This window comes from Cellulomonas sp. S1-8, assembly GCF_026184235.1.
GTDB lineage: Bacteria > Actinomycetota > Actinomycetes > Actinomycetales > Cellulomonadaceae > Cellulomonas.
On record NZ_CP110806.1, the window covers coordinates 2,866,253 to 3,096,938 of the forward strand.

Below are 230,686 nucleotides of genomic sequence, written 5' to 3' on the forward strand. Positions count from 1 at the left end.
CCCGGTGAACTGGCTCGTCTCGGCGCGGGCGTCGACCTCCCCGTACTGCGCCGGCGGGCTGAGCGCGACGACGGCGACGGCACCGAGGTCGTCGGCCAGGCCGGCGGCGAGCGTCCCGCCGGCCGACGCGCCGACGAACGCGACGTCCTTGGCACCGGTCGCGTGGAGCACGTCGAGCGCGGCCTGGAAGCCGACCTCGCCGGACGCGCCCCAGTCGTAGGTCGCGACGAGGTACCCGGCGCCGGCGAGGCGGACGACCTCGGCGGCCCACTGGCACACGTCGCCGCCGACCTGCGGGGCGAAGAGCACGCCACGCTCGCCCGCTCCGGCCCACGCGACGTTCGTCGCGGCGGCGGCCTCGCCGACCTGGGCGTAGGCCACACCCTCGGTGAGGCACGCGGGCGGGGGCGCCGAGGCCATCTCGACGGGGGCGCTCTCGAGCATCGTGGGGCCGGGCGCCTCGGTCTGCTCCGCGGTGGGCGGCGCGGAGGGCGACGGCTCGGTGCCGGTCGAGCACGCGGCGAGCAGCCCGAGCGCGAGGAGGCTCACGGCGGTGGCCCGGGCGCGCGGGGCGCGCGGGAGCAGCGGACGGGGGGACGGGGGGACGGGTCGCAGACGCACATGCGATTCCTAGGCGGTGGTCGCGGATAGGACAAGGCCCGTCCGGTGCGTAAACGTTTCGGACATCCTGTGAACCACGACGCGCTAGCGTGTGGCCATGCCGACGCTGTTCACGCGCATCATCGACGGCGGGATCCCCGGCCGCTTCGTCTGGGCCGACGACCTCGCGGTCGTCCTGCTCACCATCGCCCCCATCACCGACGGTCACGCGCTCGTCGTCCCCCGTGCCGAGGTCGAGCAGCTCACCGACGCCCCCGACGACCTGCTGGCGCACCTCGTGTCCGTCGCCCGCAGCGTCGGGCGCGCCCAGCAGGCCGCGTGGGGAGCGCCGCGCGCGGCGCTGCTCGTCGCCGGCTTCGAGGTCCCCCACCTCCACCTGCACGTGCTGCCGGCCTGGGACGAGTCGAGCCTCACGTTCGCCCACGCCCGCCACGACGTCCCGCCCGCCGACCTCGACGCCGCGGCGGAGCGCCTGCGCTCCGCGCTGCGCGACGCCGGGCACGGCGCGCACGTCCCCGCCGACGTGTCCTCCCCGGCACTGTGACCGTGGCGCGCACCGTGCCGCGGACCCCCGGTCCGGACCCGCTCGCCCGGGGACGACGCTGAGCGGCGGCACCGGCCGGCCGACCCTGCGGGAGCGGATGCTGCACGGCCGTGACCTGCGGGTGACGACGCTCGCACCCGCGGTCCGCACGTTCCTCGCCACCGAGGCGGGCAGCGCCGTCGTCCTGCTCGTCGCGACGCTCACGGCACTCGTGTGGGCCAACTCGCCGTGGCGCGACGCCTACACGGCGCTGTGGCACACGCCCGCCGGGATGTTCGTCGGCGACGTGGGCATCGAGCTGGACCTGCAGCACTGGGTCAACGACTTCGCGATGGCCGTGTTCTTCGCGGTCGTCGGGCTCGAGATCAACCGTGAGGCGACCCGCGGCGAGCTGCGTGACCCGCGCGCCGTCGCCGTCCCCGCGCTCGGTGCGGTCGGCGGGCTCCTGGTGCCCGTGCTGATCTTCGTCGCGTTCAACGCCGGCACCGAGGCCGTGCACGGCTGGGGCGTCGTGATGTCGACCGACACGGCCTTCCTCGTCGGCGTCCTCGCGCTGTTCGGCCCGCGCTGCCCCGACCGGCTGCGCATGTTCCTGCTGACCCTCGCGATCGTCGACGACATCGGCGCCATCATCGCCATGGCGATCTTCTACACCGACGGCGTCGACCTGCGCGCCCTCGCCCTGGCCGCGGCGCTCGTCGCGGTGCTGCTGGCACTGCGGGTGCGAGGTGTGTGGCGCCTGGCCCCGTACGTCGCCGTCGGGCTCGCCCTGTGGGTCGCCGTGCTCGCGTCCGGGGTGCACGCGACGATCGCGGGCGTGCTCGTCGGCCTGCTCGTGCCGACGACCATGCCGCACGACCGGCGCCGTGACGCGGTCGCGGTGCACGCCCGCCGCTTCCTGTCCGAGGGCGGCGCCGCCCACGAGCACGCCGCCGAGGTCGCCGGGCGCGCCGCCGTGCCCACGGGCGACCGGCTGCAGCGCGTGCTGCACCCGTGGAGCGCGTTCGTCGTCGTGCCGCTCTTCGGGCTCGCCAACGCGGGCGTGCGGCTCGACCCCGCGACGCTCGCCGACGCGTTCTCGTCCCGGCTGACCGTCGGCATCGCGGTCGCGCTCGTCCTCGGCAACGCGATCGGCGTCACCGGCGCCGCGACGCTCGCGCTGCGCCTGGGGCTGGGGGACCTGCCCGGCCGGGTGCGCTGGGGTCACCTCATGGGCGGTGCCGTGCTCGCGGGCATCGGGTTCACGATCTCGCTGTTCATCGCCCAGCTCGCGTTCGACGACCCGGTGCTGCTGGAGCGCGCCAAGATCGGCGTGCTCGCCGGGTCGCTCGTCGCCGCCGTCGCGGGGTCGCTGCTGCTGCGCTGGCTGGGCGAGCGGCTGCCGCTGTGCACGCCGCCGAGCCTGCCCCCGACGCTGCCGCCGCTGCCGTGGCGCACGGCCGGCTGACGCGGGCCGTCGCACCACCGGGCCGTCGCGCACCGGGACCTCACACCGCCGGACCTCACACCACCGGGTCGTCGGCTCCCCACGTCGCGAGCCGCAGCGTCCGGGCGTCGGTCGCGACGATCTGCGCCGCGCGCGACCGCAGCGACTCGACCGTGTCGACCCCGGCACGCACGAACCGGCCCGACAGGTCGTCCAGGTCCCCGGACGCGAAACCGAGGACCAGCGCCGCGACGTCCCGCGGCGACGTCCACTCGGTGCGGTCGGCGTGCGCGGGCATCGCGGCGGTCATGTCGGTCGCGACGACGCCGGGCGCCAGGTCGAGCACCCGCAGGCCCGCGGCGGCGTACTGGCGGTGGAGCTGGGTGGTGAACCGCGCGAGGGCGCCCTTGCTGATCGCGTAGCCCGTGTACGTCGTCAGCGCGCGGTGCCCCGACCCGGAGTTGACGTTGAGGACGCGCCCGCCGCCGCGCGCGAGCATGCCCGGCAGCACGGCGTGCGTGACGAGCAGCGGACCGCGCACGTTCGTCTCGACGACCCGCCACACGTCCTCGACGTCGTCGGCCGCGAACGGCACCTCGGCACGCTCGATGACGCCCGCGTTGTTGACGAGCAGCCCGATCCCGCCGTGCTCCGCCAGGTCGGCCTCGACACGGCGTACCGCGTCGGCCACCGCACCCGCGTCGACCAGGTCGGCCGCCGCGACGGTCGCGGGCGCACCCAGCGCCCTCACCTCGGCGGCGACCTCGTCGAGGCGCCCCGCGGTCCGGCCGACCAGCCCGAGCGCGTAGCCCTCGCGTGCCAGGGCCAGGGCCAGCTCGCGGCCGATGCCGCGTCCGGCGCCGGTCACCAGCGCCGTGCGCGGGACCGGCGGCGTCGGGCGGGCGGGCACGTCAGGCGTCGCGTCGGTCACCGGCCCATCGTGGCGCACCGTGCACGCGCACGTCGCGCGGGGTCCGCGCGACGCCGGTCACACCGCGTCGACGACCGCGCGCAGCGCCTCGAGCTCGACGCGGCCGCGGTACGGCACGCCGTCGATCAGGAGGGTCGGCGTGCCCGGCACGTCCAGCTCGATGCCGCCCTCGTAGTCCGCCTGCACGCCGCGTGCGTAGCGGTCGGCCGCCGCACCGGCGACCTGGTCGGGGTCGAGCCCCAGCTCACGCGCGTACCCCGCGAGGTCGGCGTCCGTGAGGTCTCCCTGGTGCGCGAACAGCAGCTCCTGCATCGGCCAGAACAGGCCGTGCGCGCTCGCCGCCTCCGCAGCGAGCGCCGCCGCGAGCGCGTGCGGGTGGACCTGGAAGAGCGGGAAGTGCCGCCACACGAGGCGCACACGCCCGTCGGACTCCTCGACGAGGCGCCGCAGCACGGGCGCCGCGTCGCGGCAGTACGGGCACTCCAGGTCGCCGTACTCGACGATCGTGACGGGCGCGTCGCGATCGCCCAGCACGTGACGGTCGGGGTCGGTGCTGACCTCGGCGGGATCGGGGGACGTCATGGCCGACAGCGTGCCGTGATCCGGGCCGGCGCGCACCTGTTCCGGGCTCATCGGCGCCGGGGCCGCAACGGGGGGCTCGCGGTGCCCGCACCGTCCGCGATGCCCTGGACGGCCTCGTGCAGCGCCGCGACGCCCGTGCGCGCGGGACGCCAGTCGAGCTCGCGCTCGGCGCGGGTGGTGTCGAGCAGCGGCGCGGCCATCGCCATGTCGAGCCACCCCGGCCCCACGGGCACGATCCGTGCGTGCCACGCGGCGGACAGCGCCGCACGGGCGACGCCGGGGGGCACCTCGCGGAGCCGCGCGCCGGCCACCAGGGCCGCCACGTCGGGCCCGCGCACGACACCGGGACCGGCGAGGTTGAACGCCCCGCTCACCTGGCGGACGACCGCCTCCCGGAACGCGTCGGCCAGGTCGTCGGCGTGCACCGCCTGCAGCCGCAGCCCGCGCGGCCACGGCAGCACGGGCGCGTGGCCGTCGAGCAGCCGCGCCGGCACGGCCGGACCCAGGAAGTAGCGGGCCAGCTCGTGGCCCGCGTCCCGCTGGAAGACCAGCGCGGGCCGCAGGCGGGCCACGACGAGCGACGTGTGCGCGACCGCGCGGTCCAGCAGCGTCTCGACGGCCGCCTTGTCGACGCTGTACGACGACGATCGGATGCCGTCCGCCGGCCAGGACTCGTCCCGCAGGTGGTCGCCCGGCGACGGCGCGTACGCCCCGACGGAGGACGCCACGACGAGGTGCGGGACACCGGCCCGTGCCGCCGCCCGGACGACGCGGCGCGCGCCCACCACGTTGGTGGCGCGCAGCCGGGCCCGGTCGTGGCTCGGCTGGATGGCCCACGCCAGGTGCACCACGGCGTCGGCGCCTGCGAACGCCGTCGCGAGCCCGTCGATCACCTCGACGTCCGCGTCGTGCGCGCCGATGTCGCACGTCACCCACGTCGCGGCGTCGTACGGCGGTGGGGGGCGGTCCCTGGGCGTGCGGCGTGCGACCGCGACCAGCGACGTCACCGTGCTGTCCTGCGCGAGGCGGCGCAGCACCGCGGTGCCCACGTTGCCGCTGCCGCCCACGACGACGACCCTCATGCGGTCCCCCGCCCGGCCGTCGGCATCATGCCGCGGGGTCCGGTGCGACCGCAGGCGAGCGGTCGACCGCGGCCTCCTCGACGAGAGGACGCGCGTGCTCGCGTCCCCGCCACGTCCGTGCCCGCACCCGTCCCACCGTCCCGCCGCTCGTCCCGCCTCTCGTCGTGCCACCGTCGCACCCCCCTCCCGGGTCCGCATCCGCGCGCCGACCACCCGCGAGCGCGGCCGACGGCGTGGTGGGGACAGGAGATCGGACAAAGTTCGCGTGGCGGCTCAACATCCGGGGCGTGAGCCGCGTCTTCAGAGGGCAAGCAACGTCACCCCCCCCACCCGGAGGTAGCACCATGAACGCGAACCCCACCCACACCACCCGCCCGCGGCACCGCCGCCTCGTCGTCGTCGGCGCCGTCGCTGCCGGGCTCTCGATCGCCTGCGCCGGCGGGGCGATGGCCGTCGCACCGCAGTCCGCGGTGTCGCAGGGCGTCGTCTCCGCGCTGCAGACCGTCGGCATCGAGTGGGAGGGCATGCCCGAGGGCTACACCCCCGAGCAGTACACCGCGTTCTGGGACGCCGGGTACACGTACGGTGACGCGCAGCACCTCGCCGAGCTGTGGGACGTCGACCTGACCGAGGCCAAGGCGCGCGCCGGGCAGCTGGTCGTCGACGGGCAGACCCTGCCGATCACCCCCGCCACCTACCCCGACGCCGGCTCCGACCCGTTGTCCGTCGCGATCGACGCGCTGTGGGCCGCCGGGTACACCTTCGAGGACGTCCAGGAGCTCTCCGCGCTGTGGAGCACCGACGACTTCGAGACCAAGGCACGGGCCGGCCAGGTGCTCCTCGACGGGCAGACGCTGCCCGTCGAGCCGAGCGGCACCGCCACGTCGGGGTCCTGAGCCCATGGCGTCCGGCATGCTGGACCACCGCGCCCGCGAGGAGACGACCATCGACACGGACGGCCTGACGCTGCGCACCGGCGTCGAGATCGAGCTGCTAGCACCCGTCGGGTCCGACCGGCAGGCGCTCGCGGACGTCCTCGCCGCCCGCTCCGGCGGCAGGGTGCGACGGTCCTTCCACACCGACAGCGAACCGTCGGCCGTGCCGGGCGTCGGTGTCTTCCGACACCTGTCCCCCGCGTTCGACGTCGTCGACGGGCAGGGGCGTCCCCTCGCCCGGCTCGTCGACGACGTCACCATCGAGGCGGACCTCGCCCCGGTGCCCGGCAGGCGTGACCTGCCCGGGCACCGGGGGTGGTACCGCGTGCTGTGCGACGACGCGCGCCTGCTGCGGCTCGTCGAGCGGCACGCCGACCCCGACGCGTCCCTCGCGGACGTGCTGCGGCCCGTCGCCGACCTGTTCGGGGTCGCGGTCGACGTGCTCCCCGGCGCCGCACGCGTCAACGACGCGGCGGGCGCGAGCATCGCTGTGGCGATGCCCCTGCCGCCGGGCCGCGAGCGCCCGTGCGAGATCGTCACGCCGCCGCTGGAGCACGCGCACGTCCGCACGTTGGAGGCCCTGCTCGCCCCCGCACGCGACCTCGGGTTCACCGTGCCGCAGGAGGCCGCCGTGCACCTGCACGTCGACGGCGGCCCGTACCGGGCACCCGCACCCTTCGCCAACCTCGTCCGGCTGTTCGCGCACTGGCGCGAGCCGCTGTGGGCGGCGCTGGGCACCAACCCGGCCTGCCGCCGGCTCGCCCCGCTGCCGGACGCGCTCCTCGACCTCGTCGAGCGGGACCACGCCGGCACGGCCGAGGGCTGGGCGCGCCTGCAGCAGGACGCCCGCACGATCGGGCTCACGAAGTACGCCGACGTGAACCTCACGCAGCTCGTCGCCCGGCGCCCCGTGCGCGACACGGTGGAGGTGCGGATCCTGCCCGGCTCGATCGACGGGCACGACGTGGTCCGCCGCGCCCGGCTCGTCGAGCAGCTGCTGCTGCGCTGCCGGGAGCCGCGGCCGCTGCCCCTGCCGGGTGCGGACGCCGCCCACGACCCGCGGGCGGCGCTGTCCGCGCTCGCCGCCGACCGCCAGGAGGCCACCCGATGAGCGTCTGGACCCAGACGTCGCGCCCGGACAGCGCCGCGATCCCGGTGGTACGTCCCCTGCACGCCGTCACCGGACCGTCGCCGGCCGAGGACGGTGCCACGCACCACCTCGACGACGTCGTGCGCGCGCACCTGCCCGGGCTGCTGCGCTACGCGACCGTGCTGACGGGCGACGGCCACACCGCCGCCGACCTGGTGCAGGAGGTCCTGCTGCGCGCCCACGTGCGCTGGACCCGCATCAGCCTCATGGACCGACCCGACCTGTACCTGCGCCGGATGGTCACCAACGAGCACCTGTCGTGGCGCCGCCGGTGGCACGTGCGCACCGTGCACCCCTCGACGGAGGAGGTGCTCGCGGCGCACGCGGACCCGACGCGCGACCACGCCCACCGCGTCGTCGAGGACGACGCCATGTGGGAACGCCTGGCGGCGCTCCCGCCGCGGCAACGCACCGTCCTCGTCCTGCGCTACTACGAGGGCCTCGCCGACCTGGAGATCGCCCAGGTGCTGGGCACCTCCGCCGCCACCGTCCGCTCCCACGCATCCCGCGCGCTCGCCACGCTGCGGGTCGCCGACCTCACCACGGAGTCCTGATGAACGAGCACCTGCGAGCCGTCCCCGGCTCCCCCGGCGACGACGCCGGCACCCACCGACCCACCGACGGCGCGCCCCCCGGGCCGCCCCCCGACCTCATGGTCGAGCGGATCGCCCGGTCGCTGCGCACCCGCGACGCGCTGCAGCCCGACCCTGCGGTCGTCGCCGCGCGCCTCGAGGCGCAGCTGGCGTCCCGGGCGGCGGCCCACCGCACCCCCGTGCGCCTCATGACGAGCCGTGGGGCGCGGATCGCCGCCGCGGGGATCGTCACCTCGACGCTCGCCGTCGGCGGCGCCGGTGCAGCCGCGGCCGCGAACCCGTACTCCCCGATGGCGCGCACGGTCGAGAACGTCGTCCAGGCCGTGGGGATCGAGTGGAGCGCCATGCCGGACGGCTACACCCGCGAGCAGTACGAGGCGTTCTGGGGCGCGGGGTTCGAGACCGAGGACATCAACGCGCTCGCGGAGCTGTGGGGCACGGACACGACGGAGACGAAGGCGCGTGCCGGGCAGATGCTGCTCGACGGCGACGTGGTGCCGGTCGCGCCCGGCTCGATGACGACGGACGTGACCGCGGACCAGATCGCCGCGCTGTGGGCCGCCGGCTACGTCTGGGACGACGCGCTCGCGCTGGCCGACCTCTGGGACGTCGACGTCTCCGAGGCGAAGGCGCGCGCGGCGGTGGCGTTCGCCGCGGGGCAGGCGCTGCCCGTCGCGCCGTCCGGCGAGGTGGGCGGCGAGGGCTGAGCGAGCCTCAGGCCGGCTCGTCGGCCATCCGGGCCAGCGTCGTCACGGTGCGCCAGTTGCGCGCCGTGCCGACCGGGCCCGGCTGCCGGGCGAGCCGCGCGGCCAGCGGGCTGCGGCCCATGCCGTGCGGCAGGAACAGGTACACCTCGCGGCCCGCTGCGGCGAGGTCCTCCGGAGGGGTGACGTCGACGTCCGGGAGCCGGGCCGTCTCCCTGCCGGGGAGGAAGACGACGTGGTGGTGCGTCGGGTCGTCGTCGCGGTCGAGGAACGGGTTGCCGGCGACGACGGCGTGCAGCTCGTCGCGCGTGCGGACGATCACGTCGGGTCCGACCGCGAACGCGGCGGCGCACGCTGCCCGCAGGGTCGCGGCGACCTCGTCGGTGTCCGTGGCGTCCGTCGTCAGCAGCACGTTGCCGCTGTTGACGTACGTCCGGACGTCGCCGTAGCCGGCGTCGGCGACGACGCGGCGCAGGTCGACCATCGGCACCTTCGTGGCACCGCCCACGTTCACGCCGCGCAGCAGCGCCACCATGACGGTCATCGTCGGTCCTCCCCGTCGGTCGTGGTCACCGGTCAGAACAGCGTGCCCGCGCCGGAGGCGACGCGCGCCTCCAGGGCCAGCAGCTCGCGCTTGCGCTCGACGCCGCCCGAGAAGCCGATGAGCGTGCCGTCCGCGCCGATGACCCGGTGGCAGGGCACGACGATCGGCAGGTGGTTGGCGCCGTTCGCCGCGCCGACCGCGCGGGCGGTGGTGCGCGGGTCGAACCCGAGGACCGTCGCCAGCGCGCCGTACGTCGTCGTCGTGCCGTACGGGACGGTGCGCAGCCCCTCCCACACACGCTGCCGGAACGCGCTGCCGCGGTAGCGCAGCGGCAGGTCGAAGTCGCGCCGCTCACCGGCGAGGTACGACTCGAGCTGCCGGACCGCCTCGCTCAGGACGGGATCGTCCGCCGGGTCGGCACGCACCCCGAGGTCCCGGGTCGCGGGCGACCCGTCGGCGAGCGGGAACCGGACGTCCGTCACCGCGCCGTCGGCCACACCGACCGTCACCGCACCGAACGGTGCCTGCACCACCGCGTACGTCGTCGCCACGTGCCCATCCTCCCGCCGCCCACCGACACGCACCGCGCGCGTCCACCGGTGGGTAGACGCGCGCGGCGACGCCGACGTGAGGTCGAGCGGTCAGTTGGGTGCGTGCACGGCGTGCGACGGGTCCGACCCGTGGTCGCGGGTGGCGCCACGGACGTACAACGACGACGACGTGCTGCCCGAGAAGTGCTGCGCGATCGAGCCCGCGAACGGCGTGGTCGAGGCGTTGGCGCCCAGGGCGTCGGTGTAGAGCGTCGTCGGGCCCGACGTGCGCACGGAGTACGTGCCGGGCCGCATCTGGCGGATGGTCCCGCGGAACGGCGAGGCGACGTCGTCCCACGCGACCTGCTGACCGGTGCGCTGGGTGGTGCGGCGCGCCATGTCGCAGAACGCCCCCGCGACGCCCGAGTAGCAGACGTCGACCGTGCGGGCCAGGCGGCTCGGCCTGGTCGCGTCGTGGTAGCGGCTCGGGTTGAGCACGTAGAACAGCGGGGAGAGCTGGAAGGTGACCTGCGGCGTGGACAGCCGCACGTCGGAGAACCAGAACTCGTGCAGCTTGAACGAGTCGAACGCCGCACCGCCCGCGATCGCGTCGATGCAGGACGCGTCGGTCAGGAGGCGACCGAGCGACCGCGTGTCCGACGGGGAGGTCGCCGGGGTCGCGGTCCCGACCTGCGTGAACGAGCGGCCCAGCGGGCCGGGGCAGTCGGTGCTGCCGAAGCCGCCCGGGCGGCCCAGCGCGATCATGGCGCTGTAGCGGACCTGGGAGGTCGTCGTGCCCTGCGTGCAGTCGGCGTTGAACAGCAGCTCGTGCAGGTTGTTGGTGAACGCGTCCGGCGAGTGCGTGCCCTGGTGGAACTTCAGCAGCACGTCGCAGGTGGCGATCGTCGTGCCCGCCGGGGCGTCGACGGCGGTCCCGGTGTCGCCCTGGATCACCGCGACGTCGTCGGCCGCGAAGACCTTGTGCCCGACGTGGTCCTCGTGCCGGTGGCCGGTGGCGTCCGTGCTGCGGGCCAGCACCTCGCTGGTGTAGGCGAACGCCGGCCACCCGGTCTGCGCGAGCAGGACCGACGTGCGGGGGTCGTCGCCGTGCTCGTGGCCGAACGTGCAGCCGCTCGCGTCACGTGCCGGGTGCCACGTCGGGTACACCGTGCCGTCGGGCCCGTAGGTCCAGTAGTGGGCGTGCACCTCGACCGAGCACTCGCCGGCCCGGGGCTGGTAGCCCGACGCCGACGCGGACTGCAGCGCCTGGTACGCACGGCTGAGCGTGGCGCCGGCCGGCGGGAGCGCGCTGCCCCAGCCCGGGGCGGTCGGCGGCTGCGGCGGGAGCGGGTCCGTCGGCGCCGGGGTGGTGGGCGTCGGCGCCGGGGTGGTGGGGGCCGGGGTGGTGGGGGCCGGGGTGGTCGGAGCGGGGGTGGTCGGAGCCGGGGTGGTGGGGGCCGGGGTGGTCGGCGCGGGCGGCGTCGGGGTCGCCGTCGCGCCGAGCGTGCAGGTGGTGCCGTTGAACGTGATGCTCGTCGGCGCGGGGTTGGCGGTGGTCCACGTGCCGCTGAGCGAGACGACGGCGGTCCGGCCGGTGCCGAGCGCGCTGTTGTACCGCGTACCGGCGACGGTGACGCGGGTGCCGTCCTGCGCCGCGACGCCGTTGTAGGCGCGGACGACGCGCTGGCCGGACGCCGCGGTCCACGCGAGCGTCCACGAGCGCACGGGGTCACCGGTGTTGGTGACGGCGACGTTCGCCATGAAGGCGCCGGGCCACTGGGCCGTGACGGTGTAGGACGCCCGGCACGAGGCAGCGGCCTGCGCGCCTGTGGCGGTGATCAGGCCCGTCGCGGCCGTGGCGGTGAGGGTGGCGAGCGCGGTGAGGGTGGCGACGACGCGACGACGCGTCCGTCTGCCGAGTGGCGTGGACATGTGGTGCTCCCCTGGGTCCGGTGCTGGACCGGCGGGTGCGCTGCGCGCGCCCACCGACTCGTCACTCCCAGGCTCTCCCCTGCTGCAGCAACTCGTACAAAAACGGTAACCCCGAGGATTCGGACCGGGAACACTCCGTCACCCGTATGCCGAGGTGAGAATCGGCGTGTTCGGACGGGCAATGTCATCGCATGTCCGCATATCGCGGGACACGGGCCTGACCTGCTGTGACGGGCGTCAGAATTGGTTGTCGGTGCTCGTCCGCCCGACTTTCGACCGCACTTTCCCCAAAGACACGTGAGTGACGACTTGCCACCATTGTCGCGATTCTTCGTGCGATCGTCGCGGACCGGCCCCGGCATGACGCCGCGTGGCCGGACCACCGCTGCCCGGTGGTCCGGCCGCGCGCAACCACGGCGCTCAGCGCGTCGAGCTCAGCGCGTCGAGCTCAGGATCGCGCGCACCCCCACGACCAGTCCCGCCACCGCGGTGAGCCCGGCCGCGGCGACGCCCCAGACGACGGACGACGAGGTCAGGTCGCCGGCGAAGAGCGCGCGCTCGGCGTCGACGACCCACCGCAGCGGGTTGACGGTGGACGCGACCTGCATCCAGCGCGGGCCGGCCTCCAGCGGCAGCAGCAGACCGGACAGGATCATCAGGGGGAACAGCACGGTCTGCTGGACGGCCCAGAACATCCACTGCTGGTCCCGCACCGCGAGCGCGAGCGCGTAGCTGAACGCGCCGAGGCCGACGCCGAGCACGGCGAGCAGCGCGAGGCCCAGCACGACGCCCACCGGGTCGGGCCGCAGCCCGAACGGCAGCATGACCAGCACGACGAGCAGCGCCTGCGCGACCAGCGGGACGACCTCCTTCAGGGCGCGTCCGACGATCTGCGACGACCGGGACAACGGCGTCACGAGCATGCGCTCGTACGAGCCGGAGATCATCTCCTCCTGCAGGTTGGAGCCGGTCGTCGACGTGCCGAACAGCGTCGTCATGACCAGCACCGAGGGCACGAACCACAGCCAGACGTCGGCGCTCGGCAGGCCCGCGCCGACGGACCCGACGAGCAGCGGGCCGAACAGCGCGAGGAACACCAGGGGCTGGATCAGCCCGAACACGACCGAGAACGGCTCGCGGACCACGGGCCGCAGCTCGCGGACGAGCACGAGGGCCACGTCGGACCACCAGGATCGGCGGGGGTCGGCCGTCGTGGGGACGGTGGGGGTGGTGGTGAGCGTCGCGGCGGTCATGCGGCGTCCTTCCCGGCAGCTGCGGCCGCCTCGTCGTCGGAGCTGTCGGGTGCTGCGGTCGCGCCCGCGTCGCGCAGGCTGCGGCCGGTGAGGGCCAGGAAGACGTCGTCGAGCGTCGGGCGCTCGGAGCGGACCTCGGTGACGTCCAGGCCGGCGGCGGCGGCGGTGCGCACGACGTGCGGTGCGGCGCTCGGGGCGTCGGCGACGCGTGCGGTCACGCGCGTCCCGTCGACCTCGACCTCGCGCGCCCCGGGGACACGACCCAGGAGGCCCGCGAGCGCCCCGGCGTCGTCGGTGCGGGCGACCGTCAGCACCAGACGGTCGCCCGCGAGGTCGCGCTTGAGGGCGTCGGCGGTGTCGTCGGCGATGATCCGGCCGTGGTCGACGACGACGACCCGCTCGGCCATCGTGTCCGCCTCGTCGAGGTAGTGGGTGGTCAGGACGATCGTCATGTCGTGCTCGGCCCGCAGGCGCAGCACGTGGGTCCACAGGTTCGCGCGCGTGTGCGGGTCGAGGCCCGTGGACGGCTCGTCGAGGAACAGCAGGCGCGGGCCGTGGACGAGCCCGAGCGCGACGTCCACGCGGCGGCGCTGCCCGCCGGACAGGCTCTCGACCTTGCGGTGCGCGAGCCCGGCGAGGTCGAGCGCGTCGAGCAGGTCGTGCGCGCGGGTGCGGGCCGTCCGGGCGGTCAGCCCGTGGACCCGCCCGTGCACGACGAGCTCGTCGACCACGTGCTGCGAGCGCCCGGCGCCGTTGCCCTGGCCGACGTACCCGATGCGGCGGCGCACCGCGGCGGGGTCGGTGAGCACGTCGACGCCGGCGACGGTCGCGGTCCCCGCGGTGGGGCGGACGAGGGTGGTGAGCATGCGCATCGTCGTGGTCTTGCCGGCGCCGTTGGGGCCGAGCACCGCGACGAGCTCGCCGGGTGCGACGTCGAGGTCGATGCCGCGCACGGCGTGCACGGTCTGGGTGCGGCTGACGACGAAGTCCTTCGTCAGACCTCGGGTGCGGATCATGGGACTCCCCTGGGTGGTGCGCTGCGGAGCGGGACGGGACCATCGTGGAGGTGGTAGCGGTCAGCTTCTGTCCGCCACCGGTGCCACAGTGGAGGCATGTCGTCGCCGTCGTCCCGCCTGCTGTCGCTCCTGTCGCTGCTGCAGTCCCGCCGCGACTGGCCCGGTGACGTGCTCGCCGGCCGGCTCGGCGTGAGCGCGCGGACGGTGCGGCGCGACGTCGACCGGCTGCGCGACCTGGGGTACCCCGTGCACGCCACGAAGGGCCCGGACGGCGGGTACCGGCTGACGTCCGGCAGCCGGATGCCGCCGCTGCTGCTCGACGACGAGCAGGTCGTCGCGCTCTCGCTCGCGCTGCAGACCGGCGGCACCGGGGTGGACGGCGTCGACGAGGCGGCGCTCCGCGCGCTGACGACGCTGCGGCAGGTCATGCCGACGCGGCTGCGTGCCGCGTCGGACGCGCTCGCCGTCACGGTCGTGCGGCGCACCGAGGGCGGGGTCACGGTCGACCCGGAGGTGCTCCTGGCCGTCGGCACCGCCGTGCGGGCGCGGGAGGTGCTGCGCTTCGACTACGCCGGCGGGAGCGGACCGCTGCTCGGCGAGGGGGACTCCGCCTTCCGCCCCCCGCGCCGCGCCGAGCCCCACCACCTGGTGACGTGGGGCGGCCGGTGGTACCTCGTCGCGTACGACCTGGACCGCGACGACTGGCGGACGTTCCGCGTCGACCGCATGACCCCGCGCACACCGACCGGTCCCCGGGTGCCCGAGCGCAAGGTGCCGGGCGGTGACGTCGAGGCGTTCGTCGCCGGGCGCCTCGGCACCCGGCCGGTCGGCGCGTGCCGCGGCACGGCGGTGCTCGACATGCCCGCGGCGGACGTCGCCCGGTGGGCGGGCCACGACGCGCTCGTGGAGGCCGTCGGACCGGGCCGGGCCCGGATCGTCACGGGCGCGTGGTCGTGGGACGCGCTGGCGGCGGTCCTGGGGATGTTCGCCGTGCCGTTCGACGTCGAGGGTCCCGACGAGCTGGTCGCGGCGTGCGGCCGTCTGGCGGCGCGGTACGCGCGGGCGTCGGGGTAGCACCCGATACGCACCGGTCCCGCCCCCGGACGTGGAGGCGGGACCCGGTGCAAGAGCCGTCTCGCCGGCACGAGGCGTGGCAGGCTCCCGTGGCCCCGAGGGGCCGGTCCGGCTCTCGCCGGACCTGGTGCTGTGCGGACGTGACATGAGGTCGGACCCGCGGGTGGCCGGTCGCGTCTCAGCCACGATCGGCTACTGCCCCCGAGCATGTCACTGTGATGTGACCGGCGCATCTCGAACATGCGACCAGTTCGCTACCAGCCCTTTGCCGTGGACCGCCGACGGTGTCGGACCGCCGGGCTACCGTGACGCGGTGCGCGCCCACCTCGACCCCGTCCCGGCCCTCGCGTCCCTGGCGGCGCGCGCGGTCCCCGGCGTCGAGGTCGTCGACGTCGCGGCCGGCACGGTGCGCCGCCTCGTCGACCTCGGCACGGGCCCGGTCCCCGTGACGGCGCACGTCACGACCCAGGGCGTGCAGGTCCGGCCCGACCCGGCGTCCGGCGTCGGGGTGGTCGACCCGCCCTCCCCCGAGGCACTCGACCGGCTCGCCGCGCGCTGGTTCGGCCTCGACGACGACCTCGCCGCCGTGCACGACGCGCTGCAGGCCGACGCGGTCCTCGGCCCCCTGCTCGCCGCGCGCCCCCACCTGCGGGTGCCCGGCCACCCCGACGGCTTCGAGGCCGCCGTGCAGGCGGTGCTCACGCAGCAGGTGTCGCTGCACGCCGGACGCACCACCGGCGGCCGCCTCGCCGCGGCCCACGGTCGTCCGCACGCGTCCGGCCTGCTCGCCTTCCCCCGCCCGCAGGACGTGGCGGCCGTCGACCCCGTCGCGCTGCAGGCCGTGCTGCGGGTGCCGCACGCCCGGGCGCGGGCCGTGCACGCGCTCGCCGTGGCGTGCGCCGAGGGGCTCGACCTCGCGCCGGGTGGGCCCGTCGACGACGTCCGGGCGGCGCTGCTCGCGCTCCCCGGCATCGGCCCGTGGACGGCGGACGTCGTCGCGCTGCGCGCGCTGGGCGACCGGGACGCCTTCCCGTCGGGCGACCTGGTGCTGCGACGCGCGCTGGGCGTGCCGCACGCCCGTGACGTCGCCACCGCGGGCCGTGCGTGGGCGCCGTGGCGCGCCTTCGCGACGACGCACCTGTGGTCGTCGGTCGCCTACCGGGACGCCACGCCCCTCCCCCGTGGTCGGGCTGCCCCGCTGGGCCATCCGGGTGCGCCGGACGTCGGGGAGGACGCGATCCGGTGACGAGCGGGTCACGATCACGCCGATCCCGCCCGCGGTGGGCGGGGGGTCCCTAGCGTGCGGCCATGACGACGCGCACCCGCACCCTCGTGGCCACCCTCGCCGTGCTCGCCGCGCTGACGGGCTGCAGCTCGGGCGACAGCGGCTCCATGTCGGCCGACGAGGCCGCGGACCAGCCCGCCGGCATCGCCGCCGAGGACCTCGGCGGGGCGGTCGACGGCGCGGCCGAGGGGTCCGACGTCGCCGACGCTGCCGAGGACGGGACGGCGGCCACGGCGCAGCAGGTCGTCCAGACGGCGCGCGTCACCATGGTCGCGGAGGACCCGGTCGCCACGGCGCAGGACGTCGTCCGGCTGGTCGCGCGGCTCGACGGGCGCGTCGACGCCCGGTACGAGCGCTCGGGCACGGACGAGGACGACCCGGGCAGCGCGACGCTCACGGTGCGCGTCCCGTCGAGCGCGATGGCGTCGCTCCCCGACGACCTCGGCGAGCTGGGCGAGGTCCGGGAGTTCCAGGTCGCGACGGAGGACGTCACCAACGCCGCGCAGGACCTGGACGCGCGCATCGCGGCCACCGAGCTGTCGGTCGCACGCATGGCGGACCTGCTGGGCAGGGCGACGACGAACAGCGAGATCATCGAGGCGGAGAGCGCACTGACCGAGCGGCAGGCGAACCTGGAGCGCCTGCGCTCGCAGCGGTCGCGGCTGGCGGACCGGGTCGCTCTGTCCACGGTCGACATCGAGGTCTTCGCACCGGAGCGCGCGCCGGAGCCCGTCGTCGAGGAGGGCCCGGCGACGTTCCTCGACGGGCTGGAGACCGGGTGGACCGCCTTCGTGGCGACCGTCCGCGGCGTGCTCGTCGTCGTCGGCGTGCTGCTGCCGTGGCTCGTCCTGGCCGCGCTGGTCGGCGCCGGGGTGCTGTGGTGGCGCCGCCGGGCGGCCCGGAGGGCGACGCCCGTCGACCCCGCGGCCACGGCCCCCGGCGCCCCCGTGCGCCCCGGACCCACGCCCCCCGGGGCCAGCCCGACCCCCCCGTCGGGCGGGGCCGCCGGCCCCCGCTGAGGCGCGGGGAGGTCCGAAAGTCCCGTCAGCGGGACGTCCGGCGGTCGTAATCTCCTGGTAAAGAGCAGACCGGCCGCGCCGCGTCCCGGACTGCTCGCCGGGTGGCGCCTCGACGGCTGACCGCGCCCGGTCCCCCGAGGCGAGGAGCTGCGATGAGCGTCACCGTGACCGGTCCCCTGGCGGACGTGTCCCTCGCACCCGAGGTGCGCACCGCCCTCGAGGCCTGCCCGCGCCTGGTGATCCCCGCGACGCGCGAGGAGCTGTACCAGCTGGCGCTCGGCCCCGACGGCGGACCCACCTTCACCGTCGCGTACGACGTGGACGGGACGCCCGTCACCGAGGCGACCGTGACCCGGTGCCGCAACGGCGTCGCCGTGAACTACCCCGAGGACTACATGCGCCGGCGCGACCCGGACTGCATGCGCATCGCCGACGACCTGCCGACCGACAAGCCGCGCTACCGCGACATCTTCGACGCGGAGTTCGACCCCACGCGCACGCAGACCCTCGAGTGGCTCGCCACGCAGGAGCTCGTCGTGGTGCCGTTCAAGGCCGGCGGGCCGCAGTTCGGCTACCCGTCGCTCGCGATCATCCCGCTGAACAGCGCGTTCTTCGCGCTCACGCTGGTCGACCTGCAGGGCTGGGTGACGTTCGACGAGATCGGCCCGTACACGCCGCGCTCGATCCTGTACGTCGCGCCGCCGTTCCGCCACACGCACTTCGAGGGCCGCCAGGTCGTCGTCCACAACCGCTCGCAGGAGCTGCACGAGGTGTGGGCCTACAACCTGTACCCGGGTCCGAGCGCCAAGAAGGGCGTCTTCTCGGTGCTGCTCGACATCGGCGAGCAGGAGGGCTGGCTGACCGCGCACGCGTCCAGCGTCCGCGTCACGACGCCGTACGAGAACGAGACCGTGATCATGCACGAGGGTGCGTCGGGCGGCGGCAAGTCCGAGATGTGCCAGGAGATCCGCCGCGAGGACGACGGGCGCATCCTCGTCGGCACCAACGTCGTGCGCAACGAGCCGTACCACATCACCCTCGGCGAGACCTCCGCGCTGGCCCCCGTGACGGACGACATGACGCTGTGCCACCCGTCGGTGCAGAAGGGCAACGGCCGGCTCGTCGTCGCCGACGCCGAGGCCGGCTGGTTCGTGCGCGTCGACGGCATGACGAGCTACGGCGAGGACCCCGCGTTCGAGCGGGCAGTGATCCAGCCGCAGGAGCACCTGCTGTTCCTGTCGATCGACGGCGTGCCCGACGCGACGGCGCTGCCGTGGGAGCACACGCTCGACTCGAACGGCAAGCGATGCCCCAACCCGCGCGTCGTCATCCCGCGGTCGTTCATCAAGAACGTCATCAACGAGCCCAAGGAGGTCGACGTCCGCACGTTCGGCGTGCGCATGCCGCTGTGCACGCGGGAGGCCCCCAGCTACGGGATCATGGGGATGATGCACCTCATCCCGCCGTCGCTGGCGTGGGTGTGGCGTCTGATCGCCCCGCGCGGGGACAAGAACCCGTCGATCGGTGAGAGCAGGGACGTCAAGAAGGCGCTGCGGCACGGCGGCATGGTCGCCGAGGGCGTCGGGTCGTACTGGCCGTTCTCGACGGGCACCAAGGTGGCCGCGGCGAACCTGCTGCTGCGTCAGATCGTCGAGAACGACCGCACCCGGTACGTGCTCGTGCCCAACCAGCACATCGGCGCGTACAAGGTCGGCTTCTCCGCCGAGTGGCTGACGCGCGAGTACCTGGCGCGGCGCGGCGGCGGGCGCATCCAGCCGGAGCAGCTGACGCCCGCGCGGTGCTCCCTGTTCGGCTACCGGCCCAAGGACGTCAAGGTGGACGGGCAGCAGATCCGCCCGACGCTGCTGCAGCCGGAGTACCAGTCGCAGGTCGGGATCGAGGCGTACGACGCGGGAGCGAAGATCCTCACGGACTTCTTCCGCGCCGAGCTCGAGCAGTTCCTCACCGACGACCTGGACCCGCTCGGGCGGCAGATCATCGAGGTCGTCCTGCGCGGCGGCGGCGTCGAGGAGTACGAGGCGCTCACGCCGATGTACGTCTGACGCGACGGCACCGGGGCCGCACCCTGCTCGTGGGGGTGCGGCCCTGTGTCGCGCGGACCACCGGCGTGCCACGATGCCCAGGACGCCACGCCACTGCCACCCGCTGCCACCCGCACGGAGGGACGCATGACGAGCACGGCTCCCGACCTCACCGACGACCGCCCCCACGCCGAGGACCCCACCGCGGTCCTCGACCGCCTCGGCACGACCGCCGACGGGCTGACGTCCGACGAGGCCGCGGTCCGGCTGGAGGCCGTCGGGCCCAACCGGCTGGCGACACCGCCGCGCCCGCACGTCGTCCTGCGCTTCCTGGGGCACTTCGACGACGTGCTCATCTACATCCTGCTGGCCGCGGCCGTGCTCAAGGCGTTCCTGGGCGACTGGGTCGACTTCACCGTCATCCTCGTCGTCGCGCTGGTGAACGCGCTCGTCGGCTTCCTGCAGGAGGGGCAGGCCGAGCGCGCGCTGGACGGCATCCGCACCATGCTGTCGCTGACGGCCACCGCGCGGCGCGACGGGCAGTGGGCGGACCTCGACGCCGCGACCCTCGTGCCCGGCGACGTCGTGCGGGTGCGCCCGGGCGACAAGGTGCCCGCGGACGTCCGGCTCGTGGCCTCGACGAACCTGCAGGTCGACGAGTCCGCGCTGACGGGCGAGTCCGTGCCCGCGAGCAAGGGCGTCGAGGCCGTCGGCGCCGACGCGGGCGTCGGGGACCGCTCGAGCATGCTGTTCTCCGGCACGATCGTCGCGGCGGGCACCGGCCTGGGCGTCGTGACGACGACGGGTGCGCGGACGGAGATCGGGCGGATCCAGTCGCTCATCGCCGACGTCGACCACCTCGACACCCCGTTGAAGCAGCAGCTCGGCCGCCTGGGCACGCTGCTCTCGCGCGGGATCCTCGTCATGGCGTTCGTGATGCTCGTCGTCGGGCGCGTCCTGCACGACTTCGCGCTGCCGGACCTGCTGTCGGCGGCCATCGGGTTCGCCGTCGCCGCCGTGCCGGAGGGCCTGCCTGCGCTCGTGACGATCACGCTCGCGCTCGGCGTGCAGCAGATGGCCCGGCAGCACGCGATCACCCGCAAGCTGCCGTCGGTCGAGGCGCTCGGGTCGGTCACCACCATCTGCTCGGACAAGACCGGCACGCTGACGAAGAACGAGATGACGGCCCGCACCGTCGTCACCGCCGAGCACGTCTACGGCGTCGAGGGCCTGGGCTACGAGCCGACCGGCGGCGTGACCCTCGACGGGTCCGCCGCCGCACCCGCGGACCACGGCGACCTCGACGCGCTGCTGCGTGCCGGCGCGATCTGCAACGACGCCCTGGTCGTCGCGGACGACGCGGGCCGCTGGGGCGTCGTCGGGCCGCCCACCGAGGGCGCGCTGGTCACGCTCGCGCTCAAGGCCGACGTCGACACCTCCGCGGTGCACCGCGTCGCGGACGTGCCGTTCGAGTCGGCCAACAAGCTGTCGGCCACCCTGGACCGCCTGCCCGACGGTGCGCTGCGCGTGCACGTCGTCGGCGCCCCGGACCGGCTCCTGGACCGCTCGACGACGCAGCGCGACGCCACCGGCGCCCCTGTCCCGCTGGACCGCGCGCACTGGGAGCGCACGATCGACGAGCTCGGCGGGCAGGGGCTGCGCGTGCTCGCCGCGGCCGAGCGGCCCGCCGCACCCGGGACGGCCCACCTCGCGCTGGGGGACGTCGACACGGGCCTGACGTTCCTGGGGCTCGTCGGGATCGTCGACCCGCCGCGCCCCGAGGTCGTCGCCGCCATCGCCGACTGCCACCGCGCGGGCATCGCCGTGAAGATGATCACGGGCGACCACGCCGGCACGGCCGTCGCCATCGCCCGCGAGCTCGGCATCGTGCCCCCGGGGCAGGAGGTCCGGGCGCTCACGGGCGCCGAGCTCGAGGCGATGACCCAGGAGGAGCTGCGCGGCTGCGTGCGGGACGTCGACGTGTACGCCCGCGCGAGCCCCGAGCACAAGATCCGCATCGTGCGTGCCCTGCAGTCGCACGGCGAGGTCGTCGCGATGACCGGCGACGGCGTCAACGACGCGCCGGCGCTGACCCGCGCGGACATCGGCATCGCCATGGGCATCAAGGGCACCGAGGCCACCAAGGAGGCCGCCGAGATCGTCCTGGCGGACGACAACTTCGCGACCATCGAGCGGGCCGTGGAGGAGGGGCGCCGGATCTACGACAACATCCGCAAGTCGGTGGTGTTCCTGCTGCCCACCAACGGCGCGCAGTCCCTCGTCATCCTCGTCGCCGTGCTGTTCGGCCTCGCGCTGCCGCTGAGCCCCGTGCAGATCCTGTGGGTCAACCTCGTCACCGCCGTCACCCTGTCGCTGGCGCTGGCGTACGAGCCCGCCGAGCCCGGGATCATGGACCGCCCGCCGCGCTCACCGAAGGAGCCGGTGCTGTCGCGGCCCTCGCTCGTGGTCGTCGTGTGGGCGTCCCTGCTCATCGGCGGCGCGACCCTGGGCGTCTACCTGCTGGAGCGGGGGTTCGGCGAGGGCGACGGCGTCGCGCGGACGTCCGCGGTCGCCATGCTGGTCCTCGGCCAGATGGCGTTCCTGTTCTCCTGCCGGTTCCTCGGGTCGTCGAGCCTCACGTGGCGGGTGCTGGTGGGCAACCCCGTCGTGTGGATCGCCGTCGGCTCGCTGCTGGTCCTGCAGCTCGTGTTCACGTACGCGCCGTTCATGAACGCGTGGTTCGAGTCCGCGCCGATCGGGCCGCGGGACTGGGGGCTGGCGTTCGTCCTGGCGATCGTCGTCTTCCTGCTGTGCGAGCTGGGCAAGGTCGTCGCGCGGCGCGTGACCGCCTGAGGGGACCCGGATCAGGCGGGGGCGTCGTCCAGCACCGTCACGCGGGGGTGCGTTCCGGCGGGACGAACCAGCTGACCGACCGCGCGACGTCGCCCGCCCGCAGCCACGTGTGCCGCTCCGAGCGCGGGTCCGCGTCGTGCTCGCGCCACGCCACCATCACGTGCGTGCGCGTCCAGCGGATCGCCCGTGCCGCGCGCCACTCCTCGCCGCCGTCCGACCACACCAGCCGCACGACGACCGCGACGTCCCCCTGCGGGCGCGTCGGGATGCCGTCGGGCACCTCGCTGTTGGCGACGTCGCGCGCCGGAGGTCGGGGCGGGAGCGCGCGGTCGGACATGGTGCGAGCGTAATCGAACACCTGTTCGATCGAACCGCCGCACGCGAAGAATCACCCGCCAGGGCCCGGTGTCACGGCAACGCGTGAAGCGTTCGGGACACCCGGTGACCCGAACGCTCCCCGCCGGGTCACGGGAGCTGGTTGATGCGCACCATGTTGCCCGCCGGGTCGCGGAACGCGCAGTCGCGGGTGCCGTACGGCTGGTCCATCGGCTCCTGGACGACCTCGGCGCCGGCCGCCTGCACCGTGTCGAACACGGCGTCGACGTCCGACGTCGCCAGGACGACCGACGCGTACGAGCCCTTCGCCATGAGCTCGGCGATCGTGCGCCGCTCGTCGTCGGTGATGCCCGGGTCCGCGGCCGGCGGGTGCAGGACGATCGACGTCTGCGGCTGCGCCGGCGGCCCGACGGTGATCCAGCGCATGTCGCCGTAGCCGACGTCGTTGCGCACCTCGAAGTCGAGGACGTCGCGGTAGAACGCCAGCGACGCCTCGGGGTCATCGGTCGGGAGGAACGTGTAGTGGATGAGAAGGTCCATGCCCCCCACGCTAGGAGGGCCGGACCTCGCGGTGCTTCTCGGATCCTGACCGGTTGCGCTGCGGCCGCATCACCTGCTTGGCCACGCAGCTCGGGATGCCCGCACCGTCGCCCGCCGCGATCCGGCGGTACTCCGACGGCGAGATGCCGACGAGCTCGGAGAACCGCGTGCTGAACGTCCCCAGCGACGAGCACCCGACCGCGAAGCAGACCTCGGTGACCGACAGGTCGCCGCGCCGCAGCAACGTCATGGCCCGCTCGATGCGCCGCGTCATGAGGTACGCGTACGGCGACTCCCCGAAGGCGGCACGGAACTGCCGGCTCAGGTGCCCGGCGGACATGTGCGCGCCGCGCGCGAGCGCCTCGACGTCGAGCGGCTGCGCGTAGTCGCGGTCGATGCGGTCGCGCACGGTCCGCATCGACCGCAGCTCGCGCAGGCGCGCGTCGACGTCGGTGATCATGGGCACAGCCTGCCTCCCGCACGGCGCGGGTGACCAGTGCCACCTACGATCGACGGCACCGAGGGAACCGGGAGCGGGCGCCGCACGTTCCTCCCCCGTCCCCCGCCTGCCCGCACCACCGAGACGATCGGAGAGCCCCGATGGACCCCGACAGTCCTGGGCACAGTCCCGTGCCCCACCCCTGCCGCGCGCGTGCGACGCGACCGGAGGTGGGGCTCTGATGTGGGTCCTCACCCTCCTGCTGGGTGTGCTGGTCGTCCTGGCGATCACCGCCGCGACCGCGTACTTCGTCGCGCAGGAGTTCGGGTACATGTCCGTCGACCGCTCGCGTCTGGCGGCGCGCGCCGAGTCCGGTGACGAGGGTGCGCGCAAGGCGCTGGGCGTCACGCGCCGCACGTCGTTCATGCTGTCCGGCGCGCAGCTCGGCATCACCGTCACCGGCCTGCTGGTCGGGTACGTCGCCGAGCCGCTGATCGGCGAGTCCCTGGGCGAGGCCCTCGGCATGGTCGACGTGCCGACGGGCGTCGGCATCGCCGTCGGCACGGTGCTCGCGCTGCTGTTCTCCACGCTCGTGCAGATGCTGTTCGGCGAGCTCTTCCCCAAGAACCTGGCCATCGCGCGGCCGGAGGCCACGGCGGTGCGGCTCGCGACGTCGACCGTCTGGTACCTGCGGGCGTTCGGCTGGCTCATCCGCGTCTTCGACGCCGCGTCGAACGCGCTGCTCAAGGTGCTGGGGATCGAGCCCGTGCACGACGTCGAGCACTCCGCGACGGCGCGCGACCTCGAGCACATCGTGGCCGGCTCCCCCGACCTGCCGCGGGACCTGTCCGTGCTGCTGGACCGGATCCTGGACTTCCCGCAGCGCGACGTCGAGCACGCCATGGTGCCGCGCTCGCGCGTCGACACCGTGAGCCCGGGCACGACCGTCACGCGGCTGCGTGAGCTCATGTCCGACGGCCACTCCCGCTACCCGGTCCTCGACGCGGAGAGCGTCACCGGCGTCGTGCACCTGCCCGACGTGCTGCGGTGCACCGACCCGGCCGCGACCGCGGCGGGCCTGCAGCGCCCGGCCGCGCTCGTGCCGGAGTCGATGCCGCTGCCCGACGCGGTCCGGCTCCTGCTCGGGTCGCAGAACCAGCTCGCCGTCGTCATCGACGAGTACGGCGGGTTCGCCGGTGCCCTGTCCCTCGAGGACGCCGCCGAGGAGCTGGTCGGGGAGATCCACGACGAGCACGACCCGATGGACACGGCCGACGCGACGCTGCAGGACGACGGCTCGTGGGTCGTCGCGGGCGACGTGCACATCGACGAGGTCGAGCGGGCCCTGGGCGTCGACCTGCCGCGCGACGACTACGAGACCATCGCGGGTCTCACGATCGACGCGCACGGCGCCCTGCCCCCGCAGGGCACGGTCGTCGAGGTCCCGCTGCCCGCCGACCCGGCGCACCTGGCCGACGCCGAGGCGCCGCCGGACCTGGTGCTACGCATCGAGGTGCTCGAGGTCGACCGGCACGTGCCCGCGCGCGTCCGGCTGAGCGTCGCCCCGGCACCGCCGCCCGGTGACGGTGACGACACCCGGGCGCACGACGCCGACGACAGCCACGACGACGAGGAGGCGGACCGATGAGCAACCCCGGGGTCCTGGTGGCCGTGACGGCCGTGATCATCGCGCTGTCCGCGTTTTTCGTCGCCGTCGAGTTCGCGATGCTCGCCGCCCGCCGGCACCGGTTCGAGGACCTGGCGGCCACGAGCCGCAACGCCCGCGCGGCGCTGCGCAGCTCGCACGAGCTGACGGTCCTGCTCGCCGGTGCGCAGCTCGGCATCACCGCCTGCACGCTGGCGCTCGGTGCGCTCACCAAACCGGCCGTGCACCACTGGCTGACGCCGGTCTTCGAGTCCTGGGGCCTGCCGGCCATCGCGGTTGACGTCGCCGGGTTCGTGCTCGCGCTGATCATCGTGACGTTCCTGCACCTCGTGATCGGGGAGATGGCCCCGAAGTCGTGGGCCATCGCGCACCCCGAGACGTCCGCGCTGCTGCTCGCGGTGCCCATGCGCGCGTTCATGTGGGCGACCCGGCCCGTCCTGCGGGTCCTCAACGAGATGGCCAACGCGATGCTGCGGCGCCTGGGCGTCGAGCCGGTCGACGAGATGTCCGCCGGCACCGACCCCGCGTCCCTGCGCCACCTGCTGGAGCACTCGGCGAACGTGGGGGCGCTCGACGCCGCGTTCTCGGCGCAGCTCTCGCAGGCCCTCGAGCTGCAGCGGATGACCGTCGAGGACCTGGCGCACCCCGCGTCGGTGCCCGTCACGGTGCCGACGGACGCGACCGTCGCCGACGTGCAGCGCGCGTCCCTCGACAGCGGCCACCTGCGCATCCTCGTCGGCGACGGCCGGGTCACGGGGGTCGTGCACGTCCGCGACACGCTGACGAGCGCGCCCGACGACCCGGCGGCGCCGTTCGTCCGGCCGGTGTACGAGCTGGCGGCGGGCACGCGCGTCGCCACCGCGTTCGCCGGGATGCGCGAGGGTCGGCACCATCTGGCCGTCGTCACGGGCGGTGAGCGCACGCTCGTCGTGACGTTGGCGGACGTCGTCGAGCGGCTGCTGCCGCAGGCCACGCGCGCCGCCACGGTCTGACGCGCCCGGGCGTGCGGGCCCGTCCCTACCGGACGGCTGCCCGCACGCCCAGGGACGCGCTCCCCGCGCGCACCGGCGCCGGCAGCTCGCTGGCACCCATGAGGTACGCGTCGACGCTCGCCGCCGCGGCGCGCCCCTCGGCGATCGCCCACACCACCAGCGACTGCCCCCGGCCCGCGTCGCCCGCGACGAACACGCCCGGCACGTCGGTCGCGAAGTCGTCGGCGCGAGCGACCGCGCCCCGCGCCGTGCGGGTCACGCCGAGGCCGTCGAGCAGCGGCCCCGGCTCGACGCCCGTGAACCCCAGCGCGAGCAGCACGAGCCCCGCGGGCAGCTCACGTCGCGTCCCGGGGACGGGGCGGAACCGGCCGTCGACGGTCTCGACGTCCTCCACCTCGACCGCGCGCACCGCGCCGGCGCCGTCGTCGAGGAGCTGCACGGAGCTCGTCGCCCAGACCCGTGCGCCGCCCTCGTCGTGGGCGCTCGACGTGCGCAGCACCCGCGGGTACGTCGGCCAGGGCTGGTCCGCGGGACGCAGCTCCGGCGGGCTCGGCAGGATCTCGAGCTGCGTGACCGAGCGGGCGCCCTGCCGCAGCGCGGTCCCCAGGCAGTCGGCGCCGGTGTCGCCGCCGCCGACCACCACGACGTCGAGGCCGGTCGCCAGGACCTGCCCCGGCACGTCGTCACCGACGGCGACCCGGTTGCCCTGCGGCAGGTACGTCATCGCCTGCACGACGCCCCGCAGGTCGTGGCCCGGCACGGGCAGGTCGCGCGGGACGGTCGACCCGGTGGCGACCACGACCGCGTCGTAGCGCGCGAGCAGCTGCTCGCCCGTGACGTCGACACCCACGTCGACACCCGTGCGGAACCGTGTGCCCTCGGCGCGCATCTGCTCCAGGCGCCGGTCGATCACGGACATCTCGAGCTTGAACTCGGGGATGCCGTAACGCAGCAGGCCGCCCGGGCGGTCGGCCCGCTCGAGGACGACGACCGTGTGCCCGGCGCGCGTGAGCTGCTGCGCGCACGCCAGGCCCGCCGGCCCGGACCCGACGACCGCGACCGTGCGCCCCGACAGCCGACCCGGGACGTGCGGCGTCAGCAGGCCGCGCGCGAACCCCTCCTCGGCCACGGCCACCTCGACGTGGCGGATCGTCAGCGGCTCGTCGTTGATCCCCAGGACGCACGCGGCCTCGCACGGCGCCGGGCAGATGCGCCCGGTGACCTCGGGGAAGTTGTTGGTGGCGTGCAGCCGGTCGTACGCGTCGACCCACTGGTCCCGCCACGCGAGGTCCTGCCAGGCGGGCATCTCGTTGCCCAGCGGGCACGCGACGTGGCAGAACGGGATGCCGCAGTCCATGCAGCGTCCCGCCTGGCGGCGCACCAGCGCGACGTCGTCGGGGTGGGCCGCGCGGTGCGCGTGGACCTCACGCCAGTCGAGCAGGCGCACGGCGACCGGCCGGTCGGCGGGCAGCTCGCGGTGCCGCGTCGTCAGGAAGCCTCGGGGGTCGGCCACGGTCGCTCCGGGTGGACGAAGGGTCCCTGGGCCGCCGCGGACACGCGACGTCGGGGGTCGGCGCCCACGCTAGGACGCGTGCGGGGGCCCCCGAGGGGCCCGAGGTCCCGGGTGCTCGGCCGGGTCTGCGTCGACGTCGGTCGCGACGTCGGTCGTCGCGGGCGACGACGGGGCGACGGGGCGACCTGGCGACGACGGGACGACGACGGGGCGACGACCGGGCGACGGCGACGGCGCGCCCGTCGGGTGAAATGACCGCTGCTCGGCTCGTGCGGTGCGTGCGCCGGGCGAGAGTGGTCGTGTGCGCGCGGGCCGGGACGTCGACGACGGTCCCGGACGCGAGCCCGCACCCGTGGCGAGGCCGCGCCACCCGTACTTCGACGACCCGAGCGGGGTCGTCGCGCTCGCGCACCGCGGCTTCGCGCTCGACGGGCGGGAGAACTCGCTGACGGCGTTCGGTGCCGCCGTCGACCTCGGGTTCCGGTACGTCGAGACCGACGCCCACGCCACGTCGGACCACGTCGCGGTGGCCCTGCACGACGAGACCCTCGACCGGACGACGGACGCCGAGGGCCTGGTGTCCGAGCTGCCGTGGTCCGTGGTGAGGCGGGCGCTCATCGGTGGCGTCGACCCGGTGCCGCGGCTGGAGGACGTGCTGGGGACGTGGCCCCACCTGCGCGTCAACATCGACGTCAAGAGCGAGCACGCGATCGTGCCCGTCGCCGACGCGATCGAGCGCACCGCCGCGCACGACCGCGTCTGCGTGACGTCGTTCTCGGCTGCCCGCCGCCGCGAGACGCTGGCCCGTCTGAGCCTGCCCGTGGCCACGTCGGCCGCGACGGGCGAGGTCGTGCGGTTCCTCGCCGCGCGGCACCTGCGCTCGGCGCGGCTCGCCGCCCGGGCGCTGCGCCACGTCGACGCCCTGCAGGTCCCGGTCGCCGACGGGCGGGTGCGGGTGGTCGACGCCGCCTCGGTCGCGGCCGCGCACGCCGTGGGCCGGCACGTGCACGTGTGGACGATCAACGACCCGGCCGAGATGCACCGCCTCCTCGACCTGGGCGTCGACGGCCTGGTCACGGACCGCGCCGACCTCCTCCGCGACGTCCTGCGCTCCCGCCACCTCTGGCCCTGACCCCACCCGCCGTCTCGCGAGAGGTCGATCCAGCCCCACCCCGACCGGAACACCGGTCGCGTTCCGAGCCGCCATGCGGTGAGTCGGGTTCCGCTCGGCGGCGGCAAGGGACGGCGGGTGGACGACGGGGTCGCCGACCGGAACACCGGTCCCCGTCCGGGCCGCCATGCGGTGAGCGAGGTTCCGGTCGGCGAGACCGGTGGACGACGGGGCGTCCCGTGTCGGTGCGGTTCGCTAGCGTGCGTGCGGTGACGTCGGTGGGGTACGGACGGTCCGGCGCTCGTGCGTCGGCGGGCCGGTTGCGCGTCCACACCTCCGAGCGCGCCGACGTGCTCGTCGACGCGCTGGCCGACCTGCTCGCCGACGTGCCCGCGGGCACCGACCCGTTCGCCCGTGAGGTCGTCGCGGTGCCGACGCGCGGCGTCGAGCGGTGGGTGGCGCAGCGGCTCGCGCACCGGCTGGGTGCGGGTCCCGGTGGTGAGGCGGGGGTCTGCGCCCACATCGACCTCGAGCCGCCCGCGCGCCTGGTCCGCGACGCGGTCGCGGCGGCCACGGGCACGTCGCGCGACGACGACCCGTGGGAGCCGGGACGCCTCGTGTGGCACGTGCTGCGCGCGGTCGACGACGCCGTCGCGACCGGGGCGTCGTGGGCCGCGCCGCTCGCCCGGCACGTCACCGACGAGCCCGGCGCGCGCGACGACGTGCGCGCGGGGCGTCGGCTGCGGCTCGCGCAACGGCTCGCGGGGGCGTTCACGGCGTACGCGGCGCAGCGGCCGTCGCTCGTCGTCGCGTGGGCGGCCGGTCGCGACGACGACGGCGCAGGCGCACCCCTGCCGGCCGACCTGGTGTGGCAGGCACCGCTGTGGCGCGCGGTGCGGGCCACGCTCGACGTGCCGAGCCCCGCGGAGCTGCTGGCCGACGCCGTGCGCGTGCTGCGGACCGACCCGGACCGGGTGGACCTGCCCGCGCGGCTGTCGGTGCTCGGCCCGACACGGCTGCCGCGCGCCCACGTCGACGTGCTCGTCGCACTGGCGGCGCACCGCGACGTGCACGTCTGGCTGCCGCACCCGTCGCGGGCCCTGTGGGAGCGCGCGGGCCTGGCGGGTGCGGTCGGCGACGTGGCACCGCGGCGGCGCGCGGTCCCGACGGTCGCGGTGCACCCGCTGCTCGCGTCGGCGGCGCGCGACGCGACCGAGCTCGGGCTGCGGCTCGTCGCGACGGGCGCCGACGTCACCCACCACCCGGCCCCCGCGCCGCCGCCGACGGTCCTCGGTGCGCTGCAGGCGGCGTTGCGCGCGGACGCGCGGCCCACCACACGCGCGGTCGCCACGACCGACGACCGCAGCGTGCAGGTGCACGCGTGCCACGGCCGGGGGCGTCAGGTCGAGGTGCTGCGGGAGGCGGTGCTCGGCCTGCTGGCCGACGACCCGTCGCTGCAGCCGCGCGACGTCGTCGTGCTGTGCCCGGACGTCGAGGCGTTCGCGCCGCTGGTCGTCGCCGCGTTCGGCGCCGCGTCGACGCCGGGTGAGCCGGACGACGCGGGCGCGTCCGGCCCCCGCACCGCCGTCCACCCGGGCCGGACGCTGCGCGTGCGCGTGGCCGACCGCGCCCCTGCGCGCACCAACCCGCTGCTGCGCGTGCTGTCCGAGCTGCTGGCGCTCGCGGGGTCGCGCGTCACGGCGTCGGGCGTCGTCGACCTCGCGGGGCTGCCCGCGGTGCGTCGGCGCTACGGGTTCGACGACGCCGCGATGGAGCGGCTGCGCGCGTGGGCGCTGGAGTCGGGCGTGCGGTGGGGCGAGGACCAGGCACGGCGCGCGCGGTACGGGCTGGGCGCGGTCGCGCAGGGGACGTGGCGCACGGCGACCGACCGCCTGCTGCTGGGCGTCGCGATGGCCGAGGAGGACCACCGGTTCGTCGGGTCGGCGCTGCCGCTGGACGACGTGGACAGCACGGACGTCGACCTCGCGGGCCGGTTCGCCGAGCTGGTCGACCGGCTCACGGCGCTGCTGGGCGAGCTGGACGGGGCGCGTCCGGCGGGTGCGTGGTTCGACGCGCTCGACCGCGCGCTGGTGCTGCTGACGGCGGCCGACCCGACGGACGCGTGGCAGGAGGTCGGGGCGCGTGCGGTGCTCACGGACGCGCGCGCGTCGGCGACGGGCACGGACGTGCTGCTGCGGCTGCCGGACGTGGTCGCGCTGCTCGAGCCGCGCCTCGCGGGCCGTCCGACGCGCGCGGGCTTCCGCACCGGCGCACTGACGGTGTGCTCGCTGGAGCCGATGCGCGCGGTGCCGCACCGCGTGGTCTGCCTGCTCGGCCTCGACGACGGCGCGTTCCCCCGGACGGGCGCCCCGGACGGCGACGACGTGCTGGCCCGCGACCCGCTGGTCGGCGAGCGCGACCGCCGCTCGGAGGACCGCCAGCTGTTCCTCGACGCGGTCACGGCGGCGGGCGACCACCTGGTCGTCGTGCACAGCGGCGCCGACGAGCGCACGGGCGCGCCCCGGCCGCCCGCGGTGCCGGTGGGTGAGCTGCTGGACGCGGTCGACGAGGCCGTCGAGCTGCCCGGCGGACGCACGGCCCGCGAGGCGCTCGTGGTGCACCACCCGCTGCAGACCGTCGACGAGCGCAACTTCACGCCCGGTGCGCTGGGGCGGCCCGGGCCGTTCAGCTTCGACGACGTGGACCGGCGGGCCGCGGCCGTCGCGCGCGGCCCGCGTCACCCGCGTCCACCGCTGCTCACCGCACCCCTGCCGCCGCTGGACGAGCCGGTGGTGGACCTCGACGACCTGGTCTCCGCGCTCGAGCACCCGGTCCGTGCGTTCGTGCGCCGCCGCCTCGGCGTCGTCGTCCCGGGCGAGGTCGAGGACCTGGACGACCGGCTGCCGCTCACGCTCGCCCCGCTGGACGGCTGGGCGACGGGCGACCGGTTGCTCGGTGCGGTCCTCGACGGGGTCGACCTGCAGCGGGCCGCGTCGGCCGAGCGCCGGCGCGGCAAGGTTCCGCCCGGCAACCTCGGCGGTGCGGCGCTCGCCGACGTCGCGACGCGGGTGGGGGCCGTCGCGGACGCCGCGGGCCCGGTGCTGGGCTCCCCCGCGACGACGGTCGACGTCACGGTGCCGCTGCCGGGCGGGCGCACGCTGACCGGGACCGTGCCCGGGGTGCACGGCGACGTGCTGGTCCGCGCGGTGTACGCGCGGCTGAGCGCCAAGCACCGGCTGCGCGCGTGGGTGCGGCTGCTGGCGCTGGTGGCGAGCCCGGGAGCCCTCACCGTGCGGGGGGCCGCCACGGTGGGACGCGGCCCGGGCACCCGGCCGACGGCGGCGACGTCGTGGCTCGCGCCGCCGTCGCCGGACGACGCGCGCCGGCTGCTCGCCGACCTCGTCGCGGTGCGGGACCGCGCGCTGTGCGCCCCGCTCCCCCTGCCCGTCGCCGCTGCCGGGACGTACGCGCAGCGCCGCCACGGGCACGACGACCCGGCAGGCGCGCTCGCGGACGCCGAGCACGCGCTGCGCGACCGCTTCGAGCACACCGACGAGTACCACGTGCTGGCGTGGGGCGACGGGTTCACGCTGACGGCCGTCGCGGGCGACCCGACCCCGGGCGACCGCGCCGCCTGGCCCGACGAGCCGACCCAGCTGGGCGCGCTCGCCCGCACGGTGTGGGACGCCCTGCTGACGCACGAGGGCCGGGGGCCGGCATGAGCGCGTCGACCGGCCCGACGAGCCCCGGGAGCCCGACGAGCCCGATCAGCCCCGCGGTGTTCGACGTGTGCGGCCCGCTGCCCACGGGCACCACGGTGCTGGAGGCCAGCGCGGGCACGGGCAAGACGTTCACCATCGCGGCGCTCGCCACGCGGTACGTCGCCGAGGGACGCGCACGCCTGCCGGAGCTGCTGCTCGTGACGTTCGGCCGCATGGCGACGAGCGAGCTGCGGGACCGGGTGCGCGCGCGGCTCGTCGCGACCGAGCGTGCGTTGCGCGACCCCGTGGCCCGGACCAGCGACGACGTGCTCGTGCGGCACCTCGCGGACGTCGACGACACCGAGCTGGCGCGCCGCCGCGACCGGCTGACGGTGGCGCTGTCGGAGGTGGACGCCGCAACGATCACGACGACGCACGGCTTCTGCCAGCAGATGCTCCGCGCGCTGGGCACGACCACCGGCGGGGGCGTCGTCGAGCCCGGGGCGACGCTGCTGCCCGACGTCGCGGGCCTGGAGGCGGAGGTCGTCGACGACCTGTACCTCGCCGCGTACGCGGGTACCGACGCGCCCGTGCTCACGGTGGCCGACGCCCGCGAGGTCGCGCGCGCCGCCGTCAGCGACCACGCCGCCGCGCTCGCGCCCGACGACGCCCCGGCCGGGACCCCGCCGGACCACCGCTACCGCCTGGCGGGTGCCGCCCGGCGCGAGATGGTGCGGCGCCGACGGGCCGCGCACCTGCTCGACTACGACGACCTGCTGACCCTGCTGCACGCGGCCCTGACCGACCCCACCACCGGTGCCGCGGCGGCCGCGCGCGTGCGTGCCCCGTACGCGGTGGTCATGGTCGACGAGTTCCAGGACACCGACCAGGTGCAGTGGCAGATCCTGCGCGCGGCGTTCCACGGGCACCGCACGCTCGTCCTCATCGGCGACCCCAAGCAGGCGATCTACGCGTTCCGCGGCGCCGACGTCCACACGTACCTCGAGGCGCGGGACGTCGCGTCGACGTCGACGCTGGGCCGCAGCTGGCGCGCCGACCCGCCGGTGCTCGACGGGCTCGCCCACCTCCTGGGCGGTGCGGCCCTGGGCGACCCGCGGATCGTGGTGCACCCGGTGCAGGCCGCGCGGACCGGCCGCCGGCTGGACGGCGGCGCGCCCGTGGTCGTGCGGCGCGTGACCCGCCAGGCGCTCGGCGCGGGCAGCGCGGCCCCGCGGGTCGACACGGTGCGTGCGCTGGTGCACCGGGACGTCGCGGCGCAGGTGGTCCGCACGCTGCGCGAGTGCCGGCTGCGCGACGGCGAGGAGTGGCGGCCCGTCCTGCCCGGTGACGTCGCGGTGCTGGCGCGGCGCAACGCCGACGCGCTGGCGGTCCGCGAGGCGCTGGCCGCGGCCGGGGTGCCCGCCGTGGTGTCGGGGCTGTCGAGCGTGTTCGCGACGTCGGCCGCGCGCGACTGGCTGGTGCTGCTGAGCGCGCTCGCGTCGACCGGCGACCCGGCACGCGTCGCGGCGGCGGCGCTCACGCCGTTCGTCGGCTGGGACGCCGCAGGCCTCGCCGGTGCAGCCGACCCCGAGCGGGAGGACCTGGCGGACCTGCTGCGCGGCTGGTCGCACGTCCTGGCAGGTCAGGGGGTCGCGGCGCTGCTGCAGGCGACGGCCGCGGCCGGGCTGCACGAGCGGCTCGCGTCCCGGGTGGACGGCGAGCGCACCCTCACGGACGTGCGTCACGTGGGCGAGGTGCTGCACGCGGCGGCGCGCGACGCCGGGCTGGGTGCCGCCGCCCTGACGGAGTGGCTGCGCGCCCGCATCGACGAGGCCGCCGGTGACTACGCCGAGGAGCGCAGCCGCCGCCTCGAGACCGACGCCGCGGCCGTGCAGGTCGTCACGGTGCACGCCGCGAAGGGCCTGGAGTTCCCGGTCGTGATGGTCCCGTTCGCGTGGGACCGGTTCGTGCCCCGCACGCCCACCGTGCTGCGGTACCACGACGACGACGGCACGCGCCGCCTGCACGTCGGCGGGCCGGGCAGCCCCGGGTACGACGCGGCGCGCGCGCGCCACCAGGCCGAGGAGGCCGGCGAGGACCTTCGCCTGGCGTACGTTGCGCTCACGCGTGCGAGCAGCCAGGTCGTCGTGTGGTGGGCGCCGAGCACGGTGTCCGCGTCGGGGGCCGTGGGGCGCCTGGTGCTCGGTGCGCGCGACGCGCAGGGCCTGCCACCGGACACGGTGCCCGTGCCGCGCGACGACCAGGCCGCCGCGGGGCTCGACGCGCTCGCGGCGCGGTCGGGGAGCACCGTCGTCCACGAGGCGGTGGACGTCCCGCCGCCGGCCGTCCGGTGGGAGCGGCCGCGCGGCGAGGAGGTGCCGCTCGAGGTCGCGCACCTGCGGCGTGCGGTCGACACGACGTGGCGGCGCACGTCGTACTCGGGGCTGACGGCCGCCGCGCACGACGCGGGACCGGCGGGGCCCGGGGCGCCGGACCGGACGGGGGTCGCGGACGAGCCCGAGGACCCGGGGATCCAGGACGAGGCGGACGGCCCGGTGCCGGTGCCGCTGCCCGACGCGGGCCACGGCGACGCACCCGGTCCGGGACTCCTCGAGCACGGCCGCCTCGACCCCGCCCTCGTCGCCGCGCTCCGCGCGCTGCCCTCGCCGCTCGCGGACCTGCCGGGGGGCACGGCGTTCGGCACGCTCGTGCACCACGTCCTGGAGGGCGTCGACACGTCCGCCGTCGACCTCGCCGCGGAGCTGCGCGCGCGCTGCGCCGAGGCGGCCGGGCACGGGCCCGGCCTGGGCGTGGACCCGGGCGTGCTCGCGGGCGCGCTGCTACCTGCGATGCACACGCCGGGCGGTCCGCTGCTGGGCGGGCGGACGCTCGCGCAGATCCCCCCGCGCGACCGCCTCGCCGAGCTCGACCTGGAGCTGCCGCTCGCCGGCGGCGACCTCGACCCCGCCGGGCGGCGCCCGGCGACGCTCGGGCACGTCGCCGACCTGCTGCGCACGCACCTGCCGCCCGACGACCCGTTCGCCGCGTACGCGGACCGGCTCACGGCCCTGCACGACGACGCGGCCACGCGCCCGGGGGCGCTGCGCGGGTACCTCACGGGCAGCATCGACGCGGTGCTGCGCGCCGACGTCGACGGGGACACGCGGTACGTCGTCGTCGACTACAAGACCAACCGCCTGGGCCCGCCCGACGAGCCGCTGACGGCGTGGCACTACCGCCCGGCGGCGATGCGCGCCGCGATGCTCGATGCGCACTACCCACTGCAGCTGCTGCTGTACACGGTCGCGCTGCACCGCTTCCTGCGGTGGCGGCTGCCGGGGTACGACCCGCAGCGGCACCTGGGCGGCGGGGCGTACCTGTTCGTGCGGGGCATGTGCGGGCCGGCGACGCCCGTGGTCGACGGGTCGCCCTGCGGGGTCGTGTCGTGGCGGCCGCCGCCGGCGCTGGTCGTGGCGCTGTCGGCGCTGCTCGACGGCCGGGGATCGGGACGATGAGCGCGCCCGCGCTGCCCGGGGCGCAGGCCGACCCGGGTGACCCGCGTCGTCCCTGGCGCGCGGGGGCGCTGCTGTCGGTGTTCGCCGCCGCGGGCGTCCTGACGTCGGCCGACGTGCGTGTCGCCGAGCGGCTGGGCCTGCTGACCGGTGAGGACGACCCGACCGTGCACCTGGCCGCTGCGCTGGCCGTGCGCGCGGTCCGGTCGGGGTCGGTGTGCGTCGACCTGGCCGACGCGCCGACGCTCACGGCGGAGGGCTCCCCCGACGACCCCGACGCACCGGTGCCCGACGTGCCGCTGCCGTGGCCGGACCTCGACGCGTGGACCGCCGCCGTGCGCGGCAGCGCGCTCGTCGCCGACGGCGTCGACGGGCCTGCGGACCGGCCGGTGCGCTGGGTCGACGGGCGCGTGTACCTCGACCGCTACTGGCGGGACGAGCAGGTGGTGCGCCGGGACGTCGACGAGCGGCTCGCGTCGCTGCTCGACGTCGACGACGCGGCCGTGGGCGCCGCGGTGCAGGCCCGGTTCCCCCGGCCGCAGGACGCCCGGCAGCGGCTCGCCACGGCGACGGCGGCCCTGTCCCGGCTGACGGTGCTCACAGGTGGTCCGGGCACGGGCAAGACGACGACGGTCGCGCGGCTGGTGGCGGTGCTGCGCGACGTCGCCGGGCCGGGCCTGCGGGTCGCGCTCGCCGCGCCGACGGGCAAGGCGGCCGCGCGCCTGCAGGAGGCGGTGAACGCCGAGCTCGACCGCATGGCCCGCGACGCGGGCGACGTTGCGGCGGCCGCACCGCTGACGGCGTCGACCGTGCACCGCCTGCTGGGCTGGCGGCCGTCGAGCACGCGGTTCGCGCACGACCGCACGCACCGGCTGCCGCACGACGTCGTCGTCCTCGACGAGGCGTCGATGGTGTCGCTGCCGCTGCTCGCGCGCGTGCTCGACGCCCTGCGCCCCGACGCGCGGCTGGTGCTCGTCGGCGACCCGGACCAGCTCGCATCGGTCGAGGTGGGTGCGGTGCTGGGCGACCTCGTCGCACGCCCGGTGCGCGACGGGTCGCTGCCGGGGCGCCTGGCGGGGCTGCTGCCGGGGGACGTCCCGGGTGGTGACGGGCCGGGTGGCGACGGGCCTGGTGGTGACGGGCCTGGTGGTGACGGGCCGGTTGGCGACGGGCCGGTTGCTCACGGGCGTGGTGCCGACCCTGCGGCGGACGACGCCCGTGACCGCGCCGCCCTGCACGGCGGCGTCGTGCGGCTCGTCGTGCCCCACCGGTTCGGTCACGACCTCGGCGAGCTCGCCGACGCGGTGCGCCGCGGCGACGCCGACACCGCGCTGACCCTGCTGCGCGCAGGCGGCGCGCACGTGTCCCTCGTCGAGCCCGCCGGGCCCACGCCGACGGACGACGAGGTCCCCGGGCTGCGACTCGACATCGCCGCGACGGGCGCGCTGATCGCGGCGTCCGCGCGCGCCGGGGACGCCGCCGGCGCCCTCGAGGCGCTCGGCACGCACCGCCTGCTGCTCGCCCACCGGCGCGGTCCCGCGGGTGTGGCCCGGTGGGCGGCGCTGGCGCAGCGCTGGGTCGAGGACGCGACGCTCGACCGCGAGCACAGCCCCTGGGCGATCGGCCGTCCGCTGCTCGTCACGACCAACGACCGCACCACGGGCCTCTCGAACGGCGACACGGGCGTCATCGTGTCCGACGGCGCCGGCGGCGTGGTCGCGGCATTCGGCGAACCGCGCGCCCCGCGGCTCGTCCGCCCCCACCGCCTGCCCGCCGTCGAGCCGGTGCACGCCATGACGGTGCACCGCGCGCAGGGCAGCCAGTTCGCGCTGGTATCCGTCGTCCTGCCTCCCGCGTCGTCCCCGCTGCTGACCCGCGAGCTGCTGTACACCGCGGTCACGCGCGCCCGGGAGCACGTCCGCGTCGTCGGCTCCGCGGACGCCGTCCGCGTCGCCGTCGAGCGCCCGGTCCGACGAGCCAGCGGCCTGCGCTTCGAACGCTGACCAGCACCGAAGCTGGATTGCTCTCTCGCGCCAGGGGATGGAGCCGGATTGCTCTCTCGCGGGTAGGGGATGGAGCTGGATTGCTCTCTCGCGGGTAGGGGCAGACGGGGTGGGGCGTCAGCAGCAGCGGTCGTGGGCCATGGACTCGCGGGCGTCGTCTCGCGCGCGCCACCACTGCGCGCGCGTCAGCGGGGGGTGGTCCGGGTGCGCGCGGGCGTGCGCGGCGACGTCCCGGTCGTACGCGGCCTCGCCCGTCAGCTCCCGCACGTACCACCGCACCCCCCGCCCCACCCGCGAGAGGGCGGTCCAACCCGCACGCCCCACCCCCGAAGCCCGCGAGAGAGCACTCCAGCCCCGCTCGGGCACCGCTCCCGGTGCGCTCACGTCAGTGCTTCCCACCAGCGAGCAGGTGCGGGTCGCCGACCACCGCGTACTCCGCCTCGACCTTGCGCTCCAGCGGGTGCGCACCCAGGCCCGACGGCGCGTAGAAGTGCGACGGCACGTGCGGGTCCTCGCTGTCCCCGACGTCCTTGCCCTGCGCGGCGCCGGCCCGCAGCGCCGTCACGACCGACATGAGGGCGGCCGCCATGAGCAGCGCGACGAGCACGACGAACGCGATGGACAGCGTCCCCTGGATCGCGCTGTTGCGGACCGTGGCGGTGGCGTCCGCGAGCGCCTGCCCGCTGAGCTCCCCACCGGCGATCTTGTCCTTCGTCGCCTGGTGCAGCGCCCAGTACCCGACGGCCAGGTCGCTGGAGAAGATCTTCTGGTAGGACGCCGCAAAGGTCGTCGCGGTGTCGAACGCGAGCGGCAGCAGCGGGATCCACGCCCACTTCACGTAGCCCTTCTTCACGACCATCACGGTGACGATGGTGAGCGCGCACGCGGCGATGAGCTGGTTCGCGATGCCGAACAGCGGGAACAGGGTGCGGATGCCGCCGTTGGGGTCGGTCACGCCCATGAGCAGCAGCGAGCCCCACGCAGCGACGACGACGCCCGTCGTCAGCCAGGACCCGAGCCGCCAGCTGGGGTCGCGGAACCTGGGCAGGGCATTGCCGATCGCGTCGCCGAGCTGGAAGCGCGCGACGCGCGTCACGGCGTCGACGGCGGACAGGATGAACAGCGCCTCGAACATGATCGCGAAGTGGTACCAGAACGACATCATCGCCTTGCCGCCGACGACGTTGTGCATGATGTTCGCCATCCCGACCGCGAGCGTCGGGGCGCCTCCGGTGCGGGAGACGACGGAGGGTTCGCCCACGTCCGTCGCGACGGCCTCGAGCGCGGCCGCGCCGGTGAGCGTGACGTCCTCGCCGTCGACGACGGTGTCCCACGTGATCTCGGGCTGGTTGCCCGCGGGGTCGGAGACGCGCAGGTTGCCGATGGCGGCCTCGGCGTTCTCCTCGGGTGACGCGTCGGGCGAGAACTGCTCGCCCGCGGTCGACTGGATCGCGGCGGGCGACATGTTCATCGAGAAGTACACGCCCTGGTTGAGCGACACCGCGGCGGCCAGCGCCATGACGGCGACGAACGACTCCATGAGCATGCCGCCGTACCCGATCATGCGGGTCTGCGACTCCTTCTGGATCATCTTGGGCGTCGTCCCGGACGCGACCATGGCGTGCATCCCGGACAGCGCGCCGCACGCGATGGTGATGAACAGGAACGGGAACAGCGCACCGGCGAACACGGGGCCCTCGGTGTTGAACGCGAACTCGGTGACGTCGGGCATCTGCGCGATCGGCCGGACGACGACGATGCCGACGGCGAGCACGACGATCGTGCCGACCTTCATGAACGTCGACAGGTAGTCCCGGGGCGTCAGCAGCAGCCAGACGGGCAGCACGGCGGCGAGGAACCCGTAGATCACCATCCACACGACGAGCGACGTCGGGGCGAGGTGGAAGAACTCGCCCCACGACGACTCCGCGACCCACCGTCCGCCGATGATGGCGGCGAGGAGCGCGGCGAACCCGATGAGCGACACCTCGGTGACCCGCCCCGGCCGCAGGAACCGCAGGTACAGGCCCATGAGCAGCGCGATCGGGATGGTGCAACCGACCGAGAACACGCCCCACGGGGACTCCGCGAGCGCGTTCACGCAGACCAGCGCGAGCACCGCCAGCACGATCATCAGCATGACGAACACGACGACGATGGCGACGGTGCCGCCGAACCGCCCGATCTCGTCGCGGGCCATCTGCCCCAGGGAGCGGCCCCCGCGGCGCATCGAGTAGAACAGCACCAGCATGTCCTGGACGCCGCCCGCGACGACGACGCCGAGGATGATCCACAGCGTCCCGGGCAGGTAGCCCATCTGCGCCGCGAGCACGGGCCCGACCAGCGGGCCGGCGCCGGCGATGGCCGCGAAGTGGTGCCCGTACAGCACGCGTCGGTCCGTGGGGTCGAAGTCCCGGCCGTTGTTGACGCGCTCGGCCGGGGTCGCCCGGGTGTCGTCGGGACGCATGATGCGCCGCTGGACGTACAGCGCGTAGAACCGGTACGCGATCGTGTACGTCGCCACGGCGGTGACCACGAACCAGATGGTGTTGACGCGCTCCCCGCGGACGATCGCCAGCATCGTCCAGCCGACCGCCCCGACCAGGGAGATCGCCACCCACAGCGCGACCTTCGCTGGGGTCCACCGCGGTCTCTCGACGACGCCCACGGGCACCCCGCGGTCGTCGCGCAGGACCGCGGCCTGCTCGTCGGGCGTGTACTCGGGCAGCTGCGCGTCGCGCGTGGTGGTCATGTCGGCTCCGTCGATGACGCGGGACGCTCCGCGTCGGTCCCCCCGACGGCCCCGTCCTCCCATCATGGCCTCGACGGGGTCACCCACGAGGTGACTCGTCGCACGGCGTGTCGTGACCTCGCGACCGGGACGTCCTCGTCACGCCCGGCTCGGGAGGCGAGGCCGCGGACGCCGACCCATGCTGGAGCCTCCGAACGAAGAGGAGTCGACATGACGACCGAGGTCGAGAAGTCCGTCCTGGTGAACGTGCCGGTGTCCGTGGCCTACAACCAGTGGACGCAGTTCGAGGAGTTCCCCCACTTCATGGGCGGGGTCAAGAAGGTCGAGCAGCTCAGCGACGACCGGCTGCACTAGGTCGCCGAGATCTTCGGCGTCAAGCGGCAGTGGGACGCGCAGATCGTGGAGCAGGTCGTGGACCAGAAGGTCGCGTGGGCGGCCACCGAGGGCGCCACGAACGCCGGGGCCGTGCGGTTCGAGGACGTCGGCGGCGGGCAGACGCACGTGCACCTCAGCCTGGCGTACGAGCCCGAGGGCCTCGTCGAGAAGGCCGGCGACGCGCTGCACATCGTCGAGAAGCAGGCCGAGGGCGACCTCGAGCGCTTCAAGGCGTTCATCGAGGCCGAGGGCTACGCGACCGACGCCTGGCGCGGGTCGATCAACGAGGGCGTCGGCGTCGCCCCGGGGGTCGAGGACGCCGCCGCGACGCGCGGTGACTCCGGCTGGGCCGGGGTGTCCGGTGCGGTGCTCGCCGCGGGCGCCGTCGCGGCCGGTGCCGCGGTCGCCGGTGCGGCAGCGGCGAAGACGTCGCCGGGCGACGACACCGTCGAGGTCGTGGAGACGGTCCCCGTGACGCCGGTCGAGCCGGTCGTCCCGCTCGTGGACGAGACGGTGATCGTCGACGACACCGTCCGCCGCGACGAGCCGGGAGCCGGCGCGCCGGTGTTCTGACCGGCCCGGGCACGCATCGACCGCGCCCCGGTCACCGTGCGGTGGCCGGGGCGTCGTGCACCCTGGCACGGTCAGGCCCGGCGAGGCAGCACAGAGCGCGGGTCCCGGGCGTACGCAGCGGACTACCTCAGCCGGAACGCGACGCTGCTGACCAGGATGACGAGCACCGGCACCACCGTCAGCGTCGACCGCCGGGCCGGGGACACGCGTACCCGACCGTCGGTGACGTCCGTGCTCGCGAGCCAGGGAAGGCAGGCATTCCAGGTACTCCCTGGAATGCCGCACACGGCTTGACCCCAGCCTGGACGCGTCGCAGTTCGACGTCTGCAGGGCCGTCACCGCGAGACACCGCCCGCCCCGCAGGTGCAGCCGTAGGCCGATCATCCCGATGGAGACCCCGACGAGCGCCTGCCCACCGACCTCTTGCGTCCGCAGCAGGTTCCGCACCACGACGGAGCCGGGACGTACGTCGAGGCACGCACGCCCGCTCTGTCCCGCCAGGAGCACCACGGCGACGCCGAGCGTGGTCATGAACACGACGGAGAGTGTGTCGCTGTCCCGAACGGAGTTGGCGGCGACGGCTAGCGTCGCCATCACCAGCTCCGAGACGAGGTAGAAGGCGCGCGCGGGTTCGCTCGCGCGCCACCTCGCAAGCACCGATCCGGTCACAGGCGTCTCGGATGCCATGACGTCGGAGCGTATCGACGACGCCGAGGCCAGGCCCGCCTCGGCCGCCTGACACCCATCGACTACGAGACCATCAACACCCCTCAGGTCGCACTCGCCGCCTGGGACCCGCTGTCACCTAAACGTGCAGCAGACCCGAACGTCTCAGCGTGGACGGCCTGCGCCTCGACCAGGTCCCGCCACCCGGGTGCGCGCTGCTGCTGCACCAACGGCAACCGCGCAGGCCGCTGATACGCCGCAGGCAACCGCGCCAACAATTCCGGAGCCAGCCGCCGCTGGGCGGGCATCGAACCGTACATCGAGGCAACAATCACTCAACCCGGGGACGATGGCTAAAGCACCACGAAACTTCCGGCATTCCGGCAGCGGTTGAGAACGCGGACTAATTGGAGACCTGCTCCTCCCACGCGGCGTCGAGATGTAGTCTGGACGCTGCAATCTGGGCATCGGTCAGATGGAGCCCTATCCAGTCAGCATCGTGGATCTGCAGGAGGAGAGCCTCCGGTCCCGACAATCCTATCTCGACCCCAGCGGAGTAGGGTGCAAACGTGACTAGGTTCTTCAACGCCCGCGTGTTTTCGGGATCGACGCGGACACTCGCTCCCCCACTCGCCTGACGCGAGTGAGCGAGTTCGCGCATTGCAACCTCGGCCTGCTCGTCGATTTCACAGATTCTGTACGCGTCGATCTCCAGGTAACGGGGAGCGAGCGAGGTGATGATGCGCTCAATTATCACCCTTGTCTTCTCGACTCCTAACTCGTCGATTTGGGCAGTCCAACGCGGCCCCGAGCGGCTCATAGTCACCTCTCTGACTACGACAGGGGGTAGGCCCTGCCGGGCACACCCATCGGAAAGAGTTGGTCGACAGTCATTCCGGGAACCATCGAAACAAGCGCGCCACCGACAAATGTTACTGCACCGGTCGCACTTCCAAGGAGACTCCTTCCAGCGTAGCCATAGTAGCGCTTCAAACCCTCCCGGACACCTAGATGCTCCTTTGTGCCTGCAGGATTGTAGTGCCATCTGTTTCGACTGTCCCACTCAATCCGATTCTCATGGCCAGATCGACCACCCCAGTGCAATCCTGGAAAACCATCCCGCGTTGCACCATACACTTTGAATCGATAGACGCCATTGGGGATTGGTATGTTGCGCCTCGTGTAACGAAAACGCTGCCAGGGGTTTTCCCTGTCGATGCTTTCCCATTGAGATCGAAGGAGTTTATTGGGTCGGTCGGGTACACGTACGCGTTGTCGACCCCGCCCTCCACCGGGTCGATGGACAAGAACCTCCCCAGCCCGGCCAGGTACACCCGGGCGCCCATCTCGATCGCGGCGAGCTCCCCTGCGTGTTCGTAGAGCTTCTGATGCTGCCCGACCCAGGCGTTGTCCGCCTCGCCGGGCAGGTTGTCCGCGACCGCGTCATCCGCACCGGCGGTGCCGATCAGCCCGGTGACCGGGTCGACGGGCTGACCGAACGGGTCGTACCAGACCAACACCCCCGTGCGCGCACCGCCGGCGTCCGCGGTGGCGATCACGTCCCCGTGGATGTTCGGGTACGACCACACCGCCACCCCCGCCACTGGCAGGTTCACCACCACCCCACCGGGCAGGGTCAGCACCCGCGCCGTCACCGCACCGGCACCATCGAGCACCAGATCCGGGGAGTCCCCCACGCCGGAGAACCCGTACCGCACCACCGAGGTCTGCCCGCCCACGGTCTGCGTGCGCTGCACGATCCGATCCGAGGCATCCCGCCCGTAGACCACCTGCGCCCCACCAGCATCCGCACTCGACACATGCCGATCCGCCTGGTCGTACCCGAACGACTGCCCCGCCAACGCCGTCGTGTTCCCCGACGCGTCATACACGATCGACCCACCCGCAACCGTCCGCGACACCGGAGAAGCACCCACCGGCGGGTCCGTCACCGTCGTCGACGTCAACCGATCCGCATGATCGAAGCACGACTCCACCGTCGTGACCGCACCCCCATCGACCACATCCCGCGACTGCGTCCGGTTCCCGTTCGCCCCCGCCCGCGCACTCGCACCACACCCACCGGTCGAGGCGAACGAGTACGACAGGTCATGGCGCGGGATCACCGCACGCACCAACCGCCCCGCCCCGTCGTACCAGTACGACGACGACCCCGAGACCGACCCCTCCGACACCGTGGCCGAGAGCACGCGACCCGACCGCGACCGCACCACCCGATCCGATACCGGACCCGATCCCACGAACGACCACACCAGCTCGGACAACGCACCCACGGGATCCCGCGTCACCTGCACGCTCGTCCCGTTACCGGCCGCACCCGCACCCGCCGGGTACGCCACCCCGACCAGATCGCCACCCGGCCCGTACTGCGGGACCGCAACGACCTTCCCGCCATCCAGCAGCCGCACGGCACGCCCGTCAGCGTCGTACTCCACGCTGCTGTCGAACGCCGTCGCCCCCACAGTCGTCCGTGACGCACCCGGACGACCCGCCGCGTCGTACGTGGTCGTCGTGACCACACCCCACACGTCGGTGTACGACACGACCCGACCCAACAGGTCGACCTTCGTCACTGTCGTTCCCGATCGTGGGCCTACAGCGCGGAGGCCCTCATCCAGCCGGTGCACACGCGGAGTACGCGTCCGCGACGGACCGGATCGTCGAGTAGATGTCCCACGCCTGCAGGCCGACGCCCGCGACCGTGGCGGCGTCACGCAGGGCGGGGATGTCGATCGCTTCCTGTGCTGCGAGCGCCCCGTCGGCGACGTCGCGTGCCAGGTCCTCGGCGCCTGGGTTGATCGGGAACGTCGAGCTCTGCAGGGCCAGGTCCCGCGCCGCGGCAAGGCACGTGAAGGCTGCCTGAACGGTCGCGCACGCGTCTGCGTACAGCTCGGGGTCGGTGGAGCACGACTGCTCGTACCCGGACACGCCGTCTCGGAAGCCGTCCTGCGCCTCACCGAGGCGTACCGACGGTGTCGGCGAGACCCCGTCGCAGCCGCCGATCCACTGGTTCGAGACGTTCACCGCCGCCCCGACCCAGGGCCAGACGATGCCGGAGCCGCACATGTACTGCTGCGGCCACTGGGCGAACACGCCGTCCGCAGGCATGCCGGGGAACGGACCGTCCGGGCTGCCCCAGTCGATGTCGCGGGCGTCGACGTAGCAGTGGGCGGTCTCCCACTCGCAGCTCATGATCAGCCGCACGCCGGGGCGGGGGTTGACGAAGTCGCCCCGGACGATCGCGCTGCCTTTCCACTGGCGCAGCAGGATCGGGATGTCGGTGTAGGTGCCGTCGACCGCGACCTGCCCGTCGGTCTGCACGATCACACCTTTGCCGCCGCCCGGTGGCAGCGGGTCGAATCGATCCCCCGACCTACCGGTCGCGTCCGTGATGGCGACGTCGTCCAGCTCGAGCGAACCGGACGTCCAGATGCCGGTGAGGTGCTCGAGGGAGACGCCGGCCATCGTCACCGAACCCGTGCGGTTGACGTCCATGCCCCACCGCTTCTGCGGGTCGCTCGGGTCATCCGACGTGATGACCGACCCGGCGGCGACGTCGAGATGCCCGTTGACGACGAGGTCCCAACCCACCCGGAGGGTGGTTCCTGCGGCGACGCGTGCTGTGGCACCGGCCCGGACGACCAACGACCGGAGAGAGAACGCGGATGTCGGTGCTGCGCCGTCGTTCGGCAGCGGAAGTGTCAGAGACGTCGCGCTGACGACCTTGTCGTACACGACGGAGGTGCCTTCGGCCGTGACGTTGCCCGTCAGGGAGTCGTCGTCGAGTACGACGCTCGACAGGATGACCGACTCGCCGGGCGCGGTCATCGTGTTGTCCCGCATGCGCAGAGGTGCAGCGGGCAGATCGGCTCGATCGGAGCACCCGTCGGAGATGATCACGAACTCGTCGAAGGTGTTGCCGTCGATCGTGGCCTGCCGGCACGCCGCTACCTCGTGAGGGTCCGGGGCGACGTTGAAAGACAGGTTGGTGAACCCGTGCACGACGTTGTCCCGAGCGACCACGTCCCCCGTCCAGTCGTCCGAGGTCAGCGCACCGTACTGCCCGGTGTCCGTCAGCACGGTGCGTTCCACTGTCACGCTGCGCTGCACCTGCACGCAGGCGTTCTCCGCCTGTGCATCCTGCATGTACCCGTTCATCCTGACGGAGGGCATCTCGGAGTCCACCACGACCGCGGTGCCGCACTTGACGGCCAGTGCCGCGGCGCTGTGGACGTGACGCATCTCGAGGGACGCGTCCACGGGCTTGTCCAGCGCGATCCCCAACGAGCCCCGTGACATGACCTCGATGGGGGCTGCGCTGGTCCCGACCATGCTGAGGTGGCCGGCGACGGAGAGCGTCGTGCCGATCAGCTCGACGCGCACCCCGGGGCCGACCGTCACGGTGGCTGTGGCCGCGATCGTGGGGGCGCTCTGATCGGCTGCAGGGCAGACCCGCACGACGTCCGTCGTCGCCGACGTCCACGCGGTGTCGTCCAGCACGTCCGCGTGCACGACGGTCACGCGCGTCCCTCCTGCCGGTGCTGGACCACAGGTGGCGGTCGCGGAGGCGCTGAGCGTGCTGACCGGGTCAATCCCCTCGCGTGAGCCGGTGACCTGGACGGAGATGCGTCGGCCGATGTCCGCAGCCTGGACGAAGTACGTGCTGCCCGACCAGTGAGGGATGGGCTGCCCGTCGCGGAGCCACAGGTACTCGAACGACGCGGCCGGCACCCACGTCCCTGGGGTGGCGGTCAACCGGGCCCCGTACTCGAACACTCCCGAGATCACGGGGGTGCCGTTCGTCGTGGACGCGGAGGCTGCCACGGTGACGCCGGCACTCGTCCTGCTGGCGGTGGCGTAGCCCTGCTTCGTGCCGGTGACCTTGACCGTGACGGTCTTGCCCTGGTGCGCCGTGGTCGGGACGAACGTGACCTCGGTGGCCCCGGGCACGGCAGAGCCGGCGACGGACCACTGGTAGGTGAAGGCCGTGCCGCTGGTCCACGTGCCCGGGTGGGCCGTCAGGGTCAGTCCGACCCTGGCCGTGCCCGAGATCGTCGGCGTCGCCGCGGTCAGCGTGCGCGGTGAGGCGGCCACCGTGGCCTTCGCTGCGGTCAGCGTGTTCGCCGCGGCGACCGGCACGGTGGCCCGGGACGTCGTGGCCGCCGTCGTGTAGCCGGCCTTCGTGCCGGTGACCGTGACCGTGACGGTCTTGCCCCGGTGCGCCGAGGTCGGGACGAACGTGAGGTTCGTGGCACCCGACACCGCGGCACCGGCGACGGACCACTGGTAGGTGAAGGCCGTGCCGCTGGTCCACGTGCCCGGGTGGGCCGTCAGGGTGAGCCCGACCTTGGCCGTGCCCGCGATCGTCGGCGTCGCCGTGACGAGCGTCCCGGCGGTGCCGTTCGCGGCGGCCTGCGACGTTCTCGACGTAGACGTGGAGCCCTCGCCCGCCGAGATCGTCGTGGCGGCCGACAGCTCGGCGGTGCTCCCGGGCCGGGCCGACGTGCCGCCGTCGTAGGGCTCGAGTCCCGAACCGGCGGGAGGCAGCACGCTGTCCACGCGCGTCACGTGGTCGACACCCCCGTGAGCGACCCCCGCTCCGGCGACCAGGACGGCGATCCCGATCAGAGCCGCCACCGTCGTCCGCACCCGACCCGGTCCACGGTGAGCCCGAGCGAGAGTCCCCGCCGGCGGCCGAGTCGATGTCATTGACGCTCCTCGTGTCCCCGGATCGACGGCCTGCTTGGCGCGGACCCCGAAGAAGCGACGCACCACCCTCGGTCACCGAAACGTACTGCAGCGAGCACCGCCCCGAGCTGACGACCTTGCCGCCTGCTCGAACTTCACTCGGATGCGTGAGGCAACCAGTTCACGGCCTGCGCGATGGAGGGAACACGCGACCTCACACCATCCCGTCCCGCCGACGCACGCTCCCCGGTGCCCGTCCCGTCTCGCGCGTGAACGCCCGGCTGAACGCGGCGGCCGACTCGTACCCGGCGGCGGTCGCGGCCTGCGCGACCCCGTCCCCCTGCGCGAGCCGGTCGGCGGCGACGTGCATGCGCCACGCGGCGACGTACCGCATCGCGGGCACGCCGACGACCTCGGTGAACCGCGCCGAGAACGCCGAGCGGGACATCGCGGCCTCGCGGGCGAGCCCGGCGACGGTCCACGGGTGCGCGGGGTCGCGGTGCACGGCCGCGAGCGCCGCGCCCACGTACGGGTCACGCAGCCCGCCGATCCACCCGGTGACCGGCTCCTGCGCGTCGAGCCACGCGCGGACGGCCTGGATGACGAGGACGTCGGCGAGGCGGGTCAGCACGGCCTCGCCGCCGGGGCGCACGTGGGTGAGCTCGGCGGCCATGAGCTCGAGGGTGCGCCCCACCCACGGCGCGGACGACTCCGGCACGTGGACGACGGCGGGCAGCAGGTCGAGCAGGGGCCGCGCGGCGGGCCCGTCGACGCTCAGGACGCCGCACACCAGGCCGGAGCGAGGGCCGTCGCCGTCGTGCCGCAGGATCGAGTAGCTCTCGGTGACGTACTCCTGCGGCAGGTGGTCGACGCGTCCGAGCGAGGGGGCGTCGAGGTCGCTGGCCAGGACGTGGCCGCGGCCGTGCGGCACGAGCGCGAGGTCGCCCGCGTGCAGGTGCACCGGGTCTGCGCCGGGCACGGCGACCCAGCACTCGCCCTGCGTGACGACGTGGAACGTGAGGCAGTCGCCGAACGCGGGCATGTCGACGGCCCAGTCGCCGGCGGCGTCCGTGCGGCAGTAGAAGACCCCGGCGACGCGCAGGCGGTGCAGCGCCTCGCCGACCAGGTCGGGGGCGGGACGGGGCGGGGCGACGACGCTCACGGGCCCTCCGGTGTCGGGACGATCTGCGCTGGACGATCGGTCATGCCACGGCGACGCTTGAGCATAGACCGTCCAGGCTCTCGCTGGTTCGCTGGGCACAGCGGAGGTCGCAGGGACCTCCGGCAGTCCCTGGGAGGTCACCATGCAGGTCCTCGTCGTCGGAGCCACCGGAGGGTCCGGGCGCGCCGCGGTCGCCGCGCTCGTCGCACGCGGCCACGCCGTCACCGCACTGTCGCGCCACGCGTCGATGCTCACCGCGCCGGGGGTGCGCGGCGTCGACGGCGACGCGACAGACGCCGCCACCGTCGACGCGCTCGTCGCCGGTCACGACGCCGTCGTCGTCACGCTCGGGATCAGCGAGAACCCGGTGCGCGTGCGGCTGCGCGGTCCGTCGGCCACGGCGCTCGACGTCCGCTCGCGCGGCACCCGCACCGTCGTCGACGCGATGCGCCGCCACGGGGTGCGCCGGCTCGTCGTCCAGACGTCGTACGGCGTCGGGGCGACCCGGCCGCTGCTGCCGGCCGCGACGCGCGTCGTGTTCGCGCTGCTGCTCGCCCCGCAGATCGCCGACACGGACCGGCAGGCGCGGCTCGTGCACGCCAGCGGGCTCGACTGGGTCGAGGTGCAGCCCGTCAACCTGGTCGACGCCGACCTGCCGGGGCCGGCGTTCGCGTCGGTCTCGGGTGAGCAGCGGGGCATGCGGGTCTCGCGCGCGCAGGTCGGGCGGTTCCTGGCCGACGCGGTCGAGGACGCGACCCACGTCGGCCGCACCGTCGCACTGTCCCACGACCCTGCGGCGGTGCCCGCCCGCACCGGGGCCTGATCCGATCGGTCCCCGCACCCCCGCGTCCCTGTCGACCGGAATTCTCAACTACGGTGTTGCCGTTGAGAACGCCAGCCGTCACGACGACCAGGAGGTGCGGGGATGATCGGTCAGCGGGTCACCCGGCAGCGCGTGGCGATCGCCGAGCTGCTCGAGGACGTCGAGGAGTTCCGCAGCGCGCAGCAGATCCACCAGATGCTGCAGCAGCGCGGGCAGGAGATCGGCCTGGCCACCGTGTACCGCACGCTCAACGCGATGGCGGAGCAGGGCGACCTCGAGGTGTTCCTGCAGCCCACCGGCGAGCACACCTACCTGCGCTGCGAGCCGCGCAGCGAGCACCACCACCACCTGGTCTGCCGCGTGTGCGGCCGCACGGTCGACGTCGCGGCCCCCGAGCTCGAGCAGATCGTCGAGGCTCTCGCGTCGAGCCACGACTTCACCGACGTCGAGCACTCGATCGACTTCCTCGGCACCTGCCAGTCCTGCGCCCGCTCCTGACCACCCCACCGCCGAGCGGCACCTGACTCACCGTTCGCTACCTCGTGCGAGTACCCACGTTCCGCTCGGCGTGGCAACCCCGTGACCCGTGAGGAGACCATGACGGATCCGGTACCCCACGCGGACGCGGTGGTCGCGCTCGTCCGGCGCTGGCTCTCCGAGGCGGCGGACCTGCCCGTCGACCCGGCCGCGGCCCACCTTGCCGGACTGCTGCGCGAGCCGGAGGGGCTCGCGTTCGCCGTCGGGTTCGTCGACGGCGTCGTGCGCCCCGAGGACCACCGCGTAGCGGCACGGCGGCTGCGCGACCTCGCCGCGCACCCTCCGCGGTTCCTCCCGCTGCCGCTGCGTGCCGCTCTGCGCGTGGGCGGGGCGCTCGCCCCGGCGCTCCCCGGGATCGTCGTGCCCGTCGCGCGCCGCGTGCTGCGCCACATGGTCGGCCACCTCGTCGTCGACGCCACGGACCACCGCCTGGGCGCCGCGATCGCGCGGCTGCGCAACGACGGCACCCGCCTCAACGTCAACCTGCTCGGCGAGGCGGTGCTGGGGCAGCGCGAGGCCGCGCGCCGGCTCGCCGGCACGCGGCGGCTGCTCGCGCGCGACGACGTCGACTACGTCTCGGTGAAGGTCTCCGCGGTCGTCGCACCGCATGCGCCGTGGGCGTTCGAGGAGTCGGTGGCGGACGTCGTCGATTCCCTGGTCCCCCTGTTCGAGCAGGCGGCCGCGGCCACCCCGCCGCGGTTCGTCAACCTCGACATGGAGGAGTACAAGGACCTCGACCTGACCGTCGCGGTATTCACGCGCCTGCTGGACCGCCCGTCCCTGACGGGCCTGGAGGCCGGGATCGTGCTGCAGGCGTACCTGCCCGACGCGCTGCCCGCGATGCAGCGGCTGCAGGCGTGGGCGGCGGCGCGGCGCGCACGCGGCGGCGCGGGCATCAAGGTGCGGCTCGTCAAGGGCGCGAACCTGCCGATGGAGCGCGTCGAGGCCGAGCTGCACGGCTGGCCGCTCGCGACCTGGGACAGCAAGCAGGACACGGACGCCCACTACAAGCGGGTGCTCGACTGGGCGCTGCAGCCCGAGCGCATCGCGAACGTCCGCCTGGGCGTCGCGGGGCACAACCTGTTCGACGTCGCGCACGCCTGGCTGCTGGCCGGCGAGCGCGGGGTGCGGCACGGCGTCGAGGTCGAGATGCTGCTCGGCATGGCGCCCGGCCAGGCCGAGGCGGTGCGTCGCGACGTCGGGAGCCTGCTGCTCTACACGCCGGTGGTGGCGCCGCGGGAGTTCGACGTCGCGATCGCCTACCTGGTGCGACGGCTCGAGGAGGGCGCGTCGAGCGACAACTTCATGTCCGCGGTGTTCGACCTGGCCGACGACGACGCCCTCTTCGACCGCGAGCGCGACCGCTTCCTCGCGTCCCTCGCGGACGTCGCGACGCCCGTGCCGGAGCGGCACCGCGTCCCCGACCGGCACGCCGCGGTGCCGCCGTCGGCGCCCGGTGCCTTCACGAACGCCCCGGACACGGACCCCGCGGTCCCGGAGCACCGCGCGTGGGTGCGCGAGATCCTGTCCCGGGTCCCGCAGTCCCGCCTCGGCGCGACGGGCGTCGACGCGGCCCGCGTGCACGACGCGGGCACGCTCGACGCGCTCCTGCGCGATGCCCGGGCGGCGGGGGTGCGCTGGGGGGCGCGTCCTGCGGCGGAGCGTGCGGCGATCCTCGACCGCGCCGCCGACGTGCTCGAGGGGCACCGCGCCGACCTGCTGGAGGTCATGGCGTCCGAGGCCGGCAAGACGATCGACCAGGGCGATCCCGAGGTCTCCGAGGCGATCGACTTCGCGCGCTGGTACGCCGAGCTGGCCCGCGGCCTGGACCACGTCGACGGCGCGACGTTCGTCCCCGCGGCGCTCACGCTGGTCGCTCCGCCGTGGAACTTCCCTGTCGCGATCCCGGCGGGGTCGACGTTCGCGGCGCTGGCCGCCGGGTCGGCGGTCGTCCTCAAGCCCGCCGGTCCGACGGTGCGCTGCGGTGCGGTGCTCGCCGACGCGCTGTGGGAGGCGGGCGTGCCGCGCGACGTGCTGCGGCTCGTGCAGGTCGACGAGGACGCACTGGGCCGCGACCTGGTCGCGCACCCGTTCGTCGACCGCGTGATCCTCACGGGCGCGTACGAGACGGCCGAGCTTTTCCGGTCGTTCCGGCCGGACCTGCCGCTGCTGGCCGAGACGAGCGGCAAGAACGCGATCGTCGTGACGCCGAGCGCGGACCTGGACCTCGCGGTGCGCGACGTCGTCGCCTCGGCGTTCGGGCACGCGGGGCAGAAGTGCTCGGCGGCGTCCCTCGTGGTGCTCGTCGGGTCGGTCGGCACGTCGCGGCGCTTCCGGTCCCAGCTGCTCGACGCGGTGTCGTCCCTGGTCGTGGGCCTGCCCGACGACGCGCGCACGCAGATGGGTCCGCTCGTCGGGCCTGCGACGGGCAAGCTGCTGACGGGCCTGACCGACCTGGAGCCGGGCCAGTCGTGGGCGCTGGCGCCGCGCCGGCTCGACGACGCGGGCCGGCGGTGGACGCCGGGCGTCGTGACGGGCGTGCGGCGCGGGTCGCGCACGCACCGCACCGAGTACTTCGGCCCGGTGCTCGGCGTCATGACCGCGGAGTCGCTGGAGGACGCGATCGCCCTGGTCAACGACGTGGACTACGGCCTGACGTCCGGCCTGCACAGCCTCGACCCCGACGAGATCGCGGCGTGGCTCGACCGCGTCGAGGCGGGCAACCTCTACGTCAACCGCGGCACGACGGGCGCGATCGTGCGCCGCCAGCCGTTCGGCGGGTGGAAGCGGTCGGCCGTCGGCCCCGGCACCAAGGCCGGCGGGCCGAGCTACCTGACGGGCCTGGGGTCGTGGACGTCGGCGCGCGCGACAGCCGACGCACAGGTGACGGCGCCCGCCGTGCGACGGATGCTCGCGGCGGCGCGCGACGAGCTCGACGGCCCGGACGCCGACCGCCTCACGCGTGCGGCGCGGTCGGACGCCGCCGCGTGGGACGCGCTGTTCGCGGCGCGGGACGTCAGCGCGCTGGCGTGCGAGCGCAACGTGCTGCGGCACCTGCCGGTGCAGGCGCCCGTGCTGGTGCGCCAGGCCGACGACGCGCCGGTCGTGGACCTCCTCCGGGTGGTCGCCGCGGCGACGGAGGCGGGCGCACCGGTGGTCGTGTCGGTACCGCGGGCGCTGCCGCCGCGACTTGCCGCCGCCGCCGCGCTGGTCGGCCTCGTCCACGTCGAGGACGACGCGGCGTGGGGCGTGCGTGTCGGGGCTCTCGACGGCGGACGGGTGCGGCTGGTCGGGGCGCCGGCGTCGTCGGTCGCGGCGGCGACGGACGGGCGCCCGGACGTCGCGGTGTGGGACCACCCCGTCACCGAGGCCGGCCGCGTCGAGCTGCTGCCGTTCCTCCGCGAGCAGGCGGTCAGCGTGACGGCCCACCGCTTCGGCACCCCGCACGACCTGACGACCCGGGCACTCCCCGCGTCGTGACCTCCCCGACCCCCCGGCCCGCCACGAGTGCGGGGGAAACAGGTCGAGTGCGGGGGAAACAACCCCCGCACTCATGGCGTATCCCCCGCACTCGTGGCGGGGGTGGGGGCGTGCGGGGGGTCAGTCGCGCGTGATCGGGGGGTGGAGCCTGCCGACGTCGCCCGGACGGTAGAGGGTCGCCGGGCGGCCCCGGCCCTCCGTCCGCGTCCGGCCCGTCTCCACGAGCAGCCCGGGCACACCGGTGACCTTGCGGTGGAAGTTGCGCGGGTCGAGCGCTCGCCCCCACACGGCCTCGTACACCTGGCGCAGGTCGGCGACGGTGAACTCGGGCCGGCAGAACGCGGCTGCCAGCGGGCTGTACTCGAGCTTGGCGCGGGCACGCTCGAGCCCGTCGGCGAGCACGCGGTCGTGGTCGAACGCGAGAGGTCGTCGCTGCGCGTCGGACACCGGGACCCAGGCGGCCTGCGCGGCGTCGGTGCCGGCCTGCGGCTCGGGGAGGTCGGGCGCCAGGGCCAGGTACGCGACGGACACGACCCGCATCCGGGGGTCGCGGTCGGGGTCACCGTACGAGCCGAGCTGCTCGAGGTGCCCGGGGACGTCGCGCACGCCCGTCTCCTCCGCCAGCTCACGCGTCGCCGCGTCGTCGAGGCCCTCGTCGGGGCGGACGAACCCGCCCGGCAGCGCCCAGCGCCCGCGCCACGGCTCGGCGCCGCGCTCGACGAGGAGCACGTGCAGCTCGCCGCCGCGCAGCGTCAGGACGACGAGGTCCACGGTCACCGCGAACGGGGGGTAGGCGGCGGGGTCGTACCCGGGGAGCGTCATGGCACCACCATATCTCGTCAGGTTGACATGAAGCCATCGACAGTTTTATCGTCGGCATGACGCGAAATGGCGTCACCCCCTCACGAGGAGCGCCGACATGGCCACCATCACCCGCTACCCCTTCGTCCGGCACCTGCGCTCGACGCCCACCGCCCACGTCATGCAGCTCACCGGTGGACGGCAGCGCCGCTCCGGCGTGGGCCTCGCGTTCTGGTTCCGCCCCCTGACGGCCGTGCTCTCGGAGGTGCCCGTCGACGACCGCGAGCTGCCGCTCGTCGCCCACGCCCGCACCGCCGACCTGCAGGACGTCACCGCGCAGGTCACCGTCAGCTACCGGTTCGAGAGCCCCGAGGTCGTCGCGCAGCGTCTCGACTTCAGCATCGACCCCGCCACGGGACGCTGGACCGCCGACCCGTTGCAGCAGGTCGGGCGTCTGCTGGGTGAGCTCGCGGCCGGGCACGTCATGGACGCGCTGGCCGGCAGCACGCTGCGCGAGGCGGTCTCGTCGGGCGCCGGTCCCCTGCGCCACCAGGTCACCGCCGCGCTCGTCGCCGACAAGCGGGTCGCCGCCACCGGGCTGCGCGTGCTCGGGGCGCGTGTCAGCTCGGTGCGCGCCGACGCCGACCTCGAGCGCGCGCTGCAGACCCCGGCACGCGAGGGGGCACAGGCCGAGGCCGACCGCTCGACGTTCGAGCGGCGCGCCCTGGCCGTCGAGCGCGAGCGCGCGATCGCGGAGAACGAGCTGAACAACCGCATCGAGCTCGCGAGCCGGGAGCAGCAGCTCGTGGCGCAGGAGGGCACCAACGCCCGCGTCCGCGCCGACGAGGCCGCTGCGGCCGCGCTCATCGCGGCCCGCGCCACGGCCGAGCGTCGTCACCTGCAGGCCACGTCCGACGCCGCGGCCACCCGCCTGCAGGGCGAGGCCGACGGCGCGGCCGAGCGTGCCCGCATGGGCGCACTCGCCGACGTCGACCAGGGCGTGCTGCTCGCGGTCGCGCTGCGCGAGCTCGCCGCGCACCTCCCCGCGATCGGTCAGGTCACCGTCACGCCCGACCTGCTGACCGGTGCGCTCGCCGCGCTGACCGCCGGGAGGGGTGAGTGACGTGCCGCTCGCACCCCGGGCGGTGGTCGTGCACCGCCGCTCCGAGCTCGACGAGCTGGTCGACCGGCACGGCACCCGCGGTCAGGTCGAGTTCTTCCTGCGCACGCGCGGGCGGGACCTGGCGGCGGTGCAGGCCCGGCACGACGCGCTCGAGGGGGCGCTGCGCGAGACCCGCGCGGCTGTCCCGCCCGACTGGCGGCGTGGGGACGTCGAGCGCGGGGACCTGCACCGGTTCGCGTTCGACCCCGGCGACGTGTGCCTCGTCGTCGGGCCCGACGGGCTGGTCGCCAACACCGCGAAGTACCTGCGCGACCAGCTCGTCGTCGGGGTCGACCCCGAGCCGGGGCGCAATGCCGGCGTCCTCGTGCGGCACCGCTCGGCACAGGTCGCCGGCGTCCTCGCGGACGTCGTGCGCGGTGCGGTCGTCGTCGAGGCACGCGCCCTCGTCCACGGCGCGCTCGACGACGGCACCTCGCTCGACGCCCTCAACGACGTGTACGTCGGCCACGGCGGGCACCAGTCGGCGCGGTACCGCCTGACCGCGCCGGACGGGGCGGAGCGGCAGTCGTCGTCGGGCGTCGTCGTGACCACGGGGACGGGGTCGACCGGCTGGGCGACGTCGCTCGCGCGCGGCCGCGCCGACTCCCCCGCGCTGCCCGGACCGGGCGACGACGCGCTCGCGTGGTTCGTCCGCGAGGCGTGGCCGTCGCCGACGACCGGCGCGGCACGGACCGCAGGGCTGCTCGCCGCGGGCCAGGAGCTCACGCTCGTCGTGGAGTCCGACGCGCTCGTGCTCTTCGGCGACGGGCTGGAGGCGGACCGCCTGACGGCGACGTGGGGCCAGACCGTGCGCCTGGGCGTCTCGGACCGGCGCCTGCTGCTCGTGGCTCCGTGACCCGTCCCGTCGGTCCCGTCCCGCCTGACCCGTCCCGCCGACCTCGCGCTTCGGCGGCTTCCGGTGACGCGTGAGCCGCCGAAGGACGAGTTCGCCGGGGCCGGATCGCCCTCACGCCGGCCCACGGGACGGCGGGCGTCCGCCCCTGGCGTGAGGGGTCGATCCAGCCCGCGGACGGGTCGCGGGCTCAGGCGTCCTTGTCCTCGACGGCGCCGGACGGGTCGTCCCGCGCGACGAGGTACACGCGCCCCGACGCGTCGCGCACGCGCTCGAAGCCGCCGTGCAGCTCGCCCTCGCGGGCGCGCTCGTCGTCCGTGGAGTCCCGCCCGGCACGGCGCGGGTCGGTGACCTGGGCGGGACCCAGGAGGTACTTCGCGAGCCACGCGGTCGCGTCGGGCCGCTCCTTGCGCTGCCTGCTCACCATGGGCTCCGTCCGTGCACCGTTCGCCACCGCCCTCACTATGCCAGGACCCACCCGGGACGGCCCCGGGCTCTGGTGGGCTCACCCCCGCGCGGTGTTTCATGGTCGTCGTGACCCCGAGCGACGCACCGGGCACCGACCCGACGACCCTCACCCCCGGGTTCCGCGGACGCCCGCGGACCTCCGGGAACGCGCTGCCCCCCGGGCAGTACGAGGTGCACGACTTCCCGGTGCTGTCCGCCGGGCCGACGCCCAACATCGACACCGCGCGATGGCAGCTCGACGTCCGCAACGAGGACGACGCGACGTGGCGCTGGTCGTGGGCCGACCTCATGGCCCTGCCGCAGGACGACGCGGTCGTCGACCTGCACTGCGTGACGCGGTGGTCGAAGTTCGGCACCCGCTGGGGCGGCGTGAGCCTGGACGTGCTGCTCGCCGACGTGCCGTCCGCCGCGCAGTACGCGTTCGTCAGCTGCTACGGCGGGTACACGACCAACCTGCCCGTCGCCGACCTGCTCGGCGGCAAGGCGTGGATCGCGCACACCTACGACGGCCGCCCGCTGGACCCGGTGCACGGCGGCCCGGCCCGTCTGCTGGTGCCGCACCTGTACCTGTGGAAGTCGGCCAAGTGGGTCCGCTCGATCACGCTGCTCCGCGATGACATGCGGGGGTTCTGGGAGCGGTACGGGTACCACGACTACGGCGACCCGTGGCGCGAGCAGCGCTACCAGGGGGACTGACCGCCATGACGACCACCGACGCCACCCCGACCGGCACCGGGTCCACCGGCACCGGGTCCACCGTCGCGCGCCTCGGCGACCGCTTCGCGTCCGCGCACGGCTGGCGCGTCGCCACCGTCGTCGACGCGTGGCAGGAGACCGCGACGGCCCGCACGCTCGTCCTCGACGTGCCGGACTGGCCCGGCCACCGCGCCGGGCAGCACGTCGACCTGCGCCTGACCGCAGACGACGGCTACACGGCCTCCCGCGCGTACTCGGTGAGCGCACCGACCGACCCCGCGCACCCGCACCGCGTGCAGGTCACGGTCCAGCGCGTCATGGGGGGTGAGGTGTCGACGTACCTGGTCGACGACCTGCCCGTCGGCGCGGGCATCGAGGTGCGGGGGCCGGTGGGCGGCTGGTTCGTCTGGGAGCCGGGCACCGCGGGCGGCGCCCCCGTCCTGCTGGTCGCCGGCGGGTCCGGGGTGACACCGCTGGTCGCGATGGTCCGCGCCCGGCGCGCCGCGGGCGACCGGACGCCGTTCCGGCTCCTGTACTCCGTGCGGATGCCGACCGACGCCCTGTTCCTCGACGAGCTGACCGGGCCGAGCACCGACGGCGTCGACGCGCAGGTCTGGTTCACGCGTGCCGCACCCCCGGACGCCCCGCGCCCGCCCGCCCGCATCGGGCTGCGCGACCTGGCGCGCCACGGCTGGCCGGCCGACCTCGCGCCCGTCTGCTACGTCTGCGGGCCCACCGGCTTCGTCGAGGCGATGACCCGCATGCTGCTGGTCCTGGGCCACGACGCCCGCGCGCTGCGCGCCGAGCGCTTCGGGCCGTCGACGGACTGACGCCGTCCGCCCGTCAGTGCGCCGCGGCGTGACCCCGACGCTTGTGCACCTGGTGCATGACGAGCACGACGACCGCACCGACGACGAGGCCGATGACGGCCGACGCGAGCGTGTTGACGAACCACGCGAGGAACCCGCCGATGCCGGCGACGCCCGCGACCCCCTCCTCGAGGTGGTGGACCAGGTCGTACAGGCCGTGCCACCCGAGCTCGTCGACGCCGACGAGCAGGATGTGACCGCCGACCCACAGCATCGCGACGATGCCGACGGTCGACAGGACGGACAGGAACTTCGGCATCGCGGTGACCAGCCAGCGCCCGAAGCCGGCGATGGCGCCGTCGCCCCGCTGCGCCAGCCGCAGACCGAGGTCGTCGGCCTTGACGATCAGCGCGACCAGGCCGTACACGAGCGCCGTGATGGCGACCGCCACGACCGCCAGGATGATCGCGCGGGACACGAGCCCCTCGTCGGCGACCTCGTTGAGGGCGATGACCATGATCTCGGCGGACAGGATGAAGTCGGTGCGGATCGCGCCCGCGACCATCTTCTTCTCGGCGTCCGGTCCCTGCTCGACGGCCAGCGCCTTCGGCGTCACGTGCTTCGAGCCGCTGACGGCCTCCCACAGCTTCTCGGCGCCCTCGTAGGCGAGGTACGTCCCGCCGACCATGAGGATCGGCGTGAGCAGCCACGGCAGGAACTGGCTGAGCAGCAGGGCGGCCGGGAGGATGAACAGCAGCTTGTTGCGCAGCGAGCCGCGTGCGATCCGCCAGACCATCGGCAGCTCGCGGGCGGCCGTGACGCCGTGCACGTACCGCGGGGTCACCGCGGTGTCGTCGATGACGACGCCGACGGCCTTGGCGCTCGCCCTGCCCGCCGCCGCGCCGACGTCGTCGACCGACGCCGCCGCGAGCTTCGCGAGCATCGCGATGTCGTCCAGGAGCGCCGCGAGACCGCCAGCCATGTGCCACCTTCGTCCGTGCCGGTGCGCGTGCGGTCCGGGACTGGCCGCACGCCAGGGACAGGGTAGGCCCCGGGTGCGCCTCGCGCAGCGCTCGGTCAGGCGAGCGACAGGAAGAGCTTCTCCAGCTTGGCGACGTCCAGCGTGCTCTCCTGGGTGTCCGCGTCCTGCGTCAGGCACTGCTTCATCCCGGAGGCGATGATCGCGAACCCCGCGCGGTCCAGCGCGCGGGACACGGCGGCGAGCTGCGTGACGACGTCCTCGCAGTCCCGCCCTTCCTCGAGCATCCGCAGGACGCCCGCGAGCTGCCCTTGGGCGCGGCGCAGGCGGTTCGTGACCTTGGTCATCTCGTCGGGGTCGAGCTCCACGGTGCGGCTCCTCGGGTCGGTGCGGTCGGGGTGCGGGTCAGCGTCGGCAGGTGCAGCGCTGGTCGGACGGGACGCCGGCCATGACGTCCTGGACGTGCTGGCCGCAGCCGTCCCAGGTGGTCCTGCCGCAGGTCGCGCATCGGACGGGGTAGCACATGGTGGGTCCCCTCGGGGGGTCGGGTGGTGGTGGGAGCGGGCCCTGGGGTCAGGGTGCCAGGTCGTCGGGGCCGAGGTCCGGGCGCAGCGCCTGCAGCGTGAGCCAGCCCCCGGACAGGTTGCGCGCGTCGACGCCGGAGCCGCGCAGGACGCGGGTGGCGAGGTAGGAGCGCACGCCGCTCGCGCAGTGGACGCTGACCGGCCGCCCCGCGGCGGCGGCACGCACCTCGGCGACCCGCTCGCGCACCTCGGTGTGCGGCACGTGCAGCGACCCGGGAAGGTGGGCGACGGCGCGCTCGGCAGCCGTGCGCACGTCGAGCACGAGCGTCGTGGCCAGGGCGTCGTCCAGGTGACGCGCCTGCCACTGCGGCATCGAGCCGTCGAGGACGTTCTGGGCGACGAAGCCGAGCATGTTCACCGGGTCCTTGGCCGACCCGTAGGGCGGTGCGTAGGCCAGCTCGAGCTCCGCGAGGTCGTCGGCGCCCATGCCGGCGCGCAGCGCGGTCGCGAGCACGTCGATGCGTTTGTCGACGCCCTCGCGCCCCACCGCCTGCGCGCCCAGCAGGCGCCCGTCGGGCGCGAAGCTCGCGACGAGGTGCAGCGGCTGGGCGCCCGGGAAGTAGCCCGCGTGGTGCTGGGGGTGCAGGTGCACGACCTCGTGGGCGGTGCCGGTGCGCCGCAGGGTCTCCTGGTTCGTGCCGGTGACGGCCGCGGTGAGGTCGAAGACCCGCACGACGGCGGTGCCGAGCACCGGCTGCTGCGGCGTCGTGCGGTGGCGCGTCATCGCGTCCGCGGCGCGCCTGCCCTGCCGGTTGGCCGGGCCTGCGAGCGGGACGGGTCCCCGGTGGCCGGTCGTGGCGTGCCGCACCTCGACGGCGTCACCGACGGCCCAGATCGCGGGGTCGGACGTGCGCTGGTCGTCGTCCACCCGGATCGCGCCGGTCGGTCCCAGCTCCAGACCGGCGTCGCGGGCCAGGTCGCTCGCGGGACGCACGCCGACGTTGACGACGACGAGGTCGGCCGCGAGCGTGCGCCCGTCGGCCAGGTGCACGGTCACGCCCTCGCCCGCGGCGTCGACCACCGCGGAGACGCCGACGCCCAGGTGCACCCCGACGCCGTGCGCGCGCAGCTCGTCGGCGAGCAGGGCGGCGAGCTCGGTGTCGAGCGGCGGCAGCACGTGGTCGGCGAGCTCGACGACGTCGACGTGCAGCCCGCGGGCGACGAGCGCCTCGACGACCTCCAGACCGATGAAGCCCGCACCGACGACGACGGCCCGCGGACGGCGCTCACCGGCCGCGGCCAGCACCGCGTCGACACGCGCCCGCAGTGCGTCGAGGTCGGGGACGGTGCGCAGCGCGTGGACCGCGGGGTGGTCGATCCCGTCGACGGGTGGGCGCACGGCGACGGCACCGGGTGCCAGGAGCAGCGCGTCGTACGGCTCGTCGTACCGGCGCCCGTCGGCCTCGACCGTCACGGTCCGCGCCGCGCGGTCGACGGCGACGACACGGTGGCCCGTCCGGACGTCGAGGTCCAGCGCAGCGCGCAGGCTCGCGGGGGTGTGCAGCAGGAGCGAGTCGCGCTCGGGGATCTCCCCCGCCAGGTGGTACGGCAGGCCGCAGTTCGCGTAGGACACGTACGGCGACTGCTCCAGCACGACGATCTGCGCGCGCTCGTCCCGGCGACGGGCGCGGGCGGCGGCGCTCATGCCGCCGGCCACGCCTCCGACGACGACGAGACGACGCTGCTCATCGGGTCGGGGTGCTGCGGTGCTCGTGGTCATGGAACCACCGTACAGCATACCCCCGGGGGTATGCGGTAGGGGTCGGACGTGGGCCGAGGAGGTGGACAGACGTATAGATTGTGCTCTATTCGTCAGGTGCGGTTCCGCCGGCGTTCACCTCGAATTCAGATAGACCGCGTTCTATCAATCCCGTCCAGACGACGAGGCCCCGGTACGCCCGGTGCCGACAGAGACGGGAACACCTGTGTTCAGACTTCCGCACCGCACCGCAGCCGCCATCACGGCCACCGGCGCCGTTCTCCTGCTCGCCGCGTGCGGCGGCCAGAACAGCTCGTCGGCCGCACCGACGGGCGGCGAGGGTGGCGACGCCCTCTCCGGCGAGGTCGTCATCGACGGCTCCTCGACGGTCGAGCCGTTGAGCTCGGCCGCCGCCACCCTCTTCCGTGACGTCGAGCCCGGCGTGAACGTCACCGTCGCAACCTCGGGCACCGGCGGCGGGTTCCAGCGGTTCTGCGCCGACGAGACGGACATCTCCGACGCCTCGCGCCCGATCAAGGACGAGGAGTCCGCCGACTGCGAGGCGGCCGGTGTCGAGTACACCGAGATCGTCATCGCCAACGACGGCCTGTCCGTCGTGGTCAACCCGGAGAACGACTGGCTCGACTGCATCACGGTCGACCAGCTCGCCACCATCTGGGGCCCGGAGTCCGAGGGCACCGTGACGTCGTGGGCCGACGTCGACCCGTCCTTCCCGGACGAGCCCCTCGCGCTCTACGGCGCCGGCACCGACTCGGGCACGTTCGACTACTTCACCGAGGCCGTCAACGGCGAGGAGGGCGCGGTCCGCACGGACTACACCCCGTCGGAGGACGACAACCTCACCGTGCAGGGCGTCTCCGGTGCCCTCGGCGGCATGGGCTTCTTCGGCCTCAGCTACGCCGAGGAGAACGCCGACACGATCAAGCTCCTCGACGTCGACAACGGCGAGGGCTGCGTGACGCCCACCTCGGAGACCGTCCAGGACGGCTCGTACGCACCGCTCGGCCGCCCGCTGTTCATCTACGTCAACAACGCGAAGTACGCGGAGAACCCGGCCCTGCAGGCGTTCGTCGACTTCTACCTCGAGAACGAGGAGCAGATCGCTGCCGACGCCCTGTTCATCGACCTGACGGACGAGCAGGCGCAGACCGCGCGGGACGCGCTCGACAGCCTCGTCGGCTGACGAACCACAGGACCCTCCCATGACGACACTGCGCACGACTCCGGCAGGGGCGGCCACCACGCCGCCCCTGCCGGGGGTGCCCACCCTGAGCGGCAGGCCCCGACCGTTCGAGACCGTCGTGCGCTGGCTCCTGCGCGCCGCGGCGGCTCTCTCGGTCGTCATCACGATCGGCATCGTGCTCTCGCTCCTCGGCCCCGCCCTCGCGTTCTTCCGCGAGGTCCCCGTGCTCGACTTCCTCACGGGGACGCGTTGGGCGCCGCAGTTCGCCGACGCGTCGTTCGGCGTGCTGCCGCTGGTCACCGCGACCGCGTGGACCACGTTCATCGCGCTGCTGGTGGCCGTCCCCTTCGGTCTCGGCGCGGCGATCTACCTCGCCGAGTACGCCCGGCCCCGGGTGCGCGGCATCCTCAAGCCCGTTCTCGAGCTGCTGGCGGGCATCCCCACCGTCGTCTTCGGGTTCTTCGCGCTCAGCTTCGTCGCACCGGTCCTGCTGCGCGGGCTGCTGGGGGTCCAGGTCGGCACGTTCTCGATCCTCGCGGCCGGTCTGGTCATGGGCTTCATGATCATCCCGACCGTCGCGTCGCTCTCGGAGGACGCGATGACCGCGGTGCCGCAGGCGCTGCGTCAGGGTTCCGCCGCGCTCGGCGCCAACCGGATGCAGACGACGCTGCGCGTCGTCCTGCCCGCCGCGCTCTCCGGGATCGTCGCCGCGGTGGTCCTCGGGATCTCCCGCGCCATCGGCGAGACGATGATCGTCGCGATCGCCGCCGGCGCGCGTCCGCAGATGGTGACCGACCCCACGATGGAGGGCGCCACCATGACGGGCTTCATCGCGCGCATGGCCCTGGGCGACTCCCGCATCGGCTCGCTGCAGTACAACACCCTCTTCGCCGTCGGCCTCCTGCTGTTCCTGCTCACGCTCGTCGTGAACATGGTGAGCATCCAGCTGGTCCGACGCTTCCGGCAGGAGTACTGATGACCACCACGATCGCGCCGCACCAGCGGCTCGCGACGGACGGTCGCTCACGCGAGCGCAACCCGCGCTCGATGATCTTCCTGTTCGCGCTCTGGCTGAGCCTGTTCATCGCGCTGCTCACGCTGCTCACCCTCATCGTGTCGACGTTCATCGACGGCGCGGGCCGGCTCGACTCCCGGCTCTTCACCGAGTTCCCGTCGTCACGGCCGGAAGAGGCGGGAGCGCGCCCGGCCATCCTCGGCTCGCTCTGGGTGATCGTCACGACCGCCCTCCTCGCGATCCCGCTCGGCATCGCCGCCGCGGTCCACCTCGAGGAGTTCGCCGACAGGCACAGCAGGTTCAACCGCTTCGTCGAGGTCAACATCCAGAACCTCGCGGCGATCCCCTCGATCATCTACGGGATGCTCGCCGTCGGGTTCCTCGGGCTAATGGGCGTGGCCAACAAGAACATCGTGATCGGCGGGGCCGTCGCGCTCGCGCTGCTCATCCTGCCCGTGGTCATCATCTCGACGCGCGAGGCGCTGCGCTCCGTCCCGCGCGACCTGCGGCAGGGCTCGTTGGCCCTGGGTGCCACCGGGCTGCAGACCACCTGGCGGATCACGCTGCCCGCAGCGATCCCCGGCATCGCGACCGGCACGATCCTGTCCTTGTCCCGTGCGCTCGGTGAGGCCGCACCGCTGCTGCTGCTGGGTGCCCTCGTCTTCGTGTCGTTCGACCCGAACGGCCTGATGAGCGGCTTCACGACCATGCCGATCCAGATCTTCGGCTGGACCAACAACCCGCAGGCGGAGTTCCGCGAGCTCGCGGCCGCGGCGTCGCTGCTGCTGGTCGGCATCCTGCTGCTGATGAACGGCCTCGCCATCGTCATCCGCAACCGCTACCAGCGTCGCTGGTGACGACCCCGTGACCACCGCCGCGCGACCGGAAGGCGCCATGAACCCCATCGACCGCACCCTCGAGACCGACCGCGTCGCGGTGACCACCCAGGCCCCGCAGGCCACACGGCACGACTCCCGCGACCTCACACCCGAGCCCTCGCCGGTGCTGCAGTGCGAGGACGTCGCCGTGCGTTACGGCGACTTCGTCGCCGTGCGGGACGTGACCCTGCCCTTCGGGCACAACGAGATCACCGCGCTGATCGGCCCGTCCGGCTGCGGCAAGTCGACCATCCTGCGGTCCCTGAACCGCATGAACGACCTGGTCGACGGCGCACGGGTCTCCGGCGCCGTGCGCTACTGGGGTCAGGACGTGTACGGCGCGGGCGTCGACCCGATCGAGGTCCGCCGCCGCATCGGCATGGTCTTCCAGAAGCCCAACCCGTTCCCCAAGTCCATCTACGACAACGTGGCCTACGGCCCGCGCGTGACGGGCATGAAGGCCGACTCGATGGACGACCTCGTGGAGCAGTCGCTGCGCCGTGCCGCGCTGTGGGACGAGGTCAAGGACAAGCTCAACCAGAGCGCGTACGGCCTGTCCGGCGGGCAGCAGCAGCGCCTGTGCATCGCCCGCACGATCGCCGTGGAGCCGGACGTCATCCTCATGGACGAGCCGTGCTCGGCCCTGGACCCGATCGCGACCCTGCGCATCGAGGAGCTCATGTCCGACCTGCGCTCCCGGTACACGATCGTCATCGTGACCCACAACATGCAGCAGGCCGCGCGGGTCGCCGACCGGACGGCCTTCTTCACGACGGACGTCGACAGCACGACCGGCGACCGGACGGGCCGCCTGGTGGAGTTCGACCTGACCACCAAGATCTTCGAGAACCCCGCCGACAGCCGCACCGAGGACTACATCACCGGGCGTTTCGGGTGACCGGACGATCCGCGCACCGATGACGAGATGCTGCGGCACGAGGGGGACCCGACGATGACGACGATCCTCACCGAGCACCGGGTGGACGCGGCGCACCGCAGCGACACGGTGCGCTCGTGGGTGCGGGCGGGCGTCCCGGGACGGCTCGCGATCGTCGACCGCGAGCTGGACCCGGACGACTCGCTGGTCGCGGCGCTGCGGACCTGCGGCATCGACACGGCCGTCGACGGCGACGACCTCGCGGCGCTCGTGCACCTGGCGACGACACCGCCGGACGTCGTCCTCGTCGCCGCCACCACGCCGGGCGACGCGGGCCGCTTCGTCTCCGTCGTCCGCGAGCAGATCGGCTGCCCCGTGCTCGTGGCGTGGGAGGCGGGGCACGAGGGCCAGCTGCGGGAGGCCGTCGCCGCGGGCGCGCACCCGGTCGTGGGTCAGCCGTACCACCTGGACGAGATCCTCGGAGCGCTGCGACCCCTGTGGCCCACCAGCGCTCCCCCGGCACCGGCGGTCCGCGTCGGTGACCTGCTGCTGGAGCCGGACGGCTACGAGTGCCGGGTGCGCGGACGCACGCTCGACCTCACGACGATCGAGTTCCAGACGCTCGCGCTGCTGGCGGCGCGCGCCGACCGCGTGGTCAGCCGGCAGGCGCTGATCCGCGCGTTGTGGCCGACCGTCGGTGACCCCGACGGCGCGATGGCCGCCACGGTCACCCGGCTGCGCCGCAAGCTCGCGGCGGCGGGCGCGGGCCCGGTCATCTCCACGTTGCGGGGCGTGGGCTACCGGCTCGAGTCGCGGACCCCCCGCCTGTCGGGCTGAGGTCGGCGGGTCGTCGGGCCGAGCCTCAGCGCAGGGCGATGCGGCCGAGCAGGTCGAGCACCCGCCGCTCGATGTCCGCGACGACGGCCCGCACGCCGTCGTCCGGCAGCCCGCCCGGGTCCGCGACGGGCCAGTCCTCGTACCGGCGGCCCGGGAAGACGGGGCACGCGTCGCCGCAGCCCATCGTGACGACGTGGTCCGACGCGCGGACGACGTCGTCGGTCAACGGCTTGGGGAACTCCGCGGCGCTGTCCCACCCGCGCTCGGCGAGGATCCGGCGCACCGTGGGGTCGATGCGGTCACGCGGCGCCGAGCCGGCGGTCCGGACGCGCACCTCCGCCGGGGCGGTCGCGCGCAGCGCCGCGGCCGCGATCTGCGACCGCCCGGAGTTGTGCACGCACACGAACAGCACGTCGACCCCGGTGCGCACGGGCAGCCCCTCCGCCCGTGCGAGCGCGCTGAGCCGGTCCGCGGCGAAGCGGGTGGTCAGCGCGGGCAGGTGACGCCGGACGCGCGCGCGTGCGGCGAGCAGGTCGTAGCTCTGGCGGACGTACCGGTCGACGGTGGGACGGGCGAACGTGCCGGCGAAGGACGTCGCGAGGCGGTCGACGATCCGGTCCAGGATCACGTCGTGCTCACCGGACCCGTCGCCGTCCGACCCCTGCGTCACGGCCAGGGCGCCGAAGCGCGCGAACGCGTCGTGCGTCGGGCGGTAGACGCGTTCGCCGGGCGCGCGCTCGACCCGGTGCAGCAGCCCGACGTCCGCCATCTCCTCGAGGTGACGGCCAACCTCCCCCGGGTCGCCCGCGGGGCCTGCGAGTCGCGACGACCCCGCTTCGCCGTCCGGGTCGCTCAGCAGCAGCGCGAGCAGCTGGAGGCGGACCGGGACGGCCATGACCGCGATCTGCCGGTACGCCGGAGCGCTCACCGCGCCCCCTCGCTCGTCAGCGCAGGAGGTCGGCGATCTCCCCGATGCGGTCGGGGACGATCGAGCACCACACCTCGCGGCCCCGCGGGTCGCGCGCGACGACGCCCGCCTCCGACAGCACGTTGAGGTGGTACGTCACGGTCGGCTGTCGCAGACCGAGCGCCTGCGTGAGGTCCGCCACCCGCGCCTCGCCCGACGCCGTGTGGTGGATGAGGCTGAGCAGCTGGAGGCGCGTGGGGTCCGAGACGACCCGCAGGAGCGCCGCGGTGCGCTCGGCCTGCTCCCTGCTCAGCGTCGCGCGCAGCGCCGGGCCCGGCGTCGGGGCGTGCGCGGGACCGCCTGCCGACGCCGACCGCACGCGCGGCGAGGTGGCGTCGGGGGGCGGCTGCATCCTCCGAGGATACGGGCGCGGACACGCGGGCGACTCGCGCGCAGGCGGCGGCGAGCCGCCTCGTCGGACCGCCGTGCGCGGATGTTCGTCGTCCGTTCACTTCCAGCCCGCCTCCCGCTCGACGTGCGTTCGCCGCCCCGCTTGACCTCGACTTCGATACTCGTCAATATTGACACATGTCTCATCAAGACGTCATCTCTGCGGCGCCGCCCGCCGCCGCACGCCTGTCCTCGCTCGACAGGTGGCTGCCCGCGTGGATCGGGCTGGCGATGCTCGTCGGGCTCGCGCTCGGCCGGTTCTTCCCCCCGCTGGCCGACGTCCTGGCCCACCTCGAGGTCGGCGGCATCTCGCTGCCCATCGGGCTCGGGCTGCTCGTGATGATGTACCCCGTCCTGGCCAAGGTCCGGTACGACCGGCTCACCGCAGTCACCGGCGACAAGCGCCTGCTCGTCGCCTCCCTGGTGCTGAACTGGCTCGTCGGCCCCGCGCTGATGTTCGCGCTGGCCTGGGTGTTCCTCCCGGACCTGCCGGAGTACCGCACCGGGCTGATCATCGTCGGGCTGGCGCGCTGCATCGCGATGGTCGTGATCTGGAACGACCTGGCCTGCGGCGACCGCGAGGCCGCCGCCGTGCTCGTCGCGATCAACTCGGTGTTCCAGGTCGTCGCGTTCTCCCTGCTCGGCTGGTTCTACCTCAGCGTCCTGCCGGCCTGGCTCGGCCTGGACACCCAGGGGCTGGACGTGTCGATCGGGCAGATCGCGCTCAACGTCCTCGTCTTCCTCGGGGTCCCGCTCGCCGCCGGCTTCGCGTCGCGGGCGATCGGCGAGCGCACCAAGGGCCGCGACTGGTACGAGGCGCGGTTCATCCCCCGCGTCGCGCCGTGGGCGTTGTACGGCCTGCTGTTCACGATCGTCCTGCTGTTCGCCCTGCAGGGCGACGCCGTGACCCGCAACCCCCTCGACGTCGCCCGCATCGCACTGCCGCTGCTGGTGTACTTCGCCGTCATGTGGGGTGTCGGGCTGGCGTCCGGCAAGGCCCTCGGCCTGGGCTACGCGCGCTCGACGACGCTGGCCTTCACCGCCGCGGGCAACAACTTCGAGCTGGCGATCGCCGTGGCGATCGGCACGTTCGGCGCGACGTCCGGGCAGGCGCTCGCCGGGGTCGTCGGCCCGCTCATCGAGGTCCCCGTCCTGGTCGGCCTCGTCTACGTGTCGCTGTGGGCGGCGCGGCGGTGGTTCGCCACCGACCCGTACGCGCTGCCGTCGACACCCACCACCGACCCCGCACCGCACCCGCAGGAGGTCCGCCCGTGAGCACCCTGTCCACCGACCGTCCGGCCACACCCCCCGACGCCGACTGCACCCCGACCACCGAGGCCCACGCGATGGGCGCCGAGGCCGCCGGCCGCGTCGCCGCGATCCTCAAGGCGCTCGCCGACCCGCTGCGGCTGCGCATGCTGTCGTATCTCACGACCAGCCCGACGGGCGAGGCGTGCGTGTGCGACATCGCGACCGTCGCCGACGTCACCCAGCCGACCGTCTCCCACCACCTCAAGGTGCTCAAGGACGTCGGCGTGCTGGCCTCCGAGCGGCGGGGCACGTGGGTCCACTACCGCGTCGAGCCCGACCTGCGGGGCGCCGTGACGACGCTGCTCGACGCCTTCGCGCCGGCTGCGCTCGACACCGCCGCGCGCGACCGCGGCCGCGTCGGACTGACCGACAGCGACGCCGTCCTGGACCGGGTGACGGCCCGCCTCGTCACCGAGTTCCCCGACGCCGGGCACGACACCGTCCAGCAGCTCGTCCGCGGGTCGTACACGGCGCTGGCCCGGTCGGCGTCGATCACCACGCACCTCGTGGTCAACGCCGAGCGGTTCGCCCGGCAGCGACTGGCGGACCGCGCCCGGGCCGACACGGCCGACGCCCGTCCCCAGGTGCTGTTCGTGTGCGTCGCGAACGCCGGACGCTCCCAGCTGGCGGCCGCCCTCATGCAGCACCACGCGGGCGACCGGGTCGTCGTGCGCTCCGCGGGGTCCGCCCCCGCGGCGGACGTCCACGCCGGCGTCCTGCCGGCGCTGGTCGCGCTCGGCGCCGACGACGCCGCCTTCCCCAAGCCGCTGACCGACGACGCGGTCCGCGCGGCCGACGTCGTCATCACCATGGGCTGCGGCGACACCTGCCCGATCCTGCCCGGCAAGCGCTATGAGGACTGGGTCGTCGGCGACCCCGCCCTCGCGTCGCCCGCCGGCGTCGCCGCCATCCGCGACGAGATCGACCGCCGCGTCCGCGGCCTGCTCGCCGACCTGCTGCCCGACCTGCCGACCACGCCCGCCGCCCGTTCCTGACGACTGCTCCCGAGACGAAGGACGACCCATGACCACGACCACCCCCCAGCACAGCGCGCTGTTCGTCTGCGTGCACAACGCCGGACGCTCGCAGATGGCCGCCGGCTACCTGCGCCACCTGTCGGGCGGCGCCGTCGAGGTCCGGTCCGCCGGCTCGATGCCGGCCGACCAGATCAACCCCGCGGCCGTGGAGGCGATGCTCGAGGAGGGCATCGACATCCGCGCCGAGCGGCCCAAGGTGCTCACGACCGAGGCCGTCCAGGCGTCCGACGTGGTCATCACCATGGGCTGCGGCGACGCGTGCCCGTTCTACCCGGGCAAGCGCTACGAGGACTGGAAGCTCGAGGACCCCGCAGGTCAGGGCGTCGAGGCGGTGCGCCCGATCCGCGACGAGATCCGCTCCCGGGTGCTCGGCCTGCTGGCGTCGCTGGGCGTCGAGCCCGTGGGCACCACGGCTGGCTGACGCCGCGGCCCGGCGGGTTCTCCCGCCGGGCCCGGGCCGCCGGCGCCGTCACGGACCGGCGAGGCTCTTCTGCAGCAGGGTCGTGCCCAGCCACCGGTCGAACTTGCGGCCGACACGCTCCAGGCGCCCGGCGTCCGCGAACCCGGCGCGCCGGTGCAGCGCGAGCGAGGCGGCGGTGTCGCCGTCGGCGACGACAGCGATCGCCTCGCGCGCCCCGGCCGCCGCGGCGGCCTCGAGCACCGACCCCAGCAGCAGGCCGCCGATGCCCCGGCCGGTCGCCCCCGGCGCGAGGTAGATCGCGTCCTCGACCGTGTGCGCGTAGGCCGGCCGCGTCCGCCACGGCGCGACGTAGGCGTAGCCCACGACGTCGTCGTCGAGGACGGCGACGTGGAACGGCCAGCCGCCGCCGGTCACGGCCGCGATCTTCTCCGGCCACATCCCCGCACCGGGCGGGTCGAGCTCGAAGGTCGCGGTGGACGTCGCCACGTAGTGGTCGTAGATGCGCGCGAGCGCGTCGACGTCGCCCCGCCCCACGGGGCGCAGCCCCACGCTCATGCGGGGCCGGACCCCAGCTGCACGAGCTGCGGCTCGGACGACCCGCCGCAGCAGCCCGCGTCCGCGTCGCCGCCGGGGTCGAGGTCCGTCGAGCAGACCCCGGTCTCGGGCAGCACGAGCTCGACGGCGTCCGCGGCGGCGCGGTCGCCCGCGAGCGCTGCGGCGATCGAGCGGACCTGCTCGTACCCCGTCGCGAGCAGGAACGTCGGGGCGCGGCCGTAGGACTTGGTGCCGACGAGGTAGAAGCCGTCGTCGGGGTGGGACAGGACCGACTCGCCGTGCGCCGGCACGGTGCCGCACGAGTGCAGGTTCGGGTCGATGAGGTCGGCGAGGCGACGCGGTGACTCCACGACGGGGTCGAGGTCGAGCCGCACCTCGCGCAGCATCTCGAGGTCCGGGCGGAAGCCCGTGGCGTCGACGATCGCGTGCACGTGCAGGTCGAGCGCGTCGTCGCGCGTGCGCCCCAGGACCTGCACGGTGTCCCCCGCCGGGACCAGCTGCTCGATCGACACGCGCGTCAGGAGGGTCAGGAGCCCCGCGGCGACGGCGTCTGCGAGCCGGGTGCCGAGCAGCCCGCGGGCGGGCAGCTCGTCGGCGTCGCCGCCGCCGAACAGCCGGCGGGCCGAGCCTCCGCGGATGGCCCAGTCGATCGTCGTCCCGGGGTGCGTCCTGGCGAGCTCGACGAGGCTGAGCAGGGTGTTCGCCGCGGAGTGGCCCATGCCGACGACCAGCGTGCGCCTGCCGGCGAACCGCTCGCGCTGCTCCCCCAGGACGTCCGGCAGGGGGCCCGTCAGGTACGCCGCGGACTCGTGCTCGCCGACGGCGGGCAGCCCGCTCGCGCCGACCGGGTTGGACGTGCCGTACGTCCCGGACGCGTCGATGACGGCGCGCGCGAGCACGTCCTCGACCCGTCCGTCGGCGGTGCGGGTGCGCACCCGGTACGCGCGGCGCTCGCGACCCAGGGACCGGGTCCGGTCCGCGCCGTCGCGCGCGACGGCCAGGACGCGGGTGCGGGTCCGCAGCCGGGCGGCGATCGGCGTGGTCGCCGCGAGCGGGGCGAGGTAGTCGCGGACCAGCTCGGCGCCGGTCGGCAGCGCGTCCTCGTCGGGTGCAACCCATCCGGTCGGCTCGAGCAGCCGCCGCGCGGCCGCGTCGACGTCGTACCGCCACGGGGAGAACAGCCGCACGTGCCCCCACGTCGCGATCGCGGCGCCGGGGCCGTCGCCCGCCTCGAGGACGACCGTCTCCAGGCCGCGCTCCAGCAGGTGCGCCGCAGCGGCGAGCCCCACGGGACCGGCCCCGATCACCACGACGGGCAGGTCCTCGCGCTTGACGTCGACCACGGTCGCTCCTCGCATCGAAGTTCGTCTATCTCTCAGGGCACACCATAGCCGAGCCTCGTCGAACTACGGTCGGCGATCGGGAACCAGCGTCGTCCCCCGGAGCCTGTCCCCGACCGACTCACGTGCTCTCGTCGAGGTGACCGCTGTCGGCGAGACGCTGCGCCACGTCGCGCAGCTTCTCGTTGCGGTGCTGGCTGACGCGGACCAGCATGGCGAACGCCTGCGCGGGGGTGACCCGGTGCCGCTCCATGAGGATCCCCTGGGCCTGACCGATGACCTGCCGGGTCTCCACCGACCGTGACAGGGCCGCCTGCTCGTGGGCGGCGGAGTAGGCGACGGCCGCGTGGGCGGCGAACATCAGACCCACGTGCTCGGACTCGTCGTCGAACGCCCCGGCCGTTCGCGAGAACAGGTTCAGGGCGCCGAGGTTGTCGCCCTCCACGTAGAGCTGCAGCGCCATCATGCCGAGGGCACCGGCCTCGACGGCCCCGGCGGTGAACCGCGGCCAGCGGTCGTCGGTGGCCATGTCCGGCACCCGGACCGTGAGGTGCTCGTAGGCCGTCGTCAGACAAGGACCTTCACCCAGGCTCTCCTGCAGGTCGTCCACGATCTTCGGCAGCTCGCCCGACGCGGCCTCCGAGGTGACGTGACGGCGACCCAGGACGACGCTGATGGAGGCCTCGTCGCACCCGGGGACGAGCGCGACCGCGGCGCGCACGATCTCGACGAGCGTCTCGTGGGGGTCCTGCTGCTGCTGGACGGTCCGGGCGAACTCGCTCAGCTGCGTCGCGAGCTCGTCCTGCCCGTCGGAGGTCCCGGTAGCAGAGGAGGACGGCTCCCCCCGCCCGACGTCTTCTGACACAGTGCGCTCTCCTTCGTTCGGGGCGGTGGGGGTGAACCGAATACGGGTGACTCGTCCGATTCACCCTTAAGGCTTACAGTGGGTTTGCGCCGGTGTCGACCTTGACGATCCAGGGTGGCGGGCACCGCCAGCGGTGGAGCCGTGATGGATCCGGGCACCACGACCCGACGCAGCACCGCCGCTACGGGGCAGTCGACCTGGGGCGAGCCGCCGCCTGGCGTCCGCCAGCACCCGATGGAGCAGGACCGGCTGGACTCGCTGCGGTCCTACGGCGTGCTCGACAGCCCTTCCGACGACGCCTACGACGCGGTCGTCGCCCTGGCGGCACACGTGTGCGGCACCCCGATGGCCGCCGTGACGCTGATCGACGCCGACCGGCAGTGGTTCAAGTCCAGCCTCGGCCTGGCGGTCACCGAGACACCCCGTGACCAGTCCTTCTGCTCCCACGTCGTCGCCGACGACGCGGTCCTGCTCGTGCCGGACGCACGCGCGGACGCCCGCTTCAGCAGCAACCCGAACGTCACGAGCCACCCGCGTATCCGCAGCTACCTCGGGGTCCCCCTGGTCGGGCGGGACGGCCTCCCGCTCGGGGCCCTGGCGGTGCTGGACCGACGGGTCCGACGCTTCGGCGCGCGCCAGGTCGCCATCCTGCGGGCCCTCGGCACCCAGGTGGTCGCCCTGCTGGAGCAGGACCGGCGCGACCGGACCGGCGGCTCGCTCCAGCCCCACGTCCTGCAGGAGTCCCGCGACCCGGGCCGGCTCCGCCGGGCCCTGGAGGACGGCGAGCTCGTGCCGTCGTACCAGCCCGTCGTCGACATGCTCTCCGGCCGCCCTCACCACGTGGAGGCGCTCCTGCGCTGGCAGCACCCCGCGCTGGGCACGTTGCTGCCGCTGTCGTTCATGCCCGCTCTGGAGAGCACATCACTCGTCATCCCGGTCGGCCGGTCGGTGCTGGACGCCGCGTGCGCGCAGCTGGCAGCACTCGACCGGGTCGGTCTCACGCTGCCCGGGGGCGTCGCCGTCAACGTCTCCGGCGGTCACCTCGCACGGCCCGGGCTGGCCCGGGACGTCCTCGTCGCCCTGGAACGCCATGACGTCGTCGGCTCCCGGCTCTGCCTCGAGCTCACCGAGAGCACCGACCTGCCCGACCACGACGTGGCGTGCCGCGAGCTCGACGCGGTGGCCGCGCTCGGCGTCCACGTCGTCGTCGACGACTTCGGGGTGGGGTGGAGCAACCTGTCGCGGGTGCTCGAGCTCCCGGTCGACGGACTGAAGATCGACCGGGGCATCGCGGCAGCGGTGCTCGTCGACCCCCGTGCCGCCGCCGTGGTCACCGCGACCGTCGGCCTGGCGCACGCGCTCAGCCTGACCGTCACGGCGGAGGGCGTCGAGCACGCCGACGTCCGCGACCACCTCCGCGACGCCGGCTGCGACCTGGCCCAGGGCTGGCTGTACGGGCCCGCCGTGCCCCCGCTCGACCTCCCCGACCTGCTGCGCCGGCTCGGCGGCCCCCCCACGGCGCCCCGCGCGCGCAGCACGCCGGACGTCGACCTGGGTGCCCGCTCGTGACCGCGGGCTCCGCGGAGGCGCCGTTCCAGCACGAGCTCGTGCTGCACGACGGGACGGCGGCCCTGGTCGACCTCCTGCTGCCCTTCATCCGGGACGGCGTCGAGGGCGCCGACCGGATCGTCCTCGTCGGCGAGCCGGCCTTCGTCGACGAGATGCTGGCGGCGGTACCCGACGTGCCCGGCATCCTCGCGGTGCCCGAGTCCGGGCGGGGCCGGTTCCCCGCGCGCGCGATGCGCCGGCTCCGGCGCCTCCTGTCGTCGCTCGACGCCACGGGGGTGCGGGTCCGGGTCGTGAACCAGGTGCCGCACATGACACCGGACGAGTGGCACGAGTGGCGTCGGTACGAGGCCGCCGCCAACCGCGTGCTGGGACCCGACCGGGTGTGGGGCACCTGCGCGTACGACACGGGTCAGCTCGACGACGGCATGCAGGAGGACCTCGTCGCGAGCCACCCCCACGTCCTGACCGCGACCGGCCGTCACCCGAGCGAGGCGTTCACCCACCTCGACGACCACATCGGCCGGTACCTCGACCTGCCCCCGCACCCCATCGAGGCGACCGCGCCCCAGCTGTCGCTGCCGGACCCCTCGGCTGCCGCGGCGCGTCGGGCCATCCACGAGCTCGGGGTCTCGATCAGCCTGCCGACGTCCGCCCTGGACGCCTCGGTCCTGGCGGTGAGCGAGACCGTCACGAACAGCCTGCTGCACGGGCGGCCCCCCGTGCGCCTCAAGGCCTGGACGCGTGACGGCCGGCTCACCGTCGCGGTGAGCGACGGGGGCACCGGGCCTCACCCGCTCGTCGGCCTGCTCCCCGCTCCCCTGGGCGACGCGTCCGGGCGGGGGATGTGGATCCTGCACCAGATGCTCGACGACGTCCGTCACCGCATCGACCACGACGGCTACACGGTCCGGTTCAGCGTCTCGCACGACGTCGTCGCCACCTCACTCTGACCGGACACGCCCGGCACGCGCTGCTCCCGGTCCGATGGCATGGTGTGACGGATGAACACCCTGCAGCGCCTGGGCATGCGCTTCTGGTTCATCCCCGCGCTGATGTGCACGGCCGCGTTCGTGCTGGCGCACGGGCTCATCGCCCTGGACCGGTCGCACGCGGGCGCCGTCGCGCCCGGCTGGACGTCGCTGGTGCTGTACCGCGTCGGCGCGAGCGGCAGCCGGGACATCCTCGGGGCCATCGCGTCGTCCAGCCTGGCCGTCGCGGGCACCACCTTCTCGATCACGATGGCCGTCCTCGCCCTGACGTCGTCGAGCTACGGACCGCGGCTCGTCCGCAACTTCATGACCGACCGCGGCAACCAGGTCGTCCTGGGCGTCTACGTCTCGACGTTCCTCTACAGCCTGCTCGTGCTGCGCTCCATCCGCGTCCTCGGTGACCCCGGCGACCTCGGCGGCGACGTGTTCGTCCCCCACCTCGCGGTCAACGCCGCGGTCGTCCTCGCCGTCGGGAACGTCGCGGTCCTCATCTACTTCATCCACCACATCAGCGACTCGATCCAGATCTCCACCCTCGCCCGCCGTGTGCGCACGGACCTGCTCGACTCGATCGACCGGCTCTACCCGGCCGAGGTCGGCCACGACCCGTCCCACGAGCAGGCCGGTCCGACCGGCGACGTCCGCGCGGGGACGCTGGACGGACCCGGCGCACCGGTGACGGCCGGGCGCTCCGGGTACCTGCAGTCGGTGCGGGACGGCGCGCTGATGAAGGCCGCGATCCACGCCGACGTCGTGCTCGACCTCCGGCTCCGGCCCGGCCAGTTCGTGCTCGAGGACACCGTCACCGTCACCGTCCACCCGGCGGGCAGGGCCGACGACCGCCTGACCGCGACCATCCGCTCCGCGCTGCAGGTCGCCGACACCCGCAGCCCGCACCAGGACCCGGAGTTCTCGGTGCAGCAGCTGACCGAGATGGCCGTCCGCGCGCTGTCCCCCGGCACCAACGACCCGTACACGGCCGTCAACGCGCTCGACGACCTGTCCGTCGCCCTGTCCCGGCTGGCGGGACGCACGATGCCGTCGGCCGCCCGCGTGGACGACGGCGGGACCGTCCGCGTGGTCGCGCCGCCGGTCGACGTCGACGAGCTCGTCGCCTCGGTGCTCGACAGCATCCGCTGGTACGCCACCGGGCACCCGTCGGTGATGACGGCGACCCTGACGCTCGTCCGGCGGGTCGGTGCGCACACGCACTCCGCGTCGCTGCGTCGGGTGCTCGCCCTGCACGTCGACCTGCTGCAGCAGGCGGTCACGTCGGGGACCCAGCAACCTGCGGACAAGAAGCGGTTCGCCGCGCTGGCCGACACGGTCCGCGACGAGCTGGCCGCGGTGGTGCCGCCGCCCGGGTGAATGCGGGGGAAGCGCCCGCGCCGGGACGCCGTGCTCCCTACCGTGTCCCCTGCCGACACCCGGAGGTGACCATGCGCGCACCGGCAGCCCGCCGTGCCGTCGCCGCTCTCGCGCTGACCCTGGCCGTGGCCGGGTGCGGGATGCCCGAGAGCAGCGAGGAGCTGACCTTCGAGGAGCACTGCGCGGACGCGCACGAGGTCGTCGAGCTGACCGCGACCCTCGAGGGCGACGACGTCGTCCTGGCGTGGGCCGAGTGGCGCGGCGTCATGTTCACCGAGGAGTACTGGGTGGCCGAACGGGAGATCGGCGCGCAGGACTGGCGGTTCATCGACGAGTTCGCGCTGGAGCCCGAGGACGAGCGCCGTCACGTCCTGGCCGGGGCAGCGTCGCAGGGCCCTCGCCAGTACACCCTCGACCAGGACACCGGCTGCGTGACCGAGGCGGCACAGGTGTGCACGGCCGACACCGAGTGCCTCGTGGTGAGCGTCCCTCCGGCCACCGAGCCCTGACGCACCGCGCCGCGCGGCACGGCGGGTGCGCAGGAGGTCCGGGCCCGCGGGCCCGGACGCCGCTGGTGCCACGGCGCCCGCTGCGGCACGGTGGCACCTCATCCAGCCGATCGACCGGGAGCGCCCATGCCGACCACCGTCACCGACCCCACCGTCGCGGCCTTCGTCGCCGCCACGAACGCCGCGGACGCCCCGGCGCTCGAGGCCCTCTTCGCCGAGGACGCCGTCGTGACGGACAACGGCGTGGAGTTCACCGACCCCCGCGCGATCGCGGCGTGGATCGCCCACGACGTGGTGGGCTCGCGCATCACCTTCGATCCCGTCACGTGCACGGACGGCGCCACCCCCGTCCTGGTCACGGACGCCGACGGCGACTTCCCGGGTGGTGTCCGTGGTCCCATCCGCTTCGAGCTGCGCTTCGCCCCGCGCGGCGGCCGCATCGCCCGGCTGGACATCCGGCCGCTGCGCTGACGCGACGCCGTCACCGGAGCCGCGTGGGCGCGTACCGTACCGGTGGATCGTCGCGACGGAGCCGCGACCCGGTGCGCGCGACGTCGCCGCAGGGAGGACGTGCCGGATGACGCACACCCTCGCGCCGCCCGGCCGGCGAGCCGCCGGGTGACCGGTCCCCTGCCCTTCCTCCTGCGTCGCACCGTCACGCAGGCGGCCCTGCTGGCTGCCGTGCTCGCCGTCGTCGTGGCGGGCACCGTCCTGCTCGGGACCTGCGCCCTGCTCCTGACGACCGGCCAGGAGCAGGCCCTCGACGTGGCGCTGCAGCGCGCCGACCCCCGGGACGTGGCGGTCGAGGTGACCCTGCGGCTGAACGGCGCCGAGCCCCGCGGCGTGGTCACCGACGCGACGGGCGTGCTCACCGACGCCCTCGAGCCGGTCGACCCGGCCCTGTCCACGTGGCTGACCTCGGCGGTCCGACCGCTCGTCGTCGAGGCAGCGACAGGCACGCACGGCTACGTGGTCTCGGCCGACGACCTCACCGAGCACGCCGACCTGGTCACGGGCCGCTGGCCCGGCTCCACGTCGGCGGGTCCGCTCGAGGTCGCCGTGCCCGTCACCGTCGCGCGCCGCCTCGACCTCGCCCCGGGCAGCGCGCTCGTGCTGGACGAGCTCCGCGACGGGCGGACCCGCGAGCCCGTCCCGGGGTCGGCCGCGGTGCCGCTGGTCGTCGTCGGCACGTTCTCGCCGACCGGTGACGACGCCGGGTCCTGGGACCGCGACCTCCTGCGCGGGGCGGGGTCCGACCCGACGTGGGAGCTGACGACGAGAGCGCAGACCCCGGTCACGGCCTACGGTCCGTTCGTCGCCGCACCGCAGGCCCTGCCGGGCTCCGCCGTCGAGGTGGACCGCGTCTCCCTGGTCGCGCGGCCGGACCTGGCGGGCAGGAGCGCCGCCGACCGCGCCGCCGTCGGGCGGGCCGTCGAGGACCTCGCGGGGGACGTCCGGCGCGTCGTCGGCGACCCTGCCTCCCAGGTCCGGGTGCGGACGGAGCTGGGGCGGACCCTGGCCGCCGCCGAGACCCAGGGCCGGGTCACGGGGTCGGCCGTCCTGGTGGTGGCGCTGCTCGGTGCGGCGCTCGCTGCTGCAGCGCTCGCTCTCGCGGGCCGCCTCGTGACCGTGCGGCGTGAGACCGAGATGCGTCTGCTCACCGCGCGCGGGGCCTCCCGGTCCCAGCTCGTCGGGCAGGCGGCAGCGGAGAGCCTCGTGCTCGCGCTCGTCGCGACCGTCATCGCCGTCCCGCTCGCGAGCGCGCTGTTCCGGGCGCTCAGCCGCCTGCCGTCGATGGCCGACGCCGGGCTGACCAGCAGCGCCGGCGTCACCCCTGCGCTCGTCGTCACGGTGCTCGTCGGCGCCCTCGCGCTCGCCGGCGTCCTGGTCGCACCGTCCGTGCGCGCACCGGACAGCGGGCCGCAGACGCGCCGGAGCGTGCGCGGGCGGGTCGCGCGCAGCAGCGTCGACCTCCTGCTCGTCGCGCTGGCGGTCGTCGGCTATCTCCAGCTGCGCGGCCGGCCCTTCGCCGCGGGCGGTGGCGCCGACCCCGTCCTCGTCGCCGCACCCGTGCTCTGCCTGGTGGCGGGGGCGGCGGTCGCGCTGCGGGTGGTGCCGTGGGTGGCGCGACGGGCGGACGGCTGGGCAGGACGGTCCCGTCGACTCGTCCTCCCGCTGGCGTCCTGGGAGGTCGCGCGCCGCGGCCACTCGACGGGCGCCGCGCTCCTGCTGGTCCTCGCGGCGGCCGCCGCCACCTTCGCGACGTCGCTCGGCGCGACGTGGTCGACCTCGGCGCAGGACCAGGCCGACACCCAGGTCGGCACCGACATCACGGTGGGGCTCACCGCCGCGCCGCCGCTCGCCCAGGCGCGCGCCCTGACCGCGCTCACCGGGGCCGAGGTGGTCCCGGTGACCGACCGGGAGGTCACGCTGGGACCCGTCGCGGCCACGGGGTCCGCGACGGACCCGACGCGGCTCGTCGCGCTGGACACCACGCGCGAGGCGCAGCTGCTCCGCGGGCGGCTGCCCGCCGGCGCCACCTGGTCCGGCCTCACGTCGGGGCTGGCCCCGGCCGGTCCGGTCAGCGGCATCGCGCTCGCCGACGGCGCCCAGGGCATCGACCTCACGGTCTCGGGCGTCGTCGAGGACGCCCGCGGTCGCCCGATGCCCCACCTGACGGTCGTGCCGACGGTGGTCGTGGAGACGGCCGGCGGGGCGCGTCAGTCGCTCGAGGGCTGGTCGGTCCCGCTCGACGGGACGCCGCACGACCTGACGCTGCCGCTGCCGACCGTCGCGGACGCCGACGCGGCGGGCCAGGTGCAGGTCGTCGCCGTGGACCTCCGGGTCGGCATCGGGCAGGAGGCCGACGTCCTCGGGCTGCCCACCGAGTCCCGGCCCCTGGAGGTCACCGCGACCGTGGCCGCGAGCGGCTCGGACGACCCCGTCGCTGCGCCCGACGACGGGTGGTCGGCGACGATCGCCGCCGACAGCGTCGACCGCCTGCGGACGCCCCGTGACGTCACCCTCCGCCAGGCCGGCTCCGGCGTGTCGATCACGGGCGGGGCCGGGATCCTCGTCGCCGCCCTGCTCAGCGGCGACGCCGACCTCGTGCTGGCCGGCTTCCCGCCACCCGGGGACCTGCCCGTGCTCGTCAGCAGCGCGCTGGCCGCCGGCATCGCCGCCGCCCCGGGCGACGCGCTGAGCCTGCGAGTCGGCACGACGACCCTCGTCGCCCGCGTCGCCGGCATCGCCCCGGACCAGGCGGCGATCCCCCGCGGGGCGAGCATCCTCGCCGATCACGACGCCCTGTCCCGTGCGGTGCTCGCCCACGGCTCGTCGCCCGACGTGGTCGACGCCTGGTGGCTCGTCGGCGTCGGCGACCCGCCGACGACCGCGGCGCAGATCACCGCTGCGGGCCTCGGCGAGCCCGTCACGCGTGCGGGGCTCGCCGAGCACCTGCGGGACGACCCCTTGCGGATCGGGGTCCAGGTGGCCCTGTGGCTGCTGGTCGCCGCGGCCGTCGTGCTCGCGGTCGCCGGGACCCTCGTGCAGACGACCGCCACGCTCGAGGCCCGTGCCGTCGACGTCGCGCGGCTGCAGGGCATGGGGGTCCCGCGGCGATCCGTCGTCGCGGCGCTCCTGGTCGAGCACACGGTCGTGGGTCTGGTGGTGGCGGCCGCGGGCGGCGTCGTCGGCGCGGTCGCCGCCCTGACCGTCGGGCCCCTGCTCGTCGTCGCGCCGTCGGGCCGGGCACCCGTGCCCGCCCCCGTCGCGGTCTGGTCGTGGCCGACGCAGTCGCTGCTGCTCGCCGTCCTGCTCGTGGCGTGCGCCGGCGTCGTCGCGCCCGTGGCCACGCGCCTCGTGCGCCGCTCCACCGTGACCCACCTGCGGATGGAGGGCGGCGGGTGAGCCGGGTCCGCACGCACCGGCGCCAGGAGCCGAGCCGCCCCCGGTGGCCGGGCGTCAGCAGCGCCGGCGTGGTCGGTCGGGCACGGGCCGACCGCTGGCCACTCGTGCTGACGACCCTCGTCGTCGCCCTCGCCGTCCTCCTCGCCTGCGTCACCCCTCGCCTGGTCGCGGCCACCGGCGACGACGCCCTGCGGTACGCCGTCCGCGAGGCCGGGCCGGGCGCCGACCTCACCCTGAGCAGGCCGCTCGACGAGAACCCGTACGAGTCCCGCACCCTCCTCGTCGACCTGGCCGCCGGCACGCGGGACATGACCGAGGTCGCCCACACGGCGCTGGCGCCGGTCCTCGCCGACGCGCTGACCCCGCCGGTCACGACCGTCGCGACGCTCCCGCTGCTGGTCGTGGGGCCCGAGAACGACCTCGACCGTCCCGTGCTGCGGACGGGGTTCGTCGACCGCGACGGCCCGCCGGCGGTCACCTGGGTCCACGGCCGCCCCGCCCGCGAGACGCTCACCGCCCGGGACGTGGCGACCCGGGTCGACGGCGCACCCGTCCCGGTCGAGATCGGCTTGTCCGAGGCCGTCGCGGAGGCCCTCGGCGTCGAGGTCGGCGACACCCTGACGACCCGCAACGAGAACGGGTCCGTCGCCGTCGACGCCGCGGTGAGCGGCGTCTTCCGGGCCGACGACCCCACGGACCCCGTCTGGTCGACCGTCCCCGGCCTGCTCGAACCCCGCGCCGTCGGCACGTTCCTCACCCGCCAGACGCAGCTCGCCGGGCTGCTGTCGGACGCGTCGCTGCCCGTCGCCGTGCTCGCCATGCCGCCGGGCACGACCACCCGGGTGGTCACGTTCGAGCCGCAGGTCGACGCCCTGGGACAGGACGACGTCGCCGCGGTCACCGCCGAGATCGCGGGCCTGCGGGCCGCGGCCGACGAGCCGACCCCCGGGGGCGCGTCGCGGACGTCCGTCAGCACCGCCCTGGACACCGTGCTGCTCGACGCCCGCGACCGGTTCCGGGCCGCGGTCGCCCAGACCTCCGTCCTGCTGGCGGGCGTGCTGAGCGTCGCGCTGCTCACCGTGCTCGTCGCGGCCACGCTCCTGGTGCGGCGTCGCGCCGCGGTCCTGGCGACCCACCGGGCCCGCGGCGCGAGCCTGCCGGGGATCGCGCTGGAGCTCGGTTCCGAGTCCGTCGTGGTCACGGCCGTCGGGTGCGCCCTGGGGGTCGTGCTGGCCGGTGCCGTGGTCCCCGGCGCGGTCCCGTGGCCGTGGCTGGTCCCGGTCGTCGCCGTCGCCGTGCTCGGGCCGCCGACGCTCGCGGTGCGGCTCGCCGCCCTGAGCACGGGCGGGCGGCGGGGCGCTGCGGACCGCACCGAGCGGTCCATGGCGGACAAGGACCGGCGGGCGGCGCGGGTCGCCGCGGAGGCCGCTGCGGTCCTCCTCGCGGCCGGCGCCTTCGCGGCGCTCGGGACCCGGGGCGTCACCGGCCCCGGGACCGGGGGCACCGACCCCCTGCTGGCGCTCGCACCGACCCTGGGCGCACTGGCGGGCGCCGCGCTGCTGCTGCGCGTCCTGCCGCCGCTCCTGCGCTGGGGGGTGACGGCCGCGGCTCGCTCGCGGCGGGCCGTCCCCGTCCTCGCGGCCGCCCGCGCCCACGCCACCGCCGGCGCCGCGCTGCCGTTCCTGACGCTCACCGTCGCGACGAGCCTGGTGGTGCTCGGTGCGACGTTCGTCGCCACCGTCCAGCAGGGCGAGGTCGATGCGTCGTGGCTCGCCGTGGGCGCCGACGCCACGGTCACCTCCGAGCCGGACTCCGCGCTCACGGACGTCGCCGCCACGCTGCGCACGCGCGACGGGGTGGAGACGGTGCTCACCGGCCGCGTCGAGGACCACGCCCAGGTGTTCGGGCCGTGGGGCGGGCAGATCGTGCGGCTCGTGGTGCTGCCGTCCGCCGAGTTCGCGGACCTCCTGGCGAGCACACCCCTGCCGGACGCCCCAGAGCTCGCTCAGCTCGACGCGGCGGGCGCGGCGGGACGGCCCGCCGCACTGCTGAGCGCGGGACTGCGCACCGAGGGCGACACCGACGTCGTCCTGGCCTGGGACGGCACGCGCGTGGACCTCACGACGGTCGGCACGGCGTCGCCGGTCCTGGCCGCGGGCGAGGACACCGTGGTGGTGGACGGCGCGTCGCTGGGGCCGGCGCTCGGTGCGCCGGTCGAACCCGACCGGCTGTGGGCCGTGGGGCCGGGGGCGGAGGCAGCCGTCGCGACGACGCCGGCGCTCGAGGGCGCGACCGTCGCGACCCGGAGCGCGTGGCTCGCCACGCACCGGGCCGAGCCGATCACCGTCGGCGTCCAGCGGCTGGCGGCGGCCGCGGCGGTCGTGCTCCTGCTGCTGGCCGTCCTCGTGGTCGTCCTCGCCGCCGCGATCAGCGCCCCGCACCGGGGAGTCACCCTGGCGACGCTGCGCACGCTGGGCCTCGGGGGCCGCGGGGCCCGCGCGGTCACCGCCGGTGAGCTCCTCCCGGGTGTCCTGCTGGCCTCGGTCGGCGGCGCGGGCCTCGGGGTCCTGCTGGCCGTCCTGGCCACCGGGCCGCTCGCGCTGCGCCTGGTGACGGGCCAGCCGACGGACCCGAGCCCCGTCCTGCCGGCATGGGCGGCGGCACCGCCGGTCGTGGTGTGCCTCGTCGTCGTCGTGCTGGTGCTCGCGGAGTCCTCCCTGCGGCGCCGGGAGCGCCTGGGCGAGGTGCTGCGCGTGGGCGGCGGAGGGTAGCGGGTGACGCGGACGACGGTCGGACACACAGACAAGGCCCCGATCCACGTCTCCGCAGATCAGGGCCTTATCACTTGTAGCGGGGGCAGGATTTGAACCTGCGACCTCTGGGTTATGAGCCCAGCGAGCTACCGAGCTGCTCCACCCCGCGTCGGTATCTCCACTCTACGACACTCCGGGCCGAGCGTCCAAATCGGTTCGCCGGTCGTCGGCGGTGACGGCGGTCACGGCGCCGGCACCCGTGGCCGGCGCAGCGACCGCCGGGCGACGCGCACCCCGCTGCGCCACGACGACCCCCAGCACGACGACCAGACCCCCGACCGGCTCGTACCAGTGCAGCTGCTCCCCCAGCACGAGGATGCCGAGCAGCACACCGACGAGCGGTGTCAGGTACGTGACGGTGGACGCGCGCTGCGGGCCCCAGGAGTCGATGATGCGGGCCATCCACACGTAGGCCAGGCCGGTGCCCAGGGCGCCGAGGCCGAGCATCGAGAGCACGACGGGCCAGGTCAGGTGCACGGGTCCCGTTGCGACGATCGGCGAGGCGAGCGTGAGCAGCAGGGCACCGGCACACACCTGGCCGGCGGCGACGGTCTCCGGCGGCAGACGCAGCGGCACGACGAAGCGGCGCTGGTAGGTCGTGCCCAGCCCGTAGCAGGCCGTGGCACCGAGGCACGCGAGCACCGCAGGCAGGGGCGCCGCGGTGGCGACGTCCGCGAGGTACGCCCACGGACCCACCACGACCACGACGCCGACCCCGCCGACGGCCAGGCCGAGGCGCTGCACCGCCGTGAGCCGCTCGACGGGCAGCAGCACGGCCACGGCCGCCGCCGTCATCAGCGGTGTCGTCGCGTTGAAGATGCTCGACAGCCCCGACGCGAGGTGCTGCCCCGCCCAGGCGAACAGCAGGTACGGGACCATGCACAGCAGCACGCCGAGCACCGTCAGGTGCCCCCACGTCCGCCGGTCCCGCGGCCAGGCCCGGCGAGCCACGGCCATGACCACGACGAGTGTCAGCGCACCCAGCAGCAGGCGCGCCAGCGCGACCTGTGCCGACGAGAGCCCGTCGAGCCCGACCTTCATGAACAGGAAGCTCGAGCCCCACACGATCGCCGCGGCCAGGTACTGGGCCACGACGCGGTTGTCAGCGGTCATGCCTCACAGGGTCGCGCACGACACCGACATGCAACAAACAGATCAGATTCATGGCCCCATCGGCAGCGCTCATGCCGCGCACCACCCTTCTCACGCCCTGACGGACTCGCCCCGCTCCACCAGCCGCGGCACCGCGTCGAGCAGCTCCCGCGTGTACGCCTCGCGCGGCGCCGCGAACACGTCGTCGACGCCGCCCTGCTCCACGACCCGCCCACGCTGCAGCACCGTGACCGTGTCGGCCACCTGCCGCACCAGCCCCAGGTCGTGCGTGATGAACAGGTAGCTCAGCCCCTGCTCCTCCTGCAGGGACAGCAGCAGGTCGACGATCTGGGCCTGCACGCTCACGTCGAGCGCGGACGTCGGCTCGTCGAGCACCAGCACGTCCGGCTCGAGCAGCAGCGTGCGGGCGAGCGCCACCCGCTGCCGCTGCCCCCCGGACAGCTCACGCACGCCCCGGACCAGCACGTCCGTCGGCAGGGCGACCTGATCGAGGATCTGCGCGATGCGCGCGCGGCGTGCGGAGGGCTCCACCACCCGGTGCACCCGCAGCGGTTCCTCGAGCACGCGCCGCACGCTGTCCCGGGGGTCCAGGGCGGACAGCGGGTTCTGGTGGACCAGCTGGAGCCGGCGGGCGTACGGGTTGGCGTACGGCGGGTCGGCGGGCAGCTCGCGCCCGCCCACGGTCACGTCACCGGCGTCGAACGACGTCAACCCGGCGACGACGCGCCCGAGGGTCGTCTTGCCGGACCCCGACTCCCCCACCAGCGCATGCACCGACCGGCGGTGCAGCGTCAGGGACACGTCGTCGAGCGCCTGCACGGCCGCTCCGCCGCCGCTGCGCGCGGCGAACGCCTTCGACACGCCGGCGACCTCGACGACGGCGTCCCCCGTCGACGCCCCTCGGGCCTCCACCCGGTCGCGGTACCGGTCCGGGGCCGACGACGGCGCGTCGCCCAGCAACGTCACGGTGTACGGGTCGCGCGGTGCGACCAGCACCTGCCGGACCGGCCCGTGCTCCCGCACGACGCCGTCACGCAGCACCACCACCTCGTCGGACCGCTCCTGCGCGAGCGCCAGGTCGTGCGTGATGAACAGCACGCCGAGGCCGAGCTCGGCGCGCAGTCCGTCGATGAGGTCCAGGATCCGCTTCTGCACGGTCACGTCCAGCGCCGACGTGGGTTCGTCGGCCACCAGCAGCGCGGGCTCCGCAGCGATCGCGATGGCGATGAGCACCCGCTGCAGCTGCCCTCCGGACAGCTCGTGCGGGTACGCCCGTGCCTTGTGCACCGGGTCGGGGATGCCGACGTGGTCGAGCAGCTCGACGACCCGCTCGGCCACGCGGTCGCGCGGGAACCCCGTGGGCACGAGAGCGGCCGCCACCTGGGTCCCGATGCGCTGCAGCGGGTCGAGCGAGCTGAGCGGGTCCTGCGGGACGAAGCCGAGCGCGTGCCCGCGCAGCGGGCGCCACTGCCGCCGCGTGTAGGACGACACCTCGTGCCCGGCGACGTGCACGACACCGCCGGTGACGGCGCCGTTGGCGGGCAGCAGCCCGGCGACGGCCCGCGCGACGGTGCTCTTGCCAGACCCCGACTGCCCGACCAGGGCGACCGTCCGTCCCGCCTCGATGGTGAACGACACGTCGTGCACGACGTCCGCGGCGCGTGCTCCGCGCCTGCGGCGGTACCCGACGCGCAGCCCGCCGACGACGAGCGGCGCCCCCGGCGACACGCGGGGTGGTGCGGTGCGGTGCGCGACGGCGCGATCGGCGATGGCGGTCATGCCTCGTTCCCTTCCTTGATGGTGCGGCTGAGCCGGCTGATCGCCAGGACGGACGCCGCGATGACCGCGCCCGGCACGATGGTCAGCCAGGGCGACGACACGACGTACTCCCGTCCCTCGGCGACCAGCAGGCCCCACTCCGGGAGCGGTGGCGGCGCGCCGTAGCCGAGGAAGCTGAGCGAGGAGATCCAGATGATCGACAGGCCGAACTGCAGGGCGGTGAGCGAGAGCACCGCGGTCCAGGCGTTGGGCAGGATGTGCCGCAGCAGGACGTGCGTGCGGCTGCCGCCCAGGTGGTGGCTCGCCTCGACGAACGGCAGGTCCTTGACCGTCAGCACCTCCGAGCGCATGAGGCGCGTGAACGCCGCGATCGACGCGATGCCGACGGCCACGGCCGCGTTGAGCGCCCCGAACCCGAGCGCGACGACGACGACCATCGACAGCAGCAGCCCCGGGATCGAGAGCAGGACGTCGACGACCCGGGAGATCACCGCGTCGACCACACCCCCGACGTAACCGGCGACGAGCCCCAGCAGGGTCCCCACGCCGAGGCCGATGACGACGGCCACGGCCGACCCGAGCAGGGTCCGGACGGTGCCGTGCACGATCCGGGAGAACAGGTCGCGGCCGAGGTAGTCGGTGCCGAACCAGTGCGCCGCGGACGGCGCCTGCAGGACGCGCGTGCCGTCCCCGTGCAGGGGGTCGTGCGACGTCAGCAGACCGGGCGCCACGACCGCGACCACGAGGAACAGCACCACGAGCAGCGCGACGTGGTCGAGGAACCCGAGGCGCGCGACGAGCGCCCGGAACGACCCGGCCTCGGCGGGTGCAGCGCGCCGCTGGGCGGACCACCGCGTGGCGCGGTCCAGGGTCGAGGTCAGGGTGCTCATGCGACGGCCACCTTCGGGCTCGGGCGACGACCGGGACGCGCGCGGCGCACGATGCGCGGGTCGAGGCGCGGGTACAGCAGGTCGGTCACGAGGTTGACCAGGACGTACAGCGTCGAGACCAGGAGCACGACCGCGAGGATCACCGGGGTGTCCTGGTCCCGCACGCTCTCGAAGGTCACGAAGCCCAGGCCGGTGCGCGAGAACACCGTCTCGACGACGACGGCACCGGCGAACAGCTCGCCGACGACCAGCGCGAGCATCGTCACCGACGGCACAGCGCCGTTGCGCAGCACGTGCCCGAGCGCGATGCGGCGCTCCCCGACACCCTTGGCGCGCAGCACGTCGACGAACGGCTCGCGCCGCGCCCTCGTCAGGCCCTGGACGAGCACCTGGCTCAGCGGGCCGTTGACGGCGATGGCGAGCGTCGCGGCGGGCAGGACGTACGACAGCAGGCCCTGGTCGCGGATCGACGACACCCAGCCGAGCTGGAACGAGAAGACCGTGAGCAGCACGAAGCCGACCAGGAAGCTCGGCGCCGAGATCGACAGCACGGGCACCGCGGCCGCCAGGCTGCGCAGCGCGCCCCACGGCGCGAAGACCGCGGTGAGCGCGACGGCGAGCGACAGGACGACCGTGAGGACGAACGCGAGCGCCGCGAGCACGAGGGTGTCGGACAGCCCTTGCGCGAGCACGTCGACCACGGGCCTGCCGCTGACCAGCGAGAACCCCAGGTCGCCGCGCACGAGCCTGCCCAGGGCGACGGCGAACTGCTGGAGCGGCGCGAGGTCGAGCTGGTAGTACCGCACTAGGTCCTCGGCCGCCGACGGCGGCAGCGGGTTCAGCGGGCTGGTCAGCTTGTTCTCGACCGGGTCGCCCGGCAGGACGAACAGCGTGAAGAACACGATCGTGTAGACCAGGACGACGACGAGCAGCGCCTGGCCGACGCGCCGCACGACGTAGGTGCGCTCGGGCATGGGGACTCCGGGAGGTCGGGGCGGGGCGGCGGCCGGGACCGCCGCCCCGCAGGTCACGACGTGACCGACGTGGTGTAGAACTCCGGCAGGGCGCCGTCGGTGAGCCGGAAGCCCTCGACGCGCTCGGCGGTGACGAAGACCTGGCTGTCGTCGAGGATCGGGACGACGTAGCCCTGGTCGACCAGGTGCTGCTGGGTCTGCGCGAGCAGGTCCTCGCGGGTCGCGTCGTCGACGGCCGGTGTCTGTGCGTCGAGCAGCTCCTGCAGCCGCACGTCGCCGCCCTCGAGCCCCAGCAGGTCCGACCCGTCCTTGCTGTAGTACTGCTGCAGCCCGCGCGACGGGTCGGGGTGCGGCCAGCCGACGCGCAGGAACCCGACCTCGGGGTCCGCGAACGCGGTCGACCAGTACGTCGAGTAGTCCAGCTCGTGCAGCGTGAGGTCGACGCCCGCCTCCTTGAGCTGCTGCTGGACCGCCTGGAACAGGCTCTTGGCCGTGTTGTCGTACACGTCGATGTAGGTCTTGACCGTCAGACGCCGGCCGTCCTTGGTGCGGTACCCGTCGGCGTCCCGCTGCGCGAAGCCGGCCTCGTCGAGCAGGGCGGCGGCCTCGTCGGGGTCGAAGCCGACGTCGTCGGACAGGTCGGTGTAGCCGAACGTGCCGGGCGCGAGCACGGACGTCGCCGGGCTCCAGCTGTCGGTGTACAGCGTGTCGACGATCGTGTCGCGGTCGACGAGGCGCTGCAGCGCGCGCCGGACGCGGACGTCGTCGAGGAACGGTGCCGACCCGCGCAGGAACCACTGGTTCGACAGACCGACGCCCGTCCCCGCGACGATCTCGAAACCGGCGTCGACGAGGCCCTTCTCCTCGCTGGGCTGCACGTACCGGATGATGTCGCCCTCGCCGGCACGCAGCGTGCCCAGCCGGACGCTGTCCTCGAGGACGGGGATCACCACGACCTTCGCGAGGTACGCCTCGCCCTGGTTGGGCGAGCTCGGCGGCGCCCACGCGTAGCCGTCGCGGCGGACCAGCACGATCTCCTTGCCGTACTCCTCGGACTCCACGACGAACGGCCCGGACCCGATGAGGTTGACGAACCTCTGCTGCTCCTCCTTCGGTGCGTCGATCGTGGCGTCGGCGACGAGTCCCGACGCCCAGCCGGTGAGCACGTTGAGGAACGGCGCGTACGGGGTCTCGAGGGTGACGACCACGGTGCGCGACGCGTCGTCCGCCTGGGCGCTCAGCGCCTTCGGGAACTGCGGGTTGGCGGTGGTGCCCTTGTCCGGGTCGCCCGCCGACTGCCACTCGAGGTTGCGTGCGACGCTCGTCGCGTCCACCGCGGTGCCGTCGCTGTAGGTGACGCCGTCGCGGACGACGAACGTGTACGTCAGCCCGTCCGGCGCGACCTCCCAGCTCTCCGCGACCCACGGCTCGAGCTCACCGGTCTCGGCGTTGCGGTAGACGAGCCGGTCGGTGATGTTCTGCTGCAGCGCGCGGGTCTGCCAGGTACCGGACTCCTGCACCTGCGCCGAGACCGGGATCTCGGCATCGAGGTACGTCAGCGTGCCGCCGTCATCGGGCTCGCCGCTGCCGGTCGCCGCCGTCGCGCAGCCCGTCAGGGCGAGGGCGAGGGCGGTCAGGGTGGTGGCGACGACATGTCGTCTGATCACGGGGTGTCTCCCAGAGGTGTGTCGACGGGCGTGGGGCCCGAGGGGCCAGGACGGGGTGGCGGGCGGAGCCGCAGGTCAGGGCGCCTCGTGGCGGCGCGCCCACGGGAACGGGTCGGTGCCGTTGAGGTACCAGTCGCCGACGAGCGCGGCCTTGTACGGCACCGGGTTGTGCGACGTGAGCGTGCGGGCGTTACGCCAGTGCCGGTCGAGCTGGGTGTGGCGCTCCACGGCCGACGAGCCGAGGGCGTCGAACAGGTCGGTGCCGGCCCGCAGGGCGGCGTCGGCGGCGACGATCTGCGCCTCCCACGTCGCGACGGCCGCGTCGCGCAGCGGCTCGGGCGTGACGGGCACCCGCCCGGCCTCGTCGGTCCGCACGTCGGCCGCCGCCGGGTCCGCCGCGAGCCGTGCCAGACCCGCGTCGATCGCGTCGGCGGCCGCGAGCACGACGGCACGCGCGGCCGCGCCGTGCGCGGCGACACGCCCCACGACCTCCTGCACGATCGCGTCCTCGCGGGGGGCCGCCGCGAGGCCCTGCGGGTAGTTCCGCACGCGCCGGCGGACCGCGACGGTCGCGTCGTCACGTGCCGCGAGCGCGACGCCCGCGAGCGCGGTCAGCAGGACGAGCTGGAAGACGATCTCCTGGTGCGGCGACCGCCCCCCGTCGCGGTACAGCGCGTCGGGTACGACCGGCACGCCGTCCAGCACGGTGGTACCGCTGCCGGTCAGCCGCTGGCCGATGCCGTCCCAGTCGTCGTGCAGCGTCACCCCCGCGTCGTGCGCGTCGACGACCACGAGCACGTCGCCGTCGGCGGTGTCCTTGCCGGTCACCGTGATCCAGTCCGCGTACACGCTGCCGGTGCTGTAGTACTTCGTACCCGTGACGGTCGCCGGGGCGGTGGTGTCGTCGACGCGCGTCGGGACCGCCTGCTCACCGGGAGCCGGGGCCTTCTGCGACCACGCGCCGCCGACGACCTGCCCGGCGGCGATGCGGGCGATCCACCGCTCGCCACCGGGTGCGTCGCGGTGCCACAGCCGGTCCTCGACGAACGCGACGTGGTTGCGCCACACCTGCGGGTGGTTGGCGTCGGCGCGGCCCAGCTCGATCAGCAGCTCGGCGAGCTCGCGCACGCTCAGGCCCGCGCCGCCGTCGGCGACCGGCAGCCGCACGGCCCCGAACCCGGCGTCAGCCAGCAGCCGGACCTCGTCGTGGGGCAGCTCACGCGTGCGGTCCCGCTCGCGGGACCGCTCCGCGATGGTCGCGAGGACGGGCGCGAGGTGCTCGCGGACGGCCGCGAGGCCCGCGGGCAGGCCCGTGGCCGGCAGTCCGATGTCGGTGGTCGTGATGCTCATCGGGCACTCCCCAGGACGAGGTCGGTGGCGGGCCGCGTGCCGCCGAGTCCGCGGCCGCCGCGGTAGGCCGCGGCGGGGTGGGTCTGCGGCAGGCGGTCGTGCGTGCCGGTCAGGCGACGCCGGAGCGTCTCGCCCGGGACGTAGCTCTCGCGCAGCCGCCCGCGCCGCCGCAGCTCGGGGACGACGAACTCGACGAAGTCGCGTGCGGTGTCGAACGAGTGGTACTGCCGCAGGTTGATGCCGTCGATGCCGACCTCGTCGAGCCAGCGCTCGATCTCGTCGGCGACGGCCGTCGGTGTGCCGGCCGCGAAGAAGTCGCGCTCCATCTGCTCGGAGGCGGACGCCGCGAAGTCCCCGACGGTGCTGTCCAGGGCTGTCGGCGGCACCGCGTCCTGCGGCGCTCCCTCCCGCTCGAGCGCCTCGCGCACCGTGATGTCCTGCGGATGGGCGGTGGGGTCGAAGCGCAGGCCCGCGTGCACGAACCGGCCGACCACGCTGCGGTGCTCGCGGTACTGCGCGAGCTTGCGCTCCACGTCCGCGTCCGTCCGCCCGACGACGACCGCGGCCTGCACGATGACCTTGAGATCATCGGCCGCCCGGCCGGCGGCGACCGCGGCCTGGCGGAACTGTGCGAGCAGCGCGCCGAACGCGCCGGCCCGCGCGCCCGTGAACACGACCTCGGCGTGCCGCGCGGCCTGCGCGATGCCCGCGGGTGACGCCGTGGCCTGGAAGAGGACGGGGGTGCGCTGCGGCGAGGGCTCCGACAGGTGCGGTCCGGCGACGGCGAAGTGCTCGCCGACGTGGTCGATGTACCGCACCTTCTCGGGGTCGGTGTAGACGCCGCCGGCGGCGTCACGGACCACCGCGTCGTCGTCCCACGAGCCTTCCCACAGCTTGTAGAGGACGGTGAGGTACTCCTCGGCGATCGCGAAGCGGGTGTCGTGCTCGATCTCGTCCGCGAGGCCGAAGTTGCGGGCCGCGTTGGGCAGGTAGGAGGTCACGACGTTCCAGCCGATGCGACCGGCGGTCAGGTGGTCGAGGGTGCTCATGCGACGGGCGAAGGCGAACGGCGGCTCGTAGCTGGTCGACGCCGTCACCCCGAACCCGAGGTGGTCGGTCACGGCCGCCATCGCCGGCACGACGAGCATCGGGTCGTTGTTCGGGATCTGCAGGCCCTCGCGCAGCGCGTCGGCGGGGCCCCCGCGGAACACGTCGTACGCGCCGACGACGTCCGCGAGGAAGACCGCGTCGAACCCGCCGTCCTCGAGGATGCGCGCGAGCTCGGTCCAGTACCGGATGTCGGTGTAGCGGTGCCGGTTGTTGCCGGGCAGGCGCCACAGCCCGTGGGTGATGTGGCTGACGCAGTTCATCTCGAACAGGTTGAGGATCAGGCGCTTGGGGAGGGCGGCAGGGGGCGTGATGGTGTGCTCCAGGGGACGTCGGGCGCGGTCGGGGCGCCAGCGGGGGGTGTGCTCGTCCGGCAGCCGCAGCCCAGGCGGGGCCTGCGCAGGGTGGGACGAGGGGACGTGCGGGGGCGACGTCAGGCCGTCGCGCGGCGCGGCTGCGCCGGACACGACCGGGCGCCGCGGACGCACGCCGGACAGGCGTGCGCGGCCACCGGGAGGTGGCGCTGGGCGCACGCCGACCCGGTGGGGCGGCGGCTGGGGGTCGTGGTCACGCGACGGACGCTAGGCATCACCGCGGCGCGGCGTCCAACAACGATCGGTGATGACCGGCCATCAGACCCCGTCGTCATGGGCATCCGCCCGACACCGCGTCCATAAAATGAGACTGATCTGGTCAACATTTGGCCACGCACCTAGATTCGGCCCATGGCGGACACCCTCGACCTCGGGCAGCTGCGCAGCCTCGTGGCCGTCGCCACCTGTGGCGGCGTCGGCCGCGCAGCAGCAGCGCTGCACCTGAGCCAGCCCGCCGTCAGCCAGCACGTGCGTCTGCTCGAGCGCCGGCTGCAGCGCGCCCTCCTCGTGCGAGACGCCCGCGGCGCACGGCTCACCGCCGCCGGGCAGCAGCTCGTCGAGGAGGCTCGGCGCATCCTCGCCGTGCACGACGAGGCCCTCGCGCGACTCTCGGCGGCGACGCCGGCGCCGCTGGTAGTCGGCTGCGCGGAGGCGGCGGCCGAGCAGGTGCTCCCCGCCGTCCTGGCGTCGCTGCGTGCCGCGTGGCCGGACCGTCGTGTGCGGTTCCTGGTCGACCGGTCGGCCTCGCTCGCCGCCGGGGTCGCCAGGGGCACGGTCGACCTCGCCGTCGTGCTCGGGGCCTCGGGCGATGCACCCGGGCGGCTCGTCGGCCGGCTCCCGCTGCGGTGGTACGCCCACGAGCACGCCGCGCCCGACGACGGAGGCGTCGTGCAGGTCGTCGCCTACACCGAGCCGTGCGCGCTGCGGACCCGCGCCCTCGCCGAGCTCGCCGATGCCGGCCGACGCGCGGAGGTCTCGACCGAGTCGACGAGCCTCGAGGGCGTCGTGGCGGCGGCCCGTGCGGGACTCGGCGTCGCGGCCCTGCCCGGTGCGGGGGCCCCGCGCGCGGGGCTCGTGGAGCGCCTCGACCTCCCCTCGCTGGGCGTGGTGGGGATCCACCTGGCGACGCGTCGAGGGCTCGATCTCGACGTGGAGGCGGCAGCCCTCGGCGCGCTCGAGCGCGGAGGTGAGGTCGCGACGGACGTGGCCCCAGCACGGCATCCAGCCATCACGCTCACCGCACCCTGACGCGCGGTCCGACGCCCCGCGTCACCTCGTCAGGTCATGCAACATGAGCATATGCGATATGACCGCTATGGCCGATAGAATCTGCTCATGCCGTCCGTCGTGCAGCTCCGCCTCCTCGTCGCGGTCGTCGAGCACGCGTCGTTCACGGACGCCGCGATCGCGCTCGGGGTGAGCCAGTCGGGCGTCTCGCACGCGATCGCCACCCTCGAGAAGGAGTCGGGCGGACGCCTCGTCGAGCGCGACGCCCCGGTACGCCCCACTCCCCTCGGCCAGCGCCTGCTGCCCCACGCGCGCGCCACCCTCGCCTCCGTCGACGCGTACACCGCGGAGAGCGCGGCCTCCCGGCACGTCGGCACCGTGCGGCTCGCCGCCGTCCCCACCGTCTGCCAGGGCCTCATGCCGGCCCTGCTGCACCACTGGGCGCCGCGCCTGCCCGACATCCGCGTCCAGGTCTTCGAGGGCGACGACGAGGAGCTGCCCGTCTGGCTCGAGAGCGGGACCGTCGACGCCGCGGTGCTGGTCGACCCGACGCCCTTCCCGCAGGGCGCGCGGCTCGTCGCCCGCGACGACTTCCGGGCCGTCGTGCGCCGCGACCACCCGCTCGCCGAGGAGCCCGTGATCGCCCTGGCCGAGCTGCACGAGGACGGTCTGCTCGTCTCCGCCGGGGGGTGCGAGGCGCAGGTCCGCAAGATGCACGCCGACGTGGCCCTGCCGTTCGCCCCCGCCCAGCGCGTCCGCGAGCTCGCGACGATGATGCGGATGGTCGCCGAGGGCATCGGGGTGTCGATCATGCCGGCGCTCGGGGGCGCGATGCTGCCCGCCGAGCTCACCATGCGGCCCCTGACGCCCGTCCTGACGCGCGAGCTCGTCATCACCGGGCCCCTGCAACGGCCCTGGCACCCCCTCGTGCACGCCGTCATCGACGCGACCGACGTCGACCCGGTGGACGCGACGTCGGGCGCGGCGAGCATCGCCCGGTAGTCCCGGGCCCCACGACGACGCCCGCCGCACCCGCCGATCGAGCAAGGCGGTGCGGCGGGCGTCCTGTGTGGTCAGCTCCCGAGACGCTCCTCCGCGGCGATCGCGTCGGCGATCGCCTGGTCGAGCCGGGTCTGCGCCTCGCCGTACGCGGCGAAGTCGTTGTCCGCGAGGGCAGCCTGACCGTCCGCGATCGCCTGCCGGGCCCGCTGCAGCGCCTCGTCCAGCGCCGCGCGCGCGTCCGGGTTCTCCGGGGCCACGGCCCCGTCGGTGGGCTCGGCCGTCGGCTCGCCCGTGGGATCCGCCGTCGGTCCGGCCGTCGGATCGTCGGTCGCACCGTCCGCCGGGTCCTCGGTGACCGGATCGGTCCCGGCGTCGCCCGCGTCGGCACCGGAGTCGCCCCCGAACACCTGGTCGAGCGCGCCGTCCAGCGTCTCGGCGAACCCGATCTCGTCACCGAACGACACCAGCACCCGCTGCAGCAGCGGGAACGTCGTGCCGCTGGCCGCCTGGACGTACACGGGCTGCACGTACAGCAGGCCCCCGCCGACGGGCAGCGTGAGCAGGTTGCCGCGCCGCACGGTCGAGTCCCCACGCTGCAGGATGTTCAGCTCGCCCGAGACCGTGGAGTCGGCCGTGAAGTTCGCGCTCGCCTGCCCCGGCCCGGGCACCGTGGCATCACGGGCCAGCTCCAGCAGGCGCATCTTGCCGTAGTCCTCGGAGACCTCGCCGGGGGTGTTCCCCGCCTCGGCGTCGACCGCGAGATACCCCGTCAGCACGTTGCGTGCGTTCGAGCCCGTCGGGATGAACGTCGACATCAGCGAGAACGTGGCCTCGTCCTCCCCCGGCATCTGCAGCGTGAGGTAGTACGGCGGCTGCGGCACGTCGACGCTGGTCACCGTCGGGTCGGCCGGGTTCTGCCAGAAGTCGTTGCCGGAGAAGAACTCGGCCGCGTTGGTCACGTGGTACTGGCCGAGCAGGGCCCGCTGCACCTTGAACAGGTCCTCGGGGTAGCGGATGTGGCTCATCAGGTCGCCCGAGATCTCGGACATCGGCTTCAGCGACGTGGGGAAGACCTTGGTCCACGCCTGCAGGATCGGGTCCTCCGTGTCCCACGCGTACAGCTCGACCGACCCGTCGTACGCGTCCACCGTCGCCTTCACGGAGTTGCGGATGTAGTTGACCTGCTTGGGCAGCAGCGCCTGGACCGTGCTGCTGCGCTCCGTCAGCGAGTCGGTCGTCGCGTCCTCGAGGGAACGCACCGCCGCGTACGGGTACTGGTCCGACGTCGTGTAGCCGTCGATGATCCACTTGACGCGACCGTCGACCACGGCCGGGTACACCCGCCCGTCCAGGTCGAGGTACGGCGCGACCTTCGCGACGCGCTCGCGCGGCTGCCGGTCGTACAGGATCTGGGAGTTCTCGTTCACGCGCTCGGAGAACAGGATCTGCTCGTCGCCGAACTTCAGGGCGTACAGCGCCTTGTGCCACAGCCCCCCGATCGACGGACCCGCGGAGTCCTCCTGCGTCGGGAAGCGGAACGGCACCGAGCCGGTCCCCGTGTTGTCGTCCGGGTAGTCGAACTCCCAGCCGTCCGTGCCGTCGGCTGCACCCACGATCGAGTACTCCGGCGACTGCTGACCGAAGTAGATGCGCGGCTCGTACTCGCCGAGCGCACCCTCCGACGGGATGCCGCCCTCCCAGAACGCGGGTGCGCCACGCGCGCCGCGCGTGTTGCCGTAGGCGGCGACCACACCGAAGCCGTGCGTGTACACGGTCGTGTCGTTGGTCCAGTTGCGCTGGGCGTCGTTCAGCCCGGCCAGGTCGAGCTCGCGGACCGCGATGACCGTGTCGCGGCTCTCGCCGTCGATCGTGTAGCGGTCCACCGACAGCGAGTCGGGGAAGTTGTAGAACCCGCGGATCTGCTGCAGCTGCTTGAACGACGGCGAGACGATGTTCGGGTCGAGCAGACGGATCGACGCGGTCGTCTCCGCGTTCTCGCGCAGCGCACCCGGCTCTGCCGTGACCTTGGCGTCGTACTCGCTCGTCTCGACGTCCTCGAGGCCGTACGCCGTCAACGTCGCCTCGATGTTGCGCTGGATGTACTCCGACTCCGCGTCCTGCTGGTTCGGCTGCACCTGGAAGCGCTGGACGATCGCCGGGTAGACACCGCCGACCACGATCGCCGCGACGACCATGAGGCCCACGCCGATCGCCGGCAGGCGCCAGTTGCCCGTGACCGCGGCTGCGACGAACGCCCCCGCCACGACGACCGCGGCGACCGCGAGGATCGCCTTGGACGGGATGACGGCGTTCACGTCGGTGAAGCCCGCGCCCTGCCAGCGCTGCTCACCGGTCTGCTGCTTGGTGAGGATCGAGTACCGGTCGAGCCAGTAGTTGGCGGCGATGAGCAGCAGCACGAGCGCACCGAGCACCGACAGGTGGACGCGGGCCGCGCGCGTCGTGCGCGGAGCGCCGGCACCGCCACCGACCCGCAGGCCCCCGTACAGGTAGTGCGTGGCCACCGCGGCGACCGTGGAGAGCACCAGCACGGCCATCAGGAACGACGTGACGAACCGCAGACCGGGCAGCGTGAACAGGTAGAAACCCAGGTCGACGCCCCACTGCGGGTCCGTGACGCCGACATCCCCGCCGTTGATCCACAGCTGCACGGTCGTCCACTGCTGGGACGCGGCGCCGCCCGCGAACAGGCCCAGCACCACGGGACCGACGATCAGCACCAGGCGGCGCAGCGGCTCGATGGCCTCGCGGTACTGGTCGAGGTTCGCCTGCTCCTGCGTCGAAGGCGCGTACACCGGACGCGCGCGGTACGCGAAGCTCAGCGAGAAGCCCACGCTCGCGGCCATGACCACGAAGCCGAGGACGAACAGCAGGCCGCGGGTGACCCACTCGGTCCGCAGCACCTCCGTGTAACCGAGCTGCGAGAACCACAGCACCTCGGTCCAGACCTGCGCGAGCAGCAGCAGCAGGACGGCGAGCACGCCGAGCGTGATCAAGGTCGGGACCAGCGGACCGCGGCGGCGCGGCGCGACAGGTCGGGGGCGGGGCGGGGAGGCGAAGGTCACGGCGTGGCGGTCCTCGTCGGTCGGCGGGCGACGGGCGCACAGCGCGCCCACCAGGCGAACGGACCCGGCGCGTCACAGGTTCCCACACGGGTGCGACCATGGGCGCGTGAGCACGTCACCCACCCCGCAGCCGACCGCCGACGACCCCTCCCCCGAGGCCCGCGCCCACCGCGCGCTGGCCGACGCGGTCCGGGAGATCGAGCACCACGTGGCCGCCGCCGGCTGGGACGCCCCCGTGCGGCTCTTCGCCCTGGTGCGCACGCAGGACGCGCTCGCCGCCGAGCCCGGACTCGCCGACCAGCTCACCCCCGAGGTGCTCGCTGCTGCCCGCGCCGACGACCAGCACCTGACGTCCGTCGAGCAGGAGGGCGTGCCCGCCGCCGACGACCTCGAACGCCTGCTCGGTGGGCTGACCTGGCCGTCGACCGTGCACGGCGCTGCCGTGACCGTCGAGCGCGTCATGCTGCCGCCGGGTGCCGAGGAGGACCTGCCGACCGACCACGACGCCGCGCTCGCCGCGCTCCTCGCGCACCCCCAGCGGCAGGACGTGCGGCTCGCCGTCGGGGTGCTGCGGAGCGGGCCGGCGTGGTGCGCCGTGCGCACCCGTGCGCACGACAGCGACGACGCCGTCGGCCAGGGACCGGACCTCGTGCCCGGCCTCGTCGAGGCGGTGCGCGCGACGCTGGGGTGACCCGCGCCGCCGCGCCGGTCAGTCCGCCGTGCAGGTGGGCAGGTCGTCCGCGGTGCCCGCACCGATCGCGGTCATGGCCTCGCGCGCCTCGTGCAGCGTCGCGATCTCGACCACGCGCAGGCCGTCCGGCACGTGCCCGACCACCTCCTCGCAGTTGCCGGCCGGTGCCAGGAACCACGTCGCGCCGTCCCGCACCGCCCCGAAGAGCTTCTGCCGGATCCCCCCGATGGGACCGACCGCACCCGTGACGTCGATCGTGCCGGTCCCCGCGATGACCTGCCCCGCGGCCTCGTCCTCCGGCGTCAGCAGGTCCACGATGCCCAGGGCGAACATCGTGCCCGCGCTCGGTCCGCCGATGCCGTCGATGCTGATGCTCACGTCCAGCGGCATGTCGAACGACGGGTCGATGAAGACGCCGATCTGCGCGCCGCCGTCCTCCCGCTCCCCCGTCACGACCGGCACCTCGAGCGCACGCGAGTGCCGCGTGACCGTCAGCGTCACGGTGTCCCCCGGCACGACCTCCTCGAGCCGCTCGACGAGCAGCTGGTAGTCGGGCAGCGCGACACCGTCCAGGGCCGTGAGCACGTCGCCCTCCTCGAGCTTGCCCTCGGCGTCCGTGCCCTCGACGGTCCCCGCGACGACCAGCGTCGCCGGCACCTCGTACCCGAGCTCGGTCAGCGCGGCGACGCTCGCGTTCTCGTACGACGAGACCATCTGCCCCGCGTTCGACTCGTCGATCTCCTCCTGCGTGAGGTCCTGCGGGTAGACCTCCTCGACGGGCCGGACGAGCGAGGACGGGGAGAACCAGCCCTGCAGCACGTTGAGCGCGTACGCCGGGTACCCCGGACCCCCGGTGCCGGAGATCGTCGTCAGGAGCAGCTCACCCGTCGAGGGGAAGGTCTCCGCCCCGTCGACCTCGATGAGCGGCGTGCCGTCGACCTCGCCCAGCACGTCCTTGGTGGGCCCGGGCCCGTTGACCGCGTACGGCGCCGGCACGACGGCGAGGATGCCCACGAGCACCGACACGGCGAGCATCCCGAACGACAGGACGAGCGCGCGGGGCGTCGGGCGCGGACGCTCGAACCCGTCGGGCTCACCCTCGGGGGACTCCTCGAGCTCGTCGGCGGGCCGGGAGGCGACGGAGAGGACGGGGTCGTCGGCGGGGACGGAGTGGGCGGGCGCGGCAGCGTCGGCGGGCGCGGAGTGGGCGGGCGCGGCAGCGTCGGCGGGCGCGGAGCCGTCGTGGACCTCGGTGCCGAGGGTGGGGGTGGTGACGTCGTCGGGGACGGCGTCGGCCTGCGCGACGTCCGCCGCCGGGCCGTCGGCCGCGGCACCACCCTCGACCGGCTCGACCTCGACGTCCGGCTCTTCGTTCAGGTCTGGCTCGGCGTTCAGGTCCGGCTCGACGAGCACGTCCGGCCGGTCCTCGCCCTCGTCCTCGACCGCGTCGTCGGCGGGATCGAGCACGGTCGCAGCATCCGCGTCCAGCGGCGGCGTGCCCGCGACCCCGTCGGACGTCGCCCGGGCCTCGGGCGCGTCGGTCTCACCCGGACCCGGGTCGTCGGCGGGGTCGGGCGTCGGCGTGTCGTCGAGCACGTGGACGATCATCCCTCACCTCCGCGTCGCTGCCGCGCAGCACGCGTGTGCGCCGTGAGCGAACCCGGGCCACCTGCCCGCCGGACCCCGCCGCGGCGCGGCTACCGTGGAGATCCCCCGGCCAGCCAGGAGGCCCGCATGAGCCCCGACGTCCCCGCCGACGGTCCCGACGGGACCGGCCCGCAGCAGTGGGAGCAGATGCTGCGCGCGATGCTCGGCCCCGCAGCCGACGACGCCATCCGTGAGATGCGCGCGATGGGCGTGGATCCCGCGGCCATGGCCGCGGCGTCGGGCCTGCCGACCGACCCCGTGGCGCTGCAGCAGGCGCTCGCCCAGGTCCAGCGCATGCTCGCCACCTCCGGCGACCAGCCCGTGAACTGGCAGATGGCGCACGACCTCGCCCGGCAGCAGGCGGCCGCCGGCGGTGACCCGACCCTGTCCCCGGCGCGGGTCAAGGAGGTCCGCGACGCGCTGTCCGTCGCCGAGCTGTGGCTCGACGCGGCGACCGACCTGCCCCCCGCGCCCGGGCCCGTCCAGGCCTGGAGCCGCGCCGAGTGGGTCGAGGCGACCCTGCCGACGTGGCGCACCCTCACCGAACCCGTCGCGACGTCCCTCGCGGCCGCCCTGGCGGGCGCGATCGGACCCGCGCTCGGCGAGATCGGAGCCGCGTTCCCCGGCGGCATGCCGGCCGGGCCCGGCGCGGGCGACCCCGCCCAGATGCTGCGCGGGCTCGGGTCCGCGGTGTTCGGCCTGCAGGTCGGGCAGGCCGCGGGGACGCTCGCACGGGAGGCCTTCGGCACCACGGACATCGGGCTGCCGCTGCTGGAGCACCCCGCGCCGGCGCTCGTCGCCGCCAACGTCGACGCGTTCGCCGAGGGTCTCGACGCGCCCGTCGAGGAGGTCCGGCTCTACCTCGCGCTGCGCGAGGCGGCGGCGAGCCGGCTGTTCGCGCACGTGCCGTGGCTCCGCGCGCACCTGCTCGACGCCGTGGCGGAGTACGCGCGCGGCATCGCGATCGACGTCGAGCACCTCGAGGAGGCGGTCTCCTCGATCGACCCGACCGACCCGGCGGCGCTGCAGGCGGCCCTGTCCGGGGGCGTGTTCGCCCCGCAGACGACGCCCGCGCAGCAGGCCGCGCTCGCCCGCCTCGAGCACGCCCTCGCGCTGGTCGAGGGCTGGGTCGACGAGGTCGCGACGACCGCCGCCACCCCGCACCTGCCGCACGCCGTGCCGCTGCGCGAGATGGTGCGCCGTCGCCGCGCCGCCGGGGGGCCGGCCGAGCAGACGTTCGCGAGCCTCGTCGGCCTCGAGCTGCGACCTCGTCGGCTGCGCGACGCGGCGACCGTGTGGGCGCACCTCACGGCCACCCACGACGTGGCCGGGCGCGACGCCGTCTGGACCCACCCGGACCTCGTGCCGACGTCGCAGGACCTGGACGACCCCGCCGGGTACGACGCGCGCCGGCAGGCCGAGGTCGACGGCTCCGTCGACCTCGACCGGGCGCTCGCGCAGATCCTGGACGACGCCGAGGGCACGACCGACGAGGGGACGACGGGCACCCCGGCCGCCTGACCGCCGCGGACGGGGTCGGGCTCAGTCCGCGGCCGGCCGGTCGCCCGCGGGCGTCTCGTCGATGGCGGTCGCGAGGTCGCCCGCGTCGCCGCGCGATCCCACGTCCGGGTCGTCGTCGGCCGGCTCGTCGGGCAGCTCGCCGTCGTGCCCGTCGCGCGTGAACGCGCACCCCTCGAGGAAGCCGCGGGCGCGCTGCGTGTGCGGGTAGGTCGCCAGCTCCGCCCAGAACGCCTCGCCGTGCCCCGGCTGCAGCAGGTGCGTCAGCTCGTGCAGCAGCACGTAGTCGAGCACCCACCGTGGCATCCCCTGGACCCGGTCGGAGATGCGGATGGTCCCCTCCGACGGGGTGCACGACCCCCAGCGGCGGCCCTGGTTCGACGACCACCGCACGCTCGTGGGCACCGCGCGTCCGCCCAGGTACCGGCGGGACAGCTCGGTCGCCCGTGCGACCAGCTGGACGTCCGACGGGCGGCGCCGGCGCTCCTGGGCGGCGAGCCGGTCGACCATCCGGCCCACCCACTCCCGCTCCTGGGCGCGGGTGAACCGGGCGGGGATCGCGACGATCGTCCGGCCGCCCTCACGCCACGCGCTCACGGTCCGGGCGCGACGCCGCGACCGGCGCACCTCGACGACCGGGCCGGCGTCGAGGGCGTCCTGCGGCGCGCCCGCAGGGTCGCCGTCGCGGCGTGCAGGACCGCGCGGCGTCGCATCACGCGATGTCGGCACCCTCGCACGCTAGCGCGCGCAGCATCACGGGGTGCGGACGACACCCCTGTTCACCCTCTCTCGTGGCGCGCCGCGGCCCGCCGCACGCCTGTCCGATCCGCTCCAGGACTACTGTGTGAGCGCACGGAGGCCGTCATGGTCCCTGCCCCGGGCGCGATGCCACCGCCCGGTGAGGAGCACGAGGAGGGACCACATGGCCGAGACCTGGGCGGGCGAGTTCTACTGCGTCAAGTGCAAGGAGAAGCGGGAGACGGAGGGCGAGGTCGTCGTCTCCGAGTCCGGCCGCCGCATGGCCAAGGGCACGTGCCCGGTGTGCGGGACCAAGCTCAACCGGATCCTCGGCAAGGCCTGACGCCCCGGACCGACCTGGCGACGGCCCCGGCCGGGACCAGCCACGAGGGCACCGTCGCGCGCGACGGTGCCCTCGTCATGTCCGGCGACGCCGTCGGCGCCGCCGCGGCGGCGCGGGCCTGTGGACGACGCCGCACACCCACGACCTCGTCGGTGCCATCGTGACCCGGTGACCCGTCCGACCCCCGCGCCCCTGCTGCTGCGACCCGGCCTGCGTGTCCTGCCACGCGCGGACGACGAGGTCCAGGTCGGGACGGACCCGCGCTGGGCCGTGCGGCTCGTGGGGCTGCGCCCCGCCGAGGCGCGGCTGTGGGCGGGCGTCGACGACGCGACCGACCTGGCCGCACTGCCGGCGCGCGCCCGGGCGGTGGGCGCCGACGCCGCGTCCGTGGCCGCGACGGTCGCCGAGCTGTGCCAGGCCGGCCTGACGCGGGCGCGCCCCGACCCGACGACCACGGCCCGCGGCCCCACCGCGGCGGACGCCGCCGCCTGGACGCTGCTGCGGCCGGACGCGACGGGCGACGACGTGGTCGCGCGTCGGGCGGACGCGGTCGTGGGCGTCGTGGGACTCGGCCCGACCGGGCTGGGCATCGCGCAGCACCTGGCCGTCGCGGGCGTCGGCCGCGTGCTGCTCGACGACGACACGCCGGTGCGCTCACCCGACGTCGCCGCCGGCGCGCACCGCTGGGCCGACGTCGGGGTGCCGCGCGCGGCCGCCGCGCGGCGTGTGCTGCGGGACGCCGCCCCCGGGGTGCACGTCGACGGGGACGGCGACCCGGACGTCGTGGTGGTCGTCGAGCACGAGGCCGCCGACCCGTGGCGCGCCGCCCTGCTGATGGCCGACGACGTCCCGCACCTGTCGGTCGTCGTGCGCGTCGCCGACGCCCTGGTCGGCCCGCTCGTGCGCCCCGGCACCGACCCCTGCCTGCGCTGCCTGGACCTGCACCGCGCGGACGCCGACCCCGGGTGGCCGGCCGTCCTGGCCGCGATCGGCCGGGGCCGCGGCGACCGTGCGACCCCCGCGGGTGAGGTCGGGGTGCTGGCCGGGGCGTGCGCGGCCCTCGCGGCGGCGCAGGTCCTCGCCCTGCTCGCCGGGGCCACGCCCGCTCTGTGCGGCGCGACCGTCGAGCTCACGCTGCCCGACCTGGTCGCCCGCGAGCGCCGGTGGCACGTGCATCCGGGGTGCGGGTGCGTGACACCCCCGGGCGCGACGCACGCCGGGCCGCGCGAGGGGTGACCTCGCACGACCCGGCGTGGGTGGTGGTGCCGCGACGACGACCGGACGGGCCGTCGCCTCAGGCGGCGGCGTCCTTGCGCGGCCGGCCACGGCCACGCTTCGTCGGGACGACGACGCCGCCGACGAAGACCTGACCGCCCCAGACGCCCCAGGGCTCCGCCCGGTCGATGGCGCCGGCGAGGCAGCCCTCGATGAGCGGGCACTCACGGCACAGAGCCTTGGCACGCTCCACGTCGGCCTGACGCTCGGCGAACCAGAGCTCGGGGTCGGACGACCGGCACGGCATGAGGTCGGCGACCATCTGGTCGAACTGGTCGTTCGTCGTCGCGGTGCTGCTGGTGGGCCAGGGACCCGATCCGCCCTGGTTCACGGTGTCGAGCAGCGTCGAGAGCCGCACGATGTCCTCCTGGTGTCCTACGGGGTGAGCTGTGGGTGCCGGATCAGGGCCGCTCGCCCCCGGTGGAGACCGGGTGACATGAGAAAGGCCGCGGATCCGAGATTCGGACTCCGCGGCCTGCCTGCAGATGAGGCTGGTGCTACAGAGTCCTGTGTCGAAGATCGGTGCTGGACGTCGTGTGACGCTGACCGCGCTTGCGCCCGGCAGCGGGCACAGCGATCCCCCGGAAGGAGCCGCCGGTGGGCGCGAGGATGCAGGCGTACGCGTGCTGCGCAGCTGCCATCTCGATCGTGATGCTCTTCACGTGCTCCCACCTCCTCTCCAGGGACGGGTCCTGCCTCTCGGCAGCACCCCGCGAACTCGGACGTGACCACAGTAGGGCGGCCCGTCGCGGCGTCACAAGCAATTAACGGAACTTCGTCCGACCCGCTTCTCCGGTGCCGGGCGAGGGCGCGTCGGCGACCACCCGCAGCAGCGCGTCGCCGTACTCCCGCAGCCGTGTCTGGCCCAGGCCCTGCACGTACCGCAGGTCCGCCGGTGCGGTCGGCATGGCGGCCGCGACGGCCTCGAGGGCCACGTCGGGCAGGACGCGGAACGCGGGCACACCCCGCTCGTCGGCGACCTGCGCGCGCCACTGCCGCAGGCGGTCGAGGACGGCCGGGTCCGCGGCGGCCGACGCGCGGCGTCCGGCCCCCCGCCCGGCGTCCTCGCCGGGCCAGAGCCCCGCCAGGAAGCGGGAGCGCGTGCGTGACGCGCGTGAGCCCGGCGTGCGCGCGGCGGCGAACGACAGCTCCAGGTGACGCCGCGCCCGCGTGACGCCGACGTACAGTAGGCGACGCTCCTCGGACACCGCGGCCTCGGTCTGGGCGAGCGAGATCGGCAGCAGTCCGTCCGACACCCCGGCGAGGAAGACCGCGTCCCACTCCAGGCCCTTCGCGGCGTGCAGCGACGCGAGGGTGACGCCGTCGACCGTGGGGGCGTGCTGCACCGACGCGCGGTCGTCGAGCTCGGCGACGAGATCGGGGAGCGTCGCGCTCCCGCGCGTCTCGACCAGGTCGTCCGCCAGCGTGACGAGCGCCTGCATCGCGTCCCACCGCTCGCGGGCGGCCCCGCGCGCCGCCGGCGGCTGCGGGGCCCAGCCCGCGGAGGTCAGGATGTCGCGGGTCGTCTGCCCGAGCGGCACGTCGGGGTCGGCGGACCTCGCCCCGCCGCGCAGCAGGACGAGCGCGTCCCGCACGTCGCGCCGCGCGAAGAACCGTTCGCCGCCGCGCACCTGGTAGCCGAGGCCCGCGGCGGCCAGCGCCTGCTCGAACGCCTCGGACTGCACGTTGGTCCGGTAGAGCACGGCGATCTCGCTGGCCGGCACGCCGGACGCGACGAGGCGCGCGGCGCGCGCGGCGATCCCGGCCGCCTCCGCCTCGTCGTCGTCGTAGCCGGTGAAGCGCACCTGCGGACCGTCCGGCTGCTGCGCGACGAGGTGCAGCGGCACGGGGTCGCCCGGACGTCGCGTGGCCGTGAGCACGCGGTTGGCCAGCCCGACGACCTGCGGCGTCGAGCGGTAGTCGCGCACCAGGCGCACGACCTGCGCACCCGGGTGCTTGCCGGCGAACGTCAGCAGGTGGTGCGGCGTCGCACCCGCGAAGGAGTAGATCGTCTGGCTCGGGTCCCCCACGACGCACACGTCGTGCCGACCGCCCAGCCACTGGTCCAGCAGGTACTGCTGGAGCGGGCTGACGTCCTGGTACTCGTCGACCACGAAGTGCCGGTACTGCGTCCGCACCTCGTCCGCGACCTCGCCCCGCTGCGCGAGCATCGCCGCGAGCAGCAGCAGCACGTCCTCGAAGTCGATGACGCCGCGCTCCGTCTTGACGTCCTCGTACGCCGTGATCAGCCGGGCGACCGCCTGCGCGTCCTGGCCGGCCGGCGCGGGCCGCCGCACGGCCGCCGCTGCCCGTTCGTAGTCCTCCGCGGTGACGAGCGACACCTTGGCCCACTCGATCTCCGAGGACAGGTCGCGCACCGCGATCCGGTCGACCGCCACCCCCACCCGCCGCCCCGCCTCCGCGACGAGCGTCGCCTTCTGCTCCGCGAGCCGCGGGGGCGCGCCACCGACGACCCGGGGCCAGAAGTGGCCGAGCTGGCGCAACGCCGCCGCGTGGAAGGTGCGGGCCTGCACGCCGCTCGCCCCCAGGTCACGCAGCCGCACCCGCATCTCGCCGGCGGCCCGCGCAGTGAACGTCACGGCCAGGACCGACGCCGGCCGGTACACGCCGGTCCGGACGCCGTAGGCGATCCGGTGCGTGATCGCGCGGGTCTTGCCCGTGCCCGCACCCGCGAGCACGCAGACGGGTCCCGTCAGTGCGGTCGCGACGGCGCGCTGCTCGGGGTCGAGCGCGTCGAGGAGGGAGTCGGCGGACATGATCGATGAGTCTCCCAGCCCCCACCGACAGCGCGTGCGAGGATCTGTGGACGAGAAGCCCGTCAGCACTGCGAGGAACCATGACGACCACCACGCCCGCACCGGGCACCGTGACGATGTACTCCACGACCTGGTGCGGCTACTGCCACCGCCTGCGCAAGCAGATGGACTCCGCCGGCATCGCGTACGACGTCGTCGACATCGAGCAGCAGCCCGCGGCCGCGCAGTTCGTCGAGTCCGTCAACGGCGGCAACCAGACCGTGCCGACCATCGTGTTCCCCGACGGGTCCGCCGCGACCAACCCGTCCCTCGCGCAGGTCCGCGAGCGCCTCGGCGTCTGACGTCTCGGGGTCCGACGTCTCGGGGTCCGACGTCCGGGCGGCACCGGTTCCGCCGGGTCACCCGGCGATCGGACGCCCGAACCACTGCTCGACGAGCGCGCGCGCGATCGACGTCGGGCCGGGCAGCAGCACCTCGCCCGACGCGACCGCGGACGCGAGCCCGTCCCGCGTGAACCAGCGGGCGTCGGCCATCTCCACGCCGTCGACCTGCACGAGCGTGCTCGTCGCGCGCGCCCGGAACCCGAGCATCAGCGACCCGGGGAACGGCCACGGCTGGCTGCCGGCGTACTCGACGTCGCCGACCAGCACGCCGGTCTCCTCGTGGACCTCGCGGCGCACCGCCTGCTCCGCGGACTCGCCCGCCTCGACGAACCCCGCGAGCGTCGACCAGCGACCCGCCTGCCACGCCGTCGCGTGACCCAGCAGCAGCCGGTCGGCGTCGTCGACGACCGCCATGATCACCGCCGGGTCGGTGCGGGGGTAGTGCTCCGAGCCGTCCACGTCGCACACCCGCGACCACCCCGCCTGCGCGACTCGGGTGGGCGTGCCGCAGCGCGGGCAGCGCGGGTGGCGGTCGTGCCAGGTGTCGAGCGCCACGGCGGCCGTCGCCAGGCCCGCGTCGTGCGCGGGCAGCGCCGCGCCCACCGTCCGCAGCGAGCGCCAGCTGCCGCGCGCCACGGGGCCGTCCGGCAGGTGGACCAGGACGTCGGCCGGCTCACCGCGCGCCGGCAGCGGGTGACGGTCGGGCAGCCGCACCGCGAGCACGCACGCGCCGTCGTCCTCGGCGCCCAGGAGGAGCCACGCCTCGGGGTCGGGGCCCGTCACGGCTGCGTGGGGGGCGTCCGGTCCGTCCGCCGCGGCCAGCAGGTCGCGCGCGGCGTCGGCGTCGAGCCACCGCAGCACCGCGCCGGTGACGTCGGCCTCGGCCTCGGCCTCGGCGAGGAGGAGGCCGCCGTCGCGCACCGCGAGCACGCGGGTGCGGGTGTCGGCGAGCGCGTGGGCGATGACGTCCGGCACCTCGCGCAGCTGCGCCGCGCGGGCGACGGAGGACCGCGCGAGCGGCAGGTCGGCGAGGGCGTGGCTGGTCACGCGCGCCACGCTACGCGCGCCACGCCATGCGTCGGTGCACGCCGCCCGCCCGACCCCTGCGGCAGCGGCACGACCCCGCCCACGCCCCGGTCGCCGGCCCCTCACCTGCCGCGCGCCGCGCACCACTGGACGAACCGGACGCCAACACGCCGGGCGTGGCGACGGGAGGGACGGCGTGAGGGCACCTACGCTGGCGGCCGTGACCCGTTCGCCGCTCGCACTCGCCGCTCTCGCGACCGTCGCCGTCCCCGGCCTCGACGCGTACGACGTGCGGCGCCCCCTGCACCCGGGGTCGGACTTCGACGTGGCCGTGGTCGTCGACTCGGTCCGCCAGCGGTGGGTCGTGCGTGCGCCGCAGCACCCGGGCGCCGGCGCCGCGCTCGAGGCCGAGGTGGTCCTGCTGGACGCGCTCGGTCCCTTCGTCGACGACGGCCGGCTGCCCTTCGCGATCCCCCGCCCTGCCGGCTTCGCGCACCTGCCCGAGGGGGGCCGTGCGAGCGTGCACCGCGAGGTGCCCGGCCGGCCGCTGCAGCTGGAGACCCTGCGCCCGGGTCCCGGCCTGGCGGCCGCGGTGGGTCGGGCGGTCGCCGCCGTCCACGAGCTGCCGACGTCGATCGTCGAGAACGCGGGCCTGCCGGTCTACGACGCGGCGGGGTACCGCGAGCGGCGGCAGGCGGAGGTCGACGAGGCCGCCCGCACGGGCCTCGTCCCGCCGTCGCTGCTGCGACGCTGGGAGGAGATGCTCGAGGACGTCGCGATGTGGCGGTTCCGTCCCACGGTCGTCCACGGCGACCTGTCGAGCAGCCACCTGCTCGTCGCCGACGGTGCCGTGTCCGGGATCCTGGACTGGGGGTCGACGCTGGTCGCCGACCCGGCCGACGACCTGTCGTGGCTGCTCGTCGCGGCGCCGCAGGACGCGGTCGACGCGATCCTCGAGTCGTACCTGATGCGCCGCAGCGAGCTCACCGACCCGCACCTGGCGGACCGTGCCCTGCTCGCCGGCGAGCTGGCGCTCGCGCGCTGGCTGCTGCACGGTGTCCGGGCGCAGCGTCAGGACGTCGTCGACGACGCCGTGCAGATGCTCCGCGACCTCGAGGAGCACACCCGCGTCGACGAGGCCGCCGCGGCCTACTGAGCACCGCCCCACCGGGGCGCTCCCACCCGGTGCACGCCCACCTCGGCACGCCCACCCCGGGCACCCCCACCCCGGCGCGAGGGGTGTCCGCACGGAGTCCTGCGGTGACGGCGTCACGGTGAGGTCAGCGGCTCCTGCGTCGGTGCGACCGCCGCGAGGAGGGTCGCGACCTCGTCGGCGTCCGGCAGCCGGTCCGGCACGACCGTGAGTCCCGTGCCCACGTAGCAGAACGCCGCACGGACCAGGTCCGGGTCGGTCCCGGTCAGGCGCGACCACGCGATCCGGTACACCGCGAGCTGCAGGTCGCGGGACGCCCGGCCGGCCGTGCCGCTCGGTGGAGCACCGGTCTTCCAGTCCACCACGACGACCGCGCCGGGCACGTCCGGCCGGTCGGGGTCCGGGAACACCGCGTCGATCCGCGACCGCAGGACGTACCCGCCGATGGTCGTCTCGACGTCGACCTCGACCGCGACCGGTGAGCGGTGAGCCCAGGGCGTGCGCAGGAACGCCGCCCGCAGCGTCGCCTGGTCCGGGTCGTCGGGCAGGACGTCGTCGTCGGCACCCGGCAGGTCGTCGACGTCGACCAGTGTCGCCTGCCCGTACCAGGCCTCGACCCACGCGTGGAACGCGGTGCCCCGGCGCGCCTGCGGGGACGGCTCGCGCGGGACGGGGCGCCGCAGGCCGAGCGCGAACTGCTCCGGCTGGGCGTCGAGGCGGACGAGCGACGACGCCGACAGGTGCGCCGGCAGCGCGACGCGCGCGTCCCCGCGGCGTCGGGCGGCCTGCTCCGCGAGCAGCCGGTCCGCGAGCAGGTCCCAGTCCTCACCGACACCCGCGGTCGCGTCGCCCGCGTCCTGGTACCCGGCGTCGGGGTCGTCCGCGCCGGGGTCCCCCGCGGAGTCATGCGCACCGCGGTCCTCCGCGACGTCAGGCCCCGCGTCACCGCGCACCTCGGCGGCGCGGGGTGCGGTCGCACCGTCGTGGAGGTCCGCGAGTGCGGCGCGCACCGCGTCGGCCGCGGCCACGACCGCGTCCCGTCGGGGTGCGGCGCCGTCGCGGGCGAACGGGTCGGCCGGCCAGACGGCCGACGGGGTGAGCGCGGCCCGCGGGTTCGGTGCGCCGCTCTCGGGCTCGTCGACGCGGGCGACGACCTCGACGAGCCCGGCGTCGACGAGCTCGCTGAGGAACGGCGACAACCGTCGGGGAGCCTTCGGCTCGCCCCAGTACGCGGCCGACAGCAGCAGGTCCTGCCGGGCCCGCGTCACTGCGACGTAGGCGAGCCGACGCTCCTCGGCGACCTCGTGGTCTCCGGCATCCAGGCGGAACCGGTCCAGCCGCTCGGCGAGCTCCTTCGGGGACTCCGCGCCGGCGCACTCGAGGCGGGGCAGGTCGTCGGCGTCGCCGCGCAGCGGGTACGGCAGCACACCGAGCCCGGTGAGCCACGCGGAGTCCTTGGGGCCGTCCTTGCCGAGCATCGCCGTCGCGGGCAGCCCGCCGTCGACGAGCCCGGCCACGGCGACGGCGTCCCACTCCAGGCCCTTGGCCGCGTGCACCGTCATGACCTGGACGGCGTCGGGGTCGGGCTCGGTGACGGGCAGCTCGAGGCCGTCCTCGCGGGCGTCCGCCGCCTCGAGCCACGCGAGGAAGGCACCCAGCGTCGGGCGGTCGGCGCCGCGGGCGAACTCGGCGGCGACGTCCGCGAACGCGTCGAGGTGCGCGCGGGCGCGTCCGGGAGTCGTGTCGGCGCGCGCCTGCACCTCGATGTCGAGACCGACGAGCCGCTCGGCCTCCGAGACCAGCTCCGGCAACGACAGGCCCTGCTGCTGGCGGACGGCGCGCAGCACCCCCGCCAGGTCGGCGAGCCGCCGGCGACCCTCCGGGGTGAGGGTGCGACCGGCGGGACTGCGCCACCCGCGCGGCGGTGGGTCGTCGAGCGCGTCGACGAGGCTGCGCTCGTCGACGACGTCGGCCTCGACCCCCTGCGCCGCGGGCACGCGCCCGCCCGCGGGCCGCGCGCCCTGCCGCGCCCAGTCGCCGAGGGCGTGCAGGTCCGCCGCACCCAGCCGCGTGCGGGCCCCGGTGAGCAGGCGGACGGCCGCGTCGCCCCGGGTGGGGTCGTGGGCCGCCTGCAGCACGGCGACGAGGTCGACCACCTCGGGCGTCGCGAGCAGCCCGCCCAGCCCGACGACCTCGACCGGCAGGCCCGCGGCGCGCAGCGCACGCCGCAGCGGCTCGAACTGCGAGCGTTTGCGGCACAGGACGGCCGCCGTGCGACGCGTGGCGGGGTCCGGCCCGCCGCGCCACCGCTGCGCGACCCAGGAGGCGACCGCGTCCGCCTCGTCCTCGACGGTCGAGGCCACCAGTCCCTGCACGGCGCCCGCACCGGCACCCGGCCGGGGCGCGAGCCGCGGCACGTCGACGCGCGCCCCGCCTGTGCGCAGGGGGGCGGCGACCTCGTTGGCCGCGTCCAGCACCGCGACGTCGTTGCGCCACGACGTGGAGAGCTGGGCGACAGGGGCCGGCCGGCGCCGCGCACGCCCGGCGGTGCCGGGCTCGACGACCGGGAACGCCGCCGGGAACCGGGCCAGCCCGCCGGGGCTGGCGCCGCGCCAGCCGTAGATCGACTGGTGCGGGTCACCGACGGCGGTCACCGGGTGCCCGCCGGCGAACAGCGCCTGCAGCAGCACGAGCTGCGCGTACGAGGTGTCCTGGTACTCGTCGAGCAGCACGACCCGGAACCGGTCGCGCTCCCCCGCACCGACCTCCGGCACGTCGCGCGCGATGCGGGCGGCCAGGGCGACCTGGTCACCGAAGTCGAGGCTGTCGGCGGCGCGCTTGCGTGCGCGGTAGTCCGCGACGAGGTCGAGCACCCGGGCGCGCTCGCCCAGCGACGCGACGAGGTCCCGCACCTTGGCGTACGGGGCGCGGGCCGGCGTGCCGGGGGGTGTGGCCTCGAGGTCCGCGACGAGCCCCTCGATGCCACGCCGGGCACCCGGCGGGTCGAGCAGGTGCTCGTCGAGCGCACCCGACAGCGCGAGCACGGCGTCGACGACCGTCGACGTCGCGGCGGACGTGTCGAGGTCCCCGGCCCACGCCTCCACGACCTGCGACGCGAGCTGCCACTGCGCGGCCTCACCGAGCAGGCGAGCCCCCGGCTCGACGCCGAGGCGCAGCGCGTGGTCGGTGACGAGCGACGCCGCGTACGCGTGGTACGTCGACACGTGCGGCCGCGCGAGCTCGTCGACGGCGTCGGCGCCGGTCGGCAGCACGACGCCCTCGGCGGCGGCCGCGCGGACCAGGGCACGCAGCCGGCGGCGCACGCGCTCGGCCAGCTCGCCGGCGGCCTTGCGCGTGAACGTCAGGCCCAGCACCTGCTCGGGCGCGACCATGCCGTTGGCGACGAGCCACACGACGCGCGCCGCCATCGTCTCGGTCTTGCCGGACCCGGCACCGGCGACGACGAGCGAGGGCTGCAACGGTGCCTCGATGACCGCGCGCTGCTCGTCGGTCGGCGGGTGCTGCCCGACCAGGTGCGCGATGCGGACCGCCGACAGCCCGGTGCGGACGGGCGCCCCGGCGACGCTCACGCGACCACCTGCCCGCCCTCGCCGCGCAGCGGGCACGAGCGGCGCACCGGGCAGCGGTCGCACAGGTCGTTCGCGCGGGCCTCGAAGCTCGACGCCGCCATGCGGTCGGCGACGTCGTCGACGAGCTCGCGCGCCCAGCTGGAACCGTCGTCCTGCGCACCGAGCCCCTCCTGGCGACGCTGCGTGGGGCCGCCCGACCCCTGCGCGAGGTGCACGAGCCGCGCGCCCACGCTGTGCGCGCCGGGCTCGAGCCCGGGGACCGCACCCGCGTCGACGGCGAGCTGGTAGGCGCCCAGCTGCGCGTGCTCGGCGGCCTGCGCGAGCGTCGGCACCCGCGTCCCCGTCTTGAGGTCGACGACCTCGACGGCACCCGGCGCGCCGTCGCCCTCCGCGACCGCGCGCTCGACCCGGTCGACCGAGCCGCGGAGCACCGCGCGGTCCGTCTCCACCGTGAACGCCGCCTCGACGAGCACCGGCTCACCCGCCTCGCGCAGGTACGCGGCCAGCCGCGCGACCATCGCGTCCGCCCGGCGCCGCGCCGCGACCGACGGCCAGCCCTCCCCGAGGCCCAGCTCGTGCCAGCGCCGGTCGAGCTCGGCGCGCAGCGTGGGCAGGTCGGCCGTGGGGTGCTCCTGCGCGATCGCGTGCACGAGCGTCCCGAGGGACTGCTGCGCGGACGACGCGGGGGTCCCGCCCGCCGCCTCGAGGGCCCAGCGCAGCGCGCACCGCTGCGCCGTCTCGAGCCGGGAGGGAGACACCGGGACCTTGACGTCCGGGGGCCACAGCGCCGCCTCGCTCGACGGCTCGGCCAGACCGAACCACGACGCGGGGTCCGCCCCGGGGACGCCCCGTGCCGCCAGGCGCGCGAGCGTGCGGGCCGCCGCCACGTCGGGCCGGCCCGACGCGGCCGAGCGCTCCATGGCCGCCCGGAGCCGGGCGACGAGACCGCGCAGGTCGAGGGGCGCCGGGGCGCTCGTGCGCCGGGGGTCCGGGGCGCCGTCGTCCCCGCCGGGCTGCACGAGGTCGACGAACGGGGACGGGGTCGCGTCCTGGTCGTCGACCGCGGTGACCACCAGGGACGTCCGGGCGCGGGAGCAGGCCAGCGCGAACGCCCGCAGCTCGTCGGCGAGGACGGCCGCCCGCGCGGCCCGCGCCCGCTCCTCGTCCGGACCGGCGGCGGTCGCACGGCCCGCGAGCACGTCCACGAGCACCTGCGCGCCCAGGATCGAGTCGCGCAGCCGCAGGTCAGGCCACGTGCCCTCCTGCACCCCGACGACCGCCACCACGTCCCACGACCCGCCCGCGGCGCCCGCGGGCGTCAGCACGCTGACGCCCGCGGCGCGGGACGCGGGTGCCAGGGAGTCCGCCGGCAGGTCCTGCGCGAGCACCCAGTCGACGAACGCGAGCGGCGTCGCCTGCGGCACCCGCTCGACGAACGTCTCGGCCGCGCGGAACAGGGCCAGGACGGCGTCGAGGTCCCGGTCGGCCCGCTCGCCGCCGGAGCCACCCGCGAGCGCCGCGCGCCGCCACGGGTCGGCGAGCCCCGCACGGTCCCACACCGCCCACAGGACGGCCTGGACGTCCGCACCCGGTGCCGCGGCGGCGTCCCTGCCGGCCTGCAGCAGCAGCGCCAGCCGCTGCACCGGCCGGCCGACGTGCGGCTCGAGGGTCGCCGCGCGGCCGGGCGCGGACAGCGCCTCGACGAGCAGCACGTCGCTCGACCGTCCCCCGCCGCCCGCGAGCTCCTCCGCCCGCAGCGCACGCCGTACGCGTCGCAGACCAACGGCGTCGAGCCCGCCGAGGGGTGAGCACGCGAGCCGGGCGGCGACGTCGGCGTCCAGCTCGTCGGGCAGCAGAGCGACGCGCACCGCGTCCAGCAGCGGACGCACCGCGGGCTCGTCCCGCAGCGGGACGTCGCTGCCGACCACGCGCACCGGGACGCCTGCCTGCGCGAGCGCGCGCCGCACCGCTGTCACCCGGCTGCCCGAGCGCGCGAGCACCGCCATCTCGTCCCACGGGACCCCGCCGTGCAGGTGGGCGCGGCGCAGCCGGTGCGCGACCCAGGCCGCCTCCTGCGCGGCGCTGGGCAGCACCGCGACCCGGGGCACGGGACCCGCCGCACGGTCCTGCGGGACGTCGGCCCGCCGGTGCGCCACCGTCCCCGACGCGGGCACGCGCTCGGTGATCCGCGCCGTCACCTCGCGCAGCGGCGCACTCTGTCGCCACACGGTGCGCAGCACCAGGTGCTCCGCCGCCAGGTCGCCCGCGCCGGAGGCCGCCGCGCGCGCGACGAGCGCCGGCTGCGCACCACGGAAGGTCTGGACCGCGACGTCAGGGTCGCCGAGCAGCAGCAACCGCGCGCCCCGGTCGGCGAACGCCCGCAGCAGCCGCGCGGTCGCGGCCGTGCTCTCCTGGTGGTCGTCGACCACGACCAGCCGACGACGCGGGCACGGCACGCCCGGCACGTCGTCGTCCCAGCCCCGCAACGCGGCCACCGCGGCGTCCACGACGACCGCGGGGTCGAGCCGCTCACCGGCGTCGGGGGTGGCCGCCGCGAGCGCCATGACGTCGAGGTACTCCTCGTACACCCGCGCGGCCGCGACCCACGCGGGCCGCTGCTCGCGGCGCCCGAGCGCGGCGAGGTCGGTCGGCGCGAGGCCGCGCTCGGCGGCGCGCATCAGCAGGTCGCGCAGCTCGTCACGGAACGCCCGCGTGCCGAGCGCGGCCTCCGGGACACCGGGCGGCCACGTCGGCCCGGGGACCTCGCCCGACGCGTGGCCCGCGAGCAGCTCGGCCAGCGCGAGGTCCTGCTCCGGGCCCGAGACCAGGACGGGCGGGGGCTCGCCCAGCGCGCCGGCGCGCGCCCGGAGCACCGCGAACGCGACAGCGGCCGGCGTCTGCACCAGCGGGCGTCCGGCCGTGCGACCGAGCCGCACCGCGAGCCGGTCGCGCAGGTCGGCCGCCGCGCGCCGGCTCGCGGCGAGCACCAGCACGTCGTCCGGCGCCAGGCCCGCACGGACCGCCGCCGCCGCTGCCTCGAGCGCGACGGTCGTGCGCCCGGTGCCCGGCGCGCCCGTGACCAGCAGCGCCCGGTCCGCTCCCGCGGCGACCCGCTCCACCACCTCGCGCTGCTGCGCGTCCAGCGCGGGGCGGGCACCGGCACCGAGCGCGGCGCGCTCGACGAGCGGTGCCGCCACGAGCCGGGTCGTCGGTGCTGTCGTCACGGCGCCGATCACACCACGCACCACCGACATCGCCGCGCACGCGCGCCCGACCCGCGCCGCGACGTCACATCCGTGTCCACAGGTCCACGGACGCGACTCCTGCACGCAACACGCCGTGGCTACCATCGGCGGATGACCGACGGCCGGGACACCTCGGGGGCCCGCGCACGCGGGCCCCGGATGGCGCGCGCCGAGCGCCGGTCCCAGCTCCTCGCGACCGCGCTCGACCTGTTCGCCACCGAGGGCTTCCACCACGTCTCCATGGACGACATCGCCGAGCGGGCCGAGGTCAGCAAGCCGGTCCTGTACCGGCACTTCCCCTCCAAGCTCGACCTGTACCTCGCGGTCGTCGACGAGCAGGGCGCCGCGCTGCTCGCGGCCGTCGAACGCGCGGTGGCCCCCATCGAGGTGGGTCCCGTCGCGCGCGGCGAGGGGCGCGCCGTCGTCGTCGCCGTGGTCGAGGCGTACCTCGCGTTCGTCCAGGTGGCCGGCGAGTCCTCGACGCTGCTCTTCGAGTCCGACGTCACCCACGACCGGCAGGTCCGCGGTCGGGTGGAGCACGCGACGGCGGAGGCGACCCGGCGGATCGCCGAGGTCCTGGTGGGGGTCACCGGCCGCGACCGCACGGACACCGACGTGCTCGCGGCGGCGCTCGTCGCCACCGCGCAGGGCGCCGCCACCTACTGGCTGCGGCACGGCGACGGGCAGAGCACCCGGCGGATCGTCGACCTCGTGTCCGACCTGCAGTGGCGCGGCCTCGCGGGGCTCGTGCGTCCCGACTACCCCTACGAGGACGCCTAGGATCGGTGGGACCCGCCCGGCGCCGCGCGCCGGGCCCGCCCGATGAGGAGTACCCGTGGAGATCACGATCGGCGTGCAGAACCTGACGCGCGAGCTGACGCTCGAGTCCGACCAGTCGGCGGACGAGCTCGCCGCGGCGGTGCAGGCCGCGCTCAGCGGCAAGGCGACGACGATCGAGGTGACGGACGTCCGCGGACGTCGCATCATCGTGCCCACCGCCGCGCTCGGCTACATCGAGATCGGCGCCGAGGCCAAGGGCCGCGTGGGCTTCGGCCAGGCCTGAGCCGCACCGTCCGACCGCGCCCCGACCCCCGGTGACCGCCCGGGGTCGGGGCGCGTGACCTCGTCGGGTGCGCGTCAGGCCGTCAGGTGCAGCCGCGACATGCGGCGCGTGTGCTCGGCCGTCAGCTCGTTGAACACCGTCGCGGGCATCTGGGCGGCCGGGCCGTCGGCAGCCGTCCCCGCGGCAGGCCCGCTCCCCGCGCCCGCCCGGTCGAGCACCCGCGCCACCTCCGGACGCTGCGCGACGCGCTGCACCACGCCCAGCGCCTCGCCGACCAGCCGGCGCCCCCACAGCGCCAGCCGCGACGAGAGCACGTCGTCACCGGCGCACGCCCGGTCGAGCTCGTGCACGGCCAGCTCGGCACGCGACGGGTCGTCGAGCAGATCCGCGACCAGCCGCGCCGACTCGCCGTCGAGGCCCCGCGCGACGAGCCGGCAGAAGTCGTCCGCGACGCCGTAGCCGACGTAGGCCTTGAGCAGCCGCTCGGCCCACGTGCTGGGGGGCGTGCGGGCCTCGAAGTCGTCGAGGAGCCCGTCGAACCGGCCCAGCGCCATGACGGGGTCACCGCCGAGCTCGGCGATGCGCTCCAGCACGCGGTCGCGGCGCTCGGTGCAGCGCGCGGCGAGCCGGCTCAGCGTCAGCGACTGCTCGAGGCCGGGCGCCTGCAGGGAGTCGCCCGCGAGCCTCCCGAACGCCTGGTGCTCGATGCTCGCGACGAGCGCGAGGACCTCGACGGCGTCGGCGACCTCGGCGGTCCGGACGGCGCCGGCGTCCTTGCCGGTGCGGTTGGCCGACCGGTCGTCGGGGTTCGCGTGCGGCAGGCTCGGGGGGCGGGCGTCGCCGGCGCTCGTGGTCATCCGGTGATCGTAGCCCGGCCGGGCGCGCCGCCCCCGGCCTTCACCAGGGCTCCGGGACGGTCGTCCGGTAGGCTGACCCCGTACATCGGTTGCCCGTTCGTCTCGGTTCACCGGTCCGGCATGTCGCCGCGACCCTCCCCGTGCGACGCGCACCGGCCCGCCGTCCGTCGGCTCCAGCCCGCGGACACGCCGGCAGGGTGCGCCGCGTGGGGCGACTTCTACGATCGGCTGCCGGCCAACCCGCGTGGCGCAGCCCGCTGTCGCCCGGGGCGGACGAGCGCGTGCCGCGCGCCGCCGGCCCCCGGCGAGCACCGTGAGCCGCCACCCTGGCAGTGAAGAGCCGCACGTGACCACCGATCGCACCGTCGACACCGAGCCGCGCACCGACGCCTCCGTCGACTCCCCCGCCCCCGACGCGTCCCCGGCCGCCGAGATCCGCACGGCCGCCGACGCCGTCCCCACCGAGTCGCCCACCGGCTCGCGCCGCGCCGCGTCGGTGCAGGCCGTCGACGCGTCGTTCGCCGACTTCGACGTCCGCCCCGAGATCGTCGCCGCGCTCGCGGCGGCCGGCATCACGCAGCCGTTCCCCATCCAGGCCATGACCCTGCCGGTCGCGCTGTCGGGCCACGACATCATCGGCCAGGCCAAGACCGGCACGGGCAAGACCCTCGGCTTCGGCGTCCCGCTGCTGCACCGGGTCATCGCCCCGGACGAGGAGGGCTACGACCGCCTCGCCGCACCCGGTGACCCGCAGGCGCTGGTCGTCGTCCCGACGCGCGAGCTCGCCGTGCAGGTCGCGGGCGACCTCGCGATGGCGTCGACCGGCCGCAAGGTCCGCATCGTGCAGGTCTACGGCGGACGCGCGTACGAGCCCCAGGTCGAGGCGCTGAACCGCGGTGCGGACGTCGTCGTCGGCACGCCCGGCCGCATGATCGACCTGCTCAACCAGCGCCACCTGCGGCTCAAGCACGCGGGCGAGGTCGTCCTGGACGAGGCCGACGAGATGCTCGACCTGGGCTTCCTGCCCGACGTCGAGAAGCTGCTCGCGGCCACGCCGGCCAACCGCCACACCATGCTGTTCTCCGCAACCATGCCGGGCGCCGTCGTCGCGATGGCGCGCCGCTACATGTCGCAGCCCACGCACATCCGCGCCTCCGCGCCGGACGACGAGGGCCAGACGGTCAAGAACATCAAGCAGGTCGCCTACCGCGCGCACGCCCTGGACAAGGTCGAGCTGCTCGCGCGCATCCTGCAGGCCCGGGGCCGCGGCCTGACGATCGTCTTCGCCCGCACCAAGCGCACCGCCGCCAAGGTGGCCGACGACCTCGTCGAGCGCGGGTTCGCCGCCGGGGCCATCCACGGCGACCTGGGCCAGGGCGCACGTGAGCAGGCGCTGCGCGCCTTCCGGCACGGCAAGGTCGACGTGCTCGTCGCCACCGACGTCGCCGCCCGCGGCATCGACGTCGAGGACGTCACGCACGTCATCAACTACCAGTGCCCCGAGGACGAGAAGACGTACCTGCACCGCACCGGTCGCACCGGTCGCGCGGGCAACAAGGGCACGGCCGTGACGTTCGTCGACTGGGACGACCTGCCGCGCTGGGGCCTCATCGACAAGGCGCTCGGCCTGGGCATCCCGGCCCCCGTCGAGACCTACTCCTCCTCGGCGCACGCGTACGAGGACCTCGACATCCCGCAGGGCACCACGGGTCGGCTGCCCAAGTCGCAGCAGACGCGTGCCGGCCTCGGCGCCGAGGTGCTCGAGGACCTGGGCGAGACCGGCAAGCGCGGCGGCGGCGCACGCCCCGCGCGGTCCGACGAGCGTCCGGCGGGACGCGGCGACGGCGGGCGCGACGGCTCCCGCGGCGGCGACCGTCCGCGCGGCGACCGTCCGGCCGGCGACCGTCCGGCCGGCGACCGTCCCGCCGGTGACCGCCCCGCCGGCGACCGTCCGGCCGGCGCGGGCGAGCAGCCCGACGGCGACGGGCGGCGGCGGCGCCGCGGCGGCCGGGGCTCCTCGGACACCGCGGATGCACCCCGCACCGACCAGCCCGCGGACCAGCGCACCGAGCAGCGCACCGAGCACACTCCCCCGCAGGACGCCTCCGACGCGAGCCCCTCGGGTGACGCGTCGGGCGCGCACGACACCGGCCCGGCAGCGTCCGGCGAGTCGGCCGGCGCCCCGCGCCGTCGCCGTCGTCGCCGCGGGCGTGGCGGCGCCCCCGGTGCCTCGACGGACGCTCCGGCCCCCGCGGACGCCTGACCGGCGCGTCGAGGAGGCACGTCGACCAGCACGTCACCGCCCTCCCACCCCCCGGGGTGGGAGGGCGGTCGTGCGTCCGGGCTCAGATCTCCCGGGCGAACGCCAGGACGGCGTCGGCGAGCAGCTGGACCGCGATCGCTGCGAGCAGCAGGCCGGCGATGCGGCTGACGAGCATCGTGCCCGAGTCCTTGAGCACGCGGTGGATGGCACCGGCGAACCGCATGGACAGCCACAGGCACACGTGGACCAGCACGACCCCCAGGCCGAGCGCCACCCAGTCGGTCGGCTCACTCGCCTGCTGCACGAAGACCATGGTCGCGACGATGGCACCGGGCCCGGCCAGCAGCGGCGTGCCGAGCGGGACGAGCGCGACGTTGCCCTGCGTCCCCTCCACGCCGCCGTTGCCGTCCAGCTTGCCGGTCAGCAGCTCCATCGCGACGAGCAGCAGCAGCAGCCCACCGGCGCCCTGCAGCGCCTGCACCGACACGTGCAGGTAGTCGAGCAGCGACTGACCGAACAGCGCGAAGCCGACGATGACGCCGAACGCCACGAGGATCGCCTGCCGCGCGGCCCGTGCGCGCTGCTGCCGGGTCATCGACCCGGTCAGCGCCAGGAAGATCGGGACCGTCCCCGGCGGGTCCATGATGACGAACAGCGTGACGAACACCGAGATGAACAGCTGCACGTCGAGCACGCTGCTCACGCGCCCACCACCTCCGTCGTCCCCTGCCGGACGATCTCGGCCAGCACCTGCGGGTCGGTGAGGTTCTCCCCCAGCCGGTTGGCCTTGCCGGTCCCGTGGTAGTCGCTCGAGCCCGTGACCAGCAGCCCGAGGCGCTCGGCGATCACGAGCAGCCGCTCGCGCTGGGCGGCCGAGTGGTCCCGGTGGCCCACCTCGAGGCCGGCGAGCCCGGCGTCGGCGAGCTCGTCGAACACGCGGTCCGGCACGACCCGGCCGCGCCCGTCGGCGGCGGGGTGCGCGAACACGGGCACCCCGCCCGACGCCCGGATTGCGGCGACCGCGGCCGGCGCCTCGGGTGCGTAGTGATCGACGTGGTACGGCCCGTCGGACGCGAGCAGGTGCGCGAAGGCCGCGTCCCGGTCCGGGACCACGCCGCGCGCCACGAGGGCGTCGGCGATGTGCGGCCGGCCGACGACGACGGCGTCGCGCGCCTGGTCCAGCACGTCCTGCCAGGTGATCGGGACGTCGCGCGCGAGCCGCTCGACGATGGACCGGGCCCGGTCCACGCGGGACGCGCGGGCACGCGCGAGCTCGTCGGCCAGGGTGGCGTGGTCCGGGTCCTGCAGGTAGCTCAGCAGGTGCACGCTGACGCCCCGGGCGCGCGCGGACACCTCGGTGCCGCGCACGAGCGCGATGCCGGCGTCGCGCGCGGTCGTCGCCGCCTCGTCCCAGCCGGCGGTCGTGTCGTGGTCGGTGAGGGCGACGACGTCGAGGCCGGCGGCCCGGGCCGCCAGGACGAGGTCCGCGGGGCTCTGCGTGCCGTCCGACGCGCGCGAGTGCGTGTGGAGGTCGATGCGCACCTGCTCACGCTAGCCGCTCGCGCGCGCAGGGCCCGACACCGCGTCGGTGGTTGGTGGTCGATGCCAGACTGGCCCGGTGAGCACCGACGAGCGCCCCGAGAACCTCACGTCCGAGACCGTCACCCCGGCCGACACCGGGCAGTCCGAGCCGTCCGGGCAGTCCGACGACCGCAGCACCCAGCGGTCCCACCGCCCGCAGTCGCGGCGCTTCGTCGAGTTCGTCACGTCCGGCTGGGGCGAGCGCCCCGCGTCGACGGCGGTGCGTGCGCCCGTCGCGGACCGCACGGCCGCGCGACGCAGCGCGCTCTCGGCGCAGTTCCCGGGGGCCAGGCTCGTCGTCCCCGCCGGCGCGTTCCGGGTCCGCTCGAACGACACCGACTTCCGCTTCCGCCCGCACGCCGCGTTCGCTCACCTCACGGGCCTGGGCACCGAGCAGGAGCCGGACGCCGTCCTCGTGCTGCACCCCGTCGAGGACGGCACCGGCGACGACGGCAGCGCCCACCGCGCCGTGCTCTACATGAACCCGCTGGCGGGACGCGACACCCCGGAGTTCTTCTCCGACACCCGCTACGGCGAGTTCTGGGTGGGGGCGCGGCCGACGCTCGACGAGATCGCCACGACCACGGGCATCACGACGGCCCACGTGGACGACCTGCACGACGCGCTCGCGAAGGACGTCGGCGACGGCGGGGCGCGGCTGCTCGTCGTGCCGGACGCGGACCGGTCGGTCGAGGAGGTCGTCGCGCAGATCCGCGGCGAGGAGGAGTCGGGCGAGGCCGACGCGCGCCTGGCCGAGGCGCTGTCGGAGCTGCGCCTGCTGAAGGACGCGTACGAGGTCGAGCAGATGCGGCTCGCGGTGGACGCGACGATCGACGGCTTCGCGAAGGTGGTGCGCGAGCTCCCGCGGGCGGTCGGGCACCGACGCGGCGAGCGCGTCATCGAGGGCACGTTCCTCGGGCACGCGCGCGAGGAGGGCAACGACGTCGGGTACACGACGATCGCCGCCGCGGGCGAGCACGCGACGACGCTGCACTGGACCGACAACGACGGCCAGGTCCGACCGGGCGAGCTCGTGCTGCTCGACGCGGGCGTCGAGGTCGACTCGCTCTACACGGCGGACGTCACCCGGACGCTGCCGGTCGACGGCACGTTCACCGAGGTGCAGCGGCGCGTCTACCAGGCGGTGCTCGACGCGGCCGACGCGGGCTTCGCGGCGGCCGTGCCCGGTGCCCGGTTCCGCGACGTCCACGACGCCGCGATGCGCGTCCTGGCCGCACGCCTCGAGGAGTGGGGGCTGCTGCCCGTCACCGCCGAGGAGTCGCTGCACCCGGAGAACCAGCACCACCGACGGTGGATGGTCCACGGCACGTCGCACCACCTGGGCCTGGACGTGCACGACTGCGCGCAGGCCCGCGCGGAGCTGTACCTCGACGGCGTGCTGCAGCCGGGCATGGTGTTCACGATCGAGCCCGGCCTGTACTTCAAGTCCGACGACCTGCTGGTGCCGGCCGAGTACCGCGGCATCGGCGTGCGCATCGAGGACGACGTGGTGGTGACGACCGACGGCAACGAGAACCTGTCGGCCGCGCTGCCGCGGGACCCCGACGCCGTCGAGGCGTGGATGGCGGCGCTGCGCGCGGGCTGACCCTCACACCGCGGGCGGCGGTCCCGGCGGGCCTGCGGGCGGCATCTGCTGCGGCGGGGTCTGCTGCGGCGGGGTCTGCTGCGGCGGGCCCGCGGGCGAGGTCTGCTGCGGAGGAGCCGGCGGCTGCGGCGGGGTCTGCTGCGGGGCCGCAGGCTGCGGCGCGCGGTCGGGCCAGCCCGACACGACGCCCCCGGTCTCGGCGAGCAGGTTCCGCGCCTTGTGGGCGTGCTCCTCCTGGCAGAGCACGGCGTACGACGCGGCGACGATCTGGCTGGACGACGCGAAGTCCCGCCGCCCGCGGGTGAACGAGTACCCGATGACGGAGAACAGCAGGCCGAACGCCCCGCCGAAGAGCACGGCGGGCAGCATCACGCCCGCCCCGCCGGACGAGAAGAACGTGAGCAGCAGGCCGACGAACAGGCCGAACCACGCACCGGACAGGAACCCCCCGAGGGCCGCGCTCGGGTACGACAGCCGGCGCAGGACGCGCTCGACCATGCGCAGGTCGGTACCCACGATCGTCACCGCCCGCACGGGGAACTCGCGCTCGGCGAGCAGCTCGACCGCCTTCTGCGCCTGCAGGTACGTGCCGTACGTCGCGACGGTCTCGCCCGTCGGCAGCGTGGGGGTCGTGGGGATCCGCTCGGACTGCGTGAACGACATGGCCTGATCCTCCCCCACGCGACCGGGCACCGCCAGGGTGCGACCCGCTCGCCCGGCGGTTCGCGCCGGGCCGCGCGCGCACCCGGCGTCTAGGCTGACCGGCGTGAGCAGTGTCGGGACCCGGGTGTTCGTCGCGCGCCTCGCCGGCACCGTCGTGTTCGACCCCATCGGCGACGAGGTCGGCAAGGTGCGGGACGTCGTCGTGCTGGTGCGCCTCAAGGGCGCGCCCCGCGCGGTCGGCCTCGTGGTCGAGGTGCCCGGCCGGCGCCGGGTGTTCCTGCCCCTGACGCGCGTGACGGCCATCGACGCCGGTCAGGTGATCTCGACGGGTCTGGTCAACATGCGCCGCTTCGAGCAGCGCACCTCGGAGACCGTGGTCGTGGGCGAGCTGCTGGACCGCACGGTCGATCTGGCCGACGGCTCCGGTACGGCCCGCGTCGAGGACGTCGCGATGGAGCTGCAGCGCACCGGCGACTGGCTCGTCACCAAGGTCTTCGTGCGGCGTACCGACAACCGCGGCGGCCTGCTGCGTCGCCGCGGCGAGACGCTGCTGGTGGCGGTGGACGACGTCGTGGGCCTCGGTCGTCCGTCCGCCGCGCAGGGCGCGCAGCTGCTGCTCGCGCAGTACGAGGACCTCAAGGCCGCGGACCTGGCCGACGTCCTGCACGACATGGGCGTGACGCGCCGCCTCGAGGTCGCGTCCGCGCTGAACGACGAGCGGCTGGCCGACGTCCTGGAGGAGCTGCCGGAGGACGACCAGGTGGCGATCCTCGGCGGGCTGGAGCGGGGCCGTGCGGCCGACGTCCTGGAGGCGATGCAGCCCGACGACGCCGCCGACCTGCTGGGCGAGCTGCCGGACGACCAGGCGGCCGAGCTCCTGGCGCTCATGGAGCCCGAGGAGGCCCGGGACGTCCGACGCCTGCTGGCGTACGAGGACAACACGGCGGGCGGTCTGATGACGACCGAGCCGGTGATCCTGGGACCGGAGACGTCGATCGCGGCCGCGCTCGCGCACGTCCGCCGCCAGGACCTCAACCCCGCGCTCGCGTCGGTGGTGTTCGTCACGCGGCCGCCGCTGGAGACCCCGACCGGGCGGTTCATCGGCATCGTGCACCTGCAGCGGATGCTCCGTGAGCCTCCGCACGAGGCGATCGGGCAGATCGTCGACACGGACCTCGAGCCCGTCGCGGTCGACGCCCCGCTGATGACGGTGACGCGCCAGCTCGCGACGTACAACCTGCTCGCCCTGCCCGTCGTCGACGAGCAGCGTCGCCTGCTGGGCGCGGTGTCCGTCGACGACGTGCTGGACCACCTGCTGCCGGAGGACTGGCGGGAGACCGACGACGTGCACGTCGGCCCGCCGACCCGTCCGACGCCGACCGTCCACGCCCCGGACGGGGTGTCCCGTGGCTGACCGCCTGGACCAGCCCCGGGTCCGCAGCCGCTCGTTGCTGCCGCGGGTGCAGGTCGAGGCCGACGCGTCGGGCCGCATCTCGGAGTCCGTCGCCCGCTTCCTCGGGACTCCGCGCTTCATCCTCTACCTCACGGTGTTCTGCGTCATCTGGCTGCTGTGGAACTCCTGGGGACCTGCCGCCCTGCGCTTCGACAGCGCGGCGAACGGCTTCACGGCGCTCACGCTGATGCTCTCGCTGCAGGCGTCGTACGCCGCACCGCTGATCCTGCTCGCGCAGAACCGGCAGGCGGACCGCGACCGCGTCGCGGCCGAGCAGGACCGCCAGCGTGCGGAGCGCAACCTCGCCGACACCGAGTTCCTGGCGCGGGAGATGGCGTCGCTGCGGATCGCGCTGTCGGAGGTCGCGACCCGCGACTTCGTCCGGTCCGAGCTGCGCAACCTGCTCGAGGACCTGCAGGCCGAGCAGTCGGACGACGACGCCGGGGGCGGTCGACGCACCGAACCGGTCCGCCGGGAGGGTGGCTCCCGCTAGCCTCGCAGGGTGACCCGGCGCCGGAGCCTGTATGTCCTGGCCGTCCTCGTCCTGTGCGGTGCGTGCAGCCCGGCCGGGGCGCCGTCCGACGCTCCCACCGTGGCCGACGAGGCCGGCGACGTCGTGGCCATGTCGCCGCAGAGCCCCCGGAGCGGGCCGCTGGTCGAGCTCATGGGGCTCGCGCGCGACGTGTCCTCCCCCACCTACGTCGAGGACCTGGTCGTGCAGTTCCGCGAGCGGGAGGACCGGACGTCCGCGTGCATGGCGGAGCAGGGGTTCGAGTACGAGCCCGTGGCCCTCGAGCCCGAGGACATCACGCTCGTCGGCGCGGACGTCCCCCTCCCGGGGACGCGCGCGTTCGTCGAGCAGCACGGGTACGGGGTCGCCGACGACACGTCGCCGCCGGGCTCCTACACGTGGACCCTCGAGCCGCCCGGCTGGGAGTCCATGTCGGGGGCGGCCAGGGAGGCGTACATGATCGCGCTCGACGGCATGACCGCCGACGGCACCCCCGTGGGCGACACCCTGGGCCCGGACGGGCTCCCGGTACCGGACGGCTGCCAGCACCGGGCGATGCGCGGCGCCGTCGACGACGCGTCGGCCGCGCTCACCGAGGAGGCGCTGGACCATCTCGACGCGATGCCCGACGACGGCAGCGTCGACGAGCTCGACGGCAGCTGGTCGCGCTGCATGGCGGATCAGGGGTACGCGTACGCCTCCCCGACCGCGGCGCGCGCCGCGCTCGTCGACACCTGGAACGAGCTCCTGGGAGAGACGGGGGCCGACATGGACGACGAGGAGTCCGCGACGGCGCGCGAGCACGAGATGCGGGTGGCTGCCGCCGACCTGGAGTGCCAGCTCGAGACCGACTACCTGGCCCGGTGGACCGACCTGGGCCGCGACTACCAGCAGCAGTTCATCGACACCCACCAGGGCGAGATCGACGCGTGGCTGGAGGCCCGCGGCTGAGGGGTGGGTGACGGCCACGGCCACGGACGGACGGCCCGGGAGGCACGGCGCAACGCACCTACGATGGTCGGGTGCCCCCTGTCGACGCCGCTGCCCCCGACCCGCTCCTCGATGCCGTCCGCACGGCACTGGCCGGCGTGCAGGACCCCGAGATCCGTCGCCCGATCACGGACCTCGGCATGGTGCGGTCGGTCGACGTCGAGCCGCGCGACGGCGGTGCCTTCGTCGTCGTCGGGCTGGACCTGACGACGCAGAAGTGCCCGTTGAAGGACACCCTGGTGCGGGACATCACCGCCGCGGTGACACCGGTCGAGGGGGTCGTCGGCGTGCGCGTCGACCTCGGGGTCATGTCGGCGGAGCAGCGCGCCGGGCTGCGCACGCTGCTGCGCGGCACGGACGCCGAGCCGCAGATCCCGTTCGCCCTGCCGCAGTCGCTGACCAAGGTGATCGCGGTCGCGTCGGGCAAGGGCGGGGTCGGCAAGTCCTCGGTGACCGCGAACCTGGCGGTCGCGATGGCGGCCGACGGCCTGCGTGTCGGCGTGGTCGACGCCGACATCTACGGCTTCTCGATCCCGCGCATGCTGGGGGTGAGCCGAGCGCCGACGAAGGTCGACGACATGCTCCTGCCGCCGGTGGCGCACGACGTCAAGGTCGTGTCGATCGGCATGTTCGTCCCGCCCGGTCAGCCGGTGGTGTGGCGGGGACCGATGCTGCACCGCGCCCTGCAGCAGTTCCTCGCGGACGTGTTCTGGGGCGATCTCGACGTCCTGCTGCTCGACCTGCCGCCGGGGACGGGCGACATCGCCATCTCGGTGGCGCAGCTGCTCCCGGGCTCCGAGATCGTCGTGGTGACGACGCCGCAGATCGCCGCCGCGGAGGTCGCGGAGCGTGCCGGTGCGGTCGCGGTGCAGACCCGGCAGCGGGTCGTCGGCGTCATCGAGAACATGGCGTGGCTGGAGCAGCCGGACGGGTCGCGCCTCGAGCTGTTCGGGTCGGGCGGCGGGCGGCGCGTGGCGGACAACCTCTCGCGCCTGACGGGGGCGGACGTCCCGCTGCTCGGTCAGGTGCCGCTCGACGTCCGGCTGCGTGAGGCGGGTGACGGCGGCACGCCCGTGGTCCTGTCGGCACCGGACTCGCCCGGGGCGGTCGCCCTGCGCGCCGTGGCGCAGACCCTCGCCGCGCGTCCCCGCAACCTGGCCGGCCGCGCCCTGGACCTCTCCCCCGTCACACGCTGATCAGGCTCCGATATTTTCGGACACAAGCGACAGCGGCGCGCCATGGGCCGGCAAGGCTGCTGTGACGCAGGTCACGTCCGCCACCCTGTTTAACGTTACATATCGCCCACTCGACACCACCCGAGAGTGGTTAAACGATTATGAATCGATCGAAACCCCCCGGATGCCGCATCTCGCATTGACGTTAAACCTCGTGGTGCACGACCGTGTGCTGCCGGTTGTTCTCCGGCGAACCACCTCGAGGAGGATCGATGACGATCACACGTCACAGGCGCGGACGCGCCAGCGCAGTCAGCGCCGTCGCCGTGGCCGCTCTGGCCGTCGCGCTGGCCGTACCGGCCGCCGCGGCCGGGAGCACGCTGCAGGCAGCCGCCGCCGAGTCCGGGCGCTACTTCGGCACCGCGATCGCCGCCAACAAGCTGAGCGACAGCGCGTACACCACCATCGCCAACCGTGAGTTCAACATGATCACGGCTGAGAACGAGATGAAGATGGACGCCCTGGAGCCCAACCAGAACCAGTTCAACTACACCAACGGCGACCAGATCGTGAACTGGGCGCGGCAGAACGGCAAGCAGGTCCGTGGGCACGCCCTGGCGTGGCACTCGCAGCAGCCCGGCTGGATGCAGAACATGTCCGGCACCTCGCTGCGCAACGCGATGCTCAACCACGTGACCAAGGTCGCGACGTACTACAAGGGCAAGATCCACAGCTGGGACGTCGTCAACGAGGCCTACGCCGACGGCAACTCCGGCGGACGTCGTGACTCCAACCTGCAGCGCACGGGCAACGACTGGATCGAGGCCGCGTTCCGCGCCGCCCGCGCCGCCGACCCGGGCGCCAAGCTCTGCTACAACGACTACAACACCGACAACTGGTCCCACGCCAAGACGCAGGGCGTCTACAACATGGTCAAGGACTTCAAGGCGCGCGGCGTCCCGATCGACTGCGTCGGCTTCCAGGCGCACTTCAACTCGGGCAACCCGGTGCCGTCGAACTACGACGTGACGCTGCGGAACTTCGCCGACCTCGGCGTCGACGTGCAGATCACCGAGCTCGACATCGAGGGCTCCGGCAACTCGCAGGGCGAGCAGTACCGCGGCGTCGTCCAGGCCTGCCTCTCGGTCGCCCGCTGCACCGGCATCACGGTGTGGGGCGTGCGTGACCAGGACTCGTGGCGTTCCTCGGGCACCCCGCTGCTCTTCAGCGGCTCGAGCAAGAAGGCGGCGTACAACTACACGCTGGACGCCCTGAACGCCGGCGGCGTCCGCGCCACCCCGGGCGGGACGACGACGAACCCGACGACGAACCCGACGTCGAACCCGACGTCGAACCCGACGTCCAACCCGACGTCGAACCCCACCTCGAACCCGACGACGCCGCCGCCCACCGGCAACGGCACCTGCACGGCGACGTACTCCGAGGGCCAGAAGTGGAACGACCGGTTCAACGGGACCGTCACGATCCGCGCCAACGGGAACATCAGCACCTGGCGGTCCACCGTGACCGTCCGCTCCCCGCAGAAGATCGTCGCGACCTGGAGCGGTACGCCGTCCTGGGACTCCTCGGGCAACGTCATGACGATGCGGCCCAGCGGCTCCGGCGCACTGTCCAACGGCCAGACGGCGACGTTCGGCTTCACGGTCCAGCACGGCGGCAACTGGACGTGGCCGTCGGTCTCCTGCTCGACCTCCTGACGATCTGATCGTCTGCTCCTCACAGGGCGGGCACGGCGCCTCGGCGCCGTGCCCGCCCTGTGGGGTTCGGCGCCGGATGCCACAGGGCCGGATGCGCCACGATGTGCGTTCCTGTTCGCCCCTGGTGGATGCTGTCCAGATGCTCGCGACGCAGCGGCAGGACCGCATCCTCACCGAGATCCGCACGCACGGCGCCGTGCGCGTCGCCGACCTCGTCGCGGCGCTCGGCGTCTCCGACATGACCGTGCGCCGCGACATCGCCGAGCTCGCGCGCGACGGCCTGGTGCGGCGGGTGCACGGCGGCGCCGTCGCGCCGGACACCCCCGCCCGCTCGACCGACGAGCCCGGCTTCGAGGCCAAGCGCACCCGGTCGTCGGCCGAGAAGGCCGCGATCGCACGTGCCGCGCTCGCCGACGTCGAGCCCGGGCAGGCCCTCGCGCTGTCCGCCGGCACGACGACGTGGCTGCTCGCCACGCTCCTCGCGGCGGACCTCACGCGCCGCCCGCTGACGGTCGTCACCAACGGCCTGCGGGTCGCCGACGCCCTGCACGGCACCCCGGACGTCGACGTCGTGCTCACCGGCGGCGTGCGCACGCCGTCGGACGCCCTCGTGGGCCCGGTCGCCGACGCGACCCTCCTCGACCTGCGCGTCGACCGCACGTTCCTCGGGGTGCACGGGCTCGACGCCGACGGGCCGACCACGCCGAACCTCGCCGAGGCCGCCACCGACCGCGCGCTCGTCCGGTGCGCGGCCGCGACGACCGTGCTCGCCGACCACACCAAGTGGGGCACCGTGGGCCTCGCGCGCATCTGCGGCTTCGACGAGATCGACACCCTCGTCGTCGACACGGGCCTGGGGGCCGAGGCGCGCGCGTACCTCGCCGACGCCGTCGACCGCCTCGTCCTGGCCACCCCCACACCCCGGGACGCACGATGAGCGCCGCGCTGCGCTCGGTGCGCGCGCCCGCGTTCACGCTCGCCGTCCCGGGCCCGCCCGCCGCCTGACGGGGGTACCGGGGGCCCGCTCCGCAGGCCGCGGGACCAGACCTGGGTACCCCAACCCTGCCCCTCGGGTCATCCCGAAGTCGGACCCGGTGGCCGGTCCAGGTCGGCTATCGTCGCGGTGGCGCTCGTCGAAAGGCGCCCTGACTCCCGTCACCGCTTCCCTCGAAAGGCCTGCTGATGCGCCGTCATCCCGTCCTGCCCGCCATTGTCGCCGCTGTCGCGGCGCTGGTCCTCGCGGGGTGCACCGACGGTGGCTCGGCCGCCCCCTCGGACGACGAGACCGGGCCCATGACCGCCTTCTTCGAGGACATGGGTGGCTCGATGAACGAGGAGGACATCGAGGAGCAGCAGCGCCGGGTCGAGGAGATCGTCGCCACCTGCATGGCCGAGGAGGGCTTCGAGTACACCCCGGCCGAACCCATGACCGGTGCCGTCAACAGCGACGACATGCCCGAGTGGGACTCCAAGGAGTACGCGGTGCAGTACGGGTACGGCGCGACCACGAGCGACGAGCTGTACGGCGGCGGCGAGGACTACGTCGACCCGAACGCCGACTACATCGCCTCGATGTCGGAGGGCGAGCAGACGGCGTTCTACGAGGCGCTCTACGGCATCTCGCCCGAGGTCGACCCCGAGGCGGACCCCGAGGCCGAGGTCGAGTACAACTGGGAGGAGGCCGGCTGCCAGGGCCGCGCGTCGCACGAGGTCTACGAGCAGGACCAGATCTGGGAGGACCCGGCGGTCCAGGACCTCATGGACGAGATGAACACCGAGTACGAGAACCTGGCCGACGACCCGGCCCTGCGCGAGGCGCAGGAGGAGTGGGCCGCGTGCATCGCCGAGGCCGGCTTCGACTTCGCCACCCCGGACGAGGCCCAGCAGAGCATCTACGACGAGGTCAACGTGCTCTGGGAGGCCGTCGCGCCCACCGACCCGGAGGCCGAGGTCGACCCGGAGGCCCCCATGGCCGAGCCGGACCCGGCCGCCATGGCCGAGCTGAAGGAGAAGGAGCTCGCGCTCGCCGCCGCGGACTACGAGTGCAAGGAGTCGTCCGGCTACCTCGAGGCGCAGAAGGCCGCGAACCTCGAGCTCGAGACGCGGCTGTGGGAGAAGTACGGCGAGCAGCTCGAGGCCGTCGCCGCGAAGTCGACGCCGTCCGAGTAGCGCAGCGCCCTACCCCCCGAAGGACGACACCGTGAGCACGATCTCGACCCACGTCAGCGGCGGACGCCGCACCATCGCCGTCATGGCCGTCGTCGCGGTCGTCTGCCTGGCCCTCGGGCTGCTGCTGTCCCGGCTGATCATCTCCCCCGGGCAGGCCGCCGCGAACGCAGCACCGCCCACGGCCGGGCCGATCACGGTCCCGGTCGAGAGCCGGGTCATCGGCAACGAGGTCGTGCTCCGCGGCGACGTCGGCTACGACGACGCCGTGGACCTCTCGATGGAGACGGGCGACCTCGGTGGACCCGCGGTCGTCACCGGCCAGGTCAAGGAGGTCGGGGCGACTGTCGACGCCGCGGCCGTCGTGCTCGAGGTCGTCGGGCGGCCCGTCATCGCGCTGCCCGGCGACCTGCCCACCTACCGGACCCTGCGCGCCGGGGTCTCCGGCCCCGACGTGCAGCAGCTCAAGGCCGCCCTGCGCGCCGTGGGGCTGGACGGCGGCGACCCGGGCGGCGCGACCTACGACGCCACCGCGGCGGCCGGCGTCGTCGCGCTGTACCAGGCGGTGGGGTACGAGCCCCCGACGGCCGGCGAGGAGATCCAGAGCACGGTCGACGCCGCCAAGGAGGGCGTCACCGCGGCCCAGACCGAGGTCCGGGCGGCGGAGTCCGCACTCGGAGCGGCCGCACGGGCGTCCGGTGGGGCGTCGGTCACGGAGCTCGACGGGCAGGTGCGGGTCGCCGAGTCGCAGCTCGCCTACCTCCACGAGCAGTGCGCACTGCCGTTCAACGCGGACAACCCGTCCGCTGTCGACTGCACTCCGCCGGCCCTGGTCCAGGCCGAGACGGCACTCGCCACCGCGCGTGCGGCGCGGGCTGCCGCGGACGCCGCACCCGACACCAGTGCCGAGCGCGAGAACGTCAACGCTGCCAAGGACCGGCTCACCGCCGCCCGGCAGGCCCTCTCCGAGGCGCAGGTCGGCGCCCTGACGCCCCTGCCTGCCACGGAGATCGTGTACCTGCCGTCGCTGCCACGTCGCGTCGACGCCGTGTCGGTCGAACGCGGGGGCATCGTGCAGGGCAAGTTCATGAGCGTCTCCGGCGCGACGATCCAGGTCACCGCGTCGGCGTCGCGGGCCGATGCCGAGCTGATGGCACCGGGCACCGTCGGCAGCATCAGCGTGGACGGCACCGACGTGCCGGTCACCGTCGCCGAGGTGACCGAGCCCGAGGCCCCCGCCGCGGGAGACGAGTCCGAGGACGCGGCCCCCACGGGGGACCGCCGCCGGGTCGTGTTCACCGTCGGTGAGCTCACGCCCGAGCAGGTCGCGACCCTGCAGGGCAGCAACGTCCGGGTGCGGGTGCCGGTCAGCTCCACGGACGGCGAGGTCCTCGCAGTCCCGCTGGCCGCGCTCACCGCCGGCCCGGGGGGCGAGAGCCGCGTCGAGGTCGTGGAGGACGGCAAGAGCCGCCTCGTCGAGGTGACGACGGGGCTCGCCGCGTCGGGCTTCGTCGAGATCACGGGCTCGAAGGAGCCGCTGGAGGCAGGCGACCTGGTGGTCGTCGGTGTCAAGCCGCAGGCGGAGGAGGAGTCCGACACCTCCCCGGAGGCCGACCCGGACACGGAGTCCACCACCGAGGCCGAGACGGACGCCGAGGAGGACGCGTGACGGTCCTCGACCTGCTCGGTGCGCCGCAGGGGGGCGCGCCGCAGGACGCCGCCGAGGTGCCGCCGGTCGTCGAGCTGCGTGCGGCCGAGCGGGCGTTCCCGGGCGAGCCGCCCGTGCACGCGCTCTACCCGGCCGACCTGCGGGTGGACGCCGGGGAGTACGTCTCCGTCGTCGGTCCCTCGGGGTCCGGCAAGTCCACCCTGCTCAACCTGCTCGGCCTGCTGGACCGGCCCTCGGATGGTGAGTACCTGCTCGACGGGATCCCCACCGCACGCGCCGGGGAGCGCGAGCGTGCCGCGCTGCGGGCCCGGCACATCGGCTTCGTCTTCCAGGCGTTCCACCTGCTGCCGCACCGCACGGTGCTCGAGAACGTGCTGCTCGCGACGATCTACAGCGGGGTCCCCCGCGCCGAGCGCCACGATCGCGCGGTCGAGGCGCTCGACCGCGTCGGGCTCTCGCACCGCCTCGACTTCCGCCCGACCGTGCTGTCGGGCGGCGAGCGGCAACGCACCGCCGTTGCGCGCGCGGTCGTGTCACGCCCGCGCGTCCTGCTGGCCGACGAGCCGACGGGCAACCTCGACTCGGAGAGCTCCGCCGCGGTGCTGGAGCTGTTCGACGAGCTGCACGCGGACGGGCTGACCCTGCTGGTCATCACCCACGAGGTCGACGTCTCGTCCCGCGCGCAGCGGCGCGTGCGGATCACCGACGGTCACATGCGGGAGATCGCATGACCGGCGTCGCGCAGCACGTGCCCCGCACGGACCGCTTCGGGGCGGGCGACCTGCTCGCCGAGGCGGCCGCGGGGATCGGTGCCCGACCCGGCCGGCTCGTGCTCACGATCCTCGGCACCGTGCTCGGCATCGCCTCCGTGGTCGTCACCGTCGGGCTCGCCCAGACCGCCGCGGGGCAGATCAACAAGCAGTTCGACGCGGTGGCGGCGACGCAGGGTTCCGCGGCGCCGGCGACGAGCAGCGGGTTCAGCGGTGAGGAGCGCGCCCTGGGCACGCTGCCCTGGGACGCCGCGGAACGCGCCGCGCGCCTGAACGGCGTCGAGGCGGCCGCGCTGGTCTCCGAGGTCGACCTCGGTGGGCTCGACGTCGCCGCGGTCCCGGTGCACGACCCGTCTGCGCCGCGCGTCGCCAGCCCGGCGGTGTTCGCGACGAGCCCGGACGCGCTGGCCGCGCTCGACGGTCGCATCGTGCAGGGCCGGTACTTCGACGCGGGCCACGACGAACGGAGCGATCGCGTCGTCGTGCTGGGCGCCGACGCCGCACGACGGCTCGGCGTCGTCCGGGTCGATCGGCAGCCGTCGATCTTCATCGGCGACCGCGCGTACCAGGTCATCGGCATCTTCGACGACGTGGTGCGACGCACCGACCTGCTCTCCGCGGTCGTCATGCCCAACGGCACGGCGCGGACCGACCTGGGCCTGACGACGGCCGACGAGCTGCACCTGCACCTGGCCGTGGCGGCGGGGCCGGTCGTCGGCACGCAGCTGCCCGTGGCGCTGAGCCCGAACACGCCGGAGGCGATCGAGGTGCGGGTGCCGGCGGCGACGTCGTCCGTGCAGCAGAGCGTGCAGGCCGACATCAACACCATCTTCCTGGCGCTCGGCGGCGTCGCGCTGCTCATCGGCGGCGTCGGCATCGCGAACGTCACGCTGCTCTCGGTCCTCGAGCGCGTCGGGGAGATCGGCCTGCGTCGGGCGCTCGGCGCGACCCGGCGGCAGATCGCGGCCCAGTTCATGGTCGAGTCGGTCGTCGTCGGCATGCTGGGTGGGTTGGTCGGCGCCGCGCTGGGCGTGGCGGTCGTGACGACGGTCTCCGCCGCCTCCGACTGGACACCGATCCTCGACCTGCGCATGGTGGGCGTCGCGGCGATGTCCGGCGGCCTGATCGGCCTGCTCGCCGGGCTCTACCCCTCGCTCAAGGCCGCGTCGATCGAACCCATCTCGGCCCTCCGCGGCGGCGTCTGACCACGGACGCCCGGGGCTGGATCGCCCTCTCACCCCAGGGTCGGGGACACTCCCCACCCCAGGGGCACGAGGGGGCAGTCCGGCCCCACCCCCTCCGGTCGCGAGAGAGCGATCCAGCCCCACCCCCCAGGGCGCGAGAGAGCGATCCAGCCCTGTCGCGCCGGGCGGTCAGAGGTCGTACTCGACGACGAGCGGGGCGTGGTCGCTGAAGCGGGCGGCGTAGGTGGCGGCGCGGTCGACGGTGACGGCGCGGGCGAGCGACGCGAGGCCCGGGGTGGCGAGCTGGTAGTCGATGCGCCACCCGGCGTCGTTGTCGAACGCCTGCCCGCGCCACGACCACCACGTGTAGGGCCCCGGCCCCGGACCACCGAGCGCCCGTCCCACGTCCTGCCAGCCGAGGTCGTCGAACCACCGGTCCAGGTACGCGCGCTCCGCGGGGAGGAAGCCGGCCTTCGCGACGTTGCCCTTCCAGTTCTTGATGTCCACCTCGCGGTGGGCGATGTTGAGGTCCCCCGCGACGACGACGAGCCCGCCGCCCGCGACGAGCGCGGCGAGCCGGTCGGTCACGTGGGTCAGGAACGCGTACTTCGCGTCCATCGACGGCGTGCCGAGCGTGGCCGAGTGCAGGTAGGCCGACACGACCGTGAGCGTGCGCGCCGGCCCGTCCCCGTCGGTGGGCACCTCGAGGTCCGCCTCGACCCAGCGTCCCGCGTCGCCCGTGACGTCGGTCCCCAGCCCGATCCGCACGGCGCTCATCGGCAGCTGCGACGCGATCGCGACCCCGGCGCGGCCCTTGGCGTGCCCCGCCTCGTGCGCGAGGTGCCAGCTGCCTGCCAGCAGGTGGTCGGCGAGGATCTCGTCCGACCCGCGGACCTCCTGCAGGAGCAGCACATCCGGCTTGCGGACGTCCAGCCACTCCCCCATGCCGCGCCGGTAGGCGGCACGGATCCCATTGACGTTGACGGTCGCGACTCTCAGCACCGGGCCATCCTGCCGCACACCCCCGACACCGCCGTCCCCGGCGCGAGAGAGCGATCCAGTCGTCGAACCTGCGGTGCTGGACCGCCCTCTCACCACCCAGGGCGGTGAGAGAACCACGCCGGGTGGGCGACCGGCCGCGTCACGTACCGGCGTACGCGGCCTCGAGCGGGGCGATCTCGAGCTTGCGCATCTGCAGCATCGCCTGCGTCGCGCGGGCGACACCCGCGGCGTCGGGGCGGGACATGATCTCGTCGAGCACCCTCGGCACGACCTGCCACGACACGCCGTACCGGTCCTTGAGCCAGCCGCACTGGCTGGGCTCCCCGCCGTCGGCGATCAGCGTCTCCCAGTAGTGGTCGACCTCCTCCTGGGTCTCCACGCTCAGGTAGAACGAGAACGCTTCGTCCAGCGTGAAGGTGGGACCGGCCGTGAGGATCGTCACCGGGTGCCCGTCGAGCTCGATCTCGACGATGAACGGCGTCCCTTCGGGGACGTCGGGGATCCCCGCACTCGCGTTCACGACGTTCGTGATGCGGGAGTTCGGGACGACGGACACGTAGAACTGCGCGGCCTCGTGACCGTCCTTGGCGAACCACAGGTGCGTGCGGACCATGCCCACGGTGGGCTCCTCTCGTCGGTGACCCCCGTACCGACCGAGACCGTCCCCCGAACTCACCGCCCACCGGAACACCACTCCCCCCATGGGTCGCGTATCGGGGAGTGGTGTGCCGGTCGGCGGGCGGGCGGGACGTGCGGGGGCCCCGGGTCGCGGCGGCGACCCGGGGCCCTCGGGGTGGCGTCAGCCGGCCTGGCGCTCCGCGGTGTCGACGACGTTGGACAGCAGCATCGCGCGGGTCATCGGACCCACGCCGCCCGGGTTGGGCGACACCCAGGACGCGATGTCCCAGACCTCGGGGTGGACGTCCCCGACGACGCGGCTCTTGCCGGTCTCCGCGTCGACCTCCCGCGAGACCCCGACGTCGACGACGACGGCACCCGGCTTGACGATGTCGGCCGTGATGATGCCGGGCACGCCCGCGGCCGCGATGACGACGTCGGCGTTGCGGGTGTGCTCGGCCAGGTCGACCGTGCCGGTGTGCGTCAGCGTGACCGTCGCGTTGACCTCACGCCGCGTGAGCAGCAGGCCGATGGACCGGCCCACCGTCACACCGCGTCCGACGATGACGACGTCGGCGCCCCGCAGGGGGACGTCGTGCCGCTCGAGCAGCTCGATGATCCCGGCGGGCGTGCACGGCAGCGGTGAGGTGACGGGGTCGTTGACCCGCAGCACCAGCCGCCCGAGGTTGGTCGGGTGCAGGCCGTCGGCGTCCTTCGCGGGGTCGACCATCTCGAGCACGCGGTGCGCGTCGATCCCCTTCGGCAGCGGCAGCTGCACGATGAACCCGGTGCACGCCGGGTCGTCGTTGAGCCGCTGCACCGCGGCCTCGATCTCGGCCTGCGTCGCGTCGGCCGGCAGGTCCTCGCGGATCGAGGCGATGCCCACCTCGGCGCAGTCCTTGTGCTTGCCGGCGACGTACCAGCGCGAGCCGGGGTCGTCGCCGACGAGCAGGGTCCCCAGGCCGGGCACCACGCCGCGCGCGGCCAGGGCCGCGACGCGGGTGGTGAGCTCGGCCTTGATGGCAGCCGCGGTGGCGGTGCCGTCCAGCTTCTGTGCGGTCATCGCTGCGACGCCGCTCAGTACTGCTGCAGACCGGGGTACAGGGGGAACGCCTCGGTGAGCTTGCGCACCCGGGCGCCCAGCGCGTCGACGTCGGCCGACGTGCCCTCGACCAGCGCGGTCGCGATGATGTCCGCGACCTCGGTGAACTCGGCGTCGCCGAAGCCCCGGGTGGCCAGCGCGGGCGTGCCGATGCGCAGGCCGGACGTGACGCGCGGGGGGCGCGGGTCGAACGGCACGGCGTTGCGGTTCACGGTGACGCCCGCGGAGTGCAGGAGGTCCTCGGCCTGCTGGCCGTCGAGCGTCGAGTGGCGCAGGTCGACGAGCACGAGGTGCACGTCGGTGCCGCCGGTCAGCACCGAGACGCCCGCCGCGGCCACGTCGGGAGCGGTGAGGCGGTCGGCGATGATGCGGGCCCCGTCGATCGTCCGCTGCTGGCGGGCCTTGAAGTCCTCGGTCGCGGCGATCTTGAACGCGACGGCCTTGGCGGCGATGACGTGCATGAGCGGGCCGCCCTGCTGGCCCGGGAACACCGCGGAGTCGATCTTCTTGGCGTACTCGCCCTTGCTCAGGATGAAGCCCGACCGGGGGCCGCCGATGGTCTTGTGCACGGTGGACGACACGACGTCGGCGTCCGGCACGGGCGACGGGTGCAGGCCCGCGGCGACCAGGCCCGCGAAGTGCGCCATGTCGACCCACAGCTTCGCGCCGACCTCGTCGGCGATCGCGCGGAACGCCGCGAAGTCCAGGTGCCGCGGGTAGGCGGACCAGCCGCCGATGATGACGTCGGGGCGGTGCTCGAGGGCGGCCTTGCGGACGGCGTCGTAGTCGACGCGGAACGTCTGCGGGTCCACGCCGTACGCGGCGACGTCGTAGAGCTTGCCGGAGAAGTTGATGCGCATGCCGTGCGTGAGGTGGCCGCCGTGCGCGAGGTCGAGGCCGAGGATCTTGTCGCCCGCGTTGATCAGCGCGTGCAGCACCGCGGCGTTGGCCGTGGCACCGGAGTGCGGCTGGACGTTGGCGTGCTCGGCGCCGAACAGGGCCTTGGCGCGGTCGATCGCGATGGTCTCGGCGATGTCGACCTGCTCGCAGCCGCCGTAGTAGCGGCGGCCGGGGTAGCCCTCGGCGTACTTGTTGGTGAGCACCGAGCCCTGCGCCTGCAGGACGGCGCGCGGCACGAAGTTCTCCGACGCGATCATCTCGAGGGTGTCCTGCTGGCGGGCGAGCTCACCGTCCAGGACGGCGGCGATCTCGGGGTCCAGCTCGGAGATGTTCTGGTCGAGCACGTTGTCGCTCATGCAGGGGCTCCTGTCGCAGTCAGCTGTACGGTGGCGAACGGCGCACCGCACACACGCGGGTGTGGGGTGACCGTGGGCCCAGGCGTCCGACCCGTTGGTCCAGCTGCTGCGTCGCTCCCCGGTGGTGACCCACCCTGCTGCGCCAGTCGCGACGCGGACAGCCTACCAACCGCACCGCGGTGACGGCCCCGGGATTCCGCGACGCGGACGTCACGCGGTCGTGGGCGGGTCCTCCAGCGCGGCGAGCCACGTGCGCAGGACACGTTCGAGGAGCTGGGCGTCGGCGGGGTCGAGGGCGTCGAGCAGGCGGCGCTCGTTGGCCATGTGGTCGGTGAAGGCGGCGTCGATCACCTCGCGGCCGTGGGGCGTCAGCGCGACGACGCGGGCCCGCGCGTCGGCCTCGCTGATGCGGCGCGTGACGAGCCCGGCGCGCTCGAGGCGGTCGATGCGTTTGGTCATGCCGCCGCTCGTGACGATGGTGTGCGCGGCGAGGTCGCCCGGCGAGCGCTCGAAGGGCGGGCCGGCGCGGCGCAGCGTGGCGAGGACGTCGAACTCCCCCTCGGTCAGCCCGTGCTGCGCGTAGACGGCGACGAGCTCGCCCGTGAGGTGGTGGGCCACGCGGTGCAGACGGCCGACGACCTGCAGCGGGCGGACGTCGAGGTCGGGGCGCTCGCGCCGCCACGCGTCGCCGACGAGGTCGAGGCGGTCGGGACGCGGGTGGGACCGGGGGTCGGGATCGGGCACCCCAGGAATATATCTTCCACGTCAGACATTCTGTCTTCCGTGGAAACTACCTGGCGCTGGTCGCTCGTCGCCGCCGTCGCACCGATCACCTGGGGCGCCGCCTACTTCGTCACCGCGCACACGCTGCCCGCGTCCCACCCGCTGTGGGGCTCGGTGCTGCGCGCGCTGCCCGCCGGGCTCGTGCTGCTCGCGATCGCCCGCCGAGCACCCCGCGGCGCCTGGTGGTGGCGGTCCCTCGTGCTCGGCACGCTCAACATGAGCGCGTTCTTCGTCCTCGTCTACATCGCCGCCCAGCGCCTGCCCACGTCGGTCGCGTCGACCGTGATGGCGGTCTCGCCGATCGCGCTCGCGCTCGTCGCCTGGCCGCTGCTGGGCCAGCGGCCCCGCGCGGCGTCGCTGGCCGGTGCGGGACTCGGCCTGGCGGGCGTCGTCGCGATGCTCGTCACCGGCAGCGTCGCCCTCGACCCGCTCGGCGTCCTCGCCGGTGCCACGGCCATGGTCATGTCGTCCGTCGGCTTCGTGCTCGCGACCCGCTGGAAGGACGACGTCGACGTGCTCACGACGACGTCGTGGCAGCTGGTCGCCGGCGGGCTGCTGCTCGTCCCCGCCGCCGTGCTGGTCGAGGGCGCTCCCCCGGCGCTCGACGGCCGCGCCTGGCTGGGCCTCGCGTTCCTGTCCCTCGTCGCGACCGCGCTCGCCTACGTCGCCTGGTTCACCGCCCTGCGCCACCTGCCCGCAAGCGCGGTCGGGCTCGTCGGGCTGCTCAACCCCGTGACCGGGGTGGCGGTCGGGCTGGCCCTGGGCGGGGAGCGCCTCACGGCGCTGCAGGCGCTGGGCGTCGCCGCCGTCCTCGCCGCGGTGCTCGCCGGCCAGCCCGCCGTCCGGACCCTCCTCCCCCGCCCCCACAGGTCTCGTGAGAGAGAGATCTCGGGGCACTCCATACCCGGAAACCTCTCTCTCATCGAGCCCGAGTACGGGGAGATGGGTCAGCAGGTCGCCCACGCCGCACACCCGGCGAGCCCGAGCGTCGGCTCCAGGGGCACGGCATCCACCGGTCGCTGCTCGAGGTAGCGGATGTAGGAGCCGTCCTGCGGGCCGCTCTCCTCGAGGAGCAGACCGGTCGACGGCTCACGGACGAGCTGGTGCACGACCCCGCGCGAGTCGGTGTATTGCAGCACCTCACCCGTGCGCCCGGCGCCGTCCTGCCCCTGCACGACCACGACGCCGGGGAGCGCCGCCGCCACACCCCAGAACGCCGATCGCAGCTCCGCGCCCCACAGCCCACCCTCGCTCAGGGCGGTGCGGACCTGCTCGTACACCTTGTCGTCGTCCGACCCCGATCCCCTGTCCGGCTGGAGACTGTCGCGGACCACCTGGGCTAGCTCGTCGGGCTCGGTGGGCAGGACGCGCGGATCGGCCAGCATCTCGTACTGCTGCCCCGCGACGACCCAGCTCCCCAGGACGACGGCCGGACCCTTGGCAGCAGCTCCGTCGTGGTCGCCGTCCCAGACCATGAGGCCCGGACGTTCGCGGCTGCTCCACGTCTCCATGCGCTCCGGCTCGTCGAGAGTCACGACGCCGTCCATCGACGCGAGCCGCCTGGACTCGGTCAGTCGGTACCAGTACCGCTCGTCGCCGTCCCACGGGTCACCCGGGACGCCCGTCACGGTGCCGTCGTCCGCGACGACGGCGACCGCCGGGACGGTGGGCCGCACCGTGGGCTCGGGTGCGGGAGTCTCGTCGACCCGCGGGGGTGCGGGGTCCGCCGTGGCGGTGAGGGCCGGCACGACGACCTGGGACGGCGCCGCCCCGAGCAGGGAGCTCGCCCCCCACCCGGCCCCGAGCACCAGCACCAGCGAGGTCGCCGTCAGTCCGCCGCGCGCCACCGCACGTCGACGTCGGGCGCGCGGGACGACGCGGTCGACCTCGACGTCGATGCTCGGCGCGACCGCCTCGACCCGGGCCCGCAGGGTCTGCGCGTACTGCTCGTCCGTCGTGCTCATCGCACACCTCCGTCCCGCGCACCGGCGGCCGGTGGCGCGTCCTCGTCGTGGTCCCCCATCGCCTCGCGCAGCTGCCGCAGCGCACGGGAGGCGGTCGACTTCACCGTCCCCACCGAGATGCCGAGGTCGTCGGCCACCTCCTTCTCGGTCAGCCCCTCCAGGTGACGCAGCACGACGACGCGCCGCTGCCGGGGCGTGAGCAGCGCCAGGGCGCGGACCAGCTGGTCCCGGTCGTCGTGCACGGCCTGCCCGCCGTCGACGCCCCGCTCGGGCAGCCGGTCGGGGGCCGCCAGCACCTCGCGCCGCCGTCGCCGCCACGTCGAGACGCGCTGGTTGGCCAGCACGCGGCGGGCGTAGGCGAGGGGCTCGCGCTCGCGCGCCCGGTCCCACGCCAGGTAGGTGCGCACGAGCGCCTGCTGCACCAGCTCGTCGGCCTGGTGCACGTCACCGCAGAGCAGCCACGCGGTGCGGGCCAGCGCCGGTGCCGCCGACGCCATGAACGCCGCGAACTCGGTGTCGCGGTCGCGACCGTGCGGCGGCACCAGCAGCAGCGGCTCGGTCACGGGGCCGGACGCTGCTGACGGCACGGCATCCCCCTCGGTCGCCCGTGGCGACGTCCTCGTTCTCACACCCTCTACACGCCCGACGCCCCGCGAAGGTTGCGTCGCGGGGCGTCGGGATCGTGGTGGGAACGTCAGACCTCGAGGGCCGCGCCGTCGCCGAGGAGCTTGCGCAGGTACGCGTAGGTGAGGTCGCCGGCCGTCTGGTCGTGCTGGTGCTCGTAGCCGGCCCGGTTGTACAGCGCGATGTTCTGGAGCGAGTCGCGGCCCGTGAACACCCAGACCTCCTCGATGCCGTCGGGCAGCGTCGGCAGGATCGCGGACAGCAGCTCCGTGCCGATGCCCTTGCCCTGCAGGTCCGGGGCGACGGCGAACCGGCCGAGCGTCGCCCGCGACCCCTCGACGAGCACGCGGATCGACCCGACGAGGCGGTGGCCCCACCAGGCGCCGAGCGTGATGACGCCGTCCGCGCCCAGGTCGGCCTTGAGCTCCTTGAGCGTCTGCGTGAGCGGGGGGATGTTCGGGTCGCCGTACTGCTGGGCCTCGGTGACGAAGGCGGCGCGGCGCAGCGTGAGGAGCTCACCCGCGTCGTCGGCAGTGACCGGGCGGATGTCGAGGGCGGTCATGCCCCCATCGTGACAGCCTGCGGCGCCCGCGCACTACTCTCGGACATCGTGTCCACCACATCGGCGCTCGACCCGACCCACCTCGTCCTGACGCTGTCCTGCCCCGACCGTCCCGGGATCGTCGCGGCCGTCGCCGGGCTGCTCGCCGAGCGCGGCGGCAACATCACGGAGTCGCAGCAGTTCGGTGACCCGCTGTCGGGTCTGTTCTTCATGCGGGTGCAGGTCACGACCGACGTCCCGGTCGCGCGCCTGCGCGAGGACCTGGGAGTGCTGGCGGAGCGGTTCGCACTGTCGTGGCAGCTCGACGTGGCGGGGCGCCCGATCCGGACGCTGGTCATGGTGTCGACGACGGCGCACTGCCTCAACGACCTCGCCTTCCGCCAGCGCTCCGAGGGACTGCCCGTCGACCTCGTGGCGGTCGTGTCGAACCACGACGTGCTGCGGCCCATGGCCGACTTCTACGACATCCCGTTCCACCACGTCCCCGTGACGGCCGCGACCAAGGCGGCCGCCGAGGACCGCCTGCTGGAGCTCGTCACCGAGCTCGACGTCGAGCTCGTGGTCCTCGCGCGCTACATGCAGATCCTGTCCGACGACCTGTGCCGGCGCCTGCAGGGTCGCGTCATCAACATCCACCACTCGTTCCTGCCGTCGTTCAAGGGTGCGCGCCCCTACGCGCAGGCCCACCAGCGGGGGGTCAAGCTCATCGGGGCGACGGCGCACTACGTGACGGGCGACCTCGACGAGGGCCCGATCATCGAGCAGGACGTGGAGCGCGTCGACCACACCCACGCCGTCGAGCACCTCGTCGCGCTGGGCCAGGACGTCGAGCGCCGCGCGCTGGCGCGGGCGGTCCGCTGGCACGCCGAGCACCGCGTGCTGCTCGACGGGACCCGGACCATCGTCTTCCGCTGACCTGGAAGGACGTCTCCCGGCTGGCAAATCGTTTCGGCTCGTGCGCGCGCGAGCGCGAGGGGAACATGCTCGGGTGACGGCCTGACAAACGTTCTCGGCCGTGTCGACAGCTCCGGGCGCACAGTCGCGTCCCGGCAGGGCCAGGAGGACATCCGCGATGAGACCTTTCCGTACCGGCGCACCCCGCCGCTCCGCCGTCCGCACCGGTCTGGTGGCTGCCGCCCTCGCCCTCGGCCTGACGGGCGCCGCACAGCTCGCGACCGCACCCGCCGCGCACGCCGCCTCGCTCGTCGAGGTGACCGGCTTCGGCACCAACCCCGGCGGCCTGAGGATGTACCAGTTCGTGCCCGACCGCCTCGCCGCCAACCCCGGCGTCCTCGTGGTCGTGCACTACTGCACCGGCAGCGCCCAGGCGATGTACAGCGGCCAGCAGTTCGACGAGCTCGCCTCCCAGCACGGGTACATCGTGATCTACCCCAGCACCAACCGCCCCGGCAACTGCTTCGACGTCTCCTCGTCGGCCGCGATGACGCGCGACGGGGGCAGCGACCCGCAGAGCATCGTGCAGATGGTCCGGCACGTGCAGCAGCGGTACTCGACCAACACGTCCCGCGTGTTCATCACCGGCACGTCGTCCGGCGCCATGACGACGCAGCTGGTGCTCGCCGAGTACCCGGACGTGTTCGCCGCCGGGTCCGCGTTCGCCGGTGTGCCCGCGACCTGCTTCTCGACCGGCGGCGCCAAGCCCGGCACGTCGGCCCAGGCCGGCTGGAACAGCGACTGCGCACAAGGGCGCCGCATCCTGTCGGCCCAGCAGTGGGGCGACCTCGCGCGCGCCACGTACCCCGGGTACTCGGGCAAGCGTCCGCGCGTGCAGCTGTGGCACGGCACGAACGACGAGACACTGAACTTCCAGAACCACACGGAGTCCACGAAGCAGTGGACGAACGTCATGGGGATCAGCGCGACGCCGGCCTCGACCGAGACCATCGGCTCGCGCACGCGGGCACGCTACGGCGGCACGGGCACGCAGGCGCCGTTCGAGACCAACAGCCTGCAGGGGACGTCGCACAACCTGCCCGTCGACGCGGGTGCCGCGATCGCGTTCTTCGGCCTGGACCAGGTCAACCCGACGCCCACGCCGACGCCGACTCCCACCCCCACGCCCACTCCCACCCCGACACCGACTCCCACGCCGACTCCCACGCCGACACCGACGCCCACGCCGACTCCCACGCCGACACCGACGCCCACGCCGACTCCCACGCCGACTCCCACGCCGACGCCGACGCCCACCCCGACCGCCCCTGCCGGCGCCTGCTCGGTGACCTACTCGGTGAACCAGTGGAACACCGGCTTCACGGCCAACCTCACGATCCGCAACACGTCGGGCTCGTCGATCAACGGGTGGACGCTGGGCTGGTCCTTCCCGTCCGGCCAGGCGGTGACGCAGGCGTGGAGCAGCAACGTCACCCAGTCGGGCAGCCAGGTCACCGCGACGAACGCGCCGTGGAACGGTCAGATCCCGGCGGGCGGCTCGGTGCAGATCGGGTTCAACGGGTCGCACACCGGCACCAACACCGCACCCTCGTCGTGGACCCTCAACGGCGCCACCTGCACCAACGCCTGACGTCTCCCGACGCACCGGCGCTCGACCGCCGGACGCCGCTCCTGCCGAGGATCGCAGGAGCGGCGTCCGCGCCCCTGGTCGACCTGACGAGGCACGCGGGGACAGAGCGGGCAATGTGACCCATGTCATACAAATCGTTTCGCCCGCTATCTCCTTGAGAATTCACCCACCACCGTGGGGACACCGGTGCCGCCACGGCACCGTGCCGTCTGATCAAAAGGGGAACCCATGTCCGCCGACGTCGCACCCGCCGCTGCCCACACCGCCGCCGCGCCCACCACCCCGCCCCGCACCGCCCACCGCACCCGTCTCCTCGGCACGCTGCTCACCGCGCTCGGCCTGCTCATGGCCGTCGCCGGCATCGCCACCATGGGGGGCATCGCCCAGGGCCTGGCGCAGGAGGAGATCACGGTCTCCGAGAACGCCGCCGCCTTCGCCGGACAGCCGGTCGTCACCCCGTGGGCCGCCTGGGCCCAGGCCGAGGTCATCCGCGCCGATCTCTCGGAGATGACCGGTGGCCTGACCTACGCCGAGATGGACCGCGAGGACCCGCAGCGCGCCGCCGTCGCGACCGGCACGTTCCTGCGCGCCTCGCTCATCACGTCGGTCATCGCGTTCGGCGTCGCCCTCACGCTCGTGGGCATCGGCACCGGCTTCGTGCTCGGGGGCCTCGGCCTGCGCAGCGCCGCCACCGCCTGACGCGCACCACGCCCGGACCCCCGCCGCGCACCGGTCGCCCCCGCCCGGCGTCGCCGCAGGTGGCTCCCGCTCAGCCCACTGCACCCAGCGGGCGAGCGGGAGCCACCTGGGTGGCCCCCGTGATCGCCGCGAGCAGCTCTTCCTGCGTGACGCTGCGGGCGTCGAACGACCCGTTGTTGCGTCCGTGCCGCAGCACCTCGATGCGGTCCGACACGGCCCGCACGTCGTTGAGGTTGTGGCTGATGAGGACCACGCCGAGACCCAGCTCGCGCAGCCGCTCGATGTGCGTGAGCACCTCGGCGGTGTGCGCGACCGACAGCGCCGCCGTGGGCTCGTCGAGGACCACGAGCCGAGGGGACCCGATGAGCGTGCGCGCGATCGCGACCGTCTGACGCTGCCCGGCCGACAGGTGCGAGATCGGGGTGCGGACCGAGGGGATGCGACTGGTCAGGTCCAGCAGGATGCGCCGTGCGACCTGCTCCATCTCGCCGTCGCGCATGAGCGCGTGCTCGCGCAGCTCACGACCCAGGAACAGGTTCGCGGTCACGTCCAGGTTCTCGCACAGCGCGTAGTCCTGGAACACCGTCGCGACCCCGGCCTGGTGCGCGTCGGAGGGCGAGGTGAGGGTCACGGGCTCGCCACCGATCTCCAGCAGCCCGCTGTCGGGCTGCAGGACCCCGGAGACGATCTTGGCCAGCGTCGACTTGCCGGCACCGTTGTCGCCGACGATCGCCACCACCTCGTGCGGGTGCACGACCAGGTCGACGCCCAGCAGCGCCTCGACCGCACCGAACCTCTTCGACACCTGCTGCACCGACAGCACAGGCAACCGTCCGCCGACACCCACGGTCTCGACCACCTGCCCTCCGTCGCGCATGGTCTGCACAGTCAAACCCCCGTGCCGACGGGCGTCAAACCCGCTCACCCGCCCGCCCCGTCCACCTGGTCGGGGGTGTCGAGCACCGACCCCACCTGGTCCGTCGCCTCCAGCACCAGCGCCACCGCGCCCAGCACCGACGCGCGCAGCCCCAGGTCCCCGCGCACGACGTCCAGCGAGACCACCTGGTTGAGGGGCACCCGCCGGGCGATCGCCTCACGCATCGGCTGCACCAGCACGTCGCCCGTCTCGGCCAGCTCGCCGCCGACGACCACGCACTGCGGGTTCACCACCATGGCCATCCCTGCGACCACCCCGCCGATCACCGCGCCCGCGTCGGCGACGACCTGCCGGCAGCCCGGGTCGCCCTCGAGCGCACGCTGCACGACGTCGCGCAGCGTGAGCGTGCCGTGGCTCACCGCCAGGGGCTCGACGAGCGCCGGGTAGCCGACGACGGTGTCGAGGCAGCCGCGGCTCCCGCACCGGCAGATACGTCCCTGCGGGTCGACCTGCACGTGGCCGATCTCCCCCGCGGTGCCCCCGAAGCCGCGGTGCAGGTGCCCCGAGAGCACGATCCCGGCCCCCGTCCCGGCGCCGACGGACACGTACACCGCGTCCTGGTAGCCGCGGGCGGCGCCGAAGCGGCTCTCGGCGAGCGCGCCGAGGTTCGCCTCGTTGTCCACCAGCACCACCCGGGACAGCCGCTTGGAGAGCACGTGCACGACGGAGGTGTCGTCCCACCCGCGCATCAGGCCGCGCACCGTGACGCTGCCGGTGCCCGTCTCGACCGGGGCGGGCAGGCCGACGCCGAGCCCGACGAGCTCGTCCATCGAGGCGCCGACCCGGTCGAGCAGGTCGACCACGAGCAGCGCGACCCGGTCGAGCGTGGTGTCGGCGCGGTGGTCGGCGGGCAGCGGGAGGCTCTGCTCGGCGACGATCTCCCGTGTGACGTCCGCGAGGGCGACGCGCAGGTGACGCGGGCCGACGTCGATGCCCGCCGCGAGCCCGGTGCGTCGGGCGATGGTGACGAGCTGGGCGCGGCGCCCGGTGCGGATGGTGGACCGGGTGTCGACGACACCTGCGGCGAGCAGCTCCTTGACGATCGAGCTCACCGTGGCCGGGGACAGCCCGGTGGCACCCGTGAGCTCGACCTGCGTCAGCCCGCCGTACCGCTTGACCGTCTCGACGACCAGCGCACGGTTCGCACCCCGCAGGGACGACTGCGATCCGGTCATCGGTCCCCTCACGTCGGCGATGGTAGCGCCGAGCCGTCCCCCCGGACCCCGGACCCGCAGCAGGGGCGGGGCGTACCACCCGTGCGGGTCCGTGCCGGTGGACCGGCACGGACCCGCCAGGCCTCAGCGTGCCTCGGCGCGCCGCTTGTTCCAGACGTCGAACGCGACGGCCAGCAGCAGCACGAGGCCCTTGACCATCTGCTGCACCGACTGCGGGACGCCCATGAGCTGCATGCCGTTGCTCATGACCGCCATGATCAGCGCGCCGGTCATGGCGCCCGTCACGCGGCCCACGCCGCCGGTCGTCGACGCGCCGCCGATGAACGCCGCGGCGATCGCGTCCAGCTCGAACATGTTGCCGGCACCCGGCTGGGCGCCGTTCATGCGCGAGGAGTACACGACGCCGGCGACGCCGGCGAGCAGGCCCATGTTGACGAAGGTCCAGAACGTGACGACGCGGACCTTCACGCCCGAGAGCTGCGCGGCGTTGAGGTTGCCGCCGATGGCGTAGATGTGGCGTCCGAACACCGAGCGCTGCGTGATGACGGCGTACAGCATGATGAGCACGGCCAGCAGGATGAGGATGTTCGGCAGGCCGCGGTACTGCGCCAGCTGGTAGCCGAACCACATCACCACGGCCGCGATGACCACGATCTTCGCGATGAACAGCGGCATCGACTCGACCGTCTGCTGGTACGCCAGGCGCCCGCGGCGCGTGCGCCACTGCGCGACGGCGAAGCCCGCGACGGCGATCGCGAAGATGACCAGCGTGAACGCGTCGACCCCGTACCCGCCGAACCAGCCGTTGGTCGAGAACCCGTTGGCGATGTCGTAGTAGGTGCCCCCGAACGGCGAGAGCGACACGTTGTCGAGCACGCGGTAGGTCATCCCGCGGAAGAGCAGCATGCCCGCCAGCGTGACGATGAAGCCCGGGATGCCGACGTAGGCGACCCAGAACCCCTGCCACATGCCGACCACCACACCGACCGCGAGGGCTGCCAGCACGCCCACCCACCACGGCGCACCGTTGCGGATGACCAGCACGCCCGACACCGCGCCCGTGAGCGCCACCACCGACCCGACGGACAGGTCGATCTGGCCCAGCACGATCACCATGACCATGCCGATCGCCAGGATCAGGATGTAGGAGTACTGCAGGACGATGTTCGTCAGGTTGCCCGGGCTCAGGAAGTTCGAGTTCAGGAACGAGAAGAGGATGACGATCGCGACGAAGGCGATGAAGATGCCGCTCTGCCGCAGGTTGCGCGTCACGATCTCGCGGAGTCCGGCGATGGCCGTCATGATGCCGTGTCCTTTGCTGTCTCACGCTCGATGGTCATGAGCTCCATCAGCCGCTCCTGGGTGGCCTGTGCGACGGGCACCTCACCGGTGATGCGCCCGAACGCCAGGGTGTACACGCGGTCGCAGATGCCGAGCAGCTCGGGCAGCTCCGAGGAGATGACGACGACCGCCTTCCCCGCCGCGACCATCGTGTTGATGATGGTGTAGATCTCGTACTTCGCGCCGACGTCGATGCCGCGCGTGGGCTCGTCGAGGATCAGCACGTCGGGCTCGGTGTAGAGCCACTTGGCGAGGACGACCTTCTGCTGGTTGCCGCCGGACAGCTTGCCGGTGACGGCCATGACGGTCGGCGCCTTGATGTTGAGGCTCGCGCGGTACTGCTCCGCGACCTTGATCTCCTCGTTGCCGTTGACCCAGCCCCGCTTCGCGAGGCGGCGCAGCCCGGCGGCGGAGATGTTGCGGCGGATGTCCTCGATGAGGTTCAGGCCGTACCGCTTGCGGTCCTCGGTGGCGTACGCCAGCCCGTGCCCGATCGCCTCGTCGACGTCGCGGACCTGGATCTGCCGCCCGTTCTTGTAGATGCGGCCGGTGATGCCGCGCCCGTACGAGCGTCCGAAGATGCTCATCGCGAGCTCGGTGCGCCCGGCGCCCATGAGGCCGGCGATCCCGACGACCTCACCGGCGCGCACGTCGAACGACGCGTTGTCGATGACGACGCGGTCGGCCTGCGTCGGGTGCCGCACCGTCCAGTTCTCGACGCGCAGCACCTCCTCACCGATCTGCGGGGTGCGCTCGGGGAACCGGTGCTCGAGGTCCCGACCCACCATGCCGCGGATGATGCGGTCCTGGGTGGAGTCCGGGTCGGTCATGTCGATCGTCTCGATCGTGCGCCCGTCGCGGATGATCGTGGTGCGGTCGGCGATCTCGGCGATCTCGTTCAGCTTGTGGCTGATGATGATCGACGTGATCCCCTGCTCCTTGAGCTGACGCAGGAGGCCGAGCAGGTGCTCGGAGTCGTTGTCGTTGAGCGCGGCGGTCGGCTCGTCGAGGATGAGCAGCTTGACCTGCTTGGACAGCGCCTTGGCGATCTCGATGAGCTGCTGCTTGCCGACGCCGAGCTGGGAGACGTGGGTGATCGGGTTCTCGGCGAGCCCGACGCGCGCGAGCAGCTTGGCCGCCTCGGAGTTGGACTTGTTCCAGTCGATCAGCGGCCCGGTGCTGCGCACCTCGTTGCCGAGGAAGATGTTCTCGGCGACCGACAGGTGCGGCACCAGCGCGAGCTCCTGGTGGATGATGACGATGCCCTGCTCCTCGGAGTCGTTGATCGAGCCGAACTCGACCTCCTTCCCCTCGAAGACGATGTCGCCCTCGTAGGTGCCGTGTGGGTACACGCCGGACAGGACCTTCATGAGGGTCGACTTGCCGGCGCCGTTCTCCCCGCAGATGGCGTGGATCTCTCCACGCCGCACGGTGAGGCTGACGTCCTGCAGGGCCTTGACTCCCGGGAAGGTCTTGGTGATGGACCGCATCTCGAGGATGTCGCTGTGGTCCATGACCCCTCCGTTCACTGGTGGTCGGGTGGTCGGGCGGGGGCGCGCGGCCCGGCCGGGGTGACCGGCCGGGCCGCGCGCGTGATCACTCCGCGACGCCCGAGGCGACCTCGTCCGCGGTCCAGTACTCCGAGTCGACGAGCAGCGGTGCGATGTCCTCCGCGAACACGGTGTCGACGGTCAGCAGGTAGGACGGGACGACCTTGATGCCGTTGTCGTACGTCTCGGTGTCGTTCGCCTCCGGCTCCTCGCCGTCGATGAACGCCTGCGCGACCGTGATCGACTGCTCCGCGAGCTTGCGCGTGTCCTTGAAGATCGTCGACGACTGGACGCCGTCGTTGATGAGCTTCACCGACGCGATCTCGGCGTCCTGCCCGGTGACGATCGGCAGCCCGGCCTCGATGTCCGGGCCCATGCCGACGCCCTGGAGCGCCGTGATGATGCCGCGGGAGATGCCGTCGAACGGGGACAGCACGCCGGCGAGCATCGAGCCGTCGGAGTACGTCGAGGTGAGCAGGTTCTCCATGCGGCTCTGCGCGGCCTCCTGCGACCAGCGCAGCGTCGCGACGGTGTCGAAGTCCGTCTGACCCGACTTGACGACGAGCGTGCCGTCGTCGATGAGCGGCTGGAGGACCGACATGGCGCCCTCGAAGAAGAACCCGGCGTTGTTGTCGTCGGGCGAGCCGGCGAACAGCTCGATGTTGAACGGCCCGGCGGCGTCCGCGACGCGGGTGCCGGCGGCGTCGAGGATGCCCATGCCGCGCAGCAGCGCGGTGCCCTGGGCGACGCCGACGGCGAAGTTGTCGAACGTGACGTAGAAGTCGACGTTCTCGCTGTCGCGGATCAGGCGGTCGTAGGCGATGACCGGGATGTCCTGCGCGGCCGCGTTCTCGAGCTGGCTGGTCAGGGCGGTGCCGTCGATCGACGCGATGATGAGGACGTCGGCGCCGCTCGTGATCATCTGGTCGATCTGCTGCGTCTGGGTGGGGATGTCATCGCCCGCGTACTGCAGGTCGACCTGGTAGCCGAGGGCCTCGAGGCCGTCCTTGACGGCGTTGCCGTCGGCGATCCACCGCTCGGAGGTCTCGGTGGGCATCGCGACACCGACGGTGATGTCGCTCGCGTCGACCTCGCCGCCTGCGCCCTCCTCGCCCTCGGTGCTGCCCGCGCCACCGCCGCCGCAGGCGGCGAGGCTCAGCGCGAGCGCTCCGGCCGTGGCCGCCATCGTGATCTTGCGTCGCATCTTGTGTGCTCCTTCTCGTCGTCGAGAGGTTCCGGACCCGAATCCAGTCGGGTGTCCGAGGGCGGCCCCTGCGCCGCCTTCGTCCGGAGGTTCCGGCTGCGTCGGCCGGGACTGGCGTCGTCGTCGTCCCGGTGCAGTGGCCTCCACTGTGCTTACGTTCGGAACCCGAAGTCAACTGGAGAGGGCACTCTCTTGGTTACGAACTCATCACAACCTGCGGGACGTCCACCGGACGAGCGACGTGGAAGCGCAACCACACCCCGGGCGCCGCAGCGCGCCTCCCCGGGGAGTCACGAGGACCGCCGCCGCGGCCCGACCGCTCAGAACGGCGCGGTCGCCGGACGGCGCGGCACGCCCGGCCGCACGGCGCCGGTGATCGCGCCGAGGATCTGCTCGTACCCGGTGGTCCGCGCGTCGAACGACCCGTTGTTGCGCCCGTGGCGCAGCACCTCGATGCGGTCCGCGACCGCCCGCACGTCCGTCAGGTTGTGGCTGATGAGCACGACCCCGAGTCCCAGGTCCCGCAGCCCCTCGATGTGCATCAGCACCTCCGCGGTCTGCGCGACCGACAGCGCCGCCGTCGGCTCGTCCAGCACGACCAGCCGCGGCGACCCGATGAGGGTCCGCGCGATGGCGACCGACTGCCGCTGCCCCGCCGACAGGTGCGACAACGGGATCCGCACCGACGGGATCCGGCTCGTCAGGTCGCGCAGGATCTGCCGCGCCACCTGCTCCATGCGCTCGTCGTCGCGTACGCCGCGGGCGTCGCGCAGCTCCCGCCCGAGGAACAGGTTCGAGGTCACGTCCAGGTTGTCGCACAGCGCGAGGTCCTGGAAGACCGTGGCGACGCCCAGCCCGTGCGCGGCCGCGGGCGTCGGGATGCTCACCGGGACACCGTCGATCTCGACCAGCCCCGTGTCCGGCGTCAGCACGCCCGCCACCATCTTGGCGAGCGTCGACTTGCCCGCGCCGTTGTCGCCGACCAGCGCCACCACCTCGTGGCGGTGCACGTCCAGATCGACGCCCGCGAGCGCCTCGACGCCGCCGAACCGCTTGCTGATGCCTCGCATCGACAGCAACGGCACCCGTGTCGCGTCAGTCATGCCCGGACCCACCTGCTCCTCGTCGCGCACGTGTCACGTGCAGTGAATCCCCCTGCCTTCCCGTGGTCAACCCTCGTCCTGCTCCTGCGGGCCGTCGTCCCCGTCCTCGAGCGGCACCTCCTGCTCGACGCGCACCGGCACGTCCGCCGCCCGCAGTGCGAGCACCAGCGCGCCCATCACCTCGGCCCGCTGCCCCAGCGCCGCGGGCACGACCTCCAGCGGGGCGATCTGGTTGAGCAGCACGCGGCGGCGCACCGCGTCGCGCAGCGGACCCAGCAGCACCTCGCCCGTCTCGGACAGCTCTCCCCCCACGACCACGCACTGCGGGTTCACCGCCGTGCCCAGACCCGCGACGACCGAGCCGATCACCGCACCCGCGTCCGCGACCACGCGCGCGAACCCGGGGTCCCCGTCGCGCGTGCGCGCCACGACGTCCCGCAGCGCCAGCGACCCGTGCGTCGCCCGCAGCGGCTCGACCAGGGCGTTCGCCCCCACGACCGTGTCGAGGCACCCCCGCGAGCCGCACCGGCAGATGTGCCCGGTCGGGTCGACCTGCACGTGCCCGATCTCGCCCGCCGTCCCGGCGAACCCGCGGTGGACCTGCCCACCCAGGACGATGCCGGCGCCGGTGCCGTACGACACCCGCACGTACACCACGTCGCGGTAGCCGCGGGCCGCCCCCAGCGTCGCCTCGGCCAGCGCCCCCAGGTTCGCGTCGTTGTCGACGTGGACGGGCCTGCCGAGCCGCTTGGTGAGCACCTGGCCCAGGTGCTCCCCCTCCCAGCCGCGCAGCAGCCCGGGCACCGAGATCATCCCCGTGTCCGCGTCGACCGGTGCCGGGACCCCGACCCCGATGCCGACCACGTCGTCGAGCCCCGACCCGATCCGCTCGAGCAGCTCCATGACCAGCAGCGCGGCGCGGTCCAGCGTCGTGTCCGACGGGTGCTCGTACGGCAGCGGCAGCTGCTGCTCCGCCACCACCTCGTGCGCGAAGTCCCCCAGCACGACGCGCAGGTGGCGGTGCCCCACGTGCACCCCGACCGCCAGGCCGACGCGGCGGGCGAGCGTGACCAGCTGGGCACGCCGCCCGCTGCGCGTCGTGACGGCCGTGTCGACGAGGCCGGCCGCCAGCAGCTCGCGGACGATCGTCGACACCGTCGCCTGGGACAGGCCCGTCGCAGCGGCGAGCTCGACCTGGGTCAGGCCGCCGTACCGCTGGACCGTCCCGACCACGAGCGCCTTGTTGGCCTCGCGCAGGGCCGTCTGCGACCCCGCCGCCGCCGCCCCCCGCCGGCTCACCGGGACGACCTCCCGGCGCTCACGCGCCGCACCGCGCCGCCGCGACCTACTGCGTGCCCGCGCGTCGCTTGTTGAGCAGGTCGAACGCGACGGCCAGCAGCAGGACCATGCCCTTGATCGCCATCTGCCACGACGGGTCGACCGACAGGATCGACAGGCCCATGTTGAGCACGCCCATGATGAGCGCGCCGACGATGGCGCCGGCGATCCGGCCGATGCCGCCGGTGACCGCGGCGCCGCCGATGAAGCAGGCCGCGATGGCGTCGAGCTCGTAGTTCTGACCCGCCGACGCGATGGCCGCGCCGGCGCGTGCCGTGGTGAAGACCGCGGCGGCGCCGGCCAGCAGACCCATGTTGACGAAGATCCAGAAGTCGACCTTGCGGGTGTTGACGCCGGACAGCGCCGCCGCAGCCCGGTTGCCGCCGATCGCGTAGATGTGCCGACCGAAGACGGTGCGGCCCATGAGGAACGAGTAGGCGACGACGAGGGCGCCGACGACGACCAGGACGATCGGCGTGCCGCCGGCCGAGAACGACAGGATGACGGTGAGCACGCCGATGCCCAGGGCGATCATCGCGATCTTCGCGATGAACAGACCGGTCGCCTCGACGTGCAGGTCGTGCTTGCGCAGCGCGCTGCGCGCCCGCAGCTGGCTCAGCGCGATCGCCGCGATCGCCAGGGCGCCGATCACCAGCGTGACGACGTCCATGTCGTTCACGTAGTTGAGCCAGGGCGGCAGCGAGCCCTTGGAGATGCGGATGAACGAGGAGGGCAGCCCCGCGAGCGTCTCGCCGACGACCACGAGGGCCAGCCCGCGGAACACGAGCATGCCCGCGAGCGTCACGATGAACGCCGGGATGCCCACGTAGGCGACCCAGAACCCCTGCCAGGCGCCGACGAGGGCGCCCAGCGCCAGGCCGACGAGCACCGCCACGATCCACGGTGCGTCGAAGTCGCGCATGGTCGTGGCCACGATGCCGCCGACGAACGCGACGACGGAGCCGACGGACAGGTCGATGTGACCCGCGACGATGACCATGAGCATGCCGATGGCGAGCACCATGATGTGCGCGTTCTGCTGGAACAGGGCCGCGACGTTGTTGGCGAGCAGCAGCTTGCCGTCGGTGAGCACCTGGAACAGCAGGACGATGACGACCAGGGCACCGAAGATGCCGTACTGGCGCGCGTTGCCGCCCAGGCCCTGGAGCCGCTGCGCGAGCGGCACGCGCGGCGCACCCGGCGGCGTCGAGGGCACGTTGGCGTCGGTCGTGGTGCTCATCGGGCGATCCCGTCCTTGTCCATCGTCATGAAGTGCATGAGGTGCTCCTGGGTCGCGTCGGCGCGGGCCACCTCGCCCGTGACGCGGCCCTGGCTGAGCGCGTAGATGCGGTCGCAGACGCCGAGGAGCTCGGGCAGCTCGGAGGAGATGACGAGCACGCCCTTGCCCGCGTCCGCGAGCCTGTTGATGATCGTGTAGATCTCGTACTTCGCACCGACGTCGATGCCGCGCGTCGGCTCGTCGAGGATCAGCACGTCGGGATCGGTGTAGATCCACTTGCTGAGCACGACCTTCTGCTGGTTGCCGCCGGACAGCTTGCCCACCAGCGCCGCGACGGTCGGCGTCTTGATGTTGAGCTCCTGGCGGTACTGCTCGGCGACCGTCGACTCCGTCTCACGGTCGACCACGCCGAACCGGGAGAGCTTGCCGAGCGCGGCCAGCGACACGTTGTGCTGCACCGTGTCGATGAGGTTGAGGCCGAACCGCTTGCGGTCCTCGGTGGCGTAGGCGATGCCGTGGGCGATGGCCTGCCGCACGTTGCCGACCGTGACCTCCTTGCCGTCGCGGAACAGCCGTCCCGAGACGCGGGTGCCGTACGACCGCCCGAACACGCTCATCGCGAGCTCGGTGCGACCCGCGCCCATGAGGCCCGCGAGCCCCACGATCTCGCCGCGGTGCACGGTCAGGCTCGCCCGATCGACGACCTTGCGCGCCTGGTCGACCGGGTGGTGGACGGTCCAGTCCTCGATGCGCAGCACCTCCTCGCCGATGGTCGAGGTGTGCTCGGGGAACCGGTGGTCGAGAGGACGGCCGACCATGCCCCGGATGATGCGCTCCTCGGTCACGGGCTCCGCGCCGTTCATGGCGAGCGACTCGATCGTCTGCCCGTCACGCAGGATCGTCGTGGTGTCCGCGATCGCCTCGATCTCGTTGAGCTTGTGGCTGATGATGATCGAGGTGATGCCGTCGTCCCGCAGGCCCCGGATGAGGCCGAGCAGGTGCGCGCTGTCCTCGTCGTTGAGGGCGGCCGTCGGCTCGTCGAGGATGAGCAGGCGCACCTCCTTCGACAGGGCCTTGGCGATCTCGACGAGCTGCTGCTTACCGACGCCGATGTCGGCGACGCGGGTGTCGGGGCGCTCGGCCAGACCGACGCGGGCCAGCAGGCGCGCCGCCTCGGCGTTGGTCCGGTTCCAGTCGACGACGCCACGCTGCGCCCGCTCGTTGCCGAGGAAGATGTTCTCGGCGATCGACAGGTAGGGCGAGAGCGCGAGCTCCTGGTGGATGATGACGACGCCCTGGCGCTCGGAGTCGCGGATCCCGCGGTACTCCTGCACCTGGCCGTCGAGGACGATGTCGCCCTCGTAGGTGCCGTGGGGGTAGATGCCCGACAGGACCTTCATGAGCGTCGACTTGCCGGCGCCGTTCTCGCCGCAGATCGCGTGGATCTCGCCGCGGAGCACCGACAACGTGACGTCGGAGAGCGCCTTGACGCCCGGGAAGGTCTTGGTGATGCCGCGCATCTCGAGGATGTGCTCGGTGTCCATGTGTCCTCGCTGGTGGTCCGGACGGGCCGGCCGCGCGACCCGGGGTCGCGCGGCCGGCTCGGTGTCACAGGCCGAGGTCCTCGGCGGCGTAGAAGCCCGACTCGGTGAGCACGTCGACGTTCTCCGGCGTGATGACCTGCGGGGGCAGGAGGTAGGTCGGGACGACCTTCACACCGTTGTCGTAGGTCTCCTCGTCGTTGACCTCGACGGTCTCGCCGTCGACGATCTGCTGGATCATCGTGGCGACCTGGTCGCCGAGGGTGCGGGTGTCCTTCCAGACGGACATCGACTGCTTGCCCGCGATCATGTTGAGCACGTTGGCCTGGTCGGCGTCCTGGCCGGTGAGGACCGGGTAGTCCGGGCCCGGTGCGTAGCCGTTGCCCTCGAGCGCCTGGGCGATGCCCAGCGCGAGCGAGTCGTTGGGCGACAGGACGACGTCGACCTTGGTGCCGCCGGCGTAGAACGAGTTCAGGCGGTTCTCCATCTCGGACTGGGCCGTGTCGGAGCTCCAGCCCTGCACGCCGATGGACTGCCAGTCGTCGTTGGACGCCGGGGCCTTGCCGGACGGGACGACGAGCTGGCCGCTGTCCACGTACTCGGACAGGACGTCCCACGCACCGGCGAAGAAGAACTTCGCGTTGTTGTCGTCGGGCGAGCCGGCGAACGGCTCGAGGTTGAACGGGCCGGCACCGCCGGCGAGGTCCAGCGTCTCGGCGATGAACTCGCCCTGCATGGTCCCGACGCCGTAGTTGTCGAACGTCGCGTAGTAGTCGACGTTCGGGGTGTCGTTGATGAGGCGGTCGTAGGCGATGACCGTGATGCCGGCCTCGGCGGCCTGCTCGAGGGTCGGGGCGAGCGCCGTGCCGTCGATCGACGCGATGACGAGGATGTCCGCACCCTGGTTGATCATGTTCTCGAGCTGGGTGATCTGCTGGTCGACCTTGTTGTCGGCGTACTGCAGGCTCGTCTCGAAGCCCGCCTCCCCCAGCAGCTCCTCGAGGTGCGCGCCGTCGCGGTTCCACCGCTCGAGGCTCTTGGTCGGCATCGCGATGCCGACGAGCGTCTCCTCGACGGTGCCGGCACCCTCGGTGCTCTCCGACCCCGCGTCACGCTCGGTGCTGCAGGCCGCCAGGGACCCGACCAGTGCACCTGCGGCGACCATCGCGATCGCGCTCTTCTTCCACGCCTGTGACATCGTTGTCTGCTCCCTCTGTACGCCGCAGCGAGGGCAGGGACGTCCGTCGTCCCCGCCCCCCGGGGCCGGCGTCGGTGCCGGTGAGCCGGGTACGGCTTCGCGTTGAATTCAAGACCTGAAGCCTAGGCAGGTGCAAGGGTCGTGACCAATCCGTGTCCTGACGTCATTCGTGCGTGTTGTCGCACCACGCTCCCGACATCCCGGACGTCCCGCCGAACGAGTGGTCGACCTGGCTTCACTGCTTGAAGCCACTGCGTCGCTCGACGAGGACGGCCACCGTCCGGGCGGGCACCGTGACCGTCCCGGTGGCCCGCTCGTAGACCGTGCCGCGCACCACCGGGTCCGCACCGTACGCCTGGACCGGCGAGAGCACGTAGCGCCGGCCGGTGAGGGTGCCGACGCGCTGGCTCGTCGGCTCGTCGGACGCGTTGACGACGACCAGCAGCCCGTCCAGACGGCGGTCGACGTCGACCCGCCAGCGCCGCGTCGCGGCGTCCCAGCCCGGGCGGTCCTCGACGTGCATGACCACGACGCCCGGGGTTGCGTCCGGACCCGACACGGGGAACGTCACACGGTCCTCGATCAGGTCCGCGTCGCCCAGCCGGAACAGGCGCGTCGAGCTGCGCAGCTCGAGCAGCTCGGCAGCCGCGGTGCTCGCGGTCGCGATGTCCTGGGGCGTGGGCACGAGCGTCGGGTCGGCCAGCAGCGGCTGCTGGAACGGCCACTTCGCCTCGTTGTCGGGCGCCGGGGGCAGGCCACGACCGAAGCCGTTGGTCTGCTGCGAGAAGTCGAGCACGTTGAACCAGTCACCCGAGTCGTAGGAGTTGCGGTCCAGCGACTTGCTGCGCAGCAGGTCGGCGCCCGCGTGCCAGAACGACGGCGTCTGCGCCAGGGTCGCCGTCGCGAGCGAGACCGTGCTCATGCGCACCCGGTCCGCCATGGGTGTGTCCTGCGGCAGCTTGAGGTACAGGTTGTCGAAGATCGTCTCGTTGTCGTGCGCGTCGACGTAGGTGACGACCTCCTCCGGGGAGTCGGCGTACCCGGCGGGCTGCCCGTTGTAGTCGAGCTGGTCGCCGCGCCGCACGGTGCCGTCGCTCGCCAGCAGCTCGAAGCCGCGCAGGTTGCCCGCCATGCCGAGCCGTACGAGGTCCGCCTGGTGCCGCACGCGGGCGAGCTGATCGGCCTCGCTGCCGTTCACCGCGGCACCGTTCGGGTCGGTGTACGCACCCGAGCCGAACCCCTGCAGGCGCGGGTCCTCGTCGAACGGACCGCCGCCACGCACCGCGTCGCGCAACCGGTCGGAGAACGTGCCGATCCCCGTCCCGCCGAGCTGGCCCTGCGTGGCCTGCTCGAACAGCCGGTTGTCGGCGACCTCGCCGAAGTTCCAGCCCTCGCCGTAGAGGTACACCGCGCGGCCGTCGACGCCGTCGCGCCGGGTCGTCAGTGCGTCGAGCGCGGCGCGGACCTTCTCCATCGACTGCCGCGAGTGGTGGCCCATGAGGTCGAACCGGAAGCCGTCGACCTTGTGGTCGCGGGCCCACGTGACGACCGAGTCGACCATCATCTTCTCGGCCAGCGCGTGCTCGGTGGCGACGTTCTGGCAGCACGTCGACGTCTCGACCTGCCCGGTCGCGTCCAGCCGGTGGTAGTAGCCCGGCACGACGCGGTCGAGGACGCTCTTCGCGTCCTGCCCGCTCGCCGCCGTGTGGTTGAAGACCTGGTCGAGCACGACCTGCAGGCCGTCGGCGTGCAGCGCGCCGACCATGGAGCGGAACTCCGCGATCCGCGCCCCGCCGTGGGCGTGATGCGCGTACGAGCCCTCCGGCGCCGTCCAGTGCCACGGGTCGTAGCCCCAGTTGAACCCGTCCTGCCCGGCGACCGCGGTGACGCACGCCTGCTGCTGCGGGGAGTCGGGAGGCAGCGCGGCCAGGTCGCAGTCGGGGGTCGCCTGGGCGGCGCGGTCCTCCTCGATCGAGGCGATGTCGAACGTCGGCAGCAGGTGCACGGTCGTCAGGCCCGCGTCCGCGAGGTCGCGCAGGTGGTCGCGCCCGTCGCTGCGGCGCACCGCGAACGCGCCGTACGTGCCGCGCAGCGCGGGCGGGACGGTCGCGTCCGCGATCGAGAAGTCGCGCACGTGCAGCTCGTAGATCGTCTGGTCGACGGGCCGCACCCGAGGCTGCGGCGTCCGCTCCCACTGCCGGGGGCGGTACCGCGGGTCGTCGAGGTCGACGAGCACGCCGTGCGTGCTGTTCAGCGTCAGGGCGACCGCGTACGGGTCGGTGACCCGGTTGACCTCGATCTCCCCGGTCGTGGGCGCGTAGACCGTGACCTCCCACAGGTAGGCGCCGCCGGACCACCCCCTGCGACCCGACGCGGTCCACGCACCGTCGGACTGGCGGCGCGCGGCCGTGCGGACGGGCTCGGCGGTGGTGTCGACCGCACCGTCGCGCGCGGCCGGCCACACGAGGAGATCGACGTCCTGCGCGGTCGGGGCCCAGAGTGCGAGCGACGGCCGGCCCTTCGACCACGTCGTTCCGTACGTACGTCTGGTCGCCTTGCTGCTGTACAGGTCGTCGAGCACCCCCGGCACCTGCACGCCCGTGACCGCCTGCGCGACGTCGTCCACGCCGGCCTGCCGGACCAGGAGCTGCCCCTGGAGCAGCCGCTCGACCGTGCGACGGTCCGCGTCCACGCGCAGCGCGAGGTACCCGTCGAGGGCGGGGAACCGCGCGCGCTGCTCCGTCGTGAGTCCGCCCTCGACCACGGAGAGCGCGATCGCCTCACCGCTGGTGACCTGGCCGTCCGCGACGACGAGCGACGCGTCCGGCGACGCGTGCAGCGCGAAGCCCAGCTCGGACGGGTCGGTGCCGCTCGCGACGAACGACGCCGGCCACGCGATCGTGCGCGCGTCGAGCCAGTGCGCGGCGAGCTGCCCCGTGCCGGGCAGCGGCGGATCGCCGGCCCCGATGCTCAGCACGTGCGTCGTCAGGTCGTAGGTGAACACCACGGGCGAGCCCCCGGGGGCCGAGAACGGGATGTTCGCACCGCCCAACACCCCGTCGACGCCGTAGCTCACGTCCCAGGACAGGCCGTGCGCGACCTTGACCTCGTAGGTCCCGGCGGCCAGGTCCGGCAGCGTGAACGTCGCGGTGCCGTCGCCGTCGCCGTCCACCAGGGCGGTGGCCAGGCAGGCCGGGTCCCAGTCGCCCGCGCAGCCGACCTCGCTCTGGTACGAGCCCGGCAGCGTCAGCAGCGGACCCTGCGCGGACGAGGTGACCTGATGGGTCGTCGCGTCGTACACGAACGTCACCTGCTGCGGCGCGTCCCCCGTCACCGTGTACGCGATGTCCGCGCCCCCGGGCACCCCGCCCGCGCCGTAGTTCTCGTCCCACGTGCCGCCGACGGCGACCTTGTACTCATAGTCACCGGGCGGGAGCGTGAACGAGCCGGAGTACACCAGCCCGTTGGACGAGGTCAGGCGGGCCGCCTCGCAGCCCGGCTGCCAGTCGCCCGGGCACCCCATCGCGGCGTTGTGGCTGCCCGGCACGGTGACGAGCACGTCCCCCGGCCCGGGGGGCGGCTCGACGCCGTCGACGGCCACCCCCACGCTCGCGTACGTCGACGCCGCGCTGCGGTGGCCCGTGACGTCCTCGCGCACCGCGCGGTACTCGACGAGCGTGCCTGGCGCCAGGTCCGTGACGTCGTGGAACACGCGCGGGTCGGACGTCTCGGCGGTCCCGAGCGCCGTGAGGTCCGCGTCGCCCACCACGCGGTAGCCGAACGACGTCGTGGCGTACGCGTCGTCGACGGTCGCCGCCACGGGGGCCAGGCCCGCGAGCGCGGCACCCGCCCCCGGTGTCGACAGGGTGATCGCGTCGTCGCCCGCCGCGACCGGCCCGTCGGCCCGCAGGACGACGGACCCGAACGCCGGCACCGTGACGTCGACCGTGCCGTCCGCCCCGGCCGTCACGGCCGCGCCGTCGACGACGCCCGCGCCCGAGGTCGCCAGCAGCGGGGTGAACGTGGCCCCGGGGGTGAGCGTGCCGAGCGTGACGCTCGCCGGTGCGGCCGCGTTGTTCAGCGCGACGAGGTGCTCGACGTCGTCGTCGCCGATGCGGGAGAACGCGTACACCGGGCCGTCGGCGTACCGCTCGACCTGCGCCCCCGTCGTCAGGGCGGGCGTCGCCGCGCGCAGGTCCGCGAGCGCAGCGATGTGCCCGTACAGCGCGGTGTCCGTGTCGAACCGGTCCTCGGACCCGGCCGGGGTGCCGTCGAGCAGCGCCTGGTCGGCGTACTCGGTCACCTGCGTCGCGAACATCGACTGGCGTGCGTCCTTGTCCCGCCCGCCCAGCGACCCGTCGCCGACGAAGCCCTGCTCGTCGCCGTAGTAGACGACCGGCTGCCCGCGGGTCAGGTACATCAGGGCGTGCGCCAGGCCCGAGCGGGCCTGGGCGTCGCCCGCGTCCTTCACCGCGTACCCGATGCGCCCCATGTCGTGGTTGCCGAGGAACGTGGGCAGCGCGTGGGCGTTGCTGGTCGGCGTCGTGTACAGGTCGTCGCTCGCGTACAGCGCACGCAGGCCCGCCGCGGAGAACCCCTTGGCGTAGTTCGCAGCTGCGGCCTGGAACGAGAAGTCGAGGATCGCGTTCATGTCGGTCTCGCGCACGTAGGGCGCCGTGAGTGCCGCGTCCGCGTCGTAGACCTCGCCGAACATGAAGAAGTCGGGGTTGCCGACCGACTCCGCGTGCTGCGCGATCTCGGTGGTGAAAACCTCCCAGAACGCGTCGTCGACGTGCTTGACGGTGTCGATGCGGAAGCCGTCGATGCCGAGGTCGACCCACGCCTCGTACACGTCGACGAACCCGTCGACGACCCGCGGGTGCTCGGTCATGAGGTCGTCGAGGCCGTCGAAGTCGCCGTACGTGACGGACTCCCCCGTCCACGTCGAGTTGCCGCGGTTGTGGTAGAGCGTGGGGTCGTTGAGCCACGCCGGGACCTTGAGGTCCGCGTCGGCCGGGTCGACCACGGGCGTGTACGGGAACGACGTCGCCGGGTCGAGCGCGGGGAAGTCGTCGGTTCCCGCGTAGTCCGCGGGGTCGAAGGGCGTGCCCGCCGCGTCACGGTACGGCTCGACCGACTGCTCGACGTACGTGTACGCGCCCTCGGCGTAGTCGACGACGTCGGCCGTGTGGTTGGTGATGATGTCGAAGTACACGTCGATGCCCCGCGCGTGGGCGTCGTCGATGAGGGCCTCGAGGTCGGCGTTGGTGCCCAGGTGCGGGTCGATGCGCGTGAAGTCGGTGATCCAGTAGCCGTGGTAGCCCGCCGACACGTCGGCTCCGGTTCCCTGCACAGGACGGTTGAGGAAGGACGGCGTCAGCCAGATCGCCGTCGTGCCCAGGCCCTCGACGTAGTCGAGCTGCGCGCGCAGACCCGCGAGGTCACCCCCGTGGTAGAAGCCCTTGTCGCTCGGGTCGAGGCCGGTGACCAGCCGGTCGCCGGTCAGGCCGCCGGTGTCGTTGGCCTCCTGCCCGTTGGCGAACCGGTCGGTGAGCACGAAGTAGAACTGCTCCCCCGCACCCGGGTCGCGCACCGGCTCGGCGACGATCGCGGCGTCCGCGTCGGTGTAGCCGCCGGCCAGGTCGGCGACGACGACGGACGTGCGGTGCGTCGCGTCGTCGTACGTGAACGTGAGGTCCGCCGGGCCGGCGAGCACGAGCGGCGTGTCCGCGTCGCTCCCGTCGGCGCCGTACGACGCGTCCCACGTGCCGTCCAGCGCGACCTTCCACTCGTGCGCCCCGCCGGGCACCGTGAACGTCGCGGAGAACCGCCCGGGGACGTCCGTCGGGGCGAGGGCGGTGGCGGCGCAGGTCGGCTCCCAGTCGGCGGCGCAGCCGAGCTCGTCCTGCAGGCTGCCGACGAGCGCGACGCTGCCGGCCACGGCCGTGGCGGCAGGGGCGAGCGCGACGACGGCGCCGGTCACGCCGACGGCGAGCGCGCAGACCGCCGCCGCGAGCCGACGCGGCCCTCGGGGCACGGCACGCGGGGCCGGGCGGCGGGCGGGGGGACGGGGCAGGACGGCGCCGACCATCGGGACTCCTTCGTCGCGGCACGTCGTCGTGCCGGCGGTGGCTGTCCTGGCGACCGTAACGCGTTGCAAGAAGTTGCAGCAAGGGTTTCGGTCATTCCCGACGCACCGGACGGCCACCCCTGGATCCCCACGCCCACGGCCCGCGTGTGCCAGCATCGCCGCATGGGCACCGTGGACGACTACCTCGCCGGGCTCGACGCGGCCGACGCCGCCACGATCGGGCATGTCTACGACGTCGCACGGCAGGTCGTCCCCGAGGCCGAGCAGGGTCGCGGCTACGGCATGCCCGCGCTGGTGCACCGCGGCAAGCCGCTGCTGTCAGTCATGCGCGCCGCCCGCCACATCGGCGTGTACCCCTTCAGCCCCGCCGCGGTCGAGGCGGTGAGCGAGGCGCTCGCCGGCTACGACCTCGCGAAGGGCACCATCCGGTTCGACCCCGCCCGGCCGCTGCCGGACGACGCGATCCGCGCGCTCGTCGAGGCGCGCCGGGCGCAGATCGAGGGCTGATCCCCCGGGACCGACGCGCGTCCGGCCACGTCACGTCAGCGGCGACTCCAGCGACCGCAGCAGCGCACCCGAGTCGGCGACCGCACCGAACACCCCGCCCTGCATCGTCACCATCTTCAGCGCCGCCAGGTAGTTGCCGTGGTCGGTGGCACCCGTGCAGTCCGACAGCAGCAGGCACTCGTAACCGCGGTCGCTGGCGTCCCGCATCGTCGTGTGGACGCACGTCGGTCGTGATGCCCGTGCGGATGATGTGCGTGAGCCCCAGGTTGCGCAGCACCAGGTCCGGGTCCGTGGCGTAGAACGACCCCGTGCCGGGCTTGTCGATGACCACCCCCCGGCAGCGGCGCCACTGCTGGGGCGCTGCCAGCGGCCCGAGAGTCGGCGCTAGGCTCGCACGATGGGACTTGAGGAAGACATCGCAGCGGCGAGGCGGCAGCGCGAGGCCGAGGCCTCCCTGGCCCGGGAGTGGGCCGACTTCTCGCCCTTCACGAAGAGCTCCCCGATTGTCGGCGATGCATCGCCGACGCTCAAGCCCATCATCTCGGAGGTTCTCGACCATCTCCGTTTCGACGAGGATGTCGTGGTCGACTGCGACCCCGAAGGGCTAATCCGCGTTCGCCAACCAGGAAATCGCCGTGCGAAGAAGCTGTTCGGCGGCGAAAAGCTGGTCAAGGAGACCGGAAACGCCAAGGCGATGATCATCCCGGTGGGCAGCCAAGGAAAGGACACGGACAACCTGGCGATCTGGATCCTGCGGGACGGACGCGTGGCCCTGGTAGAAAATGGGAGCACCATCTCGCCGTACCGCGAGGACAAGCTGGATGCAGCGAGTGTGCGCGCAGCGATCGTCGCTGCACTTGCGGGCGACCCGCGGTCCTAGGCCCCACCGACAGCCCTGACGAGCGCCTCCTCCAGGACTGCGAGCGACGGCAGCTTCTCGGTCACCGCGACGGACCCGTCAGCGCAGACCGCAACCTGCCACCTCACGCCGTTCGACACGCCTCTCGCGCGGACGTACTGCGCACTGCGACCTCCACGGATCTTCCATGCCGTCCGTCGTCGAACACGGAGGTGCGGAGCCAGTCGTTCGGTCCCCTCGGGGTCGACGTAGCGAAACCCCCGTTCCCCGTCGATCACGCCGCCGGCCGCGGCGAAGCGTCGGCCCAGGTCGTGGAGCTCCTCGGAGCAACGCCCGAAAGCAGGATGGCGTGGCGATCCGAACGACGCCTGCCACCGCTCGACCTCCGCGGGGCGCAGACCGTACCGGTCCCCCATCCTCGGTCCGACGTCGGCGCGAGAACGGCACGCCGGGCACGCCTCGCACGGCCGACCGCGGCGGGGTTCGCGGCATGACCAGCTCAGGTGCCACGGCGCACCCAGCTCGAAGCCCATCGCCGCGGCGGCCGACTTGTCCTCGACCGCCAGGAGGGGTGCGACGACGTGTGTCGGACCGCCGTCCAGAGGATCACGAAGACCGGCAGACAACGATCTCAGGTAGTCGGGACCACAATCGGCATACGGATCCGTGGCGAGCATCCCGAGGACGATGTCTGCTCCGCGCGCGTCGATCCCTATCGCTCCGATCGCGCTCATGAGGATCGTGTGCCCACGGATGAACATGCCGCGCTCAGGGCGGTACCCGTGGGGAAGACGCAGCCGGACCACGCTGAGCTCCACGCCGGCGAGCGCGCTCAGCCGTGCCGCGGCTCTCAACTCCTGACGATGGCGCTGGCCATAGTCGAGCGATACCGCGCGCACACGTCGGTAGTGGTCGAGCGCCCACCACAACGCCACGGTCGAGTCCAGCCCACCGGAGAGCATGACGACGGCCTCCGGCGACGAGATCGCGACCGCCGTCGTTCTGATCCTGGGGCCGTGGAAGCTAGACATCTCGGCGGTACGTGCATCCCGACGACCGGGTCTCCTCGATACGCACCCACGCGAGCTCAGGCAGTGCCTGATCGAGAGCGTCGAACACCCATCGCGCCAAGATCTCGCTCGTCGGATTGTCCAGCCCTTCGACGTCGTTGAGCAGATGATGGTCGAGCTGCTGACGGATCGGAGCGAAAGCAGTGCTGACCTCGGCGAAATCGCGCACCCAGCCGGCAGCTTCGTCGAGCTCCCCGCGCAATCCCAGCTCGATCACGTAGGAATGGCCGTGCAGCATGCTGCAGGGGTGGCCGTCGGGGACACGCGGAAGGCGGTGAGCCGCTTCGACCGAGAACCGCTTCGAAATCTCGAACACGTGCACCTCCTGCGGGGTGTCCGGTGGACTGGGCAGCCATAACATACATCGGCAAGGACTGAACGTAACCGGCCCCTTCATCCGGCGTGATGAAGGGGGTTGTGTGCGGGGTGATCACCGGTGATGTCCTGGGGAACGGGGTGACCGTCACCGGGACGTCCCGGTTCGCGGCGACCGGCGTCGAGGCGAGCACGCCGCCGATGCGGTCGACGACGTCACCCGCCCCCAGGCGAGGTGACGCACCCAGGCCCGCGATGACGACGGCAGACTCCGGCACGCCGAGGCCAGCTGCGATCAGTGAGGCAACGGCGCGGGCGTGTGCCGGCGCCAGTGGTGGCGCGACCCTCGGCGGTGCCGGCCGAGCTCGTCGTCCCCGTGACGTCGACCTGGCCGCGGCAGTCGGAGAGCGCGGCGACGACCTGCGCGACTGCGGTGCGGGCCTGCTCCGGGTCGACGAACGACGCCGACTCGCGTAGCACCCGATGACGGCGTCCGGCACCGTCGTCCACGACGTGGTGCGGGCGGCGGACCGAGCCGCCGCCCGACCACGTCGTCAGGCGCGGGGTGGTCTCAGAGGAGGCCGAGCGCGCGCACCGCCTCGCGCTCCTCGACGAGCTCGGCCACCGACGCGTCGATGCGCTCGCGCGAGAACGCGTCGACGTCGAGGTCCGGGACGATCGTGTAGACCCCGCCCGACGCGGTCACCGGGAACGACGAGATCAGCCCCTCGGGGACCCCGTACGAGCCGTCGGACACGACGCCCGCGGACGTCCAGTCGCCGGCCGGGGTGCCGTGCACCCACGTGTGCACGTGGTCGATCGCCGCGTTGGCCGCCGACGCCGCCGACGACGCCCCGCGCGCCTCGATGATCGCCGCGCCGCGCTTGGCGACCGTCGGGATGAACGTGTCGCGGACCCACGTGTCGTCGCCGACCACCTCGAGCGCCGGGCGCCCGCCGATCGTCGCGTGCGTCAGGTCCGGGTACTGCGTGGCCGAGTGGTTGCCCCAGATCGCGACCCGGGCGATGTCGTCGATCGCCGCACCCGTGCGCTGCCGCAGCTGCGCGAGCGCCCGGTTGTGGTCGAGGCGCGTCATGGCCGTGAAGCGGTCCGCGGGGACGTCGGGGGCGTGCGCGGAGGCGATGAACGCGTTGGTGTTGGCCGGGTTGCCGACCACGAGCACGCGCACGTCGGCGGCCGCGCCGGCGTTGATCGCCGCACCCTGCGGACCGAAGATGCCGCCGTTGGCGCTGAGCAGGTCACCGCGCTCCATGCCCTTGGTGCGGGGCCGCGCGCCCACGAGCAGCGCGACGTTCACGCCGTCGAACGCGGCGGTCGCGTCGTCGGTGATGTCGATGCCGTCCAGCAGCGGGAACGCGCAGTCGTCGAGCTCCATCGCGACCCCCTCGGCGGCCTTCACCGCGGGCGGGATCTCCAGCATCCGCAGCCGCACGGGCGTGTCCGGGCCGAGCAGCTGGCCCGAGGCGATGCGGAAGGCGAGCGCGTACCCGATCTGACCGGCAGCGCCGGTGACGGTGACGACAGCGGGCGTGGTGAGCGACACGGACGGGCTCCTTCGGTCGGCCGGCAGGCGGGCGTGACGCCTCGGCGTCACGCCCGCGTCGAACCTACCCGAGGCGCTCGTGCGGCGGGCCGTCGACACCGACCCCAACCCCGCACGCCACGAGGAGCGTTGACATGCTGTACCCGCACACCAGGAGGACGTTCGTGGCCAGACCGTGGGAGCTGCTGCTGGCGGAGGTCGCCCAGCAGCGGTGGCGGCGTCTCGTGACGCACGCGACGTTCGTGTCGGGGTCGTACTCCGACGCGCCCGACCTGGTGCAGGAGGCGCTCGTGAGCGCCTTCGCGGGACGGGCGCGGTTCGAGACCGCCGACCAGGCCGAGGCGTACGTGCGCCGGGCGATCGCGTCGCGCGCGGTCGACGCCTCCCGCCGCCGCACGCGCGAGCGCCTCGCTCTCGACCGGGCCGGTGCGCGGACCGGGGCGGTGGTGACCGACGAGGACAGCCTGCCCGGTGCCGACGTGGTCCGGGCGCTGGCGAGCCTGACCCCCCGCGAGCGCGCGTGCGTCGTGCTGCGGCAGATGGAGGACCTCTCCGTCGCCGAGACGGCCGCCGCGCTGGGCCTCTCCGAGGGCGCCGTGAAGCGGTACACCTCCGACGCGATCAAGCGGCTCGGCGCCCTGCTGGGCGCCACGTCACCGAGGCACGACCACGAGACCACGACCGTCGAGCCGACGGCAGGAACGGAGGTGCGCCGTGGCCGGTGACCTGGAGGACCTCATGGCACGCGCCGCCGTGGACGTCGAGGCGTCCGTGGCGCCGGTGCCGACCGAGACGCTGAGCAGGCTGCGCGGGGTCGTGCGCCGCCGCCGGCTGCGGCGGCACGCGGTCGAGTCGGTCGGCGCCCTGGCGGTCGTCGGCGCGGTCGCCGTCGCGGCGGTGCTGGGCGGGCAGCACGACCCTCTGCCTGCCGTCGACCCGACGCCCGCACCGACCGTGTCGGTGACACCCTCACCGACGCCGAGCCCCACCTCCACCCCGTCGCCCAGCCCCGGCGTCGAGGCCGCCGGGCCCGTGGTGCGCGAGGCGGAGATCGCCGACGCGACGGTGCTGGCGCGGCTGTCGGCACCACGCACGGGCGAGGTGTGGACCACGCCGCAGCGCGTGGACCCGCTGCTCGCGGCCCGCCCGCGCGAGGCCGCCGACGACTGGTACCTGGTCGGCCACCGGGGCGCGGCGGACATCTACGCGACGACCGGGTCCACGGCATCCTTGACGGAGGGGGAGATCTTCCTCTACCGCCTCCATGTCGCCCTCTACGAGCACGAGGCGGGCGTGCTGCGCCGCATCGTCTGCCCCAGCGCGCGGACGGGCGACGCCTGTAGCCCGAGGGCCCCCGACCCGGCCGTCGAGGATGACAGCGCGACGTTCTACGACACGCTCACGCCACCGCGGACCGTCCGGCTGCCCGGCGGCTACACCGTGCGGACGGGCGCGACCTGGACCACGGACGGTGAGCCGATGGGCGACATGGGGTGGGTCGTGCTCGGGCACGACGTGCGGCTGCTCGCCGACCTCGGCGGCGGCCTGCAGGTCGTCGAACGGACGGTCCCCGCCGACCCGGAAGCGCCGGAGGGGCTGCGGACGGTGCAGTTCGCGCTGCGACTCCCGTACGGCGCGCTCGTCGACCTGGCCCAGGCCGACGTGCCGGGGGGTGACAGCGCGACGATCACCTGGGACGACGGGGTGTCGCGGGCCGACGACTCGCCGTGGGACTCACGCACGGCGCCACCCGGCGGCCGCTCCTGCGGCAGCGGGATGTTCTCGGCCCAGACGGCCGGGTTCGACCCCAGCGCCTGGACCCCCGCGGGCAGGACGTCCGACGGACGAACCGTCTACACGCCCGCACCCGGCAGGCTGGAGCTCGCGACGGTCGTCTTCGACTGGCAGGAGAAGAACTCCCGGACACTGAACCCGGACGACGCCCTGAACGGCCTGGAGGGCGCCGACGCGTACCCGTTCGACTCGGTCGAGCAGCTCGTCGCCGAGCGCGCGCTGTTCGCGCTGCAGGGGCCGGGCGACGAGTGGCTGCTGGGGCTGCGCAACGACGCCATGAACACGGTGTTCGAGTGCGCCTGACCCCCGAAGCCCGCCCTCGGCCGGGCGACCGACCTGGGCCGTGGTCGCCCTGCGGTCACGCACCGCCTCAGCCGTAGACCCCGAACAGGTCCAGCCCACCGGCGGCCGCGCGCCGGACCGCCGCCACCAGCTGCAGCAGCCCGTCCTCGTCCTGCGTGCCCAGGTCACCCGCGTCGTCAGGCAGGCCGCCGGCCACCGCCGCCCGCAGCTCGGCGTTGCTCACCCACCCGACCGACGGGTACTCCCCCGACGACATGCCCGCCAGCTCCCGGTTGAGCAGGTGGCGCACCAGGTCCCCGCCCAGCGCCTGCACCACCGGCCCGGCCAGGAACGCACGGAAGTCCTCCCCACCCGACGACGAGTGCCCCAGAGCGCCGTACCAGTGGGTCGTCCCGTGGACCACGGCGACCACGTACGACGCCATCCCCGCGTCCAACGCCCCACCCCCCGCCCTCGCGGCCTGAGCCGCCGCGTGCGCGAACTCCGACCAGCGGCCGACCACCTCGTCGAGCAGGTCGTCGTCCCCCCGCTGATCCGCCACGTCCGCGCCGCTCAGCGTCGGCTCCCGCAGCTCCGCGACCACGCCGTCCACCGACCCCGCACGCAGCTCCAACGTGTACCCCATCAGGGAGCACCCCCCGCCCCGGCCGCGGCCACCAGCTCCCCCGGGACGGTGGCGACCCCGGCGGGCACGACCAGCCCTCGCCGCACGCCCGCGATGGCCAGCCCGGTGGACGGCCGGTCCAGCACGCCCGTCCACCGGCGCCGGTTCGCCGTGGTCGCGTGCGTCGTCGCGATCGCAGCGGCCCGCGCGACGAGAGCGTCGTCCAGGGCGGACTGGTCGCGACGCACGACTGCGTCCGCCAGGTCGCCCAGGTGGGCGAGCCCGGCCGCGACGGCAGGCGCGGTGCCGGGCGCTGCCGCGGCGTCGCGCAGCCGGGCCGCGCCGTCCACCGCCGCGGCGTCGTCTCCGCGGACGAGCGCACCCAGGGTGACCGGCAGCCAGTCCGCCTCCTGCGCCGGCGGTGGCACCGCGAGCGCGCCGACCCGCTCGGCCGCGTCGTCGTCCCCCGCGAGCAGCGCCGTCGCCACCCACCGCTCGACGTCCGCCAGCTCCACGGGGCGCCCGTGCGGTGCATCGAGCCCCGAGCGGACCAGCGCCGCACCCTGCGGCACCAGCGCCGTCAGCTCGTCGAGCGGGTGCTCCAGCAGCCAGCCCCAGGCCAGCGCCTCCCACATCCCGTCGAGCCCGGCGTTCACGACGCCGAGGTCGGCGACCCCCACGCGCGCCACGGTCGCGCGGGCGCGGGCCACCTGTTGCGTCACGTGGACGACGCGCCGCTCGGCGAAGGCGAGGTCGGGTCGGTGAGGGTACGGACGGGTCATGGGTGCGGCTCCTTCATGACGTGCTCCACCACGGTCTGGGGGTTGCCGTTCAACAGCTCGGCGCGAGGGCCGGTGCGCACCCCGACGTAGCGGACGCGATCTTCGGCGTACATCCGCTCGATGAGCTCACCGAGCTCGTTGCGGCCGTCCTGCAGCGGCGAGGTCGCCATGTCCCCGGCGACGTCCCGAGGGTACTCAGGGTGCGTCTGGTTGATCCTCTGGCCGGACCCGAGGACCGACGTGGACTCGCGGTCGATGTACATCCCGTTGCCCCCCTTGGCCTCGACGATGTGCAGGGTGTCCCCGTCGAAGTACACGACGTTTGTCACGTTGCGCCCGTTGAAGGCGACGGCGTGGTTCCATGCGACGCCGTCGTCCACCTGGGTGACGAGCGACTGGACCTGGCCCGACGACGTCGGCCTCAGGATGGTGAGCCGGGGGTCGTTGCCGACGTCCTGGAGGTACCGCAGGGCGCCGTCCTCACCGATCTGCTCCGACAGCGTCCGACGCGTCGACGGCGAGGTTCCCGGCTGCCGGTACTGCTGCACCCTCGGACCGGAGTACGGGTACGACGTCCCCCTGATGGGCGCGTGGCGTGGCGGGGTCGGAGGCGACCCCGGCGGGCGTGGCGGGGTCGGCGTCGGGACGCGCGGTGGCTCACCGCGGACGCGCGGCGGGGTCGTCGGAGGATCCGGCAGGCGGGTCGGCACGTCCGGCGCGACACGCGCGAGGCGCCCGAGCCCGCCGAGCGCTGCCAACCCACCGACCACGGGCAGCACGCCGAGTGCGCGTTCCCAGGCCGCCAGCTCCTGCCCCGTGAGCAGGTCCCGTCCCGTCGCCGCCTCGACAAGGCCCTTGACGGTGCCGACGACCGGCACGAAGTCGAGCACCATCGACAGCGCCGCGAGCAGGGCGAGACCGAACGCGGCCTCGACGGCCGAGTTGGCGACGCCGAAGCAGTCGGTGAACACCGAGCAGTTGTCGGCGGCCGCCGGGTGCGCGGTGAACACCTCGACGAGCGCGACCGTCGTCCACACGCCGGCGCCGAGCTGGAGCACGCGCAGCCGACGCCGCCACGGCGGGCGCAGCCGTCGGCCCGTCACCGCGGTCCCTCCGTCGGCGCCGGCTCGTGCGCCGGTGCGTCCTCGTCGGCCTGCGGCTCGCCGGGGAAGACCAGGAACACCACGAGCAGCGAGCCGAGGACGAACACGCCCAGAGCCGTGTAGCTGCCGATGACGTCGTTGGAGATCGCCTCGACGGCGACCCGCGAGACCAGCCACAGGAGGATGAGGCGCGCCCAGGCGGGCACGACGGACGCGACCCGACGCCAGCGCTCGAGCCAGGGCGGCGGCCGCGGCGCCGTGCGCACCAGCCGGATCCACAGCAGCAGCGCGAACGCCGCGATCCAGAGCCAGAGCTGCTCGAGGATCCCTGCCATCGTCAGCGTCGCGAGTGCCGACGTCGCCACGGCGGCTGCGATCCGGCTCCCGGCCCACGACCCGCGCGTCGTCGTGCGACCGCCGCCGCGGTCCGCGGCCGCTGCCGCGGCGCCGCCCGGGTCGCCGCTCTCCGCGGCGAGCAGCCGTGCCCGGACCGGTCCGGGCAGCATCGCCGCGCCGAGCCAGAGCTGCCGCAGGAGCGTGCCGACGACGGCGGCCGCGACCACGACGTGCCCGGTCTCCTGCAGCGTCGCGACCGCCTGGACCGTCGGCTGCCCGCCCGGCGCCGACCACGTGAACAGCGGCCGGACGAGCGTCGGCGCGGCGGCGACCCACGCGTCGGTGCCCAGCCAGGCGATCACCGTGACCAGGCCGCTGACCACCGGCCACGCCACCAGCGGCGGCACCTGCCGACGTCGGCCGACCGTCGCCACCACGGCGCGTGCGGCCCGCGGGAGCACGACCACGCCCGCGACGAGCAGCAGGTACGTGATGAGCCGCGGCAGCCACCCGTGCGCGACGGTCGCGAGCGGCCCGGTCCCGAGCACCCCGCTGAACCAGACCGAGGACGACGACGCCACGCCCGGGTACCGGTCGGCCGTGAGGAAGTCGCCGACGCAGAACGCGACGGTCATCAGGACGCCGAGCTGGCTCGAGAAGAACCCGACCCCCACCAGGACCGCGAGCAGCACGACCGACTCGGTGTAGACGTCGTCGTACCCGAGGCGGTCCAGTCCGACGACGAGCCCGGTGAGCACCGCGAACGCCGGCAGGACCGCCGCGAGCAGCGGCACCGTGACGACGACGTGACCGTCGCCGGCGATCCCGCGCGTGCTCGGCAGGCGCAGCATGAGCCGGCGCGGCAGGTGGACCCACTGCAGGTCGGCCCACCGCACGAGGCCCGTCAGGACGTCGGCGCTCATGCGGCGAGGCTCCCGCGCAGGTCACGCACGTCCCCGCGGCGCAGCAGCCACCGCGCCATGAGGGCCAGCGTGGTGCCGTAGACGACGTGCCCGAGCACCGACATCTGCGTGAACTCCGCCAGCGCGGCGATGTCCAGCCAGCCCGGGTACAGCGCGAGCATGAAGGCCTCCAGACCGAGCGCGTACGCGATGCCCACCCACACCGGGCGGCGGCCGAACCAGACCACGTAGGCGATGCCGAACGCGATGCCGTTGAGCAGGTGGAATGCGATGCCGGCGCCGAGGTGCAGGTCCTCGCCCGCCTCGCCGAGCAGTGCCTGGCCGAAGAAGGGGAACGCCTTGAACGGCGAGACGTGCCAGTCGACGAGGGTCGCGATGAGCCAGCGGCTGCCGTCGTACGCCGCCGTGGCGACCAGGCCCGCGGGGACGCCGACCCGCACCCGGCGCAGCCACGTCGCCCGGCGGACGGGGTCCGTGTGCAGGGCGGCGTACGTCACGAGCGTGCCGACGAGCACGAGGACCGCGAGGACGAGCGCCAGCGGCGCCCCCGTGAGGATGTAGACGACCAGGGCGGCACCGCTCGAGAGGAACACACCACCCGAGACGAGCACCGGCCACACGCGGCGCCAGGAGCCGGTGCCGGAGCCGGGGCCGGTGCCGGTGCCGGTGCCGTCCACGGTCCGGGTGGCCGCGGACGGCGCGGAGACCGCCGGGCGGTCCGCCGGGCCGGGCCCGAGCAGCGCGTCACGGTCGTCGCTCATCGAGCGAGCTCCAGGGGTGCGGTGGCGCGGGCGGACGCGGGTCCACCCTCGAACGCGGCGGTCAGGTCCAGGACGAGCGTCGCGGCGACCAGGTCCTCCGGGACGGCGAGCAGCAGCGTCACGTCGGTGCCGCTCACGCCCGCGTCGAGCACCGGCAGGACGGCGTCGCCCACGTCGAGCGACCACGCGGCGGTCACGTCCAGGCCGCGGGCGTCGCAGCACGGCTCGGTGATCGACCAGTCGGTCACCAGGATCGTCAGGTAGGCGGATCCGTCGTCCGACCAGCCGCGATCGGGGTGCCACGCACTGAGCGCGGCCTCGGCCACGGCGCCGGATGCGCGGGCAGGGTCGCCGGCCGGCAGCACGACCTCGACGGCGATGGGAGCACCGACGCCGACCGACGTGCGCTCCCGGTAGAGCACGGCCGGTGCGCCGGCCGCTCGCTCGCCCGTCACGAGGGAGATCCGTTGGACGCGGTCCTCGAAGAGGACCTCGAGCACGATGTCCTGCGCACCCTGCGGGACGGACGCGACGATCGCCGCACCGTCGGCGAGCGTGGCGAAGTCGGGGACCGCGAGGCGGACGCCGTCAGCGACGACGGTGGCCGTGCCGCGGGCCGACGGCGCGTCGTCCGGGCGGGTGACCGCGAAGGTCGCGACGACGAGCTCCTCCTCCGCGGGGGCGGCGATGCCCTCGACGCCCGTTCCCAGGGTCGGCGTCCGCCCCAGGCCGGTGATCCGCAACGAGACCGCCGGGGTGACGAGGCGCCCGTCGGCCGGCTCGACCAGCTCGAGGGAGGGGTCCGGCGGCAGCGCCGCGAGCACCCGGACGGTGCCCGGCGCGACGGGGTCGCCCGGCGGCGGCTCGAGGTCGCCGGTGGACGTCGGGGCGGTGCCACCGTCCGGCCGGACGAGGACGACGCCGTCCTCGAGGGCGCGGGTGTCGTCGACCCGGTCGAACGTCGGCTCGCTCGCGACGGCCTCGACGAGGGTGTCGCCCACCGTGAGCGGGACCTGGATCGTGGTCCAGAACTCCGTCGGCCCGGAGTCGCTCAGGAGGACCGGGCCGCACCAGACCCGCTCGGTGAACAGCTGGACCGTGACGCCGGCCCGTGTCGCCTCGCGTGCCCCGAGCCAGCACTGCGCGTCGTCGGACGTCGTGGCGCCCGACGTGCGCGCGGCGGCCGCGAAGGAGCGCTCGACCTGGGCGAGCACGCTCGCGGCGTTCGTGAGGACACGGCCGTTCTCCGTGCGCAGCCCGTCGGTGCCCAGCGTCGGCTCACCCGCGGGCGGGCGCGCGCCGTCCGGACGGCGCAGCAGGTGCTCGCGCAGGTCCGCGACCCCGTCGAAGCCGTCGAAGACCCCGGTCGCGCGCGCCCCGCCCTGCCCGTCCACGCCGGTGGACCACTGCGGCTCGTCGACCAGCCAGCGCTCGTCGTCCCCGGCCACCCCGAGGCGGACAGGCCCGCAGGCGACGCGAGGCCCCGCCGTCGCGGGCGCGCCGTCGGCGCGCGGCGCGAACCAGCAGCCGGCGCCGTCCGGGATCGTGCCGCCGTCGGTGGCGACGACCCGGCGCATCACGTCCGCGCCGTCCGCGAGGAGCGCCGCGGCGTTGGCGACCGGGGCGCCGCCGACGCTCAGGTCGGCCGGGGTGCCGCGGACCTGCCGCCAGGCGAACGCGCCGCCGAGGCCGAGGACCAGCACGAGGACCACGACGCCGGCGACCACCTGGACGCGGCCGATGCGGTGGACCGACGGTTCGACGGCCTGCGGGGGTGAGGTCACCCGGCGGACCGGCGTCGACCCGCCGAGGAGGTCGTCGGGGTCGGGTCCTGCCTGCGTCGTCACCGCGCCCCCGTCCGCCGACCGTCCGCTAAACGCCCGAGTCGCGGCGTGCGCCCGTCAGGCTAGCGAAGGAGCGCGTCGGCGCGCACCGTCCCTGTGGACGACGCACGACGGCGCCATCCTGTGCGGAAGGCGCCGTCGTGGTGCGAGCGGTGCTCGGCCGGTCAGGCCAGGCGCGCGGCCAGGTTCTCGTCGAGGGCCGCGAGGAACTCCTCGGTCGTCAGCCACGCCTGGTCCGGTCCGACGAGGGACGCGAGGTCCTTGGTCATCTTGCCGCTCTCGACGGTCGTGATGACGACGTCCTCGAGCGTCTCGGCGAACTGCGTGACCTCGGGGGTGCCGTCCAGCTTGCCGCGGTGCTTGAGGCCACCGGTCCACGCGAAGATCGACGCGATCGGGTTGGTCGACGTCGGCTTGCCGGCCTGGTGCTGGCGGTAGTGGCGCGTCACCGTGCCGTGGGCCGCCTCGGCCTCGACCGTCTTGCCGTCCGGCGTCATGAGGACGGACGTCATGAGGCCGAGCGAGCCGAAGCCCTGCGCGACGGTGTCGGACTGGACGTCACCGTCGTAGTTCTTGCACGCCCAGACGTAGCCGCCCTCCCACTTCATCGCGGCGGCGACCATGTCGTCGATGAGGCGGTGCTCGTACGTCAGCCCGGCCTCGGCGAACGCCGCGGCGAACTCGGCGTCGAAGACCTCCTGGAAGATGTCCTTGAAGGCACCGTCGTACGCCTTGAGGATCGTGTTCTTCGTCGACAGGTACACCGGGTAGCCGCGCTGCAGGCCGTAGGCGAACGACGCGCGCGCGAAGTCGCGGATCGAGTCGTTGAAGTTGTACATGCCCATGGCCACGCCGCCGCCGTCGGGGTACGTGACGACCGTCTGGTGGATCGGCTCGGAGCCGTCGGCCGGGGTGTACGTCATCGTGAGCGTGCCGGCGCCGGGGACCTTGAAGTTCGTCGCCTTGTACTGGTCGCCGTGGGCGTGCCGTCCGATGATGATGGGCTTGTTCCAGCCCGGGACCAGACGCGGGATGTTCGAGATGATGATCGGCTCGCGGAAGACCACGCCGCCGAGGATGTTGCGGATCGTGCCGTTCGGCGAGACCCACATCTTCTTCAGGCCGAACTCCTCGACGCGGGCCTCGTCGGGCGTGATCGTCGCGCACTTCACGCCGACGCCGTGCTCCTTGATGGCGTGGGCCGCGTCGATCGTCACCTGGTCGTCGGTGGCGTCGCGGTTCTCGATCGACAGGTCGTAGTAGCGCAGGTCGATGTCGAGATACGGGTGGATGAGGCGGTCCTTGATGAACTGCCAGATGATGCGCGTCATCTCGTCGCCGTCGAGCTCGACGACCGGGCCGACGACCTTGATCTTCGCCATGCGGGGCCTGCCTCCTGTGCCGTGGGTGTCGGGACGAGTTTACTCGACATCGAGATACTTCGGCCCGGGCGACGGCGCCCGTCACCCGCGTCGGGCCCACTTCCTGCGCGCGCACAGGGTGGGCTGGCATGCTGGGCGGTGCGTAGTTCGCCCCGTGTCGCCCCACCTCGCCCGGCCCGCCGGGCGCGGTGCGGCGGCACCGCAACCGACCGGTGGCTTCCCCCACCTCACACGACAGGACCGACATGTCCCAGCAGAACCCGCAGACTCCCGACGGTACCCCGGTGCCCGAGGACGACACGGCGACCCCCGCCACCCCTGCCGCGACGACGCCGCAGGAGACGGCCACGCCCGCCGCCGCGCCGGCGGCCGAGCCGGTCGAGGTGGTCGTCGTCGAGGAGATCGTCGTCGAGGAGGTCGTCGAGACGCCCGCCGCACCGCAGCGGCCCGCGCCCGTCGCCCTCGACGACGAGGACGACACGTACGTCCTGCCCGCGGGCACGGTCGTCGCCGCCGGGCCGGGCCTGGTCGCACGCCTCGGCGCCGAGGTGTTCGGCTCGTTCTTCCTGGTGCTCGTCGGCGTCGGCATCGCGCTGTACTCGGCGTTCAGCAACACCGGGGCCGGCCTCGGTGTCGCGCTCGGCTTCGGTGTCGCCGCCCTCGCGGGCATCGTCGCCGTCGGCCACGTCTCGGGCGGGCACTTCAACCCTGCGGTGACGTTCGGCGCCTGCCTCGCGGGCCGCACGCCGTTCCGCGACCTGCTCCCCTACTGGCTGGCCCAGGTCGTCGGCGCGGCGCTCGCCGCCGCCGTCCTGTTCCTCACGATCCCGTCGTCCCTGCCGGCCCTGGTCGCCCAGGGTGGCGAGGCGACGGTCCGCTCGTTCTTCAGCGGCACCGCCAACGGGTTCGGCGAGCACTCCCCGCTGGCCACGCTGTCCAGCGGCCAGGTCGAGTTCGGCCTCGTCTCCGCGCTGCTCGTCGAGGTCATCGCGACGGCCGTGTTCGTCGGCGTCATCCTGGGCGCCACCGACCGCCGCGCCAACAAGGCGCACGTGCCGTTCGCCGTAGGCCTGACGCTCACCGTCGTCCTGCTGCTGGCCATGCCGGTCACCAACGGGTCGATCAACCCGGCGCGCTCGCTCGCCGCCGCGATCTTCTCCGACAGCTGGGCGCTGCAGCAGGTGTGGCTCTTCTGGGTCGCGCCGCTGCTCGGTGCCGCCATCGCCGCACTCGTCTACCGCGCGTTCGCGGCCGAGCCCGTCGAGGACTCGCTGTTCGCCGAGGACGAGCTGTACGTCGCCGAGGAGGACGTGGTCGTCGTCGACCGCTGACCCTGAGCGACGAGAGGCCCCGGGAGCGCTGCTCCCGGGGCCTCTCGCACGTCGGCGGGGCGGCGGGTCAGCCGGCGGGCAGCACGGACGCCAGCACGACGAGCGTGATCGCCGCACCCACCAGGACGGTGACGTCGAGCGGCTTCGAGCGGACCGCGACCGCCACCGGGCCGGGCGGCCGTCCGACGGCACGGACCACGGCGTAGACCAGCAGCAGGGCCGCGAGCGCCATCGCACCGACCACGGCGTCCGCCACGAAGGCGGCCCCGACAGCGGCCCCGATGCCGGTCAGCGTCCACCAGAGCGAGGTGTTGCGGCCCGCGGCCAGCGACGCACGCGCGATGCTGCGCGGGTCGAGCGCCCGCTCCTCCGCGGTGATCGCGTCGTCGGGCGACCGCGGCGCGGAGAGGGCGACCGGCGCGGAGAGGGCGCCCGGCGCGGACGGGGGGACGACGGGCGCGGCAGGTGCGCCGGCGGCGGGCGGTGCCGGCGGGGCAGCCGGGGCGGCACTGCGGTGTGCCAGGGGCGCCGGGCGGACCTGGGGTGCCGCGGGGCTCGCGACGCGCTCGCCGGGGGTGCGCACCGTCGGGGGTACGGGCCGTGCGGGCCACACGGGGCCCGGGAGTCCGGCGGCGGGCGTGCGCGCTGGCGTCGACATCCGTGCGTGGCCTCCGTCCGCCTCGTCGAACCGCGCCGGCCCGGCACGACCGGACGGACCGCTCGCGGACGTGCGTCCAGCGGCTGCGCGCGGCGGACCCAGCGTAGCGCCGCGCGCTCCTCGTTACGGTGACCTCGTGACGTCCGACACGCTCCCTCCCGTCCCGCCCGCCGACGTGCTCGTCGTCGGCGCCGGCCTGGCCGCGCTGCGCACGGTGGCCGCGCTGCGGGACCACGGCTACGACGGCCGCGTGCGCGTCCTGGGCGCCGAGGGCCTCGCGCCGTACGACCGGCCGCCCCTGTCCAAGCACCTCTTGGACCGCCCGTCGCCCACGTGGCTCGCCGACGACCTGGGGCACGACCTGCACGCCCTCGCCGACGAGGTGCACCTGGCACGCCCCGCCCGGCGGCTGCACCCGCTCGCGGACGGCGGCGCGGTGGTGGGCACCGACGAGGGCGACGTACGGGCCGCGTGCGTCGTCCTGGCGACCGGCGCGCACGCCGTGGCCGTCCCCGGCTGGCAGGCACGGACGCTGCACACGGCGGCCGACGCCGACGGTCTGCGCGCTGCCCTGACGCCCGGCAGGCGGCGGCTCGTCGTGGTCGGTGCCGGCTGGATCGGTGCGGAGGTCGCGGGTGTGGCGGCCGCCGCCGGGCACGACGTGACGGTGCTCGAGGCGCGCGACGCACCGCTCGGCACGGCGCTGGGCGCGCGCATCGGCGCCCTCACCGCACCCTGGTACGCCGCGGCGGGGGTCGACCTGCGGACCGGCGCGCAGGTCGACCGCGTCGACGACGAGGGCGTGCACCTCGCCGACGGCACGCACCTGCCCGCCGACGCGGTGCTCGTCGCCGTGGGTGCCCTGCCGGCGACGGGGTGGCTCGGCGAGACGCTGCCGCTGCGCGGCCGGGCGGTGCCCGTGGACGCGTCGTACCGCGTGCTCGGCGCCGCGGGCCCGCTGCCGGGGCTGCTGGCCGTCGGCGACGTCGCCGTCCGCCGGTCCGCACGGCACGGCTGGGTGCCCGGCGGGCACTGGGACGAGGCGATGCACGGGCCGGACGTGCTGGTCCGGCACCTGCTCGGCCGGCCGCTCGACCGCCCCGAGCCCGCGCCGTACGTCTTCTCGACGCAGCTCGGTCACGACGTGACGATGTTCGGGCTGCCCTCCCCCGACGACGCGGTGCGCGTGCTGGGCGATCCCACCGGCGCCGGCTGGACGGCCCTGTGGTCCCGCGGCGACGTCGTGACGGGCGTGCTCGTCGTCGACCGCCCGCGCGACGTCGGCGCGGCCCGGCGCCTGTTCGCCCGCGCGGACCTCCCGCGCCTGGACCTGCCCCGGGACCCGGCCACCCCCCTGCCCGACGACCTGCGCACCCTCCTGCGCACCTAGACCCGGTGCTGGATTGCTCTCTCACCGCGAGAGAGCAATCCAGCCCACCCCCCTCACCCGCGAGAGAGCAATCCAGCCCACCCCCCTCACCCGCGAGAGAGCAATCCAGCCCACCCCCCTCACCCGCGAGAGAGCAATCCAGCTCCGCCCCTCACCCGCGAGAGAGCAGTCCGGTCGCTGTCGACGCGGGTCAGTGGGCGAAGTGGCGGGTGCCCGTGAGGTAGAGGGTCACGCCGGCGGCGGCCGCGGCGGCCACGACCTCCTCGTCGCGCACGGACCCCCCGGGCTGCACGACCGCGCGCACGCCCGCGTCGAGCAGCACCTGCAGGCCGTCGGCGAAGGGGAAGAACGCGTCGGACGCGGCGACGGCGCCGCGCGCCCGCCCGGCGTCACCGGCGTCGGCGCGCTCGACGGCCAGCCGGCACGAGTCCACCCGGTTGACCTGGCCCATCCCGACGCCGACGGACGCACCGGCGTCGGCGAGCAGGATCGCGTTCGACTTCACGGCCCGCACGGCCCGCCACGCGAACGCCAGGTCGGCGAGCGTCGCCTCGTCGGCGGGCTCGCCCGCCGCCAGCGTCCACTCCCCCGGCGCGTCGCCGGCGGCGTCGATCCGGTCGACCGCCTGCAGCAGCATCCCCCCGGACACGGCGCGCGTCTCGACCTGCGCCGCGGGCGGTGCGTCGACGACGAGCAGGCGGATGTTCTTCTTCTGCGTGAGCAGCGCGAGCGCGTCGTCGTCGAAACCCGGGGCGACGACCACCTCGGTGAACACGGGCGCGATCTGCTCGGCCGCCGCCAGCGTGACCTGCTGGTTGGTGGCGATCACGCCGCCGAACGCGGACACGGGGTCGCAGGCGTGGGCCTTGGCGTGCGCGTCGGCGACGTCGGCGCCGATCGCGATGCCGCACGGGTTGGCGTGCTTGACGATCGCGACCGTCGCGGCGTCCGCGTGGTCGTGCGCGGCGCGCCACGCGGCGTCGGCGTCGACGTAGTTGTTGTAGCTCATGGCCTTGCCGTGCAGCTGACGGGCCTGCGCGATGCCGGCCGCACCGTAGCCCGACGTGTACAGCGCCGCCCGCTGGTGCGGGTTCTCGCCGTAGCGCAGCACGTCCGCGCGCTCCCACGTCGCCCCGACCCAGGCGGGGAAGCCCGTCGCGACGCCGTCGACCTCGTCGGTCGACGTGGCGACGTTGCCCATCCAGGACGCGACCGCGACGTCGTAGGTGGCGGTGTGGACGAACGCCTGCGCGGCGAGCCGCGTGCGCTGCGCGAGCGTGAAGCCGCCGGCGGCGACGGCCGCGACCACGTCGTCGTAGCGCGCGGGGTCGACGACCACGGCGACGCTCGGGTGGTTCTTGGCGGCGGCACGCACCATCGAGGGCCCGCCGATGTCGATCTGCTCGACGCACTCGTCGACGTCCGCGCCGGACGCGACGGTCTGCGTGAACGGGTAGAGGTTGACCACGACGAGCTCGAACGCGGCGACGCCGAGCTCGTCGAGCTGGGCGACGTGCTCGGGGCGGCGCGTGTCCGCGAGGATCCCGGCGTGCACGCGCGGGTGCAGCGTCTTGACGCGCCCGTCGAGGCACTCGGGGAACCCGGTGAGGTCCTCGACGCGCGTCACGGGCACCCCCGCGGCGGCGACGGTCGCGGCGGTCGAACCCGTCGAGACGAGCTCGACGCCTGCGGCGTGCAGCGCGGTGGCGAGCTCGACGAGCCCGGACTTGTCGTAGACCGACAGCAGCGCGCGGCGCACGGGGCGGCGCGTGGCGTCGGACGTCGGGTCGGCGACGGGGGCGAGGGGGGTCTGGTCGTGCGTCATGGCACACCTTCGGAGGGTCGGTCGGTGGTCCGGGTGGACCTCGGCAAGGACCCAGGCACCCAGGCGGGCGGTGCACATGACAGGGGTGGGGCTCGGTCGCTCCCCGGTGGTCCTCCACCTGCGCCAGTCACGACCGGGTCGAGCCTATCGCGCGTCGCCCCTCTCGCCCCAGGCCTCGGCGAGGTCGACGTGCAGGCCCACGCCGACGGCCGCGGTCGCGACGACGACGTCGAACGCGCGCGCCCGGTCGTCCGCGATGCCCTTGAGGTGGCCGAAGAGCTCGGCCGTCAGCGCCCCGACGAGGATCGCGAACATCGTGAGGCAGCGGGCGGCGCCGGCGGGATCGAGCACCGCGGCGGCCGGGTCGTGCGCGACCGCGAACGCCAGGACGTCGTCGGTGACGACGCCCTCGGCGGCGAACGGTGGGCCTGTGGGGTGCAGGCTTCCGGTGCGCTGCGCGGCGACGAGCACGTCGACCATGACGCCCCACAGGCGCGTCGCGGGCTCGACCGTGTCGCGCGGCGCGACGTAGCCGGGCACGGGCGTGCCGTAGATGAGCTCGAACGCGTGCGGGTCCGCCAGCGCCCAGGCGCGGAAGGCGCGCGCGACTTCGAGCCACGTGCGAGCGGGGTCGTGACCTGCGGCGACGGACGCCGCGGCAGCCTGCTCGACCGCCTGCCCGGCGGCGTCGTAGGACTGCGCGACCAGCAGCGTGAGCAGCGCATCCCGGGACTCGACGTACCGGTACACGGCGGAGGACGCGAGTCCGAGGTCGCGGGCGACGGCGCGCAGCGAGAGCCCGTGGGGTCCGTCCTGGACGAGCCGGGCGCGGGCGGCAGCGAGCAGGTCGTGCATGAGCTCGGTGCGGGCGCGCTCGCGCGGCGTGGGGCGAGGGGTGGCGTCGGCCATGCCCTCAGGATCGTCGACGAGAGCACCGCGCGCAAACGAGAGCACCGCTCTTGACATGGGCGATGCGTCGGGCAGAGCATTGCTCCCATCAGAGAGCAGTGCTCACACGACGGAGGCCGACATGGCACGCCACACGATCCTCGGCAAGGGCCCCATCGGCCGCACGCTCGCCACGCACCTCGCCGACGCGGGGCACGACGTCCACGTCCTGTCCCGCTCCGGACCCCGGCCCGGCGCCCCCGCCCGGACCCAGGCGGCGAGCGGCGGCAGCATCGAGCACCACCGCGTGGACGGGACGGACGCCGACGCGCTGACGGCCAGGACCGGCGGCTCGGTCGCCCTGTACAACTGCGTCAACCCCGCCTACCACCGCTGGGCCACCGACTGGCCGCCCGTCGCCGCCGCGCTGCTGGCTGCCGCGACGCGCACCGACGCCGTGCTCGTCATCGCGGGAAACCTCTACGGCTACGGCGCCGGTCACCCCCACATGCGCGAGAGCGACCCGCTCGCCAGCCGCGAGACCAAGGGCCGCGTGCGTGCGCAGATGTGGGCCGACGCGCTCGCCCGGCACGACGCCGGCGCGCTGCGGACCACCGAGGTGCGCGGCAGCGACTACCTCGGTCCCGGCGCCGAGGCCCACGCCCACGCCGGGCCGCGCATGCTCACCCCGCTGCTCGCCGGCCGGGTCCTGCGACCGATCGCCTCGGCCGACCGGCCCCACACCTGGACCTACCTGCCGGACTTCGCGGCCGCCCTGGCCCGGGCCGCCGAGCTGCCGGACGCGTGGGGACGGCCCTGGCACGTGCCCTCCCCGGAGCCGCAGACGTACCGGGAGGTCGCCGAGCGCTTCGCCAAGGCCGCCGGCGCGCCGACCCCCCGCATCTCCCCCGCCCCGCTCGCGGCCGTCCGGCTGCTGGGACTGGTGAACCCGATGATGCGCGAGATCGCCGGGGTCGCCTACCAGTTCGACCAGCCGTTCGTCACCGACGACACCGCCAGCCGCCGCGTGCTCGGGCTCGAGCCGACCGGCTGGGACACGATCGTCACGCGCACCCTCGCGGCGCACCGCGCGGAGCACCCCGCGGGGCAGCCCGTCGGCGCCCGGCGCTGAGGCGCGGCTCAGTGCTCGGGCGCCCCCTCAGCCCAGTCGCGCGCGACGGCCCTCGACCGTCAGGCCGTCGCGCGCGATCCGGCCGACGACGTCCACCAGCAGCCGCCGCTCGACGACCTTGATGCGCTCGTGCAGCGTCTCCTCGTCGTCGTCGTCGGCGACGGGCACGCTCTCCTGCGCGACGACCGGACCCGCGTCGACGCCGTCGTCCACCACGATCACCGAGCACCCGCTCACCTTCACGCCGTAGGCGAGCGCGTCACGTACGCCGTGCGCGCCCGGGAACGACGGCAGCAGGGCCGGGTGGGTGTTGACGGTCCGACCACCGAAACGCCCGAGGAACGACGCCCCCACGAGCTTCATGAACCCGGCGAGCACCACCGTGTCGGGCGAGAAGACCCCGACCGCCTCGGTCAGGGCGTGGTCCCAGGTGGTGCGGTCCGGGAAGTCGCGCAGGGCGACGACGGCCGTCGGGACGCCCGCGTCGCGCGCACGGTCGAGCGCGGCGATGCCCGGCCGGTCCGCCACGACCCCGACGACCCGCGCCCCGAACGCCGGGTCGGTGTGCGCATCGAGCAGGGCCGCGAGGTTGGAGCCCGCACCCGAGACCAGCACGACCAGACGGTGCGTCCGCGCGACCGGCGGCGAGGGCGGGACGGGACCGGGCTGCGCGGAGGACGTCACGCGCCGCAACCTACCGGCCCGACGGGCCCTGGACCGCGCACGTCCACCCGTCCGCGTGCGCGAGAATGGCGTCATGGGCAACCCGTGGGCACCGCCGGACCACTCAGCGCCGCCGGGGCAGCCGACGCCCGGGCAGGCCCTGCCCGGCGCACCGGGCGGCGCCGCGCGGCCACCGTCGGACGCCCCGCCGCCCGCCGCACCGGGCGGGCGCCCGGCTCCCGGTGGGCCCGGCGCGCCGGTGCCCCCGGGCGGGCCGGCCGGGCCGGTCCCCCCCGGCGGGCCCGGACCGCGCCCCGTCGCACCGCCCGACCCTGCCGGCGTCGCTCGCACCACGCGGACGGCCGCCTGGAGCGCCGCCTGCCTGCTCGTCGCGGTCCTGCTGGTCAGCGCGCCCTACCCGGCGCTCCTCCTGGCGCCCGTCGCCTCGCTCGCCGGCCTCGTGCTCGCGATCCTCGCGGTGGTCCGCGCGGTGCGTGCACGGGCCCGCGGTCCGGTCGTGGCGCTGTCGGTCGTCCTCGTCGTGTCGTCCGTCGCGTGGACGGGGGTCAGCGCCCAGTCGCTCCTGTACGTCGACGCGCGCCGGGACTACCAGGAGTGCCGCGCGGGCGCCCTCACGCAGCAGGCGCAGCGCGGCTGCTCGACGCAGCTCGAGCAGGACATGGAGGACCGCGTCCGGTCGATCACGGGGTTCGTCGGCACGCCGCCGACGTCCGCCTGACGCGTCGCACCGCCCGGCGGCTCAGGCCGCCGGCCCGTCCGCCCCGCCGCGCCGACGCGCGCGCCGGCCCCGGGCCGCCGCCCGGACGTGGGAGTCGAACGGGACGCTCGCGCACACCGCGGCCAGCCCGCACCCGGCGGCGACCAGCAGGCCGACGGCCCCCGGGTGCGCGCCCACGTCCGCCATCCGACCCGGGCCCGCGGCCCCGCTCGCCGCCGCCACCAGCAGTGCGACGAGGATCCCGCTGGACGCCGCGAGGACACCGACCGCGACCCACACGTCCCGCAGGCGCGTCGGCTCGAGCCAGCGGTGCACCGCGAGACCTGCCAGCACCCCCACCCCGAGCACCAGCAGCGGGGCGAGCAGCACGGGACCGCCCACCACGTCGGGGAGCGCGCCGAGCATCGGCAGCGCGGGCAGCGGGCCCGCCACCACCTCGTCGGGCGCGAAGCGCGACCCCGCGCCGACGGCGAACCCCGGGCCTACCACCCAGGCGAGCGCCCACACGACGAGGTTGGGAACGAAGGCGAGCTGGGCCACGGCGAGGACCACGCCGCCGACAGCGTCGAGCGAGAGCCCGCGCACCACGTCGGTGATCGTCGCGCGGCCCGCCAGGACCCACAGCATCGTCAGGACGGACGCGAGGAGCAGCAGCGACGACGCGGCGACGAGGCCCGCGCGGAGGCCGACGAGCACGGCCGCCGGGACGCGGTCGCGCACGGGCGCCACCACCTGCGCCCACGGCGGCGACTCCGGCCGACGCAGCAGACCCACGCCGAGCCCGAGCGCACCGACGACCAGCCCGCCGAGCAGCGCCCGCAGCAGCCCCACCACCCCGGCGCCCACCGCGAGGGCGACCAGCACCGTGATCCCCGCGTACCCGACGAGGGACGCCACGGCGCCGCCGCGCGTCGCGTGGCCCGACCGGCGCGCCGAGGCGTAGCAGGTGAACAGCGCCAGCGCCGTCAGCCCCAGCGGGACGACCGACACGACCGTCCCGCCGAGGGCGGCCGGCACGCCGTGCGCGAGGAGCCACAGGTTCGCGGCGACCACGACCGCCCGCGTCCACGCGACCTCGGCGTTGGCGGGGTCGGCGGACGTCGCGACGAACACCGCGACCGCCGGTACCGCCAGCGCCAGCAGGGACAGCGCGGCGGCCTGCACGGCCGTGAGGACGCCCACGGCCCACCGCGGTGCGCCGTCGATGGTCGAGGTGAAGAACGACGGGCGCGGGTCGTCCTGCAGGACGCGGCGGGCGCGCCCCGCGACGGGCACGGGTCCGGTGGGCGTGGGCACCCGCCCATGGTCACCGGTGGCCCCGGCGCGTCGCCGGACCCACCGCGGCGCGTCGCCCCCTCGTCCCCGCGAGAGGTCGATCCGGCCCCGGCGCGGGCCCGTGACGCACGCGCGGCCCCGGTCCGTGGGGACCGGGGCCGCGGGTGGCGGTGCTCAGGTGCGCGTCAGGCGCTGAGGATCTCGCGCGCGAGCTGGGCGGTCTCGGACGGCGTCTTGCCGACCTTGACGCCCGCGGCCTCGAGGGCCTCCTTCTTGGCCTGCGCGGTGCCCGACGAGCCGGAGACGATCGCGCCGGCGTGGCCCATCGTCTTGCCCTCGGGGGCGGTGAAGCCCGCGACGTACCCGACGACCGGCTTGGTCACGTGCTCGGCGATGTAGGCCGCGGCACGCTCCTCGGCGTCGCCGCCGATCTCGCCGATCATCACGATGACCTCGGTCTCGGGGTCCGCCTCGAACGCGGCGAGCGCGTCGATGTGCGTCGTGCCGATGATCGGGTCGCCGCCGATGCCGATGGCGGTGGAGAACCCGAAGTCCCGCAGCTCGAACATCATCTGGTAGGTCAGGGTGCCCGACTTCGACACCAGGCCGACCTTGCCGGGGCCCGTGATGTCGGCCGGGATGATGCCGACGTTCGACTTGCCGGGGCTGATGAGGCCGGGGCAGTTGGGGCCGATGAGCCGCACGCCCTTCTCCTGCGCGTAGGAGAAGAACTCGGCCGTGTCGGCCACGGGGACGCCCTCGGTGATGATGACGGCGAGCGGGATGCCCGCGTCGACGGCCTCGATCACGGCACCCTTGGTGTGGGCCGGCGGGACGAAGATGACGGAGACGTCGGCGCCGGTCGACGCGATGGCCTCGGCCACCGAGCCGAACACCGGGACGTCGACGTCACCGAACGTGACGGACGTGCCGGCCTTGCGCGGGTTCACGCCGCCGACCACGTTCGTGCCGGACACGAGCATGCGGTTCGTGTGCTTCTGGCCCTCGGAACCCGTCATGCCCTGGACGATGACCTTGGAGTCCGCGGTCAGGAAGATCGCCATGGTGGTGTGTTCTTCTCTCTGCGTCGGGGGTCTCAGGCGGCGCTGTGCGCCAGGCGGGCAGCCTCGTCGGCGCCGCCGTCCATCGTGTCGGCGAGCGTGACGAGCGGGTGGCGGGCCTCGGCGAGGATGCGCCGGCCCTCCAGCACGTTGTTGCCGTCGAGCCGCACGACGAGCGGCTTGGACGCCTCGTCACCGAGGATCTCGAGGGCCGCCACGATGCCGTTGGCGACGGCGTCGCACGCCGTGATGCCGCCGAAGACGTTGACGAACACGGACTTGACCTGCGGGTCCGTCAGGATGATGTCGAGGCCCGCGGCCATGACATCGGCCGACGCGCCGCCGCCGATGTCGAGGAAGTTGGCGGGCTTGACGCCGCCGTGCGCCTCACCGGCGTACGCGACGACGTCGAGCGTGCTCATGACGAGGCCCGCGCCGTTGCCGATGATGCCGACCTCGCCGTCGAGCTTGACGTAGTTGAGGTCCTTCTCCTTGGCACGCGCCTCGAGCGGGTCCGCGGCTGCCGTGTCCTCGAGGGCCGCGTGGTCCGCGTGCCGGAAGTCCGCGTTGGCGTCGAGCGTGACCTTGCCGTCGAGCGCGACGACCTGGCCGTCCTCGGTCAGGACGAGCGGGTTGACCTCGACGAGCGTCGCGTCCTCGCCGTCGTAGACCAGCCACAGCTTCTGCAGGACGTCAGCCACCTGGGCCGCGATCTCGGGTGCGAAGCCCGCCGCGGCGACGATCTCGTCGGCCTTCGCCTGGTCGATGCCCACGAGCGGGTCCACCGCGACCTTGGCGAGCGCCTCGGGACGCTCGACGGCGAGCTGCTCGATCTCGACGCCACCCTCAACGGACGCCATCGCGAGGTAACGACGCTCGGCGCGGTCCAGCAGCAGGGAGAAGTAGAACTCCTGCGCGATCCGTGCGCCGGCCGCGATCATCACGCGGTGGACGGTGTGGCCCTTGATGTCCATGCCGAGGATCTGGCCGGCCTTCTCGGCGGCCTCGTCGGCGGACCGGGCGAGCTGGACGCCGCCGGCCTTGCCCCGTCCACCGGTCTTGACCTGCGCCTTGACGACGACGACGCCACCGGTCGGCGGGAGCAGCTGCTCCGCTGCGGCGCGCGCCTCCTCCTGCGTGGTGGCGACGATGCCGCCGAGCACGGGCACGCCGTGCTTCTCGAAGATGTCACGTGCCTGGTACTCGAACAGGTCCACCTGGTTCGGTTTCCTCTCGTCGACCGCGTGCAGCGGCCCGGTGCGGCCGCATCGCCCGGACGATCGTATCGCCGGGACCCAGGTCCCTCGACATCGAGAGACTGTGGCCGCGCTCACCCCGGCGCGCGGGGCACGGGCGATGAACACCGGGCGAAGAGCCGTCGACCACGCCGTGAACGTGACCGGTCCCGCGCGGAACCGGTGGCAGGATCGCCCGACGTGACCTCGTCCTACCTGCGTGGCGACCAGGCGCCGCCGGTGCGCACGCTCCTGGACGTGCTCGACGCCACCGTCGCGGCGCACCCCGACGCGCCCGCGCTGGACGACGGACGCACCGTGCTGACGTACGACGAGCTCGCGGTGCAGGTGCGTGACGGCGCGGCCCGGCTCGTCGCCGAGGGCGTCGAGCGCGGGGACCGCGTCGGCGTCCACATCCCCTCGGGCACCGCCGAGCTCTACACCGCGATCCTCGCGGTCCTCGCCGCCGGCGCCGCCTACGTCCCGGTCGACGTGGACGACCCGGAGGAGCGGGCGCGCACCGTGTTCGCCGAGGCCGGGGTGGTGTGGGTCCTCGAGGAGGGCGACCTCGCGCCCGATCCTGCCGAGCGACCCGGTCCGGCCCGCGCGACCCCACCCCCCGCGCCCGAGCCCCAGGACGACGCCTGGGTCATCTTCACGTCCGGCTCGACGGGCGTCCCCAAGGGTGTCGCGGTCCGGCACCGGTCGGCGGCCGCGTTCGTCGACGCCGAGGCCCGGCTCTTCCTGCAGGGGGCGCCACTGGGTCCCGGCGACCGCGTCCTGGCGGGCCTGTCGGTCGCGTTCGACGCGTCGTGCGAGGAGATGTGGCTCGCGTGGCGGCACGGCGCGTGCCTCGTGCCCGCCCCGCGCGCGCTGGTCCGCACCGGCATGGACCTGGGCCCGTGGCTCGTCGCGCAGCGGATCAGCGTCATCTCGACGGTCCCGACGCTCGCGGGCCTGTGGTCCGCCGACCAGCTCGACGGCATCCGGCTCCTGATCTTCGGTGGCGAGGCCTGCCCGCCGGAGCTGGTGGCACGCCTGGCCACCCCGGGGCGCGAGCTGTGGAACACGTACGGTCCGACGGAGGCGACGGTCGTCGCGTGCGCGGCCCTGCTCGACGGGGTCGGCCCCGTGCGCATCGGGCACGCGCTCGACGGCTGGGACCTGGCCGTCGTCGGCCCGGACGGGGTGCCGGTCGCCGAGGGCGGGACCGGCGAGCTGGTGATCGGCGGCGTCGGGCTCGCGCGCTACCTCGACCCGGCGCTCGACACCGAGCGGTTCGCCCCCGCCCCCGAGCTCGGCTGGGACCGCGCGTACCGCAGCGGGGACCTCGTGCGGTACGAGGAGGCGGGCCTGGTCTTCGTCGGACGCGCCGACGACCAGGTGAAGATCGGCGGTCGGCGCATCGAGCTGGGCGAGGTCGACTCGGCGCTGGGCGCGCTGGCAGGCGTGGGTGCCGCCGCCGCGGCCGTGCGGCGGACGCCGGCCGGCACGTCGGTGCTCGTCGGGTACCTGGCGCCGCTGCCCGGCGCGGACGTCGACCTCGACGCCGCGCGCGTCGCGCTGCGGGGGGTGCTGCCCGCCGCGCTGGTGCCGCTGCTGGCCGTGGTCGACGAGATCCCCACCCGCGGGTCGGGCAAGGTCGACCGGGACGCCCTGCCGTGGCCGCTCGTCGGCGCACCGGGTGCGGAGCCGGGACCCGCGGTGGCGCTCGACCCGACACAGGAGTGGGTCGCGACCTGCTGGACCGCGGCGCTCGGGGCGGCCGTGCACGGCCCCGACGACGACTTCTTCGCTGCCGGTGGCGGCAGTCTTGCCGCCGCACAGCTCGTCTCGGCGCTGCGCGCGCGCTACCCGACCGCCACCGTGGCCGACGTCTACGAGCACCCGCGGCTGGGCGACCTCGCGCGTCGGCTCGACGAGCTCGCACCGGCGACCCCGGAGGCGATGCACGTCCCGTCACCCACCCCGCTGCGGGCGCAGGTCGTCCAGGTCCTGCTCGGGCTGCCGCTCGCCGTGCTCGTCGGGCTGCGGTGGCTGACGTGGACGCTCGGCGCCGCCTCCGTCCTCGGCTTCGCCGGTGTCGCGTGGGCTCCGTCCGTGCCCGGCGCGGGCTGGTGGTTCGCCGCCGGCTGGGTGCTGCTCGTGAGCCCGCTGGGGCGCATGGGCTCGACCGTCCTCGTCGCGCGCACCCTGCTGCGGGGCGTGGCACCCGGCCGGTACCCGCGCGGCGGCGGCGTGCACCTGCGGCTGTGGTTCGCGGAGTCCTGGGCCGTGGCGGCCGGTGCGGGCAACCTGTCCTGCGCGCCGTGGAACGCCGCGTACGCCCGCGCGCTCGGCGCCCGGGTCGGTGCCGGCGTCGACCTGCACGCCCTGCCCCCCGTGACCGGCCACCTCGTCCTCGGCGACCGGTGCGCGATCGAGCCGGAGGTCGACCTGTCGGGGCACTGGCTCGACGGCGACGTCCTGCACGTCGGCCGCGTCCGCGTCGACAAGCGCGCGACCGTGGGCACCCGCAGCGTCCTCGGTCCGGGCAGCCGCGTGGGGCAGGGCGCCGAGGTCGCGCCCGGGACGTCTGTCACCGGCTCGGTGCCCCCGGGCGAGCTGTGGGCCGGGTCGCCCGCGGTGTTCGAGGGTCCGGCCCGCAAGCGCTGGCCCCGGCAGCGCCCGCCCCGTGGCCGGCGCTGGCTCGCGGTGTACGGCGCCGGCGCCGGCCTGCTCGCGACGTTGCCCCTCGTCGCGCTCGCGACGGGCCTCGTGCTCGTCGCCGGCGCCACGCGCACCGCACCGGACGTCGCCGCGGCGGCCGTCGCCGCGTTGCCGCTGCTGCCGGTCGGCGCGCTGGCAAGCGCAGCCGTCCTGCTGGTCGCGACGTGGGCCGCGGTGCGGCTGCTGGCGACGGGCCTGCGCCCGGGCGCCTACCCCGTGCGCTCGGCGCAGGGGGTGCAGGCGTGGGCCACCCTGCGGCTCATGGACGACGCCCGCACGCAGCTGTACCCGCTGTACGCGAGCAGCGCGACGCCGCTGTGGCTGCGCGCGCTCGGGGCACGGGTCGGCCGGGACGTCGAGGCGTCGACCGTGCTGCTGCTGCCCTCGATGACCCGCATCGGCGGTGGTGCGTTCCTCGCCGACGACACCCTGATCGGTTCGTACGAGCTGGGCGGCGGGTACCTGCGCATCGAGCCTGCGAGCATCGGCAAGCGTGCGTTCCTCGGCAACTCCGGCATGATCGCACCCGGTCGCGCGGTGCCCGCGCGCGGGCTCGTCGCGGTGCTGTCGGCGACACCCGAGCACGCCAAGAAGGGCACGTCGTGGCTCGGGTCGCCGCCGCAACGGCTGCGACGCGTCGCGGGGGACGCCCCCGACGAGCGCACGTACGCCCCGCCGACGCGGCTGCGCGTCGCACGGGCGCTCGTGGAGCTCTGCCGGTTCGTCCCCGTCGTGCTGTCGTTCACGCTGGCGGTCGCGATGCTGCTCGTGCTCGCGCACGTCCTCGACACCCGCGGCGTCCTCGTCGCGGCACTCGTCTCGCCCGTCGCGGTGCTGACGGCCGCCGCGGGCGCGTGCACGACGGCCGTGCTCGCGAAGTGGGCGCTGGTCGGGCGCATCAAGCCCGGTGAGCACCCGCTGTGGAGCTCGTTCGTGTGGCGCAACGAGCTCGCGGACACGTTCGCCGAGGTCGTGGCCGTCCCCTGGCTCGGGCCCGCGACCCTCGGCTCCCCCGCCCTGACGTGGTGGCTGCGCGCGCTGGGCGTCCGCATCGGCCGCGGCGCGTGGCTCGAGACGTACTGGCTGCCCGAGGCCGACCTCGTCGAGGTCGGCGACGGCGCCACGGTGAACCGCGGATGTGTGCTCCAGACGCACCTGTTCCATGATCGGGTCATGAGCCTGGACACGGTGCGGATCGGCGCGGGCGCGAGCCTCGGGCCCCATGGTGTGGTGCTGCCGGCGGCGCACCTCGGTGCGGGGGCGAGCGTAGGTGCGTCGTCGCTGGTGCTGCGCGGCGACGCCGTGCCCGCCGGGTCGCGCTGGGCGGGCAACCCCATCGCGCCCGCATGAGCATCGACCGCCCCGCACGCACGCGCCCCATGACCGACGACGCCGACCCCTACCTGCCCGGCCGCCCGGACCCGGGCTTCACCGTGCAGTCGTACGACCTCGACCTGGACTACCGGGTCGCGACCAACCGGCTCGACGCCGTCGCGGTCGTCACCGCCACCACGACGCGCCCGCTCGACGAGGTGCGCCTCGAGCTCGCCGGGCTGCGCGTGGGTGACGTGCGCGTCGACGGCGCCCGCCCGGCCCGCTGGCGGCAGCAGCCGCGCCACCTCGCGGTGCGCCTCGCGACCCCGCTGCCCGCCGGTGCGGCGTTCACGGTGCGGATCACGTACCAGGGTCAGCCGCGCCCGATCGTCGGCCGCTGGGGCGAGGTCGGCTGGGAGGAGCTCACCGACGGCGTCATCGTCGCCGGGCAGCCGGACGGCGCCCCGTCGTGGTTCCCCTGCCACGACAGCCCGGGCGACAAGGCCGCGTTCCGCGTCGCGGTGAGCGCCGAGGCCCCGTACACCGTCGTCGGCAACGGCGTCCGCACGCAGCGGACGGCGAGCGCGGGCCGGGTGCGGTGGGTCTACGAGCAGCCCGAGCCGACCGCGCCCTACCTCGCGACGGTGCAGGTCGGCCGGTACGAGGAGATCCTGCTGGCGACCGACCCCGTGGTGCAGCGCCTGTACGTGCCGCGGCACCTGCGGGCACGCGCCCATGCCGACCTGGCCCGTCAGCCGCAGATGATGACGCTGTTCACCGCGATGTTCGGGCCCTACCCGTTCGCCGAGTACGCGGTCGTGGTCACCGCCGACGCCCTGGAGGTGCCGCTCGAGGCGCAGTCGATGTCGACGTTCGGCGCCAACCACGTCGACGGCCGGGGCACCTGGGAGCGGCTGGTCGCCCACGAGCTCGCGCACCAGTGGTTCGGCAACAGCCTGACGGTGGGGACCTGGCGCGACATCTGGCTGCACGAGGGGTTCGCCTGCTACGCCGAGTGGTTGTGGTCGGCGGCGTCGGGCGGCCCGAGCGCCGACGTGCTCGCCCGCGCGTCCCACGCCCGGCACGCCCGGCTCCCGCAGGACCTCGACATCGCCGACCCCGGCCCGGACCGGATGTTCGACGACCTCATCTACCAGCGCGGCGCGCTCGTCCTGCACGCGCTGCGGCTCGACGTCGGCGAGGGGGCGTTCGCGCGGCTGCTGCGCACGTGGGCCGTCACGCACCGGCACGGGACCGTCGACACTGCGGGCTTCGTCGCGTGCGCGTCAGCCGTCGCGGGACGGCCGGTCGGGCCGCTGGTCGATCGGTGGCTCGCCCCCCGGCTCCCGCCCTGGCCTGCATGAGCTCTCGCCGAGCGCGGCACCTGACCGTCGAGCGCGGTACTCGTTTCCCCCGCGCTCGGCCGCCCTGTACCGCGCTCGGCAAGGGGTGACGGCGGCGGCTAGAGCTTGGTGACCGGGGAGTAGCGCAGCAGCAGGCGCTTCTCGCCGTTGGTGCCGAAGTCGATCTTGGCGACCGCGTTCTGGCCGGCACCCTCGAGCGCGATCACCGTGCCCAGGCCGTAGGAGTCGTGCGTGACCTTGTCGCCGACGTCCAGGTCGGGGACCGTGCCGCGCGGCGTCGCGGAGCCGAACGACGCGCCCGTGCGGGGCAGGGGCTCGCGCTGCTCGCGCTGCTGCGTGCGGACGGGGCCGCTGCTCGACCCCGAGCCGCCGCGCTCACCCCACGACGACCCGCCTCGCGTGCCGCCACCCCCCGTGCCGAAGCCCGACCCCCACCCGCCGCGCAGGCGCGACGTCGAGGACTCGCGGCGCCGCCAGTCGACGAGCTCGTCGGGCAGGTCGTCGAGGAACCGGCTGGGCGGGAGCTCGTTGGGCACGCCCCACGCGGTGCGCACGGCGGCGCGCGACACGTAGAGCCGCTGCCGCGCGCGCGTCAGCCCGACGTACGCGAGGCGCCGCTCCTCGGCGAGCTGGTCCGGGTCGGCCAGGGAACGCATGTGCGGGAACGTGCCGTCCTCCATGCCGGTGAGGAAGACGACCGGGAACTCCAGTCCCTTGGCGGTGTGCAGGGTCATGAGCGTGACGACGCCCGCCGCACGCGCCGACGCCGCGGTCTCGCTGTCGTCGGCGCCGTCGGGCACGGGGATCTGGTCGGAGTCCGCCACCAGGGACACGCGCTCGAGGAAGTCGGTGAGGGTGCCCTCGGGCTCGGCCTGCTCGAACTCGGCGGCCACCGCGTGCAGCTCGGCGAGGTTCTCGACGCGGGACCCGTCCTGCGGGTCCTCGCTGGCGCGCAGCTCGGCGAGGTAGCCGCTGCGGTCCAGCACCGAGCCGAGCACCTGCGCCGGTCCCGCGCCCGACGCGGCGAGGTCGCGCAGCTCGTCGAGCATCGCGGCGAACGCGCGCAGCCCGGTCAGCGCACGCGTGCCGAGGCCGGGGACCTCGTCGAGGCGGGCCAGCCCTTCGCCGAAGGACGTGCGCTCGCGCTCCGCGAACGCCGCGACCATGGCCTCCGAGCGGTCCCCCAGGCCCCGCTTGGGCGTGTTGAGGATGCGGCGCGTGCTGACGTCGTCGTCCGGGTTGGCGATGGCCCGCAGGTAGGCGACCGCGTCCTTGATCTCCTTGCGCTCGTAGAAGCGCGTGCCGCCGACGACCTTGTACGGCAGGCCGACGCGGACCAGCACCTCCTCCAGCGCGCGCGACTGGGCGTTGGCGCGGTAGAAGATCGCCACGTCGCCGGGCCGCACGCCGTCGGAGTCGCCGAGCCGGTCGATCTCCTCGGCGACGAACCGCGCCTCCTCGTGCTCGGTGTCCGCGACGTACGCCACGATCTGCGCGCCGGCGCCCGAGTCCGTCCACAGCCGCTTGGCCGTGCGCCCCGTGTTCTTGCTGATCACCGCGTTGGCAGCCGAGAGGATGGTCTGCGTGGAGCGGTAGTTCTGCTCGAGCAGGATCGTCGTGGCGTCCGGGTAGTCGGCCTCGAACTCCATGATGTTGCGGATCGACGCGCCGCGGAACGCGTAGATCGACTGGTCCGCGTCGCCGACGACCGTCAGCTCACCGCGCCCGACCCCGTCGTCGTCCTGCGCGCCGACGCCCGCGAGCTCGCGGACCAGCACGTACTGCGCGTGGTTGGTGTCCTGGTACTCGTCGACCAGCACGTGCCGGAACCGGCGCCGGTAGTGCTCGGCGACCTGCGGGAAGGCCTGCAGCAGGTGCACGGTCCGCATGATCAGGTCGTCGAAGTCGAGCGCGTGCGCCTGCTGCAGCCGCTGCTGGTAGCGCGTGTAGACCTGAGCGAGCACGGTGTCGAAGTCGTCGGCCTTCCCACCGCCGTTCGAGGCCGCGAACGCGTCGGGGTCGACCAGCTCGTCCTTGAGCGCGGAGATCTTGTGACCCAGCGCCTTGGCCGGGTACCGCTTGGGGTCCAGCTCGAGCTCCCGCGCGACGAGCGTGAGCAGCCGCTGCGAGTCGGCCTGGTCGTAGATCGAGAAGCTGGTGCGCAGCCCGAGCGTCGCGGCCTCGCGCCGCAGGATGCGCACGCACGCCGAGTGGAACGTCGAGACCCACATGCGCTGCGCCGACGGCCCGACCAGGTGCTCGACCCGCTCGCGCATCTCGGCAGCCGCCTTGTTGGTGAACGTGATCGCGAGGATCTCGCCCGCGCGGGCGCGGCGGGTCGCCAGCAGGTGCGCGATGCGGTGCGTGAGGACGCGCGTCTTGCCCGACCCGGCGCCCGCGACGATGAGCAGCGGGCCACCGGCGTGCAGCACGGCGGCGCGCTGCTCCGGGTTCAGGCCGTCGAGCAGGGCGGCCGCGCGCTGCTCGTCGGCGGCGGCGCGCTCCGTCGCCGCGGCGTCGAGGCGCGACCGGTCGTCGCCCGCAGCAGGGTCGACGTCGTCGTCACGCGGCGGCACGACCAGGGGCAGGCCGGACGACTCCCCGGCGTGCGAGCGCGCGACGGCGGCGCGCGCGTCCGGCGCTCCGGGGGCAGGCAGGCCCGGGACAGGGAGGGAGAGGCTCTCGAACAACGACGTCATGGCACCACCCAGCGTAGGCGCCGCCGCCGACATCCCCTCCGCCGACATCCCTTCCTCGAAGGAAGCGGTGTCGCGACCCCGCAGCCCTCAGCGCGCGACGAGCGCGAGCACCCACACGCCGACCACGAGCATCGCGGCGGCGAGCTCCACGAGGATCGTCAGCCCGGTGGCCTGCAGCGCACGCACCGTCGCGCGCCACGCCGTGCGCACCTCGCGTGCCCGCAGCCACTCGACGAGGAACACGGCGCCGACGAAGAACAGGAACAGGCCGACGACCGGGACGACGAAGAACCCGACGATGCCGGCGATCCCGCCCCAGACGAGCGTGCTGCTGCGCACGCCGGAGCGTTGCATGTGGCGTCCCGCGACGAGGTACTTGACGACCTGGCCGGCGGCCGTGAGCACCACGGCGAGCACGGCGACCACCCAGCCGGCGCCCGTGCCCTGCAACGCGCCCCACAGGGCCACGGCCCCGCCCACGAGGAACGCGCCGGGCAGCACCTGCACGACGACGCCGACCAGCCCGACGACCACGAGGACCGTCACGAGCAGGTCGAGCTCACCGGCCCAGTCGATCGTCACGACGTGAGGCTAGCGACTCTCCCCCGCCTCCGCCGACCGGAACGTCGGTCCCGCTCCGGCCGGTCGGACGGTGAGCCGGGTTCCGCTCGGCGGAGGATCTGCCGCCGACCGGAACGTCGGTCCCGCTCCGCTCCGTCAGACGGGGAGCCGGGTTCCCTCGGCGGGGAGGGGGTCAGTCCCAGAGGACGGCGATCGCGACGTTGAGGGCCGTCAGGCCCGCGATGCCGCCGAGCCAGCCGCGCGTGATGCGCTCGGGGTTGCGCCATCCGAGCACGACCATCGCCGTGACGGCGAGCGCGACGACGAGCTTGACCGCGATCTTGACGTTGTCCGGCTCGCGGCCCGCGACGCCCGACGACGCGAGGCCGACCATCAGGATCCCGGTCACGAGCGCCGTGAGGACGCCGTGGAAGGCTCCGGGGTTGAGGGTCACCCCCTTCATCCCTGCCAGCACGCCACCGAACACCATCGCCCACCCCAGGAGGTGGAGCACCACGAGCACCCCGTACACGACGTCCATGGGCGCCACCCTAGTGGATCTGACGCCTCGTCAGATCCACGTCCTCCCCTCGGGATTGTCGCCCACGAGAGTGTCGCCCCTCGGGAAAGTCGGCGCGGCGCCCCGTGCGGGCCGCTAGCCTCGCGGCGGACCCGCACGAGCCGACCGACGCAGAGGTGGACGCATGACGCACACGACCGGCAGCCCGGGCACGGACGCGGCACTCGACGTCACGGCACTCGTCGCACGTGCCCGCGCCGCCGCCGGTCCGGACGGCCGGGCGACCGTCGGGGACATCGCCGGCTGGGAGACCTTCCCGTTCGAGCGGGAGGGCCTGCGGCTGAGGGTCCTCGAGGACCCCGTGGTCCCCGAGCCGCCGCGGTCCGACGAGGACGCGGCCACCTGCCGGCGCTGCGCCCTCCCCGACGAACGCTTCGCCTGGACCGACGACACGTGGCGGCTCAGCGCGGGTGGCCCGGTCAGCGTCCCCACGCTGATCCTCGACCCGCGGGCGCACGGCGACCTGGGCGACCTCGACGACGCGGGCGCAGCCGACCTGGGCCGGATGATCGTCCGCATCGAGCGCGCGCTGGCCGCCGTGCCGGGCGTCGGACGGGTGCACGTGCACCGCTGGGGCGACGGCAACGGGCACCTGCACATCTTCTTCTTCGCCCGGCCCGAGGGCTTGATCCAGCTGCGCGGACTGGTCATGCCGCTGTGGACGCACCACCTGCCGGCGCTGCCCGACGACGAGTGGGACGCGATCGTCGCGTCCGTCGTCATCGCCCTGGATGCGGGCCGCACCCCCGCCTGAGGCGCCTCACAGCAGGCGGCGCGCCGCCGCCCACCGCGTCAGCTCGTGCCGGTTCGACAGCTGCAGCTTGCGCAGCACGGCCGACACGTGGGTCTCGACCGTCTTGACGGAGATGAACAGCTCGCCCGCGACCTCGCGGTAGGTGTACCCGCGGGCGATGAGCCGCATCACCTCGCGCTCGCGTGCGGAGAGCCGGTCGAGCTCGTCGTCGCCCGTCGCGACGTCGCCCGCGGCCGCGCCGAACGCGTCGAGCACGAAGCCCGCCAGGCGCGGCGAGAACACCGCGTCCCCGCCGGCGACGCGCAGCACCGCGTCCGTCAGCGCCTGCGGGTCGATCGCCTTGGTGACGTACCCGCGCGCACCGACGCGGATGACGGCCACGACGTCCTCGGCGGCGTCCGACACGGACAGCGCGAGGAACCGCGTGCCGGGCACGTCCACGCACCGACGCACCACCTCGGCACCGCCGCCGCCGTCCCCGCCGGGCAGGTGCACGTCCAGCAGCACGACGGGCGGCGCGAGGTCGTGCACGACCTGCACGGCCTCGTCGACGCCGGCGGCCTCCCCCACGACGCGCACGCGGGCGTCGAGGGACGCCTTCACGCCCGCACGGAACATGTGGTGGTCGTCGACCAGCACCACGTCGACCGGTTCGTTCACGCGTCGCGCTCCTCGTTCTCGTCGTCCACGCCCTGGCCGGACCCGCCGCCACCGACAGGCATGCACAGCTGGACCTCGGTACCCCGCTCGGGGCTGCTCGTCACGCGTGCGGTGCCGCCGCGGCGCCGCACGCGTCCCATGATCGACTCCCGGACGCCGAACCTGTCGGGACCCACGTCGTCCAGGTCGAACCCGTCGCCACGGTCCCGCACGAAGACCTCGACGGACTGCGGCCCGACCTCGAGGTACACCGACACCGGGGGCCGCCCGTGCACCACGGCGTTGACGAGCGCCTCCCGGGTCGCCTGCAGCAGCGCGAGCGTGTCGGGCTCGGGCACGCGGTCCCCCACGACGACGAGGTCGACGGCGACGGGCTCGCCCCCCGGACCCGAGCGGGAGTCCTCGACCTCGGCGACGACGGCCCGCAGCGCGGCGACGAGCGACGTGCCCGGCTCGGCGCGGTCGTCGTACAGCCACTCGCGCAGCTCGCGCTCCTGCGCACGGGCCATCCGGGCGACCTCGGCGGGCTCGTCGGAGCGCGCCCGGATGAGCGCGAGGGTCTGCAGCACCGAGTCGTGCAGGTGCGCCGCGATGTCCGCGCGCTCGGCCTCGCGTGCCCGCGCCGCGCGCTCGTCCCCGAGCTCGCGCACGAGCCGCACCCACCACGGCGCCATGACCAGCCCGACGCCCAGCAGCACCGCGAGCGCCGCGACGGCCGACTGCGCCAGCAGCGCCGGCTCGACGCCCTGCCCCACGGCCTGCCCGGCGACCAGCAGGACCCCGGCGCCCGCGAGCAGCCCGCCCCCGATGAGGCGCAGCACGCTGATGCGTCGACCGTCCTGCCGGCCGTGCTGCACGGCGTCGAGCTGGCTCCACGCGAGCGCGACGCCCACGAGGACGACCAGCACCGGCAGCGCCCACGTCACGTCGATGCTCGCGCCCAGCCGCATCGCGACGAGCACCCCCGCCGTCACGACGAGCAACGCGCCCAGGGCGATCTCCGCCCACGGGATGCGTCGCCCGTCGTCGCGCAGCGGCTGCCGACGCGCCAGCCGCTGCAGCGCGCTGGGACGCGCGGCCGCCGCGACGGCCGCGGGGTCCCCCACCGGGACGGTGAGCCACCAGAACAGGTAGAGGGCGAGCCCGACGCCGGCGACGGGTACCAGCGCGACCAGGACGATGCGCACGAGCACGACCGACAGGTCGAGGTGCGCCGCGAGCCCGGTCGCGACCCCGGCGAACCACCGCCTTTGCGGGGGCCGACGCAGCGGCAGCCGCACGCGCGGCGGCGCGCCGGGGGGCGGCGCCAGGCCGTACGGTGCGGTGCTCACGCACAGATCGTCACACGCCCGCAGGCTGCCCGGGCCCACCCCAGGGGCAGGTTCAGGGGCCCGACCCGCAGACCTGGGGGTCCGACCAGGGTCCTCTCAGGGCTCGTCCCCGATGTGGCGGTGCCGGACCCGGGGCCAGGATCGAGCCATGGACACGCAGACTCCCGCCGGTGCCGACGCCGGCACACCGGGCCCCACGCCCGGCACGGGCCCCGGACCGCACCCGGGCACCACGCCCCCGCCCGCCCCCCACCCCTTCTGGGTCGGGGTGCGTCGCACCGGGCTGTACCGCTCCGACGACCGCTGGGTCGGCGGTGTCGCCGGCGGCCTCGCCGAGCGCGTCGGCGTCGACCCGCTGATCGTGCGCGGCCTGCTGGCCGTCACGGCCCTGATCGGTGGCCTCGGCCTCGTCCTGTACGGCGTCGCCTGGGCGCTGCTCCCCGACGCCCGGGACAACCGCATCCTCCTCGAGCGCCTGGGCGCCGGGGACGCGAACGGCGCGCTGATCGGCTCGCTCGCCTTCGTCGTCGTCGGTTTCGCCCGCGGCGACGGCTGGTGGTGGTTCTGGGACGGCGGCGGCGCCCTCGGTGGCCTGCTGTGGCTGGCGTGCGTCGCCGGTCTCGTCGTGCTCGTCGTCACGGCCGTGCAGCGGCACAACCGCGGCAGCGCGTCGTGGCAGCCGCCCGGCGCCGTGCCGCCGCCGGGCGTGCCGCGGGCGACCGCCGGCGGGCCGCCGTACGGGCCGCCGTTCGGGCCGCCGTTCGGTCCTCACTTCGGTCCGCCGCACGCCGGTCCGCCGCACGCCGGCGCCTGGGCGCACGCGTCGACGGCCCCGACCGCCCCCCTGCCGACGACCGGTGGCGCACCGGCGACGTCCGCCGGTGACGGCGCCCCGACGCCCCCGTACCCCCCGGCGCCGCCGTACGGCTACCAGCCGGTCCCACCCGCCCCCCCGGCACCGCCGCGTCCGCCGCGGCGCAGCGCGGACGGCGCGACCATCGGCGCCGTCGTCGGGCTGAGCGTCGTCGGGCTCGGCGTGCTGCTGCTCCTCGACCGCACCGGGGCGTACGACGGGCCGGTGTGGCTCACGGCGGGCGGCCTGGCACTCGCCCTCGCGGGCCTCGGCATCGTCACGCTCGGCCTGCGGGGCCGCACCAGCGGGTTCGTCGGCTTCCTGGCCGTCGTGGCGGCGCTCGTGTGGGTGCCCCTGGCCCTGGTGCACCAGACCGAATGGGAGGAGTCGGTGCGCAGCTGGGACCGCGCCGACGACGAGATCGTCGTCACGAGCCGGACCGTGGCGAGCGACGGGTTCGACGTGAGCGCCGGAGCCCTCCGGCTGGACCTCACGTCCGTCCCCCTGACCGACGACGAGCTGCGCGTGCCGATCTCGCTCGGCGCGGGTCAGCTGACGGTCGTCGTGCCGGCCGAGGCGGCCGTGCAGGCCGACATCACCACCGGCATGGGTTCGATCCGCTGGGAGCTGGACGGCGAGGTGAGGGAGCAGAGCGGTGTCGGGCTCTCGGACGTGACGTTCCAGGACGACGACGCCACCGCAGGGTCGCCCGACCTCGTGCTGGAGATCAGCTCGGGCGTCGGCGAGGTCCGCATCATCGAGGAGGCCGGAGCATGAGCACCGACGACATCATCATCACCGACGACGCAGCGACGACGAGCACCGCGGAGCTCCCGGGGCACGAGCACCGGCCCGGGGTCCGGGTGGGGACCGTGGTGTGGGGACTGATCGTCGTCCTGCTCGGCGCCGGGGTCCTGCTGGTCGCCGCCGGGTACACGATCGACGTGCAGCTCGCCGCGATCGTGCTGCTCATCGCCGCAGGCCTCGGCCTGATCGCGGGGCCGCTGGTCCAGGGCCTGCGCCGGGGACGCACCGCCGAGCGCTGAGCACGGCGCAGCGCGGAGGGCGCAGCGCGGAGGGCGCAGCGCAGGCTCAGCACCGACGACCGAGGGCCGGTACCCGTGACGGGTACCGGCCCTCGGTCTGCCTGCGGTCCGCTCACCGGACCGCGGGGCGGGCCGTCGAGGGATCGGGCGGCTCAGACGCGCTCGGTGGCGGGGACGACGGCGACGGGCGCCTCGACCTTGGCGGCGATGCGACGCAGCGCCTCACCGGTGATGATGAACACGACGCCGAGGCCGAAGACCAGGAGCGACACGCCGAAGGCGAGCACCGAGGTGAACAGCGACGCCCGCAGGAACGAGCCGTTCATGACGGTCGCGCGGGCCGGGTCCTCGCGGTCGAGCTCGGCGTAGGTCAGGCCGCCGGAGCTCTCCAGCGCGTGGTGGTTGATGATGTCGGCCTGCGCCCACGCCTCCCACGGCGTGTCGACGAGCTCACCCGCGAAGGAGGCGGCGTCGTCGGCGACCGTGATCTGCTCGGCGCGCAGGTTGCCGGCCACGAGGAGCCACGTGGCGGTCCCCGAGACGGCGAACAGGGCGCCGAAGGCGAGGACGATGATCGCCAGCACCTTGAGGTGGGCGGGCTTGGTGGTGACTGCTGCGTTCGACATCTCGATCTCCCCGATCGGTACGGACTGACCCCCACGTGGCCGGAGGTCCGGCCCGGTGAGCCATGTGCTCACATGAACAGCGTCGTCGCAGGTGGGGCCGATCCCGTGGGACCCTGGTCCCGTACGCGCCTCACGGCGCTCACCCGTCCGGGTGAACCACTGACGCTACCCCGGACCTAGGGCCCGGGGTAGATGCACGCCTGCCGGAGCGCGTGGCGACGCCGCGGCGGTTCAGACGAGCCGGGCGGCCCGGGCGTACTGCGCGTCCGCCGCGTCCAGCACGTGCTCCCAGTCGAACGGCGGCGGCACGGTGCGCGCGTGCCGGCGCAGCGCGGCGAGCAGCGCGCGGTCCTGCGCCAGGCGGACGATGGCGTCGCTCATCGCCGCGTCGTCGGCGACGAGGAACCCGTCGACGCCGTCGGTCACGAACTCCCCCACGCCGGTCCCGGCGTGCGCGAGCACCGCCAGCCCCGCGGTCCGCGCCTCGAGCGCCGCGATGCCGAACGACTCGAGCCGCGCGGACGCCAGGAAGACGTCGGCGTCGGCGTACGCGGCGCGGACCTGCGGCCGCGGGAGCCGTCCCCGCAGGTCGACGTCCGCCAGGCCCGCCGCGGCCACACGCGCCCGCACGGCGTCGCGCGCGGGCCCGTCCCCGATGAGCGTGAGGCGCAGCGCGCCGGGCGGCAGGCGGCGTGCCGCGGCCGCGACCACGTCGACCAGCGGGACCGCCCGCTTGCGCGGCGCGAGGCGCATCGTGGCCACGAGGTGCAGCGGCAGCGCCGGGTCGGGGACGACACCGGCGTCGGACGCCCAGGTGGCGACGTCGATGCCGTTGGGGACGACGTCGACGCGCACGTCGAACAGCTGCGCGACCCGCTGGGCCGCGGGACCGCTCACCGCGCTCAGCGCGGCGGGCAGACGACGCCACCGCGTGTGCCGCACGAGCGGGCGCCCGACGCCGACGACACCGTCGAGCATGCAGTGCCACGTGATCGCGGTCGGCAGCCGCAGCGCGGTGGCGACGCGCACGCCGTCGAACGCGAACGGCGACACGACGCCCGCGTGCACGTGCACCGCATCCGGGCGGACGTCGCGCAGCACGGACCGGATCAGGCCGGGGCCCGCGACGGGGTTGACCGGCAGGTCGAAGGGCAACCGCGCACCGAGGCGGTGCACGTGCACACCGTCCTCGACGTCGACGACCCCGCCGCGCTCCCCGCCCTCGCCGAGCGTCGCGGTCAGGACGTGCACCTCGTGCCCCGCGCGCACCTGGTGCCGTGCCAGGTCGCCGACCTGCGTCTCGATGCCGCCCGTGCGGGGCGCGAAGCAGTCGGAGACGTGGACGATCCTCATGCGTCGGCCGTCCGGCGTCAGGCGCGCGGCGCGAGTGCCGCGGCGACGCGCGCGTCCGCGTCCGCGTGCACGCGGCGCTCGAGGACGAACGACATCACGGGCACGACGCCCGCGGCCGCCATCGTGACGAGCCGGCCGAGCCGCCAGCGCAGCGTCGACCACAGGTCGAACACCGTCACGAGGTACACGACGTAGATCCACCCGTGCGCGAAGGCGATCCAGCTGCCCAGGACGGGTGCGTGCCGGCCCTCCGCGTCGTAGCCGTTGACCGCGAAGACGTACTTGAGGACCAGCTCGACGCTCAGCAGGATCAGCATCACGCCGGTGACCCAGGCCATCACGCGGTAGCGCGTCAGCGCGCCGCGGGCCTTGCGGGCCCAGGCGGCCGGGTCAGGCGCCTGCGGGGTGGCGGTCGGGCTCCCCGTGGGGGTGCTGGTCGGTTCGGTGGTCACGCTGGTCCTCTCGTCGACGCAGGTCGATTCTCCCCCACGCCGCGAGGGCTCAGCGTCCGGGCGCCAGGGTGTTGGTCACGAACCACAGGCCGCCGATCGCGGGCATCAGGCCGACGAAGACCAGGAGCACCCCACCGACGGTCGACACGGAGGCCCCCACCGACAGCTGCACGGCCCCGGGGTTGCGCGGGTCGACCCAGACCATGAACCAGTCCCCCGGCTGCGCGGTCTTCCCCTGCCGGGTGGTCACAGGCATCCCCTCGACGCGGCGGGCACGCAGCCACCCACCCGGCACCGGGTAGTCGAACGTCACCGACGACGGCCGGACGTACGCCGTCCGCTCCACGACGACCGCTCCGACCTCGACCCACGGGCTCGGCGGACGCACGTTGCGGCGCAGCAGCAGGACACCGACCACGGCGACGCCGGCACCGGCCGCGACGAGGACGAGCGCCAGGACCTCGAAGGTCAGCACGCCCGCCGCCGCGTGACGGCGCCGCTCACTCCCACTCGATGGTGCCCGGCGGCTTGCTCGTCACGTCGAGGACCACACGGTTGACCTCGGGCACCTCGTTGGTGATGCGCGTCGAGATGGTCGCGAGCACGTCGTACGGCAGGCGGGTCCAGTCGGCCGTCATGGCGTCCTCGGACGACACGGGGCGCAGCACGACCGGGTGCCCGTAGGTCCGCCCGTCGCCCTGCACGCCGACCGAGCGCACGTCGCCCAGCAGCACGACGGGGCACTGCCAGATCTCGCGGTCCAGGCCGGCACGCGTCAGCTCCTCGCGGGCGATGGCGTCGGCGGCGCGCAGCGTGTCGAGCCGCTCGGCCGTGACCTCGCCGACGATCCGGATGCCCAGGCCGGGGCCGGGGAACGGCTGGCGCCACACGATGACCTCGGGCACGCCCAGCTCCAGGCCGACCGCGCGGACCTCGTCCTTGAACAGGGTGCGCAGCGGCTCGACGAGCCGGAACTGCAGGTCGTCCGGGAGCCCGCCCACGTTGTGGTGCGACTTGATGTTGGCCGCGCCCTCGCCGCCGCCGGACTCCACGACGTCGGGGTACAGGGTGCCCTGGACGAGGAACTCGACGGCCTCGCCGTGCGCACCCGCGTCCTCGACGACCTCGCGCGCGGCGTCCTCGAACACGCGGATGAACTCGCGGCCGATGATCTTGCGCTTCGTCTCGGGGTCGGACACGCCCGCGAGCGCGGTGAGGAACCGCTCGCGCGCGTCGACGACCTTGAGCTGCACGCCGGTGGCGGCGACGAAGTCCTGCTCGACCTGCTCGGCCTCGCCCGCGCGCAGCAGGCCGTGGTCGACGAACACGCACGTGAGCTGGTCCCCCACGGCGCGCTGCACGAGCGCCGCCGCGACGGACGAGTCGACCCCGCCGGAGAGCCCGCAGATGACGCGCGCGTCGCCGACCTGGGCGCGGATGCGCTCGACCTGCTCGGCGATGACGTTGCCCGGGTTCCAGTCGGGCGCCAGGCCGGCGCCGCGGTACAGGAAGTTCTCGATCGCGGCCTGGCCCAGCGGGGAGTGCTTCACCTCGGGGTGCCACTGCATGCCGTACAGGCGCCGCTCGCGGTCCTCGAACGCGGCGACGGGGCTGCCGGCGCTCGTCGCGAGCACGTCGAAGCCCGCGGGGGCGGCGTGCACGGCATCCCCGTGGCTCATCCAGACGGTCTGCGCGTCGGGGCTGCCGTCGAGCACCGTCCCGGGCGACGTGACCTCGACGGCCGTGCCGCCGTACTCGCGCTGCCCGGTCTGGGCCACGGTCCCGCCGAGGGCCTGCGCCATCGCCTGGAAGCCGTAGCAGATGCCCAGCACCGGCACACCGGCCTCGAAGAGCTCCGGCCCGACGAACGGCGCACCCGCGGCGTACACCGAGGACGGGCCGCCGGACAGGATGATCGCCGCCGGGTCCTTGGCCAGCATGTCCGCGACGCTCGCGGTGTGCGGCACGATCTCGGAGTACACGTTCGCCTCGCGCACGCGGCGCGCGATGAGCTGGGCGTACTGGGCGCCGAAGTCGACGACCAGGACCGGCCGGTGCGCCGTGGGCTGGGAGGGCGTGGGCTGGGAAGGCGTGGCGGTGGGGGTCTGCGTCACGCGGGCCAGCCTAGTTGCCCGCCGACGTCGGTCGTCGACTCCTCAGCCGTCGACGACGGCCAGGCTCTCCTCGATGCCCGCGACGACGTCCGCCGGCAGGTCGCGCCCGGTGAGCTGCAGGCCCACGCTCGTCCCCGACGCGGGGTCGGCGGCGGCCCAGAACACACCCGTCACGTCGTCGTAGGCGAAGTCGTTGCGGCGGACCTCGAGGGTCTGCGTCTCGACCGGCGTCGACATCCCCGTCGAGCCGTACCCCCAGCCGCCGACCTGCGCGCCGGCGACGAACGCGTCGAGCGCGCGCTCGGCACCGTCCTCGCCCAGCTCCGGTGCCGCCACGAGGAGCACGGACGTCGCCCCCGGCTCGGCGTCGTCGGACCAGCCGATGCTCCACGTCGCGTCGGGCTGCGGGACCTCGACCCAGTCGCCGGGCACGGCGAAGGACAGCGCGCCCTGCTCGACGCGCTGCCAGCCCGCAGGGGTCGCGGGTGCGGCGTCCTGGGGGCCGGAGCACCCGACGACGGCCGCCGCGAGGAGGCCACCGCCGATCACGGCCAGCAACGGACGACGGGACACGTCACACCACCTCGACGTAGGACGAGCGGATCGGCGGCGACCAGCGTACGTGGGCGAGGACCCCCCCGAGGGCCCCCGTCGCGAGGAGCAGCAGCACCGGCAGCGCGACGTCGGACACCTGCACCGACACCGGGACGTCGGCGCGCGACGCGGCCTCGGCCGCCGCCGCCAGCGACGACCCGAGCGCCGCGACCGCCGGGACGGACACGGCCGCCAGCCCCCGCAGGCGGGACGGGCGCGCGGCCGTGCGTGCCACCGCGATCGGCACCGCCACGGACCCGGCCAGCAGGGCCGGCACGACCAGCAGCGGCCAGGCCGCGACCGGTCCGTCCGCGCGGGACGCGAGGACACCGACGAGCACGGCACCCCCCGTCAGCACCACCAGGTACGTCACCGTCCCCGCCACCCACGCCCACACGAGCCGTCGCATCGTCCCCACCTCACCCTTCGTTGTCCCGGCGCTCAGCTGCACAACGTGTCCTCGACGAGCTGCCGGCTGCCGTCCTGCGTCGGCGCACCGAGGAACGCCGCCTCGACCTTCGTGGCCGTCGCCTCCTCGGCCGTGACGTTGAACCCGAACTCCCAGCCCTTCTTGACGGCGGCGCCGAACTCCCAGGAGTCCTTGACGTTGTGGTACTCCACCTGGCTGAGCTTGGCCTGCTCGTACATCAGCTGCATGAACGGGTCGTCCGACGGGTTCTCGGGGACCATCGCGGCGAAGGGGAGCGTGAAGGTCGCACCCGTCGCGCTGTCGTCGATCCACTCCTGCACCATCGCCCGGTTCTCCGCGGTCACGTCGAGCTTGGTCGTGGTCACCACGGACCGCGTCTCACCCTCCTGGAGCTTGCCGCCGGCCGACTTGAACGTGCTGTTCCCCAGGGCCGCGCTGCCGCCGATCTCGTACTGCGACTTGAACGCGATCTGGGAGAGGTTCCCGTCCTTGTCGTACGTCGTCGTGAACGCCCCGGTGACCGCACCCTCGCCCGTGGCGTGGCCGACGACCATGCTGCCGCCGAGCGTGGCCTTGCCCGTGAGCTCGTACGTGTAGCTCTTGGTGCCGGCCACGGCGTCGTTCATCACGATGACCGAACCGCCGGCCGTCAGTGAGCCGTTCACGCCCAGCTGGGGGTCGATGAGCTTGTCGTCGCCGTTCTCGTCCTTGCTGGTGCCCGGGATGCGCGTGCCCGCGGAGGCCTTCAGCGCGGCCTCGAGCGTGATCTTGCCGTAGGTGATGCGGGGGTCCTTCGGGGCCTCGACCCAGCCGTCGGTGAGCCACAGGTACAGGCTGACGCCCGCGGCGCCCTCGCCCGTGAGCTGCTGCTGCTGGACCAGGTAGTCGTCGAGCTGCCCGCGCATCGACTCCCACTGCTCCGCGGAGTCGAACTGCCAGGTCGAGCCGTACTCGAACTTCAGGCCGGCACCCAGGCTCACCTCGGCGCCCGCGTTGTCGCCGTCACCGAGCTTGCCGGCGTCGAACGTCTTGGACCCGAGGTTGCCGCTCGCGCCGATGCCCGCACCGTCCGTCAGCGTCGCGCGGACGGTGCCGTCGGAGAACTCCTGGACGATGAACCCGGAGCTGTCGCTGACCTTGAAGAACCAGATCTTGACCTCGGCCGAGTACTTCTCGCTCGTCTCGGCCAGCATGCAGACGCCCGGGTGGTAGTCGGCGTCGTCCGCCTGCGTGACCGGCGCCGGTGCGTCGCACCCGCCCGTCCCCGCACCCTCGAGGGCCGCCATCAGCCGGCACACCGCCGCCGCCGCGTGCGGCGTCACGGACGACGCACCGCCCACCGACGCGGTGATGAGGACCGCCGCGAGCACCAGGATCCCGATGTACTCGACCGTTCCCGTGCCGCGCTCGGTGTCGGCCCTGTCGCCGCTGTCGGCACGCAGCGCGCGCATCACCCAGGTCACGAGAGGAGCCCCCATCGTCGTCGTCCGCCGTCCGGTGCGCCGAACCTAGCCAGCGCGCGGCGCCGTCCGACGGGCCCCCGGGCTCACCCGTGGGCCCATGGTCGGCGGGCCCCCGGCGTCAGGACGACCGGGGCGACGGGACGGGGACGGTCAGGACGACAGCGCGCGGCTACGACCCGCGCGGCGGGCCACCAGACCCAGGACGAAGACGACGGGAGCCACCGCCACCAGGACCCAGCCGAACGACGGCGTGCCGGCACGCGACGGGTCGGTCGAGACCGCGACCTCCGTCAGCCCGCCGCCCGAGCACGTCACGGTCGCGGCCGCGCCCGTGCCCTCGGTCGTCGCGAGCCACGTCCATGACCCGGAGCCCCCGACGTCCTCGACCGTGCCGGGCCGGTCACCCGGCGCACCGACCACCAGGTCGGCCACGGGCGTACCGTCCGACCGGCTCGTCGCGCACGTCACTCCCGTCACGTCGCCCTCGGCGCGCCCCCACACGGCCGTGGTCCGACCCGAGGGCAGCAGCTCCACCGCGTCGCCGGCGGCCCCGGCGCCCCACATCTCGACGGGACGCTGCGCGCCCGGGCCCGTCCCCGAGACCAGCAGCAGGCCCATGACGAGGAAGAACGGGGCGCCGAGCAGCGCGACCCACGACCACAGCCGCGTCGTGCGGCCGATGTTGCGCCGCGTGAAGACCGCCATGCTCAGGACACCGTGACGGACGCGAGCACGTCGTGCGCGCCGGAGGCGTCGAACGTCTCGACGGGTGCGATCACCGCGACGACCGCCTGCGCCTCGTCCGCGAGGTCGAGCACGAGGTACTCGTACCGCACGTCCAGGTCACCGTCGTCGGTCGGCAGGGTCGCGGTGTAGGAGAGGAACGCCGCATCCTCGGCGCCCGGCCAGGTCAGCAACTCCTCGCTCGGGTCCTGCGCGCCGAGCGTCGCCTCCCCCACCGAGACCAGGTTCGCCACCGCGGCCGCCGCGTCGCGCGAGCGCAGCCGGGTCACCGACACGTGCACACCCGTGCCCGGACCCTCGGCGTCCTGCCGCAGCGCGTACGCCTCGTCCGCGCTCTCGCCGGCGGCCGTCTCGAACGGCGCCCAGTCCTGCGGCGCCGCGAGGGCGATCGGGCCCATCGTGTGCGACGTCCAGTCCGCCGGCGCCTCCTGCGGGTCGAGCACGGCTGAGCCGTCCTGGCCCGGGCTGCACGCGCCGAGGACCATCGTGGGCACCACCAGCAGGGCGGCGATCAGCGGGCGGGGCGAACGTCGTGCGGTCACGGGCGTCTCCGGTCGGTGGGGGGTGGTCGAGACGTCACGGAGGATCACACCACACACTCCGGGCGGTCGACGAAGCCGGTGCCGTCGTAGTACCGGTAGCCGGTCGTGGAGCGCGTGCTCTCGATCGACGCGACGTTCAGGCCCAGCTCGACACCCACCTTGCCCTGCGCGTTGACCGCGTCCTCGTTGGACGACGTCGTGTACGTCTGCTCGTAGATGAAGCCGCGGTTGGCGGCCACCCCGCCGAGCTCCTCGCCGAGCCCCGCGGGGTCCAGCTTGTCGAGGAGCGCCTGTGGGACGTCGACCGAGTCGGTGATCCCCGGGTAGTACGGGACCCCGGCGGCGTGCATGACGCGCGTCGCCAGCTCGCGGTCCGCGGCCGTCTCCAGCGGGATCTCCACCACGCGCTCGGTGTACGACGGGTCGCCGTCGATGCCGCCGGCACCCGAGTAGCTCTCGTCGCCGACCGGGTTCCAGGACGTCACGCTGCGGATGCGGAACGCGACGGGGTTCCCGTCCTCGTCCCGGTCGACCTCCATGACCGCGGCCGCCTCGCCGTCGAGCGTGAACTGCTTGTAGATGTCGTACCCGGAGGCGGTCACGGCGTGGCCCTCCAGGCCGCCGCTGATGCCCATCGACGCCCGCAGGTAGTCGGTCGACGTGCCGTCCTTGCGGCTCGTGCGGCCCAGGTAGGCCTCGAGGGTGGCCTCGGCGTCCGCCGTCGCGACGAGCGCCGTGGCCCCGGCGGACGCCTCGCCCTCGATGCCGGCCTCGAGGAACCACTCGTCCGGGTCGAGCTGCTCGTACTCGTTGCTGCCGCCGAGGTGCTCGTTGACCCAGTCGGCGCCGTCACGCAGCGGGTTGTCGTCGCCGAACCACAGGTCCTTGGTCTCGTCGTTGCGCTTGTGGTCGAGGATCCGCTGGGCCTCCTCCGGTGTCTTCGCGATGTACGACTCCCCGCCACCGACGACGATCGCAGCGCTCGCGTCCGCGGTCGCGCCCACGCCGTACGTCTCGTTGTCGTTCGTCACGCTGACGTCGAAGCCGACGCCGACGCCGATGCCGATGCCGCCCTCACGGGCCCGCGTCAGGCGGTAGGTGCCGTCACCGAGCTGCTCGATGACCCACCGCTCCCCGCCCTCGACGGTCACGACGACCGTCACCGAGGAGCTGTCGTCCTGGCCGTTGGACGAGACCACGCACTCCTCCGGCGGGATGTAGTCCTCCGGGTCGCGGTTCTCGTCGGGGCCGGTGCCGCAGCCGCCGCCCTGCCCGAACGCCTCGGCGATGGCGCACGCCGCCGCCGCGACGTGCTCGCGCGCCCGCAGCGACGTCACCGACAGCAGCAGCGCCGTGATGAGGACGGCCGCGAGCGTGATGATCCCGATGTACTCGAGGGTGCCGACGCCCGCGTCACCGCGCAGCGCGCCCCCACGTGCCCGGTTGAACCGTCGCATCATGCGTATGCCACCTCTCGGCCGTGCTGCCGGCGCGAGCGCGCCAAGGTTGCGGTGCCCACCACGACGAGGAGCCAGACGACGAGGTCCAGGGCGAGCGCCACCGGCCCCGCCGGGACCACGAGCTGCCCCAGGAACGTCCGTGCGGCCCACGTGAACGGGTCGGCGGCGAAGCCGACCGTCGCCGCGAGGGCGACGAGGACGACGTGGCGGGGGGCGTTGCCTTCGTCGCCCATCCCGCGCCAGGTCACCACCACGAGCACGAGCGCGACCAGGAGCGCCTTGAGCACCAGGGCCGCGACGAGCGGCAGCCCGGCGACCGCCATCATCCCCGCAGCCCAGGCCGCGAGGCACGCCCCGAAGGCGTACATCACCGCCATGACCGCCAGCCGCACGAACGACACGTGTTTCCTCCTCGTCCTGTCCGGCTGACGTCGCGCCCGCCGGGCACCGCCAGTCTGCGTGCGAGCAGGCGCTCCGCGATGGGCCGAGGGGTCCGGACACCCGTTCAGCGGTAGGCCCGGCCTGGGCTCCCGGGCCCATCGGCGACGCCTGCGGACGACCTAGCCTCCACAGGATCCGTGGGGCGCGGTCCTTCGCGCCTCCCTGTGATCCCGACCCGCGAAGGACTCCGCTCCATGCGACCTGCACTCATCGCCCAGGTGGCGCTCACCACGGCGCTCGCCGCCCTGCTCAGCTCCTTCGCGGCGCTGTACGTGGCGCAGCAGGCGAACGACATCCAGGCGGGCCTCGTCCTGCGCGCGCTCCTGGTCACGGTCGCGCTGCTCGTCGCGTCGTGGGTCGCCGTGCGGCCCCGGCTCCTGAAGGCGACCCGGGCGCAGCTGCGCGCGGGCGCGCTCCTCGGGCTCGCGCTCGGCTACGCCGTCAGCCCGACGTCGTGGAACGGGCGCACCTACGCCGCCCAGCTCGTCCTGGAGCCCGGGGTCGCCACCATGGTCGTCGACCTCGTGCTGTGGCTGCTGGTGGGCGGCGCCGCCGTCCTCGTCGCGAGCGCCCCGGCCAGCGCCCACGAACGGGCGACCTACGCGGCGCGGTGAACGCCCCCGGAGGGCGCCGCGCGGCCTGTAGGTTCCCCCCGTGACACGACCGCCCGTCCGCGACACCCTGCAGCGCGACGAGGGCGCCGGGACGGTCGAGTACATCGGCATCCTGACGATCGGCGCGCTGCTGGTCACGGCGGTGCTCGTCGCCCTCCCGGCCCTGGACCCCGCGGCTCGCGCGCGCACGCTCGCGTGCCAGATCGCCGACGCGTTCTCGGGCGGCGACGGCGGCGGGTGCGCGAGCTCGGGGGAACGCGGCCCTGAGGACTTCATCCCTCCGGAGCAGTGCGTGTACATCGCCGACGGCGCCGGCTGGCAGGGGTCGATCGCCGTCGGGGTCCAGGTCGACGGGGGCGGCACCTGGCTCATCGAGGAGCTGGGCGACGAGACGTTCCGGCTGACCCGTGGCTCGGAGGCGGGCGTCGGCGCCGAGGTGGGTGTCGGGTTCGACGTCTCCTGGCAGGACGGTGAGCGTCAGTACGGCCTCGGGGCGTCCGCGGGCGCGGCCGGCACGCTCGTCGGCTCCGACGCCGAGGTGTTCCTGGCCCAGGACCGCGACGAGGTCGATCGCATCCTCGCGGCCCAGAGCACCGACGACGTCAAGTCCGGTCTGCTCGGTGACGACTCCATCGCACGGAACCTGTGGGACGACCTGTTCGGCAGCGCACCCGAGGAGCACCTGGAGCCCGTCGAGACGATCCACGCCGCCGGGCTCGAGGTGAACGCCTCGGCCGGAGCGCTGCTGGGGGTCGCCCCCGCCGAGGCCGAGGTCACGGGCGGCATCTACGTCGGGTGGGTCGAGCGCGCCGACGGCACCCGGACGGACTCCTGGAGCGCGGCGTCGGACGGCACGGCCATGGCCGCCTTCCCGACCGGGACCGACCGCTACGACCCGGCGTCGATGGACGACTACCAGGTCGCGACGGCGTCGTACGCGGGCAGCGCGTCCTTCGAGGTGGACCGGGACGCCGACGGGAACCCCGTCGCGATCCGCACGGTCACCGTCGGCATGGGGCACGCCGACACCGCGGAGATCTCGGGCGACGACCTCACGCTGCCGACGTACACCGAGACGCGCGTGCAGATGCCGCTGGAGACCGCAGCCGACCGCGAGCTCGCGGCGCGGATCGCGGACGGGCTCGGCATCCACGTCGCCGGGATCAACGACGACACCCTGGGCTTCGGCTCGCCCGACACCCTGTTCGGCCTCGGCGACAGCTTCGCCTCCATGGCCGAGGAGGCGAAGCAGCGCGGCCACTACTGGGTGCAGGAGTACACGCAGGAGACCACCGTCGACCGCGGCGGCAACGTCGACGCCAAGTGGGTCCTGGAGGCCGGGTTGTCGGGGTCGTACTACGAGACCGCCCGGGTCGGCACCGGCTACGAGTACTGGAACGGGCAGGATTTCGTCAGCCGGTCCGGCTGCCAGTAGCGTGCGCGTCGTCCCGCACCTGCACGACCGGCGACCACGAGGAGCCCTCCTGATGAGGCACGTCCATCCCGGCCTCGCGGTGCTGACGGTCGCGTGCTGCGCCGTCCTCGTCGCCTGCTCGCCGCCGGCCGAGCAGCCGGTCGACGGCGGGACGTCGGCGGTCCGGACCCCGCAGGCCGAGGCGACGGCGAGCGACGACGGCGACGGCGACGGCGACGATCCGGCCGGCGCGCAGGCGCTCGAACCGCTCACCGCACCGCCCGCCACCTGGTCCGGTCTCACGCTGGGACCCGTGACGCTCGACGTCCCCGACGGCTTCACCCAGGTCGACGAGCCGCAGGACACGACCGCCCGCCTGACGACGTGGGTCGCACGGTACGGCGACCAGGACGGCGCGCGCGCCGCGATCTCGGTGGCGCGGGACCTCGACCCGCAACGCGACGCGTCCGGCACGGCGGACGCCGCGCTCCAGGCGGAACGCGCGCAGCGCGGCGTCGACGACGACGCGTCGAGCGCGCTGACCTGGCCGGGCGCCGACGCCGCGCACCACCTCACCTACCTCCAGGACGTCGCCGTCGGCGGCACGCGCGTCTCGCACCGGGCCGAGTGGGTCTACGCCGACCTCCCGGACGGGACGCAGGTCGCCGTCGGGGTGCTCGCGCCGGTGGACCTGTTCGACGAGCTCGCGCTGCACGACGTGCTCGCGACGTGGCGGACCGGTCCGTGAGCACCGGCGGGAACCTGCGGCGCGCGGTCCGGACGTCCGGGGTCGTCGCGTGCGGGGCCACCGTCCTGTTCCTCGTCGCCGGCACGTCGTACCTGATGCGCGTGGACACCCCGCCACAGATGTGGGAGCAGACGTGGGCCGCGGGTGAGCCGATCACCCTGGACGACCGCCCCGAGGTGATCCTGTGGGCGCCGGACCTGGCCGGCTCCGCGCAGGACGTCACCTGCACCCTGAGCGACGCACGCTCGTACGACGGCGTCCTGCCCGCCGGGCCCGACGAGTCGCGAGCGGCGCTCGCGACGGTGACCGTGGACGGCGAGGACCTCACGTACCTGGCCCGGATCGACCACATCCGCTCCGGGACCATCGTGTGCGACGGCGGCGGGCTCACCCAGGTCCGCGTCTCGGACGACCTGCGCCCCGGGCTCGAGCGTGGCTCCGCGACCGCCTTCTTCATCGGCGCCGCTGTCGCCGCCCTGTGGGCGTTCGTCACGCTGCGCAGCACGCGTCCGCGGCGCTGAACCTCAGCGCCGCTCGAACCTCAGCGCCGGTCGACCGCCGTCACCGCCACGTCACCGGGACGTCGGTCACGGGGTCGAGGCCCGGGAGCTCGACCGTGACGGTCTGCGTGCCCGCGGTCAGCGGGGGAAGCAGCGCGTGGACGTCGGCCCCTCCGCCCGAGAGGCGGCTCGGGAAGGGTGCGCAGGCGCACCCCAGGTCCTGCAGGCCGTCCGAGTCCTGGATCGTGTAGGGCCGCAGCCGCCAGCCCGAGCCCTCGTCGACGACGGACACGCCACGCAGGTCGTTGTGCACGCCGCGGCTGTCCGACCAGCCGGAGAACGACCCGCGGTGCTCGCCGTCGAGCCGCAGCACCAGGTCGGTCCCCGCAGGGTCCGCGACGACCGCCAGGACCTGCACGTCGATCGGCGTGTCCTCGACCGTCCCGGAGGTCTCGCCCAGCACGTCGGCGTCCGGCAGGTCGTCACCGGCCAGCACGGCGGCCGCGTACTCCTCGACCGTGAGCTGCGCCTCGTCCTCGGCCGTCGCCTCGCTCGTCCCGGTCGGCGTGGGTCCCGGCGCCTCGTCCGAGGTGCACCCCACCAGCAGGACCGTCAGCAGGCACGCCGCCGCAGCGCTCCCGACCCGCCTCATCGCGCACCCCCCTGCACCTGGTAGGTCACCGTCACGCGCCGGTTCGCCTGCATGTTCTCCGGTGAGTCGTTGGGTGCCACCGGCTCGTCCTCGCCGCGCCCCTCGGCGACGAACGTCACGGCCGCACCGGAGCCCGGCTGCAACGCCGCGACCACCGCCGCGGCACGCTGCTCGGACAGCACCGTGTTGGACTCGTCCGAGCCGTCGGAGTCCGTGTGCCCGACGACCACGACCTCGCCCGTGCCGCGCGCGGCGATGTCGGCCGCCAGGGCGTCGAGGGACTGCTGCGCGGCCGGCGTCAGCGACGCCGACGACTTGTCGAAGAGCACGTTCGCGTCGAGCGTCGCGGCGACCTGCTCGACGGTCTCGTCGAGCGTCGTCACCTCGTCGACCGACTCCCGGTGCGCCACGAGCGGGCGCACGGAGTACGCGGGTTCGGCGGCCGCCAGGTCGTCGCCCTGCAGCACTGCCGGCCATCCCTCACCGACCAGGGGCGCAGCGTCGTCCACGACGGGCTCGAGCGCACCCTCCCCGACGGGCACGTGCGCGGCCAGGGCGTTCGTCGAGCCGATCTGCACGTCCACGTGCTCGACCCCGGCGGGGAGCTCGGGGAACACGACCCACACGACGGCGAGCTCACCGGGCTCGATCGACACGTCGCGCTTGTCGGTCGAGTACGTCACCTCACCACCGAGCAGGGGCTCGTACGCGGTCATGCCTGCCCGGTCGACGAGGGCCACCTCCGCCACCGCGCGGGTCTCGTACGCCTGACGGATGCCGAACACCCCGGAGCCGGGGACGCCCCTGCTCTCGGAGTCGGACAGGCCGAGCGAGAAGTAGAGCACCGTGCCGCCCTCGACCCGCTGGACGCCGTGCACCGCCCCACGGACGGTCGGGTCGGAGTCGTCACCGCCCGGCCGGAACGAGAACGTCGCGTGGGTCGCGACGTCCGTCCCCGCGACGTCCACCACCCCGGACAGCTCATCGGGCGTCGTCGAGGCCACGGACGCGGACGGCGCGGCCACCAGGCCCGCGACGAGCAGGCCGACCAGGACGGCGCGGGTGCGTCGGCCGTGTCGCGGCAGCTCCGGCGTCACGTGCACTCCTCGGCTCAGGGGGACAGATCGGGCGGCGGTCATCATCGCACAAGCCGCACATCGAGCCGGGAGGTCACCCAGCCGCGGCCGGCGTCCACGGCGTCGTCCAGGACGCGGGTCCACGGGGACCGCAGGTCCGCGCCGTCGACGTCCGTGCAGACGAAGCGGTACTCGAACCCGTAGATCGGGACCGGCGGGGGCGGCGGGGTCGGGCTGGGCGTCGGTGTCGGGGTCTCACCGGGCGACGGCGTGGGGGTCGGTGTCGGGGACGGGGTCGGAACCGGTTCGTAGCCGACGATCACGCGCCGGTCCTCGATCCCGCAGCTGCCGAGCACGACACCCACCTCGGCAGCCGACGCCCGCTCCGTCCGCCGGCCGTCGCGCTCGTTGCGGCGCGCGACCTGGACGTCGACGCGTCCCGCGTACCGGTCGAGCGAGTAGGCGGAGCCGACGAGGTCGGCGCCGTTGCGGTTCGCGTACGCCGACGCCTCGGAGATCCCCGCCGAGAGCGGGAGCAGGCCGTCCAGCGTGTCCCCGGGGCCGAGCGTCGGCAGGCCGTCACGCACGAGCTCGCGCACGCGGTCGGCGGCGGCGAGCGCCGCCGCGTCGGCTGCGCTCTCCGTGAGGTCGGAGTGCTGGGTGCGCCCGGCGATCGGCAGGACGGTGACGAACAGCAGCACGACCACCGCGAAGCACACGACGATGACGACGCCCGTCACGGCCGCACCGCGCTCACGCATCGCGGGTCCGTCGATCGGTCCGATCCTCATCGCCATCCTCCTGTCGTCGGCAGCACGCGCAGCGGCTCGCACCGCTCTCCCCCACACGCCCACAGGACCCACGGCATCGCCGTGGGTCCTGTGGTGGTCGGACGGGTACGACCCGTCCGGGAGCATCAGTCGCGTGCGTTCTGCAGCGCCTCGTCGATGTCACCGATCTGCGTGTCGGCGATCGCCTCGGGGTCGAAGACGTCGAACGCGGCGAGCACGGCGACGATCAGCAGCGCGGCGACCACGAGGATGCCGATGTACTCGAGCATGCCCTGGCCGGCCTCGCGGTCGCCGATGCGCGCCTCGATCGCCTTCTGCATGCGGACCTTCGTGTTGACGAACATGCGGGTCATGGCTGTCTCCTCCGTGTGGTCCGGCGTCCTGCCGGCTGTCCGACTCTGGTCTGGTGTCCCCCGGAGCGGGTTCTCCCGATGACCAGAAAGTTACGTCTCGAGCGGTCTGCCCCGACGGGCCCGTAGGCCCAACTGCGGGCCCAATCAGGACCTGACCCGCTCCGGGCCCGTCGCCCCACCCAGCCACAGCGACACGGCCTCCGCCCGGCTCCGGACGCCCAGCTTCGCGAAGATGTGGTTGACGTGGTTCTTCACGGTCTTCTCCGACAGGAAGCACTCGCGGGCGATCTCCCCGTTGGTGCGTCCCTGCGCGATGAGTCCCATGACCTCCTGCTCGCGCGCCGACAGGCCCGCGTCGGGGCGCACGGGAGCCGCCACCGTCTGCGGGGCGGCCCACGCCGCGCGCATCGCCGTGGCCGCCACCGGGGACAGCACGAACGACCCCGAGGCGACGCCCAGCACCGTCCGGACGAGCTCGGCGCCGTCGAACTGCCCGTGCACGAGGTAGCCGCTCGCGCCCGCGTCGACGGCCGCGCGGACCACCTCCGGGACGTCGGAGTAGGTGAGCATGAGGACCTTGCTCCAGGCGCGGACCTCGGCGGCGACCTGCACCCCGTCACGGCGCGGCATCCGCACGTCGAGCAGCACCACGTCGGGCACCAGCTCCCGCACGACGCGCACCGCCTCCTCGCCGTCGGCAGCCTCGCCGATGACGCGGACGCCGTCCTGGACGTCGAGGAGGCTGCGCAGCCCCATCCGGATCACGGCGTTGTCGTCCACGACCACCACGGTCACCGGGCGACCGGGGACCTCCTGCGCCTCGCCGCTCATCGCGCTCCTCCCAGGGCCCGCGCCCTGTCGCTCAGGCCGTCGGGGCGACGTCCGTCGCCCGCGTCCGGCGGCTCCCAGGCGAGCTCGACCGTCGTCCCGTCGCCGGGCGCGGACCGCACGCGCAGCCGCGCGTCGACCTCGGAGGCGCGTTCCCGCATGCCCGTGATCCCGAAGTGGCCGGGCGGGCTGGCGGCGTCGGTGCCGGCGTCGAAGCCGTTGCCGTCGTCCCGCACCCGGATGCGAACGGTGCCGTCGTCGTCGTGCGCCAGGCTGACCCGGACGCACGACGCGTCGGCGTGCCGGTGGACGTTCTCGAGCGCCTCGGTGACGACCGCGAGCGCCTCGTACCGCACGTCGATGGGCAGGTCCACCGCGTCGTGCACGGTGAACTGGCACCGCACCCCGGTGCGCTCCTGCCAGGACGCGCAGATGTCCCCGAGCACCTCGACCAGGGCGCGGTCCGGCTCGTCCTGCCGCAGCCGCACCAGCAGCTCGCGCGCCTCGCGAGCGGCCCGCTCCGCGCCCTCGGCCAGCGCGGTCGCGATGCGCCGCGCCGTCTCCGGGTCCCGGTCCACCCACGCCGCCAGGCCTTGCGCGCCCAGCGAGATGCCGTGCAGGGTCTTGCCGAGCGAGTCGTGCATCTCGCGCGCCAGCCGCGCCCGCTCGTCCGCCGCGGCCGTGAGCTGCTCGGCCCGCGACACGGCCCGCGCGGCGACGACCTGCTGCTCGTGCGCGGAGCGCACCGCCACGCCGATCGCCACGAGCGCCGCGTACAGGGCCGGGACGCCGACCTCGGTCATGAACCCGCGTGGGGCGGGTGCCGGCGGCACCATCACGACCACGAGGTACCCGGCGCACAGCACCACCGCACCCGCGACGGCCACGGCGGGTCGTGTGAGCACGCCGACGACCAGCGCGACCGGGAACGTCGCGAGCACCAACGGGCTCTCGACACCGAGCACCCACACGACCGTCAGGCTCAGCAGGATGTCGGCGACCAGGGAGATCGGGTGCCGCGCGACGAAGTCGAGGATCTGGGCGTACATCAGCATCGCGAACGTCGCGGCGCTCAGCACCAGGATGCAGGCGAGCAACGGTCCGGTCATCGTCTGACCGACCAGCCCCACGAGCGCGATCATGATCGTCGCCAGGCGCACCACCAGCGCGACGCCGACCACACGTCCGGCGAAGTCCCTCGTCGGCAGCGTCATTTCTCGAGACTCCCCATCAGCTCGCCGAAGTCGATGTCGGCTCCCAGCACCAGGCCCGTGAGCATGAGGATCAACGCCCCCGGCACCAGGACGACCGTCGTGACGAGCGTGAGCTTCGGCGACGTCCGCGCCGCGCGCTGACGCTGGCGCTGCCCGCTGTCGCGGCGCATGTCGACGGCGATCTGCTTCAACGACTCGGCCAGGGGTGCGCCCAGCTCCTGCGACTGCAGCAACGCCGAGACGAACTGCGCCACGGGTTCGGACGCGGAGCGCTGGCGCAGGTCGACGAACCCCTGCCGCACCGAGGCGCCGTTGGCGATCTGGTGCAGCGTGAGCTGCACCTCGTCGGCCAGCGGGCCGTTGAAGCGCTCGGACACCTGCCACAGCGCCTGGCGGAAGTTGACGCCCGCCATCACCGTGACCGCGAGCACGTCGAGGAAGTCCGGCAGGTCGCGGTCGATGCGGTCACGCCGCGTCCGCCCGGCGCGCGACAGGCGCCCCACGGGGATGACCACGGGGACCACCAGCGCGAGGATCGCCATGACGGGCTGCCCCAGCAGCAGCAGGGCCGCGCTCGCGGGCAGCACGATGATGATCCACAGCGCGCAGCTCGTCAGGAACCCGTCGACGGTGAGCCCGTCGGGCCGGCCCGCCTCGTCGATGCGGCGCTGCAGCGCGTGCAGCCGACGGATGCCCAGCCCGCGACGCATCGACGGGACGAGCCGCGCCGCCAGCGACTGCAGCGGCGTCGACCCCTCGGCCGAGCGACGCTGCTGCCCCCGCAGCAGCTCGAGGTCCTCGATGGCCAGGCCGTCGAGCGCGTCGGTGCGCAGTGCGCGGTAGCCGACCAGCAGCAGCACCACGGCGACCGCGCCGGGCACCGCGATCAGCAGGGCCACCAGCTCCCCGCTCATGCGTCGACCCTCGTCATCCGGCGGATCGTGAGGAACCCGGCGGTGTACAGGGCACCGGCGAAGATCAGCGCGCCACGGCCGACCCAGTGGTCGGTCATCGCCTGGACCGTGCCGGGCTGGACGAAGTTGAGCAGGAACAGGATGCCGACCCCCATGCCGATGACGATGTAACCCGTGACGCTCGCCTGCGCGAGCGTCGTGCGGACCTCGCGCCGGATCTCCTTGCGCTCGTCGAGGGTGTCGGCGATGTCGCGCAGCGCCGAGACGAGCGACCCACCGCTGCGGGCGGACACCAGGAGGGTCGAGACCAGCACGGACACCTCCCGCGAGGGCAGCCGCTCCTCCATCTCCCGCATGGCGACGTCGAGGCTCGCGCCGAACCGCAGCCGCGCCGCGACGCGGCCGAGCTCGACACCCGCCGGGGCGCTCAGCTCGTCGGCCGCCAGGGTCACGGCCGAGGCGATCGACAGCCCGGCACCGGTCGCGTTGGACAGCACGCGCGCCAGCTCCGGCATCTGCGCCACGAACGCCTCGTTGCGTCGGTCCTGCGCGCGGCTGAGCCAGGCGCGGATGCCCACGATCCCGCCGGCGATCCCCGCCAGCCCGAACACGGGCGCGAGGCCGACCGCCAGCACCCAGCCGAGGACCGCCCCGCCCAGGGCCGCGAGGGTGACGACGAGGACGGGCGACCGCCCCTCCTCGCCCGCGAGCAGCAGCTGGCGCTGCACCCAGGCCCCCAGGCGGGTCTGCACGAACACGCGGTCCCACGCCGCGACCCGGTGCTGCCACGTCGCGGTGGGCTCGTCGACGGCGCCGGCGAGGATGGCCCGGCGCCGGGACGAGACGGACGCGATGTCCGACGTGCCGACGACGAGCAGGACGGCGGCGGCGAAGACGAGGACGAGGATGCCGACGACGATCACGGCGCAGCCTCCGCAAGGGCCGCGGTGCCGGCGGGGACCGCCGCGTCGGCCGGACGCCCGACGTTCTCGCCCGCGATGCGCAGGCGGTTCAGCAGCGGCGTGGGCAGCGGGAACCGCAGGAACGCGCCCGGGGTCCCCCCCGTGCCCGGAGCCTCGGGGTCCCACCGCATGAGCGGTGCGATCTCGAAGTCGTCGCGGTGGCGCGAGACCACGTAGCCGACCTCGACGACGCGGCGCGTGCCGTCGGCGCCGCGCAGCAGCTGCACGACGATGTCGATGGCGTTGTTCACCTGGTCGCGCAGGGCGTGGAACGGGACCTCGACGTCGCTCATCGAGGCCAGCGTCTCGAGCCGGATGAGGGCGTCGGCGGTCGTGTTGGCGTGCACCGTGGCCAACGACCCCTCGTGACCGGTGTTCATCGCCTGCAGCATGTCCAGCGCCTCGCCGCCGCGGACCTCGCCGACGATGATGCGGTCGGGCCGCATGCGCAGGGCGTTGCGCACGAGGTCGCGGATCGTGACCTGCCCGTGCCCCTCGACGTTCGCCGGACGGGTCTCGAGCCGGATGACGTGCTCCTGCTCGAGCGAGAGCTCGGCGGCGTCCTCGATCGTGATGATGCGCTGACGACCGGGGATGAACGCCGACAGCGCGTTGAGGAACGTCGTCTTCCCCGACGACGTGCCGCCCGAGACGATGATGTTCGCCCGGGCGCGCACGCACGCGGCGAGCAGGTCCGCGGTGTGCGGGTCCAGCGTCCCGCGGCGCATCAGCTCGTCGAGCCCGTACGACCGGGGGAACAGACGGATGGTGACCGTCGGCCCGTTGAGCGCGAGCGGCGGCAGGATGACGTGCACACGCGCGCCGCGCGGCATCCGCTCGTCGGCGGGCAGGCGCGCGTCGACCATGGGGCTGGACTCGTCGACGCGCCGGTTGACGGTCGAGACGATGCGGTCGATCGTCTGCCGCAGCTGCTCCTGGGACGCGAAGGACGTGGCGACCCGCTCGAGGCGGCCGAACCGCTCGACGTAGATCGTGTCGTGCCCGTTGATCATGATCTCGGACACCGTGTCGTCCGCCAGCAGCGGCTCGAGGACGCCGAGACCGATGGACTCGTCGACGACCCGGCGGATGAGCGCGTTGCGCTCGCGGGTCGTGAGGATGACGCCCTCGGTCGAGACGAGGTGGGCGACGACGCGCTCGAGCCGGACGCGGCGCTGGGCGGGCTCGAGCCGGCCCAGCTCCTGCAGGTCGACCTCGTCGAGCAGCTTCTGCTTGAACTGCGTGACGAGGTGCTCGTCGAGCTCGGTGCGCGCGTTCGACGACGCGAGCGAGGAGCTGGCCGCTGTCTCCTTGGGGCGCCCCCAGGCGTCGATGAGCTCGCTCATGAGTCCGTCCTCGGCATCGCGACCTGGCGCTGCAGGTCCATGGGGAACAGCGTTCCGCCCATGCGGACCGTGACGCGCACGGTGTCACCGGCCGGGTAGGAGATGCGGTACTCCGTGTCGTCCGGCACCGACCGCGCGACCGCCGCCGGGACGGACCGGCCCAGGCTCTGCGCCCGGGCCCCGTCGCGCGCGGCCTGCGTCGCGATGCCGGAGCCGATCATGAACCACACCACCTGCATGACGACCAGCAGGATCGTGCCGATCATGAGGATGGCGGCCAGCGCCTCGATCGCGGACGACCCGCGGTCGTCCCCGGTGCCCCGCACCCGCTCGACGAGCCCGCTCACGGTTCCATCACCACCTGCCGGACGACGGTGATGCGCCACGGGGTGGCCGCGACGCCGGGGACGAGCAGGGGCACCTGGGTGGACACGGTCGACCGGCCGACGCCCGGGTCCGTGAGCACCTGCACGGAGCCCTCCATGACGGCGGGGACCCGGTCGAGCGCCGCGGCCCGGACGTCGAGGTAGGACGAGTGCATCGCCATCTCGCGCGCGGCGGCGCTCGCCGCGTACCCCGTCCACATGTAGGTGATGCCGACGACGACGAGCTGCACCAGGAGCAGGCACATGATCGCCACCCACGGGAACACGCTGACGAACTCGATCGACGCCGAGCCCTCGTCACCGTCCGCCCGCCGACGCCCGCGCGCCCGCGACCGCTCCGCCGTGGCGTCGGGCTCGCCGTCCGCACGTCGCGCCGCGATGCCGACGTGCCGGCCGATCGCCCGCAGGGACTGCCACCACGACGTGTCGGTCGCGTACTCGGGGGACCGCGAGTTCGTCGCGCGCTCGAGCTTGCGACCCTGGTCCGGCAACGCGACCGGGATCAGGGGTGAGGGCGAGAGCCGGGCGGCCGTGTCCGGCTGCACCTCGTCCGCCTTGCTGTGGCGGTTGAGCAGCACGTGCACCATGTCGGCCTTGCGCACCGCGAGCTGCTCCCACGTCGCGACCTGGCGGCGCAGGCCGCGCAGGCTCACGAGGTCGGGCGTGGTGATGCTGACGACCTCGTCCGCGATCTCGACGACCGCCGCCTGCACGGGCGTGACACGCGCACCCGCGTCGACCAGCACGAGGTCGTACTGCTGGCGCACGAGACCGACGATCTGGCGGATGGCCTGCGCCGTGACGTACTCGCTGTCCCGCACGTCCTCGGGTGGCAGCAGCAGGTGGATGCCCGACTCGTGGACGAACACCGCGTCGGCGACCGTGCGCAGGGACAGGTCGTCGGCGACCTTGGCGAGGTCGGCCACCGAGGTGCGGTACCGCGCCTCGATGAACGACGTGATGTCGCCCTTCTCGAGGTCGAGGTCGATGAGCAGGACCTTGTGGTCGGGGAGCTCGCGCCGGACGTCCCACGCGAGGTGGGTCGCCAC

The 230,686-nt window shown here is 74.4% G+C and carries 197 protein-coding genes, 1 tRNA gene and 2 riboswitches (2 of these 200 cut by a window edge); of the genes, 84 read left to right on the plus strand and 114 right to left on the minus strand.

Going from position 1 to position 230,686, the window contains the following annotated elements; translation table 11 throughout:
• Positions 1–621, minus strand: the 5' portion of a protein-coding gene (locus OKX07_RS12850) for an alpha/beta hydrolase (protein WP_265628455.1). The gene continues 213 nt to the left of window position 1, outside the view; 621 of the gene's 834 nt are visible here — the first part of the coding sequence; its start codon is at positions 619–621; its stop codon lies off the left edge, out of view.
• 97 nt (positions 622–718) lie between these two features.
• On the opposite strand from OKX07_RS12850, the gene OKX07_RS12855 reads away from it, so the two are divergent.
• Both OKX07_RS12855 and nhaA read left to right on the plus strand, forming a co-directional pair.
• Positions 719–1,165 carry an HIT family protein gene (locus OKX07_RS12855; protein ID WP_265628456.1) on the plus strand — a complete coding sequence of 149 codons (447 nt, stop codon included), beginning with the start codon at positions 719–721 and terminating at the stop codon, positions 1,163–1,165.
• Positions 1,166–1,262: 97 nt separating this feature from the next.
• Entirely contained in the window at positions 1,263–2,612 is a 1,350-nt protein-coding gene (gene nhaA, locus OKX07_RS12860; RefSeq protein WP_265628457.1) for a Na+/H+ antiporter NhaA, read from the plus strand.
• Between the two features lie 55 nt (positions 2,613–2,667).
• Here the strand turns inward: nhaA and OKX07_RS12865 are convergent, their stop codons facing one another.
• Genes OKX07_RS12865 through OKX07_RS12875 form a run of 3 tightly spaced genes read right to left on the minus strand, consistent with a single transcriptional unit; the run spans position 2,668 to position 5,186 of the window.
• On the minus strand, positions 2,668–3,522 hold the full coding sequence (locus OKX07_RS12865) for an SDR family NAD(P)-dependent oxidoreductase (protein ID WP_265628458.1): 855 nt from the start codon (positions 3,520–3,522) through the stop codon (positions 2,668–2,670).
• Positions 3,523–3,579: 57 nt separating this feature from the next.
• Entirely contained in the window at positions 3,580–4,104 is a 525-nt protein-coding gene (locus OKX07_RS12870) for a DsbA family protein (RefSeq protein ID WP_265628459.1), read from the minus strand.
• Positions 4,105–4,151: 47 nt separating this feature from the next.
• Positions 4,152–5,186, minus strand: coding sequence for an NAD-dependent epimerase/dehydratase family protein (locus OKX07_RS12875; protein WP_265628460.1), 1,035 nt, complete (start codon positions 5,184–5,186; stop codon positions 4,152–4,154).
• A gap of 344 nt (positions 5,187–5,530) precedes the next feature.
• Here OKX07_RS12875 and OKX07_RS12880 point away from each other — a divergent pair, with 344 nt between their 5' ends.
• The 4 genes from OKX07_RS12880 to OKX07_RS12895 are packed head-to-tail and all read left to right on the plus strand — an operon-like array spanning position 5,531 to position 8,571.
• Complete coding sequence (locus OKX07_RS12880; RefSeq protein WP_265628461.1) at positions 5,531–6,082, plus strand: hypothetical protein; 552 nt, start codon at positions 5,531–5,533, stop codon at positions 6,080–6,082.
• A gap of 4 nt (positions 6,083–6,086) precedes the next feature.
• Entirely contained in the window at positions 6,087–7,232 is a 1,146-nt protein-coding gene (locus OKX07_RS12885; protein WP_265628462.1) for an amidoligase family protein, read from the plus strand.
• Entirely contained in the window at positions 7,229–7,825 is a 597-nt protein-coding gene (locus OKX07_RS12890; protein ID WP_265628463.1) for a SigE family RNA polymerase sigma factor, read from the plus strand. The genes OKX07_RS12885 and OKX07_RS12890 overlap by 4 nt, the downstream gene beginning before the upstream one ends.
• The gene (locus OKX07_RS12895; RefSeq protein ID WP_265628464.1) at positions 7,825–8,571 is read left to right on the plus strand and encodes a hypothetical protein; all 747 of its coding nucleotides are present in this window, start codon (positions 7,825–7,827) and stop codon (positions 8,569–8,571) included. The genes OKX07_RS12890 and OKX07_RS12895 overlap by 1 nt, the downstream gene beginning before the upstream one ends.
• Before the next feature lie 7 nt (positions 8,572–8,578).
• On the opposite strand, the gene OKX07_RS12900 is transcribed toward OKX07_RS12895, so the two are convergent.
• The 5 genes from OKX07_RS12900 to OKX07_RS12920 form a co-directional block, all read right to left on the minus strand.
• The gene (locus OKX07_RS12900) at positions 8,579–9,112 is read right to left on the minus strand and encodes a DUF1697 domain-containing protein (protein ID WP_265628465.1); all 534 of its coding nucleotides are present in this window, start codon (positions 9,110–9,112) and stop codon (positions 8,579–8,581) included.
• Positions 9,113–9,144: 32 nt separating this feature from the next.
• Complete coding sequence (locus OKX07_RS12905) at positions 9,145–9,663, minus strand: methylated-DNA--[protein]-cysteine S-methyltransferase (protein ID WP_265628466.1); 519 nt, start codon at positions 9,661–9,663, stop codon at positions 9,145–9,147.
• A 90-nt stretch (positions 9,664–9,753) separates the two neighbouring features.
• Entirely contained in the window at positions 9,754–11,574 is a 1,821-nt protein-coding gene (locus OKX07_RS12910; protein ID WP_265628467.1) for a cellulose binding domain-containing protein, read from the minus strand.
• A gap of 434 nt (positions 11,575–12,008) precedes the next feature.
• Positions 12,009–12,827: an ABC transporter permease gene (locus OKX07_RS12915; protein ID WP_265628468.1), complete on the minus strand. Its 819-nt coding sequence runs from the start codon at positions 12,825–12,827 to the stop codon at positions 12,009–12,011.
• Positions 12,824–13,843, minus strand: coding sequence for an ATP-binding cassette domain-containing protein (locus OKX07_RS12920; protein WP_265628469.1), 1,020 nt, complete (start codon positions 13,841–13,843; stop codon positions 12,824–12,826). The genes OKX07_RS12915 and OKX07_RS12920 overlap by 4 nt, the downstream gene beginning before the upstream one ends.
• Positions 13,844–13,939: 96 nt before the next feature.
• On the opposite strand from OKX07_RS12920, the gene OKX07_RS12925 reads away from it, so the two are divergent.
• From OKX07_RS12925 to OKX07_RS12945, 5 genes are all read left to right on the plus strand, one after another.
• The gene (locus OKX07_RS12925; RefSeq protein ID WP_265628470.1) at positions 13,940–14,917 is read left to right on the plus strand and encodes a helix-turn-helix transcriptional regulator; all 978 of its coding nucleotides are present in this window, start codon (positions 13,940–13,942) and stop codon (positions 14,915–14,917) included.
• A gap of 313 nt (positions 14,918–15,230) precedes the next feature.
• Complete coding sequence (locus OKX07_RS12930) at positions 15,231–16,163, plus strand: DNA-3-methyladenine glycosylase family protein (RefSeq protein ID WP_265628471.1); 933 nt, start codon at positions 15,231–15,233, stop codon at positions 16,161–16,163.
• 62 nt (positions 16,164–16,225) lie between these two features.
• Positions 16,226–17,221, plus strand: coding sequence for a DUF4349 domain-containing protein (locus OKX07_RS12935; RefSeq protein WP_265628472.1), 996 nt, complete (start codon positions 16,226–16,228; stop codon positions 17,219–17,221).
• Between the two features lie 152 nt (positions 17,222–17,373).
• Positions 17,374–19,284, plus strand: a complete 1,911-nt coding sequence (locus OKX07_RS12940) for a DUF4914 family protein (protein WP_265628473.1) — start codon at positions 17,374–17,376, stop codon at positions 19,282–19,284.
• Positions 19,285–19,410: 126 nt separating this feature from the next.
• Positions 19,411–22,116, plus strand: coding sequence for a cation-translocating P-type ATPase (locus tag OKX07_RS12945; RefSeq protein WP_265628474.1), 2,706 nt, complete (start codon positions 19,411–19,413; stop codon positions 22,114–22,116).
• A 37-nt stretch (positions 22,117–22,153) separates the two neighbouring features.
• On the opposite strand, the gene OKX07_RS12950 is transcribed toward OKX07_RS12945, so the two are convergent.
• The 3 genes from OKX07_RS12950 to OKX07_RS12960 form a co-directional block, all read right to left on the minus strand.
• A complete protein-coding gene (locus OKX07_RS12950; RefSeq protein ID WP_265628475.1) occupies positions 22,154–22,453 on the minus strand; it encodes a hypothetical protein in 300 nt (99 codons plus the stop codon).
• Positions 22,454–22,581: 128 nt separating this feature from the next.
• A complete protein-coding gene (locus tag OKX07_RS12955; RefSeq protein ID WP_265628476.1) occupies positions 22,582–22,992 on the minus strand; it encodes a VOC family protein in 411 nt (136 codons plus the stop codon).
• A 10-nt stretch (positions 22,993–23,002) separates the two neighbouring features.
• Positions 23,003–23,452, minus strand: a complete 450-nt coding sequence (locus tag OKX07_RS12960; protein WP_265628477.1) for a helix-turn-helix transcriptional regulator — start codon at positions 23,450–23,452, stop codon at positions 23,003–23,005.
• Positions 23,453–23,672: 220 nt separating this feature from the next.
• Here OKX07_RS12960 and OKX07_RS12965 point away from each other — a divergent pair, with 220 nt between their 5' ends.
• Both OKX07_RS12965 and OKX07_RS12970 read left to right on the plus strand, forming a co-directional pair.
• Complete coding sequence (locus tag OKX07_RS12965; RefSeq protein WP_265628478.1) at positions 23,673–25,079, plus strand: hemolysin family protein; 1,407 nt, start codon at positions 23,673–23,675, stop codon at positions 25,077–25,079.
• Entirely contained in the window at positions 25,076–26,089 is a 1,014-nt protein-coding gene (locus tag OKX07_RS12970) for a hemolysin family protein (protein WP_265628479.1), read from the plus strand. Before OKX07_RS12965 ends, OKX07_RS12970 begins: the two co-directional genes overlap by 4 nt.
• A gap of 25 nt (positions 26,090–26,114) precedes the next feature.
• On the opposite strand, the gene OKX07_RS12975 is transcribed toward OKX07_RS12970, so the two are convergent.
• Entirely contained in the window at positions 26,115–27,602 is a 1,488-nt protein-coding gene (locus tag OKX07_RS12975) for a glutamate synthase subunit beta (protein WP_265628480.1), read from the minus strand.
• A 301-nt stretch (positions 27,603–27,903) separates the two neighbouring features.
• Between OKX07_RS12975 and OKX07_RS12980 the strand changes: the two genes are divergently transcribed.
• The 4 genes from OKX07_RS12980 (at position 27,904) to OKX07_RS12995 (ending at position 37,929) form a co-directional block, all read left to right on the plus strand.
• Positions 27,904–28,734, plus strand: coding sequence for a glycerophosphodiester phosphodiesterase family protein (locus OKX07_RS12980; RefSeq protein WP_265628481.1), 831 nt, complete (start codon positions 27,904–27,906; stop codon positions 28,732–28,734).
• Positions 28,735–28,982: 248 nt separating this feature from the next.
• Positions 28,983–32,435, plus strand: a complete 3,453-nt coding sequence (gene recC, locus OKX07_RS12985; RefSeq protein WP_265628482.1) for an exodeoxyribonuclease V subunit gamma — start codon at positions 28,983–28,985, stop codon at positions 32,433–32,435.
• Positions 32,432–35,929, plus strand: coding sequence for a UvrD-helicase domain-containing protein (locus OKX07_RS12990; RefSeq protein ID WP_265628483.1), 3,498 nt, complete (start codon positions 32,432–32,434; stop codon positions 35,927–35,929). The genes recC and OKX07_RS12990 overlap by 4 nt, the downstream gene beginning before the upstream one ends.
• Positions 35,926–37,929: an AAA family ATPase gene (locus OKX07_RS12995; protein WP_265628484.1), complete on the plus strand. Its 2,004-nt coding sequence runs from the start codon at positions 35,926–35,928 to the stop codon at positions 37,927–37,929. The genes OKX07_RS12990 and OKX07_RS12995 overlap by 4 nt, the downstream gene beginning before the upstream one ends.
• Before the next feature lie 117 nt (positions 37,930–38,046).
• Here OKX07_RS12995 and OKX07_RS20420 read toward each other — a convergent pair whose 3' ends face one another.
• Both OKX07_RS20420 and OKX07_RS13005 read right to left on the minus strand, forming a co-directional pair.
• Entirely contained in the window at positions 38,047–38,397 is a 351-nt protein-coding gene (locus OKX07_RS20420; RefSeq protein WP_322746783.1) for a YbdD/YjiX family protein, read from the minus strand.
• Complete coding sequence (locus OKX07_RS13005) at positions 38,315–40,681, minus strand: carbon starvation CstA family protein (protein WP_265628486.1); 2,367 nt, start codon at positions 40,679–40,681, stop codon at positions 38,315–38,317. Before OKX07_RS13005 ends, OKX07_RS20420 begins: the two co-directional genes overlap by 83 nt.
• Positions 40,682–40,891: 210 nt before the next feature.
• Here OKX07_RS13005 and OKX07_RS13010 point away from each other — a divergent pair, with 210 nt between their 5' ends.
• Positions 40,892–41,035, plus strand: coding sequence for an SRPBCC family protein (locus tag OKX07_RS13010; RefSeq protein ID WP_265628487.1), 144 nt, complete (start codon positions 40,892–40,894; stop codon positions 41,033–41,035).
• A gap of 57 nt (positions 41,036–41,092) precedes the next feature.
• Positions 41,093–41,629, plus strand: coding sequence for a hypothetical protein (locus tag OKX07_RS13015; protein WP_265628488.1), 537 nt, complete (start codon positions 41,093–41,095; stop codon positions 41,627–41,629).
• A 1,069-nt stretch (positions 41,630–42,698) separates the two neighbouring features.
• Here the strand turns inward: OKX07_RS13015 and OKX07_RS13020 are convergent.
• The 4 genes from OKX07_RS13020 to OKX07_RS13035 all read right to left on the minus strand — a co-directional run bounded on the left by OKX07_RS13020 (position 42,699) and on the right by OKX07_RS13035 (position 49,166).
• Positions 42,699–43,115 carry a hypothetical protein gene (locus tag OKX07_RS13020; protein ID WP_265628489.1) on the minus strand — a complete coding sequence of 139 codons (417 nt, stop codon included), beginning with the start codon at positions 43,113–43,115 and terminating at the stop codon, positions 42,699–42,701.
• Between the two features lie 187 nt (positions 43,116–43,302).
• The gene (locus OKX07_RS13025; RefSeq protein ID WP_265628490.1) at positions 43,303–44,889 is read right to left on the minus strand and encodes a hypothetical protein; all 1,587 of its coding nucleotides are present in this window, start codon (positions 44,887–44,889) and stop codon (positions 43,303–43,305) included.
• Positions 44,890–44,926: 37 nt separating this feature from the next.
• Positions 44,927–47,875, minus strand: coding sequence for a hypothetical protein (locus OKX07_RS13030; RefSeq protein WP_265628491.1), 2,949 nt, complete (start codon positions 47,873–47,875; stop codon positions 44,927–44,929).
• 343 nt (positions 47,876–48,218) lie between these two features.
• Positions 48,219–49,166, minus strand: coding sequence for an AraC family transcriptional regulator (locus OKX07_RS13035; RefSeq protein ID WP_265628492.1), 948 nt, complete (start codon positions 49,164–49,166; stop codon positions 48,219–48,221).
• Between the two features lie 142 nt (positions 49,167–49,308).
• On the opposite strand from OKX07_RS13035, the gene OKX07_RS13040 reads away from it, so the two are divergent.
• The 3 genes from OKX07_RS13040 (at position 49,309) to OKX07_RS13050 (ending at position 54,006) form a co-directional block, all read left to right on the plus strand.
• Positions 49,309–49,989 carry an NAD(P)-dependent oxidoreductase gene (locus OKX07_RS13040; protein WP_265628493.1) on the plus strand — a complete coding sequence of 227 codons (681 nt, stop codon included), beginning with the start codon at positions 49,309–49,311 and terminating at the stop codon, positions 49,987–49,989.
• Positions 49,990–50,091: 102 nt separating this feature from the next.
• A complete protein-coding gene (locus OKX07_RS13045; protein WP_265628494.1) occupies positions 50,092–50,487 on the plus strand; it encodes a Fur family transcriptional regulator in 396 nt (131 codons plus the stop codon).
• Positions 50,488–50,586: 99 nt separating this feature from the next.
• On the plus strand, positions 50,587–54,006 hold the full coding sequence (locus OKX07_RS13050; RefSeq protein ID WP_265628495.1) for a bifunctional proline dehydrogenase/L-glutamate gamma-semialdehyde dehydrogenase: 3,420 nt from the start codon (positions 50,587–50,589) through the stop codon (positions 54,004–54,006).
• Between the two features lie 120 nt (positions 54,007–54,126).
• Here OKX07_RS13050 and OKX07_RS13055 read toward each other — a convergent pair whose 3' ends face one another.
• On the minus strand, positions 54,127–54,828 hold the full coding sequence (locus tag OKX07_RS13055; protein ID WP_265628496.1) for an NUDIX hydrolase: 702 nt from the start codon (positions 54,826–54,828) through the stop codon (positions 54,127–54,129).
• 97 nt (positions 54,829–54,925) lie between these two features.
• Here OKX07_RS13055 and OKX07_RS13060 point away from each other — a divergent pair, with 97 nt between their 5' ends.
• Positions 54,926–55,930 carry an SPFH domain-containing protein gene (locus OKX07_RS13060; RefSeq protein ID WP_265628497.1) on the plus strand — a complete coding sequence of 335 codons (1,005 nt, stop codon included), beginning with the start codon at positions 54,926–54,928 and terminating at the stop codon, positions 55,928–55,930.
• Between the two features lies 1 nt (position 55,931).
• Positions 55,932–56,825 carry a hypothetical protein gene (locus OKX07_RS13065; RefSeq protein ID WP_265628498.1) on the plus strand — a complete coding sequence of 298 codons (894 nt, stop codon included), beginning with the start codon at positions 55,932–55,934 and terminating at the stop codon, positions 56,823–56,825.
• Positions 56,826–57,012: 187 nt separating this feature from the next.
• Here the strand turns inward: OKX07_RS13065 and OKX07_RS13070 are convergent, their stop codons facing one another.
• Positions 57,013–57,246, minus strand: coding sequence for a hypothetical protein (locus OKX07_RS13070; protein ID WP_265628499.1), 234 nt, complete (start codon positions 57,244–57,246; stop codon positions 57,013–57,015).
• Between the two features lie 101 nt (positions 57,247–57,347).
• Here OKX07_RS13070 and OKX07_RS13075 point away from each other — a divergent pair, with 101 nt between their 5' ends.
• Together OKX07_RS13075 and OKX07_RS13080 are read left to right on the plus strand one after the other, a co-directional pair.
• Positions 57,348–57,986, plus strand: coding sequence for a sulfite oxidase-like oxidoreductase (locus tag OKX07_RS13075; RefSeq protein ID WP_265628500.1), 639 nt, complete (start codon positions 57,348–57,350; stop codon positions 57,984–57,986).
• 5 nt (positions 57,987–57,991) lie between these two features.
• On the plus strand, positions 57,992–58,816 hold the full coding sequence (locus tag OKX07_RS13080) for an FAD-binding oxidoreductase (protein WP_265628501.1): 825 nt from the start codon (positions 57,992–57,994) through the stop codon (positions 58,814–58,816).
• A gap of 13 nt (positions 58,817–58,829) precedes the next feature.
• Here the strand turns inward: OKX07_RS13080 and OKX07_RS13085 are convergent, their stop codons facing one another.
• The 3 genes from OKX07_RS13085 to OKX07_RS13095 form a co-directional block, all read right to left on the minus strand.
• Positions 58,830–59,777 (minus strand): DUF808 domain-containing protein, encoded by a 948-nt coding sequence (locus OKX07_RS13085; protein ID WP_265628502.1) that lies wholly within the window; start codon positions 59,775–59,777, stop codon positions 58,830–58,832.
• 95 nt (positions 59,778–59,872) lie between these two features.
• Positions 59,873–60,142: a metal-sensitive transcriptional regulator gene (locus OKX07_RS13090; RefSeq protein ID WP_265628503.1), complete on the minus strand. Its 270-nt coding sequence runs from the start codon at positions 60,140–60,142 to the stop codon at positions 59,873–59,875.
• Between the two features lie 205 nt (positions 60,143–60,347).
• Positions 60,348–62,078 (minus strand): FAD-dependent oxidoreductase, encoded by a 1,731-nt coding sequence (locus OKX07_RS13095; RefSeq protein WP_265628504.1) that lies wholly within the window; start codon positions 62,076–62,078, stop codon positions 60,348–60,350.
• A 205-nt stretch (positions 62,079–62,283) separates the two neighbouring features.
• Between OKX07_RS13095 and OKX07_RS13100 the strand changes: the two genes are divergently transcribed.
• The 5 genes from OKX07_RS13100 to OKX07_RS13120 are packed head-to-tail and all read left to right on the plus strand — an operon-like array spanning position 62,284 to position 66,868.
• The gene (locus tag OKX07_RS13100; protein ID WP_265628505.1) at positions 62,284–63,261 is read left to right on the plus strand and encodes a PstS family phosphate ABC transporter substrate-binding protein; all 978 of its coding nucleotides are present in this window, start codon (positions 62,284–62,286) and stop codon (positions 63,259–63,261) included.
• A 19-nt stretch (positions 63,262–63,280) separates the two neighbouring features.
• Positions 63,281–64,237, plus strand: a complete 957-nt coding sequence (pstC, locus tag OKX07_RS13105) for a phosphate ABC transporter permease subunit PstC (RefSeq protein WP_265628506.1) — start codon at positions 63,281–63,283, stop codon at positions 64,235–64,237.
• On the plus strand, positions 64,237–65,133 hold the full coding sequence (gene pstA, locus OKX07_RS13110) for a phosphate ABC transporter permease PstA (RefSeq protein ID WP_265628507.1): 897 nt from the start codon (positions 64,237–64,239) through the stop codon (positions 65,131–65,133). Before pstC ends, pstA begins: the two co-directional genes overlap by 1 nt.
• 37 nt (positions 65,134–65,170) lie before the next feature.
• On the plus strand, positions 65,171–66,052 hold the full coding sequence (gene pstB, locus OKX07_RS13115) for a phosphate ABC transporter ATP-binding protein PstB (protein WP_416220785.1): 882 nt from the start codon (positions 65,171–65,173) through the stop codon (positions 66,050–66,052).
• Positions 66,053–66,079: 27 nt separating this feature from the next.
• Positions 66,080–66,868 (plus strand): winged helix-turn-helix transcriptional regulator, encoded by a 789-nt coding sequence (locus tag OKX07_RS13120; protein WP_265628508.1) that lies wholly within the window; start codon positions 66,080–66,082, stop codon positions 66,866–66,868.
• A gap of 25 nt (positions 66,869–66,893) precedes the next feature.
• Here OKX07_RS13120 and OKX07_RS13125 read toward each other — a convergent pair whose 3' ends face one another.
• Together OKX07_RS13125 and OKX07_RS13130 are read right to left on the minus strand one after the other, a co-directional pair.
• Positions 66,894–67,796: a three-helix bundle dimerization domain-containing protein gene (locus tag OKX07_RS13125; RefSeq protein WP_265628509.1), complete on the minus strand. Its 903-nt coding sequence runs from the start codon at positions 67,794–67,796 to the stop codon at positions 66,894–66,896.
• Positions 67,797–67,812: 16 nt separating this feature from the next.
• The gene (locus tag OKX07_RS13130) at positions 67,813–68,187 is read right to left on the minus strand and encodes an ArsR/SmtB family transcription factor (protein WP_265628510.1); all 375 of its coding nucleotides are present in this window, start codon (positions 68,185–68,187) and stop codon (positions 67,813–67,815) included.
• A gap of 176 nt (positions 68,188–68,363) precedes the next feature.
• Here OKX07_RS13130 and arsB point away from each other — a divergent pair, with 176 nt between their 5' ends.
• From arsB to OKX07_RS13145, 3 genes are read left to right on the plus strand one after another with little or no spacing between them, the layout of a single operon-like run.
• A complete protein-coding gene (gene arsB, locus OKX07_RS13135) occupies positions 68,364–69,500 on the plus strand; it encodes an ACR3 family arsenite efflux transporter (protein WP_265628511.1) in 1,137 nt (378 codons plus the stop codon).
• Positions 69,497–70,531 carry a metalloregulator ArsR/SmtB family transcription factor gene (locus OKX07_RS13140; RefSeq protein ID WP_265628512.1) on the plus strand — a complete coding sequence of 345 codons (1,035 nt, stop codon included), beginning with the start codon at positions 69,497–69,499 and terminating at the stop codon, positions 70,529–70,531. The genes arsB and OKX07_RS13140 overlap by 4 nt, the downstream gene beginning before the upstream one ends.
• A gap of 28 nt (positions 70,532–70,559) precedes the next feature.
• Positions 70,560–70,994, plus strand: coding sequence for an arsenate reductase ArsC (locus tag OKX07_RS13145; protein ID WP_265628513.1), 435 nt, complete (start codon positions 70,560–70,562; stop codon positions 70,992–70,994).
• A 48-nt stretch (positions 70,995–71,042) separates the two neighbouring features.
• Here the strand turns inward: OKX07_RS13145 and OKX07_RS13150 are convergent, their stop codons facing one another.
• The 3 genes from OKX07_RS13150 to OKX07_RS13160 all read right to left on the minus strand — a co-directional run bounded on the left by OKX07_RS13150 (position 71,043) and on the right by OKX07_RS13160 (position 73,754).
• Positions 71,043–71,549, minus strand: a complete 507-nt coding sequence (locus tag OKX07_RS13150; RefSeq protein WP_265628514.1) for a GNAT family N-acetyltransferase — start codon at positions 71,547–71,549, stop codon at positions 71,043–71,045.
• Entirely contained in the window at positions 71,546–72,907 is a 1,362-nt protein-coding gene (locus OKX07_RS13155) for an FAD-dependent oxidoreductase (RefSeq protein WP_416220786.1), read from the minus strand. The genes OKX07_RS13150 and OKX07_RS13155 overlap by 4 nt, the downstream gene beginning before the upstream one ends.
• 103 nt (positions 72,908–73,010) lie before the next feature.
• Positions 73,011–73,754, minus strand: coding sequence for a GAF and ANTAR domain-containing protein (locus OKX07_RS13160; protein WP_265628516.1), 744 nt, complete (start codon positions 73,752–73,754; stop codon positions 73,011–73,013).
• Between the two features lie 144 nt (positions 73,755–73,898).
• Between OKX07_RS13160 and OKX07_RS13165 the strand changes: the two genes are divergently transcribed.
• The 7 genes from OKX07_RS13165 (at position 73,899) to OKX07_RS13195 (ending at position 84,869) form a co-directional block, all read left to right on the plus strand.
• Positions 73,899–75,323: an EAL domain-containing protein gene (locus OKX07_RS13165; protein WP_265628517.1), complete on the plus strand. Its 1,425-nt coding sequence runs from the start codon at positions 73,899–73,901 to the stop codon at positions 75,321–75,323.
• Positions 75,320–76,273 (plus strand): sensor histidine kinase, encoded by a 954-nt coding sequence (locus OKX07_RS13170; RefSeq protein WP_265628518.1) that lies wholly within the window; start codon positions 75,320–75,322, stop codon positions 76,271–76,273. The genes OKX07_RS13165 and OKX07_RS13170 overlap by 4 nt, the downstream gene beginning before the upstream one ends.
• Positions 76,274–76,324: 51 nt before the next feature.
• Positions 76,325–77,680 carry a DUF2254 domain-containing protein gene (locus OKX07_RS13175; protein WP_265628519.1) on the plus strand — a complete coding sequence of 452 codons (1,356 nt, stop codon included), beginning with the start codon at positions 76,325–76,327 and terminating at the stop codon, positions 77,678–77,680.
• 71 nt (positions 77,681–77,751) lie between these two features.
• Positions 77,752–78,189, plus strand: a complete 438-nt coding sequence (locus tag OKX07_RS13180; RefSeq protein ID WP_265628520.1) for a hypothetical protein — start codon at positions 77,752–77,754, stop codon at positions 78,187–78,189.
• 126 nt (positions 78,190–78,315) lie between these two features.
• Entirely contained in the window at positions 78,316–78,660 is a 345-nt protein-coding gene (locus OKX07_RS13185) for a nuclear transport factor 2 family protein (RefSeq protein WP_265628521.1), read from the plus strand.
• 147 nt (positions 78,661–78,807) lie between these two features.
• Positions 78,808–82,098: an FtsX-like permease family protein gene (locus OKX07_RS13190; RefSeq protein ID WP_265628522.1), complete on the plus strand. Its 3,291-nt coding sequence runs from the start codon at positions 78,808–78,810 to the stop codon at positions 82,096–82,098.
• Complete coding sequence (locus tag OKX07_RS13195; RefSeq protein WP_265628523.1) at positions 82,095–84,869, plus strand: FtsX-like permease family protein; 2,775 nt, start codon at positions 82,095–82,097, stop codon at positions 84,867–84,869. The genes OKX07_RS13190 and OKX07_RS13195 overlap by 4 nt, the downstream gene beginning before the upstream one ends.
• A gap of 77 nt (positions 84,870–84,946) precedes the next feature.
• Here the strand turns inward: OKX07_RS13195 and OKX07_RS13200 are convergent.
• The 8 genes from OKX07_RS13200 to OKX07_RS13235 form a co-directional block, all read right to left on the minus strand.
• Positions 84,947–85,020, minus strand: a tRNA-Met gene (locus tag OKX07_RS13200).
• 14 nt (positions 85,021–85,034) lie between these two features.
• Positions 85,035–86,024 carry a DMT family transporter gene (locus OKX07_RS13205; RefSeq protein ID WP_265628524.1) on the minus strand — a complete coding sequence of 330 codons (990 nt, stop codon included), beginning with the start codon at positions 86,022–86,024 and terminating at the stop codon, positions 85,035–85,037.
• A gap of 90 nt (positions 86,025–86,114) precedes the next feature.
• Positions 86,115–87,803, minus strand: a complete 1,689-nt coding sequence (locus OKX07_RS13210) for a dipeptide ABC transporter ATP-binding protein (protein WP_265628525.1) — start codon at positions 87,801–87,803, stop codon at positions 86,115–86,117.
• On the minus strand, positions 87,800–88,693 hold the full coding sequence (locus tag OKX07_RS13215; protein WP_265628526.1) for an ABC transporter permease: 894 nt from the start codon (positions 88,691–88,693) through the stop codon (positions 87,800–87,802). Before OKX07_RS13215 ends, OKX07_RS13210 begins: the two co-directional genes overlap by 4 nt.
• Positions 88,690–89,667, minus strand: a complete 978-nt coding sequence (locus OKX07_RS13220) for an ABC transporter permease (protein ID WP_265628527.1) — start codon at positions 89,665–89,667, stop codon at positions 88,690–88,692. Before OKX07_RS13220 ends, OKX07_RS13215 begins: the two co-directional genes overlap by 4 nt.
• A 53-nt stretch (positions 89,668–89,720) precedes the next feature.
• Positions 89,721–91,334: an ABC transporter substrate-binding protein gene (locus OKX07_RS13225; protein ID WP_265628528.1), complete on the minus strand. Its 1,614-nt coding sequence runs from the start codon at positions 91,332–91,334 to the stop codon at positions 89,721–89,723.
• Positions 91,335–91,409: 75 nt separating this feature from the next.
• The gene (locus OKX07_RS13230; protein ID WP_265628529.1) at positions 91,410–92,684 is read right to left on the minus strand and encodes an acyl-CoA dehydrogenase family protein; all 1,275 of its coding nucleotides are present in this window, start codon (positions 92,682–92,684) and stop codon (positions 91,410–91,412) included.
• Positions 92,681–94,258, minus strand: coding sequence for an NtaA/DmoA family FMN-dependent monooxygenase (locus tag OKX07_RS13235; protein WP_265628530.1), 1,578 nt, complete (start codon positions 94,256–94,258; stop codon positions 92,681–92,683). The genes OKX07_RS13230 and OKX07_RS13235 overlap by 4 nt, the downstream gene beginning before the upstream one ends.
• 258 nt (positions 94,259–94,516) lie before the next feature.
• Between OKX07_RS13235 and OKX07_RS13240 the strand changes: the two genes are divergently transcribed.
• Both OKX07_RS13240 and OKX07_RS13245 read left to right on the plus strand, forming a co-directional pair.
• On the plus strand, positions 94,517–95,413 hold the full coding sequence (locus OKX07_RS13240) for a LysR family transcriptional regulator (protein WP_265628531.1): 897 nt from the start codon (positions 94,517–94,519) through the stop codon (positions 95,411–95,413).
• 87 nt (positions 95,414–95,500) lie between these two features.
• Entirely contained in the window at positions 95,501–96,394 is an 894-nt protein-coding gene (locus OKX07_RS13245) for a LysR family transcriptional regulator (protein ID WP_265628532.1), read from the plus strand.
• Between the two features lie 71 nt (positions 96,395–96,465).
• Here the strand turns inward: OKX07_RS13245 and OKX07_RS13250 are convergent, their stop codons facing one another.
• A complete protein-coding gene (locus OKX07_RS13250) occupies positions 96,466–99,477 on the minus strand; it encodes a UPF0182 family protein (RefSeq protein WP_265628533.1) in 3,012 nt (1,003 codons plus the stop codon).
• Between the two features lie 106 nt (positions 99,478–99,583).
• Between OKX07_RS13250 and OKX07_RS13255 the strand changes: the two genes are divergently transcribed.
• Positions 99,584–100,168, plus strand: a complete 585-nt coding sequence (locus tag OKX07_RS13255) for a PPA1309 family protein (RefSeq protein ID WP_265628534.1) — start codon at positions 99,584–99,586, stop codon at positions 100,166–100,168.
• A gap of 18 nt (positions 100,169–100,186) precedes the next feature.
• On the opposite strand, the gene OKX07_RS13260 is transcribed toward OKX07_RS13255, so the two are convergent.
• Positions 100,187–101,776: a PDZ domain-containing protein gene (locus OKX07_RS13260; protein ID WP_265628535.1), complete on the minus strand. Its 1,590-nt coding sequence runs from the start codon at positions 101,774–101,776 to the stop codon at positions 100,187–100,189.
• Positions 101,777–101,902: 126 nt separating this feature from the next.
• Between OKX07_RS13260 and OKX07_RS13265 the strand changes: the two genes are divergently transcribed.
• On the plus strand, positions 101,903–103,336 hold the full coding sequence (locus OKX07_RS13265; RefSeq protein ID WP_265628536.1) for a zinc-dependent metalloprotease: 1,434 nt from the start codon (positions 101,903–101,905) through the stop codon (positions 103,334–103,336).
• A 21-nt stretch (positions 103,337–103,357) separates the two neighbouring features.
• Here OKX07_RS13265 and OKX07_RS13270 read toward each other — a convergent pair whose 3' ends face one another.
• The gene (locus OKX07_RS13270; RefSeq protein ID WP_416220787.1) at positions 103,358–104,062 is read right to left on the minus strand and encodes a M48 family metallopeptidase; all 705 of its coding nucleotides are present in this window, start codon (positions 104,060–104,062) and stop codon (positions 103,358–103,360) included.
• 193 nt (positions 104,063–104,255) lie between these two features.
• On the opposite strand from OKX07_RS13270, the gene OKX07_RS13275 reads away from it, so the two are divergent.
• Complete coding sequence (locus OKX07_RS13275; RefSeq protein ID WP_135973665.1) at positions 104,256–104,414, plus strand: DUF5679 domain-containing protein; 159 nt, start codon at positions 104,256–104,258, stop codon at positions 104,412–104,414.
• 168 nt (positions 104,415–104,582) lie between these two features.
• A complete protein-coding gene (locus tag OKX07_RS13280; RefSeq protein WP_265628537.1) occupies positions 104,583–105,650 on the plus strand; it encodes a ThiF family adenylyltransferase in 1,068 nt (355 codons plus the stop codon).
• Positions 105,651–105,708: 58 nt separating this feature from the next.
• Here OKX07_RS13280 and OKX07_RS13285 read toward each other — a convergent pair whose 3' ends face one another.
• On the minus strand, positions 105,709–106,047 hold the full coding sequence (locus OKX07_RS13285) for a WhiB family transcriptional regulator (protein WP_322746784.1): 339 nt from the start codon (positions 106,045–106,047) through the stop codon (positions 105,709–105,711).
• 406 nt (positions 106,048–106,453) lie between these two features.
• Positions 106,454–108,466 (minus strand): ATP-dependent helicase, encoded by a 2,013-nt coding sequence (locus OKX07_RS13290; protein ID WP_265628538.1) that lies wholly within the window; start codon positions 108,464–108,466, stop codon positions 106,454–106,456.
• Between the two features lie 80 nt (positions 108,467–108,546).
• Between OKX07_RS13290 and OKX07_RS13295 the strand changes: the two genes are divergently transcribed.
• Positions 108,547–108,807, plus strand: coding sequence for a mycoredoxin (locus tag OKX07_RS13295; protein ID WP_265628539.1), 261 nt, complete (start codon positions 108,547–108,549; stop codon positions 108,805–108,807).
• Between the two features lie 57 nt (positions 108,808–108,864).
• Here the strand turns inward: OKX07_RS13295 and nudC are convergent, their stop codons facing one another.
• Positions 108,865–109,896, minus strand: coding sequence for an NAD(+) diphosphatase (nudC, locus tag OKX07_RS13300; protein ID WP_322746785.1), 1,032 nt, complete (start codon positions 109,894–109,896; stop codon positions 108,865–108,867).
• 199 nt (positions 109,897–110,095) lie between these two features.
• On the opposite strand from nudC, the gene OKX07_RS13305 reads away from it, so the two are divergent.
• Positions 110,096–111,031 (plus strand): phosphotransferase, encoded by a 936-nt coding sequence (locus OKX07_RS13305; protein WP_265628541.1) that lies wholly within the window; start codon positions 110,096–110,098, stop codon positions 111,029–111,031.
• Between the two features lie 113 nt (positions 111,032–111,144).
• On the opposite strand, the gene OKX07_RS13310 is transcribed toward OKX07_RS13305, so the two are convergent.
• The gene (locus tag OKX07_RS13310; RefSeq protein WP_265628542.1) at positions 111,145–114,618 is read right to left on the minus strand and encodes an ATP-dependent DNA helicase; all 3,474 of its coding nucleotides are present in this window, start codon (positions 114,616–114,618) and stop codon (positions 111,145–111,147) included.
• Positions 114,615–117,842 (minus strand): ATP-dependent helicase, encoded by a 3,228-nt coding sequence (locus OKX07_RS13315; protein ID WP_265628543.1) that lies wholly within the window; start codon positions 117,840–117,842, stop codon positions 114,615–114,617. Before OKX07_RS13315 ends, OKX07_RS13310 begins: the two co-directional genes overlap by 4 nt.
• Before the next feature lie 132 nt (positions 117,843–117,974).
• On the opposite strand from OKX07_RS13315, the gene OKX07_RS13320 reads away from it, so the two are divergent.
• The gene (locus OKX07_RS13320; protein WP_265628544.1) at positions 117,975–118,643 is read left to right on the plus strand and encodes a TetR/AcrR family transcriptional regulator; all 669 of its coding nucleotides are present in this window, start codon (positions 117,975–117,977) and stop codon (positions 118,641–118,643) included.
• A gap of 55 nt (positions 118,644–118,698) precedes the next feature.
• A complete protein-coding gene (locus tag OKX07_RS13325; protein ID WP_265628545.1) occupies positions 118,699–118,926 on the plus strand; it encodes a DUF3107 domain-containing protein in 228 nt (75 codons plus the stop codon).
• Between the two features lie 74 nt (positions 118,927–119,000).
• On the opposite strand, the gene OKX07_RS13330 is transcribed toward OKX07_RS13325, so the two are convergent.
• A complete protein-coding gene (locus tag OKX07_RS13330; protein ID WP_265628546.1) occupies positions 119,001–119,783 on the minus strand; it encodes a ferritin-like fold-containing protein in 783 nt (260 codons plus the stop codon).
• Between the two features lie 346 nt (positions 119,784–120,129).
• Between OKX07_RS13330 and OKX07_RS13335 the strand changes: the two genes are divergently transcribed.
• Positions 120,130–122,046 (plus strand): DEAD/DEAH box helicase, encoded by a 1,917-nt coding sequence (locus tag OKX07_RS13335; RefSeq protein WP_416220788.1) that lies wholly within the window; start codon positions 120,130–120,132, stop codon positions 122,044–122,046.
• An 82-nt stretch (positions 122,047–122,128) separates the two neighbouring features.
• Here the strand turns inward: OKX07_RS13335 and OKX07_RS13340 are convergent, their stop codons facing one another.
• Positions 122,129–122,749, minus strand: a complete 621-nt coding sequence (locus tag OKX07_RS13340; RefSeq protein ID WP_265628547.1) for a MarC family protein — start codon at positions 122,747–122,749, stop codon at positions 122,129–122,131.
• Positions 122,746–123,588: a PHP domain-containing protein gene (locus OKX07_RS13345; protein WP_265628548.1), complete on the minus strand. Its 843-nt coding sequence runs from the start codon at positions 123,586–123,588 to the stop codon at positions 122,746–122,748. The genes OKX07_RS13340 and OKX07_RS13345 overlap by 4 nt, the downstream gene beginning before the upstream one ends.
• A gap of 76 nt (positions 123,589–123,664) precedes the next feature.
• Between OKX07_RS13345 and OKX07_RS13350 the strand changes: the two genes are divergently transcribed.
• Entirely contained in the window at positions 123,665–125,233 is a 1,569-nt protein-coding gene (locus OKX07_RS13350) for an aminopeptidase P family protein (RefSeq protein WP_265628549.1), read from the plus strand.
• Between the two features lie 3 nt (positions 125,234–125,236).
• On the opposite strand, the gene OKX07_RS13355 is transcribed toward OKX07_RS13350, so the two are convergent.
• Positions 125,237–125,896: a general stress protein gene (locus OKX07_RS13355; RefSeq protein WP_265628550.1), complete on the minus strand. Its 660-nt coding sequence runs from the start codon at positions 125,894–125,896 to the stop codon at positions 125,237–125,239.
• Between the two features lie 103 nt (positions 125,897–125,999).
• Between OKX07_RS13355 and OKX07_RS13360 the strand changes: the two genes are divergently transcribed.
• From OKX07_RS13360 to OKX07_RS13405, 10 genes are all read left to right on the plus strand, one after another.
• Positions 126,000–127,310 (plus strand): magnesium transporter MgtE N-terminal domain-containing protein, encoded by a 1,311-nt coding sequence (locus OKX07_RS13360; RefSeq protein WP_265628551.1) that lies wholly within the window; start codon positions 126,000–126,002, stop codon positions 127,308–127,310.
• Entirely contained in the window at positions 127,303–127,842 is a 540-nt protein-coding gene (locus OKX07_RS13365; protein ID WP_265628552.1) for a DUF1003 domain-containing protein, read from the plus strand. The genes OKX07_RS13360 and OKX07_RS13365 overlap by 8 nt, the downstream gene beginning before the upstream one ends.
• Before the next feature lie 9 nt (positions 127,843–127,851).
• Positions 127,852–128,811, plus strand: coding sequence for a hypothetical protein (locus OKX07_RS13370; RefSeq protein WP_265628553.1), 960 nt, complete (start codon positions 127,852–127,854; stop codon positions 128,809–128,811).
• A 71-nt stretch (positions 128,812–128,882) separates the two neighbouring features.
• Positions 128,883–130,046: an Mrp/NBP35 family ATP-binding protein gene (locus tag OKX07_RS13375; RefSeq protein ID WP_265628554.1), complete on the plus strand. Its 1,164-nt coding sequence runs from the start codon at positions 128,883–128,885 to the stop codon at positions 130,044–130,046.
• 251 nt (positions 130,047–130,297) lie between these two features.
• Positions 130,298–131,743: an endo-1,4-beta-xylanase gene (locus OKX07_RS13380; protein ID WP_265628555.1), complete on the plus strand. Its 1,446-nt coding sequence runs from the start codon at positions 130,298–130,300 to the stop codon at positions 131,741–131,743.
• A 139-nt stretch (positions 131,744–131,882) separates the two neighbouring features.
• A complete protein-coding gene (locus tag OKX07_RS13385) occupies positions 131,883–132,680 on the plus strand; it encodes a DeoR/GlpR family DNA-binding transcription regulator (protein ID WP_265628556.1) in 798 nt (265 codons plus the stop codon).
• A gap of 245 nt (positions 132,681–132,925) precedes the next feature.
• Entirely contained in the window at positions 132,926–133,912 is a 987-nt protein-coding gene (locus tag OKX07_RS13390; protein ID WP_265628557.1) for a hypothetical protein, read from the plus strand.
• Between the two features lie 31 nt (positions 133,913–133,943).
• Positions 133,944–135,578, plus strand: a complete 1,635-nt coding sequence (locus OKX07_RS13395) for a hypothetical protein (protein WP_265628558.1) — start codon at positions 133,944–133,946, stop codon at positions 135,576–135,578.
• Positions 135,575–136,309 carry an ABC transporter ATP-binding protein gene (locus OKX07_RS13400; protein ID WP_265628559.1) on the plus strand — a complete coding sequence of 245 codons (735 nt, stop codon included), beginning with the start codon at positions 135,575–135,577 and terminating at the stop codon, positions 136,307–136,309. Before OKX07_RS13395 ends, OKX07_RS13400 begins: the two co-directional genes overlap by 4 nt.
• On the plus strand, positions 136,306–137,553 hold the full coding sequence (locus OKX07_RS13405; protein WP_265628560.1) for an ABC transporter permease: 1,248 nt from the start codon (positions 136,306–136,308) through the stop codon (positions 137,551–137,553). The genes OKX07_RS13400 and OKX07_RS13405 overlap by 4 nt, the downstream gene beginning before the upstream one ends.
• A gap of 168 nt (positions 137,554–137,721) precedes the next feature.
• Here the strand turns inward: OKX07_RS13405 and OKX07_RS13410 are convergent, their stop codons facing one another.
• From OKX07_RS13410 to OKX07_RS13430, 5 genes are all read right to left on the minus strand, one after another.
• Entirely contained in the window at positions 137,722–138,534 is an 813-nt protein-coding gene (locus OKX07_RS13410; protein WP_265628561.1) for an exodeoxyribonuclease III, read from the minus strand.
• Between the two features lie 139 nt (positions 138,535–138,673).
• Positions 138,674–139,147, minus strand: a complete 474-nt coding sequence (locus OKX07_RS13415) for a VOC family protein (RefSeq protein WP_322746850.1) — start codon at positions 139,145–139,147, stop codon at positions 138,674–138,676.
• A 186-nt stretch (positions 139,148–139,333) separates the two neighbouring features.
• Entirely contained in the window at positions 139,334–140,215 is an 882-nt protein-coding gene (locus tag OKX07_RS13420) for a bifunctional methylenetetrahydrofolate dehydrogenase/methenyltetrahydrofolate cyclohydrolase (protein WP_265628564.1), read from the minus strand.
• Between the two features lie 14 nt (positions 140,216–140,229).
• Positions 140,230–141,510 carry a serine hydroxymethyltransferase gene (glyA, locus tag OKX07_RS13425; protein ID WP_265628565.1) on the minus strand — a complete coding sequence of 427 codons (1,281 nt, stop codon included), beginning with the start codon at positions 141,508–141,510 and terminating at the stop codon, positions 140,230–140,232.
• Positions 141,511–141,579: 69 nt separating this feature from the next.
• Positions 141,580–141,670: riboswitch (ZMP/ZTP riboswitch) on the minus strand.
• 50 nt (positions 141,671–141,720) lie between these two features.
• Positions 141,721–142,254: a MarR family winged helix-turn-helix transcriptional regulator gene (locus OKX07_RS13430; protein ID WP_265628566.1), complete on the minus strand. Its 534-nt coding sequence runs from the start codon at positions 142,252–142,254 to the stop codon at positions 141,721–141,723.
• Between the two features lie 39 nt (positions 142,255–142,293).
• Between OKX07_RS13430 and OKX07_RS13435 the strand changes: the two genes are divergently transcribed.
• Positions 142,294–143,325 (plus strand): DMT family transporter, encoded by a 1,032-nt coding sequence (locus OKX07_RS13435; RefSeq protein ID WP_265628567.1) that lies wholly within the window; start codon positions 142,294–142,296, stop codon positions 143,323–143,325.
• Here the strand turns inward: OKX07_RS13435 and OKX07_RS13440 are convergent.
• The 3 genes from OKX07_RS13440 to OKX07_RS13450 all read right to left on the minus strand — a co-directional run bounded on the left by OKX07_RS13440 (position 143,241) and on the right by OKX07_RS13450 (position 145,443).
• A complete protein-coding gene (locus tag OKX07_RS13440; protein WP_265628568.1) occupies positions 143,241–144,257 on the minus strand; it encodes a hypothetical protein in 1,017 nt (338 codons plus the stop codon). The two genes, OKX07_RS13435 and OKX07_RS13440, sit on opposite strands and share 85 nt — an antisense overlap.
• Positions 144,254–144,820 (minus strand): SigE family RNA polymerase sigma factor, encoded by a 567-nt coding sequence (locus OKX07_RS13445; RefSeq protein WP_265628569.1) that lies wholly within the window; start codon positions 144,818–144,820, stop codon positions 144,254–144,256. Before OKX07_RS13445 ends, OKX07_RS13440 begins: the two co-directional genes overlap by 4 nt.
• A gap of 131 nt (positions 144,821–144,951) precedes the next feature.
• A complete protein-coding gene (locus tag OKX07_RS13450; protein ID WP_265628570.1) occupies positions 144,952–145,443 on the minus strand; it encodes a GNAT family N-acetyltransferase in 492 nt (163 codons plus the stop codon).
• 48 nt (positions 145,444–145,491) lie between these two features.
• Between OKX07_RS13450 and purU the strand changes: the two genes are divergently transcribed.
• The 3 genes from purU (at position 145,492) to OKX07_RS13465 (ending at position 148,687) form a co-directional block, all read left to right on the plus strand.
• A complete protein-coding gene (gene purU / locus OKX07_RS13455; protein ID WP_265628571.1) occupies positions 145,492–146,358 on the plus strand; it encodes a formyltetrahydrofolate deformylase in 867 nt (288 codons plus the stop codon).
• 157 nt (positions 146,359–146,515) lie between these two features.
• On the plus strand, positions 146,516–147,988 hold the full coding sequence (locus tag OKX07_RS13460; RefSeq protein WP_265628572.1) for a PHB depolymerase family esterase: 1,473 nt from the start codon (positions 146,516–146,518) through the stop codon (positions 147,986–147,988).
• 228 nt (positions 147,989–148,216) lie between these two features.
• Positions 148,217–148,687 carry an aromatic ring-opening dioxygenase LigA gene (locus tag OKX07_RS13465; protein WP_265628573.1) on the plus strand — a complete coding sequence of 157 codons (471 nt, stop codon included), beginning with the start codon at positions 148,217–148,219 and terminating at the stop codon, positions 148,685–148,687.
• 70 nt (positions 148,688–148,757) lie between these two features.
• On the opposite strand, the gene OKX07_RS13470 is transcribed toward OKX07_RS13465, so the two are convergent.
• From OKX07_RS13470 to pulA, 11 genes are all read right to left on the minus strand, one after another.
• Positions 148,758–149,564, minus strand: a complete 807-nt coding sequence (locus OKX07_RS13470) for an ATP-binding cassette domain-containing protein (protein WP_416220789.1) — start codon at positions 149,562–149,564, stop codon at positions 148,758–148,760.
• A gap of 44 nt (positions 149,565–149,608) precedes the next feature.
• Complete coding sequence (locus OKX07_RS13475; RefSeq protein WP_265631929.1) at positions 149,609–150,799, minus strand: ROK family transcriptional regulator; 1,191 nt, start codon at positions 150,797–150,799, stop codon at positions 149,609–149,611.
• Between the two features lie 123 nt (positions 150,800–150,922).
• Positions 150,923–152,101 (minus strand): multiple monosaccharide ABC transporter permease, encoded by a 1,179-nt coding sequence (gene mmsB / locus OKX07_RS13480; protein WP_265628575.1) that lies wholly within the window; start codon positions 152,099–152,101, stop codon positions 150,923–150,925.
• Complete coding sequence (gene mmsA, locus OKX07_RS13485) at positions 152,098–153,654, minus strand: multiple monosaccharide ABC transporter ATP-binding protein (RefSeq protein WP_265628576.1); 1,557 nt, start codon at positions 153,652–153,654, stop codon at positions 152,098–152,100. Before mmsA (OKX07_RS13485) ends, mmsB (OKX07_RS13480) begins: the two co-directional genes overlap by 4 nt.
• 82 nt (positions 153,655–153,736) lie before the next feature.
• Positions 153,737–154,894 (minus strand): multiple monosaccharide ABC transporter substrate-binding protein, encoded by a 1,158-nt coding sequence (gene chvE, locus OKX07_RS13490; RefSeq protein ID WP_265628577.1) that lies wholly within the window; start codon positions 154,892–154,894, stop codon positions 153,737–153,739.
• A 320-nt stretch (positions 154,895–155,214) separates the two neighbouring features.
• Entirely contained in the window at positions 155,215–155,997 is a 783-nt protein-coding gene (locus OKX07_RS13495; RefSeq protein ID WP_265628578.1) for an ATP-binding cassette domain-containing protein, read from the minus strand.
• A 66-nt stretch (positions 155,998–156,063) separates the two neighbouring features.
• On the minus strand, positions 156,064–157,296 hold the full coding sequence (locus OKX07_RS13500; RefSeq protein WP_265628579.1) for an ROK family transcriptional regulator: 1,233 nt from the start codon (positions 157,294–157,296) through the stop codon (positions 156,064–156,066).
• A gap of 46 nt (positions 157,297–157,342) precedes the next feature.
• The gene (mmsB, locus tag OKX07_RS13505) at positions 157,343–158,575 is read right to left on the minus strand and encodes a multiple monosaccharide ABC transporter permease (protein WP_265628580.1); all 1,233 of its coding nucleotides are present in this window, start codon (positions 158,573–158,575) and stop codon (positions 157,343–157,345) included.
• Complete coding sequence (gene mmsA / locus OKX07_RS13510; RefSeq protein ID WP_265628581.1) at positions 158,572–160,119, minus strand: multiple monosaccharide ABC transporter ATP-binding protein; 1,548 nt, start codon at positions 160,117–160,119, stop codon at positions 158,572–158,574. Before mmsA (OKX07_RS13510) ends, mmsB (OKX07_RS13505) begins: the two co-directional genes overlap by 4 nt.
• A 64-nt stretch (positions 160,120–160,183) precedes the next feature.
• Entirely contained in the window at positions 160,184–161,314 is a 1,131-nt protein-coding gene (gene chvE / locus OKX07_RS13515; protein WP_265628582.1) for a multiple monosaccharide ABC transporter substrate-binding protein, read from the minus strand.
• Positions 161,315–161,549: 235 nt separating this feature from the next.
• Positions 161,550–167,405, minus strand: a complete 5,856-nt coding sequence (pulA, locus tag OKX07_RS13520) for a pullulanase-type alpha-1,6-glucosidase (protein WP_265628583.1) — start codon at positions 167,403–167,405, stop codon at positions 161,550–161,552.
• A 162-nt stretch (positions 167,406–167,567) separates the two neighbouring features.
• On the opposite strand from pulA, the gene OKX07_RS13525 reads away from it, so the two are divergent.
• Entirely contained in the window at positions 167,568–167,912 is a 345-nt protein-coding gene (locus tag OKX07_RS13525) for an iron chaperone (protein ID WP_265628584.1), read from the plus strand.
• Positions 167,913–167,942: 30 nt separating this feature from the next.
• Here the strand turns inward: OKX07_RS13525 and OKX07_RS13530 are convergent, their stop codons facing one another.
• Entirely contained in the window at positions 167,943–168,119 is a 177-nt protein-coding gene (locus tag OKX07_RS13530) for an isochorismatase family protein (RefSeq protein WP_265628585.1), read from the minus strand.
• A 190-nt stretch (positions 168,120–168,309) separates the two neighbouring features.
• Between OKX07_RS13530 and OKX07_RS13535 the strand changes: the two genes are divergently transcribed.
• Entirely contained in the window at positions 168,310–168,792 is a 483-nt protein-coding gene (locus OKX07_RS13535; RefSeq protein WP_265628586.1) for a hypothetical protein, read from the plus strand.
• Here OKX07_RS13535 and OKX07_RS13540 read toward each other — a convergent pair.
• From OKX07_RS13540 to OKX07_RS13550, 3 genes are all read right to left on the minus strand, one after another.
• On the minus strand, positions 168,789–169,802 hold the full coding sequence (locus tag OKX07_RS13540; protein ID WP_265628587.1) for a 7-cyano-7-deazaguanine synthase: 1,014 nt from the start codon (positions 169,800–169,802) through the stop codon (positions 168,789–168,791). The genes OKX07_RS13535 and OKX07_RS13540 overlap by 4 nt on opposite strands.
• Positions 169,795–170,157, minus strand: coding sequence for a 6-carboxytetrahydropterin synthase QueD (queD, locus tag OKX07_RS13545; RefSeq protein WP_265628588.1), 363 nt, complete (start codon positions 170,155–170,157; stop codon positions 169,795–169,797). The genes OKX07_RS13540 and queD overlap by 8 nt, the downstream gene beginning before the upstream one ends.
• Before the next feature lie 570 nt (positions 170,158–170,727).
• Positions 170,728–171,720 (minus strand): malate dehydrogenase, encoded by a 993-nt coding sequence (locus tag OKX07_RS13550; protein WP_265628589.1) that lies wholly within the window; start codon positions 171,718–171,720, stop codon positions 170,728–170,730.
• A gap of 164 nt (positions 171,721–171,884) precedes the next feature.
• Here OKX07_RS13550 and OKX07_RS13555 point away from each other — a divergent pair, with 164 nt between their 5' ends.
• Together OKX07_RS13555 and OKX07_RS13560 are read left to right on the plus strand one after the other, a co-directional pair.
• Complete coding sequence (locus tag OKX07_RS13555; RefSeq protein ID WP_265628590.1) at positions 171,885–172,445, plus strand: RNA polymerase sigma factor; 561 nt, start codon at positions 171,885–171,887, stop codon at positions 172,443–172,445.
• On the plus strand, positions 172,435–173,817 hold the full coding sequence (locus OKX07_RS13560; protein WP_265628591.1) for a hypothetical protein: 1,383 nt from the start codon (positions 172,435–172,437) through the stop codon (positions 173,815–173,817). Before OKX07_RS13555 ends, OKX07_RS13560 begins: the two co-directional genes overlap by 11 nt.
• A 67-nt stretch (positions 173,818–173,884) precedes the next feature.
• On the opposite strand, the gene OKX07_RS13565 is transcribed toward OKX07_RS13560, so the two are convergent.
• The 7 genes from OKX07_RS13565 to OKX07_RS13595 form a co-directional block, all read right to left on the minus strand.
• Entirely contained in the window at positions 173,885–174,442 is a 558-nt protein-coding gene (locus OKX07_RS13565; protein WP_265628592.1) for a hypothetical protein, read from the minus strand.
• Entirely contained in the window at positions 174,442–175,203 is a 762-nt protein-coding gene (locus OKX07_RS13570; RefSeq protein WP_265628593.1) for a hypothetical protein, read from the minus strand. The genes OKX07_RS13565 and OKX07_RS13570 overlap by 1 nt, the downstream gene beginning before the upstream one ends.
• Complete coding sequence (locus OKX07_RS13575; RefSeq protein WP_265628594.1) at positions 175,200–176,306, minus strand: pre-toxin TG domain-containing protein; 1,107 nt, start codon at positions 176,304–176,306, stop codon at positions 175,200–175,202. The genes OKX07_RS13570 and OKX07_RS13575 overlap by 4 nt, the downstream gene beginning before the upstream one ends.
• Positions 176,303–177,565, minus strand: a complete 1,263-nt coding sequence (locus tag OKX07_RS13580) for a hypothetical protein (protein WP_265628595.1) — start codon at positions 177,563–177,565, stop codon at positions 176,303–176,305. The genes OKX07_RS13575 and OKX07_RS13580 overlap by 4 nt, the downstream gene beginning before the upstream one ends.
• Positions 177,562–178,326, minus strand: coding sequence for a hypothetical protein (locus tag OKX07_RS13585; RefSeq protein WP_265628596.1), 765 nt, complete (start codon positions 178,324–178,326; stop codon positions 177,562–177,564). The genes OKX07_RS13580 and OKX07_RS13585 overlap by 4 nt, the downstream gene beginning before the upstream one ends.
• Complete coding sequence (locus tag OKX07_RS13590; RefSeq protein ID WP_265628597.1) at positions 178,323–180,173, minus strand: hypothetical protein; 1,851 nt, start codon at positions 180,171–180,173, stop codon at positions 178,323–178,325. The genes OKX07_RS13585 and OKX07_RS13590 overlap by 4 nt, the downstream gene beginning before the upstream one ends.
• A 161-nt stretch (positions 180,174–180,334) precedes the next feature.
• Positions 180,335–181,552 (minus strand): NADP-dependent isocitrate dehydrogenase, encoded by a 1,218-nt coding sequence (locus OKX07_RS13595; protein WP_265628598.1) that lies wholly within the window; start codon positions 181,550–181,552, stop codon positions 180,335–180,337.
• A gap of 245 nt (positions 181,553–181,797) precedes the next feature.
• Here OKX07_RS13595 and OKX07_RS13600 point away from each other — a divergent pair, with 245 nt between their 5' ends.
• Positions 181,798–182,883 (plus strand): aquaporin, encoded by a 1,086-nt coding sequence (locus tag OKX07_RS13600; RefSeq protein WP_265628599.1) that lies wholly within the window; start codon positions 181,798–181,800, stop codon positions 182,881–182,883.
• A 67-nt stretch (positions 182,884–182,950) separates the two neighbouring features.
• Here OKX07_RS13600 and OKX07_RS13605 read toward each other — a convergent pair whose 3' ends face one another.
• Positions 182,951–183,541, minus strand: a complete 591-nt coding sequence (locus OKX07_RS13605) for a hypothetical protein (protein ID WP_265628600.1) — start codon at positions 183,539–183,541, stop codon at positions 182,951–182,953.
• A gap of 136 nt (positions 183,542–183,677) precedes the next feature.
• Between OKX07_RS13605 and OKX07_RS13610 the strand changes: the two genes are divergently transcribed.
• Positions 183,678–184,931, plus strand: coding sequence for an NAD(P)/FAD-dependent oxidoreductase (locus OKX07_RS13610; protein ID WP_265628601.1), 1,254 nt, complete (start codon positions 183,678–183,680; stop codon positions 184,929–184,931).
• A gap of 190 nt (positions 184,932–185,121) precedes the next feature.
• Here the strand turns inward: OKX07_RS13610 and purH are convergent, their stop codons facing one another.
• Together purH and OKX07_RS13620 are read right to left on the minus strand one after the other, a co-directional pair.
• On the minus strand, positions 185,122–186,756 hold the full coding sequence (gene purH / locus OKX07_RS13615) for a bifunctional phosphoribosylaminoimidazolecarboxamide formyltransferase/IMP cyclohydrolase (RefSeq protein WP_265628602.1): 1,635 nt from the start codon (positions 186,754–186,756) through the stop codon (positions 185,122–185,124).
• 50 nt (positions 186,757–186,806) lie between these two features.
• A riboswitch (ZMP/ZTP riboswitch) is annotated at positions 186,807–186,897 on the minus strand.
• A 3-nt stretch (positions 186,898–186,900) separates the two neighbouring features.
• Positions 186,901–187,665, minus strand: coding sequence for a TetR/AcrR family transcriptional regulator (locus tag OKX07_RS13620; RefSeq protein WP_265628603.1), 765 nt, complete (start codon positions 187,663–187,665; stop codon positions 186,901–186,903).
• Between the two features lie 121 nt (positions 187,666–187,786).
• On the opposite strand from OKX07_RS13620, the gene OKX07_RS13625 reads away from it, so the two are divergent.
• On the plus strand, positions 187,787–188,776 hold the full coding sequence (locus tag OKX07_RS13625; RefSeq protein WP_265628604.1) for an NAD-dependent epimerase/dehydratase family protein: 990 nt from the start codon (positions 187,787–187,789) through the stop codon (positions 188,774–188,776).
• A 27-nt stretch (positions 188,777–188,803) separates the two neighbouring features.
• On the opposite strand, the gene purN is transcribed toward OKX07_RS13625, so the two are convergent.
• Positions 188,804–189,460 carry a phosphoribosylglycinamide formyltransferase gene (gene purN / locus OKX07_RS13630; protein WP_265628605.1) on the minus strand — a complete coding sequence of 219 codons (657 nt, stop codon included), beginning with the start codon at positions 189,458–189,460 and terminating at the stop codon, positions 188,804–188,806.
• A 73-nt stretch (positions 189,461–189,533) separates the two neighbouring features.
• Between purN and OKX07_RS13635 the strand changes: the two genes are divergently transcribed.
• A complete protein-coding gene (locus OKX07_RS13635; RefSeq protein WP_265628606.1) occupies positions 189,534–190,178 on the plus strand; it encodes a hypothetical protein in 645 nt (214 codons plus the stop codon).
• Between the two features lie 21 nt (positions 190,179–190,199).
• On the opposite strand, the gene OKX07_RS13640 is transcribed toward OKX07_RS13635, so the two are convergent.
• From OKX07_RS13640 to sucC, 3 genes are all read right to left on the minus strand, one after another.
• Complete coding sequence (locus OKX07_RS13640) at positions 190,200–191,474, minus strand: DUF6350 family protein (protein WP_265628607.1); 1,275 nt, start codon at positions 191,472–191,474, stop codon at positions 190,200–190,202.
• Positions 191,475–191,638: 164 nt separating this feature from the next.
• A complete protein-coding gene (sucD, locus tag OKX07_RS13645; protein ID WP_265628609.1) occupies positions 191,639–192,517 on the minus strand; it encodes a succinate--CoA ligase subunit alpha in 879 nt (292 codons plus the stop codon).
• Positions 192,518–192,549: 32 nt separating this feature from the next.
• Positions 192,550–193,731 (minus strand): ADP-forming succinate--CoA ligase subunit beta, encoded by a 1,182-nt coding sequence (gene sucC / locus OKX07_RS13650; protein WP_265628610.1) that lies wholly within the window; start codon positions 193,729–193,731, stop codon positions 192,550–192,552.
• 219 nt (positions 193,732–193,950) lie between these two features.
• Here sucC and OKX07_RS13655 point away from each other — a divergent pair, with 219 nt between their 5' ends.
• Positions 193,951–197,808 (plus strand): Pls/PosA family non-ribosomal peptide synthetase, encoded by a 3,858-nt coding sequence (locus OKX07_RS13655; protein ID WP_265628611.1) that lies wholly within the window; start codon positions 193,951–193,953, stop codon positions 197,806–197,808.
• Entirely contained in the window at positions 197,805–199,136 is a 1,332-nt protein-coding gene (locus tag OKX07_RS13660; RefSeq protein WP_265628612.1) for a M1 family metallopeptidase, read from the plus strand. The genes OKX07_RS13655 and OKX07_RS13660 overlap by 4 nt, the downstream gene beginning before the upstream one ends.
• Before the next feature lie 98 nt (positions 199,137–199,234).
• Here OKX07_RS13660 and pcrA read toward each other — a convergent pair whose 3' ends face one another.
• From pcrA to OKX07_RS13675, 3 genes are all read right to left on the minus strand, one after another.
• A complete protein-coding gene (pcrA, locus tag OKX07_RS13665) occupies positions 199,235–201,835 on the minus strand; it encodes a DNA helicase PcrA (protein WP_265628613.1) in 2,601 nt (866 codons plus the stop codon).
• An 87-nt stretch (positions 201,836–201,922) separates the two neighbouring features.
• Positions 201,923–202,417, minus strand: a complete 495-nt coding sequence (locus OKX07_RS13670) for a DUF456 domain-containing protein (RefSeq protein ID WP_265628614.1) — start codon at positions 202,415–202,417, stop codon at positions 201,923–201,925.
• A gap of 172 nt (positions 202,418–202,589) precedes the next feature.
• On the minus strand, positions 202,590–202,937 hold the full coding sequence (locus OKX07_RS13675; protein ID WP_265628615.1) for a hypothetical protein: 348 nt from the start codon (positions 202,935–202,937) through the stop codon (positions 202,590–202,592).
• A gap of 163 nt (positions 202,938–203,100) precedes the next feature.
• Between OKX07_RS13675 and OKX07_RS13680 the strand changes: the two genes are divergently transcribed.
• Positions 203,101–203,730, plus strand: coding sequence for a hypothetical protein (locus OKX07_RS13680; RefSeq protein ID WP_265628616.1), 630 nt, complete (start codon positions 203,101–203,103; stop codon positions 203,728–203,730).
• Positions 203,731–203,736: 6 nt separating this feature from the next.
• Here the strand turns inward: OKX07_RS13680 and OKX07_RS13685 are convergent, their stop codons facing one another.
• Both OKX07_RS13685 and OKX07_RS13690 read right to left on the minus strand, forming a co-directional pair.
• Positions 203,737–204,348: a LuxR C-terminal-related transcriptional regulator gene (locus OKX07_RS13685; protein WP_416220879.1), complete on the minus strand. Its 612-nt coding sequence runs from the start codon at positions 204,346–204,348 to the stop codon at positions 203,737–203,739.
• A gap of 38 nt (positions 204,349–204,386) precedes the next feature.
• Complete coding sequence (locus tag OKX07_RS13690; RefSeq protein WP_265628618.1) at positions 204,387–205,721, minus strand: ATP-binding protein; 1,335 nt, start codon at positions 205,719–205,721, stop codon at positions 204,387–204,389.
• A gap of 148 nt (positions 205,722–205,869) precedes the next feature.
• On the opposite strand from OKX07_RS13690, the gene OKX07_RS13695 reads away from it, so the two are divergent.
• A complete protein-coding gene (locus tag OKX07_RS13695; protein ID WP_265628619.1) occupies positions 205,870–207,351 on the plus strand; it encodes a PspC domain-containing protein in 1,482 nt (493 codons plus the stop codon).
• A complete protein-coding gene (locus tag OKX07_RS13700; protein WP_265628620.1) occupies positions 207,348–207,620 on the plus strand; it encodes a hypothetical protein in 273 nt (90 codons plus the stop codon). The genes OKX07_RS13695 and OKX07_RS13700 overlap by 4 nt, the downstream gene beginning before the upstream one ends.
• A gap of 152 nt (positions 207,621–207,772) precedes the next feature.
• Here OKX07_RS13700 and OKX07_RS13705 read toward each other — a convergent pair whose 3' ends face one another.
• From OKX07_RS13705 to OKX07_RS13760, 12 genes are all read right to left on the minus strand, one after another.
• Complete coding sequence (locus tag OKX07_RS13705) at positions 207,773–208,246, minus strand: aromatic ring-opening dioxygenase LigA (RefSeq protein ID WP_265628621.1); 474 nt, start codon at positions 208,244–208,246, stop codon at positions 207,773–207,775.
• A 231-nt stretch (positions 208,247–208,477) separates the two neighbouring features.
• Positions 208,478–209,599 carry a glycosyltransferase family 4 protein gene (locus tag OKX07_RS13710; protein ID WP_265628622.1) on the minus strand — a complete coding sequence of 374 codons (1,122 nt, stop codon included), beginning with the start codon at positions 209,597–209,599 and terminating at the stop codon, positions 208,478–208,480.
• Between the two features lie 17 nt (positions 209,600–209,616).
• Positions 209,617–210,051 carry a DUF3817 domain-containing protein gene (locus tag OKX07_RS13715; RefSeq protein ID WP_265628623.1) on the minus strand — a complete coding sequence of 145 codons (435 nt, stop codon included), beginning with the start codon at positions 210,049–210,051 and terminating at the stop codon, positions 209,617–209,619.
• Between the two features lie 49 nt (positions 210,052–210,100).
• Positions 210,101–210,526, minus strand: coding sequence for a DUF3592 domain-containing protein (locus tag OKX07_RS13720; RefSeq protein WP_265628624.1), 426 nt, complete (start codon positions 210,524–210,526; stop codon positions 210,101–210,103).
• A gap of 25 nt (positions 210,527–210,551) precedes the next feature.
• Complete coding sequence (gene guaA / locus OKX07_RS13725; protein WP_322746786.1) at positions 210,552–212,165, minus strand: glutamine-hydrolyzing GMP synthase; 1,614 nt, start codon at positions 212,163–212,165, stop codon at positions 210,552–210,554.
• 42 nt (positions 212,166–212,207) lie between these two features.
• A complete protein-coding gene (locus OKX07_RS13730) occupies positions 212,208–212,738 on the minus strand; it encodes a hypothetical protein (protein ID WP_265628625.1) in 531 nt (176 codons plus the stop codon).
• Between the two features lies 1 nt (position 212,739).
• Positions 212,740–213,168 (minus strand): hypothetical protein, encoded by a 429-nt coding sequence (locus OKX07_RS13735; RefSeq protein ID WP_265628626.1) that lies wholly within the window; start codon positions 213,166–213,168, stop codon positions 212,740–212,742.
• A gap of 32 nt (positions 213,169–213,200) precedes the next feature.
• On the minus strand, positions 213,201–214,667 hold the full coding sequence (locus OKX07_RS13740; RefSeq protein WP_265628627.1) for a hypothetical protein: 1,467 nt from the start codon (positions 214,665–214,667) through the stop codon (positions 213,201–213,203).
• Between the two features lie 135 nt (positions 214,668–214,802).
• Positions 214,803–215,357: a hypothetical protein gene (locus OKX07_RS13745; protein ID WP_265628629.1), complete on the minus strand. Its 555-nt coding sequence runs from the start codon at positions 215,355–215,357 to the stop codon at positions 214,803–214,805.
• 2 nt (positions 215,358–215,359) lie between these two features.
• Positions 215,360–215,938: a hypothetical protein gene (locus OKX07_RS13750; RefSeq protein WP_265628630.1), complete on the minus strand. Its 579-nt coding sequence runs from the start codon at positions 215,936–215,938 to the stop codon at positions 215,360–215,362.
• 44 nt (positions 215,939–215,982) lie between these two features.
• Positions 215,983–217,398, minus strand: coding sequence for a hypothetical protein (locus tag OKX07_RS13755; protein WP_265628631.1), 1,416 nt, complete (start codon positions 217,396–217,398; stop codon positions 215,983–215,985).
• On the minus strand, positions 217,395–217,799 hold the full coding sequence (locus tag OKX07_RS13760; protein ID WP_265628632.1) for a hypothetical protein: 405 nt from the start codon (positions 217,797–217,799) through the stop codon (positions 217,395–217,397). The genes OKX07_RS13755 and OKX07_RS13760 overlap by 4 nt, the downstream gene beginning before the upstream one ends.
• Positions 217,800–218,033: 234 nt before the next feature.
• Between OKX07_RS13760 and OKX07_RS13765 the strand changes: the two genes are divergently transcribed.
• The 4 genes from OKX07_RS13765 to OKX07_RS13780 are packed head-to-tail and all read left to right on the plus strand — an operon-like array spanning position 218,034 to position 221,136.
• Positions 218,034–218,453 (plus strand): hypothetical protein, encoded by a 420-nt coding sequence (locus OKX07_RS13765; protein WP_265628633.1) that lies wholly within the window; start codon positions 218,034–218,036, stop codon positions 218,451–218,453.
• A gap of 40 nt (positions 218,454–218,493) precedes the next feature.
• Positions 218,494–219,888: a hypothetical protein gene (locus tag OKX07_RS13770; RefSeq protein WP_265628634.1), complete on the plus strand. Its 1,395-nt coding sequence runs from the start codon at positions 218,494–218,496 to the stop codon at positions 219,886–219,888.
• A 52-nt stretch (positions 219,889–219,940) separates the two neighbouring features.
• Complete coding sequence (locus OKX07_RS13775; RefSeq protein ID WP_265628635.1) at positions 219,941–220,615, plus strand: hypothetical protein; 675 nt, start codon at positions 219,941–219,943, stop codon at positions 220,613–220,615.
• A complete protein-coding gene (locus OKX07_RS13780; protein ID WP_265628637.1) occupies positions 220,612–221,136 on the plus strand; it encodes a hypothetical protein in 525 nt (174 codons plus the stop codon). The genes OKX07_RS13775 and OKX07_RS13780 overlap by 4 nt, the downstream gene beginning before the upstream one ends.
• A gap of 40 nt (positions 221,137–221,176) precedes the next feature.
• Here the strand turns inward: OKX07_RS13780 and OKX07_RS13785 are convergent, their stop codons facing one another.
• The 11 genes from OKX07_RS13785 to OKX07_RS13835 all read right to left on the minus strand — a co-directional run.
• Positions 221,177–221,767: a hypothetical protein gene (locus OKX07_RS13785; protein WP_265628638.1), complete on the minus strand. Its 591-nt coding sequence runs from the start codon at positions 221,765–221,767 to the stop codon at positions 221,177–221,179.
• On the minus strand, positions 221,764–222,864 hold the full coding sequence (locus OKX07_RS13790) for an OmpA family protein (protein WP_265628639.1): 1,101 nt from the start codon (positions 222,862–222,864) through the stop codon (positions 221,764–221,766). Before OKX07_RS13790 ends, OKX07_RS13785 begins: the two co-directional genes overlap by 4 nt.
• 41 nt (positions 222,865–222,905) lie before the next feature.
• Positions 222,906–223,634 (minus strand): hypothetical protein, encoded by a 729-nt coding sequence (locus tag OKX07_RS13795; RefSeq protein WP_265628640.1) that lies wholly within the window; start codon positions 223,632–223,634, stop codon positions 222,906–222,908.
• A 125-nt stretch (positions 223,635–223,759) separates the two neighbouring features.
• Positions 223,760–223,987: a hypothetical protein gene (locus OKX07_RS13800; RefSeq protein WP_265628642.1), complete on the minus strand. Its 228-nt coding sequence runs from the start codon at positions 223,985–223,987 to the stop codon at positions 223,760–223,762.
• Positions 223,988–224,131: 144 nt separating this feature from the next.
• On the minus strand, positions 224,132–224,818 hold the full coding sequence (locus tag OKX07_RS13805) for a response regulator (protein ID WP_265628643.1): 687 nt from the start codon (positions 224,816–224,818) through the stop codon (positions 224,132–224,134).
• Positions 224,815–226,029, minus strand: coding sequence for a sensor histidine kinase (locus OKX07_RS13810; protein ID WP_265628644.1), 1,215 nt, complete (start codon positions 226,027–226,029; stop codon positions 224,815–224,817). The genes OKX07_RS13805 and OKX07_RS13810 overlap by 4 nt, the downstream gene beginning before the upstream one ends.
• A complete protein-coding gene (locus OKX07_RS13815; protein WP_265628645.1) occupies positions 226,026–226,943 on the minus strand; it encodes a type II secretion system F family protein in 918 nt (305 codons plus the stop codon). Before OKX07_RS13815 ends, OKX07_RS13810 begins: the two co-directional genes overlap by 4 nt.
• Positions 226,940–227,866, minus strand: coding sequence for a type II secretion system F family protein (locus OKX07_RS13820; RefSeq protein WP_265628646.1), 927 nt, complete (start codon positions 227,864–227,866; stop codon positions 226,940–226,942). Before OKX07_RS13820 ends, OKX07_RS13815 begins: the two co-directional genes overlap by 4 nt.
• Positions 227,863–229,251: a CpaF family protein gene (locus tag OKX07_RS13825; RefSeq protein ID WP_265628647.1), complete on the minus strand. Its 1,389-nt coding sequence runs from the start codon at positions 229,249–229,251 to the stop codon at positions 227,863–227,865. Before OKX07_RS13825 ends, OKX07_RS13820 begins: the two co-directional genes overlap by 4 nt.
• Entirely contained in the window at positions 229,248–229,598 is a 351-nt protein-coding gene (locus tag OKX07_RS13830; protein ID WP_265628648.1) for a hypothetical protein, read from the minus strand. The genes OKX07_RS13825 and OKX07_RS13830 overlap by 4 nt, the downstream gene beginning before the upstream one ends.
• Positions 229,595–230,686, minus strand: the 3' portion of a protein-coding gene (locus tag OKX07_RS13835) for an AAA family ATPase (protein ID WP_265628649.1). Its footprint extends 474 nt past the window's final position; only the last 1,092 of its 1,566 coding nucleotides appear in the window; its start codon lies off the right edge, out of view; the stop codon is at positions 229,595–229,597. The genes OKX07_RS13830 and OKX07_RS13835 overlap by 4 nt, the downstream gene beginning before the upstream one ends.

Excerpts from the sequence above, each read along its gene's own strand:
- OKX07_RS13085 (WP_265628502.1), bottom strand. The coding sequence starts at position 59,777 with ATGGCTGGCGGTCTCGCGGCGCTCCTGGACGACATCGCGATGCTCGCG.
- sucD (WP_265628609.1), bottom strand. The coding sequence starts at position 192,517 with ATGGCGATCTTCCTGACCGCGGACTCCAAGGTCATCGTCCAGGGCATG.
- OKX07_RS13080 (WP_265628501.1), top strand. The coding sequence starts at position 57,992 with ATGACGACCACCGACGCCACCCCGACCGGCACCGGGTCCACCGGCACC.
- mmsB (WP_265628580.1), bottom strand. The coding sequence starts at position 158,575 with ATGAGCACCACGACCGACGCCAACGTGCCCTCGACGCCGCCGGGTGCG.
- OKX07_RS12990 (WP_265628483.1), top strand. The coding sequence starts at position 32,432 with ATGAGCGCGTCGACCGGCCCGACGAGCCCCGGGAGCCCGACGAGCCCG.
- OKX07_RS13165 (WP_265628517.1), top strand. The coding sequence starts at position 73,899 with ATGGATCCGGGCACCACGACCCGACGCAGCACCGCCGCTACGGGGCAG.
- OKX07_RS13420 (WP_265628564.1), bottom strand. The coding sequence starts at position 140,215 with ATGACCGCACAGAAGCTGGACGGCACCGCCACCGCGGCTGCCATCAAG.
- OKX07_RS12995 (WP_265628484.1), top strand. The coding sequence starts at position 35,926 with ATGAGCGCGCCCGCGCTGCCCGGGGCGCAGGCCGACCCGGGTGACCCG.
- OKX07_RS13045 (WP_265628494.1), top strand. The coding sequence starts at position 50,092 with ATGATCGGTCAGCGGGTCACCCGGCAGCGCGTGGCGATCGCCGAGCTG.
- pstC (WP_265628506.1), top strand. The coding sequence starts at position 63,281 with ATGACGACACTGCGCACGACTCCGGCAGGGGCGGCCACCACGCCGCCC.
- OKX07_RS13825 (WP_265628647.1), bottom strand. The coding sequence starts at position 229,251 with ATGAGCGAGCTCATCGACGCCTGGGGGCGCCCCAAGGAGACAGCGGCC.
- OKX07_RS13600 (WP_265628599.1), top strand. The coding sequence starts at position 181,798 with ATGTCCCAGCAGAACCCGCAGACTCCCGACGGTACCCCGGTGCCCGAG.
- OKX07_RS13755 (WP_265628631.1), bottom strand. The coding sequence starts at position 217,398 with ATGATGCGACGGTTCAACCGGGCACGTGGGGGCGCGCTGCGCGGTGAC.
- OKX07_RS13075 (WP_265628500.1), top strand. The coding sequence starts at position 57,348 with ATGGTCGTCGTGACCCCGAGCGACGCACCGGGCACCGACCCGACGACC.
- OKX07_RS13405 (WP_265628560.1), top strand. The coding sequence starts at position 136,306 with ATGACCGGCGTCGCGCAGCACGTGCCCCGCACGGACCGCTTCGGGGCG.
- OKX07_RS13525 (WP_265628584.1), top strand. The coding sequence starts at position 167,568 with ATGGGCACCGTGGACGACTACCTCGCCGGGCTCGACGCGGCCGACGCC.
- OKX07_RS13180 (WP_265628520.1), top strand. The coding sequence starts at position 77,752 with ATGCGCGCACCGGCAGCCCGCCGTGCCGTCGCCGCTCTCGCGCTGACC.
- OKX07_RS12885 (WP_265628462.1), top strand. The coding sequence starts at position 6,087 with ATGGCGTCCGGCATGCTGGACCACCGCGCCCGCGAGGAGACGACCATC.
- glyA (WP_265628565.1), bottom strand. The coding sequence starts at position 141,510 with ATGAGCGACAACGTGCTCGACCAGAACATCTCCGAGCTGGACCCCGAG.
- OKX07_RS12915 (WP_265628468.1), bottom strand. The coding sequence starts at position 12,827 with ATGACCGCCGCGACGCTCACCACCACCCCCACCGTCCCCACGACGGCC.
- OKX07_RS13330 (WP_265628546.1), bottom strand. The coding sequence starts at position 119,783 with ATGACCACGAGCGCCGGCGACGCCCGCCCCCCGAGCCTGCCGCACGCG.
- OKX07_RS12890 (WP_265628463.1), top strand. The coding sequence starts at position 7,229 with ATGAGCGTCTGGACCCAGACGTCGCGCCCGGACAGCGCCGCGATCCCG.
- OKX07_RS13050 (WP_265628495.1), top strand. The coding sequence starts at position 50,587 with ATGACGGATCCGGTACCCCACGCGGACGCGGTGGTCGCGCTCGTCCGG.
- pstA (WP_265628507.1), top strand. The coding sequence starts at position 64,237 with ATGACCACCACGATCGCGCCGCACCAGCGGCTCGCGACGGACGGTCGC.
- OKX07_RS12880 (WP_265628461.1), top strand. The coding sequence starts at position 5,531 with ATGAACGCGAACCCCACCCACACCACCCGCCCGCGGCACCGCCGCCTC.
- OKX07_RS13240 (WP_265628531.1), top strand. The coding sequence starts at position 94,517 with ATGGCGGACACCCTCGACCTCGGGCAGCTGCGCAGCCTCGTGGCCGTC.
- OKX07_RS13265 (WP_265628536.1), top strand. The coding sequence starts at position 101,903 with ATGAGCCCCGACGTCCCCGCCGACGGTCCCGACGGGACCGGCCCGCAG.
- chvE (WP_265628582.1), bottom strand. The coding sequence starts at position 161,314 with ATGTCACAGGCGTGGAAGAAGAGCGCGATCGCGATGGTCGCCGCAGGT.
- OKX07_RS13130 (WP_265628510.1), bottom strand. The coding sequence starts at position 68,187 with ATGCAGCCGCCCCCCGACGCCACCTCGCCGCGCGTGCGGTCGGCGTCG.
- OKX07_RS13705 (WP_265628621.1), bottom strand. The coding sequence starts at position 208,246 with ATGTCGAACGCAGCAGTCACCACCAAGCCCGCCCACCTCAAGGTGCTG.
- OKX07_RS13205 (WP_265628524.1), bottom strand. The coding sequence starts at position 86,024 with ATGACCGCTGACAACCGCGTCGTGGCCCAGTACCTGGCCGCGGCGATC.
- OKX07_RS13415 (WP_322746850.1), bottom strand. The coding sequence starts at position 139,147 with ATGGTCCGCACGCACCTGTGGTTCGCCAAGGACGGTCACGAGGCCGCG.
- OKX07_RS13145 (WP_265628513.1), top strand. The coding sequence starts at position 70,560 with ATGACCACGACCACCCCCCAGCACAGCGCGCTGTTCGTCTGCGTGCAC.
- OKX07_RS13290 (WP_265628538.1), bottom strand. The coding sequence starts at position 108,466 with ATGTCCGCCGACTCCCTCCTCGACGCGCTCGACCCCGAGCAGCGCGCC.
- purH (WP_265628602.1), bottom strand. The coding sequence starts at position 186,756 with ATGACGCACGACCAGACCCCCCTCGCCCCCGTCGCCGACCCGACGTCC.
- OKX07_RS13695 (WP_265628619.1), top strand. The coding sequence starts at position 205,870 with ATGGACACGCAGACTCCCGCCGGTGCCGACGCCGGCACACCGGGCCCC.
- OKX07_RS13540 (WP_265628587.1), bottom strand. The coding sequence starts at position 169,802 with ATGTCTAGCTTCCACGGCCCCAGGATCAGAACGACGGCGGTCGCGATC.
- pulA (WP_265628583.1), bottom strand. The coding sequence starts at position 167,405 with ATGGTCGGCGCCGTCCTGCCCCGTCCCCCCGCCCGCCGCCCGGCCCCG.
- OKX07_RS13385 (WP_265628556.1), top strand. The coding sequence starts at position 131,883 with ATGCTCGCGACGCAGCGGCAGGACCGCATCCTCACCGAGATCCGCACG.
- OKX07_RS13005 (WP_265628486.1), bottom strand. The coding sequence starts at position 40,681 with ATGACCACCACGCGCGACGCGCAGCTGCCCGAGTACACGCCCGACGAG.
- OKX07_RS13155 (WP_416220786.1), bottom strand. The coding sequence starts at position 72,907 with ATGCGAGGAGCGACCGTGGTCGACGTCAAGCGCGAGGACCTGCCCGTC.
- OKX07_RS13295 (WP_265628539.1), top strand. The coding sequence starts at position 108,547 with ATGACGACCACCACGCCCGCACCGGGCACCGTGACGATGTACTCCACG.
- mmsA (WP_265628581.1), bottom strand. The coding sequence starts at position 160,119 with ATGGACACCGAGCACATCCTCGAGATGCGCGGCATCACCAAGACCTTC.
- OKX07_RS13320 (WP_265628544.1), top strand. The coding sequence starts at position 117,975 with ATGACCGACGGCCGGGACACCTCGGGGGCCCGCGCACGCGGGCCCCGG.
- OKX07_RS13440 (WP_265628568.1), bottom strand. The coding sequence starts at position 144,257 with ATGAGCACGACGGACGAGCAGTACGCGCAGACCCTGCGGGCCCGGGTC.
- OKX07_RS12925 (WP_265628470.1), top strand. The coding sequence starts at position 13,940 with ATGTCGTCGCCGTCGTCCCGCCTGCTGTCGCTCCTGTCGCTGCTGCAG.
- OKX07_RS13185 (WP_265628521.1), top strand. The coding sequence starts at position 78,316 with ATGCCGACCACCGTCACCGACCCCACCGTCGCGGCCTTCGTCGCCGCC.
- OKX07_RS12960 (WP_265628477.1), bottom strand. The coding sequence starts at position 23,452 with ATGATCACCGACGTCGACGCGCGCCTGCGCGAGCTGCGGTCGATGCGG.
- OKX07_RS13680 (WP_265628616.1), top strand. The coding sequence starts at position 203,101 with ATGACGCACACGACCGGCAGCCCGGGCACGGACGCGGCACTCGACGTC.
- OKX07_RS12855 (WP_265628456.1), top strand. The coding sequence starts at position 719 with ATGCCGACGCTGTTCACGCGCATCATCGACGGCGGGATCCCCGGCCGC.
- OKX07_RS13175 (WP_265628519.1), top strand. The coding sequence starts at position 76,325 with ATGAACACCCTGCAGCGCCTGGGCATGCGCTTCTGGTTCATCCCCGCG.
- mmsA (WP_265628576.1), bottom strand. The coding sequence starts at position 153,654 with ATGGACCACAGCGACATCCTCGAGATGCGGTCCATCACCAAGACCTTC.
- OKX07_RS13355 (WP_265628550.1), bottom strand. The coding sequence starts at position 125,896 with ATGTCGTTCACGCAGTCCGAGCGGATCCCCACGACCCCCACGCTGCCG.
- OKX07_RS12945 (WP_265628474.1), top strand. The coding sequence starts at position 19,411 with ATGACGAGCACGGCTCCCGACCTCACCGACGACCGCCCCCACGCCGAG.
- OKX07_RS13150 (WP_265628514.1), bottom strand. The coding sequence starts at position 71,549 with ATGAGCGTGGGGCTGCGCCCCGTGGGGCGGGGCGACGTCGACGCGCTC.
- OKX07_RS12940 (WP_265628473.1), top strand. The coding sequence starts at position 17,374 with ATGAGCGTCACCGTGACCGGTCCCCTGGCGGACGTGTCCCTCGCACCC.
- pcrA (WP_265628613.1), bottom strand. The coding sequence starts at position 201,835 with ATGACGTCGTTGTTCGAGAGCCTCTCCCTCCCTGTCCCGGGCCTGCCT.
- OKX07_RS13055 (WP_265628496.1), bottom strand. The coding sequence starts at position 54,828 with ATGACGCTCCCCGGGTACGACCCCGCCGCCTACCCCCCGTTCGCGGTG.
- OKX07_RS12965 (WP_265628478.1), top strand. The coding sequence starts at position 23,673 with ATGTGGGTCCTCACCCTCCTGCTGGGTGTGCTGGTCGTCCTGGCGATC.
- OKX07_RS13475 (WP_265631929.1), bottom strand. The coding sequence starts at position 150,799 with ATGACCGGATCGCAGTCGTCCCTGCGGGGTGCGAACCGTGCGCTGGTC.
- OKX07_RS13465 (WP_265628573.1), top strand. The coding sequence starts at position 148,217 with ATGTCCGCCGACGTCGCACCCGCCGCTGCCCACACCGCCGCCGCGCCC.
- OKX07_RS12920 (WP_265628469.1), bottom strand. The coding sequence starts at position 13,843 with ATGATCCGCACCCGAGGTCTGACGAAGGACTTCGTCGTCAGCCGCACC.
- OKX07_RS13570 (WP_265628593.1), bottom strand. The coding sequence starts at position 175,203 with ATGACCCGTCCGTACCCTCACCGACCCGACCTCGCCTTCGCCGAGCGG.
- OKX07_RS12900 (WP_265628465.1), bottom strand. The coding sequence starts at position 9,112 with ATGACCGTCATGGTGGCGCTGCTGCGCGGCGTGAACGTGGGCGGTGCC.
- OKX07_RS13530 (WP_265628585.1), bottom strand. The coding sequence starts at position 168,119 with ATGCGGGACGCCAGCGACCGCGGTTACGAGTGCCTGCTGCTGTCGGAC.
- OKX07_RS13710 (WP_265628622.1), bottom strand. The coding sequence starts at position 209,599 with ATGAGGATCGTCCACGTCTCCGACTGCTTCGCGCCCCGCACGGGCGGC.
- OKX07_RS13775 (WP_265628635.1), top strand. The coding sequence starts at position 219,941 with ATGAGGCACGTCCATCCCGGCCTCGCGGTGCTGACGGTCGCGTGCTGC.
- OKX07_RS12955 (WP_265628476.1), bottom strand. The coding sequence starts at position 22,992 with ATGGACCTTCTCATCCACTACACGTTCCTCCCGACCGATGACCCCGAG.
- OKX07_RS13605 (WP_265628600.1), bottom strand. The coding sequence starts at position 183,541 with ATGTCGACGCCAGCGCGCACGCCCGCCGCCGGACTCCCGGGCCCCGTG.
- arsB (WP_265628511.1), top strand. The coding sequence starts at position 68,364 with ATGTCTCATCAAGACGTCATCTCTGCGGCGCCGCCCGCCGCCGCACGC.
- OKX07_RS13740 (WP_265628627.1), bottom strand. The coding sequence starts at position 214,667 with ATGGGGGCTCCTCTCGTGACCTGGGTGATGCGCGCGCTGCGTGCCGAC.
- OKX07_RS13245 (WP_265628532.1), top strand. The coding sequence starts at position 95,501 with ATGCCGTCCGTCGTGCAGCTCCGCCTCCTCGTCGCGGTCGTCGAGCAC.
- OKX07_RS13585 (WP_265628596.1), bottom strand. The coding sequence starts at position 178,326 with ATGAGCGACGACCGTGACGCGCTGCTCGGGCCCGGCCCGGCGGACCGC.
- OKX07_RS12875 (WP_265628460.1), bottom strand. The coding sequence starts at position 5,186 with ATGAGGGTCGTCGTCGTGGGCGGCAGCGGCAACGTGGGCACCGCGGTG.
- OKX07_RS13210 (WP_265628525.1), bottom strand. The coding sequence starts at position 87,803 with ATGACCGCCATCGCCGATCGCGCCGTCGCGCACCGCACCGCACCACCC.
- OKX07_RS12935 (WP_265628472.1), top strand. The coding sequence starts at position 16,226 with ATGACGACGCGCACCCGCACCCTCGTGGCCACCCTCGCCGTGCTCGCC.
- OKX07_RS12950 (WP_265628475.1), bottom strand. The coding sequence starts at position 22,453 with ATGTCCGACCGCGCGCTCCCGCCCCGACCTCCGGCGCGCGACGTCGCC.
- OKX07_RS13700 (WP_265628620.1), top strand. The coding sequence starts at position 207,348 with ATGAGCACCGACGACATCATCATCACCGACGACGCAGCGACGACGAGC.
- OKX07_RS13220 (WP_265628527.1), bottom strand. The coding sequence starts at position 89,667 with ATGCCCGAGCGCACCTACGTCGTGCGGCGCGTCGGCCAGGCGCTGCTC.
- OKX07_RS13735 (WP_265628626.1), bottom strand. The coding sequence starts at position 213,168 with ATGCGACGGCTCGTGTGGGCGTGGGTGGCGGGGACGGTGACGTACCTG.
- OKX07_RS13565 (WP_265628592.1), bottom strand. The coding sequence starts at position 174,442 with ATGGGGTACACGTTGGAGCTGCGTGCGGGGTCGGTGGACGGCGTGGTC.
- OKX07_RS13595 (WP_265628598.1), bottom strand. The coding sequence starts at position 181,552 with ATGGCGAAGATCAAGGTCGTCGGCCCGGTCGTCGAGCTCGACGGCGAC.
- OKX07_RS13010 (WP_265628487.1), top strand. The coding sequence starts at position 40,892 with ATGACGACCGAGGTCGAGAAGTCCGTCCTGGTGAACGTGCCGGTGTCC.
- OKX07_RS13120 (WP_265628508.1), top strand. The coding sequence starts at position 66,080 with ATGCTGCGGCACGAGGGGGACCCGACGATGACGACGATCCTCACCGAG.
- OKX07_RS12910 (WP_265628467.1), bottom strand. The coding sequence starts at position 11,574 with ATGTCCACGCCACTCGGCAGACGGACGCGTCGTCGCGTCGTCGCCACC.
- OKX07_RS13635 (WP_265628606.1), top strand. The coding sequence starts at position 189,534 with ATGGGCAACCCGTGGGCACCGCCGGACCACTCAGCGCCGCCGGGGCAG.
- OKX07_RS13275 (WP_135973665.1), top strand. The coding sequence starts at position 104,256 with ATGGCCGAGACCTGGGCGGGCGAGTTCTACTGCGTCAAGTGCAAGGAG.
- OKX07_RS13620 (WP_265628603.1), bottom strand. The coding sequence starts at position 187,665 with ATGGCCGACGCCACCCCTCGCCCCACGCCGCGCGAGCGCGCCCGCACC.
- OKX07_RS13800 (WP_265628642.1), bottom strand. The coding sequence starts at position 223,987 with ATGACCCGCATGTTCGTCAACACGAAGGTCCGCATGCAGAAGGCGATC.
- OKX07_RS13380 (WP_265628555.1), top strand. The coding sequence starts at position 130,298 with ATGACGATCACACGTCACAGGCGCGGACGCGCCAGCGCAGTCAGCGCC.
- chvE (WP_265628577.1), bottom strand. The coding sequence starts at position 154,894 with ATGCGACGCAAGATCACGATGGCGGCCACGGCCGGAGCGCTCGCGCTG.
- OKX07_RS13390 (WP_265628557.1), top strand. The coding sequence starts at position 132,926 with ATGCGCCGTCATCCCGTCCTGCCCGCCATTGTCGCCGCTGTCGCGGCG.
- OKX07_RS12970 (WP_265628479.1), top strand. The coding sequence starts at position 25,076 with ATGAGCAACCCCGGGGTCCTGGTGGCCGTGACGGCCGTGATCATCGCG.
- OKX07_RS13535 (WP_265628586.1), top strand. The coding sequence starts at position 168,310 with ATGGGACTTGAGGAAGACATCGCAGCGGCGAGGCGGCAGCGCGAGGCC.
- nhaA (WP_265628457.1), top strand. The coding sequence starts at position 1,263 with ATGCTGCACGGCCGTGACCTGCGGGTGACGACGCTCGCACCCGCGGTC.
- OKX07_RS13095 (WP_265628504.1), bottom strand. The coding sequence starts at position 62,078 with ATGACCACGAGCACCGCAGCACCCCGACCCGATGAGCAGCGTCGTCTC.
- OKX07_RS13230 (WP_265628529.1), bottom strand. The coding sequence starts at position 92,684 with ATGAGCATCACGACCACCGACATCGGACTGCCGGCCACGGGCCTGCCC.
- OKX07_RS12895 (WP_265628464.1), top strand. The coding sequence starts at position 7,825 with ATGAACGAGCACCTGCGAGCCGTCCCCGGCTCCCCCGGCGACGACGCC.
- OKX07_RS13765 (WP_265628633.1), top strand. The coding sequence starts at position 218,034 with ATGCGACCTGCACTCATCGCCCAGGTGGCGCTCACCACGGCGCTCGCC.
- OKX07_RS13580 (WP_265628595.1), bottom strand. The coding sequence starts at position 177,565 with ATGAGCGCCGACGTCCTGACGGGCCTCGTGCGGTGGGCCGACCTGCAG.
- OKX07_RS13215 (WP_265628526.1), bottom strand. The coding sequence starts at position 88,693 with ATGAGCACCCTGACCTCGACCCTGGACCGCGCCACGCGGTGGTCCGCC.
- OKX07_RS13815 (WP_265628645.1), bottom strand. The coding sequence starts at position 226,943 with ATGAGCGGGGAGCTGGTGGCCCTGCTGATCGCGGTGCCCGGCGCGGTC.
- OKX07_RS13675 (WP_265628615.1), bottom strand. The coding sequence starts at position 202,937 with ATGGACGTCGTGTACGGGGTGCTCGTGGTGCTCCACCTCCTGGGGTGG.
- OKX07_RS13625 (WP_265628604.1), top strand. The coding sequence starts at position 187,787 with ATGGCACGCCACACGATCCTCGGCAAGGGCCCCATCGGCCGCACGCTC.
- OKX07_RS13745 (WP_265628629.1), bottom strand. The coding sequence starts at position 215,357 with ATGGCGGTCTTCACGCGGCGCAACATCGGCCGCACGACGCGGCTGTGG.
- OKX07_RS13810 (WP_265628644.1), bottom strand. The coding sequence starts at position 226,029 with ATGACGCTGCCGACGAGGGACTTCGCCGGACGTGTGGTCGGCGTCGCG.
- pstB (WP_416220785.1), top strand. The coding sequence starts at position 65,171 with ATGAACCCCATCGACCGCACCCTCGAGACCGACCGCGTCGCGGTGACC.
- OKX07_RS13685 (WP_416220879.1), bottom strand. The coding sequence starts at position 204,348 with ATGTTCCGTGCGGGCGTGAAGGCGTCCCTCGACGCCCGCGTGCGCGTC.
- OKX07_RS13660 (WP_265628612.1), top strand. The coding sequence starts at position 197,805 with ATGAGCATCGACCGCCCCGCACGCACGCGCCCCATGACCGACGACGCC.
- OKX07_RS13470 (WP_416220789.1), bottom strand. The coding sequence starts at position 149,564 with ATGCGCGACGGAGGGCAGGTGGTCGAGACCGTGGGTGTCGGCGGACGG.
- OKX07_RS13460 (WP_265628572.1), top strand. The coding sequence starts at position 146,516 with ATGAGACCTTTCCGTACCGGCGCACCCCGCCGCTCCGCCGTCCGCACC.
- OKX07_RS13450 (WP_265628570.1), bottom strand. The coding sequence starts at position 145,443 with ATGACCGCCCTCGACATCCGCCCGGTCACTGCCGACGACGCGGGTGAG.
- mmsB (WP_265628575.1), bottom strand. The coding sequence starts at position 152,101 with ATGACGGCCATCGCCGGACTCCGCGAGATCGTGACGCGCAACCTGCGG.
- OKX07_RS13495 (WP_265628578.1), bottom strand. The coding sequence starts at position 155,997 with ATGACTGACGCGACACGGGTGCCGTTGCTGTCGATGCGAGGCATCAGC.
- OKX07_RS13040 (WP_265628493.1), top strand. The coding sequence starts at position 49,309 with ATGCAGGTCCTCGTCGTCGGAGCCACCGGAGGGTCCGGGCGCGCCGCG.
- OKX07_RS13060 (WP_265628497.1), top strand. The coding sequence starts at position 54,926 with ATGGCCACCATCACCCGCTACCCCTTCGTCCGGCACCTGCGCTCGACG.
- OKX07_RS13260 (WP_265628535.1), bottom strand. The coding sequence starts at position 101,776 with ATGATCGTCCACGTGCTCGACGACACGCCGACGCCCGACCCCGCCGAC.
- OKX07_RS12870 (WP_265628459.1), bottom strand. The coding sequence starts at position 4,104 with ATGACGTCCCCCGATCCCGCCGAGGTCAGCACCGACCCCGACCGTCAC.
- OKX07_RS13785 (WP_265628638.1), bottom strand. The coding sequence starts at position 221,767 with ATGAGGCGGGTCGGGAGCGCTGCGGCGGCGTGCCTGCTGACGGTCCTG.
- OKX07_RS13805 (WP_265628643.1), bottom strand. The coding sequence starts at position 224,818 with ATGAGCGGCGAGGCGCAGGAGGTCCCCGGTCGCCCGGTGACCGTGGTG.
- OKX07_RS13795 (WP_265628640.1), bottom strand. The coding sequence starts at position 223,634 with ATGAGGATCGGACCGATCGACGGACCCGCGATGCGTGAGCGCGGTGCG.
- OKX07_RS13020 (WP_265628489.1), bottom strand. The coding sequence starts at position 43,115 with ATGAGCCGCTCGGGGCCGCGTTGGACTGCCCAAATCGACGAGTTAGGA.